The sequence below is a fragment of the Mucilaginibacter sp. P4_E8 genome (assembly GCF_056401495.1).
This window is the reverse complement of the sequence record NZ_JBFUJG010000003.1, coordinates 1-162,689: the sequence shown is the minus strand read 5'-3', so window position 1 is coordinate 162,689 and position 162,689 is coordinate 1. Positions and strand designations below refer to the sequence as shown.

109 protein-coding genes and 2 pseudogenes are annotated in these 162,689 nt (G+C 42.8%); 44 read left to right on the top strand and 67 right to left on the bottom strand.

What is annotated here, in order from left to right; genetic code table 11:
* The coding region (locus tag AC1DRQ_RS02850; protein ID WP_477422105.1) for an FG-GAP-like repeat-containing protein at positions 1 to 1,491 on the top strand (1,491 nt) is incomplete at its 5' end.
* 163 nt (positions 1,492 to 1,654) lie between these two features.
* Here AC1DRQ_RS02850 and AC1DRQ_RS02845 read toward each other — a convergent pair.
* On the bottom strand, positions 1,655 to 3,049 hold the full coding sequence (locus AC1DRQ_RS02845; RefSeq protein WP_477422104.1) for an FAD-binding oxidoreductase: 1,395 nt from the start codon (positions 3,047 to 3,049) through the stop codon (positions 1,655 to 1,657).
* 298 nt (positions 3,050 to 3,347) lie between these two features.
* Positions 3,348 to 4,208, bottom strand: a complete 861-nt coding sequence (locus AC1DRQ_RS02840; protein WP_477422103.1) for a universal stress protein — start codon at positions 4,206 to 4,208, stop codon at positions 3,348 to 3,350.
* Between the two features lie 600 nt (positions 4,209 to 4,808).
* On the opposite strand from AC1DRQ_RS02840, the gene AC1DRQ_RS02835 reads away from it, so the two are divergent.
* The gene (locus AC1DRQ_RS02835; RefSeq protein ID WP_477422102.1) at positions 4,809 to 5,831 is read left to right on the top strand and encodes a class I SAM-dependent methyltransferase; all 1,023 of its coding nucleotides are present in this window, start codon (positions 4,809 to 4,811) and stop codon (positions 5,829 to 5,831) included.
* A 65-nt stretch (positions 5,832 to 5,896) separates the two neighbouring features.
* Here AC1DRQ_RS02835 and AC1DRQ_RS02830 read toward each other — a convergent pair whose 3' ends face one another.
* From AC1DRQ_RS02830 to AC1DRQ_RS02810, 5 genes are all read right to left on the bottom strand, one after another.
* Complete coding sequence (locus AC1DRQ_RS02830) at positions 5,897 to 6,766, bottom strand: glycerophosphodiester phosphodiesterase family protein (RefSeq protein WP_477422101.1); 870 nt, start codon at positions 6,764 to 6,766, stop codon at positions 5,897 to 5,899.
* 10 nt (positions 6,767 to 6,776) lie between these two features.
* The gene (locus AC1DRQ_RS02825; RefSeq protein WP_477422100.1) at positions 6,777 to 8,315 is read right to left on the bottom strand and encodes a RagB/SusD family nutrient uptake outer membrane protein; all 1,539 of its coding nucleotides are present in this window, start codon (positions 8,313 to 8,315) and stop codon (positions 6,777 to 6,779) included.
* 93 nt (positions 8,316 to 8,408) lie between these two features.
* Positions 8,409 to 11,678, bottom strand: a complete 3,270-nt coding sequence (locus tag AC1DRQ_RS02820; RefSeq protein WP_477422099.1) for a TonB-dependent receptor — start codon at positions 11,676 to 11,678, stop codon at positions 8,409 to 8,411.
* Between the two features lie 143 nt (positions 11,679 to 11,821).
* Positions 11,822 to 12,826, bottom strand: coding sequence for a FecR family protein (locus AC1DRQ_RS02815; protein ID WP_477422098.1), 1,005 nt, complete (start codon positions 12,824 to 12,826; stop codon positions 11,822 to 11,824).
* Between the two features lie 72 nt (positions 12,827 to 12,898).
* On the bottom strand, positions 12,899 to 13,486 hold the full coding sequence (locus tag AC1DRQ_RS02810) for an RNA polymerase sigma-70 factor (RefSeq protein ID WP_477422097.1): 588 nt from the start codon (positions 13,484 to 13,486) through the stop codon (positions 12,899 to 12,901).
* A 339-nt stretch (positions 13,487 to 13,825) separates the two neighbouring features.
* Between AC1DRQ_RS02810 and AC1DRQ_RS02805 the strand changes: the two genes are divergently transcribed.
* From AC1DRQ_RS02805 to AC1DRQ_RS02790, 4 genes are all read left to right on the top strand, one after another.
* On the top strand, positions 13,826 to 15,250 hold the full coding sequence (locus AC1DRQ_RS02805) for an inorganic phosphate transporter (protein ID WP_477422096.1): 1,425 nt from the start codon (positions 13,826 to 13,828) through the stop codon (positions 15,248 to 15,250).
* 19 nt (positions 15,251 to 15,269) lie between these two features.
* A complete protein-coding gene (locus AC1DRQ_RS02800; RefSeq protein WP_477422095.1) occupies positions 15,270 to 16,091 on the top strand; it encodes a universal stress protein in 822 nt (273 codons plus the stop codon).
* Positions 16,092 to 16,356: 265 nt separating this feature from the next.
* The gene (locus AC1DRQ_RS02795) at positions 16,357 to 17,877 is read left to right on the top strand and encodes a sulfatase family protein (RefSeq protein ID WP_477422094.1); all 1,521 of its coding nucleotides are present in this window, start codon (positions 16,357 to 16,359) and stop codon (positions 17,875 to 17,877) included.
* A gap of 104 nt (positions 17,878 to 17,981) precedes the next feature.
* On the top strand, positions 17,982 to 19,058 hold the full coding sequence (locus AC1DRQ_RS02790) for a formylglycine-generating enzyme family protein (protein WP_477422093.1): 1,077 nt from the start codon (positions 17,982 to 17,984) through the stop codon (positions 19,056 to 19,058).
* 49 nt (positions 19,059 to 19,107) lie between these two features.
* On the opposite strand, the gene AC1DRQ_RS02785 is transcribed toward AC1DRQ_RS02790, so the two are convergent.
* Positions 19,108 to 19,365, bottom strand: coding sequence for a hypothetical protein (locus tag AC1DRQ_RS02785; protein WP_477422092.1), 258 nt, complete (start codon positions 19,363 to 19,365; stop codon positions 19,108 to 19,110).
* Positions 19,366 to 19,577: 212 nt separating this feature from the next.
* Between AC1DRQ_RS02785 and AC1DRQ_RS02780 the strand changes: the two genes are divergently transcribed.
* Positions 19,578 to 20,108, top strand: coding sequence for an RNA polymerase sigma factor (locus tag AC1DRQ_RS02780; protein ID WP_477422091.1), 531 nt, complete (start codon positions 19,578 to 19,580; stop codon positions 20,106 to 20,108).
* A 164-nt stretch (positions 20,109 to 20,272) separates the two neighbouring features.
* Here AC1DRQ_RS02780 and AC1DRQ_RS02775 read toward each other — a convergent pair whose 3' ends face one another.
* From AC1DRQ_RS02775 to AC1DRQ_RS02730, 10 genes are all read right to left on the bottom strand, one after another.
* The gene (locus AC1DRQ_RS02775) at positions 20,273 to 21,025 is read right to left on the bottom strand and encodes a hypothetical protein (protein ID WP_477422090.1); all 753 of its coding nucleotides are present in this window, start codon (positions 21,023 to 21,025) and stop codon (positions 20,273 to 20,275) included.
* 79 nt (positions 21,026 to 21,104) lie between these two features.
* Positions 21,105 to 22,562 (bottom strand): hypothetical protein, encoded by a 1,458-nt coding sequence (locus tag AC1DRQ_RS02770; protein ID WP_477422089.1) that lies wholly within the window; start codon positions 22,560 to 22,562, stop codon positions 21,105 to 21,107.
* Positions 22,563 to 22,725: 163 nt separating this feature from the next.
* Positions 22,726 to 26,007, bottom strand: coding sequence for a TonB-dependent receptor (locus AC1DRQ_RS02765; RefSeq protein WP_477422088.1), 3,282 nt, complete (start codon positions 26,005 to 26,007; stop codon positions 22,726 to 22,728).
* Positions 26,008 to 26,087: 80 nt separating this feature from the next.
* The gene (locus tag AC1DRQ_RS02760; RefSeq protein WP_477422087.1) at positions 26,088 to 27,173 is read right to left on the bottom strand and encodes a FecR family protein; all 1,086 of its coding nucleotides are present in this window, start codon (positions 27,171 to 27,173) and stop codon (positions 26,088 to 26,090) included.
* 79 nt (positions 27,174 to 27,252) lie between these two features.
* Complete coding sequence (locus AC1DRQ_RS02755; RefSeq protein WP_477422086.1) at positions 27,253 to 28,653, bottom strand: S41 family peptidase; 1,401 nt, start codon at positions 28,651 to 28,653, stop codon at positions 27,253 to 27,255.
* A gap of 787 nt (positions 28,654 to 29,440) precedes the next feature.
* The gene (locus tag AC1DRQ_RS02750) at positions 29,441 to 30,547 is read right to left on the bottom strand and encodes a glycoside hydrolase family 43 protein (RefSeq protein ID WP_477422085.1); all 1,107 of its coding nucleotides are present in this window, start codon (positions 30,545 to 30,547) and stop codon (positions 29,441 to 29,443) included.
* Between the two features lie 30 nt (positions 30,548 to 30,577).
* Positions 30,578 to 31,906, bottom strand: coding sequence for a BNR repeat-containing protein (locus AC1DRQ_RS02745; RefSeq protein ID WP_477422084.1), 1,329 nt, complete (start codon positions 31,904 to 31,906; stop codon positions 30,578 to 30,580).
* 247 nt (positions 31,907 to 32,153) lie between these two features.
* A complete protein-coding gene (locus AC1DRQ_RS02740) occupies positions 32,154 to 33,779 on the bottom strand; it encodes a RagB/SusD family nutrient uptake outer membrane protein (protein ID WP_477422083.1) in 1,626 nt (541 codons plus the stop codon).
* Positions 33,780 to 33,795: 16 nt separating this feature from the next.
* On the bottom strand, positions 33,796 to 36,843 hold the full coding sequence (locus AC1DRQ_RS02735) for a SusC/RagA family TonB-linked outer membrane protein (protein WP_477422082.1): 3,048 nt from the start codon (positions 36,841 to 36,843) through the stop codon (positions 33,796 to 33,798).
* A 373-nt stretch (positions 36,844 to 37,216) separates the two neighbouring features.
* Positions 37,217 to 41,296, bottom strand: a complete 4,080-nt coding sequence (locus tag AC1DRQ_RS02730; protein WP_477422081.1) for a two-component regulator propeller domain-containing protein — start codon at positions 41,294 to 41,296, stop codon at positions 37,217 to 37,219.
* 227 nt (positions 41,297 to 41,523) lie between these two features.
* Between AC1DRQ_RS02730 and AC1DRQ_RS02725 the strand changes: the two genes are divergently transcribed.
* From AC1DRQ_RS02725 to AC1DRQ_RS02695, 7 genes are all read left to right on the top strand, one after another.
* Positions 41,524 to 42,525, top strand: a complete 1,002-nt coding sequence (locus tag AC1DRQ_RS02725) for a glycoside hydrolase family 43 protein (protein WP_477422080.1) — start codon at positions 41,524 to 41,526, stop codon at positions 42,523 to 42,525.
* A 377-nt stretch (positions 42,526 to 42,902) separates the two neighbouring features.
* Positions 42,903 to 43,679 carry an SDR family NAD(P)-dependent oxidoreductase gene (locus AC1DRQ_RS02720; protein ID WP_477422079.1) on the top strand — a complete coding sequence of 259 codons (777 nt, stop codon included), beginning with the start codon at positions 42,903 to 42,905 and terminating at the stop codon, positions 43,677 to 43,679.
* Positions 43,680 to 43,735: 56 nt separating this feature from the next.
* Positions 43,736 to 44,611: an RNA polymerase sigma factor gene (locus tag AC1DRQ_RS02715; RefSeq protein WP_477422078.1), complete on the top strand. Its 876-nt coding sequence runs from the start codon at positions 43,736 to 43,738 to the stop codon at positions 44,609 to 44,611.
* Between the two features lie 142 nt (positions 44,612 to 44,753).
* Positions 44,754 to 45,155 carry an ArsR/SmtB family transcription factor gene (locus tag AC1DRQ_RS02710; protein WP_477422077.1) on the top strand — a complete coding sequence of 134 codons (402 nt, stop codon included), beginning with the start codon at positions 44,754 to 44,756 and terminating at the stop codon, positions 45,153 to 45,155.
* A 15-nt stretch (positions 45,156 to 45,170) separates the two neighbouring features.
* Positions 45,171 to 45,638 carry an ester cyclase gene (locus AC1DRQ_RS02705; RefSeq protein WP_477422076.1) on the top strand — a complete coding sequence of 156 codons (468 nt, stop codon included), beginning with the start codon at positions 45,171 to 45,173 and terminating at the stop codon, positions 45,636 to 45,638.
* A gap of 174 nt (positions 45,639 to 45,812) precedes the next feature.
* Positions 45,813 to 47,201 carry a chloride channel protein gene (locus AC1DRQ_RS02700; protein WP_477422075.1) on the top strand — a complete coding sequence of 463 codons (1,389 nt, stop codon included), beginning with the start codon at positions 45,813 to 45,815 and terminating at the stop codon, positions 47,199 to 47,201.
* A gap of 45 nt (positions 47,202 to 47,246) precedes the next feature.
* The gene (locus AC1DRQ_RS02695; protein ID WP_477422074.1) at positions 47,247 to 47,819 is read left to right on the top strand and encodes a cytochrome b/b6 domain-containing protein; all 573 of its coding nucleotides are present in this window, start codon (positions 47,247 to 47,249) and stop codon (positions 47,817 to 47,819) included.
* 15 nt (positions 47,820 to 47,834) lie between these two features.
* Here AC1DRQ_RS02695 and AC1DRQ_RS02690 read toward each other — a convergent pair whose 3' ends face one another.
* The gene (locus tag AC1DRQ_RS02690) at positions 47,835 to 48,206 is read right to left on the bottom strand and encodes a winged helix-turn-helix transcriptional regulator (RefSeq protein ID WP_477422073.1); all 372 of its coding nucleotides are present in this window, start codon (positions 48,204 to 48,206) and stop codon (positions 47,835 to 47,837) included.
* Positions 48,207 to 48,340: 134 nt separating this feature from the next.
* Between AC1DRQ_RS02690 and AC1DRQ_RS02685 the strand changes: the two genes are divergently transcribed.
* A complete protein-coding gene (locus AC1DRQ_RS02685) occupies positions 48,341 to 49,228 on the top strand; it encodes an SDR family oxidoreductase (RefSeq protein WP_477422072.1) in 888 nt (295 codons plus the stop codon).
* A gap of 13 nt (positions 49,229 to 49,241) precedes the next feature.
* Complete coding sequence (locus AC1DRQ_RS02680; protein WP_477422071.1) at positions 49,242 to 49,625, top strand: DoxX family protein; 384 nt, start codon at positions 49,242 to 49,244, stop codon at positions 49,623 to 49,625.
* Positions 49,626 to 49,694: 69 nt separating this feature from the next.
* On the opposite strand, the gene AC1DRQ_RS02675 is transcribed toward AC1DRQ_RS02680, so the two are convergent.
* Positions 49,695 to 50,051 carry a winged helix-turn-helix transcriptional regulator gene (locus AC1DRQ_RS02675; RefSeq protein WP_477422070.1) on the bottom strand — a complete coding sequence of 119 codons (357 nt, stop codon included), beginning with the start codon at positions 50,049 to 50,051 and terminating at the stop codon, positions 49,695 to 49,697.
* Between the two features lie 106 nt (positions 50,052 to 50,157).
* Between AC1DRQ_RS02675 and AC1DRQ_RS02670 the strand changes: the two genes are divergently transcribed.
* Both AC1DRQ_RS02670 and AC1DRQ_RS02665 read left to right on the top strand, forming a co-directional pair.
* Positions 50,158 to 50,928 carry an SDR family oxidoreductase gene (locus AC1DRQ_RS02670; protein ID WP_477422069.1) on the top strand — a complete coding sequence of 257 codons (771 nt, stop codon included), beginning with the start codon at positions 50,158 to 50,160 and terminating at the stop codon, positions 50,926 to 50,928.
* A 26-nt stretch (positions 50,929 to 50,954) separates the two neighbouring features.
* The gene (locus AC1DRQ_RS02665) at positions 50,955 to 51,950 is read left to right on the top strand and encodes an SDR family NAD(P)-dependent oxidoreductase (RefSeq protein WP_477422068.1); all 996 of its coding nucleotides are present in this window, start codon (positions 50,955 to 50,957) and stop codon (positions 51,948 to 51,950) included.
* Positions 51,951 to 52,265: 315 nt separating this feature from the next.
* Here AC1DRQ_RS02665 and AC1DRQ_RS02660 read toward each other — a convergent pair whose 3' ends face one another.
* Genes AC1DRQ_RS02660 through AC1DRQ_RS02650 form a run of 3 tightly spaced genes read right to left on the bottom strand, consistent with a single transcriptional unit; the run spans position 52,266 to position 55,030 of the window.
* A complete protein-coding gene (locus AC1DRQ_RS02660) occupies positions 52,266 to 53,189 on the bottom strand; it encodes a helix-turn-helix domain-containing protein (protein WP_477422067.1) in 924 nt (307 codons plus the stop codon).
* 17 nt (positions 53,190 to 53,206) lie between these two features.
* A complete protein-coding gene (locus AC1DRQ_RS02655) occupies positions 53,207 to 54,133 on the bottom strand; it encodes an SDR family oxidoreductase (protein WP_477422066.1) in 927 nt (308 codons plus the stop codon).
* Positions 54,134 to 54,139: 6 nt separating this feature from the next.
* Positions 54,140 to 55,030 (bottom strand): SDR family oxidoreductase, encoded by an 891-nt coding sequence (locus tag AC1DRQ_RS02650; RefSeq protein ID WP_477422065.1) that lies wholly within the window; start codon positions 55,028 to 55,030, stop codon positions 54,140 to 54,142.
* Positions 55,031 to 55,203: 173 nt separating this feature from the next.
* On the opposite strand from AC1DRQ_RS02650, the gene AC1DRQ_RS02645 reads away from it, so the two are divergent.
* The 6 genes from AC1DRQ_RS02645 (at position 55,204) to AC1DRQ_RS02620 (ending at position 66,549) form a co-directional block, all read left to right on the top strand.
* Entirely contained in the window at positions 55,204 to 56,019 is an 816-nt protein-coding gene (locus AC1DRQ_RS02645) for an SDR family oxidoreductase (protein ID WP_477422064.1), read from the top strand.
* 15 nt (positions 56,020 to 56,034) lie between these two features.
* The gene (locus tag AC1DRQ_RS02640) at positions 56,035 to 56,940 is read left to right on the top strand and encodes a helix-turn-helix domain-containing protein (RefSeq protein ID WP_477422063.1); all 906 of its coding nucleotides are present in this window, start codon (positions 56,035 to 56,037) and stop codon (positions 56,938 to 56,940) included.
* A gap of 92 nt (positions 56,941 to 57,032) precedes the next feature.
* Positions 57,033 to 58,649, top strand: a complete 1,617-nt coding sequence (locus AC1DRQ_RS02635; RefSeq protein ID WP_477422062.1) for a DUF6377 domain-containing protein — start codon at positions 57,033 to 57,035, stop codon at positions 58,647 to 58,649.
* A gap of 666 nt (positions 58,650 to 59,315) precedes the next feature.
* Entirely contained in the window at positions 59,316 to 62,489 is a 3,174-nt protein-coding gene (locus AC1DRQ_RS02630; protein WP_477422061.1) for a SusC/RagA family TonB-linked outer membrane protein, read from the top strand.
* 19 nt (positions 62,490 to 62,508) lie between these two features.
* Complete coding sequence (locus AC1DRQ_RS02625) at positions 62,509 to 64,203, top strand: RagB/SusD family nutrient uptake outer membrane protein (protein WP_477422060.1); 1,695 nt, start codon at positions 62,509 to 62,511, stop codon at positions 64,201 to 64,203.
* A 195-nt stretch (positions 64,204 to 64,398) separates the two neighbouring features.
* Positions 64,399 to 66,549 (top strand): GH92 family glycosyl hydrolase, encoded by a 2,151-nt coding sequence (locus tag AC1DRQ_RS02620; protein WP_477422059.1) that lies wholly within the window; start codon positions 64,399 to 64,401, stop codon positions 66,547 to 66,549.
* A 244-nt stretch (positions 66,550 to 66,793) separates the two neighbouring features.
* Here the strand turns inward: AC1DRQ_RS02620 and AC1DRQ_RS02615 are convergent, their stop codons facing one another.
* The 13 genes and pseudogenes from AC1DRQ_RS02615 to AC1DRQ_RS02555 all read right to left on the bottom strand — a co-directional run.
* The gene (locus AC1DRQ_RS02615; protein WP_477422058.1) at positions 66,794 to 68,701 is read right to left on the bottom strand and encodes an FAD-dependent oxidoreductase; all 1,908 of its coding nucleotides are present in this window, start codon (positions 68,699 to 68,701) and stop codon (positions 66,794 to 66,796) included.
* A 23-nt stretch (positions 68,702 to 68,724) separates the two neighbouring features.
* Positions 68,725 to 70,737 (bottom strand): FAD-dependent oxidoreductase, encoded by a 2,013-nt coding sequence (locus AC1DRQ_RS02610; RefSeq protein WP_477422057.1) that lies wholly within the window; start codon positions 70,735 to 70,737, stop codon positions 68,725 to 68,727.
* 114 nt (positions 70,738 to 70,851) lie between these two features.
* Positions 70,852 to 72,531, bottom strand: coding sequence for a RagB/SusD family nutrient uptake outer membrane protein (locus AC1DRQ_RS02605; protein WP_477422056.1), 1,680 nt, complete (start codon positions 72,529 to 72,531; stop codon positions 70,852 to 70,854).
* Between the two features lie 10 nt (positions 72,532 to 72,541).
* Positions 72,542 to 75,937 carry a TonB-dependent receptor gene (locus AC1DRQ_RS02600; RefSeq protein WP_477422055.1) on the bottom strand — a complete coding sequence of 1,132 codons (3,396 nt, stop codon included), beginning with the start codon at positions 75,935 to 75,937 and terminating at the stop codon, positions 72,542 to 72,544.
* Positions 75,938 to 76,066: 129 nt separating this feature from the next.
* Positions 76,067 to 77,323, bottom strand: coding sequence for a FecR family protein (locus tag AC1DRQ_RS02595; RefSeq protein ID WP_477422054.1), 1,257 nt, complete (start codon positions 77,321 to 77,323; stop codon positions 76,067 to 76,069).
* Between the two features lie 109 nt (positions 77,324 to 77,432).
* Positions 77,433 to 78,026: an RNA polymerase sigma factor gene (locus AC1DRQ_RS02590; protein ID WP_477422053.1), complete on the bottom strand. Its 594-nt coding sequence runs from the start codon at positions 78,024 to 78,026 to the stop codon at positions 77,433 to 77,435.
* 261 nt (positions 78,027 to 78,287) lie between these two features.
* A complete protein-coding gene (locus tag AC1DRQ_RS02585; protein WP_477422052.1) occupies positions 78,288 to 79,106 on the bottom strand; it encodes a helix-turn-helix domain-containing protein in 819 nt (272 codons plus the stop codon).
* 12 nt (positions 79,107 to 79,118) lie between these two features.
* Positions 79,119 to 80,249, bottom strand: coding sequence for an MBL fold metallo-hydrolase (locus AC1DRQ_RS02580; protein WP_477422051.1), 1,131 nt, complete (start codon positions 80,247 to 80,249; stop codon positions 79,119 to 79,121).
* A gap of 87 nt (positions 80,250 to 80,336) precedes the next feature.
* Positions 80,337 to 80,858, bottom strand: coding sequence for a GNAT family N-acetyltransferase (locus AC1DRQ_RS02575; protein WP_477422050.1), 522 nt, complete (start codon positions 80,856 to 80,858; stop codon positions 80,337 to 80,339).
* A gap of 10 nt (positions 80,859 to 80,868) precedes the next feature.
* A complete protein-coding gene (locus AC1DRQ_RS02570; RefSeq protein ID WP_477422049.1) occupies positions 80,869 to 81,528 on the bottom strand; it encodes an NAD-dependent epimerase/dehydratase family protein in 660 nt (219 codons plus the stop codon).
* 65 nt (positions 81,529 to 81,593) lie between these two features.
* Positions 81,594 to 81,791 carry a hypothetical protein gene (locus tag AC1DRQ_RS02565; RefSeq protein WP_429393384.1) on the bottom strand — a complete coding sequence of 66 codons (198 nt, stop codon included), beginning with the start codon at positions 81,789 to 81,791 and terminating at the stop codon, positions 81,594 to 81,596.
* Positions 81,788 to 83,095: an MFS transporter gene (locus AC1DRQ_RS02560; protein WP_477422048.1), complete on the bottom strand. Its 1,308-nt coding sequence runs from the start codon at positions 83,093 to 83,095 to the stop codon at positions 81,788 to 81,790. Before AC1DRQ_RS02560 ends, AC1DRQ_RS02565 begins: the two co-directional genes overlap by 4 nt.
* A gap of 2,063 nt (positions 83,096 to 85,158) precedes the next feature.
* A pseudogene (locus AC1DRQ_RS02555) lies at positions 85,159 to 86,562 on the bottom strand (NAD-dependent epimerase/dehydratase family protein); the annotation flags it as partial.
* Positions 86,563 to 86,968: 406 nt separating this feature from the next.
* On the opposite strand from AC1DRQ_RS02555, the gene AC1DRQ_RS02550 reads away from it, so the two are divergent.
* Positions 86,969 to 87,541, top strand: a complete 573-nt coding sequence (locus tag AC1DRQ_RS02550) for a VOC family protein (RefSeq protein ID WP_477422047.1) — start codon at positions 86,969 to 86,971, stop codon at positions 87,539 to 87,541.
* Between the two features lie 287 nt (positions 87,542 to 87,828).
* On the opposite strand, the gene AC1DRQ_RS02545 is transcribed toward AC1DRQ_RS02550, so the two are convergent.
* On the bottom strand, positions 87,829 to 88,557 hold the full coding sequence (locus AC1DRQ_RS02545) for a 3-keto-disaccharide hydrolase (RefSeq protein WP_477422046.1): 729 nt from the start codon (positions 88,555 to 88,557) through the stop codon (positions 87,829 to 87,831).
* A 385-nt stretch (positions 88,558 to 88,942) separates the two neighbouring features.
* Between AC1DRQ_RS02545 and AC1DRQ_RS02540 the strand changes: the two genes are divergently transcribed.
* The 5 genes from AC1DRQ_RS02540 (at position 88,943) to AC1DRQ_RS02520 (ending at position 94,075) form a co-directional block, all read left to right on the top strand.
* Positions 88,943 to 89,764: a sugar phosphate isomerase/epimerase family protein gene (locus AC1DRQ_RS02540; RefSeq protein ID WP_477422045.1), complete on the top strand. Its 822-nt coding sequence runs from the start codon at positions 88,943 to 88,945 to the stop codon at positions 89,762 to 89,764.
* Between the two features lie 123 nt (positions 89,765 to 89,887).
* Entirely contained in the window at positions 89,888 to 90,169 is a 282-nt protein-coding gene (locus AC1DRQ_RS02535) for a hypothetical protein (protein WP_477422044.1), read from the top strand.
* Positions 90,166 to 90,945 (top strand): (2Fe-2S)-binding protein, encoded by a 780-nt coding sequence (locus AC1DRQ_RS02530; RefSeq protein WP_477422043.1) that lies wholly within the window; start codon positions 90,166 to 90,168, stop codon positions 90,943 to 90,945. Before AC1DRQ_RS02535 ends, AC1DRQ_RS02530 begins: the two co-directional genes overlap by 4 nt.
* Positions 90,942 to 91,943 carry an FAD binding domain-containing protein gene (locus AC1DRQ_RS02525; protein ID WP_477422042.1) on the top strand — a complete coding sequence of 334 codons (1,002 nt, stop codon included), beginning with the start codon at positions 90,942 to 90,944 and terminating at the stop codon, positions 91,941 to 91,943. The genes AC1DRQ_RS02530 and AC1DRQ_RS02525 overlap by 4 nt, the downstream gene beginning before the upstream one ends.
* Before the next feature lie 5 nt (positions 91,944 to 91,948).
* Positions 91,949 to 94,075 carry a xanthine dehydrogenase family protein molybdopterin-binding subunit gene (locus tag AC1DRQ_RS02520; protein WP_477422041.1) on the top strand — a complete coding sequence of 709 codons (2,127 nt, stop codon included), beginning with the start codon at positions 91,949 to 91,951 and terminating at the stop codon, positions 94,073 to 94,075.
* 157 nt (positions 94,076 to 94,232) lie between these two features.
* Here AC1DRQ_RS02520 and AC1DRQ_RS02515 read toward each other — a convergent pair whose 3' ends face one another.
* From AC1DRQ_RS02515 to AC1DRQ_RS02500, 4 genes are all read right to left on the bottom strand, one after another.
* Positions 94,233 to 96,071 (bottom strand): hypothetical protein, encoded by a 1,839-nt coding sequence (locus AC1DRQ_RS02515; protein WP_477422040.1) that lies wholly within the window; start codon positions 96,069 to 96,071, stop codon positions 94,233 to 94,235.
* 104 nt (positions 96,072 to 96,175) lie between these two features.
* Complete coding sequence (locus AC1DRQ_RS02510; protein ID WP_477422039.1) at positions 96,176 to 96,706, bottom strand: hypothetical protein; 531 nt, start codon at positions 96,704 to 96,706, stop codon at positions 96,176 to 96,178.
* 35 nt (positions 96,707 to 96,741) lie between these two features.
* On the bottom strand, positions 96,742 to 105,021 hold the full coding sequence (locus tag AC1DRQ_RS02505; protein ID WP_477422038.1) for a Tc toxin subunit A-related protein: 8,280 nt from the start codon (positions 105,019 to 105,021) through the stop codon (positions 96,742 to 96,744).
* A 31-nt stretch (positions 105,022 to 105,052) separates the two neighbouring features.
* Complete coding sequence (locus AC1DRQ_RS02500) at positions 105,053 to 112,360, bottom strand: SpvB/TcaC N-terminal domain-containing protein (RefSeq protein WP_477422037.1); 7,308 nt, start codon at positions 112,358 to 112,360, stop codon at positions 105,053 to 105,055.
* A gap of 486 nt (positions 112,361 to 112,846) precedes the next feature.
* Between AC1DRQ_RS02500 and AC1DRQ_RS02495 the strand changes: the two genes are divergently transcribed.
* The 3 genes from AC1DRQ_RS02495 to AC1DRQ_RS02485 all read left to right on the top strand — a co-directional run bounded on the left by AC1DRQ_RS02495 (position 112,847) and on the right by AC1DRQ_RS02485 (position 116,495).
* Positions 112,847 to 113,905, top strand: coding sequence for an alpha/beta hydrolase family protein (locus AC1DRQ_RS02495; protein ID WP_477422036.1), 1,059 nt, complete (start codon positions 112,847 to 112,849; stop codon positions 113,903 to 113,905).
* Positions 113,906 to 114,741: 836 nt separating this feature from the next.
* A complete protein-coding gene (locus AC1DRQ_RS02490) occupies positions 114,742 to 115,020 on the top strand; it encodes a hypothetical protein (RefSeq protein WP_477422035.1) in 279 nt (92 codons plus the stop codon).
* A 347-nt stretch (positions 115,021 to 115,367) separates the two neighbouring features.
* A complete protein-coding gene (locus tag AC1DRQ_RS02485) occupies positions 115,368 to 116,495 on the top strand; it encodes an epoxide hydrolase family protein (RefSeq protein WP_477422034.1) in 1,128 nt (375 codons plus the stop codon).
* A gap of 14 nt (positions 116,496 to 116,509) precedes the next feature.
* On the opposite strand, the pseudogene AC1DRQ_RS02480 reads toward AC1DRQ_RS02485, so the two are convergent.
* The 3 genes and pseudogenes from AC1DRQ_RS02480 to AC1DRQ_RS02470 all read right to left on the bottom strand — a co-directional run.
* Positions 116,510 to 116,611 (bottom strand): annotated as a pseudogene (locus tag AC1DRQ_RS02480) (nucleotidyl transferase AbiEii/AbiGii toxin family protein); the annotation flags it as partial.
* Between the two features lie 378 nt (positions 116,612 to 116,989).
* Positions 116,990 to 118,921 (bottom strand): glycoside hydrolase family 97 protein, encoded by a 1,932-nt coding sequence (locus AC1DRQ_RS02475; protein ID WP_477422033.1) that lies wholly within the window; start codon positions 118,919 to 118,921, stop codon positions 116,990 to 116,992.
* A 449-nt stretch (positions 118,922 to 119,370) separates the two neighbouring features.
* Positions 119,371 to 120,318: a family 43 glycosylhydrolase gene (locus AC1DRQ_RS02470; RefSeq protein WP_477422032.1), complete on the bottom strand. Its 948-nt coding sequence runs from the start codon at positions 120,316 to 120,318 to the stop codon at positions 119,371 to 119,373.
* 226 nt (positions 120,319 to 120,544) lie between these two features.
* Here AC1DRQ_RS02470 and AC1DRQ_RS02465 point away from each other — a divergent pair, with 226 nt between their 5' ends.
* Genes AC1DRQ_RS02465 through AC1DRQ_RS02455 form a run of 3 tightly spaced genes read left to right on the top strand, consistent with a single transcriptional unit; the run spans position 120,545 to position 122,287 of the window.
* Positions 120,545 to 120,862: an ArsR/SmtB family transcription factor gene (locus AC1DRQ_RS02465; RefSeq protein ID WP_429393426.1), complete on the top strand. Its 318-nt coding sequence runs from the start codon at positions 120,545 to 120,547 to the stop codon at positions 120,860 to 120,862.
* Positions 120,863 to 120,867: 5 nt separating this feature from the next.
* The gene (locus AC1DRQ_RS02460) at positions 120,868 to 121,344 is read left to right on the top strand and encodes an SRPBCC family protein (protein WP_477422031.1); all 477 of its coding nucleotides are present in this window, start codon (positions 120,868 to 120,870) and stop codon (positions 121,342 to 121,344) included.
* A gap of 40 nt (positions 121,345 to 121,384) precedes the next feature.
* Positions 121,385 to 122,287 (top strand): alpha/beta fold hydrolase, encoded by a 903-nt coding sequence (locus AC1DRQ_RS02455; protein WP_477422030.1) that lies wholly within the window; start codon positions 121,385 to 121,387, stop codon positions 122,285 to 122,287.
* Between the two features lie 104 nt (positions 122,288 to 122,391).
* Here the strand turns inward: AC1DRQ_RS02455 and AC1DRQ_RS02450 are convergent, their stop codons facing one another.
* The 4 genes from AC1DRQ_RS02450 to AC1DRQ_RS02435 all read right to left on the bottom strand — a co-directional run bounded on the left by AC1DRQ_RS02450 (position 122,392) and on the right by AC1DRQ_RS02435 (position 128,185).
* A complete protein-coding gene (locus tag AC1DRQ_RS02450; RefSeq protein WP_477422029.1) occupies positions 122,392 to 123,198 on the bottom strand; it encodes a hypothetical protein in 807 nt (268 codons plus the stop codon).
* A gap of 257 nt (positions 123,199 to 123,455) precedes the next feature.
* Positions 123,456 to 125,018: a M56 family metallopeptidase gene (locus tag AC1DRQ_RS02445; protein ID WP_477422028.1), complete on the bottom strand. Its 1,563-nt coding sequence runs from the start codon at positions 125,016 to 125,018 to the stop codon at positions 123,456 to 123,458.
* A gap of 11 nt (positions 125,019 to 125,029) precedes the next feature.
* Positions 125,030 to 125,434 carry a BlaI/MecI/CopY family transcriptional regulator gene (locus AC1DRQ_RS02440; RefSeq protein WP_429393438.1) on the bottom strand — a complete coding sequence of 135 codons (405 nt, stop codon included), beginning with the start codon at positions 125,432 to 125,434 and terminating at the stop codon, positions 125,030 to 125,032.
* 384 nt (positions 125,435 to 125,818) lie between these two features.
* Complete coding sequence (locus tag AC1DRQ_RS02435) at positions 125,819 to 128,185, bottom strand: ABC transporter permease (protein WP_477422027.1); 2,367 nt, start codon at positions 128,183 to 128,185, stop codon at positions 125,819 to 125,821.
* A 274-nt stretch (positions 128,186 to 128,459) separates the two neighbouring features.
* Here AC1DRQ_RS02435 and AC1DRQ_RS02430 point away from each other — a divergent pair, with 274 nt between their 5' ends.
* The gene (locus AC1DRQ_RS02430) at positions 128,460 to 129,014 is read left to right on the top strand and encodes an outer membrane beta-barrel protein (protein WP_477422026.1); all 555 of its coding nucleotides are present in this window, start codon (positions 128,460 to 128,462) and stop codon (positions 129,012 to 129,014) included.
* Between the two features lie 164 nt (positions 129,015 to 129,178).
* Here AC1DRQ_RS02430 and AC1DRQ_RS02425 read toward each other — a convergent pair whose 3' ends face one another.
* A complete protein-coding gene (locus AC1DRQ_RS02425; protein WP_477422025.1) occupies positions 129,179 to 131,650 on the bottom strand; it encodes an ABC transporter permease in 2,472 nt (823 codons plus the stop codon).
* A gap of 577 nt (positions 131,651 to 132,227) precedes the next feature.
* Between AC1DRQ_RS02425 and AC1DRQ_RS02420 the strand changes: the two genes are divergently transcribed.
* The 4 genes from AC1DRQ_RS02420 to AC1DRQ_RS02405 all read left to right on the top strand — a co-directional run bounded on the left by AC1DRQ_RS02420 (position 132,228) and on the right by AC1DRQ_RS02405 (position 138,433).
* Positions 132,228 to 133,760, top strand: a complete 1,533-nt coding sequence (locus AC1DRQ_RS02420; RefSeq protein ID WP_477422024.1) for a S10 family peptidase — start codon at positions 132,228 to 132,230, stop codon at positions 133,758 to 133,760.
* Between the two features lie 426 nt (positions 133,761 to 134,186).
* Positions 134,187 to 135,164: a FimB/Mfa2 family fimbrial subunit gene (locus AC1DRQ_RS02415; RefSeq protein ID WP_477422023.1), complete on the top strand. Its 978-nt coding sequence runs from the start codon at positions 134,187 to 134,189 to the stop codon at positions 135,162 to 135,164.
* A gap of 24 nt (positions 135,165 to 135,188) precedes the next feature.
* Positions 135,189 to 136,187: a hypothetical protein gene (locus AC1DRQ_RS02410; RefSeq protein WP_477422022.1), complete on the top strand. Its 999-nt coding sequence runs from the start codon at positions 135,189 to 135,191 to the stop codon at positions 136,185 to 136,187.
* A gap of 1,124 nt (positions 136,188 to 137,311) precedes the next feature.
* Positions 137,312 to 138,433, top strand: a complete 1,122-nt coding sequence (locus AC1DRQ_RS02405; RefSeq protein WP_477422021.1) for an alpha/beta hydrolase — start codon at positions 137,312 to 137,314, stop codon at positions 138,431 to 138,433.
* A gap of 18 nt (positions 138,434 to 138,451) precedes the next feature.
* Here AC1DRQ_RS02405 and AC1DRQ_RS02400 read toward each other — a convergent pair whose 3' ends face one another.
* The gene (locus tag AC1DRQ_RS02400) at positions 138,452 to 140,266 is read right to left on the bottom strand and encodes a glycoside hydrolase family 2 protein (RefSeq protein ID WP_477422020.1); all 1,815 of its coding nucleotides are present in this window, start codon (positions 140,264 to 140,266) and stop codon (positions 138,452 to 138,454) included.
* 286 nt (positions 140,267 to 140,552) lie between these two features.
* On the opposite strand from AC1DRQ_RS02400, the gene AC1DRQ_RS02395 reads away from it, so the two are divergent.
* Complete coding sequence (locus AC1DRQ_RS02395) at positions 140,553 to 142,037, top strand: tetratricopeptide repeat protein (RefSeq protein WP_477422019.1); 1,485 nt, start codon at positions 140,553 to 140,555, stop codon at positions 142,035 to 142,037.
* Here AC1DRQ_RS02395 and AC1DRQ_RS02390 read toward each other — a convergent pair whose 3' ends face one another.
* The 9 genes from AC1DRQ_RS02390 to AC1DRQ_RS02350 form a co-directional block, all read right to left on the bottom strand.
* Positions 142,038 to 142,697, bottom strand: coding sequence for a 1-acyl-sn-glycerol-3-phosphate acyltransferase (locus AC1DRQ_RS02390; protein ID WP_477422018.1), 660 nt, complete (start codon positions 142,695 to 142,697; stop codon positions 142,038 to 142,040).
* Positions 142,694 to 143,515 carry an alpha/beta fold hydrolase gene (locus AC1DRQ_RS02385; protein WP_429393461.1) on the bottom strand — a complete coding sequence of 274 codons (822 nt, stop codon included), beginning with the start codon at positions 143,513 to 143,515 and terminating at the stop codon, positions 142,694 to 142,696. The genes AC1DRQ_RS02390 and AC1DRQ_RS02385 overlap by 4 nt, the downstream gene beginning before the upstream one ends.
* 3 nt (positions 143,516 to 143,518) lie before the next feature.
* A complete protein-coding gene (locus AC1DRQ_RS02380) occupies positions 143,519 to 143,920 on the bottom strand; it encodes a holo-ACP synthase (protein ID WP_477422017.1) in 402 nt (133 codons plus the stop codon).
* On the bottom strand, positions 143,910 to 144,722 hold the full coding sequence (locus AC1DRQ_RS02375; protein ID WP_477422016.1) for an enoyl-ACP reductase FabI: 813 nt from the start codon (positions 144,720 to 144,722) through the stop codon (positions 143,910 to 143,912). Before AC1DRQ_RS02375 ends, AC1DRQ_RS02380 begins: the two co-directional genes overlap by 11 nt.
* 5 nt (positions 144,723 to 144,727) lie before the next feature.
* Positions 144,728 to 146,077 (bottom strand): beta-ketoacyl-[acyl-carrier-protein] synthase family protein, encoded by a 1,350-nt coding sequence (locus AC1DRQ_RS02370; RefSeq protein ID WP_429393468.1) that lies wholly within the window; start codon positions 146,075 to 146,077, stop codon positions 144,728 to 144,730.
* Positions 146,078 to 146,079: 2 nt separating this feature from the next.
* Positions 146,080 to 146,340 carry an acyl carrier protein gene (locus tag AC1DRQ_RS02365; RefSeq protein ID WP_429393470.1) on the bottom strand — a complete coding sequence of 87 codons (261 nt, stop codon included), beginning with the start codon at positions 146,338 to 146,340 and terminating at the stop codon, positions 146,080 to 146,082.
* Positions 146,341 to 146,350: 10 nt separating this feature from the next.
* A complete protein-coding gene (locus tag AC1DRQ_RS02360) occupies positions 146,351 to 146,887 on the bottom strand; it encodes a hypothetical protein (RefSeq protein ID WP_429393472.1) in 537 nt (178 codons plus the stop codon).
* 8 nt (positions 146,888 to 146,895) lie between these two features.
* A complete protein-coding gene (locus AC1DRQ_RS02355; RefSeq protein ID WP_477422015.1) occupies positions 146,896 to 147,618 on the bottom strand; it encodes an SDR family NAD(P)-dependent oxidoreductase in 723 nt (240 codons plus the stop codon).
* A gap of 158 nt (positions 147,619 to 147,776) precedes the next feature.
* The gene (locus AC1DRQ_RS02350; RefSeq protein ID WP_477422014.1) at positions 147,777 to 151,901 is read right to left on the bottom strand and encodes a two-component regulator propeller domain-containing protein; all 4,125 of its coding nucleotides are present in this window, start codon (positions 151,899 to 151,901) and stop codon (positions 147,777 to 147,779) included.
* Positions 151,902 to 152,603: 702 nt separating this feature from the next.
* Here AC1DRQ_RS02350 and AC1DRQ_RS02345 point away from each other — a divergent pair.
* Both AC1DRQ_RS02345 and AC1DRQ_RS02340 read left to right on the top strand, forming a co-directional pair.
* Entirely contained in the window at positions 152,604 to 152,828 is a 225-nt protein-coding gene (locus AC1DRQ_RS02345; protein WP_429393480.1) for a carboxymuconolactone decarboxylase family protein, read from the top strand.
* A 214-nt stretch (positions 152,829 to 153,042) separates the two neighbouring features.
* The gene (locus AC1DRQ_RS02340; protein ID WP_429393482.1) at positions 153,043 to 153,960 is read left to right on the top strand and encodes an NADP-dependent oxidoreductase; all 918 of its coding nucleotides are present in this window, start codon (positions 153,043 to 153,045) and stop codon (positions 153,958 to 153,960) included.
* Positions 153,961 to 154,087: 127 nt separating this feature from the next.
* On the opposite strand, the gene AC1DRQ_RS02335 is transcribed toward AC1DRQ_RS02340, so the two are convergent.
* The 8 genes from AC1DRQ_RS02335 to AC1DRQ_RS02300 all read right to left on the bottom strand — a co-directional run.
* Positions 154,088 to 154,291, bottom strand: coding sequence for a glyceraldehyde 3-phosphate dehydrogenase NAD-binding domain-containing protein (locus tag AC1DRQ_RS02335; protein ID WP_477422013.1), 204 nt, complete (start codon positions 154,289 to 154,291; stop codon positions 154,088 to 154,090).
* A 167-nt stretch (positions 154,292 to 154,458) separates the two neighbouring features.
* Positions 154,459 to 154,866 (bottom strand): nucleoside deaminase, encoded by a 408-nt coding sequence (locus AC1DRQ_RS02330; protein ID WP_477422012.1) that lies wholly within the window; start codon positions 154,864 to 154,866, stop codon positions 154,459 to 154,461.
* A gap of 109 nt (positions 154,867 to 154,975) precedes the next feature.
* Entirely contained in the window at positions 154,976 to 155,854 is an 879-nt protein-coding gene (locus AC1DRQ_RS02325) for an alpha/beta fold hydrolase (RefSeq protein WP_429393490.1), read from the bottom strand.
* Between the two features lie 115 nt (positions 155,855 to 155,969).
* Entirely contained in the window at positions 155,970 to 156,530 is a 561-nt protein-coding gene (locus tag AC1DRQ_RS02320; protein WP_429393493.1) for a TetR/AcrR family transcriptional regulator, read from the bottom strand.
* A 188-nt stretch (positions 156,531 to 156,718) separates the two neighbouring features.
* Entirely contained in the window at positions 156,719 to 156,949 is a 231-nt protein-coding gene (locus AC1DRQ_RS02315) for a hypothetical protein (protein WP_429393496.1), read from the bottom strand.
* Between the two features lie 142 nt (positions 156,950 to 157,091).
* Complete coding sequence (locus tag AC1DRQ_RS02310) at positions 157,092 to 159,077, bottom strand: glycoside hydrolase family 127 protein (protein WP_477422011.1); 1,986 nt, start codon at positions 159,075 to 159,077, stop codon at positions 157,092 to 157,094.
* 132 nt (positions 159,078 to 159,209) lie between these two features.
* Positions 159,210 to 160,847, bottom strand: a complete 1,638-nt coding sequence (locus AC1DRQ_RS02305; protein WP_477422010.1) for a RagB/SusD family nutrient uptake outer membrane protein — start codon at positions 160,845 to 160,847, stop codon at positions 159,210 to 159,212.
* Positions 160,848 to 160,868: 21 nt separating this feature from the next.
* Positions 160,869 to 162,689: SusC/RagA family TonB-linked outer membrane protein (locus tag AC1DRQ_RS02300; RefSeq protein WP_477422009.1), on the bottom strand; the 1,821-nt coding region annotated here is incomplete at its 5' end.

Genomic DNA, 162,689 nt, shown 5'->3' with positions numbered 1-162,689 from the left:
GGGCTGGGATCTCCCAAAGTTATTTTTTATAAAACCAGCAGGTTTACCTTACAGGGCAGTGGTACCTTTTTAATCGATCCTTTAAGAACCGGCACTTGGGTCATTTTATTAGATAATGTAAATTCCAATAAGTACTTTTTCTGTAACAGCCATTGGTCGCCTGAAGCTGATAATAATGAAAGGATTGCAAATGCGCAGGCGGTAATAACCGCGGTTCAAACCAATAATCCTGACGGGTTACCAGAGGTTGTTTTTGGCGATTTTAACTCTGCACCGGGTACAACTCAAATTTCAAATTTAAAAAACACACTTGGCGTGGCTGATGCACTTGGCGATAGTGATGGCGATCCAACATTTCACGGTTGGGATGCTACCGGTGATGCAAAAATTGATTGGTTAATGTGCAATAAGAGTTTTGCCTACACATCCTTCCAAGTTATCACTACAAGTTATGGTGGTTTTTGGCCATCAGACCACTGGCCGGTAATGGCAACTTTTATACCTGCAATATTTGGTGCTCCGCATACGGATACTCATGGGTTAAGCGCAAATCCTAATACAAAATTCTTTTTTGCCGATGTAAATGGCGATGGGAAAAAAGATAAAATTTATTGGAATTCTACTTTTGACGGAGGTAAACCTCAGATTTTTCTGTCAAACGGCGATGGTGCTTTTGCAACAACAGCCGTTGCACATACTGCAGGAGCTTCGGCCCTTACCACTACCAGGTATTATTACGCCGATATAGATGGTGATGGAAAAGCAGATGAGATACTGTGGGACCCTACATTGAACTCAGGCAAAACGATGGTTTATTTAGCTACAGGCAGTGGTAATTTTAGCGCCACCGCGATCAACAATACGCAGGGAACCAGTGCAGGAACCACTACAACCTATTATTTTGCAGATGTGAACGGCGATGGGAAAGCCGATAAAGTTTATTGGAACGGCACTGTTGATAGCGGCCATACACGCGTCTACCTGGCTACAAGTGGAGGTTTTTTTAGCAATACAGTGATCTCTAATACTGATGCCGGAATGAGCACTACAGGCGGTACGTTATTTTATTTTGCTGATGTAAATGGCGATGGGAAGGCTGATAAAATAATGTGGCAACCAACGTTAAGCTCAGGGAAACCCATGGTTTATTTAGCCAACGGTGATGGTAACTTTACCGCTTCTTCAACGTTCAGTAATTCAGGAGCCTCAAGTGCATCGGCAGGTACAACATTTTATTTTGCTGATGTAAATGGCGATGGAAGGGCAGATAAAATATATTGGAACCCTGCGAATTATTCAGGTAAAATAAAAGTTTATTACTCGCAGGCCACCAATGTGTTCGATGGCCCGGTTTATTCATTATGGGGCCTTTCAGCAAGTTCAAGTACTTATTTTTATTTTGCCGATATCAACGGCGATGAAAAACCAGATCAAATTCGCTGGAATTATGGGGAAGCCAGCGGCGCATTAAGTAATTATTTTGCAAAGTAAATCTTACAAAATAGCCTGGAGTTATTAATTAAACTAATAAATGAGTTGTAGTAAAACAGGGTGTATCATGATCTATGATACACCCTTAAACTGAATCCGAATTATTTGTATAAAACCACGTGGGTGTAAAATTCAGAACACCCCGGTAAAACGTTCGAGAGTTTTAATCCATGTGAACATGTAATGCGGGTTTAATATTCTGGTTTACCCTAAACAAGTTATCCGGATCATATTTTGCTTTAATAGAAGCTAATTTTTCATAATTATCTCCATAAGTCGCTTTAACCCGATCTTCTCCTTCCTCCATCATAAAGTTCACATAAGCACCACCTGCCGAATAGCCGTGTAATGCTTCCCAGTAATCCTTTGCCCATTTACTTATCTTATCGTTATTAGCCGGATCGGGATCAATCCCTGCAATTACCATGGCCCATGTTGCGCCGCGATAACTCCACGAAGTATCCTTATTGCTTACTCTGGAAGCAACGCCATTAATTGGATACAGATGCATAGTTGAAAGTAAAGTAGGTAATTGAGTTCCAAATTTTATGTGTTGGTCAATCGCCTCGCTACTCAACTCATTTACAAAATCAGCTTTCCAATACCAGTTTAATCCGGGTGGCAACAGTGCATCAAACATACTGTTTAATGCCGGAACAGGCAGGGGACCTACAAAATCAAGGGCTGGCTTTTTAAAATTACGGATAGGCTCAAAAACCTTTTCAGCTTTTTCCATGTCACCGCTGTAGCACCACACTACGCCGCACATATTTTTTGTATGCAAATGTTCCGGAAAAGGAGGTCCGGGCGGAACACAAAGAAAAGCAAAAAACCCATTAAGCTCATCAGGAGCACTTTTAATCAGATCCTGATACCATCTTAATACATCTTCAGTTTCATCCAATTCCCATAGCATCGGCCCGCCATATATAGTACTTAGCGCATGCAACCTGAATACAAACGAAGTAACCACACCAAAGTTGCCACCACCACCGCGAAGCGCCCAGAAAAGATCTTTGTTAGTTGTTTCATTGGCCTTAACAAAGCTTCCGTCGGCCAATACTACATTTGCTTCAAGCAGATTGTCAATAGCAAGACCATACTGCCGTGTAAGATGCCCAAGGCCTCCGCCCAGAGTAATCCCCCCTATTCCCGTGGTAGAAAAGATTCCGCTGGGGGTAGCCAGGCCAAATGCATGTGTGGCATGATCAACATCACCCAAAGTACAGCCCGCTTGTACCCATGCCGTTTTTGTATCAGGGTCAACATTAATACCCTTCATCTGCGAAAGGTCGATTACCAAACCATTATCGCATATACCCAGACCACCACCATTGTGGCCGCCACTTCTTATTGCTGTAAGCAGATCATTTTCTCTTGCAAAATTCACTGCCGTAATAACATCGGCTACGTCTGCACATTTAGCTATTAATAAAGGGCACTTGTCTATCATACCATTATACACTTTGCGTGCAGTATGATAATCGTCATCATGAGGCTGAATCAACCTCCCGCGCAGGGCTTGTTTCAGTTGGGTGATTTTTTCTTCCGGTAACATAACTTTTTTATTTAAGTTGATGAAAAAATATTTAAACCACGTAGTAGTTCCAATACAAAAACTTAGATTAGTTCATGGCAATGTACCTTAAGAACAATACATATTCCGGCATCGTTACATATCGGCTTTAATTGGTTGAATTGAAACGCTTATATAAATATATGGATAACAAACTGATTTTAAAACCTTTAAATAATGATAGATTTTATTTATTGACAGCCATCTTCAAAAATAAAATGGGACGGTTTAACATGATGTTTATGCGTTCGTTTAGTGCCCGAATGTCATAACCATACGCTTATTTTTCGGCAGGGTAAATCAATAAAGGAACGGCAATATGACCAGCCATTTTTTCACAATGGCTGCTTTTCAACAATTTATAAAAAAAGCTGTGCGGTCTATGTATCATCACCAGCATATCAATTTGCCCATGTTCACATAACCAGCTCAAACCTGTTTCTATATGACCGTTTTTTAAACCTCTGTAATAGATATGCGGATAATTGGCTTTATTGGAAACCTGCACCATAAAGTGGTCTATCTTTTTTCTTAGTTCAGGTGCTGGCTGCTGTTCACTGTAGATATGCGTCAATAAAATCTTTGCGTCCAACAACTTAGCCAGTGGTATTAAATGATATAAACATTCCAGGTCACTTTCCATATGTGTGAGATCTGTAGCGAAAGCGATCTTCTTAACAGGCAAAACAGGAGTTTCAGGCGAGATCAGCATTAAGGGTTTGGTGGTAGTATCTATCATGTTACTGCTATGATTGCCTAATAAAAAATGGCCTAACCCGCTGCTGCCATGTGTCCCTATGACCACCAGGTCAACCGAATGGCTGGAGATTACACTTTGAATCACATTGGTCATTATGCCCGATTCACTTCTACATATAATACCCGGTTTAAAGCCCTGTTCATGATCTGCACTTTCAAGGTGAGTTTTTAAGTGTTGTAATTCTTTTTTGCTATCCATTAATAACAATTCAGATTCCTCCATCGGCCAGACAACCAATCCTGATTGCGGCATTTCTGCCGGTATTATTACTGCATTGCACAGTATTATATTGGCTTTTATCTGCTTAGCCAGGATATAACCATACTCAGCCGCATGCCTGGCATTGGCTGAAAAGTCTGTTGCAAAAAGTATTGTTTTCATGATATTTGAATATTAAGCTGAGCAAACTTTTATACCTAAATAATGATACTGTTCATGCTCCCTGATGATAGTGATCTATAATACTTTAAGATCTAAAATCCCTGATGATTCGCATTAATTATAATATATAAGTTACGGTTAATTTTGAAATAGTCAAAATTGGGAATGTTGCATATTTGTAACGTGGAATGTAAAAAAAGTCCTTTGGTTTGCTGCCAAATTATGTAATAGAATGTTGCTAATTTGATGGGGCAACACCTGCATTAAAACCATGCAGATTTATGAAAAAATATGGTTCATAATAAAAGCTTTCCAACTCCTGAAGTTCAGGTTTCCCCTCGCACTTATTCTATCTCTATTATTCACCTTTTACAGAATCATTAATAAAAAAGATTGATTTATATATAATTTCCATAAATTTAAATTATGCATTACTGACGTGAGGACATTTAAAAGTTGTCAGTATGTATTCCTAATACGCATTCCATCGTTTTAGGATTAAATAAACCCACCTTATCTTTTAAAATCAGGAAAATACACAACAAGAAAGCTTGCAGTTCTGTTGCTTAAGAATTTATAAACCAAATAAACTTAGATGCAATGTTATTACCAAGATTAAAAAATGACGGAATCCCTGAATTAACTCTTAACACGCTTCAACGAGAAATGAAACAGCAAGTTGAAGATAAGATCAAACGTAATATTTACGAGTTTGAAGAGGCTTACTGTATTATATGTTCCTCGTCAGATTCGGAATTAATTGGAGAAAAGGATAGGTATGGGTTCTATTATCCCACCAGGATATGCAAAAGTTGTGGATTAATATTTACAGCACCCCGTATGACTCAAAACTCATACAACAAATTTTATAATGATGAATACCGTAAACTATACAACGGCACATCAGTTCCCAGCCAACAGTTTTTTTCAAATCAATATCATAAGGGCTCTAAAATATATGATTCCATTACCTCACATGACTTACTTAATGATGGCACATCCAAATTTGTTTTGGAAGTAGGATGCGGGGCCGGTGGGATTTTGCAATATTTTAAGCAAAAAGGCCATACCGTTAAAGGGATTGACCTGGGGGATGAGTATATTAATTTTGGGCGCCAGGAACATGGGTTAGATTTAACAACAGGCATGCTTAACACGATTCAATTGGACAAACTGCCGGATCTAATCATTTATTCGCATGTTTTAGAACATTTGCTTGATATAGAAAAAGAGCTTAAGCTGATTAAAAATATATCCAATGAAAATACTTTGATATATATAGAAGTGCCTGGAGTTAAGCAAATTGACAAAAATTATAAAATGAACATATTGACTTATTTTCAAAATGCTCATACCTATCATTTTACCCTAACTTCACTAATAAATTTGTTTAATAAACATGGTTTTGTACCTATTTATGGTGATGAGTATGTAAGAGCTGTTTTTAAACCGGGCGTATCGCATTCAAAAGAAGTAAACGATTTTAAACCGGCTGTTGGCTACATAAAAAGACTTGAAAATTTAAGGCATTTTTATAAGTTCACTCCGGCATACATAAAAAAAACAAAATTAAAGAGAGGGGTAAGTAAGATTTTAAATTTGCTGAGGGGAAAGAAAAACTAAAAGCATACTTATACATAAAACCTTATTGAGATAGCAGGCCATCTCAATAAGGTTTTAGAGACCTATTAATTATGCAGGCCCGCTTGCTTAAGGTACTTTAGCCATTCTTCGGGAAGATTAGTTTGAATGACGTTTACATATTTTGTTTTTGTCAGTAACGCTTTAAAACCGGTGTGCGATGATAGCTCAAGATCATCATATACCCCAAGTGCATTACTCCAAACTCGTACATGCTGATCTCTTATTTTTTTCATTAAGGTATCGCTGTAAAATTTTTCATCTATGTGGATCACTTTGGCAATTTTCATGTCGAGTATTTTATTAACATCGTCCACTTTATACGCGCGCGGCATAATTTTAACATCAGGGTTTACTGCATGCACAAGCGGTGCATATTTATACTGATATAGGAAAAACAAAACCTGGTTGGTAGTTTGCGTTTCTTCGATAGTTTTATAGGTTCTTTTTAAAGCATCCTCGTCGCCCAGCTTAAAGTCAAGGTCAACCAGGATCTTTCCTTTTGCCATTTTTAGTACCTGCTCTAATGTCGGCACTTTTTCATCAGTTGGTTTACCATCCTGTAGTAAACGCAGCTCCATTAATTGCTGGTAGGTAAGATCGGCCAGGGCACCCTTTCCGTTTGTTGTGCGGTCTACTTTACCATCATGCATAATAACCAGTACATGATCTTTAGTTTGCCGGATGTCAACCTCGGCAATATCTACACCGAGCCTGATGGCTTCCTGAAGGGCTCCCAAAGAATTTTCAGGATAATGTGTGTGTGCTGCCCGGTGAGCAGTTACCATGATCTGTTCGGGATGATTGACAAATACGTCAGCCAATACGTCGGCCCTGGTTTGAGCTTCAGCCAGTTGTATCATAAATAAGGTTGATAATATGCCTGCGAAGAGGCTGTTTTTTAATATAGTTTTCATAATGATAATTTTAATAACCTGGGTTTTGTGGAAATTTTATAGTTGAAAGATCAATTTGTGATTGAGGAATAGGGCGAACGATATACATATCTTTTATAGCTGATGAATTGGGATTGTATTTTTTTACCCGTTCTACCAGTTTTCCGGTTCTGGCCAGGTCCATCCAGCGTTTTTCTTCGCCTCCTAATTCTCTTGCCCGCTCATCCAGTATCTGATCCATAGTTAACTCCGCGGCAGACAGCATAGGCATAATTGTACCCGGTTTGGCTGCCCTTGCCCTCACCTTGTTTAGGTACACCACTCCCTCGGCGGGTTTACCGGCAAGCAGCAGTGCCTCGGCAGCAGTAAGGTAGGTTTCAGAAAGCCGGTAGATAAAGAAATCCCTGAATCCGGCCAGATCCTGTACGCTTGCCCTTGTGGGGTCGTCATGTTTTTTGATGGCCCAGTGCATATTATCTGTATTGGGTGCTATTTTTGAAGTCACGCCCGGGCTTATCTGCCATTCTACCGTATCACCTATGGCTTTCCCTTTAGGAAGTGTCGCGGGATTATTATAAGTCCATACGTAACGGAAGGTAGCTTCAAAGCGACTGTCATTCGGGTTAAAAAGATTACGGAAAAATTCAGTAGGTCTGAAACGGGTATACGGACGACCACCCTGGTTTAAATCACGCTGTAAACCGGGAAACTGGTCATAGGCGGGCGTAAAAAAAGCATGTCCCTGGTTACCATCGCCATTTTGAAGTATATCTTTGGTGTATTGTGCAGCAAAAACAATTTCAGCGTTTTGCTGGTTATCGTACCTGAAAATATCGGCATAAGAATCCAGCAATTTATAGGGCCCTGATTTGATAATGATTTCGGCAGCATCCGCCGCTTTCTGATAATCCTTTTGCATCAGTAATATAATGGCCAGCTGTTGTAATGCCGCCCCCTTTGTTACTTTGCCATAAGCGTCGGCTGTCCAGCCCAGGTTATCCACCGCGTATTGGGTATCTGCATTCATCAGTTTCCAAATCTCTTCTTTGGATGTACGTACAGCTGCGGTATTTACGCCTTTTGTTTCGGTTGTGGTTAATACTACACCTCCAAACTGCACTGTAAGCCAATAATAAAAGTGCGCCCTTAAAAAACGAACCTCGGCTTTGTATTGTGTTTTCACGTTTTCGGGCAGGCCAGCCTTATCCGCATAAGCCAATATGGTATTAGCCGCGTTAATACCCTGGTAACAATCGTACCATAACTGTGCGAAATAACCGACTGACGAGCTGGTTTGGCTATCATAAGCTTCCAGAAATTTATAACCGCCATCTTTACCGTGCTGAAAAATATCGGTACCCATGGTGGTCAGGGTAAATCCCACCTGTGAGCCATAAAGGGCTCTTAATTTTGAATATACGCCGTATACACCATCCCGTATTCCTGATGGTGTGGCAAATAATACCTCTGGAGTAGCCTGTGACACTGGTATTTCATCCAGTTTACAGGAAGAACCTAATGCGATACCTCCCACACATAAGGCAACAAAAAGTTTTTTTATAATTTTCATTTTAAAATTGTTTTAACGGTCATTATGTTGTGCTAAGCCTGCATCCATTTCTTTTTTAAGCTTATGTACTTCATGACTTTATTGATTAATATTTTAAAAAGAGGCATTAACCCCTATAGCATACATTTTTGTAGAAGGATAAAGCGCACGCTGCCCGGTTGATTCAAATTCCGGATCATAGCCTTTATAATCTGTTATGGTAAATGGATTTTCGGCGGATACGTTAAGGCTCAGGGCGCTTAACTGCAGCTTTTTAATCCAGGCCAATGGAAAGTGATAGGTAAATGTCATGTTCTTAACCCTTACAAAACTCACATCTTTATAAGCCAGCGTTGAGCCCAGAAAAACACCTTCCTGATTTTTATCTGGCCGAGGATTTTCGTTGGTTGGGTTTTCAGGTGTCCAGTAGTTAACATTAAGATTGTTGTACCTGCCGGCAAGCCTGTTATTGTTATCATACCATTGCGAATAAGTTAAGTAATCCTGACGCGTATGTAATACAACCGACAGATCAAACCCTTTATAAGAAAAAGTATTGGTTAATCCCCCTATCCACGCAGGTGTATAAGAGCCAAGGATCTGGCGGTCATCGGCATTATATTTCCCATCATGATTGGTGTCTTCAATTTTAATTCCACCAACTGCAAAACCATTTTGTTTAGCTACCGCGGCTTCATCAGTTTGCCAGATGCCAATTTTTTTGTAGTCATAAAATACTTTAATAGGATGTCCTATAAACCAGCTGTTTCCAACAATATCCTTACCATCGCCCAGCAGTTCGGTAATCCTGTTTCGGTTTCTGGAGAAATTAATATCAGTCTTCCACCGGAAACCATTATTGGAAGAGGCTATGTTCACCGATGATAAAGAAATTTCAAGACCGTTATTTTGTGTTGACCCTATATTTTCAAGTACCGAAACAAATCCGGTGCTGGTAGGAATACTGCGGTCAAGCAACAAGTCGTGTGTTTTGGATTGATAATACTCAATGGTTCCGGTAAGGCGGTCATTCCAGAAACCAAAATCAACCGCGCCATCGATCTGGTTGGTGGTTTCCCATTTCAGATTTGGATTGGAGATGCTACCTGGTAAAAAACCTGGTGCTCCGGTATCGCCAAAAGTGTACGATGTTTTTTGCAATACACCAAATGTTTGATATGGAACAATACCCGTATTACCTGTGCTGCCATAACTGGTTCTGAGCTTAAGTGTGGAAACAAATGAGCTTCTCTTTAAAAAATCCTCGTCAGATATTTTCCAGGCTAATGCGGCAGATGGAAAAAAACCCCATTTATGCCCAGGGGCAAAACGAGATGAGCCGTCGGCCCGTCCTGTAACGGTAAGCAGGTAACGATCTTTATACTGGTAATTGATACGGCCCATGTAAGATGCCAGGCCCCATTTTTGATAATCGCTGCCTACACCGATAACAGAGCCGGCAGTTGCCAGGTTATGATAAGTTTGCGATTCGTAAGGCAATTTGCTTACACTGGTAAAAGAGGAGTTGGTTACCTGGTTCTGATAACTTTGAACTGCTGTTGCTGTAATATGATGATCGTGGCCAAACTGTTTATCATAGTTCAATATATTTTCAACGGTGATTGAAAATATATTGGTTTCGTTGACACCTGCTGTTGATGAACCACCCTGGTTTGCAGTGGTTAAACTCCCGTTAAATGTGCCGCCATTTGCAAATTCGGCATCGGGGCCAACATTTAAGCGATAGCTTAACGCCGGAGAGAATTTATACTCGCCATAAATACTCGCGAACACCCGCGTACGATAACGCTCATCCAGCGATCCGTTAATATCATATATCGGGTTAACACGCTGGCCCTCATCATTATTTGGCCTGAAAAGTAAGTTTCCCTGGGCGTCATAAGGTACTCCCAATGGGTTTAGTCTCAGGGCGTTGTCAAACACATCTCCGCTGGGCACGTGCTGAACCGAACGACTTGCAAAGGATGAGATCCCGGCCTTTAGCTTATCACTTATGCGATGGTCAACATTTATACGGAAAGACCCGCGCGTATAATCAGATTTATCAACAATACCGTTCTCCTTAAAATAATTGGTTGAAAGGGCAAACTGGGTTTTATCTTTACCCCCGCTGATAGAAAGCTGATGGTTTTGTTTGTTACCCCTTCCATAAATCACATCCTGCCAGTCAGTGCTCCGTCCCGTAGCGATAGATTCAAGGGCGATATTGTCAAAAATATCTTTATCCTGCGGGTATGCCCCTTTGGGGTCAGCTGTGCGGTTTGCTTCCCGGCGTAGTTGTGCAAACTCCTGCCCGTTCATCAAATCCAACCGGTTGATGGTAGATGTTACACCATAATAAGAATCGTAATTAATATTGGTTTTACCGGTTACCCCACGTTTGGTGGTAATTAACAATACACCATTAGATGCCCTTGAGCCATATATGGCAGTCGCGGAAGCATCTTTCAGAATTTCGATAGATTGAATATCGGAAGGGTTTATATCGTTAATAAAACCCTCAATTGCCGGAATCCCATCCAGTACTACCAGCGGAGGATTATTTGCCTTCATTGAGTTTTGCCCACGGATCTGGATATTGATCGCCGCACCGGGCTCATTGCCACCATTAAACACATCAACCCCAGCTGCCTTGGCTTTTATAGCCTGGAATGGATTAGTCGCTGGTATCTGCTTAATATCTTCTGCATTAACTGAAACTACGGAACCTGTTACATCACGCTTTTTCTGTGTACCATAACCAACAACCACAACTTCCGATAAGGATGAACGCTGAGCTGCCAGCATGATAGTCATATGATCCTGCGTAACTGCAACTAACTGCGTTTTGTAACCTATGTAAGAAACTATCAGCGTTTCACCATAACCGGCGGTTAGTGAAAACTTGCCATTTGCATCGGTAGATAAACCATTGGGCTTATCTTTTAACCGGATAGCCGCACCAACTATGGTTTCACGGGTGGCAGAGTCAATAACTTCACCACTGATTAAATGTGGCGTGCCTATATTAACCGGATTTCTTTTAACGGCAATTTGTTTATTAATAATTTTAAAAGATAAATGATGCTTTTCGCCCAGTTTAGATAAAACCTGCCCCAGTGGCAAATTAACAAAGTTTAAACCTGTTAGCTCATTGATATCAACCTCTTTAGATGAATATACAAACTGATAGCCTGTGGCTGTTTCAATTTTTTTAAAGCAATCGGCCAGGCTTAGTTTTTGTGCCTTAATGTTAATTGCAACACCTGAAGAGCCGGTAGGGGCCGGGCTGTTAGACGATAGCTGACAGAACGCACTGTTGCTCAAAAATAGAGACAATAGAAGAACAAATACAAAATCCTTGTTTTGTATGATAATTTTCATAATTTTTGTTTGGATTAATTTGATAATTAATTAAGTTTCCGGAAGCTTGAGACCTTCGGGAAACTACTCAGGAGGCACCCTATAAGCAGGGTGCCTTTCTTTTCATTTTAGTTTCTATTTCATATTTAAATCATTATTTACTGTTAGCATCCTGAACCATTAATGATCACCACCTGCCCGCCTTTGCCGTTGGTAGTGATTTTATAATTAAACCTGAGGGCAAATTTCAGGGCTTCAAGCACCTGGGTAACCGACTCGTTAGTGAAGTTTGCATTAACCCTGCAATTTTTAAATAGCTTTTCATTGTAGCTTATGGTAATGCCATATTTACGGGCTATACTGTTAAATGCTTCCGGAAGTGGTTCTTCCTTAAATCTCAGTTCATGATCTTCCCAACTGGTTACCAGTTTAGAGTTAAAGGACTCAATGGAAGTTTTACCCGTTTTTTTATCTACTGTCAGCATTTGCATAGGCAGCAAAGCCAAATCATTAAGCGCATGTTGGGTATTGGAAATCAACACCTTTCCTTTCATAAGAGCTATGATAATATGATTTTCATTTGTAAATGCCTTTATGTTAAATACAGTACCCACTGCCTTTGTAGCGTAGTTATTGGTGTGTACAATAAAGGGGTGGGTTTTATCTGATTTTACTTTAAAAAGCGCCTCGCCGGTAAGGTAAACCTCCCGGGTTGGTTCTTCAAACTTTGAGGGAAATGATAAGGTGCTCCCAGCATTTAGTGCAATATGGCTGCCATCGGGTAAATCAAACTGTTTAATTTCCCCGTTTTGTGCCGTAATGCTAACCATGTCGTTTTTGAAACCATATATCAGGAGTACTACGCTTAAAGCCAGACCGGCCAGTATCGCCGCAACAGCAAAGTATTTTTTATAAAGACGAATTACAGGAATGGTCTTACTTTCGGCTTGTTCTGCGATGCGGTTTCTTAACAGCGTAAGCCCTCTGTTGAGGTCATATATATGTTCATTATCCTGTTTGTTTTTTTGAAGCCAGGTTTCATTGATTTTAAGAAACAGCTCTAAAAAATATTCCTGTTCTAAATATTCATTCAACTGATCGGTTTCCTGCAGGGTTGATTCACCACTCAGGTACTTTGTGGTCAGTATATAAAAAAGATCTTTATCCATAATCACTCCTATAGACAGTGATCCAAAAAAAAATCAACTACCCGAAACGATTAACAAAAAGCTATCTTTTTGTTAAGATAATGTAAGGAACACAAGCGCTAAAAACAGCAGGTTATTTTGTGGAGCATTTTCTGCCAGCATCTTTACAGCCTCTACCATGTGGTTTTGAACAGTGTGTACTGATATTCCTAAAATATCGGCTATTTCTTTGTATCTGAAACCCTCTATTTTATTCATCCGAAATATGATCCGTTTTTTTTCGGGCAGGGCATCAACCAGTAAATTAACCTCCTTTAACAGGTCATTAAAAGTAAGCAGTTGCTCAGGTCCCAGGTTATTATCGGGCATTGTTTCGGCATAACTTATATCGATATGCTCAACTCTCTTTTTCTTTAAATGATTAAGCGAATGATTTCTGACTGCAGTATAAAGATAAGGTCGTGCTTTATCAGGTACGTTCAAATTAGCCCGGTTAAACCAAATGGTACAAAATGTATCCGCAACCAATTCTTCTGCTATAGCATGATCTTTAACAAAAGTATGCGAAAACGTACAGAGCCGCTGAAAATAACGGTCAAACAGGTATTCTAAAGACTGGTCATCGCTGTAAACACAAATCTGTTCAAGCAAATATTCATCATTCACATTATTTTTATGCATATGACGATTCGGGCGGATTTTGATAAAATCAAAGGTAGCTTAGGTAAGTAATCCCATTGTTAAGTTACAATTAACAGATAAGGAGCTTTCTATATTTTGATATTCTGACGAAAAAGACATCAACGCGCAAAGCTTAATCAGGGCAGACAGCCTGATCAAATTGTACGGTTCATATTATACTGTGGCTGATCTCCCTTCTGATCAAAGCCGCCCTCGTAGAAAGCTGCATGCTATAAGGTAATGATATATTAACCTGAATTTTGCATTAAGGCAACTTAAGAAGCTGTTATTTGAATAAAATACCACAACGATAAATCCCCTTCTTCACAAAGCTGTTCTATGCATCATTCACTCATCGCGGTTATTCTTCCTTTTCTTGGCCAGGTTGATTTAAGCGGTTACTTATTAATCGTTTTTTTTCTGTGTGTAATAGCGGTAATAGGCTTTGAATTTGTAAATGGATTTCATGATACAGCCAATGCGGTAGCCACTGTGATCTATACCAAAGCGCTGAAACCTGTTTACGCCATACCATGGTCAGGCATATGGAATTTTTTAGGAGTAATGCTTGGTGGTGTAACCGTTGCTATGGGCATTTTAAAACTGGTACCATTAGATAATCTAATGACTCTGCCCGTTAGTGTAGGTGCCTGCCTGGTGTTATCAGTATTATTAGCCTCCATCATCTGGAACTTGGGCACGTGGTATCTTGGTATTCCCTGCTCCAGTTCACATACGATGATCGGTGCGATGATTGGTGGTGGCCTCGTTTTCACCTGGTATTACAATGGCCCCGGTGTTAACTGGGATAAAGCCGGTGAAATTGGATTGTCATTGATCTTATCACCCATAATCGGTTTTGGTGTTGCTGCGCTATTGATGCTTTTCCTGAAACATGTCACCAAATCGCATGCCTTGTTTCATATCCCTTCGGGAGAAAATGATCGTCCCCCTATCCACATCAGGCTGATGCTAATTACAACCTGCACGCTGGTCAGCTTTTTTCACGGCAGTAATGACGGGCAGAAGGGTGTGGGCCTCTTTATGCTGATCCTGATTGCTTTTATGCCCGCACGGTTTGCGGTGAACCACAACATTCCGAACGCTAAAGTATTAACTGCGCTCAATCAAACGGAGCAGGTGATCACCAAAACGATTACTGCCGATCCCGGCCGCAACGACCTCCTGACACAATTAAACGGAGCTATAAACCAGACCAGGGCTTCTTTGGCTGCCAAAAGCGAAAAAGATGTGGCTAAAACCTATAGCTACCGGAAACAGATTGAAAGCGTAATTAAAGATATAAGGGCAGTTATCAAAGATAAAAAGATTAAATTCTCACAGAAAGACAGGGATACACTTACAGGTACTGCTGCAGAGTTAGAACACGTTACAGACTTTGCCCCTATCTGGGTTATTGCCATGATCTCGTTATCACTTGGTCTGGGCACTATGATCGGATGGAAAAGGATTGTTGTAACTATTGGTGAAAAAATTGGCAATGAGCATTTGAATTACGCGCAGGGGGCCACCTCTGAGATCGTTGCAGCTTCGACTATCGGATTGAGCACTGTCTTTGGCTTGCCGGTCAGTACCACCCATGTATTATCGAGTGGTATTGCAGGCGCTATGGTTGCTTCTGGCGGCAAAGGCAACTTAAATAACAATACTTTAAAAAATATAGCACTGGCCTGGTTATTGACACTGCCTGTGTCTATTATCTTAGCGGCGTTACTGTTTATGTTTTTCCATTTGTTCATATAGTTTTTGTAATTTATTAAAAATGAAACAGATCCTGGTTGCGACCGATTTTTCTCCCAGCGCGGCTAACGCGATGGAATACGCTATGGCGCTGGCTGCGCTACTCAGATTGGAAGTATGTGCCATCCACGCAATTCATCCTACAGAAGGCATTAATAACAACATCTATAATGCCATTTTTATTGAGGATTATTACCGCAACAAAGGAGAGGCATTAGAAGAATGGGCTAATGCTTATACTCAAAAAGATGCGTTTAGGGACGTTAAAGTTACCTCCCTTTGCGATGTAGGATTTTTAAAGACCGTTATCACCAAATTCATTGACAACCATCAGGTAGAATTACTGGTCATGGGAATTACAGGCGCTACCGGTCTGAGTGGCATCGTAGGTAGCAATGCAAGCATGGTGGTTACCAAGGTCAAGATTCCGACACTGATCATTCCATTGGACAGTAAGTTCCCAAGCATTCCTGCAATCACCCTGGCTACAGACTACGAAACCAAACTATCGTCAACAGATGTAGCCGCACTCAATGAAATAGTAAAAGCATTCAAACTGGTAGCTATGGAAGTTTTGTATGTCGAAGAAAAATCAGACGCCAAACATCTTCAAGCCGGAGAAGCGCGACTCAAAGAGCTCATTCCGAAAACCGCACTTAATTTTAACTACCTGAAAGATAGTAGTCCATTCAGCGGAATCATGGGTTTTATCGAAAAGAACGAGACGGATATTTTATGCTTGGTGAAACACCATCACAACATCATTTATCGCCTGTTTAATCGCAGTACGATTAACCAAATCATGAATCGTTCTGTCAAAGCTATCCTTGTTTTGCATGAATAACAGGTGCAACCGTTAACAGTATGTAAGGCTCATTACCATTCTATTTTTTCCTGCACATACAGTTTGATAAACGACACAGGACCAATGCCGCTATGATGAGTTTCCTTGTCATTTAGTAAAATTACTTCTATAGCTTAGCCCCGGTTTTACCCCTATTACTGGAGTTTTTTATTAATTAATGGTATTCAGCCTTAAAAAAGGTCTCTGTATATTTATGGCCAAGTTGTATTGGCTCTAATCGGTTTACAAAATTATCAGCTTACCTATGAGGCATTTTTTTTATCTGTCTGTACTTTACATTTTCACATTTTTATCATTTAACTTAAACGTTGCCGCGCAGCAAACCAAAACCAACGTCGTTATTATATATACCGATGATTTAGGTTATGGAGATATCAGCTGTTACAATGCAAAAAACGTACATACCCTTAATATCGACCGCATAGCCTCAAACGGCCTTTTATTCACCAACGCACATGCTACCTCGGCAACCTGTACGCCATCAAGATATTCATTATTAACCGGCCAGTATGCCTGGCGAAAAAAAGGTACTGGCATAGCTCCCGGTGATGCCGCTCTATTAATAAACCCAAATCGCCCTAACCTCGCATCAGTATTTAAACAGGCCGGATACGAAACCGGTGTAATTGGTAAATGGCATCTGGGCTTAGGCAAACAAGGTACCGGCCCGGATTGGAACGGCGAAATTAAACCCGGACCAATAGAACTTGGTTTTAATACTTCATTTATTTTGCCGGCTACGGTTGATCGTGTTCCCTGTGTTTATGTTGACGGGCATAGGGTGGCCAACCTTGATCCGGCCGACCCGGTACAGGTCAATTATAAAAACCGTGTCGGCAACTGGCCAACCGGAGCAAATCATCCAGAGCTTTTAAAGCTAAAGCCGTCGCATCAGCATGATCAAACTATCGTTAACGGCGTAAGCCGGATCGGTTATATGACCGGTGGAAAATCGGCGCTTTGGGTTGATGAGGAAATAAGCACCGTTATAACCAATAAAGCTGTAAAATTTATTGAAACCAATAAGAGCAAACCCTTTTTCCTGTATTTTGCCACCCATAACATTCATGTTCCCAGAGTTGTTAATAAACGTTTTGCAGGTAAAAGCACTATGGGCCCCCGTGGCGATGCCATTTTGGAGCTGGACTGGACCACAGGCGAAGTTTTAAAGACTCTTGACCGTCTTAAACTTACTGATAATACGCTGATCATATTTACCAGCGATAATGGTCCGGTATTGGATGATGGTTACCAGGATCAGGCTGTTCAAAAGCTAAACGGTCATAAACCAGCAGGCCCGTTACGAGGTGGAAAGTACAGCGCTTTTGATGGCGGCACCAGGATCCCTCTAATTATATCATGGCCCGGGCATGTTACGAAAGGTGTTTCAAATGCCTTGCTAAGCCAGATTGACTTTTTAGCCTCATTTGCCGCCTTTACCGGGAATCCGCTACAAAACGACTCTGAACTCGATAGTAAAAACGCTATTGACGTGTTGTTAGGTAAAAACACAACCGGTAGGGAGCATATTATTGAACAGGCCTTGAACAATACGCTTTCGATAATAGCAGGTGACTGGAAATATATTGAACCTGGCAATGGCCCACGTATTAATAAAGAGGTAAATATTGAATTGGGTAACGATCCGAAACCGCAGCTTTACAATATAAAGAATGATATTGGCGAAAAACATAATTTAGCTGATTCGAATCCTGAAAAATTAAACGAGCTAAAAAGTTTACTACAAAACATTAAGAATCAGTAATGATATCCTGATACTTCATATTCTATAAAATGCATATAAAAGCACAATTCTTCATCTATATATTATTATTTTTTTGTTACGCCTGCAAACCTAAAAGCCAGCCTGTGGCAAGTTTAAAACCGCAGCAAACGGCACAAAAGAAAAACAAAGCAATTTGCTGCGAATCAAATATTCCCAAGAGGTTTGCCAGCTTGCAAACCCAGCCGGCAAACACCTTATCAACCATACCGGAAGGAAGTGGCTCGCATAAGGGAATGGTATGGATAAAAAATGGGGACTTTATGATGGGAGCAGATAATAAACAGGCTGCCGAAGATGAATATCCTAAACATAAAGTAATTGTTACCGGCTTTTGGATTGATGCTACCGAAGTTACCAATGCCGAGTTTGCTCGCTTTGTTAAAGCTACAGGTTATGTTACCACCGCAGAAAAAAAGCCCGATTGGAACGAACTTAAAAAACAATTGCCCCCCGGCACCCCAAAACCTGACGATAAGCTGCTGGTACCGGCATCGCTCGTATTCAGCTCACCAAAACAGGCTGTTGATTTAAATGACTACGGCCAATGGTGGTCATGGCAGGCAGGTGCCGACTGGCGCCACCCCCATGGACCGGGCAGCAATATTGAGGGTAAGGATAATTACCCGGTTGTACAGGTTTCCTGGTATGATGCACAGGCTTACTGCAAATGGGCTGGTAAACGCCTGCCTACCGAAGCTGAGTGGGAATGGGCCGCCAGGGGTGGTTTAACCAATAATATATATCCATGGGGCAATGAACCCGTTGATTCGGGAAAGCCCAAAGCCAATACATGGCAGGGAAGTTTTCCCTATAAAAATCTGCTAACCGACAAATTTTACTTCGCGGCACCTGTTAAATCGTTCAAAGCAAATAATTTTGGCTTGTTTGATATGGCAGGCAATGTTTGGGAATGGTGCAATGATTTGTACAATAACAAATATTATAGCTCAATAAACAAACCTGCTGGTATTTCCAATCCCAAAGGGCCGGCAACCAGTTTTGATCCACAGGAACCTTATGCTAAAAAACGTGTGATAAGAGGTGGCTCCTACCTGTGTAATGATAGCTATTGTTCTGGCTACCGGGTGGCCCGCCGTATGAAAAGCACGGAGGACAGCGGTATGGAACATGTTGGCTTCAGATGCGTGGCAGATAAGTAAAGTGAATTTAGTTATAAATTCACAGAGCTTTACAATGAGATTTTATCAATTAATCCTTGTCACTTTTAATTTCTTTAAAAAATGCGGCTCTTGTTGGGCCTGGTAGCTGTGAATTTTCACCCTTAACCGATTTCCAAATGATTTCATTTAATATTTGATCCGGGATAACATCTTCCTTTGAAAAATCGAGCTTATTTGACAGCGCGCTAAATTTATTCTTTACCTCGTTCTTTTCATTCAAATCTACCCTGTTTGGCCTTACTTTAAAAGCACGCAAATCGGCCTTATTACTAAAACTGCGCCACATAGGCGTAGCGGCGGCATCATATTGGGTTAAAGGCGGCGGAGTAATAAAGCTGCTACTCCTAAGAGATCAGCTATAACAAATTTCTTAACTACGAATTATTTTTTAATAAAAAGTATTTATTATCAATATAAATAATAAATAGAAATAACCTTTGGTTTACGTGTAATTAACAATATAAGTGCAGTTTTAAATAAACATCTGCATCTATGTTTATGACTGCTAAAACATTACAAACAGAGCAATTCAATGCGATTTATTATGCCACACATAAAAAATTACATTCTATTATTTTAAATATCTGCCGGGATAATGACCTTACGGCGGATATTTTACAAAAAGTATATCTTAAATTATGGGAGGAATGGGATAATGTAAAGGATAAAGCCAATCTCTTCCCTTTATTATTTACCTATTCCAAAAATATTTATATAGATGACTTAAGGAAGGTTGGATGTGGACGGGCGGCGGTGGCAAATATAACCCGCACTATTGATACATATAGTCCATCGGCAGAGAGTCAATATAAACGAAAGGAATACCTGGAGGCCATCAACTTCGTATTATCCCGTTTAACAACCCGAAGAAGGCAAGTTATCCAGTTGTACCTGGAAGAAGGGCTTTCCCGAAAAAAGCTGGCTGAAAAACTATGTGTTTCACCCAATACCGTCGATAATCATTTACAGAAATCATTATCCATTCTTCGCAGCGAGTTGCAGGTGTATTTAAAGACAGGTATTGATTAATAATGATGAAAGTTCATAAAAAGACAGTCTTTTGCTGGTTTTTTATGAACTTACTTTTACATCAAATTAATATATATTGTATATTGCAATTTCTTACAGCATAGATACCTGTAATGAAATTTGAATTTTCATAGAGGCTTGCTTATGGCAAGCCTTTTGTTTGATCATTTTGCAATCCTTTGAAAAATGACTTGAGGAATATGAGAAGGGTCAGATTCATTTCCTGGACCTATTCCTAATGAAATTATACTATTTTCTGTAAAAGGGGCATAGCTATTATTGTCTGATACTATAAAGCCGTAAGTATTGTTATCAATGGACATTATCTTTTTACCACTTAAATCGTACCCTTCTAACAAATAGTAAAAATCGCTCGATCCAGGATTATGTAATTCTATATAATTTGAAAACTTATCTTTTCTTACCCCATTGATTTTAATATTGAGTGGAGTGCTAATACCTGTTCCAAAATCAAGAACAAATAGTTTTAAGTTTAATTCGTTAGGAAGGGTTTTATCAGTGATCACAAATCGCACTAACATATTTCCACGCGTTGGTTTTCGCGTTTTATCAGGGTCTGGAAAAAGAACCCCGTATCCGGTATAAAAAAAGTTAGTTAGGTATCGTGTTTTCCTTTTTTGAAATGTTAAAACGGTATCGATAACAGACTTTTTTGCACTGTTTAATAAAGAAATTTTATGGTTTCCCTCCTCAACTGGTGTGACTAACCCATTTGATGCAGCGTTTAAAGTATCTATTATTTTTCCATCAATTTTAATAATTAAAGGGCTGGATAATGTTCCGGAGATATTTAAGCTTCCAAAAGACGGGTATTTAACAATTTCTCCATTTTTATTACAGGCTGCAATTATTAATATAATGGAAARCAAAAACAATGTTGGTCTGATTTTTTTCATGTTTGAATTATTTATTAATAAATCCCGGGGATGCTTTATAGTCCCCGGGATGTTTCTTTTAATTGTACTTATAAACTTTTTAGTAAGGATTTGATGTTGGCTGATATGAAGCCCATCCTGTAGAATCCCATCTGCTGCCAGTTCTGATACCAAATGCACCTCTGTAAGTTGTATTGGTAAATGATGCAAGTGAGCCTCCGGCATGTGTAACAGTAAGGCCGGTAGCATTCCATCCGGTAGCTGCAGGAGAAGTTGGTAAACCAGTATTATATCTCCAATCAGGTGTTGTGATATTATATGGAGCCAAAAGTCTGAACGGATCAGATGCGGTACCGGTGAAAGTAGTGTTTCCGGCCGGAACGCCAGATGTAGTAAAATAATGTACCAGGTTATTAGTGTAAACCAATGAAGCAGCAGCTGTTGAAACGTTTGCGCCGGTGATATAACCGCCAACAATTGAATTTTTAAACACCGCGCTTGAGCCTACTCTAAATACAGTACCATTACCTACAGACGGTGCTGTAGTGCTTGATGTATCACCTAAAAGGCTAAAGTTGCTCAATATAGGATTGGTAACCCTTCCTGCATTAACACCACCGGTAACTATTGGTGCTGTTACATTATTTGATTCAATACCATTAGGGCTGGTTGATCTTGGGAAAGCAGCTCTTGGATCTTTTTGAGCTACAGCAAACTGGATACTGCCCTGGTAACCCTGATCAAAATCAAAGTCATCATCATCATTCAGGTAAGAGATCAAATTAGTAGCATTTGCCGATCCGCCAAAAAATTCAAACGCGTCATCGGCGCCATATGATACCTGGATGTGATCTAAAGTAGTGCCAGATCCAACGCCTCCTAAAGTTAAGCCATTTAGCTCATTACCTTCTGTAATAACTTCACCGGCAAATTCGATCCTTACATTTCTTAGTATACCTGAATTATCATTTTCAATATTCCCACCATAACCTATTGCATCTTTTCCAGCAAGTACAGCCGGGATTTGCGCAGCAGGGATACCCTCTACTTTAGGATTAACATTATTAACCAATGAACGGCCTAATAACACTATACCACCCCAATCTCCTTCGGCACGGCTACCAGCGGCATACTCAGACGTAAAAACAACAGGAGCTGTTGCAGTTCCAGTCGCGTTAATTTTACCGCCTCTTCTAATTACCAGGTAAGAAGGAAAACCAGAAGTAGTATGGATTTTATCCAACCCTTTGATAAAAGTACCGGCCTGGATATTAATTGTGGCTAAGCTGTCTACATATACAGGGCCATTAAGTTTATACAAAGTAGTATTAACAAGATTGATTGTTCCGGTTAAAACACCACTTAAAGTAACAACAGTGGTAGGAACTGGCCTGTTATCAGGAAATAAGGCATTAGCAGCGCGGTTAAATTCACCTTCTGGTGCGGCGTTGCTTCCGTTATCTTTTTTACAGCCAGCTATAAACATGGCGGCAATTAAGACGAATAAAAAAGAAAATTTAGAAAGATAGATACCTGTAAATTTATTTTGATTTTTCATAATATTAGTAGTTTTTATAACTTAAGCTTAATGCTTGATTTTAATAAAATAGATACATGAATTTTCATTTTCCTGATTCTGCCAGATCATATCCGGCCCGTTTTTCTTTTTTTAATAAGCCTTTCTCCTTTCTTTTTTAGGGTTGTTTTATTTATAGGTACAATTAAAAGCGATATATAAAATTGAGTGTATAATTGGTTCCACTCTTCCGGCGGAAAGTAACTGCATCATATTTGGGATTATAAGAAGTACCTTTAGGATCCAGCTGCCCAGGCCCAAAAGTTGATCCGTCTCCGGGATATGGTTTAACGGATGGAGTATATGGCGGATAAGTTGGATTGCCTTCGCCATACTGGTTTCGGTAAGTTATCAAATTCTGGTTAAGCAGGTCGCTGATATTGAACCGTAGTTCTGCCTGCCGCTTTTCTAAAAACTTATAACTCACTTGCATGTCAACCAGGTCGCGGGGATTCTCATATTCATCGGTTGATATATTGGCTGTAGATGTTACAACCCTTTTTCCGTAACGGTTATAAACCACATTGAGGCCAAAGCGGGTGCCAGTGTAATTGATGCCCCCGTTAATGATATAAGGCGATTGCCCGTATAAAGGCCGGTCGCGCTTACTGATGATCGCTTTTCCCGTGCTATCTACCCCGGCCCGTGCGCCAAGATCAACAGAAGCATCAACCAGGGTAAAACTACCCGATACATACAGGTTTTTCCAAAATGGCGAAGATGGCGAAATTAATTTTAAGGATTTACGAAAATCAACTTCAAAGCCAACATCTTTAGCGCTGGCCAGGTTGCGGTACACTAAATTGGGTACGCCGGAGGTGTTTTCGAATGTTAACTCTATTGGGTTGGTGAATTTTTTATAAAACCCTGATACAGAAATGATCTCATCGGGGCTGGGATAAAATTCATAGCGCAGGTCGTAGTTTTTGATCTGCGTAGGCTTGAGATTGCTACCGCTTACGGTGCGAAAAACATCAAAATCAAAATACTGAAAGAATGAAAGTTCCCTCAGATCGGGTCGGGCTATCGTTTTATAAAAAGCTGCCCTTATATTCATTTTGGGTGTTAGCGCRTAAATGGCGTTTACGGAGGGTAACCAATCCGTTTTTTTAACAGCTATCAAACTGTCAACAAATGGCCTTACTTGGTTGTCAGCGGCTTTGCCTAAGGTACTGGTAAAAACCTGCTGGTTATTTTGCTCCAACCGTAAGCCACCTATCAATCTTAATTTCGCTACAGGTTTAATATCCAACATACCATAATAGGCATCCAGTTGCTGTTTACCGTTATAACCGGTAGCGGAGCCGTTGCTTGCGGGCTCCCCTCCGCCTATAAAAGGAATGAAAAATAATTTCTGGTCAATAAAATTCTGGTTGTTATACACATCGGTGTAAGCATATCCAGAAAAGTTAGTTACATTGCCCGGAAAGTTCCTGATCCTGTAAGAATCAGCGCCGAAATTTGCCTTCCGGTAGCTACCCTGGTACCCTGTTTTAAAGCTTTGGTCGAGGCCAAGCAGTTTAAAAGGAAATTGGACATTGGCCTGGTAAGCATAACGCCGCTCTGAAAGGTGCGAATAAAAAACAGAACCTAAACTTGCTGTGAAATCATTAAAATTATAGTGATAGTAATTATCAGGCGACCCACTGCTTACAGGGTCCCCAAGCATACTAACCACGCGGCTGTTGGGCTGGTCGCGTTCCAATGTAGAAATGGCGCCGCTGTAATCGAGTTTAATGCCTCTTTTGCCAAAAGCGTGTTCGCCCGTAAAACTGCTCTGGAATAATTCATTAATCAGGGTTTGCGCAGCGTAATTATTAAGTGTAGCAGTACTTAATAGATCGGTACCTCTAAATTGGTAAAGTTTATCGGTAAAACGGCGATTGTAGGTGTTTTTTAAAGTGAATTTATTTTTACCAAAACTATAACCCAGGTTCAAGCTGCCGCCTAATAAAGTGGTAAATACATAATCGGTACCTTTATAATCAAGTACGGTGGGTAAATATTGATCATCCTGATCGGCTGTTTGTTCGTTACGATAAGTAAAGGCCGCGATTACCCCCAATTTCGAGTTATTAATAGGGATACTGCGGCCAACTGCTAAAGAGTAACTTTGGATAGGTTGCGCGGTATAACGGCGCATAGCCCAGTTATCCGGGAATTTACCAAGAAATTGTGAGGCTTTCTGCTTTTCTTCGGTCGAGGCGCTACTGTTATCGATCTTAGCAGCCAGTACATTATAATCGGCAAATGACATGCCTGTTGGCTTTTTTTGCACATCATTGGCAAAGCCGAAATAATTGGATGATCCTCTTTGACCGCCGATAAAATCTTTTCCGGTTGCCTGGCTGTTAAAACCACTGCCTATAGAAAGCGTAACAAAGTCTTCATCTGGTATATCTTTGGTGGTTACCTGTACAAGCCCCCCTGTAAATTCACCCGGAAGATCGGGCGTGGCTGTTTTATTAACTACGATATTATCTACCAGGGCGCTCGGGATCAAGTCAAAAGCAAAATCCCGGCGGTTGGGTTCCGTGCTCGGAAGTTGATTGCCATTAAGTAATACGTTATTGTATCGGTCACTAAGCCCTCGTACAACCACATATTTGTTTTGAGATACCTGTAAACCGCTCACTCTTCTTAAAACCTGAGCGGCATTGTTGTCTGGCGTACGGCTAATTTGCTCGGCAGTAATACCATCAGACATAGCCGCATTATTTTTTTGGCGTGCATATAAACCTTGTACAGAAGCCCGTTGATAAGTGGAGGTAACCAATACCTCATTTAAGGTTCCGGTGGCTATTTTTAAGGCAATATTTAATGAAGTCATTTTGCCTGCACCAACCACAACGCCCGTAATACGTTGTGTTTGAAACGAAATGTATGATATTTCTAAAGTGTAGGTACCGGGTAAAAGGCTTAACGAATAGCTGCCATCTACACTGGTTTGTATACCTGTACCGGTTTCAATTACTTTAATATTAGCTCCGGGCAACGTTTCGCCTTTTTCATCCAAAACTTTACCTGTAATTTTACCCGGATCAACTTTTTTTATTTTCCTGCGCTCTTCAATCCTGATCATGATTGAATTTCCCTCCATATTATAGGTTAGCGCGGCTTCATCCTGCAACTTTTGCAAAACTTTGCCTAATGGTATATTATTAAAATTTAAGCTGTTAATTTTAACTGTTTTAGCCTGGCTATTGTCATACACATAACGATAACCGGCCTGGCCGCTTAGTTTCATCAGCACTTGGTCTAAAGTAGGATTAGCCAGGGTTAGCGTTACCGGGGCATTGATCTTAAATATATTATTATTTGCAAACTGGCCTGATGAACCCTGTGCAAATAAGAACTGCGTAGATAGCAGGAGGATAACTATTATTTTTTTTTTATTAAAAACACGTAATTGTGTAAAGAGATACATAAATTTATTTTTTTTTAAGTTCTAACAGCTTGAAAAATTATTCGGGAGAGCGTTGGTGGAACAACGCTTTCCTTTTTTGTCTAAGGATTTACAATATAGTCGCCCCCTTTCTTGTGGTAATTCAACTTGTAAACAAAAAGGATATTATTCAGTACATTTTCAGGTGATTTGCGCTCGAAAACACCTGTAAGGCGTTTGTTTTCCAGTTTTGTATTTTTAGCCACAACTATCCTTATATGATATAACTGTGCTATCCTGTTGAAGGCGGCTTGCAATGGAACATCATTAAATACAAGCTTTCCGTTAATCCAGGAATTAACATCTTTGGTTTGGATTTCATTTACAGCTATCTGATGATTACTGTTATTATACTTCAGCACCYGGCCTGGAGTAAGTATATGTTCAGAAATCCCGGTTTTAACACGAACTTTACCGCGAACCAATATTACCCTGATATCTTTTTCAGCTCCATATGCCTCAATATTGAAAGCGGTACCCAGTACTGTAGTACTTATGTTTCCGGCCCGCACAATGAAAGGTTTGCTGGCATTGTGCGCTACATCAAAAAAAACTTCACCACTAATCCGCACTTCCCTTTTCAAACAATTGTATTCTGATTTTTTAAAAGCCAAAGAAGAGTATGCATTTAACCAGATATTTGTACCATCCGGCATTTGTAACTCCTTTACATTTGCCGAAGCATTGTCTACCATTGTCCAGTTGGATACAGATAGGCTTGATTTTGTGCTATTTCCCTGTCGCTTCCATATTTGATAAGACCCTGCTACGATTGACAAAATCAAGGTAATGCTTGCCGCTATGCGCAGCTGAGGTTTCCATGATGATTTTCTTTTATTCTCATATATGTCTATCTGTTTTATTTTATCATCCTTATCTGCAGAAACTACCTGAAGTTTTTTATAATTAATTTTCTGATGTATATAATTTAATTTTTCTTCGCTATTTATTTTTTGGTGGATAGAACCCAGTAATTTATCAGATTCGTCTTTACTAAAAACACTTTCATTAGCAATGTTTTTAGCAATGTTATCCATATAATCATGAAGCAATCTTAAATCACTACCTTTAAGATATTCATCAACCATTGCACATTCTTCAGGTGAACAATTACCGGCGAAATATTTATATATTAATTGTTTTGTCATCAATTTAGGGGCATCCAGACTTATTCTGGTTTTATTAGTAATACGAATGAGATTGTATTTTTTACTACGCTTTTTATTTTTAAAATTTTAGTCCTGTTTTTGTTGCTTTAACAGGCGACATAACTGCGCTACGAGCAGCAGAAGACTGAAATATAGCTTTGCCTCTCCTGGATAACATTTCTGAGTTTGAAGTAACTCTGGAGGAAGAAGTTGTTAATGAGGACCCCAACGATAATTCCAATGCTTTTTTTAGCAAAAGGTCATTTTTGTCTCCAAATTCTTTTAATGGTAAGGCGCCAAATTCATCAATATAATAATCAGGAATTAATCCCTGACTATAATCCCCCTGCTTATTTGCATTATATAATTTAAAAATCAGGGGATGTAATAAATAAGTTATTTGGGGGGGTGTCCGCTGGTCGTAGATTTCAAAACCAGACATGTCTTTTCCAACAGTTTTTTCTCCAATTTGTACAACAGGCAAATAAGGTTTAAGATTATTGATCAATAATTCAGCTGCCGAGGCAGTAGCTAAAGAGGTAAGCACATATAGTTTAGAAATAGTTATTCTTGAATCTCTCACCTCGGCAAAAGTTCTGGGAGGTGAATTACCTTTGTTAATGCTTTGAGCAAATGAATCGGTAATTTGTCCGCCATTTTTATTTGCCTGGCTAATTATAAATGTCTGGCCTTCTTTAACAGGTGCTAATGCTACAGCTATTTTCGCAGCCGTGGATACGTCGCCACCCGGATTATACCGTAAGTCTATTATCAGATCTGAAATACCGCTGCTTTTAAATCTTGCAATGGAATCAAGTATATTTCTGTCAAACTCTTGGGTGAAACCATTGTAATAAATATAGCCAGCCTTTTTACTTCCGTTGGTAAACAGTTTAGTCAGGTAAACGGGCTGCTCCCGGAAATAGGAATGTGAAATTGAAGGTGCAGATCCGTTAATTAGCTGACCGTTGCTAATTGTTGTCATTTGCAATACAATATCTGCCCCTTGCTTTAAAGTATGTATAATTCCATCCGCTGTAGCGGAATTAATCTCCGTTCCATTTACTGATAAAAATAAATCCCCACGTCGTAGTCCTTGTTTCGCGGCAGGTCCTCCTGGAGTAACCAGCGTTACCGTGCCCAATAAACGACCTGGAAAAGCCGGATGCTCTATCAATGCATACTCAAATCCATAATAACCAAAAGATGAATATTCGGTTGGAGGATGTTCCGGGTCATCCATATAGGAAAACCTGTCTGCTGAATTAAGCAGGCTTTTAAAAAAATCGGTAGAATTTGTATTTGCACCCGGTCTTTGCGGTAACTGATCGGCCCAGTAATAATACACTTTCATGCTATCCAAAATCCATTGATTGTTTTCTGGTAGTATATTGGGCGCTTCTCCGTTTTTCTTGCAGGATACAATAATAGTAGATATTACCAAAAAGGTTGGCAAGACAATTTTTTTAAAAAATTTCATAGTATAATGGAAATGCTGTTTCCTATTTATACACGAATAGAAACGGTTATTTTACTATTCTCTTTAATGCATTTTAATAAGTTAAATGAGAATATCAGATAACATGACCATTAATGGGATTTAGTGATCATTCGCTTTTAATATTTCAGTCTCGAAAATTTTTCTTGCAAAATGAAATAGTAAATTTTGGCTTATTAACCGTGTAGCTATTAATAGGCAGTATAATTTTTGACAGTGACTTGCGACACCTGACAAATTATATCCTGTGCCCCATTAGGTATCGGAAAGTCTGTCACTTAAAACTTATTTATGCATAGAACAAGCATCTCTATTTTAATTTTGTCATTACTCGATATTGTTGTTCTGACTTGGGCAATTTGGTTTGGACGAAGATTTTATGGCGTTATTCTCAAAAAAAAAATCTTTTACGGGCCGTATCATTCAGTTTAATGTATGCAGCAGAATAATTTAGACAAAGAAATCCCTGAACACCTTGGTTATAATCCAAATCTACTGTTAACAGGTAGTTTAGTCATCTGCGGTGGTTTATTCTTTTTTTCACTTATGGCCTGGTTATGGACAGAATTGATTTAAAGATTAATAATGATTTCTCATTTAGTTTAGTGACATTGTTTGATGCTCTAAAGGCAATATTGAGATTAAAATGCTGGCTCGTATCCATCCTTTGGAACACTCAAAATAAATGATTTTCACTCCATTATTCTGGGAGTGTTTTTCAAAATTTACAATAAGGTAATAAAGACTTTAGCAGCGAAGATTCCACATGTTATTTCTCAAATGTGTCAAGACTCCATTTATCTATCCAGTTTATTTCCATATCATCACCTTTAAAACTTATAGGCAGCCACAGGTAACGGCCATCAATTGCATCTTTCGGAGTCCATTTATCAGCTATAAATATAAAGGCATCTTTTTTACCGGCTACGGGCAGCACATGGGTGCTTTGACCTCCATAAGTGATCTGGCTATCCTGCCCCTGGCAGGGGTTACCGTGATAGGTCCATGGCCCCCAGATAGATTTGGCCGTAAACCAACGGGCCGCGTTAGGCGCCCAGCCTGTACAGCCCGAGCCAATCATATAATAAATTCCATTGCGCTTAAACAAAGCGGGCGCTTCCGTTTGGTGGCCTATATATATGCGAATGAATTTGCCGGTATGACCTGTATAATCTGGCGTTAGCTCGGCCAGGTCAAGCGTGTAGTTTTCTTCGGATGAAAAAACATGGTAAGCCTTGCCATCCTCGTCAACAAAAACAGTCATGTCGCGTGCCATCTGACCACCCGGAAAATCGCGGCAAAAGAAACCATCGCTTTTGTTAGCCGGGCTAAGGCAATTTAATTTATCAGCCAGAGGAGTAAGCTCTGGATAAAACGGCATTTGCCCCGGATTAGGCCGATAGCTTTTAATGAACTTATATGGACCGGTCACCTTATCACTCACCGCAACTCCTGCACGGGCCGCGCTGTACCCCTTACCCAGTAATTCAAGATGAAACCACATGACATATTTCTTCGTCTTTTTGTTATAAATAACTTTTGGTCTCTCCAGGATACACCCTTTTGCGATATCGCTTGCTGGATCGGGCGAAACACTTAGTGATATGCCCTCGTCTTTCCAGTTATACAGATCTTTTGACGAATAGCAATGCACCCCCACCATGGCCCGGTTACCCGCATTGCCGGCAATCTTGTGCTCGCCAAACCAATAATAAACACCGTTATTATATAATATCCCCCCGCCATGGGCATTAATGTGTACCCCATTGTCATCAGGCCAGCGTGCGCCAGGGCTGAAACTGTTTAACTTGGTTTGCGCATGACCAATGATACTTAGCAGCAAAAAGGCTGGTAATAAAAAGCGATAGCATTTCATATAATGATGTTTGTGTTATTTTTATGATGATTAATTATTTAAAGGATTCCATTCCAATACCTGTACTTTAGTGGGAGCGACGCTGGCTTTCCCCTCGCCATCGACCTGTGTTACCTGTTGAACAAACAGGTTGAGTACTTTTTTATCTTTCCACAGTTCGGTATCATAAGTTGGCTCCCACTCCCCTACGGGTGTAGTTGTCAAATCACTAACCCGCCAGTTGGTACTTTGCAGATCGGCATTTACAGCCACAGAAACTTTATCACCCCGTTCAGTATCTCTGAATATAAGCGCTACCGATTGTTTCTCGCTTTTTTTCCAGGCAATTATTTGCGGTCGGGATATGGGGATGCTTTTGGTACCCGCCCCACCAAGGCTGAAAGCCGTGTTTCTGAAACCGGGGTTGGCCGACTGCCAGTTGCTCCCTGTTTTATAAATAATATGATATTGAGGAACTGCAGTGCTGCTATCACGCCAATAGGTAGCAATAAACGGGTTACCCTTATCATCTACAAACATGGATGTTTGATTGATGAGTTCGCTATGTCGTGGTATGTTGCAGGCATACTCGGCACTGGCGGCCGTAATGGGGAGCGTACATTTTTCGCCGGTTGATTTTTCCCAACTCAGACCGCCATCATTTGAACGGGCATAACACATATCATGATTGCTTGCCACATCGGGGCTCTCGCGCCATACCCATGAAATATGAATAATCCCTTTTATATCAATACACATCTGCCAGTAAGCATTGCGTTTGCCTTCGCCATCAATAAGATTTTGCTGTACATTAGCCCATTTTTGCGAACGTGTGTCATACCTGTTCATCACCAGGTTGCCATTACCTGAACTTCCATCGCGGTAAACAAACAGCAGATCGCCATTAGGCAAACGGTAAAACTCGGGATAGCTGACCCTGTTTTCGTTAATGCCCGTCATACTTTGTGGTGCCGACAAAAGGAGACTGCCGGGTTTAACACCTTTAGCATAATTTAATGTTTGGTTATGATGCCCCCAGGCAACATGTAAATAACCGGCACCATCAACCATAATACTTATATCCTTGTGGGCATCAGTAGCATCGGCTTTATATGGTGTAGCTAAAAGTTGCCAGTTAGCCGCGCCGCTTTTTCTTTTAGCCAGCACCAATATCTGTTCATTATTGTAATAGGCTGCATATTGTTCGCCCTTAAAAGTAACGAGTGAGTTTTTACGAAATACAACCGTATTAACGGAGTTGTTTGCCCAGCCCAGGCCTATAGTACTGGTAGTAACCTTGCCGGTTTGCGCTATTGCAGCCATCGCACCGCAAAGCAGGACACCTATTAAAAGTTGATATTTTAAACAGTATAATTTCATAAAAAGAAAAAGTAAGGGCAATAAACACTGCCCTTGTCTTTTATTTGAGTTTTAATTGCCGGTAGTCCCGGGGAAATCCCCCCCCCAGGTCTTTCCTGGAAACGGGCGTGATACACTCGTATCCTCCGGCTCTTATTTATTAACCGGTTAAGGACCTTCCTTAACCGGTTTGCTTAACACATTTGGTATGTCCTGATTTACTGCAGTTTTCCGTCTGTTAATAAGCTCATTAATCCGCCTTCGCTCCTCAATATCCGGGATTTTGGTCTAATTTTGCATCCTTATTTAATTGAATTTCGGTTAAAGGGATTGGCAGCAGCATGTTTTTAGCTGTTAAACCGCTTGTAGGATGCACTGCGTCATTGCCATTAAGCCGCAGGGCGCGTTCAACAAGTGTTCCGGTACGCATCAGTGTCATACGCCGGTTCTCCTCCCCCACCAACTCGCGGGCGCGTTCGTCCAATACAAAGTTTAAAGTCATTTGATCTGGTGTAACCTGCGGGGCATTTGCCCTGGTCCTTAACGCGTTTATAGCGGCAGCGGCATCTGTAGTTTTACCCTGTTTTACCTGTGCTTCGGCTAAAAGCAGGTAAGTTTCGCCAAGACGCATCATCACAAAATCTTTGATCATGGCATAGCCAAAAGTATCATTAGGGTCAAAAGCCCCCCATTTCAACGTGCTTGGGCAAATTCTAAACGCGGTATCGGCACCGGCGAAAGGTACCGGCTTACCCAATAAAGCAGGGAAAGCAGGGTCATTATAATAATATTGCCTTTTAATACTGTACTGCGAATTGCGCATGTCGCCGGCCGGATATAAGCCATAAAGCACCCAGTTACTTAGTCTTAACCTCGCGATACTACGCCCCCCCAGTGAATCGCAGGGAAGCATACCCGGAACGGCATAATAAGCAGCGCCCCATACACGGCGTTGCTGCGCATTATCAACGTTACCACCTACTACAACTGCTGAGTTCTCCTGCTCAAGCACCCAGATAGCTTCGGTGTTACCTTGTGAGCGCCGTTGATTGCCGTAAACAAACATGTCAGAATAGTAGTCGCCGGCACCACCTGCCCTAACGCCATAACGCCCTTTAACCAGGCTAAATTTACCACTGTTTATAACAGCCTGCGCCTGTTGCTCGGCCAGGTCATTTTTACCCATACGGAGATATACCTCGGCCAGTAATTGCATGGCCATGTACTTATTGGCACGGCTAACCGGCTTGCCCTGGGCGTTGGTTTTAGCATTACCCGCATTTAATTCGTAAAGATTGGTGCTTGCATAAGTTAAATCACTTACAATTTGCGCATTTACRTCATTAAGTGTTGCCCGGATAAAATCTGTTTTTGGGGCAGATAACGCGTGTATAATCAGCGGAACCCCACCAAAAAGCGTAGCCAGGTTATTATAGGCATAAGCCCTGAAAAACTTTGCTTCGGCTTCAACCTGTTTTTTGCCAAGCGCCCCTATTTTGGTTGTGGCCGGGTTTTCTGTATTGTCAATTATGCTATTGGCATTATTGATCAATGCATAATATTTCCCCCATATATAAGAAGCCGCGCCATCGGTTGCGGTGAGCTGGCTATAGTTATAATAAGGTACTTCAATACCCTGCTGTTGTATGGTGGCGTTTGCCACATCGGTACCTACCTGCCAAACGCTGGGCCAGCCTTGCGCGCTTGAGTAGGTTAATATACCGGTTTGCAGGTTATATAAGCCTATAGCAGATGCTTCAAGACCTAAGGAGTCGGTAAGCGTTAACGGGGTATAGGATGAGTAAGGTTTTTCGTCCAGAAAGGATTTTTTACAAGATGCAAACGCCGTTGCCAACACTGCTGCAAAAATTAATATTGTTGAATAATTTTTCATGTCTTTACGTGTGTCTTTATTTTAAAGAAATATTAGCGCCTATAATAATTGTACGTGTTACAGGATAATTGTTAGTCCAATCAGCAACATAAGCCGACTGATTAGCTCCGGAATTTGATGTACCTCTGGTATAAAAACTTTGCTGTGGATCCCAGCCAATCCAATTTGTAAAGGTTTTTAAATTACGCCCGCTTGCGTACAGTGTTAAACCGGCTATATGCGCCTTATCCAGCAATTTTTGCGGCACAACGTAGCTAAAGGTGATGTCCTTGATACGGGTATAGCTGGCATCGCGCGGATAACCATAACCACGGGTGTTTGTGTATGATAGCGACTGGAACTGTTGATTGCCATTAGTTGGTGTCCAATAGCCAATAGCTGCCGGTGTATTTCTTCTGCCCGATTCATCAGCATAGTTGAGGTCGGTATTGTTCTTTAACATGCCCTGGGCAGTTTGTATAAATATGCTCAGGTTAAAGTTTTTATAATGGAAAGTATTGGTTAAGCCCCCGGTCCATTTAGGAGCGGTTTGCCCCTGAATTACCTTATCATCAGCTGTAATTTTGCCATCGCCGTTAGTATCTGCAAACTTCAGATCGCCGGGTTTGGCGCCGGGGTCTTGTTTTGAAGCGTCTTCGCCTGTTTGCCAAACACCGGTCATTTTATAATCATAAATTACGCCGATTGGTTTTCCGATGAACCACCTGTTACCGATGTCATCTTTTCCATCGCCATACAGGTCAACAATTTTATTTTTGTTGGCTGAAAATACAATGGTGCTTTCCCATTTAAAATTTGAGCCGTCGATGTTACGGGTGTTCAGGGTAACCTCCACACCTTTATTGGCCACCTTACCAATGTTATCAACCACCTGGGAATAACCTGTAATAAGCGGAAGGGCACGGTTTAACAATAACCCATAGGTACGTGAATCATAATATTCAACTGTACCTGAAATACGGCTGTTCAGTACCGAAAAGTCAGCTGCTATGTTACCCTCATTGGTAGTTTCCCAATGCAGGTTGCTGTTACCAAGGTTACTGGCCTGTACCCCTATGTTGCTTACCCCGTTAAACGGAAACCTGACGGTACCATCCGATGTTATTGTTCTGTATACGCTAACAGCTTCGTTACCGGTTTTACCGTAAGATGCCCTTAACTTTAAATTATTGATCCATTTGGAGTCTTTAAGAAAACGTTCGTTGCTCACATTCCAGCCAACAGCCGCTACCGGGAACCAGCCATATTTGGAAGTATTGGCACCAAATACAGATGAACCATCACGACGAACAGTTAGTGTTAATAAATAACGGCTGTCATAAGAATAGTTTAAACGCGCCATTTGTGAATTGAGCGCATACCTGTCAGAATAGGTCCCTGAAAATGAACCATTTACTGTGGCGCCCGATATAGTTGAGCCAATCCCGAYCTGGTTGAATGAGAGCTCATCATTAATGTAGCCTGTTCCGGCTATGCCCGAAGTAAAGTATTTTCTTTGTTGGGTACTGTAAAGCCCGGTGAAATCAATACGGTGTTTACCAAAATCCCTTGTATATAATAATAAGTTATCCAGCGTGTAGCTGTTGGTTTCGGAGCTTAATGCTGTAGCCGAACCTAATGGCGTGTTCGCCAGCCTGCCGCTGTAGCTGTCTACGCGGGTGGGTAAATAGGTATAGCCCGCATTTAAGCGATATTTTAATCCTTTAAGCACGCCGCCAAATGTTATCTGGGCATAACCATTCCCGCTAATATTTACACTGCGRTTAATCTGATCGGTAGTTAAGCCCAGTAATGGATTGGTGTATAACTGTTCGGGCGCCATCGGGTAAATGGTATAGGTACCATCGGCGTTATACTCATTACCGTATGGGCTCATAGCGGTGGCGTTGAGTAAATTGGCCCGGCCGCCGTCATAATTATTATTAGCGAAATAAAGGTTTGCGCCCATGCTCAGGAAACTGGTTACATTTACATCCAAATTTGAACGTACGCTTGCCCGGTTATACTGATAGCCTTTTATTACACCTTTTTGTTTTAGGTAATCGGCAGACAAAAAGTATTTCACATCTGGAGTGCCGCCGCTTACACTTAGGTTATGATCCTGCATAATACCCTGTTGGGTGCTTTCTTTAACCCAATCAATGGTGCGCCCTGCGGCGTAATTAGCCCGTTCGGAGTTGTTATATACGGGTTCAGGAAATTGCTGTTTTAAATTATTTTGCGCCTCATAATCCAAAAACTTTTGGGTGAACGCTGCCGGATCTCTTGGCTCCAGGATATGACCCAGGTTTTCATAACCGCCATAACCACTATAGCGAATAACGGGTTTACCTGTTGTACCGCGCTTGGTAGTGATCAGGATAACACCCTGCGAACCGTTGGCACCGTAAATAGCCACCGCCGACGCGTCTTTTAATATTTCCATAGAGGCGATATCATTGGGGTTGATATCATTGAGTGAGCCGCCGCTTTTGGTAAGCGGGATACCATCAACTACTACGAATGGTCCGGAAGCGGCTGAAATTGAATTTTGCCCTCTGATAGTGGCAGTTGGTTGTGAGCCAGGCACAGATGATGGGGAGGTTACTGTAACACCGGCAACAGCTCCTTCAACGGCCTGTAAAATATTGGTAACCGGCAATTGTGACAGGCGCGATTTAGGTACGGTTGTAACAGATCCGGTAACATCCGATCGTTTTTGAGTACCGTAACCAACCACTACCACTTCATTCAGTTGCTTGTTGCTATCTTCAAGTACTACGTTTAATGTGGTTGTATTTTTATTAACCCGGATACTTTTAGCAACCATGCTCACAAAGGAGATTCTTAGCGTGGAGCCTTCGGCAACATCAATTTTAAAAGCGCCATTAGCATCGGTTGTGATTGACTGGCTTGTGCCTTCGATGTTTACCGTTGCACCCGGCAGCACATTGCCGGTGGCATCTTTTACAACGCCTTTTACATTAATTTTTGTTTGCGCGCTGGCCCCTTGGGTAATGCCCATCAGCATTATTATCAAAAGCCATACGGAAAAACTGTTTAAGTGAGTAAATCTGTACTTCATAATTTAATTGGTTTATTGGGTTTATTTAATTTGGATTATAGTTAGTAACCGCATCCTATCCCGGGCGATTTAACCCCACAGCAGGAGCTATCCAATTGTGCGTTTTTGAAATTTTCATAGCGTTTGGTTTTAGTTTATAATTTGCCGGCAATAAAATATTGGTATTGATTATTGCTTGTTGGTGGAAACGAAATAAGCGTAATTCGGCATTGCGAGAGAGGGGTAAAACTATAAATTACAGGGGTCAAAACATATAAAAACACGTTATTTTAACAGATTTTGAAAAATACGCAAGAAATAAGTGTTAAAATAACGCTTATTTTATTTGGGGAGATTTTCCGAGCGATAGTATATCGCCAAAATAGAGGCCAATTTATTTGGATGAGTTTTTTTCAAACTCATTCATACGATAGGAGATTTGAAAACTGGCGCGGTGTTTTTTGATGAACTCGGATGGATTGACTCCGTATTGTTTGAAGAATTGTTCGCGAAAGTATTTTACATCGCTGAAGCCCACCTGGAACGCGGCTTCGTTAACATTACAATTGGTTTGGATAAGCAATTCGGCAGCTTTGCGCAAGCGCACAAACCGGATAAAATTATTAACAGACTGCCCGGTGATACCTTTCAGGCGTTTAAATAACGTTGGGTAACTAATACCGATCTCTTTGGCCAGCACATATACATCAAACTGGTCATCGGTAAAATAATGCTCGATCACCGAAATACAATTATTCAGGAAATCCTTGTTTTCCTGCGAGATACTACGGCCGTTGCTATTTTTGGTAACCTCCTTATAAAAGTAGTTCTGCAGCTCGGTTTTATTGCGCAATACACTTTTTACCCGCGCAATAAGCAATTCTTTATCAAAAGGTTTGCGTAAAAAATCAATAGCCCCCTCCTCTATACTCTTCAACATGATATCAGGCGTTGTATCCCCGGTTAAAAGTATAACAGGGATATGGCTTATGGCTTGATCTTCCTTTATGATCCGGCATAAATCAAGCCCGCTCAAACCATCCATTACAATGTCGCTTATAATTACATCAGGCATATGTTTTTTAATAAGCTCAAGACCTGCAGTGCCATTTTGGGCTTCCATTACGATATAACCAGGCGTAAATATCTTTTTGATGTATGACCGGATCTGATCATTATCATCAATCACTATAAGCGAATACTTGGCCGAACTGAATAACTCCAACGCGGCCAGATCTTCTTCCTGCTCAGCATCTTTGTTATCATCATCAATAAGTTCATTTACGTAGGTGTAATCTGGTACAGCATCATCAACTATCGCATCTTCGGAAAAATGAGCCTTACCTTTTAACAGTGCGAGCAAAAATGTAGTACCACCATCAGAGTTGTTGAAGTAGCTGATACTACCTTTATGGCTTTCAATAAAAACCTTAACCAGGTATAAACCTATGCCAAAACCTTTACGGAAATAGTTTTTATCTTTTGCCTGGTAAAACTTATCAAACAGCCTGTCACCCACATCGGCATTTATACCTATGCCGCTATCCATTATTTTAAAGTACACCAGAGTATCGTCCTGCTCAATGATAATATGGATAGTACCATGGTCGGGAGTAAATTTTATAGCATTTGATATGAGGTTGAACAGGGCAATTTCTATCTTCTCCAGGTCGCCGTATACCTCCATGTTTTCTACCCCGCTTTCAAGGCTATAATTAAGGTGTTTAATTTTAGCTTGCTGAATAAAGCAGGAATAAACCTCCCTGCATAAACTCACAAAATTTAGTTTACTCACTTTCAGCTGCGTGTTTTCGCTTTCGGTTTTCCGGAAAAGCAGTAAATGATCAACCAGACCAAGCAAGCGGCGCGCGTTACGATAAATGGTACTCAGTTCTTCGGTATTACCCTTGCTTTGATTAAGAAGATCTTTTATAGGATTAATAATAAGCGTTAGTGGCGTCCTGAACTCGTGCGATACATTGGTAAAGAAAGTTAGCTTCTTTTCGTTAAGCTCTTTTTCTTTTTCTACCTGCAGGTTGGCCAGCTTTACTTTAAACCTGAGCCTGGCCTGGTTTACCCTGTAATTATAAAGCGCGTAAGCTATAGCGAACACCAGTGACAGGTAAATTAAAAAGGCCCACCACGTGCGGTACCACGGGGGTAAAACAATAATTTTAATGGCGATGGGCGGCGCTGCCCATTGCCCCTCTGTATTGGTAGCCCTGATTTTCAGGGTATAAGTTCCTTCATTAAKGCGCGAAAAATAGGCTGACTTGAGCTTACCTACATAATTCCAACCATGATCCCAGCCTTCGAGGTAATAGGCATAGGAGATTTTTTCGGGGAATGAGTATTCGAGCGCCGTATAGCTGATATTCAATGTAGCCTGGTTAAACGGGATAGTTATTTCTTTTAATTCATTTAATGGCTGCTTTTGTTCATAGGTGCTGTCGCGCTCAATGGATACATTATTTATTGTAAAATCAGAAAGCATCAGCCGGGGCTGGTGCGCGTAAGGTGCGATACTATCAGGCGAGAAAAAATTGAACCCTTTTATGCCGCCAAAGAGCATTTTACCCGATGCCAGTTTCAAGGCCGCGTTATAATTAAACTGGTTGCTTTGTAACCCATCAGAAGCATTGTAATTGGTAATCTTTTTTGTTTTTACATTGAAGTTGGAAAGTCCGTTATAGGTACTGCACCATAAATTCCCGTTGTTATCCACCAATATATTAAGTATACTATTGCTTGGTAATCCGGCCGATTCTGTGTACCTTTTATACTGATAGGTATTTGTATCATATTGAAGCAATCCACCACCTTCGGTGCCAACCCACAAATTGCGTTTACTATCTTCAGTAATAGCCCTTATGGCCTGACCAATAAAATAAAAGTGGTGCTTTTTATGCTGAACATCAATTTTAATAAGGTTGATGTAATTTCCGGCCCATAAATTACCCGCATGGTCTTCAAACAGCGCGTGGATATTTACCAGGCTGTTATCAAAAAGCTCAAATTGATCTTTATTACGGTTGTACAAAAACAAAGCGCCTCCCCAGGTGCTGGCTGCCCACAGGCGGTGCTGCGAATCTTCATATAGTTTCCAAAAGTTTCTTTCCTCCTTTTTATCTACCTGATTGTAGCAACTATAATGTTTAAACCGCCTGGTTACATTATCAAACGCGTCAATACCGCCGTTAAAAGTTGCTACCCATATTTTGTTGGTATGGTCATTTAAAATGCTTACAACAAAATTACTGCTTATGGTTCCAGGAGCATTTTGGTGTATATAGGCTTCAAATGTATTAGTCCTGGTATTCCAGTAATTTAGCCCGCCGCCATCGGTACCAACCCACACATTATGTTGTTTATCTTCACAAAACGACAGGATGAAATTATTGATAACACTATTTTTATTAAAAGCATCATGTGCGAATAAATGAAACGATACCGGCTTGCGGTCAATAATATTTACGCCGCCCCGTAAGGTTGCTATCCAGATCCTGGATTCATCATCTTCATAAACAGCATCAACGGCACCGCTTCGTAAACTATTGGGTGTTTCGCCTGCATTGATATAAGTAAGGTTATTTGCCGATGGATTCCATACTTTGATGCCTCCCCCGTTGGTCGCTACCCAGATATCACCGTTTTTTGTTGTGGTTAAGCTAAAAATATTATTGCTGGTCAATTTGTTCAGCCCATTATCAAGCTTCGTGGTTTTAAGGGAAACGGGATCGTACATAAACAATTCGTTCCCTGAACCCGCTATTATTTTACCTTTTCCATCAATGGTCATACAGCCTGCATATGCCAGCTCAGGAGCTACAATTTTTATCTTTTCATTTACGGCGTCATATCTGCCGAGCCCAATTTTGCTTACCAGCACCCATATGGTGCCCCGGTTATCTATACGGGTAGCCAGCGTATTAAACCGTTGTTTATTAGTATCATACGAAATCTCTTTGCCAATGGTATCTGTTTTGCCAAATTTCAAGAAACCGTACGTACCGTTAGTGACAAAAACATTACCGGAGTGGTCGGCGACTATTTCATTGATATTAAACCCGATCTTAATAGGCTGATGTTGTTCATTATAACAATAAAGTGCATGAAACCGGGAATCAGCATAGTCAAAAAACATAAGGCCCTTCTCCGTGCCTACATATATTCGTCCATCGCAAGCATTAATGGATTTAATGTGATTGTTGACCAGCGAATTTTTATCCCCCCAAATATTCCGGAAAACCTTAAACGTGTAACCATCATAACGGTTAAGGCCATCATAAGTCCCCATCCACATAAACCCGTATTTATCCTTCGTTATGCAGGTGACAGAATTATTAGATAAACCATTATCAATATTAAGAACTCTGATGGGTTGTTGTGTTGCAGCCCCGACTTTGAAAGGTAATAGTATACTAAAATACAAGTACGCTTTGAAAAGGAAAACATACTTTATTTTTTTACGCATTTTTATTAAAACACACGGTTGGTTCGTAAAACTACAAATAATTTAAAAAAACGAGCATCGGGATTAATTAATAAATAATTCCAAAATATTCGTTCTGGAAGACCTGTAAAGCGATTATGTCCCCTGAAAAATATGGTTTTATCCCCCTGTAGGTCGATTAAAAAACACCTAAATTCGTATTTAGCCAATATTAAAAACCATAAACAGCATGCCAAATTTCTATTGATATGAAAAAGTCTTTTCCATTTTTATACTTTTTGTTGATTTTTTCAATCTCCCTTTTCGCTCAGCAAAAAACTACTATCCCGAGAAAAAATATTCCGCTTGATTCCATCCAGCTTAGCGATCCATTTATCCTGGCAGATTCTAAAACTGCCATGTACTACATGACGGGTACAGGCGGCATGCTCTGGAAAAGCAAAGATCTCAAATTGTGGGATGGTCCTTTCCAGGTTACAAAGACCGATCCCCAGTCCTGGATGGGCCCCCACCCTATGATCTGGGCTGCGGAATTGCATGAGTATAAGGGCAGGTATTATTACTTTGCTACGTTTACTAACCGTGACGTTAAGATTGATACAGTAAAAGGCAATGTCATAGAACGCCGTGCATCTCATGTCCTGGTCAGTGATCGGCCAGACGGACCTTATGTGCCAATGCATGACGCTACTTATCTGCCTGCTAACAAACCGACGCTAGACGGAACATTTTGGGTGGACAAGGACGGAAAACCTTATATGATATATTGCTATGAATGGTTACAGAACTGGAACGGCACTATCGAGAAAATTGAACTAAAACCTGATTTAAGCGGCTCTGTGGGAATTGGAAAGGTATTATTCCGCGCCAGCGATTCTCCCTGGAGCAGGGAAAAGGATGAAAACGGGAATGTCCACCCTAATAAGGTTACAGACGGACCGTACGTGTTCCGTACCCAAACTGGGCGCCTGGGTATGATTTGGACAAGTTGGGTGTATGACGTTTATACGCAAGGTGTGGCCTATTCTTCAAGCGGTACGCTCGATGGCCCATGGGTACATGAGAAAGAACCTATTACCCCGCCTAATTTCGGACATGGCATGCTATTCAAAACATTACAGGGCAAACTGTTGATGGCAGTACATAGTCACCAGAATATTAATGGCCGGTACCGACGGATACCCCATTTGTTTGAAGTAGATGACTCTGGCGACAGGCTAATAGTGCACGCCGAGACCATTATACGCTGACGATCACTGACCTGGCTCACCCACACCACTGGCATCCGCCGTGTTTTCCATAATATGCACTTCAACGGAAGGCATGTTGCCTATGCGCGACATCAGTTAGTCGTAAAAATCACTTTGTTCTACCAATCCTTTTTAAAGTGATCTCATAAATGGTGACTGCACTCAGAGTACAGTGCAAAGGGCTTTTATGAACGTTTTTTAAACTTTCCTGTCAAATACAAAAAGACTTAATAGAAGAACAGGGATTGGTCGATCTGATTTTGACCCTGTCAATTGATAAAGTAATGACCGGCATGGCCGCTTTGTGACGTCATCATTAAAGTTGTCACAGTATTTAAAAGATGCGTCTAAGGTGTAAACAAATTAAAAAAGCAATTATGAAAACTTCATCTTTCCACTCAAAAACAGCCATTGTAATTGGCGGAACAAGCGGCATGGGCAAAGCCACTGCAAAATTATTGTTAGAAAACGGCGCTAAAGTGATTGTTATCAGTAAAAGTCAGTCAAGTGTTGATGCAGCCGTAACAGAATTAAGCGCATTCGGCGAGGTCTCCGGAATCAGGCTTAACCTCACGTCAGATATGGACGTTACTAATTACATTTCAACACTTGATAGAGACAATCAGGCCATCGATTACCTGGTAAATGCTTCAGGTATTTTTGCTCCCAAACCATTTTTGGACAGCAAGCCTGAAGATTATGATGCTTTTCAGGATATTAACAGAGGGTTCTATTTTATTACCCAGGCGATCGCTAAAAAAATGAAAGCCAATGGCGGCGGATCAATTGTTAACGTCGGATCATATTGGGCAAAACATGCTGTCAAAGGAACTCCTACCTCAGCTTATTCAATGGCCAAAGCCGCTTTGCAGGCTTTTACACAGCATGCAGCAATGGAATTGTCTGATGATAAAATTCGTGTAAATGCCATTGCTCCTGGTGTTGTTGAAACTGGCGTTCTGGATGAATTGGCCGGTTCAGCTGAAGGTGTTAAAAATGCCTACAAGGGTTTAAACAGCATCCATCCCTTAGGCCGTAACGGCCAGCCTCAGGACGTGGCTAACGCTATCGTGTTTTTATTATCCGACGACGCGGAATGGATTACCGGAACTATTCTGGATATCGACGGTGGTCTTGCTGCTGGCCGAAGCTAATTTAATTAACTAACTTGCAGGTTATTACATGCCGCCTCACCATAAACTTTTTGATCATGTATCCATTTATCGAAAAATACGATGAAAGCCAGGACATCATCATCGTTCAGCAAGCCTGCGACGGTTCAAGGCAAGCCATGGAAAAACTTGTCAGTCTGCACCAGCGCTTTATTTATAACGTAGCGCTCAAGCTGGTAAGGGACGCTGATGACGCGGCCGACATGACGCAGGAAGTACTAATTAAAATGATAACAAAGCTCAGTTTATTCAGCGATAAAAGTAGTTTCCGTACCTGGCTGTATCGCATGGTCATGAACCATTTTATCAGCAGTAAACGCAAAAAGGCGGAGCAGGAGGTGATTTCTTTTAATAAGCTTGGTGTTTATATTGATGAGGTGCATGATAGTGAGGATATGAGCCTTGAAGAACAGGAACGGTACAGCGATCACATTACCGACGTGCGTAACAATTGTATGTCGAGCATGCTGCTTTGCCTGGACAGGCAGCAAAGAGCTGTTTTTGTGCTCGGGGGTGTTTTTAACATTAAATCTACTATCGCTTCGGCATTGCTTGATATTACTCCAGAGAATTTCAGAAAACAGTTATCGCGGGCAAAGGCAGATCTTTTCCAGTTTATGGACCATAAATGCGGGTTAATGAAACCGGATAATCCATGCAGGTGCTTTAAGAAAACGAAAGGGTTTATGAATGAAGGTAAAATAGATGCCGAAACGCAGACCTTTAAACCGGAATATCGTCAGTCTATTCTTTCAGTAACAGTTGCCAAGAACGAGGAATTAGACAGCCTTATAGAAGGCAAATACCTTCAGTTTTTTACCAGTCAGGTTTATACGGATACAAAAGCTGGCGATCAACTTATTGAATCGCTGCTTTTTGACCCGCAAATCAAGCAACTGTTTCATTTAAACTAAGCGTTACCAGTTACAATTTTAAATTTCAAAGCGATCATCACATCGCTGCCCCCGGCGTCTTGTTTCAAAGGATAAAAAGTTGTGGTCGTTGAACTTCCGGGTCAGGGTGCCGACAACACTTAATATCTAACGCGGCAAAGTTGTGAGTGCTATAAACGCACAAAACGGAAAGGTTATCCTTGATGTTAATAGCGTCAATTTCATGTCATTTCAGAAAAAACAATTGGCATATCGGGAAATCCCGATGTATATTTGTGCCATGAATCATGTAGAAATTTTTAAAGCTCTCGCTAGCCCCACCCGTTTGCAAATACTGGCCTGGTTTAAAACACCTGAATATTATTTTCCAGACCAACAAGAACCATTTATTACAGGTATTTGCGTGGGCCAGATTCAAAAGAAAACAGGTATGACCCAGTCTACCATTTCAGAAAATCTTTCTGTTATGCAACGAGCTGGATTACTTATCTCTACCCATAAGGGCCAGTGGACTTATTATAAAAGAAATGAAGCTGTTTTTCAGGAACTGAGCTTATTATGTTAAGACTTAAATATAAAAATGATGAAAAATTCAAACACCTCTCAACAACAGACTCTGTCGGAATTATCTCCGGTAGACAAGGTTCTGCATTTTTGGAATAACGTGTGGAGCTACCCTTATAATTTAGACCTCATTGATGAACTTATGGTTGAAGATTTTATGATCACCAATGCTGGTGTAGAAATCAAAGGCCGCGATAATTTTAAACAATGGGTTGCCGGATTTCTGAAAACAATAAACAATGCCAATTTAGAAAACCTGGATATCTTTGAAAGTAAGGATGGCTCGAAGGTAGTATCAAGATGGAGATTTACCGGTTTCCATAACGGCATGTTTGGGCTGGAACCTAATAATCAGCCTATAAATTTAATCGGAACTGCCATATGGGAAATACGCGATAACAAATTAGCACATAACCGGGTGGAGCGAAATTCCTGGGAAGTGTATCAGCAACTTACCAAAGACCCTTCCCAACAAAAAATTTAATCATTTAATTACCCCTATTTACAGGTTATTATTGAATCAATGTATCGGCTTATTCCGAAATAACGATTCAGTTTAATTACCTTAAATATAAAAGTCAATTTCTTTTAATAGCATTAGCGTTGAATAAGCGTTGTTTATTTAACGCTAATGCCGCGGGGTTACATATTATCATTAATGAAAATTATGCACAGCACCGGGCTTCATTTAAGACATTCTGTTGGCAAAACAAGAAATGTAACCTTAAAAAGAACGCTATTACAGGCGGTCCCCTTTTGGATCGCATCCATTATTACAGGTCTGGTTGCAGTTCTTTACGGTAAGTTTTTTCAGATAGCGGAGGATTTTACATCTTCCATTTTTGACCGGTATGCATGGGCGTTGTTCATTTTGTCGCCCGTTTGTTTTGTTGTGGCCTGGTGGCTCGTTCACCGTTTTGCACCTTATTCCAAAGGAGGCGGAGATCCCCAGGTTATGGCGGCCATACAATTATCGGCTACCCGCAAAAACAACCCGGTTGTTGACAAACTATTAAGCCTCCGTGTGGCATTCATAAAAGTAATTTCAAGTTTATTCATGGAACTTGGCGGCGGGGCTATCGGCAGAGAAGGCCCTACTATTCAAATAGCCGCTTCCATATTTAAAATAATATACGGGGTACTACCAAAATGGTGGCCAAAAATCACCAAATCAAGTATGCTTATCGCGGGTGCGGCAGCTGGCGTGGCCGCAACATTTAATACGCCTTTAGGAGGTATTATTTTTGCGATGGAGGGCTTAACCAAAACACACTTCAGTTATAATAAAACCGCAATTGTTTCGTCTGTTATTATTGCTGGCCTTACAGCACAAGCGATGCTGGGCCCCTATTTATACTTAGGCTCACCAAAGTTGAATGGCCTTTCTTCATACATATTTTGTGGTGTAGCAGTAGTTGCCCTGATTTCAGGATTGCTTGGAAGCTATGTATCAAAATTGATCCTGTTCATTTTCGCGTGGAAAACAAAATTTAAATTCTCCTGGCATCATGTATTATATGTTGTAGCATGTTCACTTATCATGATTACCCTGGCTTACTTCGTTAACCGCGAAATTTTGGGTTCTGGTAAAGATGTTATGCAAAATACCCTGTTTACTTCTGCTAAATATGTACACTGGTATAGTCCTATATTAAGAATTACCGGCCCATTATTATCGTTCACAACAGGCGCGGCAGGCGGCATATTCACACCGGCATTGGGTGCGGGAGCAAGTATAGGTTCTTTAGTGGCCAGTTGGTTCAATTTTTCAGCTATCGATACTAATATGCTTATTTTATCGGGAATGGTTGGATTCTTAACCGGGGTAACGCGGTCGCCATTTACATCGATAATCATCGTATTGGAAATGACAGATCACCATGCCGTAATATTTCATTTGCTATTAGCAGGTATGATTTCCAGCCTCGTATCCATTTTAGTAGACAAACATTCGCTTTATAGCTATCTCAAACTTCAATTTATACGGGACCTGAATACTACCGAAGAAACTGAAATGGTTGAACACGTTGAACAGATCAAAACATAATTTATCCCTTAATCTGCTAATACATTTTTTCTAAATTAAAATCATATGAGAGAACAAAGGTTTAATCTCGCACACCGGCTCATTCACTGGGCTATCGCTTTTACCACGTTATTTCTTTTACTGACTATTCTGTTACGAATGGGTTGGATGAACAAAGATCATGTAGGAAACATCATTCAGCAAAACCTGAATAAGTCAAATGTTCACATCAACACAAAAGATGCAGCAGTTATAGGGAAGGCAGTACGCAAACCCATGTGGAACTGGCATATACTGGCTGGTTATACCTTGATTGGTCTCTACATCATCAGGATGGTACTGATTGCCGTACAGGGAATTGCCTACAAAAGTCCATTTTCAAAAAAGACCAAAAAAAAGGAAAAGTTTCAGGCCTGGGTTTATATTATTTTTTATGCTTTACTGGTGGTATCCCTTTTAACGGGCTTTATGATACAAAACGGGCCAAAAAGTTTACAGCATAATATGGAACTTATTCATGTGCAATCACTTTACTATGTGGTTACCTTTATTGTATTGCATATTGGAGGTGTCATGCTCGCTGAGTTTGGGCCTGAAAAAGGGATAATTTCAAAAATAATAAGCGGCGACAAAGCCTGAATATCAACAATTTGGCTACCTCTGGAACCGGCTCCGGGATGCTTTAATAGCAGGCATATGCTCATTAGCCCAATCGTACAATGCCATGAGATGAGGAACGAGCGTTTCACCAACCGGTGTTAAAGAGTATTCCACTTTAGGAGGAATCTCCGGGTACATCTTCCGGGTCACTAATCCATCTGATTCCAGCGTCTTCAAAGTTACTGTCAACATTTTTTGAGAGATCGTTTCGATCATTTGGTGAAGTTCGTTGAAACGTAAGGTGCCATGATCCGCCAGCATGATCACCGTGCACATAGACCATTTATCTCCCAGACGTGACAAAACATCCGTGATCGGTGCTTTCTCCCGGCCCTCCTCACATTTTCTTAAATTTTTTTTGTTCATATCTATTTGATTTACAACAACAGTTACCCCGAAGTAAGTATCTGATTTACAGGTACGTTATTGTTTTTACTAAACATACCTTTTACCTTTGACTCACTTTAAGTAAGTTAATATACAAAGTTAATTAAAAGAAAATGAAAACAATATTAGTTACCGGCGCGACCGGTCCTCTGGGTGCAGCAGTAATCACTACGCTATTAAATAACAAAAATGCATTTGCTGTCAAAGCACTTGTCAGAGACGAGACAAAAGCCAATGCCTTTAAAGACAAGGACGTCAGCACCGCCATTGGCGACTACAATGACTACCCCTCGCTTGTTGAAGCTACGAAAGGTGTTGATACGATAGTGTTAATATCCGGTAACGATCTTGAACACAGGGCAAACCAGCATCTGAATGTGATTAGGGCAGCTAAGGAAAACGGTGTAGAAAAGATCATTTACTATAGTTTGCAGCGTAAAGACGATAGTGAGGACGGTGGCTTATTGGGAAACAAGACAGTTGCCCACATGATAACCGAAAAAGCACTCATAACATCAGGTATTACTTATGTTATTTTACAGGTATCGCTTTATACGGACATGATCCCACTTTACGCGGGACAACAAATAGTAGAAACGAAAACCATCTACCTGCCGGCAGAAAATGGTACAGCGGCATATGCCCTTCGCGCGGAACTGGGTGAGGCCGGTGCAATTATTGCCATAGATGAGAACGGACAATATGATAACAGATTTATTGTGTTGGCCGGCCCGGAGGCCATAACCTGGGCAACTATTGCCGATATGATCAGCGCCGTGACAGGTGATAAATTTAAGTATATCTCGCCTGAAGTTGCTGAATTTCTGGAAACCATGAAAAATAACGGAACACCAGAATGGCTGGGTCCTGCACTTAAAGAGATGCAGCAAGCGGTGGCACAAGGAGAATTCGCTAATGTAACCGATGATCTGGAAAAAATACTGGGACGTAAGCCCGAAACGGTCTTTAATTATCTGAAATCTTTCTACAGCAAATCCTAATTAATTAACGCTAATGAAAACTACAAAAATCACCTATTGGGTGTTAACGGGCATTACAGCATTGGGCAGCTTATTTTCGTCCTATTCGTACCTAACATCGCCGCAAATGGTTGCAACCTTCGGGCACCTTGGTTTTCCCTCCTATTTCCGGATCGAACTGGCAGTGGCCAAATTTCTGGGCATCATCATATTGCTGGTTCCTTTGACCGGTACGTTAGCAAGGTTAAAGGAATGGGTTTATGCGGCATTCACCATTGTCTTTGTATCCGCGTTTATAGCACATTCCTCCGTGGGTGCCCCCATCGTCATGCGTGTTTTCCCAATCATTTTTTTAGCGTTTTTAGTAGGATCGTACATTTCTTACCATAAAATTAAGGACAGGAATTTGCAATCTTAATTGGCTCAAATAGGAGTTAATAAGAAAAGTGATTTACAAAAGGATAAATAGTACGATGAATTGCGTATATTAATTTTTCCCGATAACTTCCCTTCGGTGTTGAATTCCCCAATCTGTCAGATTGTTAATTATGGTCTGTAACGTTTTGCCATGTTTGGTGAGTTCATACTGAACAGTTACAGGGTGCGTGTCTAAAACTGTTCGTTCAACCAACTTGTTTATTTCCAGTTCCTTTAATTCCTTGCTCAACATTTTGTTCGAAATACCCACCACATCGTTCAAAATGTCTGAAAATCTTCTTTTGTTGTAATGGCAGATAGATGAGATGATATAGATCTTCCATTTCCCGCTCAGCACATCCATAGCATCGTGAACAGCCATCATTTCTTTTTTACGATCCTGTTGAAATTCTTTTATACACTCCATAAGTTACTTTGTTACTTCAAGGTTACTGTTACTTTTAGATACAAAGTTACTAAAATATATCTATCTGGTATAACTTTGCAGCTCAAGAATTTAATAGATAGAGAAAATGAATAAACTAAAGAACAAAGTAGCCGTAGTTACAGGCGGCAATAGCGGTATTGGATTCGGTATTGCAGAAGCATTCAGAAATGAAGGTGCGGTTGGCACCATTACCGGAAGAAACGAGTCGACATTACACAGTGCTGCAGACGCGTTAGGCGCAGATTTTATCGGAATTAAAGGTGATGTCACGAATATCGATGATCTGGAAAATATATTCAAGAAAACCACTGATAAATTTGGGAAGATTGATGTATTGGTAGTTAATGCAGGTGGTATTGTGGACGGTGTGCCAATGGCTGCGATAAACGATGTTACGGAAGAAAATTATGACCGTTACATGGACCTGAACTTGAAAAGCGCCTATTTCACTGTACAAAAATCCCTTCCATATTTAAATGACGGTGCTTCCATCATTCTTATTGGATCGACTGCTGCGCATCGTGCCGCACCGGGAATGACTATCTACGGAGCAGCAAAGGCGGCTATCATATCATTGGCAAAAGGTTTGTCGCTGGATCTGTTGTCAAGAAAAATACGGGTTAATACACTTTCGCCAGGTTCTATTGATACGCCTGTTTTTGGAAAAATTGTACCGCAAGAACAAGTGGAACAGGTAAAACAAATTTGGATAGATATTACACCTGTAGGCAGACAAGGACTTCCGTCTGATATTGGAAACGCCGCTGTATTTTTAGCATCAGATGACTCGGCTTTTATTGTTGGTACCGAAATTATATCAGATGGCGGCATGACAAATATCAGCCTGATGAAATAATTTATCTTAAATAAACAATACTGAAAATGATACAGAATAATTATAATGGAGCGTTGCAGAAACCAATAGGTTCTGGATTTAACGCAACATCAACTACAAATGATGTTATTAAAGGAGTTGACCTTAAAGGAAAAATCGCTATCGTTACTGGCGGTAACACAGGCATTGGTTTGGAAACGGTAAAAACCCTATCAAAAGCCGGGGCAACAGTTATTGTACCTGCAAGAGATGTTGAAAAAGCAAAGGAAAACCTGAAAGGAATTACCAATGTTGAAATAGAAGAATTGGATCTGATAGATCCTCATTCTATTGACACTTTTGTCGAAAAGTTTTTGGCTTCGGGCAGACCATTACACTTGCTCATTAACAACGCAGGAATTATGTTCGTGCCGTTACGCCGTGATGCAAAAGGAAATGAATCGCAACTCGCCACCAATTACCTGGCAGTGTTTCAACTCACTGCCAGGTTGTGGGACGCGCTAAAAAAAGCGAAAGGCGCAAGAGTGATCAATGTTTCTTCTTTGGGGCACCATTTTGCACCTTTCAACTTCGATGACCCGAATTTTGAACATCGTGACTATGAAACATTGCAAGCCTATGGACAATCAAAAACCGCTGTCAATCTCCTTTCGCTTGAATTGGACAACCGTGCTAAATCATTTGGCGTAAGCGCATATTCAATACACCCCGGCAATATTTGGGGAACAGAATTAGCCAGAGAGGCTCCAATTGAAATATTACAGCAATTTGGCTTCTTAGATGACAAAGGAAATCCTGTACCGGAAGTTATTGATTCGCTTAAAACCATTCCGCAAGGTGCGGCCACAACCATATGGGCTGCTACGAACCCGCTATTAAACAAAATAGGCGGTGTGTACCTCGAAGATGTTGATATAGCCGAATTAGCTATCGATTCATCAATACCCAGTGGCGTAAAACCGTATTCTTTAGACAAAGCCAGTGCCAAACAATTGTGGAAACTGACCGAAGAGTTAACAGGCGTTACATTTAACGTTGATTAATTTTCCCTTTGTATCACGCAGGCATATGTTATTTCAATTCAAACACATAACACCCTACATTTAACGTCCTGCAACGAAGGCAAGTTGATCGCAGAGGAATTTATATGCGGATACCATATGCCTGTGTGGTTCATTTGGTTCGGGCCCAGCCAATGGCTATCATAGCTTTAATGAACTCAAGCAGACAGCAGATATTTCTAAAAAACCTCAATAACCATCCCTTTTAATGATTATGGACTTTGCTGTTTTTTCAAAGATCCAATTATGGCTGGACAATTCTCAAATTATTCTAAAGTCATTAAGGAAGAGGCGGCTTCAATTAAAAGAATGACGGAATTCCAGCGGCGAGAGGCTGGTCTTGATCTTGAACAGTTTACTGAAGGATTGCAGGTGTTCAAAACCCAACTCGTAGGCGATCTGGCTAACGGAAAGATTGGTTGTTGAGAGTTTCTCTTTAGCCAGTTCGATCAGTTTATTGTGAAGATGCTGCTGGGTATTCTGGCCGGTCAGGGATTTGAGCAAACCGCTCAGGTAGCCCGGTGAGATATTTAAGTTTTCAGCGATATAAGTAACGCTGGGGAGTCCTTTTTGAGAAAGTGCGCCGCTATTGAGGTAATTGGTGAGTAAATCTTCCAGTTTGATTAGGATTTCATGACTGGCGATCTTGCGGGTTATGAACTGGCGCTGGTAGAACCTTTCCGAATAGGTCAGCAATAATTCCAGATGGGCAATGATCACGCTTTGGCTGAACCGGTCAATATTGGCATGGTACTCTTGCTCGATATTTTGTGCGATAGTTGTGAGCATAGTTTCTTCCTTGTCCGATAAATAAAGCGCCTCGTAAACCGAGTAATTGAAGAATTCGTATTGTTTGATGGTTTTAGCCAGCGGGGTGTTCCATAAAAAATCCGGGTGGATCAGGATCATCCAGCCTTCGGGACGGTGCATCACGCTGCCTTTTTCAATTTCGACCCCAAATACCTGGCCGGGTGACATGAAGAACAATACACCTTCGTCGAAATCGCTTGCCTGCTGGCCGTATTTGAATTTAGCGTTCTTCACCCTTTTCATCGAGATCGAATAAAAATCATAGATCAAACTGAACGTGCCTTTGGCCAGGGGCCTGTCCAGGTGGTCCATATGCACCAGGCCGATCAGCGGGTGCGCCGGATTAGGCAGGCCCGCAGCCCGGTGATATTCAGTGATCGTATGAAAATGGTAAAGCTGATTATTATTCATAACTATAATAAAGTTCGTTATTTTTTATGATAAGCTGCAGCAAACTCTTTAGCGAAATCAGCGAGTTTGGCTTTACCCATTTTTGGTTTGCTCCGGTGAAAATTCTCCAGGCTTTTGCCGCTGTGCATGGCTGCCTGCATTTCGACTAACGTCTCCGCCAGCTTTTCGGGAACTTTGGCCATCTTTAATCCCTGCAGCATTTCTTTGTCCGATAGTAGCACCCATTTTAACCAGGGCTTGCCTACGGCAGTACCGATGATCTTTGCCGCTTCGTTACAAGTCATTTCCTCGCTGCCTACATAACGGATGGTTTTTTCTTTGGGTAATAATCGCAGTTCCTCAGCAACGGCATCCGCGATATCCTTTGGCGATACAAAAACGATCCGGTCTTTTCCGCCATAGTTCCCCATTAGTAAGCCGGTCTTGCCGGTCAGCAAGGCCCGAAGACCGAAATAACGCAGCGTCAGGAATTTGCCGATGAAGTCTTTGCCTTTGATCAGGTCGATAGACTGGTAGAAGTTGGTATAAAAGGCCGCGGGCCGCATGATCGTAATGGAGGCGTCCAGTTTATCTAATATGTGTTCTACGTTTTCGGCTTTAACCAGGTCTGCCGCCCAACCGCTCAGGAGTACGATCCGTTTGGTGCTGGCTTCTTTGAGGGCTTGTGCATAGTTTTGCGCCATCCGGTGCAGGTAATCACCCAGATCAGGCTCGCTAAAACTCAGGGGGATCATGGCATAAACCGCGTCTGCGTCTTTAAAAGTATTGATCAAAAACCTAACATCAGAGATCGAGCCAATTGCTGGTGTAGCACCTAAGTTTTCGATAGCTGCCTGTTTTTTGGGATCGCTGCTGACAACAGTCACCGCATGTCCCTGGGCGATCAATATTTCTGTAAGCGGCTGACTGATGTTCCCTAAAGAACCGGTTACAATAATTTTCATCGCTTTTTATTTGGTATAAACGCCGTTATCAATATCGGCAAGTAATGTGGAGTGCGTTGAATGCCAGTTCAAATGTTCCTGTGTCCACTTGCTCGATGCCGGGCAGTCTATCGCGGCCATGTGTGCAAACCAGCCAAAATGTTCAGCGGCTGCTTCAGGTGATATGGAAACTACCGGGATATCCAACTGTTTGCCAATGGCTTCGGCTATCGTTTTAACCGTGATGGCTTCTTCGGCAGAAGCATGATAACGAGCGTCCGGTGCAGCGTTCTCTAATGCCAATCTGTACAAATGGGCTGCATCCAGACGATGTACCGCGTTCCAGCGATTCTGTCCCTCGCCAATATAAGCCGATACGCCTTTTTCTTTAGCGAGATTGACCAGAATGGGTATGAAGCCATGTTTGTCGTCATCGCCATGCACCGATGGCGACAAACGGATGGCTGCCGCACGCACTCCCAGCGCTGCTACAGCATCTGCAGTTTGTTCGGAAACCCGCGGCCAGGCCGGGTTGAACGGCGGGATGATATCTTCGGTGGCCAACTTTCCCGGGCATACCAGCGCCGTACCGGAGGTAACAATAAACGGGCGGTTAGAGCCGGCCAGCACTTCGCCGATGGTTTCAATGGCTATTTTATCTACCTGGCAAACTTCCTGGAACCGGGTAAAGTCATGGATGAACCCGGCATGGATCACGCCATCTGCAGACGCAGCACCGCTGCGCAGGCTGTCGAGAACCTCCAGGTCACCCCGGTGTACTTCTGCACCGGCATCAATCAGCTTTTGGGCTGATGCATCCGAACGGGCCAGTCCCAATACCTGGTGGCCGGCGCTTATTAATTCCTGCACAATGGCAGTACCGATGAAGCCTGTGGCTCCTGTAACAAATACACGCATAATTAATTTTTCTTTTGTTGATACAAAGATGGACTGCTTTGGCTGGCAGGATTTATCCAAATCTGTGTTTGGTTTAGCCAAAACCGTAAAAAGCATACAAACATCCTGAATTCGTGTTATCTGCCGGCCGCGTTTTGAACTGACCTTTGGGTCATCATATAAAACACAAAAAAATGAAAAAGACAATTTTAATCACAGGGGCCAGCAGCGGTATAGGTGCAGCAACTGCCCACCTATTTTTAAGCAAAGGCTGGAATGTAATTGCAACCATGCGCAGTCCTGAAAAGGAAACCGCCTTAGTTAACTCGGATGAGGCGCTGGTTACCAGACTCGATGTGCAGGATTTGGTTTCTATTGAAAATGCGGTAAATCAAGGTATCGAAAAATTTGGCCGGATCGATGTGTTGCTGAACAATGCCGGTTATGGCGCTTATGGGATTTTAGAATCTTTTTCGAGGGAGCAGATCATCCGACAGTTCAACACCAATGTCATCGGATTATTGGATGTGACCAAGGCCGTATTGCCGCATTTCCGTGCGAACAAGAACGGGATCATCATTAACATTTCCTCTATCGGCGGTAAAATGACTTTCCCTTTGGGGACTTTGTACCATGGGACGAAATTCGCGGTGGAAGGTATATCAGAATCGTTGAGTTACGAGGTGGAACAGTTTGGTGGCAAAGTAAAGATCGTTGAACCAGGTGCTATCGCGACCGATTTTTCAGGTCGATCGCTGGATTTTAGCAATGATGAAAGTATGGCCGAATATCAACCCATCGCCCAAAAGATACTGGCGGGGATGCCGGAGTTTTTTAAGAATGCTTCTCCGGCCAGTGTGGTTGCGGATGTGATATTTGAGGCGGCCACCGATGGTAAAAACCAGTTACGCTATACTGCAGGCGAAGATGCTAAAGCGATTATCGCACAGCGGGGGGAAGTCGATGATGCCACGTTTATCGCAGGGATGAAAACACAATTCGGGATTTAAGCTATATTTACAGTAATGAGCTTGTTCCTCCATTTACAAAGCATTTCAGACCTGTTCCGGTTCTTCCGGCTGGAACAGGCTGTCCGGCACCCGCTGGTGGCAGTGATCGATTTTAGCAAGGTCAGCGAAGATATTACAGACAAGACATTGCTTTCCTGCGATTTCTATTCACTGATCTGTAAAAGCTATAACCGGAACAACGTCAAATATGGCCATAAGATCGTCGACTTTCAGGATGACAGCCTGATCTGTATGGCGCCGAACCAGGTACTGGAACTGGAAAACGATTTTGAGCCCGATGCGGTCATAACCGGCTGGGGTGTATTTTTTCACCCGGACCTGATCAGGGCAACCTCATTATTTGAAAAAATGAAGGATTACAGTTTTTTCGCTTACGAAGTTGGGGAAGCGCTGCATCTGTCGGATAAAGAGAATCAGATCCTAAAGGACTGCGTGTCGAAGATCGAAGCGGAATTAAAGGAAAATATTGACGACCACAGCCAAAACATTCTCGTTTCGCAAATTGAACTGTTGCTAAATTACTGCACCCGTTTCTACAGCCGGCAGTTCATTACCCGTAAGAACTCGAACAATGCAGTCGTCATGCAAATAGAAAGGATTTTGAGTTCCTATTTTCAGGATAGTTCTGAAAAACGCCTGCCGACCGTCAAAGATTTGGCAGAACAGGTGTTTTTATCACCAGGCTACCTGAGCGACCTGCTCAAAAAAGAAACCGGCAAGAACACCCAGGACCATATCCATTTTTATTTGATCGAGGAAGCTAAGAACTTGCTACTCAGCACCGATAAGTCCGTCGGCGAGATCGCCTATGCTTTAGGATTTGAATATCCGCAATATTTTAATAAGCTCTTCAAACAAAAGACCGGAAAAACCCCTATCGAGTTTCGCAGCCTGAACTGAAAGTAAGCATTTTGCTAAATTGATTTTGTTTCAAGAACGCTATTCTAATGCGCATATTAAATATAAATTAGCTGTAATAAACTGCTCTAATTATGAAAGTGTTGCTGTCTGTGTTCTTTTTTGTAATAGTATCCTGTAATGCAAAATGTAAAGAATATACTGACAGTCTTTTACAGGTTTTAAAATCCGAAATCCTTAAAAAAAAATTCTACGATGCTGAAAAAGACCGCCATATCAAAAAATTAAAAGAATCCTTAGGCACGGTTCCCAAAACCGATTTTTACACGCAATATGCAATTTGTGATAAATTGTACCAGGAATATAAAGATTTTGTATTTGATTCGGCACATGTATACACCAAAAAACTTCTCGAATTAAGCGGTCAGATGCATGATATTCCTAAGCTTTACGAAAGCAAAATAAAGCTGGGGGCTATTCAATCGTCCTGGGGTATGTTTAAGGAAACTTTCGAATGTCTTAATCAAATTAACGTAAGGCAGGCGCCCGACAGTGTCAAATTAAAATACTATGAATTAAAATCCAAGGCATATACCAGGCAGGCTTTATACAATACAGATGAATTTTATTCTCCTTCCAACCGCGCAGAGTCTATAAGAGCGTTAAACGCAGCAATACAATTAAGTAAGCCGGGATCTTACGAAAAATACAGACATTTAGCGGAACTCTGCACTATATACGGGCAAAACGACAAAGCTGCGGCTTACTGTATCAAATTACTAAACAGCAATTTGCCAACATATCATGAACGAGCCATGATAGCGCACGATTTAAGTAACTTGAGTACGGGTTCCAAAAAAATACGACTAATAACGCTTGCCGCCATTTATGATATCCGTTCATCAACCAAAGAGACCCTGGCTATTTTTACACTTGGGAAAATATTAATGGATGAGGGCAGAATAGAAGATGCCGAATTGCTTTTGCAGGAAGCACTGGATCAGGCCAGTATTTATGGCAATAAGTTGCATAAAATAGAAATTGTAGCTATTTTAACTACACTGTCTGCCCAAAAACTTATTAACTCTGAAAATAAAAAAAATCAAATATTAACGTATCTGATAACCATTTTGAGTATAGCTATAGCTGGTGTAGCAATTATATCTGTAGTTGTATATATCAGGCTAAAAAGAGTAAAGCGACGTGAGGCTATTGTCAGGGAAAAGAATCTGCATTTAGACGGATTAAATAAAAAACTTTCAGAAGATACCCAGATCAAAGAAGAATACATTGGTTATTTTTTTGACGTTATTTCTGGCTATATCCTCAAACTTGAAAAAATTAAAAGAAATACCGAACGCAAGATCAAAATAAAGAACTATGAGGAGTTATTGCATTTAGCCAATGAAATTGATATTAAACAGGAACGCCATGCTTTATTTCATACGTTTGACAATATATTCCTTAAGCTGTTCCCTAATTTTATTGCCGCGTTTAATGCCTTGCTAAAGCCTGAAGATCAGATATGGCCAAAGGACAACGAAGTTTTAAATACCAATCTGCGCATATTTGCTCTGATGAGATTAGGTATTAAAGATAATCGAACAATAGCCAATATATTACAGAGTGCTGTAAGTACTATTTATACCTACAAAATTCGCATTAAGTCAAAAGCACTTGTTCAGGGCGATGAGTTTGAAAACAGGATAATGGAGATCAATTTCGTTGATAGCAGTGACATCCATCCTTAATCAGATTTACTCGTGCTTTTTGATATTTAAGGTTATCCCCCGGGTTAATCTACGGGTTAATTTTAATGCTTTTAGCTTGAATACTTTAAGTTAAAGTTAGATTTTTTGCCAACCAATGTGTTTTAATTTATTGATAATGAATTTATTACAATAAAACGCAAGTGGATTTTTTGTAAGCATCCACCAAAGTGGCATTTATTTTAATTTTCTATGTACAACTTTGTACATATCCAATCATTTACGGTTAATCTAAGTTTAACCGCACTACCGATGATRGGAAACCCTTATAAACCAAATAATAGTATATTTTTTTCGGAGATGTAATGGCGTGTGTAAAATGTGGTAAGCAGGCTGCAGGCTGCTGATAAATTTTGCCGGTCGAAAACGAGACTTTGATGTTGACCATAAAAATGCAGTTATAAAGCTATGCTCCAAAATTGCATGGCGCCAGGTTCCCGTCCAAAGGAGTTATCGGTACCATAGCTATTATCCCGAAACAGCATAAACCAATGATTAAATTGATAGGAATACCTCTTGCGATGTTCCTAAAACGATTTTATTAGCCAATTTTTTAACCTAAAAAAAGCATGCCAATGAAGAAAAACTAAAGGCAGTCATCACTGAAATTTCAATCATTATCTTTTAGTATCTAATCAAAAACCAATTATGAAAAAAAAATTACGAACAGCAATTTCGATTTTCAAAAAGCCTCCGTTTTACATAGTCATTATGTTATTTCTGTCAAACACCAGTATTGCCGGTGGTTTTAAGAACGTTGCACCAGGTAAAATATCGCGTACTGCAAAAATAAATGGGCACCCCATTGCCATAACTGTAAAAGGAACCGTTACCGACGGCGCGACCGGTGAAAAACTGACCGGTGTTTCTGTTGGTGTAAAGGGAAAACAAGCCGGAACATTGACAGATGTAAATGGAAATTTCTCCGTTAATGTTGACGGAACAGAAACCTTGGTATTTTCCTATATCGGATATGAGTCTGTAGAGGTTCCTATTAGTGGAAAAACAACAATCAATGTTAAGCTTACCTCAACCAACAAAAGCTTAAATGAAGTAGTAGTTATAGGTTACGGAACGGCAAAAAAGGTTTCACTAACCGGCGCTGTCGACCGGGTATCGGGCACGCAGGCGGTGGAAGGCCGCCCTGTTACCGGTGCAATACAGGCATTACAAGGAGAATCTCCCAACCTTATTATCCAACAAAAAGGCTGGAGCCCGTCGGGTGGCGGATCTTACAACATCAATATAAGGGGCACAGGAACTACTGGTAATAATGATCCCCTGATTGTTATTGACGGAATTATTGGCGGTGATATTAACACGTTGAACCCTAATGACATTGATAATATTTCCGTTTTAAAAGATGCCGGTTCTGCCGCCATATATGGCTCCCGATCTGCTAATGGTGTAATATTAGTTACTACCAAAAAAGGAAAGCTTGGGACTAAACCCAGCATTACTTACAACGGCATATACGGTACACAAGTTCCTCACTTTACCTTTCACCCTGTAAGTGCTTATGACAATGCGCTTGATAAAAACATGTCGCTGGCCAATTCAGGCAGACCACCTCAATACTCAGATCAGCAACTGGCAGATATTAAAGCGAAGGGTGACGGCGATTGGCGGTTGGAAACAATTATGCACAATGCGCCCCAAACCAATCAAAACTTAACCATAAGTGGCGGATCGCCAACCAGCACCTATTTGATGTCTTTTGGCTATTTTGATCAGCGGAATTATTTAGAGAAAAGTTTGATCAATGGTACTTATGGATTAAGAAGGTTTAACTTTCGTTTAAATCAAACAGCTACGCTTGGTAATTTCAGTACCGGATGGAATTTAACCTACGCGAAGATCCAATATAACGAACCATTCAACGATGTAGTTGGCGACGCGCTTCGTGCTCCACTAACCGATAGTTTTCAGGATGCTCAGGGGCGTTACATTACCGGGTTTGTAACATCTAACCCATCAGATCTTTTACGTAACGGCGGTTTTCAATATACAAACAATGATGAGATAAACGGTAGCTTTAACGCTGCTTACGCTATTACGCCTGCTTTTAAAATCAGAGCAGTATTCGGCGGTACAGTGAAGGCAAATACACAGTTACAAAGGCAAGTCGACTTAAAATATTACCCTACAGGAGAGTCTAACTCAAGCAGGCAAACGGCCAACTATAACACCAAATCGCTTGCTACAAATACCAACTTAATTGCCGAATACACTAAAAACTTTGGTAAACATTCCTTAAATGTTTTGGTGGGTGTAGCAAATGAGTCATATACATCAGAAGGAAATGGTGTGCGTAAATCATTAACTGACTCCCTGTTGGGTGTTCCAACTACCGGCACAATAATAGATCCGGGTTCAAACCCAGGCACCGGCGGTTCATACAATTCCCTTACAAATACCACTGAAACCAGTCTTAACTCCTATTTTGGTCGCGTATCCTACTCTTTTGCCAATAAATACTTTTTAGACGGTACATTCAGAGGCGATGCCTCTTCAAACTTTCCTAAGAATAAGCGCTGGGGATATTTCCCTTCAGTAGGCGGCTCCTGGCGTTTAAGCGAAGAAGAGTTCATGAGCAATTATAAAGAGAAAGTAGGTGATTTGAGGGTGAGAGCAAATTATGGGGTATTAGGAAATCAAAACGTTAGCGCTTATCAATTTACATCTTCATTTAATACTAATGCCAATGTATACGCCTTTAATAATACTTCAACAGCAGGTGCTACACGTAACCTCGCCAATACAGATCTTACCTGGGAAAAGGCAGCAACGCTTGATGTGGGCGCGGATGCTACATTCTTTAATGGCCAGTTAACGGTAGGTGCGGATTATTTTAACAAAATAACAAGGGATATCCTTGCTCCACGGCAGGACGTTCCAACGCTCTTTGGGTCAGGCTTCCCTTCATATAATGTTTCTAAAGTTCAAAACAGAGGGTGGGAATTAAAAATAACCTATGCAACCAGAGGAACATTCGCGCAGAACTTCTCATTCAGTATTTCAGATGCCAAGAGCAAATTACTGGCATTCAGTTATGGTCAAACAGAAAATGTATTCCAGAGAGAAGAGTTTGAGTTTGTTCGCAGGGTAGGTTTCCCTATAACGGTTTATCAGGGCTATAAAACCAATGGTTTGTATCAGTCACAGGCAGAGGTGGACAGCTACCCCAGGTTCGCGAATTATACCACAGGCCTGGCTCCGGGCGACTGGAAGTTTGTTGACAAAAACAATGATGGCAAAATTGACGCACAGGATAAATTCATTTTAGGCGACCCTTTTCCGAGATACACATTTGGCTTTAATTACAATGCATCGTTTAAAGGTTTCGATTTAACCATATTTATACAGGGCGTATTAAAAAGAAGCGCCCTGATAAGAGGCGAATTAATTGAACCTTACCACTTTAGCAATTATGGAGGCACGGTGTATGATAGTTCGAGCGATTTCTGGACACCGCAAAATACCGATGCTAAATATCCCCGCTTAGCCGAAAACGGAACGGTGGCTAACAATAATGATTACCGTACCGGCTCTGATATGTATTTATTTAATGCCGCCTACGGAAGACTTAAAAATGTACAGATCGGGTATTCTTTACCGGTTGGTTTATTATCTAAAATAAGTGTAAAAAGAGCAAGGGTATATTTTACGGCTCAAAATATACTCACCATATCKCCTTTGAAATTTACCGATCCAGAAGGAACTGAGTTCGGTAATAATCTGGACAACACTGTGGGTGCAAACAGCCCGCGCGGATATCCGGTGCCTGTTTTCTATGGTATGGGTTTAGACATGACTTTTTAACAATTAAAATTAAATTATTATGCGTTTAAGATATTTTAATAAAACAAAATTCATCATAATCCTTGTGGTTGCTGTGGTAGGCTGTAAAAAGATTGACCTCAGCCCGAAGGATAGGTATACCGATGATAATTTTTGGCAGGTAAACGGCAATGCATTCAATGCGCTGGCTACTTGTTACAGTCAGCAAATTAGCGGCGGGCAGCCAGGATCGAGCAGTGCTGCGCAGGCTTATTTTTACAACGAAGCTCTTTCTGATAACGCGTTTTGTCCGCTTGATGTTAACGTTGGTACGCCAACCCAGATATCAAGCGGCAGCGACGCTAATTTTAACCCAGGCATAAACAGGGTTAAATACGAGTGGGGCAGTTATTATACCAACATCAGGTCATGCAACCTGTTTCTGGAAAACATAGATAAGAATACCACATTGGGTACCCCTCTTATTGAAAGAATGAAAGGCGAAGCCCGATACCTCCGGGCGCACGCGCTTTTCAGGTTAACAAACTTTTTTGGCGATGTTCCTTTGATTACAAAAGTTCAAACCCCGGAAGAAGCGAAAGTTGTTTCGAAAACGCCCAGGGCCGATGTGATAAAGTTTATTCTGAGCGAACTGGATGCCGCTGCCGCTGTTTTGCCAAAAAGAGAGGAACTTGCACCTGCCGATCGCGGGCGCATAACAAAAGGAGCTGCAAAAGCCATGAAGGCCAGAATGTTATTGTATAACAACCAATGGGCCGAGTGTGCAGCTGTTTGTGAAGACCTGATGAATAACCAGCCCGAGAATGGCACTTATACTTTGCAGGCTTCTTTTCCCGATATTTTCTCCGCTACCAATAAGTATAATTCGGAGGTTATAGCCGATCTGGGGTACCAGCAGCCTAACCGTACCTGGACTGATTGGTCTGACTTTGGGCCTTTCTATACCGGATCCGGGGCTACCGCGGCAACTAATAGCAACCTGGTGCCTACCCAGGACCTGGTAGAAAGTTACCTTACCCTGGATGGTAAAAGTATATTTGAACCCGGCTCCGGCTATGATGAAAATAATGCGCCTTATGCAAACCGCGACCCACGTTTAGGTTATACTATTGTTTATGATAAATACCGATGGGTAAATAACTTAGGCAATTCGCAGATAATCTATATTAAACCCGGAACCGCGCCGGATGCCACCAATAAAAAGAATGAAGCCGGTCCTACAGCTACAACTTCCGGATACTATTGGAGGAAATATTTTGATCCTACAGCTCCGGGCGGTACTTTTAATTATGGCGAAAACATAATTATACAGCGATGGGCCGAGGTTTTACTGATGGAGGCCGAAGCAAAAACAATGCTGGGGCAAATGGATGCTACTGTTTGGGATAAAACAATAAAGCCAATACGCATAAGAGCCGGTTTTGTTAATACTTTAGCATTAAATTATCCCGGTAATACCACCATGAAAATGATTGACCAGGTCAGGAACGAAAGAAGGTGCGAACTGGCTTTTGAATCGTTGCGTTATGACGATATCAAAAGGTGGAAAATTGCAGAAGTTGTGCTGAACCACCCGCCGGGCAACGAGGTGCGTGGTGCCAAATTTGCTTCAAATAATACTGCCTTCCTGAAGTTAGTGGTCAGAACATTCAACCCGGCTAAACACTATCTGTGGCCCATTCCTACAGAAAGTATCCAAACCGACCCGAACCTAACCCAAAATCCGGGATGGTAATGGGTAAATTAGGCTTATCATTTCATTATTGAAAAGATAAAGCAGTTTGTTAAAAAAATATAAGGTAAGATGTCAGCCCCGGGCATCTTACCTTAATTCAAAATAAAATGCATTGGCTGCATTTTATTTTTTCATTTTATTAAAATTTGCCATCAACTACATATATTAAACCCAACACAACTACAATCAGCTATCATGAAAAAGAATTTTGTATTAATCATTATCTTTTTGTTTGCCATAAGCCGTTCGCAAGCTCAAAAAATGCCTGTTAACTATGTAAATCCATTATTAGGTACAGCCACCTTATGGGATGCTAAAGACGCGGGATTTGTACCTACCAAAAGAGTGTGGGGCGCAGAAGTGTTTCCCGGGTCATCGGTTCCTAATGCCATGGTTCAGTTAACTCCGGTTACGCAATTTCATAGTGGTTCGGGTTATCAGTATGAGGATAAGGTTATTTATGGTTTTAGCCACACCAGTAAAGGGCACTGGAATTTATGTTATATTCCTTTACTGCCAGCTACCGGAACCATAACTGCCGATGATTATAAGTCGGAATTTAGCCACAAAAACGAATCGGCCCATCCGGGTTATTATCAGGTTTACCTGGAGCGCTATGGCATTAATGCCGAACTAACCTCAACATTACGGTGTGCCTTTCATAAATATACCTTTAAGGCCGGGGAACATAAAAAACTGATTGCAGACCTTTCCATGTCTAACGAGCGGGTTAAAAGCTGGAATATTGCTCAGGAAGGGGACAATGTTTTTACAGGCTTTCAGCAAGCCGGCGAAAAAATGTATTTCTACGCGGTTACCAATCACAAAATAAAAAGCATTGATTCGGTAAAAAGTGAGTCGAAAAGGAATGAGCCAAAAACTGTACCGGTTGTGAGTTTCGAAGATGCTGATAAGCCTCTGGAAATGAAGATAGGTTTTTCATTTGTAAGCATAAAAAATGCAAAGGAAAATTTAGAGAAGGAAATGCTGAATAAAAGCTTTGATCAGGTACGGAAAGAAGCTGCAGACACCTGGAATGATCTGCTTTCAAAAATTACGGTTACCGGTGGCACCGAACGTCAAAAAGGATTGTTTTATTCATGCCTGTACCGGTCGTTTTTGTGGCCCGCTTTGCGCAGTGACGCAAACGGCGATTTTACAGACATGAGTGGTAAGGTGGTAAATAAAGGTTTTAATTACTATACCGAGCCTTCTCTATGGGACGACTATCGAAATAAGTTAGTACTTCTGGGTCTGCTTTCGCCTCAGGTCACCAACGATGTGATCAAGTCATTAATAGATAAAGGAGAAGTAAAAGGCTTTATGCCAACTTTTTTCCATGGTGATCACGCCTCGGCCTTTATTGCCGGATCCTATTTAAGGGGATTAAGAGATTACGACATAAAAAGCGCTTATAACCTGTTGGTAAGAAATGCTACCGTTGAAGGTGGTACCAGGCCGTATATAACTGAGTTTAATACCAAAGGTTACATAGCGGAGCTTGATATAGAGCACCCTGTTACTAATACCGTTACCAAAGCGGCGGTTACCAAAACGCTGGAATACTCCTATGATGACTACGCGGTGGCCTTGCTGGCCAAAGAGCTAAAAGATACAGCTAACTACCGCATGCTCATGAGTAAGACCGGTAATTATAAAAATGTGTTTGACAGCGCTACAGGATTTATGCGGGGGCGTTTGGCCGATGGTAGCTGGGTGAAAAACTTCAAACCGGATTACCCTTATTTTGAATATATGTACCGCGAGGCCAATGCATGGCAGTCAACCTTTTTTGCTCCTCATGATCCAAACGGCTTAGTTGGTCTTTATCCAAACAAAGCAGCTTTTGAGCAAAAACTGGATTCACTTTTTACCATTCCATGGAAAGGATATGAAGCCGAAAATATATCAGGCTTTATTGGGCAGTATTGCCAGGGAAACCAACCCGATCACAGCACGCCGTTTATGTATTACTTTGTTAACAAGCAAGAAAAATCACAGGTTATACTGGATAGTATCATGAACCATTTTTATGGTATGGGCAAAGAGAAACTGGCTTATGCCGGCATGGATGATGCCGGTGAAATGTCATCATGGTATGTATTTAATGCCATGGGATTTTATCCGTTTTCGCCTGCTGATGCTAAGTATATCGTTTCTGTACCGCTATTTGACAAGGTAGATTTTAAATTTGGAGGGACCAACCGAGGCTTTACTATCATCAAAAAAAACTCTGGTAAAAAGATCAGCGATATCAGTTATGATGGCCAAAAAGTGAATGGTTATTTTATTGATGACGCAGAACTGAAAAAAGGTAAAACATTGGTAATAACAACCGGCAAATAATTAAACAATCCCGGCTCCTTTACTCAGGCAGCCGGGACGATGATGGTGATCTGGGCGTCGGAGGATTCGTCGCCCCGATTATCGTAATAATAGCTGCTGTACAAACCGCCCAGCTCCAAAGTATACTTGACTTTAATTTCTTATATGCCTCCACCTCTAAGTACTATGGAAGTGAGTGTCAGAAAAGCATAGACCCCGGTGGTTTTCATGAAACTGATGCTGACAGGTTATTTTTTTGATCCGCTTATCTTACTTTACTTAGCGATTTATATATGCTAATTAACACTTCTTTGCGGGTAGTTACCCCCGGTTTAAATCTTGTTTTTAAACCAGATAACTTATTCCATATTACAACCTGCTGATTATCGGCAGGAGCTTCCAAATTAGCCTCCCAATCCGGCAGGTAGCCTTTCAAACCCATTAATTGAACCATCTTAAAATCCAGGCTTGAGGGATTAATATCTTTGTAATATATTAAAGTGGCATGTTGATCAATTAATGTACCCTGTAATTGGCTATTGTTTATGTCTCTTATACGGGTATTGTTATCAATCGCCAGTGATGCAGCTATCCCGGCCGCTTGCCCAAGGGCCATCCAACAAGGCTCCATACGAATAGTAGAAAAGCCTATATGGCTGCCTGATACCGGTACCGGTAAAATCAAATTATCTACCTGTTTTGGAACCATTACTCCCAATGGTACGGTATAAATAGCCGTTGGATAACTGATAAAGCCGTCAAGGTGTATTTTACCCGGCTCACGCTTTCTTACAGCATGCGAATCAAGCGCGTAGTGGCTTGCAGTGACGCTTGATGGATGCACTGGCGGGCGCTTACCTGGCGATACAGGCGTTGCATCATGTGCGGTGAAAAAATACATAGCCTCAAAACGACGGCCCTCCCTGATGTATACCTGGCGGGGAAAGTGCTCATTGTCGTTATACTCATCTTTAGCCAAACCCCACTCTCTCGTTGCTTTACGAAAACTTTCAGGAAGCTCTTTTTCATTTTGCGCGAAGTAGATGAGACCGAGCGTATATTCTTTTAATCGTTGTGCAAAAGCGTCGCGCCAGGCCCAGCCAGATGTAGGCCAGGGCCAGTTCTCCTCGGGAAGATCAGTAGAAATAAATGACATGTGCTGATTATTGCCATCAGTTTTGTGGTTAGGCAAGGTTACCATATTGGTTATTTTGCCAATTCCCCACCTGTCTCCAGGTATTTTAGTTACACCGCCATTTGCGAGGTTCTTACGGTTATCTTCCATCATAGCGGTGGTAACCTGCTTCATTTGCACACCGGTATGGTTGCCTGTCCAAACATCTTCTATCATGGAAACGTACTCATCCCTGTTATATTTAAGCGGCTTTTCAATGGGTACACTATTCGATGGGTCATTGGTAAGGCATATCCTGTAGTTATACGATTGTACTGCATTATCTGCCTGGTAAGTACTGCCTTCACCCTCTGCTCCCTGCCAGTATTTGTAAACCCTGCCGGCTCCGGGCTCATTAAATTCACTTTTACCTTCGCGGCCAACCCTGAAAGGTATTTTGGCTGCGGCGCCCAGGTCGCCCTCATATGTTGCATCTACAAAAACCCTCCCTTCGTAGTCCTCCTGTTTTTTGGTATCCCTGTTTAATATGCTAATACGGGATATTTTACCATCTGCTATTTGGATATTCTGCGGCTCGGCATCAAACTGGCGCATCTTAAGTACCGTTATTTTACCGGTATGCTCCGCTAACATCTGTCCAAATATCATTTCGGCAACTGATGGCTCAAAGTGATACCCATCACTGCATGCTTTAACCTGCTCAGATGAAGCTCCGTATTTGTTGGTATAGTACTTTTTAACGCGTTCAACAAATTCTGTAAACAGACCTGTGGTAGCGCCGCGCGTGGCAATATCGGTTGCCCCTAACCCGTTGGCAGGTAACCCGCCTACATGCGAGGTGCGTTCCAGAATTAACGATATTTTACCTAACCTGGCAGATGAAATAGCCGCCATGATACCAGCAGGAGTTCCGCCAACAATCACCAGGTCGTATTTTTTTATATCCGTGCCGGATACGCCGGGTTGCGCCTTAACACCCGTACAAAATGCAATGCCTATAAAAAACAAGAGTTTAATTTTCAATGGAGCTATATTCATGCTTGTAAATGTTTTTTGGTAGTTTATTTAACAGGAACAAAAAGAACAGCATCAGCAATGACGGCTCCATCTGCATTTTTATTTGAAACCTGTACATATGCTTTTTTTCCACGGGATAAATTATAAGACCCTAATGAGATCCACTCTCCTGATGTTTGTCCCTGAACCTGGATATCTGCCTGGTTTATTACCTTTTCAGTAGCCTTTTGCCCATCATAAATGGTAAAAATAGTTTTAGCTGAAGCATTCTTTACTTTTGGAAAATAAGAATACACATGATAGGTACCACCTTTAACCACTTCAGGAGTAAATTGAACGGAGTTGATTGTAGACGCTTTAAGTGTATCCACCAGGAATGATGGGCCGTAACCGCCGTTCTTTTCAGTTTTCCAATTACCTGCTACCTGCACGTTAGCATCTCCATTATCAACCAATAGCTCCGGTGTGCTATTATCTGCAAGGGGGTTGCTTTTTAATATATGCTGCACCTCTGCTACATTTACTTGCTGTACCGGTATCTTTTTATCAATTGCCTGGCAGGCAGCTACAGCAGCAGACTGACCTAAAACCATAAATACCGGCTCCATACGTATTGAACCGTAGGCGATATGTGTGGCTGATAAACATACCGGAACAAATAAATTAGCCGCTTCTTTTTCTTTTGGGACAATTGCCCTGTAAGAAATAGGATATGGCCCAAAACCACCAACTTCTACATTCCCTTCATTTTTTACGACCCCGCTTACAACCTGGCGGTCGCAATTATGGGAATCCATAGTGTAGGCAGCCATACCAACGCCATCATTGGCTACTTCCCTACCCTGGCAATAATGCTGGGTCATTACCAGTTCGCCAATCATCCTGCGTGCCTCACGGATGTAAAGCTGTGGCGTCCAGTTATGATTATCTGTAAATTCATCTTTCGGGTATCCCCATTTTTGCATTTCAGTCCTGATATTTACCGGGATACGCGGATCATTACCTACAAAATACAGCAGGCCTTTCGTATAATCCTCATGCTGTTTCCAAAGGATAGCCCTCTTGTTATAATCGGCGTCGGGATAATCCCAGTTCATACCGATCATATCAGTAGAAAATCCACCTTTGTTGTTAATATCTGTTTTGCCATTGGGCATTATACTCCATATAAAAACATCACTAAGTGCTTTCCATGGCCTTTTTTCCTTTAAACGCAATAACAGTTCATACTTTTTAGGGTCATAATTTTCGGGCTTGGTAATAGCGATGCGGTTTTCAGGTACATTAGTAAGTGTGATACGAAAATTATACGCCTGAACCTTTTTATCACCAGCACCTTTTGGCTGTAATTGCAAATTGCCTATACCCCATAGCAAACCGCTTTTAGAATCGCCAGGTACAACATAAGGATCTATCCCATCAGGAAACTGATGCCCTTCCATTAACTCCACACCATTTACGGTTTCATTATACTGGCTATTAGCCTCCCTCCCAACGCTATAAGCAACGCCTGCCAGCGCCATCAGGTCACCTTCATAAGTACAATCAATAAATACTTTTGCGCGGATAGTTTTGCGATTAGCAGCAGTTGGTGTGGCAGCATTTTCAACTATAATTTCCTGGAGTTGATTTGCCGACTTATTTACTTTTATAATACGGTTTTCATATAAAACGCTGAAGCCTGCCATCTTCACGTAATCATTAAATATGCCTTCTGCAACTTTGGGTTCAAAAATCCATTGTTCAAATTTTTGATAATGTTCACCAATACGGCGGTAAAAATCTCTGGCCAGGCCGGTCACTACATATTTATTACCAATATCCGTATAACCCAATCCTCCTGAGGTCATTCCTCCCAAATGCTTGCCGGGTTCAATCAGTATGACTTTTTTGCCCATTTTTTTTGCAGTATAGGCAGCAATCACGCCAGCGGAGGTTCCGCCATATACACATACATCTGCCTCTATAATACTTTCTTTTTGTGCCTTGGCATGAGGTATACCAATAAAGCTTAGGGCAATTAGTAAAGAGACTATGATCTTTTGATACTTCTTCATAACTATCAGTTTGTTAAATGATTAACATAGTGTTAAAATTGATAAAAGAAAAGCCTGCTGCTGTTCAACAGCAGGCTTTAAATCGGTATTGTTTATGCCGATAGATCCCCTGGCTTAGTAGCCCGAATTTTGTGTCAGCTTTGGATTAGTAACAATCTCAATATTAGGAATTGGCCAAAGGTAATCCCGGTTAACATTAAACAGCCTGGTTTCTATTACACGCATATCAGCTTTATTAGGTACATTATCATATTTTGCAATTCCGTTTGCATCTATAACAGGTGCAGTAGCTAATAATCCCTTCGGTATACGGCCATAAAAAGGTCCGGTCATTACCTGTTCAGCTATTTTCCAGCGACGTATATCGAAAAGCCTTACGCCCTCCATCGCCAATTCGTATAAACGTTCTTTGTGTACAATAGAACGGAGTTCGGCCTGTGATAGCCCTGATGGTATTGCAGGCATGTTTACGCTTGGCCTTTGACGAACGGCATTAATAGCATCATAAACGCTTGCATCTATCTGGTTGCCTTCTATCTTAGCCTCGGCATAGGTTAGTAAAACTTCAGCATATCTTATCAGTATGATATTTAACTCAGAATTGGACACGTCTACCTTGTCTGTTAAATCAACATATTTACGCCAGCAGTAACCGGTAAAAGAAGCATAAGCATTTATAGCATCCTGGTTATCTATCCTTGTTGCCGGGCTTGTATTATAATTCCAGCATTTAAGACTGTCTTTATGTGTTTCAAACTGATAATTAAAGTATACAGAGCCTGGCAATGCCACTGTAAAAGCAAGCCTCGGATCGCGGTTTACAAAAGGTTTGGCGGGATCATACAACGGTGATTTATCAATTGTTAAACCATCAGTACATTCAAAAGCATCCACCAATGATTGTGATGGAACTTTATTGGCAGTGCCCTGCCCGTTTCTTGATAATAAATTGCGGGGTACAGAATGTGTCCTTTTTGCTGTTTTTAAAAACTGCAGTGCGAGAATGATCTCTTTAGAACTTTGACCGTTGTAAGTAAACAGATCGCCAAAATTGGTATGCAGGCTATAGGTATTTAAATCCATTACCGCTTTGGCGGCAGCAGCTGCAATATCCCATTTGCCATTAAATAAAGCGGCGCGGGCTTTAAAAGCAAGTGCGGCCCCTCTTGTTGCACGGCCAACATCAGCTGCACCGTATGTTATCGGCAAGTCTTTTGCGGCCTCATCTAATTCAGTTAAAACAAAAGTCAATATTTCTTCCTTCGTATTTCTTGGGATCTGCGCTTCATTTAAAGACAATACTTTTGTTACCAGTGGTACGCCCCCATAAAGCTCAATTAAGTTTTGATAGGCAAATGCTCTACCAAAACGGGCTTCTGCAACAGACCTCGCATAAATTGCAGGCGTGGTTTTATCCTTCACCTTGCTTACATTGTCTAATATAAAATTACACCTTGCAATAAGCTTGTAAAATGAACTCCACAGACTTAGCGCATAGTCATTATTGCTATCCTGGCTACCTTTACCTAATATTTGGAGGCCACTTGTATTACGGTCCCAGTTAATATCTGTTGCTGCATCTATGGTAGTATTGAAGGGCATAGCATCAGTAGGACTGATAACCATGGCAGTGTAAATACCGTTTACTGCCAGTACCAGTTCATCCTGACTGGTGAAGAAAGATTCATTTGAAGGGCCTGATAAAGGAGCTTTATCCAGGTAACCTTTATTGCAAGCCGAGCCTGCCAGAACCAGGATGGTGATCAATAAACAAAACTTTATATTCTTTTTCATTTTTAAAATATTAAAAATTAGCACTTAAACCAAAACTGTAAACTTTAACCTGTGGATACACACTTACAGTTCCAACAGGCGATTCAACATCAAATCCATCCCAAAACTTATCAAGCGTGAAGAGATTTGAACCGTTTACATATAACCGCAATTTTTTAATTCCAACCATGCTGGATATTGAGACAGGGAAAGTATAACCTATCTGTACATTTTTTAGCCTCACATAAGAAGCATCTTTCATCCAAAAGCTTGAGTTTTGCTCGTTATTAGATTCACCAAATGCCAGTCGTGGATATTTTGCATTAGGAGTTGCAGGTGTCCAGCGGTCTTTATTGGGTTCAAGTATGGTACCGCCTAAATTGCCTACGCTAAATGGCATTATACCTGGTCCCCAAAGATAAGAGTTGCCTTTTCCCACACCCTGTAAAAGAAAGCTTAGGTCAATTCCTTTATAAGAGCTGTTAAAATTAACACCAAACGTATACCGTGGAATAGTGCTTCCCAAAACCACCTTATCATTATCATTAATTATACCGTCGTTGTTCTGGTCTTTATACTTTAAATCACCCGGGGCAACTGTACCATATTGTTTTGCATGGCTTGCAACATCCTGGGCATCTTTAAAAAAACCTTCGGCCTGTAATCCATAAATAGAATTATAAGCATAACCCTCCCGGCTAACCTGAAGCCCGGTTTGGTTTATTCCCCGCATATCAACCACTTTATTTATTACATCAGATAAGTTTATGTTTATGCCATATTTAAATTCATTTATGTTTCCTTTATAACCTACTGCTACTTCCCATCCCTTGTTACTAACTACCCCAGCATTCTGAAACGGAGAACTTAAGCCAATAATTAAAGGAATATTCAGTTGTAAGAGAATGTCTCTTGTTTTCCTGTTATAGTAATCAGCAGATATGGTAAGGTTGGAAAATAAAACCATGTCAATACCCACATCAGACATTTCGGTAGTTTCCCAGCTGATATCCTGGTTAGCCAAATTATTAAGGGCGGCAATATTTACAATTTGTTTGCCTAAAGTCCCTGAACCTAAGTCTACGGATGTTACAGATGGATAGGTGCCTATGTTTTGGTTACCTAAGCGCCCCCATGAAGCCCTTAACTTTAACTCATCAACAACATTTTTAAGTGGTTGCATAAAGTTTTCTTGTGATATACGCCATCCGGCAGAAACCGAAGGGAAAAAGGCATATTTATTACCTGTAGAAAAGCGTGAAGACCCATCATAACGGCCATTCACTTCTAACAGATATTTTTGCTTGTAGTCATAATTTATCCTGCCAAAAAATGAACGCAGCGCCCATTCTTCGGATGTACCGGTAGTTTGCTGATTTACAGCCGAGCCAGCGTTTATTACCGGATAATTTGGCAATAGATAGGTATCGCGGAATGCACTTATATAATCATTACGGTAATCTTCTTGTGAGGCCCCTAAAAGCACCTTAAGCGTATGAGCTCCAAATCCCTTATTCATGGTAAGTGTGGCCCGCATGTTGTTATAAACTGAACGACTGTTACTTTCTGTTAATGAAGTTAAAGCAGGCGATTTATAACCTATAGTTCCATCAGGATAATAGGTTTGAATAGACTTGTTAAAATTTTTACCAATAGTTTCCCCAAGTTTAGGTGCTATGGTAAATTCGGCCGTAAGCCACTCAACCGGGCGATAATTAAGGGATGCATTGATAATTCCTGATGGGCTGGTGGTTTGATTAGTGCCCCCATCTATACTTGCTGCAACCGGGTTAAGGCCGTTCCAGCCAATACCCCATGTGCCGTTAGAATTTCTTGCTAACTGGTTGGCAGGAATACCATCCATATAGTTAAATACATTTCCGGTACCAATAGCAGGCTCTTTGGTTATTCCGTTTACAAACTGAAGGTCGAATTTCATACTCAGTTTTTTTGAAAACGTGATATCGGTATTATTACGAACGGTATAGCGCCTGTAACCTGAGTGTTGAATGATGCCCTTTTGATCAAAATATCCTACAGAGGTAAGCACGCGGATATTATCTGATCCGCCGTTAATATTTACAAAATGGCTTTGCTGAAAACCCGAACCTGTTAGTACTTCTTTTTGCCAGTTTGTATTAGGGTATTTATCAGAGCTTACCCCGTTTTGGGTACGGTACTGTTCAATTAAATCATTAGGATATAATTGGGTTCTGCCTACATTGGTATATGCCTCATTCATCAGCAGCATATGATCAAGTGCATCCACCACATCAGGCATATTTGTTGGTTTTTGCCATCCGGCATAGCTATTATAGGTTATGCTGATTTTTTTGCCCGAGCCACGCTTAGTGGTTACTAAAATAACACCATTTGCAGCGCGTGAACCATAGATAGATGCTGATGCGGCATCCTTTAAAATAGATATAGATTCAATAATATTGGCGTCAATATTATTCATTGTACCTTCTATCCCATCAATCAATACCAAAGGGTCAGAGTTACTACCGCTGCTGGTGGGTATAGTTCCAACCCCTCTGATACGAATAGTACCCGCGTCGCCACCCGGCCTGCCCGAGCTTTGTGTAACAGTTACCCCGGGCGCTATACCTTCTAAAGCCGCTGATGTTTGTCCAACCGGACGGGTATCAATATCCTTACCCGTTACTACGGAAACAGCACCGGTTAAATTCACTTTCTTTTGTGTTCCGTATCCAACAACTATCACTTCATTTAATGCGGAGGCTTTCTCTTTAAGCTGGATATTGATCGTGTTTCTGCCGTTTACTTCTACTTCCTGCGTGGTGAACCCCAAATAACTAAAGGCCAAAGTGCCGCTCCCATCCGGGATGCTTATGGAATACTGCCCATCATTATCGGTAGTTGTACTGGTTGACGTTCCTTTAAGTTTAATATTAACCCCCGGGAGAGGCGCCCCTAAGGTATCAGTTACCTTACCCTTAATAGAAAGCGGAGGTAATGGCGATACGGATACCTGTTGTACCAATTTAGGTAACCGTCTTATGATCACTGTTTTTTGGCTGATGGAATAAGTTAATGGCTGGCCGGCAAAACATTGTTTAAGCGCATCTTCAATCGAAGCGTTTTTAAACTGGGCATCAACAGGTTTAGTACCTTTCATCATTCCATCGGTATACAAAAAATTGTAATCCGTTTGTTTTCGAATCTCTTTTAAGACATCTTCAAGCGAAGCATTTGCTTTGTAAAATGTTACTTTTTGTGCATCAGCTGCGAGGCTTATTTGCAAAAGCACAGTAATCAAAAAAGCAAATGTTAGGTTTATTCGCATAATGATCTTTCTTTTATTTGCCGAGTTGCAGCCAAAAAGCTTCAAATCTGCAACGATAAGCATTTTGTCAAGGACATAAGCAGGGAGCTTATACCCGGTTTGAGTAAAAATTTTCATACATTTGAACGTTTGGTTTTTAATTGGTTATTAGATTGTTAGTTGCGATTTATATGCTAATTCCAGACATTTTGAGGTTCCGCTGGCAGGCGGAACCTTCGTATTTCAGGAGCGCATTTATGGTGTGTGTTATGGCATAACTATTATCCTTTTCTTTCCCGGTTCTGCCGGATCGTTTTCAGTTTTAAAATGAACAGCCCCTGTTAATTGCAACATATCCAACACTTGTGCTACATCTTTAAATTTGGATATTGTACCTACAAATCCTTCTTGTGTAACATTACCTTCGTATTGAATATTGATATCATACCATCTTGATACCTGGCGCATAATGCTGCCGATATCTTCATGTGAAAAAATAAAATAGCCATTTTTCCAGGCAATGGCTTGTGTGGCATCTACATCTGATATTTGAATTTTAACTCCAACTTTTGCCTGTTGGCCCGGCTTTAACAATTGCGAAGCATTGGTTTTAGCTTGAACTATTTTTACACTGCCTTCCAGTAAAGTTGTGTTTATTGTAGCCTCATCGTCATACGAGTTTACATTGAAATGTGTACCTAATACTTCAACGGTTTGGTTAGCTGTAATTACCTTAAATGGTATGCGGCTGCCCTCACGCCCTGCAACAGAGGGACTGGTAAGTTTTGCCACTTCAAAGTATGCCTCTCCCGTTAGTTCAACTACACGTTCATTATTGGAAAATGCAGCCGGGAATTTCAATGAAGAAGCAGCATTAAGCCATACTTTAGTTCCATCAGATAAAGTAACCTGGTATTGCCCCCCACGCGGGGTAATAATAGTGTTATATAAAGCTGGTGTATTGGAGCCCAACGGGTTTGATGCATTGTATATAATTTTGCCGCCTGTTGTTTTGCGGATATCAATATTAGCCTGTTTGGCTAATATACCGTTCTGTACACTATCCAATATAATCTGTGAGCCATTGGCAAGCGTAAGCACAGCTTTGTTTCCACCCGGAGGAATTTGATTTTTTGATGGGGTTTTAGCTGCTGTAATTTCCTGCTTTTTACTATCCCGGGATGATAAGAAATAGGTTGTAATTGAAGCAATCACTATAAAAGCAGCTGCTACTGAGGCTATCTTTTTAAAAGATGGCCATAACGTTTTTACAGACTTAACTTGTTGATCTTTTTTATCTAACTCATCAATCCCTGCCTCAATCCTGCTGGCCAGGTGCGGATATAGCATTTGCTCTTCATTCAAATTTCTTTGGGCAGCAAACTGATATTTATCAATTATTCGCTGCACCTCATCCAGGGGCGCGGTGTTTAGCCATTCCATGAATAATTCATGTTCACGTTCCGTATGCCGGTTGGCTATATATTTTTCCAGGAACTCATTAAGTGATTTTTCGTCCATCATTATGGTAGAGACGAACGAACCGGACAAAAGAACCCCTTGAGGTGTATTTTTTTTTAGAATGTCCTGTTGGAATACGAATTAGAGAAAATTTTCCCTTATTAAAGTCCCATTACAACTCAAAAAGAGAAATAAATAAGGCTAAAAGCAAAGTAAGCTCAGCATGCTTCTGCAGATATGATTTGATAAAGTGTAAACCTGAATATAGTTGTTTTTTCACAACAAATTTTGAGATATCTAATCTTTCGGCGATCTCATCAAGACTAAGGTCTTCTTTCGTACGCATTTCAACTATTAACTTTCTCCTTTCGGGAAGTAGGTTTATTGCATCCTGGGCTATTTGATAATATTCTCCATAAATAATTTTAGATTCAAGTCCTTCAACGCTTTCTTCTGTACCATCCTTGAACATCGAAAATATTTTTTCCTTAGTTTGATTTCTTCTTATTTCATCAAGCATAAGGTTTTTGGCGCATTGGTATAAATAGGCTTTAAAACTTGTGATGTTTTTTAATGACGCGCGACGTTCCCATATTTTAATAAAGACATTTTGGACGATATCTTCACTTGTCTCCTTTGATTTGGTAAACAAGTATATATAGCGATAAAGACTATTAATATATCGTGAATAAAGGGCAGTAAAGGCTGTGCGCTCGCCTTCAATAATACATAGTATTAATGCCCTTTCATCTTCATGCTCGGTCATTTAAATAATTAGATTTATAATAGTTGGTAAACAAATGTAATAAATAAAATGAGCCGGATAATTAATGTTGGATGATATTTGTGATTATGTTCTTGACCTGATAGCTCTTGAGCCATTTGAGCTCGTTGATTATTGAACTAAGAGGCAGTTAATGGCGTTTAGTAACTTTTCAGCCTTTGCATTTCGGGCTCAGCAAGGAAAAATTAAAAATGGGTTTGCAGAATGGAGAAGGTCATTCCATTTACATCAATCGGTTTAGGATTAAGCCCTGCTCGTACGGTCTGTCATATGATCCCGTTCAGCCAGCTCTCTGGGGGAAAACCCGAAGGATTTTTTAAAAGCAAATGAGAAATGCGAAAGGTCCTCAAAACCGACTTCCAGGTACACCTCGGATGCTCTCCGGCCTTTTTTGTCCATCAGAAAGTAGGCTTCTTCCAGTCGTTTCCGGATCAGCCAGCGGCTGGGTGTGTCATTGAATACTTTCTTGAAATCGTACTTGAACCGGGTCAGGCTTCTTCCGGTAAGAAAAGCGAATCGCTGGATGGCGACGTTGAACCTGAAGTTGCGGTTCATAAACGACTCCAGGTCTATGGTTTGCGGTATACCGAAATCAAAAAGAATGTGCGCCAGTTCAGGTTGCACCTGCAGCAGGATCAGCAGCAATTCCTCTCTTTTAAGGTCGGCAAAGGTATTGCTGATGGCTCCCTGTTTATTATAGTACAGTTTCAGCGATTGCAGAAAATTACCGATCAGTTCGTTCTTTTTGATGCGGATAAAAGCATCGTTATTTACTGCTTCACTTGCCTTGACCTTGTGCTTTTGCTGGAACTGCTTAAGAAATGGTTCGTCCAACATGATGATCACCTTCTCGAATTCGTCGTTTTCCTTTTGCTTGTTGTACCGGGCTAAATGGTTTTTTCTGACCAGGCAATATTCACCTGCGTTCAGTGTGTAATCCTTATGGCCGTCATAACCATTCATGATCCCTTTGGCGAGGTGTAAAAAGAAATGTTCGGCAACAAAATTCTCGGGGGAAATATGGGGGCCGATATAGCAGGACGTTATCTGTTTGGCTTGCATAACTTTATTCATTTAATTGATCCCTTTCCACCATTGCTTAAAAACCTGTGAACTGTCATTCAGCCAGACAACTTCCCCGATCATGGGGGTGGCCAGCCGGTACGGCTTTAGACTGGAAAGTTCGGTTATTTTAATCAGCGGCTCATCCCAGGGGTGCTTGCCCAAGATAAATTTAGAATGGTGTACCGGAAGCAGGTTGGCCGCTTTCAGGTCCAAAGTTGCCTGTACCACTTCTTCAGGCAGGTTGTGGACGGAGTTCCAGGCCTTGTCGTATTGCCCGTCCTCCATCACTGCCCAGTTTATGGGTCCGTATTTTTCTCCTATTGTTGCGAAACGGTCATCAAAACCGCCGTCACCACTGATATAGATCTTTGTTTTTGGTGTTTGGATCAGGTAAGACATCCATAAGGCTTTGCCACGGGTGAACCCTCTGCCGGAATCATGGTGCGAGGATTCAGCGTTGATGATAACACTGTCATTCACGGCAATTTTTTCGTACCAATCCTTTTCAATAATCTGTTCCGGCGTAAATCCCCAACGCTCGAAATGAGCGCCCGTTCCTAAACCGCACACCACGTACCTGATCTTGTGTTTTAAAGCGAGTACTGTTTCATGGTCCAGGTGGTCGTAATGGTCATGCGAGATCAGCAGATAATCGATTTCCGGAATTTCGCTTGCCGCGTAAATGTTGCTGCCCTTAAAAGCTTTCGGTCCCCAGGGCAAGGGCGACGCTTTTCCGCTGAAGGACGGGTCAATCAGGAACGTGATGCCGCCTGCCTGTATGTAAACCGAGGAATGGCCGAACCAGACGATCAGGTCTTTGCCGGGTGGTAACCCTTTCAGGTTTGTTTTTACAGACGGCAGGGAATCTTTCGGAGCCCGCCTGGGATAATTCTTGAATAGTGTTTTGTAGAGTTCGCCGGTAAAACTATAGCCTTCGCTGATCGTGGGCGTTTCCACACGGTTATGAAAGCGGCCATCCTTAAAATGTGGTGATTTTTCTATCCTCGCCAGTCGGGTCCCCTTAGGCAATTCGCCGAATTGCGGCTGATGCATAACGGCACAGGCAGCTACAAACAGTAATAACACAACAGCTAAAATGATCAGCATCGGACGTTTTAGAATATTCAGTGATCTTTTCATAGCTTATGGCAAACAGGAAAAAGCAAATATCGGCATTAAAAAGTCAGTTAGCTTTGTTGAGCGGTCTAAATTTACTTTGTTGAAAGGTCAGGAAATCGCTTTGGTCAGTGTGACCAGTTCTAAATGCATTTTAGGCATGCCAACGTTCGCCTGCTCCGGAAAAGCTTGCTTGTAACCGGTATTAACATATCCCTGCCGTTCATAAAATCGAATTAATTCAACCCGCACGGTGATCACAGTCATCATTGCGATTGTGTAACCCTGTTGTTTGGCATGATCTTCCGCCGCCTTTAATAGTCGTTTGCCTATTCCCTGGGTTTGCAACGCCGGGGATACGGTCAGCATGCCGATATAAAGTATGTCCTCTTTTTGTTCCAGTTGGACACAGCCAAGTATCATATCCCCGGGCTGGTATTTCAGGATGGTAATAAAAGGGTTATGTAAGAGCGCAAACAGTTCGTTTTCATCAATTCTTTCACCGTCCAGTAATTCCGCTTCATTCGTCCAGCCCTGCCTGGAACTTTCACCCCGGTAGGCGCTGTTTACCAGTTCGGCCAGTTGCCCTGCATCCTCCGGCAAAGCCGGCATAACTCCCTTATTTATAGCCATATATTTTTCATTAAAGCGCGTGTTTTGCCAGTTCCTTAATGTCGCTTATCTCCAGCACCTGCTTGCTGCTACCATCGATAGCCGCATGAATCATAGCCAGGCCTACTTCCTTTAAGGTGCTGACACGGTTCGGCATTAATATGGCCATCAATTTTACAATAAGTTTATAAGCCGTTTTTGCATTTTGCTGTCCCGTGGTGGGGATCATGCCGCCGGGACGAAAATTATATGCCTTTTTAAAAGGCAGTTTCAGCAGGGCATTTTCCGTCCGGCCCTTGACGCGCGCCCACATCACCTTGCCTTTTTCAGAACTGTCGGTATGACTACCGGAAACAAAGCAAAAAGTTAATTCCTTATTGAACCGCAATACCGCATTGGCAAAGGCGATGGTCGTATCGTAGGTGACTTTCGTATATTGTTCCTCGCTCATCCCAGCGGAACTAATCCCGGCGCAGAAAAAACAGGCATCGTATCCTGCCAGTGTTTCTGCATTGGCATCTGCTTGCTGCAGCTCAGGAACAATCAGCTCTTTAAGCTTCGGGTGTTCCAGGTTAAATGGCCGCCGGTTGACCATAAGTACAGTTGAAATGCCTGGGTGTCGCAAACATTCCAATAGTACGCCCTCACCGACAAATCCGGTAGCTCCCGTGATAATGATTTTGATGCTCATTTTTTTGATGATAAAATACAAAGCTCGGCATTAATTTGCCACGCCGCTTTGTTGAGCGGTCTAAATTAAATTGCCATATAATTATTTGGATAACCTGCAGAAGTAGCAGCATCATTACCAGTTGTAAAAGGCCTGAAGGCTTCTGCGGGCTTTAAAGGATAGTACCGGTATGCCGTGCTATCAGCAGTCGGGGCGTTGTAAGCCAGTGTAACATAGACTATGGATGACCGGTTAAACGCGATGATGAACGATAAAGTTTTCAAGAGGATCGATTTAAGTTATAACGTTGATAGGATGCCGAGGCGTAGCGTCGGCCCGCCCACAGCAATACCGCAGCGATGCTGCCAAGAATTAAGTAATTGACCGCGATAGCCATGCCGAGTTTACCGCGCCCGAACACGTTGCTGAGCAGGGCTACAAAACTTGGCCCCAGCATCATTCCGGCGCCATTGTACCACATGATAAAGACAGCCGAGATGCGGCTGCGATACTGTTCAGGTGTGGAAACCTGCAGCGATGCGCCGGCTACACCTGCAAAAGGTTGAATGAACTGGATGAGGCCAAAACAAACCAGCGGGATGATCATCTGATGATCAAACGTGAAGCCTAAAAAGCCAATGACCGCCACCAGCAATGCCCTGATCGCAAAATGCCTCAGGTGCGCATCATAATGGCCTTTTTTAAAAATCCGGTCAACCAGCCAACCCGCAACAAGAACGCCGCCTACACCGAGGGGAACACCGATAAAGCCGAACAACAGCCCGATATTTTTAGCGTTCAGCTGGTGGGTCCTGGTCAGGTATTCCGGTCCCCAGGCGGCAGCGCCGTTCACCATGACACTCAGCAACCCGAATCCCGCGAAATGGCAGAACAGAAAAGCGCGGTTCTCGCGGATGAACCCGGAAAGTTTTCCGGAGTTATTGGGCTTAGCCAGATTTGCTTTTCCTGAACCCGGAGGAAGTAAAAAGATCAGCAGTGCAATGAGAAGGCCCGGAACACCCGCGGCCAGGAACACCCATTGCCATGGCTGGACATGTTCTAAAAATGGCAGCGGCATTAACGGCCCTTGCGCAGCTTTGCTGATCAGGTAACCGCTCAGAATGAACGAAACGGCCACACCCACAGTTGAACCTGCACTAAGTGCCCCCATAGCAGTAGAAAGCCGGTCAGCGGGAAACAGCTTGGTGACAATATTCCATCCTGCAGGCTGTAAGACGGATTCACCCAGCCCGACAAAGCACCTGGCGATCAGTAGTGCTGTAAAGCTACCGGATAAGCCACTGGCAATAGTAGCGATCGACCATAGCATAACCCCTGCATAAATAAGCCAGCGGTTGGAATATTTGTCCACCAGCCAGCCCATCGCCACGCTTCCCAGCAGGAAAAATACAGCGAATGCCGGTCCCTGTAACAGGCCGAACTGAAGGTCATTAATACCAAAGCTCTTTCGGATAGGCGCAATCATCAGGTTGATAGAATTCCGGTCAACCATGGATAGAATTACCAAAAACACGATAATGACTATACTGCGCCAGGCCCCGGCGCCCGTTGTATCTTGCTGTTTCATCGGCTGTTTAAATAAATAAGTGAGGGCGGTTAAAACTGAAGGCGGTAAACGAAATTCGGGAACAAACCGATCTGGTAAGCGGTGCTAACCCTTTCAGTTGCCGGGTTAAAGCGCTGGTCTACCAGTACATTCTGGTTATTGGTGATATTTTGTATATCCAGGTAGAAAGCGTGGGTAAGTTTACGCTTTTTACTATTGATCGTTAGGCCCACTTTGATGTCTAGTCGGAAAAAAGCGGCATTCTGCGCGGAATAAGCCGCATCTCCGGTTTGTAAGATCTCCCGGTTGTTGGCAATCGAAGCCGCATAATCTACCGGTGTATAATAACGCCCCCCGGCACGGGTCAGCTTCATATCCAGGCTGATCTTGTTGTTTTTGCCCGTTTTCCATTCCCGGCCGGCCAGCAGATTGTATACATATTTTCCGTTAAAAGCAGTATTCCGCTCGATGCCGTCGCTGCCTTTGTATTTCGATTGGTACAGGCTACCGGTGAATAAGCCGTAATAACCGTTGCTAAAGAACTTTTCTATCGTCAGTTCTGCGCCGTAATTGGTGCCGGTTCCGCTGTTGTTCAGATGCCCTTCTTCATTGTAATAATACGAACGTGCGCCCGCATTGAGCATGGAATAGCTGCTCAGCGTATTGCTCACCGGCACATCGTATAACTGCTGGTAATACAGTTCTGCCTTGACCCGCCAGTTCTGTACCGGTAAAGCCTCATAACCGATTACATAGTGGCGGCTCTTGGTAAAACCCAGGTCTTCATTTGACTTGTCGGTGGTTCCGTCGGTATTTTTTGACTGGTAGAAATAAATGTCGGTAGGCTGCATCTGGCTGTGCATGCCGAATCCTGCACTCAGCGTGCTTTTATCTGTCAGCTGGTATTTTAGCGACGCGCGGGGTTCCAGTGACGACGAACTATTCAGTGTAAGATATTGCGCATGAAGGCCAACATTTGCCACCAGGCGATCGGATAGATCATATTTCAAATGGGCATACCCCTGCATAAGGGAGGTGTTGCCCTTAAAATCCCAGATCTGTACCCAGTTATGCGGCGGTGACACCCGATCACGGTAAAAAAGGTTGATATCGATCAGTTCCTCAATAGCACCAATCTTCAAAAACAACCTGGGACTAATGTTGCTGTTAAAAGAAGTGTTAAGGGAATAACGCGACTGATCCATCGTTACTTCAACTACGCGGGCCGGGGCTGTTACACCGATGCTGTCAATATTTTGTACCGTGCCTGCATAAGTAACGCCCAGCACCGTATTGAAATAAGATTTGTTGCTGACCCGGATAAAGTGTTTCAGACCGAGCAAACCTATCCTGCTTTTCATATAGGAATCTCTTTCCGGATTACCGAAGATATCATCGGGGTTGACTTTGTCGTGCAGGATATCAATGCTGCTGGTTCCGCCGAGGCCGCACAGCGTGAACCGCCCCAGCTTTCCGTTGCCGCTGTTGATCTTAAAGGAAAGATCCTGATAAAATGGCGTGGCGGCGGTGCCTACCGTGATACCCAGCGATTGGGCCAGGCCGGTAAATGAATACCGGTAGGCGGCGACATAGGAAGAACCTTTATCCTTATTGATGGGGCCTTCGGTCATCGCTTCAAGACCGGTAAGCGCACCGAGCTGAATGGTCGTTTCCTGTTTATTGGCGTTGCCTGTACGAAAGCCCAGGTCAAACACCCCGGCATTGGCATTGCCATATTCGGCAGGAAAGGCCGATGTCAGGAAATCGGAATTTTTGAGGATATTCGTATTCAATGCGCTGGCCGATCCGCCGGTTGTCCCCAACGTGGAAAAGTGGTTGGGATTGGGAATATTCAGCCCCTCGATCCGCCAAAGGATACCCGACGGCGAATTACCGCGTACCACGATATCATTCCGGGAATCGTCAGGTGCACTCACGCCGGCAAAGTTCGCCACCAGCCTGGATGGATCGGAACGTCCGCCGGAATAGCGGTTCACTTCCTCCGGGGTAAAGGAGCGGCCGCTAACCGCGGCCAGTTGATTCACTGTTTCATGTTTTTTCGCACCTCCGCGCACAACGACCTCATTAAGTGACTTCGCATTTGCTTCCATGCCGATATCAAGAAGTACCTCTTTCCCGGAGGTGATCTCTACGTTAGGCTGGGTATACGGTGCATAGCCGACAACAGAAAAAACGATATCATAACGGCCAGGTGTTACTCCGGTGATACTAAAACGGCCGGCTGCATCTGTCGTTGTTCCCTTGCCGGTTTCGCCGCTGAGGCTAACGGTCACGCCGGGAAGCGTCAATTGGGTCAGTTTGTCGGTAACCGTTCCCCGGATCGTTTGGCTGGTTTGCGCAAAGCCTTTATGCAGTCCGGTCAGCATAAACAGCATCAGCAACAAACTCAATATCTTTTTGGCAACCGTGCTTTTCCCATGTCCTGATGTTACGGCGCCGTAGCGGATCAGGCTCTCTGCCGTGGCCAGGATCGCCTCTTTATTGCTTCGTGGCTGCCAGCCTAAAAGACTTTTTGCCTTATCATTGCTGGCATTCCGGTAACGGCCAAGCTGGGGGACGATATTTCTGGCGACCGGGCTGAACCAGGCGGCGATCCGCACCATCCAGTCAGGCATTATTTTGGTGGAAACCAATTCCGCCGCTTCACCTAAGTTATCTTTAAGCAGTTGGGCGATTTCCGGCAGGCTGATGATGCCGCCGGCCAAAGCCAGGAAACGCTGCCCGCCTGCGGCCGGATGGGTCATTGCCCGGATATGCAGGTCGGCGACATCACGTACATCCACGATACCCAGCGTGATATTGGGGATCCTTTTCAGCGAACCGTCCATGACCTTCTTCAATAATTCAAAACCGCTTGAAAGTTCCGAGCCAAGGGATGGCCCGAAGATCCCCATTGGGTTGATCACCGCAAGTTCCATCCCTCCGTCAGTATTTTGCATGAACTCCCAGGCCGCTGTTTCTGCCAGGACCTTGGATTTATTATAGGCTGATAGGCACGGCTCGTCTGGATCGGTCCAGTCTTTTTCAGTAATGATCGTCGAGGTATCTGCGTGGCTGTAACCCACGGCGCCGAAATTCGACGTCATTACCACCCGTTTAACACCAGCCGCTTTAGCCGCTTTAAGTACACGTAAGGTGCCCTCAACCGCGGGAATAATCATCTCGTTCTCGTCTTTGGGAATGCTTAGTCCGATAGGCGACGCTACATGCAGAACGTAATCGCAGCCATCGGCCGCTTGATCCCAATTGGCATCTTTTTTCAGGTCGGCCTCGGTAAACTCCAGGCAGTCAAAATCAGCAATACCGCCGGTCTTCAGCATATCGATCAAGTCATCTTTCCGGGACATTGACCGGATGGTGGTTTTCACGCGGTAACCCTTTTGCAGCAGTTGCCGGATGCAATGTGCCCCGACAAAGCCGGTGCCGCCGGTTACCAGTACCTTTTCCTTTAAATTTTGCTCTTTCATTGCTAAACATATTTGATAGCACAAAACTCCACGTTATAGAGGTCGGCAGTTTTGTTGAATGGGCATATTTAACTTTGTTGAGAGGACATCGAAATTAACGGGCTAAGGCAGCTTGTTTGTTAGCATAATAATTACTCAGTTTCAATTTATTATAGTAGAGTATTAAATTCAAAATCCCCCTTGCATCCCCGGGGCTCAACTTCTTCCACTATTATCGCTATATACATTGCAGGAACGGTTAAGCGGGGTTGTGCATCTTGGCATTAAGTTCCCATTCCCTGCCGAGAACCCAGGGCAGCCTAAAATCGTCGGTAGTGTGCAACTAAGCGCAAACGATGTCACATCCTGACGGCTTATTTCCAAGTCGCGAGTTGAAAAATAATTTTCTTTTTTTAAGTCTTTTTGAGTGATTTTTAATTCTTATTTCGGCTCAAAAAGCTTCTTTGAAAGCTTTGGTGACAAAGCAATTGACGATGAGTTCATTTTAAATATCAAGCTGATTGCTTCTAAAGAACTTATTTCTGATTTATATCGGGAAACAGTTGTTGACTTTTTTTTTAAAATTGTTTCAAAAGTCAACCGTATGAAAACAAGAAAAATCTGGGCTAATTTTAGTGTAAAAGATGCGAAGCGCACCAATCAATTTTATACACAATTGGGTTTTACTCCCAATGGGCCAAACAACTATCCGAAGTTGGCTAGTTTTATTTTTGGTGATGATGATCTTGTGATTCATTTTTTTGAACAGGGTTCAAAAATAGATGAGTATTTAATCCCCGGGTCGAAAACCACCAGCGAAATTATTTTCACACTTTCTGCAGAAACAGAGGCGGAAGTGAATGAATGGGCAGAGAAGGTTAAAAACGCCGGCGGTCATATTTTTCAGGAAGTGGCAAGAGATAAAGCCAATTATTATGGTTTTGCCTTTGCTGATCCCGACGGTCATAAATTCAATGTACTATTGATGGATAATATGTGAACAGACATGGGATATTCGAGAAAATTACGGCCAGCACTAACATTTGGTAATTAAGACTTAAAAATCTTCTACCCTGAGTTATATAATTTGGTTTGACTTGGCAGCTGATACCCTTAAGCTATACTGTCTGTTGAATGCTTCCTGTCTTACTTTAAAGTAGGCTGCCAGCTGGGTTATTCCTTTGTCCATACATACCTGATGATGTTTTTGTTCTTCGGCTTATACAAATATAATAGTGTTGATAAGTAAACAACCCYCACCTATGGTGGGGGTTGTTTACTATATACCTATTTTAAAACCTTGATCATAAAATCTTTATACTCCACCTTCATTGGCGGCCCAACATGCACCTGTACGCCAATAAGGCCATTTAATTTACGATTAAGAGTATCATTATCAGCTACTTCGCTCATGAGTTTGCCATTTAGGTAATGTTGCAACTTGTTTCCTTTGGCAATAATATGCAGCTCGTTCCAGCCATCGTAGTTAATACTTTTCAGCAACTCTTCTTTTGTGCCCAGCGAGTCGGTTATATGGGGTAGTTTACCTTTATCAATGGTAACTTTCTGCCCACGTAGGGCCAGAAACTGGCGACCGCGTTCTTCATAGTTCTGCCCGGAATAACGGGGATACCCCAGCTTGTATTTATCTTTCCCATCAATATCCTGCTGATAACCTTTCAGGGCATAGGGCAGACTGTCAATCCGTATACTACGGTAATTTACACCGCTGTTACCATTGGCCGATATACGATAGTTCACCTTCAGCTCAAAATTGGCAGGCTGACCGCCCTTCCAGATCAGGAAGGTATTGGCTTTTAAAAGTGTTGCAGGAGTAACTTCACCAATAATCTCACCATCTTCAACCCGCCAGTATTTGGGGTCACCCTCCCAGCCGTTCAATGTTTTACCATCAAACATGGGTTTAAAACCCTTATCCGCCTGTGTAATTAATGTAAACGCAGATAATAAAACAAACAGCAAAGCCGTGGGCAGCAAAAATTTATTGGTTTTCATATTCAGGATAATTAGTTAGTGAAAGATGCAAACAAACAACCGAATAACAATCCTGTACAATCCCGTTCCATAATCAGGCCGTTCCAATTACCCTTCAGAAAAATTGGAATTAAATAGAATTATTTTTAACTATACAACTGTAACGTTTACCGCTGCAGGCCCCCCAACCAAAAGTAGCGCATAAAACCATTAAACACTAAACCAGGCTATGGATGCAAAACCAGTAAAAATGAATCAAATTCAAAAATCTACATGTTGGATTGCTATTATTTTCATGATATTTAACAGCATTTCATTATATGCTCAAAGTGATTCGGGAGTAATGCATAAAGGTAAATCGCATGTTAAAATCAGCTTAAATGCCTACTCTTTTAACAAACCCCTTATGAATAATAAAGTGAACGGACACGGGGGTATGTCATTATTTGAGTTAATAGACTGGTCGGCAGCACAAGGTTTTGATGCGGTAGATATCACCGGTTATTATTTTCCGGGCTATCCTGCCGTACCCACAGACGAGTTTATTAACCGGGTAAAAAGGCATGCCTTTTTGCAGGGACTTGACATTAGCGGCACCGGGGTAAGAAACGATTTTACCAATCCTGATCCGGCAAAAAGGGCAGCTGATGTAAAACTCGTAAAAGCATGGATTGATGTGGCTGCCAAATTAGGGGCGCCGGTGATCAGGATCTTTTCCGGCCCGGTTCCGGCCGGTTATGAAAACCGGAGGGACGAAGTAACCCGCTATATGGCCGCAAGTATAAAAGAATGTGCTGCCTATGCAGCGCAACGAGGTATTTTGATAGGCATACAAAACCATGGTGATTTTATTAAAACTGCCGATGAAGTAATTAAACTGGTAAAAATGGTTAATTCAGATTGGTTTGGGGTAATTGTGGACAGCGRCTTTTTCCTTTACGCCGATGTTGAAAAAGCGATGCCTTATGCAGTGAATTTCCAACTTAAAGAAAGTTTCTCCGGACCTACGGGCCCAATAAAAATGGACGTGGTAAAAATAATGAATATCGTTAAACGCTCCGGCTATAAAGGTTACCTGCCTATAGAAACCCTGGAGTCTCCGGGTGCAAATAAAAGCGTAGAAGTCGGCAAAGGCGCCAAACCACCTTATGATCCTTATAAAACCATTCCGGTATTTCTTCAGGAAGTGCAGGCTGCCCGGCACCTGGTGTTTAATAACCCGTTTTAGTCAATAAAATTTAACTTGATGCTATTTGCAAAAATCGCTAACCGGTTTATTTATGGATCCTTAGCAGTATGATCGGTGGCTTGATTATCTTTGGTCTTGTAGCTAAGCGGTATCTAAAGTCCTATGAAAAAGACCAGTCTATCTTTGGCAGTGCTTCTTTTAGCCTCGCTGTTCATCTTTTTTAAAAAATCTGCTAAATCATCTGTAAAGGATAACCGGCCAAATATCGTGTTGACTATGGCTGATGATCTTGGATTTTCGGATGTTGGCTGTTACAGATCAAAGATACATACACCCAATATTGATTACCTGGCTGCTCATGTTATTAAAAAAATGATTGCAAATATTCCCACAAACTATCCGTCCTGGCTGGTGTTATTAGATAGTAATCAGCACTCTGTATGAACAATAGACCTACCCAACTAACCGAAGAGGAAAAGAAGCTCTTTGGCGATCTGATGCCGGAAGAACTGGAAGAGATTATACAGACCGGGCTTAACCGTCGTCATTTTATGAAGCTGATCGGCCTCGCCTCGGCGGGATTGCTGACCGGTTACTTATTAGGCGCTGAACGAGCCTTTGCCCGTGGTGTGGCACTGGGCGAAATTGACGAACTACCTGCTGCGGCTATCGAAAATGGCGTCAACGTTAGTTTTAAAGTGAATTCGGCAACAACCAGGTTGATGGTCGATCCACGCATGACCTTGCTGGATACGCTGCGTGAGCGTTTGGGTCTTACGGGTTCCAAAAAGGGGTGCGACCATGGCCAGTGCGGTGCCTGCACCGTTATTGTTGACGGTAACCGCGTGCTTTCCTGCCTGACATTGGCAGCGACCTGTGAAGGTAAATCCGTTATCACGATCGAAGGCCTGGCGAAAGACAATCAGCTGAACCCGATGCAGGAAGCTTTTTTAAAACATGATGGCTTTCAGTGTGGCTTTTGCACCTCCGGGCAAATTTGTTCAGCGGTAGCCTTAATGAAAGAAGCTAAAGAAGGACAAGCGAGCTATGTGACCGCGAATGTGCGGCAGGCGCAAACTTCCCTGATGCTGAGTAACGAGGAGATCGCCGAGCGCATGTCGGGCAATATCTGTCGCTGCGGGGCATACCCCAACATTGTGGCGGCTATTAAAGAGGCCCAAACCGGTAAAAGTGTGGAACAAATCTGGCTGACGATATGAGACCATTTAAATTTACCCAGGCTGGCAGCGCTCCTGCTGCTATCAGCCTGTTGACCAGTAATGTAAAAGCCAAATTCCTGGCGGGCGGCACTAACCTGCTCGATCTGATGAAGGAAGATGTGGAGCGCCCGGATGAGTTGATAGACTTAGGCAGACTAAACCTGATGACGACCAAACAATTAACAAATGGTAGCATCTCGCTGGGTAGCCTGGGTAAAAACACCGATGCTGCTAACCACCCTCTGGTGCGCAAAAATTTTCCGCTGTTAACCAAGGCCATTTTGGCCGGTGCTTCGGCGCAGATCCGCAATATGGCAACCAATGGTGGCAACCTGTTACAGCGTACCCGTTGCAGTTATTTTTATGATGTAGCCATGCCCTGCAACAAACGCGAACCGGGCACAGGTTGCGCGGCGATGCAGGGGATTAACCGGATGCACGCAATATTCGGCTGGTCGGATACCTGTATAGCGGTCTATCCGTCGGATATGGCAGTGGCGCTTACCGTGCTAGATGCCAATATCAAAGTACTTCAGCCAAATGGTACCGAACGCTTAATTTCTATCAAGGATTTCCATCGACTGCCCGGCGATCAGCCGGAGAAAGATAACATATTAAATCATGGTGAACTGATCACGGCCATAGAGCTCCCTGCAAATGCCTTCGCGGGGCATTCGGCTTATGTGAAAGTGCGCGACCGTAACTCTTATGCCTTTGCACTGGTATCGGTAGCAGCCGGCTTGGTGTTACAGGGTAACCGCATTGTGTCGGCACATTTGGCCATGGGCGGCGTGGCGCATAAACCCTGGCCCTTATTAGAAGCAGAACGATTTTTAAAAGGCAAAACGGCTACTAAAGCCAACTTTAGTTTAGCGGCCCAGGCGGCTATGCACAGCGCAAAGCCTTTAGCATACAATAAATTTAAAGTAGAGTTAGGCAAGCGCACTATTATCAGCGCGCTGGAATTGGCCTTAAAAGGTGATAGCTATAACGGATAATAATTATGGAAGACAAAAACACCATTGGCAAAGCCATCACCCGTATAGATGGTTTATTGAAAGTGACCGGTAAGGCTAATTATGCCACCGATTATCCGACAAAAGAAATGGCTTACGCCGTGCTTTTCAAAAGCACCATCGCTGCGGGTCAGATCACTTCGATCAATACCGCCGATGTAAAAAGTCTTCCAGGCGTGCTAACCGTGATCACGCATGAAAACGCGCCCAAACTCAACGTTAAAGGCGGGCTACGGGGTGGCGCTTTACTGCAGAGCCCCGAAGTTTATTTTTACGGGCAGCATATCGGTATTGTCGTAGCAGAGACCTTTGAACAGGCCACCCACGCGGCGAAAATGGTTAAGGTAACCTATACCCCAAATACAGACGCTAAAATTGATTTTGAAAAACTGGCGCCCGGCGCAGTAGTGCCTAAAGGCGAGGAACTGGCCGACCATAACCGGGGCGATGCAAAAGGGGCTTTCAACAGCGCGGAGGTCAAATTTGAAGGTACCTACCATACACCGATAGAACACCATCACCCCATGGAACCGCATTCGACTGTAGCGGTCTGGGAGGGCGATAAGGTAATTTTATACAATGGCTCGCAGATCATTAACGGGGCGCAGAACTCGGCGGCTGCAACGTTGAATATGAAACCGGAGCAAGTGCGCATCGTTTCTCCATTTATTGGCGGCGGCTTTGGCTCCAAGGGCGGCCAATGGGCTAATCTTGTTCTGGCTGCCGTAGCGGCTAAGGTTGCCGGCCGCCCGGTCAAACTGGCGCTGACGCGGCAACAAATGTTCAACTCGGTGGGTCTTCGCCAGCAAAATTTTCAGAAGATCAGTATCGGCGCTAAGCGCGATGGCCGACTGATCAGCCTGGCCCATGAAACCACAACGCATACCGCTATTGAGGATGAATTTATTGAAAGGTGCGGCGAAGGCGCGAAGATCATGTATGATGTCCCCAACTTATTGGTCAAATACCGGGTGGTGCCCATGAATGTCATTTTACCGACTTATACCCGCGGTCCGGGCCACTCTACCGGCAGCTTCGCCTTAGAATCTGCTATGGATGAATTAGCTCATCAACTTGGGATGGATCCGATCGAACTGCGTTTAAAGAACCAGCCGGATAAAGATCCATCAAGTGGTAAACCCTGGTCGTCACGGGCTACCATTAAATGTTTACAGGAAGGAGCCAAAGCCTTCGGTTGGGAAAAACGTAAAAAGCAGCCCGGTCAAAATAAAGTGGGTAACGACCTGATTGGTTACGGCGTAGCCTGCGGTACCTACCCGGCACGTCAAAGGCCAAGCTCGGCAACGATCAAGTTGACTCGCACGGGCAATACAGTTAACGCAGTAGTAGCTATCGCAGCATCTGACCTGGGGACGGGCACTTTTACTATACTAACGCAAACGGCAGCGGATGGTCTGGGTATGCCGCTGGCCAACGTTACTGTTAAACTTGGCGATTCTAACATGCCGCCTGCGGCCGGTTCAGTAGGTTCGGTTGGTGCGGCCAGTTTTGCCAACGCCGTTAATGATGCCTGCGAAAAGATCACCAATGAATTGGTCTACAAATCGGGTAAACAGTTTTTTGTGCGCCCTACGGCTTACCAATTGATGCAGTCGGAACAGGTTACTGAATTCGAGACCCGTGCCGATGCCAAAGCACCGGCTAATGCAGGCGAATATTCCTCGCATAGCTTTAACGCGAATTTTGCCGAAGTACGGGTGAACAGCTTAACGGGTATGGTGAAAGTAACCCGATTTTTGGCAGTGGTCGGTGCCGGTAAAATATTGAACCCTAAAACTGCTCGCTCGCAAATCATTGGCGGAAACACCTGGGGCATTGGTATGGCGCTGAGTGAGGAATCATTGATCGATCCACGCTGGGGTAATTTCGCAACCCGGTCATTTGCCGATTACCATGTGCCGTCCAATATGGATATTGGCCAGATGGACGCGATGTTCGTAAACGAAAAAGATAGTATCGTGAATAAAATGGGAATTAAAGGGATAGGTGAAGTGGGCATCGTTGGCGTAGCGGCTGCTGTTGCCAATGCGATCTTTAATGCTACGGGCAAACGGGTACGGGATGTACCGATCACACCTGATAAATTATTATAAGTTGATCCAACAGACCGTTTAAAACAGATTTGATTTATTTACTTTTAATGAAGATGAGGTTTCCGTAATTTCTAAAAAAATAGATGGGTGGCATTTTCATGCCACCCATCTATTTTTATTTGGTTATTGTTCTCAAATTTTCTGTCCATCCACACATCTATTCCGGCGCAACAAATCCGGCTATGGAATGTGCTGGATCCATGCCTGTGCCCAATGCAGATTTAAGATTTTTTGCCGTAACTTCATAACTATTTTTCGCTTCAAGTTTTACTGAGAGTTCCACAATGAAATCCTTTTCCGTGCTGCGTTTGGCTTCAAGCACTTTTACGTCGGGCGATAAAATGTAGTTCGAAACCTTGTCTGCTGTAGAAGGGTCGATCGCCACGTTAAAAATAAGCTCCACCTTATCGAGGGTGAGCGCCTGTGCAACTTGTAACTGGATTAGCTTTGGAGGCGTACCGCCGGCACAAGGGGGCAGGCCGCCACCAAAAGGAGCTGATTGGATAACAAGCTCACGGCAATCAATGGACGGATCTGTGAGCGGATTGGTACCGCCCCAGTTGTCCTTATCAATAAGTTTGAAGAGCGCCATCCACTGAAGGATGCTGGCGTTAATATAGCCGAATGCGGGGTCGCCGAGCCAAAGCATACTGGTAACCTTACCAAATGCAAAACGATCAGCTTGTCCCACTGCGGAATATCCACCTAAAATTTTAGGTTCACCGCCGTAAAAACAGCCAACACCATGAGCCATGGCCATCAGGAGCCCTTCAAAGTTAAAATCGATTAGTCTTGCCAGGCCGCCTGAAACCTGCACAATCTTTTTCCCATAAGCTTCAAAGGCATACACGTTTGGCAGCACGTCAAATACATCAAGGTAAAATACTATGTCTTTATAGAAACCACTGAGCTGTGCACTTGCAATGTCAAAGAAATATTTAGGCGTAGGATCCGAGAACGGAACCTGCCGGCCATTTTTGAGGATATCCTCGGCTTGTTTTTGTGTAAGCAGCGCCTGCGCACCATGCGGAACGACTGAGGTAATACGGCTATAAGTTTTAAAACTACCGCTACCAAGCTTTTTGGAAACCTCACCATCTCCTTTGGTCTGCTTGTGAACAAACTCAAAATGGGTATTAGAAGGCTTGGCCAAATTACTTATCCCGCTCACAGCCGCGTCATAAGCTTTAGTCCCTATTAAAGGATGGACATTTTCAGGATCATTTTTCAGAGAGTTTGGCAGGCTCCCGAATTTTATCTGCATATCAAAATCCCCTGCCACTACGCCACCCGTCAGGATAAGGTGCCCATCCGGAGAGTCTTTCCACAGGTTGGCTGTCGCGATATGATGCACGGCCCCGGTATAGGTGCCAAGGCTCGCAGACCGTATTTCAACCGGCTTGCCATCTTTATCAACCAATTCCATGCCGGGAGTAAGTTTACCGGCGGTCGTGAATTTTCCATTGGATAGCAGAAAAGGCTGTTCCTGTGTACAGATCAGGTCTTTTGCTACGTTATTTCCAAAGCCGATGTAAACCATAAAAGCCTGGGGGCCGTCGCCGGTACCCATACTGAATTTAACCAAGGATTCTGACCAATCGGTCTCATCTACGCCGCGGGTGAGCACTTTGGCGCCCACCGGAATAGTGTAGATCTCTGCGTAGCCGCCAGGTACGGCCACCAGCGTATCCTTGGCAAAACATGCGCAGCAGCACCAGCACCAGCTCTGTTGCCAGTTCTTGTCCTGAGAAATCAATTTGTTGCACTCTGCAAAATAGGTTGCAGGTGGAAAATATCTGAACTGGTTCGTTACAGGGTTCCAGCAGGTAGAAACCTTCACCTGGAAATAAATAATTCCGGCTTCTACACACTCGTCGTGGTAGTCGCCGTCTACACCGGTGAGCGTATCACAGTGGTAGGGTAATCCCAGCTCATCGCAGGGTAACCGCCCTTTATCCTTAATTCTTTGTAAGCAAACATTTGGATCGTATCCCATGATTTTTGTTTTTAGTGATGAATTATTGAAGTTCAGATCGTCTAATTTTTATTGTTGCATTTTCTCCATTTTTGCTCAGAGACAAATGTCAATCGGGAGAGCGTTTATTCCGTTAAATATTGCTCCTCCCATCGGTTTAAACCGGTTTTAAACGGATGCTGGTCTGGGCAGGTATCCGTCCCCCTCCTCGCCTTCACTTTTACCACACAGCCACATTTTCCGCAAACAGATTTATTATTCATTGCGCCGGCAATGCTGTAAAGGGCATTTTGATTTGAAGATGGCACCCGCAGATTGGGACAAACGTTACAAGCGTTAATCCTGCGCTCGTAGGTTTCATTTGACACCGTAGAAAAACCGGTACCTGCCCATTTCAGCAGCGACCGAGCTGCTCGTTTCACAAGGGTAGCTGCCGGAATGTCGCTCCCCTCCTTTTCTGCAACGGGAGGTGGATGGTCAAGCAAATAAGTAAGGTACTCTGTCTCATTTCGCACCACCAGGAGATTGTGCGCGTAGTTCGGATCTGCCAGTGCGGTACGGAGCGTTCTCTCCGGCACGGGCTCATCCAGGCCCAGGATCGCTGCCATCTCGATGCATTGTTCCTGAAGCTTTCGTTCATTCGCGTTTTCGTTCATATCTAAATCTGAAATAAATTTTTTTATATCTATTATTAATACAACTTGGCATTATACAGCCCGATCAATTGCACATTCAGGAGTTTTTTTCCATCAATATGTCCATCCTTCAAAATAGTTTTAATAGCATCGCTATTGAGGTCGAACTCCAGCTTCCAGCTTGTGGGAAGTTTTTTTGCATCCCAGGTAATGCTGCTAATTATCCCCTGGCCTTTATTCAATGGAGGGGTACCGGTAGTAGTACTGTCTGCCACCAGCTTCAGAAATGTCGATCCATCCATTACGGTAACCCCTTCGCCGAGCTCGAGCTGCAGGATAATGGTGTAATAGTTAAAGCTGTTGAAAAAGCCTATCTGTGTCGGATCAATTTTAAGCGTGAGCGTTTGTACGGCGGCATTTTCTGTATCCATAAGGAATGCAACCCACGCGCTGCTTTGCATATTGCCATTTACGAGGATGCCACCACTTAAGGGGTATTTCGCCAGTTCGGCCTTAACATCAGTTTCCAGTTTCCCGTCAAAAAAGGCTGTATATTTCAACGTGATGATCACATCAGACAACTGGTTGAAGTCGAACCGGTTGGTCTCCTTAGGCATACTGAGCTCCCAGTCTGAAACTGCGCCGGTATTTTCAAAGGGAAGGTAGCGGGGGTCCTGGAAATCCATAACGAACATTCCTGAATCATCCACGCCTTTTGAAAGGGCGATGCTTTGGTTTACACCCCAATCTTCGCGAAGGCCGGTGGATGGTTTGGGATTTTGGCTGCTCAGCAGATATTTTACGGCCGCAATCGCATTGCCATCCGTTACCACATAATTCTTGGTTTGTTTCAGGATGGCTTTCACATCCTGGTATGGCCCGAGCACCGCAGGAATTGAAACAGAGATCGTCTTGATCTTGCGGGCGTACTGTCCTGGATAGTCATAATCAAACAGCGCTTCAGTAAACTGGAATGAGCACTTGCCTGTATTGACAAGGCTAAGCAAGGCGTTAGGCGCAAGCATCGAAAGCGGGATAGTCTTTACTATATCCAGTGTCCGTACATCGCCCGCCCTGAATGCGCTGTCCATGCGGTTCAAGGCCAGCCTCAAACCTTCTCCCGCTGTCAGCCCTTTATGCAAGCTGTCCCAGTAGTCAAATGAAAGAAAACGCTGTGTGCTGTTCAATTCATATTGGAAGGATGCTTCGGCCTGCCGGGCTGCTTCAAGGGCCAGCGCGTAAGTTTGGAAGTAGGTACCGCTGAGGCTGCCGATCATCCATTGGTATAATTCCTGGTTCGTGAACTTGTCCTTGAGATAGGTTTCCACTACCTTGTTCTGTTCGATAGTTTTGAGGTGGATAGTCAGGTCTTGCTGTGCCGAGGCGAGTTGATAGTTTGTGGCGTCGATCTGTTGCTGAATATTCTGCGAATCGTATACCGCCTGCTGTTTTTGCAGCCCCCATTCCTGGCCGCGGCGTTCATATCCCCCCATAGTGGCAGACTGCTGTGAGACAAAGGCGCTTACGGTCGCCCCGATTTCAAACGCGCCTGAAGCGGCATTCACTGCGGAGCCAACCTGTATTCCGCCATAGGTCATCGCGAACGGTGAACCTACCTGAGGTATCGCAAATCCTATGGAGGCAGCAGTCTTGCTGATCCCCGCCAGGATGTTGAACGCCAGCCCGGCTGCAGCAGCATCCAGACTGGTCTTTTCAAAACCGCTTAATCCTGCGTCAATCAGCTCAGTGTAATAGGTCAGCCTGTTATTGGCCGATGCAAGGGAGCTGTTTAGCCCTGCAACTGTTGCCTTTAATTCAGATATCCGGTCCTCCTTTATCGTGGTAGTCATATCCAGTATCTGCCCTTGCTGATTTGCCTGCAACGCTGAAAGGGCTTCGGCATCATTCTTTTCCAGTGCACCTAACAAGGCGCTGCCCAGTTCAATAAGGGTGCTACACAACATGGCAGATACGCTGCTGATAGATGTATAGCGATAAGGCGAGATCTTTGGCTTTGAATCGGTGAGCATTTGTATATTATTGCCCGCTTTAGCCGCTTTGATAAGGTCAAGCGGGTTAAGCGGCGGCTCGAAGAGCGGCAGTTGCCTGAATATGCCATTGATGTTGAGGGAGTGGTTTATCTTATACATGCGGTCTTCTACCAGGTCCCAGCGTCTCATCAGGTCGGCGTTTTCCGGCACACAGAAATAGACGTTCAGATCGTTAAAGGCATGGCCGAGCATCGGAGTGTCTGACCCTGTGCCTGATCCGGTAAAGTGCTCCAGCTCGATCAGGAACTGCGGGATGCCGTTTGGATACTTCGCTGCAATCTGGTTGAAAGTCAACACAACATTTTCTCCGGGGCAAACCCCCACCTCCTGCGGACGCGGGCCAAGCAGATTGTACGCATAAACATAGATCATATAAGCCGCCGTGATGGATTCCCAGGTATCCTCAGTGAAAAGGTTATCGCCCCAGGCCACCAGGTTATCTATGTACTGTATCAAAGTTGCTTTTTCAAATGCACCTATCCTCAGCCTTGCTATTGCAAAGGGGTCGAAAGGATCATCATTGTAAACCCGCATCGCCGGGTTTTTATCAGACAGCATTTCCTGCAGGCTTTCCAGGTTGTGGGTGCGGAATGGCCTGAATTGCCAGTAATGCCCTGACGGTGCATTCAATTGATAATTCAACAGGATGTTACGGACCATTGTTATCTGGTCATCAGTAAGGCTCGGATCAGCAACTTTCAGAAAAGCCAGGTCAGTGGTGGCTTTGAACCCGGGGTTTACTTCACCAATTGCATTCAAAATGGGTGCAGCCGGGTCGCCTATATTATGGGTTTTCAAACTGCTCACAATGCCGGTGGCTTGTTGTATAAATATCTTCCCTTCTGAATCCTGCACAATGGCCTCCGGTGTAACATATTCCTCCCGGATAGTAGGATTGAATATATATTGGTGCCAGGTTGTAGCGTCAGGGAATTTCTGGTTGATCTTTAGCGTGTATGACACCAGCATGGGGATATGATAAAAGATCTCCCAATAGTATTGACCATAAAGTCCATCGAAATCCACTTGTGTTGCATCCAGCGCCGATGGCCATACAAGGTTGGTTACCGAGGGTTTAAACCTGTCGAACGGAAGCACAGGAACAACCGGTATCTGCTGCGTTTTCAGACTAAGCAGTTCGTCTACCCCGTTTACGAACAGCGCACGACTGATCTTGTTGATGGCGCCGGTAGAAAGACGTACCACATCAAATACAAATTCGGCAGTAGTAGTATTATTTTTTGCGTCGCCGTCGTTATTGTAAGTAAGCTGGACCGCTTTCGGACAAGCAGCCAATATCTTATAAACCGAGGCTATTTGTGATTGCGAAACTTTATTAGCACTTAACAGGTTGCCCAGTGCGGTCATCACGTTCCTGCCTGTAAGCAGCGTATCATCAATCCTTCCAACCGGATCAATGATGCTGAATTTCATCAATGCCTTGAATATATCTTCCGAAACAGGTTCGCTTACCCCTACAGGAACAAAATCCTGTTTAAAAATAATCGCTGCGTTATTGAACGCGCGGTACACGTAACCAATTTGCACATCCGTCATTTCCTCCAAATCCACAAAAAACTCCAGGGTGCTGTAAAAATTCTGCCACGTCGCCTCCATCGTCGGCCTTCCATTAGATATCAGGCTAAACTTTATCAGGCGGTCATATATTTTTTTAGATAACGCTACACTAATGTCTTCCTCTTTTTCAACAGGATCGTAAACCTTGTATTTCATGATGGCAAATGCCTGTGTTAGCAGCGGGTCGCCAATACGCAGGCCGAGCGCAAAAGTGCTGAACGCAGTTTTCTCTATCGATTTGGGTTTAGGGGCCAGCAGGAATATTTCATCGCTAACGGTAAACATAAACCATCCGGGTTGCGTTGCAACTGGCACAATATTACTGCCCTTGACTTGGCTGAACAGGGGTGTCGCCTCCATGTGATTGAAAAGTACCTGTAGCACAGCAGAGAATTGCACTGGCCCAAAAGAATCATAGGCGGTGATACCCTCCAATGACTTATACAGGTCAAGCGTAATCATGGCAGGCAGGCTTACCAGCCCGTTTGCGTCAATTACCAGTGCAGTTTTCAATGCAATAAATATTTGGGTACTGAGGTCTGAATTGATACCGGTAGTTATAAAGGAATCCCCGTCCAGCTGTGTAGCCTGGCTGGTTGAATCAAGGCTACTGGCCATTTGAGCTTTACGGTTACAGCTAATGGCTTCTGCACAACGGGCAATTTGCATCACTTCACCCGAGCTTTGCAGCTCTGCCTGGATATTGGATAAAGGCCCGTTAGCCAGGTAAGGATCGTTCATTATAAATTCTTCGTGCTGAACCAGCACATCATGCTCAAGGCTTGCATTGATCATGCGTACCTTCATTAATGGCAGATAGCCGGTGTTTTGCCCTACGATCATCCGGTTGTGATCTTCTGCCCTGACATGCAGGTTGGCCCAAAAGGCTGCTGCATTGGGATCGGTTGTTGGAGATGAGACCTCTGCATCCACTATCGATCCTGTGTTCGCTATGTTCGGTCCGTACATTACAACCAACCGTTCTGAACCTGCCTTATAAGATGGCGGGGTAACGTAGTTGTCGGCATTTACGCTAAAGGCAAATACTTTATTCCAATCCGGATCATCCAGGTTGAAGTCTCCTTCAAAAATAGGCGAGTTCTTCAGGTTGATCTTCCGGCTGTCATCCGCATTAAAATAAATCGTTTCCTGGTCAACAAGTATTTGGGGTTGTACCCACTCGCCATCCTGATTCAGGAAGGAATATTTCAGCGTTGCCGTATACACAAGGCTGTTATTCGTAGTTACGTCCCCTTGTGTGCCAGAAACTGAAGAGCTGTTGTTCTTTGTAATTTCGGCCCAAAAAATGAATGGACGGTTGAATGCATAGATTAAACTGCAATTAGGAGAATTAATGGTAAGGTCTATTTTTTCCCAGGGAGTCCATGGCATAAATTCCGGCTGCTCACAATAGTAATAAACATAAGGGCCTGTTTTGGTGCGTGACAGCAGGTAGATCGTGTCTCTGTTTTCAATTCGATTGCGGTAGGCGTCCACCGGCTTCAACTCCGCTACGGCCGAAAAACCGTTGATATAGCTGCTGAAAGCCGAGCCTACATAGGCCTTGGTGATATCGCCCTGTTGCAGGGTTTTGGACAGAGCCGCAAACTGGGGCGTTACATTTTTGCGAAGCGTAGGGATGAGATAATTCTCCGGGTAAACAAATATCTGGCGGTTGGCTTCCCAAACCCTGTAATTCATCATCCACTCCCACCAGGGCTCCAGTATGTTGCTCATATCAAGTACGCCGGGCTCAAGCCTTAGCCGGCAGCGCTGGAGATAAGTCTGGCAGGCATTCAACGCCTCTTTTACATATGAGATGCTCGTTTCGGGGCCCATTTCTACATCCGTGAGCAGAAACTCATACACGTTGCGTACTGCCGTAATATCTTTATAATCCGAATTAAGCTCGGCCAGCACAAGGGGTAACAAAGCGTCGCGCAGATGCAGCGCGAGGTCGCCTGAAAGTGTTGCCCATACGCCAGGCCACCCCTGCCCATATAACCCCGCGATTTTATCAATGAGCTGCCCGCATGTCTTCTTATATAATTCCCAGTTCCCGGTTGCAGGTTTTGCGGCCAGGGTCACAAGGCTGTCAATTAATTCGGGGTTCGCCCCCAACTTGTCCATCAGCGTAATGCAGACCTGCAGGTCCTGTAGCTTTTGGCATATAACCGTATCCGCTTTTAGCGGCCCTTTTAGCAGGCTTTCCACATCGCGAGGTAACCAGCCTGTGGCATTTTGCAGCGCATTCAGCTGATCTTCCAGAGGGGCATTTTTTGAAGCCAGTGCGATGTAAACCAACAGGTTTTGTTGGAAGTCGCCATAAGCCTTCATCATAACCTGCACCATGCTTATCCATTGAACAGACTGTAAACCTATGCTGTCAAACTTATCAGGCAGGCCATAAGCCCCCGGATATCCGGCTATACCTGCCATCATCCCGGCAGGCAGGGCAATGTCATCTGATAGCGCGATCCAGCGGGATACCCATTTTAACACATCGCGTACATATGGTCCGTATTTCGGTGTCTTACCATCTGTATCGGCTGTCATAAATCCATCTTCCCATGTAGTTACACCGGTGGGTTTTGTTACTGCCGCCACGGCCATTTCACGTACCGCGGTGATACGCGGCACATCGGCGCCAAAAAGGATGGCTATCTGGGCGGTTATGTCGCTGCCTGTTTCCGGGGTACCAGGCTTCACGTTCACCCATAAGGTGCGCAGCCATTCATCCACCCGGTCGGGCTGATAACGTGGATTCACATACACCGTCAGATTGCCGTTTATAATGTAATCCATGTGATAAGGATTGACGCCTTGGTCATCCATCCAGCGTGCGGTTTTAACCAGCTTGTTAAGCTCGGCAGCGCTGGGCCACTGAGGATCGGCCGGCTTCATGATCTGTAAAAAGAGGACATATGCCTCCATTCCCATCCGCAGGCTGCGGCTGAGCAAGGCGTGACGGTATAGTACGGAAAGTACATCCACCGTCAAGTCCTTTTCCGTCGTTCCATAAAGATATTTTCCAAGTGTGTTTGCATCGTTGAGAGTCATGCCGAGACCAGGCAAAACCCGGTTGATAGATGCGGTGTTATCTTCTTCGGGTTTTTCCGGCGTCCATTTCAGCGGTGTAATGGTATAAAGCGAGTTCAACGGGTTCTCCGAAGGGCGGTAAGCAGGTTTAGATGCAACTACACCCGCAGAATTGAAAAGTGTATCAAAAGCTGAGCCGCTCCCGTTTATTACTTTGCCATATGTTTTGATTGGCCCAAGCATCATAGAAGCCGTGGCCAAGTCCATATCCAGGAGCTCGGCGCTTTCCAGCAATTGACTAAGTTCAGCAATTGCGGTATCGTCTAATAAAGGATTGGCGCCTTTTTTTATGCAGCGCAAGGCCCAATCGGTATCAATTACCGTTTGCCCGATGGCAGCAGCTAACCGCTTGATCCTGTTTATCTGGTCCAGTGGCACCACATCCAGGTTGGTCAGTACATAAGGTCCATCGTTTACGGGCTGTTCAATCTTGACCCATTCGCCATTAAGCCCTTCGTTAATATAAAAATGCTTCTGCAACCCGGCTGCCTTTTCCGCATCATTCAGGTCCTGGTCTAATAGCTTCAACAGATCTGCAAAGTTTATCCAGGTCTTCTGTATAAATGTATCCGCATCTTTAAGCTTGGTGATGTCTGTTACATTATAAAACGGGGCGATATCGGCAGCAGTTTGGAGTTGGGTGATGACAATTTTTTGCTGTTCGGGAGAAAGCGTGAGCCCGCGCGCGTATGAAATTGCGTCAGGCTGCTTCCACGCCAGCAGAATATCACCGTAGGGCGCTTCGGCCTTGTTAAGCAACACATTGATCTGGTCCAGCGGATAATTGAAAGGTAACTGTATGGGGTAGATCAGCGTGGTGGCCATTGCTTCTATAACCTGATCGGGCGTAGTTTTTTCAAGATAATCCTGGGCATAAGCGGTCAGCCTTTCATTCACGATCTGAAGATAAGGAACCAGGTCGTTGGTTTTGGTGCAGCTAAGCTCGATCTCCCCGATGTCGGGCCTGCGGGAAGTGAAAAGAAACTCCGGAAGAATGGTGCTCTTATTGGGCTTGGTAACGTATTCTTCAATAATACGCTGCAGATCAACCAGGTAAGCTGCCGCGCCGAAAACAGAACGGCATTCCTTACAATTGCAATAGTCCAGGGTGCCAAAAAGGTCCTGGTAGCTGGGCAGGTTCGAGAAAGTTTTCTCCACATCGGAACTGACGTTATTCAGTACAGAACCGCGGTATAAAGGAGACGCCACGGTGCCACGGATGGAAGCCCAGAGGTGCATGGACTTGTTGCGGACGCCTGTGGCGCGCTTATGGAGATCCTCCGCTTCATGATTTTCCAGGCCCAGCTCGCCGGCAAATTCCTTTACGAATTTTTCCCTCGGTATAATAGCCAAATGATTAGCAGATGTGATGCCTTTACTCATCAGCGTTTGTACTACCCTCCCGCTTGAATGGAGCTTATCCAGCCGCTGCTTTGCCTGCAGGGCTTTCACCGTTGGCGCTTTAGCATGTGTATCCAGCTTCAATTTTTTCAGCGTGGGCTTGTTGAAAAGGTCCGCTGAGTGGATGTCAAGGTCAGGATTGTCATCTGTGAATGCCTGGGCCAACTTGAACGTTGCCGGTTGATTCGCGTTATTTTTTGAGGCCATGTTGACTTTGTTTATACCGTTTGATTAATTTTTATTTTGTACGGCTTATGCCTAATGTTTTCCATGTCTTAGTAAGCTGTGCATATTCTGTCGGGAAAAGTGTTTTTATTACATCCTGCCCGAAATCTGTTCCGGCTAACTTCAAAGTGGGCACCATCTTCTGCGCTGAAGCCTGAGATTGAAGCCTTACATAGATGCCATTTTCGTTAAGCAGGTTAATAGCGTCCCAAAAATTAGTGGCCTTGGAGGATGTGTCTGACGTAAGGGTTTTGGGCAGATCGTAAGGCCGCAGGAATTTTGTCCGGAGGAGAAAAGTCCCCACACCTAATTCCGTTTCCAGGAATTTTTTAAAGGATACAATCGTACCCACACAGCCCAGGCATGGCGAAAAATTGATCCTCAGACTGAACACCGCCTTTCCGCCCACGTCGCCTGTATTACCAGTACTACTTGGCACCCCATAAGTGCTTCGGAATTTGCCGAATGTTTTGCTCACCGCATAAGCTGTCCTGAAGGAAGAGATGTTCCAGTCTTCCGCATGGGGATTGATCTTCAATCCCTTTTGATTTTCCGTGCCTACCTCCGGAAACGACAGCGTCTTAAAGGCAGGGCCGTTCTTCCCGGTTTGGATGGCAACGCCGTTTATCTTCAGAATGGCGATCACCCCGGTTTGGGAAGTAACGTAGCTTTTGCGAATAGCAGGGGTAACTGCCTTTACTCCAGTAGGGTACCAGCTTTTTCTTCCTTTTGTACTCTTTCCGTCCAGGTCGGTCTGCTTTGCTTTCTTCCTCACTTTTGATTTTGGAAGCTCCCATTCCCGCTTCCGCTTTTTGGTGCGGCCATCCGGGTCATTGTACAATAAAGGATTATTACTTACATAACAGTAAAGGTTAAGCCCATCCTTTTCGCCAACAGGGTCCGCATTCAACCACCTCCCCAGCCAGGAAATGAAATAGCGCGCCCCGTAATAATAAAGTCCGGTACTGTCATCGCATTCTTTCCCCGAATAGCGGTAATCCTTCAGGGATACTTCAAGTTCATTATCGCCGGCAATGATGGCTGTGCCTCCAAATGGAAAATACTCTTCGTAGCTGATAAGCTCACCATCCGCGTCCATTTCCATCGATATTGAGCCATTACTGTTGTCCATCTGGAAGCGTATACTGCGGCTGCCCGTTTTTTCCACTTCCCGTTTCCTGTCGTCCTGTTCCCAGTAATGGATTATGGCCACACAGGTCTTGTCGTCCATAATCCTCAGCGTACGCCGTTCCATCGTTAGGGTAGAGACCCCTTCGGCGACCTGGTAATTCTGCTTTACTTCATAATTACCAATATAGATCTTCCGCGAAATTTCGGTTACTGCGCCTCCCTGCGCCATGCGCTCGTTTACTTTGAGCGTGCGGTCTTCTGCGCTGTCATAAACATAATAATCAGAATCATCGGGTTCCTCGGGCCTCTCGATGATCCCCGCACGCACTAAGTTTTCGCAGCAGTTAAAGGAAAGAGCGACTGTGTTATTAATAGCAATTTGCCGTTGGTTGCCGCAGGCATCGTACTCCACGTCTTTCAGGTGGTTATTGTTGTTGTTTACCGGGGCATCAACCGAGAAGGAAGAACTGGCCGCAGTATGTTGCTTACGTACCAGGTTGCCCGAGTCGTCGTAAGTATAGGTTTCCATATAGTTTTCCAGCGCACTGCCATCACCGGGCGCGGGCAACTGGCTGAAAATGGATTGTTTGAAGCTTTCCTGCGTAATGTTATTCTTATACGTATTTGCATTAATGCCGGGATGCTGCCGCCCCGTTGCACTAATAAGCCTGTAAAGCGCATCATAGGTGTAATCCGACATAGGGTCAACCTGCTGATTTTTATAGAAAACGGTTTGGACGCTGTAATCCCAGCTCCGCGTGAGATTCCCTACCGGATCATAGGTGTAATTGATGTCCTGCACGATCGAATCATTTCCTAACTGCCGTGTGCTTAACAAGCGGCTGAGGAACTGGGTAGTCCATTCATAAGTATATGAAGTCTGTATACCATTGCCGTAGCGGATCTTCTGCCTTTGGCGGTTGGCATCATATTCTATCTGGCTTACTATCTCTTGTTTAAAGTTGTCTTTACTGCTTACCTCAATCCTGTCGAGCAGCCCGGCTATGTTATAGTTGAAACTTGTAACGGAACCATCCGGTGTGCCTTCTGTGAGAAGATCTCCCAAAGCGTCGAATGTAAATGAAAGGTGATATATCTCCGGCTCCAGCTCCACATTGTTTTTCCAATTAGCAGGCGTCTTATAATCCTTCACTACCTGCCGGGAGTTTTTCAGCACATTGCCCCTCATGCTGTACTGCAGGCTAAGGCTGCTGCCGGATAGATCTTTTTGTTCATAAAGCTGGCCACGAAGGTTGGCCGTGTCTGCAGCACTTTGCGCCTCTCCGTAGGTAAACACCTCTACAAGGCTAAAGTCTTCATAATCAATAACCGGCCCGAGATACTCAATCAGCTTGATATTGAGCTTGGTTTTGCGGTCCAGTCTGTCATAAACAATGAGCTGACAATAATTGCGGGCGCTGATAGACCAGCAAAGCTGAGAAAAGATATTATTGAAGAAACGTTCCAATCCAGCATCTGTGCTATCGCTGGAGGCATAGCTTTCTATACCCATGGGATATAGGTATTTAAAGTTATAATAGGCTGTCCCGTTATCAAGGTTTGATTTAAAAAGACGTGGGTCAATAATCAATGTTTTTCTGCCTTGTGTATCCTCTTCTACGAAAGTAGCAAGCTGCTTTCCCCCTTCTTCTGTCTGTATCTCCCGGATACGGCCAGCTGCGTTATCCAGCACATAAATAGCCGGCGTGTTATAAAACCGCGCCGCTTTGTCCAAAGCATTCTTTTCATCCTTCTGCGCCTGCGTGGGGTCGGACGGATAATTTGCCATGAACCATTTGTAATATTCCGAATCAAGCACAGTATCGTCCTCATCGAAATGTGATTCCTCCCAGGCCGTATATTCCACCTTTGTAAAAAAGCCTTTAGGCGTATCCTCACGTACAAGCCGCTGCAATGGGTCGTAATAATAGCGTGCCGGCGGAGGAACAATCCCCTCTTCCGTAATCTCTTTTTGTGTTTCGTAATGCGGGATATTACTGAAATAAGCCAGGTATTGTTCAGCTTCAAGGCCCTTATTGTTATAAACCGTGCGGCCTGATACCAGCCAACGGGTTCCAGTTTCGGCCTGGCGTATTTTACCCTTGCTTCTTAAAAGTGCGCCCTTTCCATCTCTCATGACGGCCGCGCCCTGTTCCACCCGCATTTTATTCTCAATGATCTTGCCCTGGCCATCGCTGAATTCGATCTCGGTGCGGCAACTGAAAGGCGAAGTTCCATCGTTCAGATGATAATAATTATAACGTTGCAGGCTGACCGAATTCGGCGGTTGAGGACTCTGCTGTAGAACAACAGAGCGGTCATACGCATGGAGATCATAAAAGAAAAAGGATAATGCACCTTGTAAATAATATTCAGCGTTATTAACAACATCGTCAAATGTGATGGGGCCTCCATCGCCCGCCTTATCTCTGCGGATGTACTCTGCAGGCAAACCTTCATATTCATATAAGCGCATGGCGCCGCAGGCCTTTCCCTCCTCTTTACCGAAAAGAGAACTGGCGATCACCTTGCCGAAAGGATCGTAAAGTACCTGGCTCACATTATTATTGATGTCGATGATCTGCCAAGGCTGCATTACCTGGTAATCAATCTCCGCGCTTGTTACATTCTCTGTTTTTTCGTCGAGGTACAGCCGGGATTTTATTGCCGCAAGAAAATAAGAATCGTATTCCAGCGTGGAACTTCGGTACAGCTCTGAAGCAGGGCTCACAAATGAATTCTCCACCTTCCAGGGCATAAAGAAGCTATCAGCATCTTTAAAATAATGTTGCACCAATCCCCTGTTCTCATAATATCCACGGGCCTCGTTATAACTATACCCGCCCTGACCCAATATAACATCCTCGCTCAGCCGGTCCCCATAGATTAAATTGATGTTATCCCTGGTGTAAATTTCCTGGGCCTGGTGATGGAGCAACGCCCGGGATGAAATTTCACCTTCGTTTAGCGCTTTGTCCTGGTCTTCGTTCCAGAAATAAGAGGTGCTCCAGCTCAGTTGCGATACATAAGGCCCTGTCCACCCGACGGGTGGATTACCCAGATAGGGCACTATTTCAGTAAAAGCACCGGCCGCCTGTTTACTGATCTCCTCATAGCTGAAATACTTTGCTTTACCAAGATCCAGTCCCAGCAAGTCAAATTCCTGCTGATCATATAAAAGGCCCCGGTACCAGTATGCCTGCTCCTGGCTTGTGTTGATATAAAGACTTGCATTGGCAGTGGCTTTAAGCATTTTCTGTTCCGGGTAGATAGTAACAGATGGTGTTTTTACATCCCTCCGGCCCAGAAATACCGTACAGTTTTTGGTTACTTCGCCGCAAAGCGGATCTACTTCCAGCGTAAACTCCTGCCTGGTATTTGGGTCTGCCGGATTGCGCTCGTAATTATACTGTATGGTTTCCCGGCTATCTATCCTGTATACCCCGTGTGCATGCTCTTCCGCCGCCTGGATCAACTCCACAGTGTAGTTGGATTCTTCGACATAGTAGGGATAAGCAGCTGCGGCAGAGTTATCTAATCCATATATTTCCTGCCTGATCTGCTTATCTCTCAACGCCGCATAAGCCTGCCGGAGCGTAGCCTCCCCGTGCCGATAAACCGCTGCAGTAAAGTGGCTATTGGGGAAATTAAACGCCTCTTTATCCTTGTCGAAATATTCCTCCCCGTACTGTTTAAGTAATGCATCATAGTCAGCATAGGCGCCTGTGAGGTACCAACTGCGCGTGTAAACCGGCGAAATGGAAGTGTACGGCTCTTTACCATTTTCCCCAGGTTCGCAATCCCATGATTCTACGTAACCGAAACCCCTGAAAGCTCTTTCTTGCGGATCATAATATCCATCATGCCAGGCATAGCGGCTAACGCTGCGTATTTCCGATATTTTGTCGTAGGTATTGATCTCCTCCACTACCTGCACCGGGAAGGGAAGCACAGTAGGCCATGGCCGTCCCTTAAGTTTGTCCTGCATCGCATAGCGCGACGAGGTGCTATATTTAATTGTTGTTAGCGTGCCTAAGTGATTTTCAATATTGCATAGCAGATAGGGTTTAATACTTTGTACCCATTCGCCGTTTCCCGCCTGGGTTTCGCCGGCGAAATTATACCAGTACTGTATGGGCACCGGAGTTATCTTTGTGAAGACAAGGCAGGATGTTCCGTTGCCAAGAATATCAGCAAAGTTGATCTGATCGAGCGTGCTGAAAGGGGCGGGCAGATATATTACTATAGGTTTTGAAAAGGAATTGCCTGATTGATTAAGGTAAGCCTGCACCCGGTCGGGATATACATAGACCAGATCTGCCATACCAGAACCGTCAATATCTGTAAAGAAAACGCGTGCAGCATCAAAATCCCCGCCGAAATCCGGCGGATTGCCCAGCGTAACCACTTCGTCAAAATTTCCATATCCCAGCGACGGCCAGCACTGTACCGATTTATTGGCTACCCGCACGCGGTGGGCCATTCCATCTCCAAAGATGTTAGCAAAGCCCACATATTCAACGGGATCTTGCAGGGGATTCGTCGGGATGTTGTTCACGTTCGGTACTATCCTCAAACTTTCATAGCCCTTCTTCCCTTCCGAATTATAAATGCGGATATCTTCAGTTCCAATCAGCAGCAAATCGGATTTCCCGTTACCTCCCAGGTCTGCACTTTCCATTGCAGGATTGGCGTAATCCGTTGGATACTTGTCAAACGGTTGAAATTTTTGCCAGGCAACCCCTCCCTGCAGCTCATAAAACCCGGTCTTATTTCCATCTGCAACTACCAGTTCCATTTCCCCGTTTCCATCTATATCCTGTATAGAGGCGATACCTCCGCCCAGATCCTTGTTCGCCGGAAATTTCGACAGGCTTTCAGGCCTTTTGAACTTTCCCTCTCCTTCCGGTTCCAGGTACATTACAGACTGTCCGTCGGTATAGAGCAATCCCGGTATACCCTCCCCATTCAAATCCACTGGGAAAAATTGCTGCGGACCGAGGAGGCCGGGAATATCATAGCCCCCGCTGGTCATGATCTTGAATTCCGGCCGCTCAGGAGGGTTGAATTCAGACCAGCCAAACTCAAGCGGAGGAAGATCCTGCGTTTCGAATGTGCCCGTTAATGTTTTACGAAATGCCCTCAGTCCTGCTTTCTTCAACTTTGAGATTCCATTAAAGCGAATGGGGTCATACGACTCCCGGTTATCATATTCCAGGATACCGGCCTTAACCAGGAAGGGCGATCCAAGTTCCTCCTCAAAATAATGAAAGAGGAGTATGTTCCGGCAAAGCCTGAAAGTCCTGATCTCGAAGCCACTGCGATAAGAAGAAAAAGGATCAGGGCGGCAGCTCCAATCCTGCACGGGAGTCCATGCTGTCAGGGGATCGTTGATATCGTATTCTCCATAATCAAAGATGATGGCAAAAGCTTGCCCTGTACCGTCCTTTTTTTTATAGTTTCCGTATTCAATGCGATGTATGTAACGCTGCGCTGTAATAGAGCGATTGGTTTCATAAACATCTTTCGGGACATTTTCATCATTCTCCTCTTTATAAGTATAAACGATGCGGTTGCGTTTGGGATCAACAGATTCATCTACTAACCACTCAAAAATCTGGCTGGGATCAGCTGGATTAAATATCCGCGAAGCCGCGCTCCTGCCGAAATAGGATATAACGTTCTCGCGGGAGGTGACCTTCCAGTACTGGTCGTCGCTTTCTTCTTTTTTCCACCGCTCTATCTTTGAAAATGCCGCCTCGATGCGGGGCAGGTACGTGCTCACCTCATAATTTATGCCACCCAAGTTAATGTTATACGGGTTAGGGTTGTCAGCCGCGCTTTTTTTCAATACAAGTTCACCTTGACCGCTCATTGTAAACCCATCGAACCCGTCATAGCGGGGAATTCTTTTCTCGGTATTAAGAGAAATTCTTGGTAGCGAAAGAGAGAAACCAAGGCCGAATTCAGTATTGCCTGCACCTGAACTATAGTCGAGATTGACCTCAAGCTCAAAACCCCGTGCAGGTGTTACAGGAAAAGGAATGGAATAAGAGCCCGTACCACTGAATATATTGGCTTTGTAAGCATCGCCCATGCTGCGCATACCCCCACCGCCTTTTGGCAGGTTGATCTCATTATAGGAGACTTGTTTCATTTTTCCCGCTGGGTTCGCAGAGTTATCGTTCATAGCTGTCAAATGATAAGGATCTACCATGGTAGGTGCTGGCAGATGGCATTCTGAAGAAATGGGTAAAGGGTTATAGCGCGCTAACCCACAACAAGTGTCCTGGGAAAGGCATTCCAAATACATCGTTCCATTGCTGTCGCTGGCCAGAGATCCCCTCAAAGTCAGTCATGTTGCCCGGAGGGTTGAACATTTTTAATTTCATGTGAATAAGGTTGGTTTATCTAGGTTTGATAAAAGGAATACTTTAGTTAAAGCTATTTTTAATTATTAATAAATGCAGTAGGTATTTTCACGGTATTTTTTAAGCTAAAAACAGCTTATTTTAAAAAGCATTGACATTCAAAAATCAATCACCCGGTTTACCTGGAAGCCATCACCCGGGGTTTTCGGCAAATCTTATCCTGCTCGCTCACCCCTGGCATATTCATATTGTTACAATGATTAAGCACTATGTTTTATACCTTGTACCAGTAAATCCATCTCAACATGTTATTTAAGATCAAAGTATTTTGCAGTAGCATACTGTTATCGCTGAGCGCGCTGCTTTCAGCTGCGCAGCAAATAAATTATCCTCCCGCAAATCAGGTGGCGGCTGATTTTAAAAAGCTGCTGGAGCGGCCGCGCGTTCCGCTAAACCCCGCCTTCGAAGTAATCAAAACAGATTCGGCTATCATCGAGCATGGTTTTATTTACAGCGAAAAGAGCGAACGGGTACCCATCCTGATTTACAAACCGGTTACGGGAGCAAAAGCATACCCCGCCGTTATTTTTTTACACGGCACAGGCGGTAAAAAGGAGGACAACAAAAAGATCCTGTACCAGCTGGTTAAAAGAGGCATTATGGGCGTTTCTATTGACGCCCGCTTTCATGGAGAACGGGTTGCCGGCGGCGCGCATGGTTCAAAGGAATATGTGGCAGCGGCAACCGCCGCCTGGGAAAATAAAGACAAAACCCGCCAAACCCACCCCTTTTTGTTCGACACCGCGTTTGACCTATGGCGGGTGACCGATTACCTGGTCAGCAGGCCTGATGTCGATCCCAATCGCCTGGGCATGGGCGGCATCTCCATGGGCGGTATAGAAACATGGCTTGCCGCATCAACAGATCAGCGGATCAAAGTGATCGTGCTGGATATTTCGGTACAAAGCTTTAAATGGTCGTTAGATAACGATAAATGGCAGGGACGTGCCGGTACGATCAAGGGTGCACATCTGCAGGCCGCTAAAGATCTGGGCGATTCGGCCTTAAACAAACGGAACGTAAAGGCAGTATGGGATAAATTGCTGCCCCATATTACCGGGGAATTTGACTGTCCGTCATTACTGCGGCTGATGGCACCACGGGCCCTGCTGGTTGTCGGCACCGAAAACGATCCAAATTGTCCACTGCCCGGCGCAAACATCGCTTACGCATCAGCCATGCAGGCTTACACCTCCAAAAACGCGAACAACAAAATCAGTCGTGATATAACCCCAAAACTATTCCATACCTCCACGCCCGAACATTTTAAAATGACACTGGATTGGTTTAGCAAATGGCTGTAGTTGCTGGCTTTTGCGGCTTGCACTCAGAATTGGCGGGCTCTCTTTGTTCAGGCTGAATTTGTCTTGACTGCTTTGGAGGTGCTTGTTGCGTTATAAAATAGGCACCTGTGGAAGGGAGGGTTGGAATGGAAACCGCATTAGTAATCCTTGGCCAGATACGGGTTGTTTTGGTTATGCGCGGTTCGTCTGTGGCATAAGTCGCCTGAAGTATCTTTTCTTGTTTTTCTGCGCCGATATCGACGGTTTCTTTGGATCGTTCAAAGGCTAAAAAAGAAAGGGCAAGCGATGAAAAATCAAGCTTGCCCAGTTAGGTGCGCCCACCTGGGCTACACTTATATCTCTATTTTGCACTGAATATCAATCACTTACAAGGTTCACAAAAAGCCTGGTGGCCGTTTTGGGCGTTCCCAGCCATAACAATATTCTTGCGATGTTATAGGGATTAAAGGATTCCTGCATTTTGAAACCTATCTATTACTCAACTACAGAGCATTTTGAAAACATTCAGTGATTAAGCGACAACATTCTGTAGTCCAGACACATTGCCTCCAACTGGTATCAACACCTTTGCTTCGGCACATCCCGGCTACCTCAGCAGGTTGCATTTCAAGGGGATCGGCTTTTTCGAATGGAAATATGAAGGCTATTAGCTCACCGAAGCCGAAGTCAATGTTCCCTATTAAAAACAGTGATAAGTTACAGTTAAGTAAACGTTGGATAGCTAATCCGGTGTGCAATTGAAAAATACTTTGGTTATCAACTCTTTATCGAAATATTTGTTAGTTGAAAAGGAGCCAAAAGTCAACATGGTAACACTAAACAAAATGAACAAGATCATGAGAATAAAAAATATCAGTAAGAAAATGGGGAGCGCCAAGGCAATAGGCGCTTACGCATTGGGCGCACGGGCAATAGGCGCGGGTGCGACAGGAGCCTTTGCGTTGGGATGCATCGCGATCGGGTCAATTGCTATTGGTGCGTTTTATCTTGGTCGTTTATCTGTTAAAAAGGCCTCGTTTGACGATATGCGTATTGGTAAGCTAACTATTGAGGACCTGGAAATCATAAACAGTAAAATCAATGTTGACGGGTGTGCTGATGGAAAAGAAATCTAAATTGAGGGACCGACAAAAAAGGATGATTTGCTATTAGGATAGCGCTAATGACATTGGTTTTTTAAATTATCTGTACATTGAGGATACGCAGGTATACTGCCTTTCACTGGATAACTACCAAACCATCTGCGCCGGGCTGCAAAAAATGGAGCATTTTTTTGCAGCATAAGGCGAACCGGGGCCTCACGGCTCCCCCACGCGAAAGGTATGAGCAGGTGCCGCGCAAATGTAAACAAGATGACACTCAACCGTAGGGAATTAATAAAGAAAGGCACCATTGCCGTAGCTGCATTTTTAGTACCTTTCGAACCTAATGTCATAAGTTTAATTCTGCAAACAAACCAGATATGAGGATCACTCCATTCAAAGCAGCAGTTCCACAAGATATTTTAGACGATTTGAAATTCCGTTTAAAGCATACGCGATGGCCTGACGAGCTAAGCGGTTCAGGCTGGAGTTATGGCGCCGATCTTTCGTATATGAAAGAGCTGGCAGACTATTGGCAATCCAAATTCGACTGGCGTCAGATAGAGAATAAAATAAATGCTTACCCCAATTTTATTGCCGAAATAGATGGCCGTCAGATTCATTTTATACATATAAAAGGAAAGGGCAAGCAATCTTTGCCATTATTAATCACCCACGGCTGGCCAGGTTCTTTTCTGGAAATGATGAAGCTAATTCCCTTACTTACAGAAGAACCCGATCATTCTTTTGACTTAATTATCCCGTCCGTCCCAGGTTTTGGTTTTTCGGGCAAGATAACGCAGCCGGGCTGTAACAGCACCTATGTTGCCGATCTATGGCATCAGCTAATGACGGGGTTGGGTTATGACAAATATGGTGCGCAAGGCGGCGACATCGGTTCCGGCATCAGTTCCTGGCTGGCGCTCCGGTATCCAACAAATGTTATCGGACTGCATCTTAATTACATTTCCGGCTCCTATAAACCATCCCTGCCTGATGGACAAAAACCGTCGGATGAAGTACTGGCTTTTCAAAAATACGGGGCGGAATGGTCAGCAAAGGAAGGGGCGTATGCTTATGTACACGCTACAAAACCCCTTACGGCAGCTTACGGACTTAATGATTCGCCAATGGGTTTATGTGCCTGGATCGTGGAAAAATTTAATGGATGGAGCGATAGCCAGGGCAATATCGAAAATACGTTCACTAAAGATGAATTGCTTGCAAATGTTACCTTATACTGGGTTACGCAAACGATCCATTCTTCTATGCGGATCTATAATGAAAACAGTAAGAAACCGCTGGCGCTGGAAAAAGGCCAGTTTATCAATGTACCGGTGGCTTTCGCCAAATTCCCCAAAGAATTACCTACTCCGCCACGCGCCTACATAGAGAAGGGATTTAATATACAGCATTGGACAATTATGCCCGCAGGCGGACATTTTGCGGCTGTAGAGCAACCTTTGCTGCTTGCTAATGATATTAAGGATTTTTTTAAAAAACTTTGAATTTTATCGATATCTTCTGAAAAGCGGTCGATGATATGATAACCATTAGATAGCGATGTGCTTCCTTTCAGCTCAAACTCAAAACCTTGACTTTTTAGACCGTACAATACATGCATGATCCAATAATCCTTTTCGATGAGCCCGACCGCCATTCCCATTTCATCCGATTCAATTTGTTCCAGCCCTACCAGGGCTTAATACTGGTAAAATGAACATGGTTTCTGGCTATAACAAAAAGGAAAACTTCGCCAATTTCCTTAATCATATATGGCCGCGTCGACATCGGTATGCAGATCTTTATATTTAGGAATAATTTCTTTATCGATTTTTATAAATCCGTCTGCGGGAAAGAAGACGTAAATGTTGTCTCTGAGTCTCTTTTCACGTTTATTAACCGCAAGAAAGTAATCTTTTTCATATCTCCTCCGACTACAGGTTCGGGGGCAGCTCCACCTTCATTTTTTAATTCAACCAAGTTGTTATAACTATAAATCCTATTTAATAAACTGAATGATAAAGCCTCCTTTAGGAGCCAACACGTACGACCAGGCGGAACTGAGGGAATAGGTTTGCACGTTGAATTCCATTAACTGATCTTTTCCTTCTGATATGAGTCTGAACTTAGAAAATCCCTTGCTCCATTTTTTGAGATCCAGGCTAACAGGCAGTTTGTTGTTGGTACCATTTATACCCACAATATAATGAAGTGCATCTTTTTGCCTGGAAAGCACTATCGACTTCCCTGGCTCAGCTATAATATATTCAGTTTTATCCCAGGTGGCAGGCATCTCTTTCAGCAAATTCTTAACCTGAGCAGGAAGCGAATCAAATACTTCTTTTGAATCTGCAAAATGAATAATGCCGGACGTGTAGATCATAGCCATAGCAAGTTCATGAACCGCGGTGTTCACACGCGGGAACTTTCTCATGGTTAATGCAAAAGGTGTATAGTCGGCAGGTCCGGCCACGTTTCTTGTAAAAGGCAGTACCGTGTTTTGTTCTGCAGCTTTTTCGGGAAATCTCGGCTCATAAAAATAGCTCTCTGTTCCTAATATGGCTTCTGCTGTCATATAATTTGGCCAGGTTCTGTGCCAGCCCCTTGGTACGGTAGTGCCGTGGAGGTTTACCAACAAGTGCTCTTTAGCCGCATCTTCAAAAACCGATTGTATAGCGGCCATTACTTCCTGTCTGTCCGAGCACCAAAAATCTATTTTAACGCCTTTAACACCCATCTGGGCCAGTTGCTTAAATCTTGCTTTTCTTTTTTCCGGATCAAAATATTCTGATGAATAACCCCAAACCAGTGGCTGAATCCCTTTAGAAATAGCATGGTCAATGATCTTTCCGTCTCTATTAGCTTTTTCCCAGCCGGCATCAAAGAGCGTATACTTAAAGCCAAAGGAGGCTGAAAGATCTGTAAATTCATTATAGATCTCTGGCGAATGATCATCCGGATGCGACCACCATGACCATGCAGCCTTACCCGGTTCTATCCACGAAGCATCTTCAATTTTTGAAGGAGATGCCAGATCGGTGATCAAAGTTGACAGCAATATATCTCCGGCCTGATCCCCTATAATAATAGTCCGCCATGGCATAACCCATGGAAGATTTGACTCGGGATAGGCGTGTTCTTTATCGGCTAAAGGAAGGGTATACTTCTCGTCTTTTTCAGCAAATGCAACTTGATAGATTCCGCCTGCAGCATCTGGCTTTAAATGACAGCCAGGGTAGGAACCATCCGTTCCGGATTCCGCAATCAACACCCAGCTTTTATTTTCATTTACGTTGAAAAGAGCAGGCATACACCAACCGACAGAAGGATTGCGTGAGTTAACGATAGGGTCGCCCGAATTTACATTCAGGTAAAAATCTTCATAGCCTGGCGTATATTTGCCAGCCTTATTATACGGCTCCAGCCAGCCTTTTGAATTTTGCACTATACGAAAACCTGTAAGCTCATCTTTAATTGACCGCACATGTTCGTCCCCGTCCTGAAACCGGTAACGAAAAGCCACACCTTCTTTTCCGGCAATCAGGTCCAGTATCATTACTGCTCCTTGTCGATTCTTAAAAGTTATGCTCCTGCTTTCAAGAACATGGTCTACACTTTTATTATTGGCTACCTTCAATTCATATTGTTCTCTCTTTTTTTGAGCGGGTGAAATTTCAACAACTGATAAACCGGATGTAAAATCCTGATCATCGCAATTCAGGCCAAGAGGAGAATCGTCAATTATTGTTTTATTTCGCCGGGTTACTTTATAAGACAGCCTTCCATCTCCGGTTAGCGACAAGGTAATTTTATTCAGGTGATCTTCAGACTGTACGTAGAGCGATTTTGTTTGGGCAAAACAGTTTGCAGTTAAAAAAAATACTTCAAGCGCTATTAAGCTTAAAGAGCAATAAATAAATCTGTTTTTCATATGTCGAGCAGCTTGGATAATACAGCAGTTAAATTAAAACAACTTCTACCATTAAAAAAATGGACAATATGGCTACATCAATGGACTTTATTATCACTGTAAATTTTAAATTGAAATATTGCCGATGACTTATTAAAACATCCTGGACCATTACGGATCTGGCCTATGCTTACAGCAAGGCATCCGGAAAAGCCATCAGTTTCAGCACCGTAGGATGTTATTTAAAAAAGATAGAGATCAGCTTCAGCGGCTTATCAAAATCTGTCATTCATAACAGTGATTATCAGTCATTAGAGGACTGTACAGCGACGATCGACCGGTATTTTAACCTAATCGAAATAGCAACAACGGCTTTAGCGGATTTTAAAAAGTATTGTCCAAATGAATGCGGATTATTGAACGATTTTTGCGTTGCATCGTCTTACCGGCCAAAAGTTCAGTAGAACTATTCATTTACTTAGCAACCCTGTTTGCACTACTTTTTGTATCGATCCGTCGTTATTGAAATGCAGTTCGTCAACACAAACTGAGCGCAGGTTTCCGCGGCCTGAAAGCACACTATTGTGATAAAATGCATACCATTTGCCCTTATATTCCACTACGGAGCCATGACTGGTATCGCAGCCCGTCGGGTCGAGGTATACCCCTCCGTAAGTCCAGGGACCAAGCGGGCTTTTGCTTGTGGCATAATTTAACCTGTTAGCCCCTTTTCCGTCGATGGCGTGATTATCGGCATAGGTCAAATAATAAATGTTGTTTCTTTTAAATACCCAGGTAGCTTCATGAAAATCTTTCAACCCTTCCATTGTTTGTAGCGGTTCCGCTATTTCCGTCATGTTGCCTTTCAGTTTGGTGCCGGCACATCTGCCGCCGCCGCCGTAGTAGAAATAGACCTGGCCATCATCATCAACAAAAACGCAGGGATCGATCATAGAACGGCTATCGTCGCCCAGGTTAAGATACCCCTGCGCTTCAAATCCACCCGCCGGCTGCGTGCTGGTAGCCAAGCCAACTTTCCAGGTTTTATTCCAGTCCGTTCCGCTGGGATGCGGGAAATAGAAATAATATTTACCGTTTTTATAGGCGCAATCAGGAGCCCACATAAAACCACCCTCTTTTCGTCCCCAGGGTACCTGGGTTGCGTTAAGGATCTCACCGTGATCTTTCCAATGCACCATGTCATCTGTAGAAAATACATGGTATTTATCCATCAGGTCACATCCGCGCGGAGGATCGACATCATGGGATGGATATACATATAAGCGCCCGTCACGCCAGACATGTGCGGAAGGGTCGGCCGTGTAGATGTTTCGGATAATGGGATTTTGAGCGCGGGTTGTTAAGGAAAGCAAGAAGGTAATGGATAAGAACAACAAGCTGACAAGCGTTTTTTTCATATAGCAGAGGATGTTATTTAAATTTTGTTTCTACCGCAAATAACAACCCGGCAATTAAAAAAACGTTAATAATCCCTTAACAGGGAAAATAATTGCTGAATACCTATTCGGATTTCAATGATGACGTGTTCGCATAATTTCCCGAGGAAGAAGCATTTTTTTTTAAATAATATTTGCGCAACCAAATGGTTGTATTTATATTTGGCAACCAAATGGTTGTATTATTATGATAGAAAGAAGAGATGTTTTCCAGGCCATTGCAGACCCTACCAGAAGAATGATCATTCAGAAGCTGTCGGCAGGACCGTTAAATATTGCACAGATCGTTGATGACTCTGGCATGACCAGACAGGGAATTGCCAAACACATTAAAGTGCTGAACGAATGCGGTATGATCTCCGTTACCCAGAAAGGCCGGGAGCAGTTTTGTGAAGCCCGGATTGGTCAATTAGATGAAGTTACGGATTGGGTAACTAAATCCCGAAAACTATGGAACCAGCGATTTGAAAAACTCGACAAATTCCTTACAGCAACAAAAAAATAACAGCTATGAACACAGCAAAAAAAGAACTTTTTATTACCCACCTGTTCGACGCTCCCAGGGAAGTCGTATTCCAGGCCTGGACAGATCCTGAGCAACTCAAACACTGGTATGCACCCGATGGATGCAGCATTGATTTTAAGTCAATTGATACGACACAAGGCGGTAACTTTCATTCCTGTATTCATGATCCGGTACACGGCGACTGTTGGATCAAAGGCACTTACCTGGAAATCCTGCCGGATCAGAAACTTGTTTTTACCATGGTGATGTCAGATGAAGGCGGTAATTCCGTAAGTTCAGTTACCGCCGGCAAAACCGAAGACTGGCCTGAGGCGCAAATCACAACAGTCACCTTTGAATCGATTGGCGGGCAAACCAAAGTTTCGATCCATCAAACCGTTTCGGAAGAAGAAGCAAAGAAAACGGGTGCTTATCAAAGCTGGATCAAGATGCTTAATAAGCTCGGTCAACTGCTGCATTAAGAAAATGATCAACATTGTTTGCTTCAACTAAACCCATAAAATGAGAACAACAATCGTATATGCTGTTTTAACAGCGCTGATATTTTCATCGTGCAATAATGCGGACCGGCCAAAGGAAATCAATGGTCAAATGAAACCGGCCGTAAATGACGCTTTAGTTTCCAAAAACGGCTATTCGCAAGTTGGCGGCATCAACATGTATTATGAAATTTATGGAAAAGGCAAGCCACTTGTGCTGATCCACGGTGGTGGTTCTACCATTCAGACCACATTTGGAAGGGTCATCCCCATGCTTGCTAAACACCGGAGAATTATAGCTATGGAGCTGCAAGCCCATGGAAGAACCAGTGACAGGGATAGGGATCTGTCCTTTGAACAGGATGCAGATGATGTTGTGGCACTGTTAAAAAATTTAAAAATCGGCAAAGCTGATTTTTTTGGCTTCAGCAACGGGGGAACAACTGCCGTTCAGATCGCCATCCGTCACCCGGAAATAGTGAATAGAATGATCTTAGGTTCTGCACTCTGCAAACGCAACGGAGTTCCTGCACAGTTTTGGGATTTTATGAAACAGGCGACATTAGCTCATATGCACCAGCAGTTAAAAGATGCTTATAAACAAGTTGCGCCAAACGCAAATGGCCTGCAGGTCATGCACGACAAGGATGTTAAAAGGATGGTGAACTTTAAAGATATACCAAATGAACAGATCAAATCTATTAAAGCCCGGACACTCATCATCATAGCAGACAAAGATGTTATAACACCCGAACACGCTATCCAAATGCAGCGGCTGATCGCAGGCTCAGCATTAGCGATCATCCCTGGCGTACACGGTGAGTACATAGGAGAAATAACAACACTACCATCTCATTCCAAAGAAGCAGGCTATGTTATCCCAATGATTGAAAGTTTCCTTAATCAATCAGAAACAAAGCCATAAGTAAATTGCCCGAATACACGGGTGATGAACTGATCTACATCAAAAAGGCACACCATCATAAACAGTGTACCTTTTTGTATGGTAATTCGACCAAGAAAGTTCCGTTAATTCCGGTGAATATGCAGACCGTTAAACTGCTTTTGGCCGTTCTCATAGGAGGTATTTCCCTTTGCAAATCGTTTATATTTTCCACTGTATTTTTTAAACACATTGTCGGGCTGCTTTTTACCGTTTACGATCAATTCTTCGGCATTAAAGGAAAGATCATGCAGCGCTTCTTCATTGGGTATGATATGATCTGCTACTAAATCGCTGGTCAGCTGTTTTAATACCCGCTGATCTTCTGCGGCCTGTTCCTGATCTTTCCCGGCCTGGATCTGGTCTAAGCGGGCTTGTTCCTGATCTTTTTTGGCTTGCTGCTGGTCGCGGGATGCCTGCTCCTGGTCGCGCTTGGCCTGGTCCTGGTCACGTTGGGCCTCCTCCTGTTCAACTTTAGCATGCGCCTGGTCACGTGCCGCCTGTTCCTGGTCGCGTTTGGCCTGCTGCTGATCCCTGCCGGCTTGTTCCTGGTCGAGCTTAGCCTGTGCCTGATCTTTACAGGCCTGTATCCTGTCTTTCCTGATCTGCTCGCGGATAGCCGCAATAACCGTACTGTACTGGCCCCATTGGGCTGAGGGTATCATTTTACCGTCAACTGTCAAGGCTGTCAGTTTATTGTTTAACAATTCCATCTGGTAGGTTTTACCTTGCCGGTAAGTCTGGATTTTTTCGCGCCCCTTACCATCCTGGGAGTCGTCATTACTGTACGATGCATAGGCTGTTTTTTTTGCCGGTTTCTGCGCGTTTGCTGCGGTTGTTAATGTTAAGGCGGCAAGCAACAGCATACCGCTTTTTAAATAATTGGTTTTCATTTTCTGCTGATTTAAATTTTGTTGAAGGCTGTGATGCCTGGTATTCATTTGTTTTGTTGGTGCTTATTATTTCCCTTTTCGTTGGTTCAATGCTCCCCCTTTCAGGTTATGTAAAATTTTCCTGCTAAATAAACGGCAATACCATGTCACCCCGCCCGAAGCAGTTTCTTAAAATTCCGGTTATCTTAAATTTAAAAATGCACAACTCCGTTTGCTGGCAGCGCTGCCAGCCCTGACAAAGCCTGGTGTTGATTCATTTACTGTACGCTTACGTTGGTTTTGGGTTTAGCTGCTTGTTCCACCTGTAACTGGTCACGCCTGGCCTGCGCCTGATCACGCAGGGCCTGTGCCTGGTCTCTTTCGGATTGCTCCTGGTCAAGCCGCGCCTGCGCCTGATCACGCATAGCCTGCTGCTGGTCTATTTTCGCATGTTCCTGGTCGCGCTTAGCTTGCTCCTGGTCACGGCGGGCCTGCTGCTGCTCCCGGTCAAACTCCGCTTGATCAGCTAAGATCTGCCGATTTTCACGTTCGGCTTTTTGCTTCGCCGCTAATAGGTCGCCGTTGGCCTGCTCCTGCTGAGCAACGAGTTCGGCATAAGTCCTAACCACATTTTCGCTTGGAAGAGCGGGATGCTGTATATCGCCGGTATATGGGGGTTTTGAACGCTTTGGTTTATGGGCTTGTTTTACCATGTCCGCCCTTTGGGTACCAATGGGCAGGGCCGCACGCAGCTCCTTTTTATATACCTGAGTGTTACGTCTTACCGGATAATTGACTTTCGTGATCTGCGCTATGGCTGTGGTGGCAATAATAGCCGAAAGGATAACCACACCACTGAACAAAAACACCTTCTCGCCAGTGGTTACCGTTTTGTTTTGATTACCCAGGATGCGGCTCACCCGATGCAGCAGCTGGTTCTTTTTGCCCGGGAAGGCAACCGCGTAATTTGCGCCGTAGAGCGAATGCTCTTTAAAGCTGACGAGCGCCTGTATAAACGCCCGCTTATTTTTTGTTTGGGCAAGGGCAACATCATCGCAGCAGTTTTCCCGCTCATCACGGAGCAAGGCAGAGATCCACAATAAACCGGGATTAAAGAAAAATACCGTTTCGGCAATGGTTTGTAAAAAGTTAACACCATAATCATGTCTGCGGATGTGAGCCAGTTCATGCAGCAATATGGCCTCCACCTGTTCGGGCGGCAACCCGGCCAGTAAGCCCGCCGGAATCAGGATCACTGGTTTCAAGTGCCCGATAACCATCGGCATTTTTACGTAGCCTGATTCCAGCAGCCGGACAGCCTGCTTTAACCGCAGCTTGTCACCAAGCACTTCAACCCGGTTTTTCCAATAGTTAACCGGCTCGGATACCTGCCTGTGTTTAGCGACACGGATAAACAGGAGCCCGCGCATCATCCGTACCGACCGGAACAGAAAAAAAACAAACCATAACAGCACAACCATCGGCGCATTGGCCGTAAAATAACCGATACAGGTAGCTGCAAAAGCCCGTATCCCATCCGCATTCAGGCTTAATAAAGCTGATGCCCCGTCGCCTATACTATGGTCAAACTGCAGCATGCTTTGCTGCGACGGCTTATTCCATTCCCAGGCAAAAGTGAACAGGCAAGCGCCTGCAAATAATAAAAACTGTACAAGCACCAGGTTGTACCTTACCGCCGCGCTCGCTTTTTTGGTAAGCAGCATCACCACCGCGCTGCTAAGGGCCAGCAACAAACCCTGCCATAGGGAATGGATCAGCATCCAGCTAAAAGCCTGTATCAGGCTGTGGGAAATGGCATTGGCGTTCAGGAGCAGGTACATAGCTGTAAGTTTTAATGATTATCGTCCATATTTTTGAGCAGCGCCTTTATTTTTTGGAGTTCTTCCGCAGATGTTTTGTCATTGCCCAGCAGGGCTACCATTAAATCGCTCGGCGAACCGTTATACATCGAATCAACAAACCGCCCAAGCATACTCCCTTTCACTTTGCTTTCAACAAGGGCGGCACGGTAAACGTGTTTCATATGGGTTTCATCGCGTTCAAGCATCCCCTTTTCTTTCATCACCTGCATTAGCTTCAAAGTGCTGGTGTAAATTACCGCCTCCTTTTGCTCATTAAGCTTATCATGCACAAACCTCACTGTCGACGGGCCATACTGCCATAACACCTGCAAAACATCCATTTCGGTTTTGGTGGGCGTTACATCAGTAGGAATATCTTTTTTAAATAAACTCATAAATCAAAGGTATGTATTAAAAACGTACGTTGCAATAGCCATGTAGTTTTTTATAGAAAAATTTAGCTTTACGGCGACTGGCTTAAACAGATAGCATTTATTTTATGACTTCGGCTATGTGCCAGCGTTTCAGATTAAGCAGTCGCTCTCCTTCAAAAACAGACGCTATGCGCTGTTCACGTCTTATGCTTTCGCGCAAATCAAAGCAGAATAACCGCCGTGATTAAGCCCTTTATATCGCTTATTACAACAACGCCAAAGCACACTTAGAGCGACCAACCCAGGGCGCACGATCCAATTGATCAGTCATTCACAATCGCCGCAACCCACCGGCAGCACACCGGTCTGCTGGAGCGTAGATACCCAGACTCGTCGTTTGATGTTCTATTCGCCTTTCAGACTTTCCACCGGGTTTGTTAACGCTGCTTTAATGGCCTGGTAGCTTACTGTCAAAACAGATATCACCAATGTTAGCGCAGCAGCGATCACAAATACCCAGATATTGATGGTAATCCGGTAACTGTATCCCTTTAACCATTGATACATCAAATACCAGGCGATTGGTGCCGCGATGCAAAATGAGATCACGACCAGCTTCAGAAAATCCCTGGAAAGCAGGTTGGTCACGCTGGCTACCGACGCGCCGAGTACCTTTCTTATACCAATTTCTTTAATACGGTTCTGCGCCATGTAAGCGGCCAGACCAAAGAGTCCCAGACAGGATATGACGATCGTCAACCCGGCAAACAGGCTGGCCAGCGTCCCGATCCTTTGTTCGTCGCCAAACTTTTTGGCATACTCCTGATCGACAAAACTATACTCAAACGGGTAATCCGGGTTATATTTCTTAAATACGGCTTCGGCACGGCGCAGGTTTTCTTTCGTGGAATTGGCGTTATTGAGCTTGTAATGGATAATGTTGAACCATGAGCTTGGCCCTTCAATCAGCATGTGCTGTACCGGTTCGTAAGGTGAGCTGATAATAAAATCCTTTATTACGCCGACAATATGCCAGGTCTTCATGTCTTTGCCCTCTCCCTGGGTAATCGACTGACCAACGGGGGCTTTAAGATTCATGATTTTAACCGAAGCTTCATTAACCAGCATAGCGGTTGAATCCGTCGGATAATTAACAGGGTCAATGTCCCTGCCGGCTACGAGCTTAAGTCCCATGGTTTTAACCAGGCTCCCGTCAGAACTGTAAATAATAAAGTCGACCTTGTTCTTGGGCAATGAGCCAGGCCAGTTGAAGCCCCAGCTGTCGCTATATCGCTGGGTTATGGGCGAATTCGTTTTGGACACAGAAGTTGCAGCACCGCTCGAAAGCAATTCGTTTCTGATGGATGGATAGTGCTTCGTGATATCGCCGGACATGAAAGTATAAATCAGGTTATCTTTCCTGTAACCGATATCCCTGTCCTGGGCATATTGTAACTGCTGGCGGATAATGATGGTACAAATGATCAGCACCACCGCAAAAGTAAACTGAATGACCACCAGTAATTTACGTGGCGTAACCAAAGCATTTGCTGCTTTAAAAGTACCTTTCAATACGGCTACAGGCTTAAAAGAAGATAGGTACAATGCCGGGTAGCTTCCTGAAATGACACCAGTGACTACAATAAAGCCAAGTGCGATCAGCCAAAAATACGGATTGCCGTAGGGTACATATAACTGCTTTTGGGTAAGCTGGTTGAAACCCGACATACTGATCTGCACGATGAACACGGCGAAAAGACCGGCGATAGCGGCGATCAAAACAGATTCTCCTAAAAACTGCCAGATCAACGAGCCCCGCAGTGCGCCTACCGTTTTACGGATACCCACCTCCCTTGCGCGTTTCTCACTCCTGGCCGTACTTAAATTCATAAAATTAATACAGGCTATGACAAGGATCAGCACAGCGATCAGCGAGAATACCCTAACCCGTTCAATTTTCCCGCCCACTATTTTTCCATCCTCAAAATGCGAATACAGGTGCCATTTATCTGCCGGGTGCAAAAACTGCTGAATATCCTTAGTATCGGAATGGTTTTTAGTAAAGTTCAGCACGGCAGCATCGGCATGTGCTTCCGTTACACCCGGTTTTAAAAGCACAAAGGTTTGAATGGAGTTATTACCCCAGTATTCATCATCCTGACCGATCTTTTTTAGGTACGACCATGGAACCAGGTATTCAAAATCAAAACGTGTATTATTTGGCAGATCTTTCATCACGCCCGTCACTTTGAAATAGGCATTGCTGTCTATTTTAACCGTTTKGCCCATCGCATTTTCCTGACCAAAAAGTTTTTTGGAAAATTTTTCAGTGATCACGATGTTATGCAGGTCGCTCAACGCGGTCTTCTGGTCTCCGCTGATCAACGGAAAACTGAACATGGAAAGAAAGTCAGGGTCGGTGAAGTCGCCCGCCGCGGTCAGGTGCTTGTCGCCAATAGTAAACAAAAAACTGGCATCGGTAACCCTGGCTACTTTTTCCAGTTGCGGCAATTCTTCTTTCATCACCCTGCCCATAATTTTGGGCGTGGTTTCCCAGCTCCATAATTTCCCGTCAAATTTCGACCGGTTATAAACAGAATAAAGCCGTTCCCTCTTTTCATGGAACTGGTCAAAGCTGAGCTCGTTCTGGATCCACAACAAGATCAGCGCAGCACTTGCCATGCCGATAGTCAATCCCAGAATATTGATTAGAGAGAATGTTTTTTGACGCAAAAGGTTACGCCAGGTGATCTTTAAGTAATTTTTGAGCATATGATCAGGCTTTGATAACTATAAGACGCCGATATCAGGGAATAAGTTGCAGCTTTTTTAAAAAAAAACGAAAGCTTGTGGTAACTGTGTGAAAAGATTCAGACAGGCAGTGAAGCTTATGGTAAACGCCTGGTATCGAGCTTTACAGGGTGTTAACAAGTGTTAAATATGGAAGATTGAAATAATATCTCAAAAAAATATGCGTCTGTGTTGTCAAGCAGCCAATGCAGCGGTACCCTGCCGAGCTGTCAAATTTAACTTTACACACTTTATTATGAAAAAGATCCTATTTACGCTTGCCGTAGTATGCGGTACAGTATGGTACAGTTTTGCTCAGTCAGTATCAACCAGCACCACTACTACATCATCGGCTCCGGCAGATCATGCCAGATTTAGTTTCGGATTGGACGGGGGAGTTACTTTGAACCATGTCCGTGGAAATTCCACAGGCGTGTGGGGGGCATCGGCCAAATATGAGTTGCCTATTGCCACCAACACCATGTTTACCATATCAGCGGGGTATACCTACCTGCCATATACCAGTTTCGAAAAGGAGTTTCTCAAGGCTGACGGCAATAATAGTTCGGGTGCCAGTTTCATACCCGTTAAGGTGGGTATCAAGTATTACGTTAGCCACGGCTTTTTTGTGGAAGGCCAGGCTGGTGTGGCAATTGCTGCCAAAAGCCCCAACTATAAAACTTCATTTGCGTGGTCGCCTGGTGTAGGCTATACCTTTGGCAACGGAATAGAAGTTGGGGCGAGATTTGAAAGCTGGTCAAACAGTGGAGCCCTTAATCAGGCAAGTCTGCGTTTGGCATACCGTTTCTAATCAGACGCTTTAACATGTAGACAAGCCTGGGCGCAAATGCCCGGGCTTTTTCATGCAGGTAGTACTTTGTTCCCGCCTAATCATATGGTAATTCACCTTTGAATATTTAAGCTTCTAATCGAATTTAACCTGCCTTTAGAAAGACATAATAAGATGACAAACCTTTATTCCGTTCTCAAACTCTTCACCGGATTGGCGATTGCCGCCCTTATTGACTGGTAAGAAATGGTTAACAATGCAATTATACAAGCTGATACTCCGGCTGCGGCAAAAAACCACCACTGTATATTAATATGATAAGCATATTGCTGCAACCATTTGCTTATTGCCCACCAAGCTATAGGAAAAGCAATGCCATTAGCCATCAGGACAAGTTTCAAAAAGTCTTTGGATAACAATGATGTCAGATTGAAAACAGTTGCCCCCATTACCTTTCGTATCCCAATTTCTTTTGTTCTTTGTTCAGCGGAAAAAGTTGCCAAACCAAATAAACCCAGGCACGCAATGAAAATGGTCGCGAGTGATACCCATATTAAAATTATTTGCCGACGCCCATCTTCAATGTAAAATCGTGCAAGTTGGTCGTTCAAAAAGTGATATTCGAAAGGATCATTTTTATCATTCTTTACCATCACATCCTTCAGTTTATCTAATGTACCTTTGATATTTGAAGCAGCTATTCTAGCGGTATAATAGTCAATACGCTGCACAGGATTTGTATTGTAGCCAAGTATTAACGGCTCAATTTTGGCATGTAATGTTTGAAAATGGAAATCCTTCACTATTCCGATCACTCTTGGCTCAAAAGGTATATTGTTATCGTTCAGCGACGTAAAGCTTCCGTCGCCATTTTCCGACATTCCAGGAATCTCAACGATCTGTCCGGCAGGTTCTATTATACCTAACAGCTTTGCTGCTGTTTCATTCACGATGATAGCTGATGAATCTGCCGGTGCATCAAAATTCCTTCCTTTTAATAATTTGATTTCATACGTTTTTAAAAAATCTTTATCCGCACCAAACATGTAGGCAACCTTTGACTCGTTAGTACTACCGGAATTTTGAATCTTAACCGTACGAAAGGTTTTCCATTCGCCCGGAACTCTTGAGGTAACTGACACATCTTGCACAGCAGAAATTTTAGCCATCTCAGTTTTTACGGTTTCAAAATTTGCTCTTGCCTTTTCCGTATTCACGTCAATGACAACCAAAAGATTTTTATTAAATCCAAGGTCGGTACTGTTCAAATATTTTACCTGCAGAAACAGAACGATGGTTGCAATGATCATTACCACCGAAATAGTAAACTGAAAAACAACCAATCCCTTTCTTAATGATAAAGCACTTTTATTTTGAACCTTAAAGCCGTTCAGCAATAAAACGGGCTTAAAGCGGGAAAGCAATAATGCAGGATAGCTACCAGATAACAAACCGGTGAGTATGGCGAAAAGGATAGCATAAATCCAGATGCGATAATCAGAAGAGAAACCAAGTGAAAGTTCTTTATTGGTAAATTGATTAAAGGCAGGCAGCACAAGGTTAACAACAATTACCGATAACAAAAATGAGCCGGATGTCACGAGCAACGATTCAAATAAAAATTGCTTCATTAAATTGTTTTGGAGTGCGCCTATCGTTTTACGCACACCAATTTCTTTTAAGCGACTCGAAGCTCTTGCCGTAGTAAGATTCATGTAATTGATGCCGGCGATTAGCAGAACAAAAAAAGCAATGAATGTAAATATCTTGATGTACAGCAGGCTTCCCTGAGCAATAGCATCTACATTACCATTTCTTGCACCGTCAATAATATTTTCAGAGTTAAGGTGGATATCTTTTAATGGCTGCAAACTAAAAGAAAATGCTGTACCCGCTGGTACAGTAAAATTAGCGCGCACCATTTTCTCCATTTGTGCTGCGACGAAACCCGCGCTGGTATTGGGTTTTAATAATGTATATACAGAAAAACTATCCGATAACCAGTCACTGGCTACACGTTGTTTAAAAGAGGGCCTGTTGCTAAAAGTTGGTTCTGAAATCACGGAGCTGAAATCAAAGGTTGAATTGCGCGGATGATCTTTTAAAACACCGGTAATTTTTAGAGGAGAGGGCATAAAATCAAACTGCAATGTTTTGCCGAGTACCTCTGTTTTGTCAAACAGCCGCATGGCGAGCTCCTGTGTAATGATAATCGAATTAGGTTCCGTCAATGCAGTTTGTTTGTTACCGGCGATTAAGGGGAAGTCAAAAATTTGCAGCAAATTTTCATCGGCAATGGTAACGGTTTCCTGAAAAAAATTAGATGGATTTTCAGGATTGAGAATATTTGATCTTCCGGTCCTTACGATGCGGGTTGTATTTTCAACGCCGGGAATTTTTGTTTTCGACTCTTCTGCAAGCTGATAACCAGCACCCGCAATCGTTGTTGATTCGCCATTCACGTTTTTATGTCCAACTATCCTGTAAATTCTGTCAGCTTTGCTATGCTGATGGTCAAAAGTGAATTCATCAAAGAGATAAAGACCTATCAGCAGAAAACAACTTAGGCCGAACGTAAGACCTGCAATATTTAGCGTCGTGTAAAGCTTATTCCTGGTAAGGGTTCTAACAGCCGTTTTGAAATAATTTTTAAACATAATAGCACCTCCTGATCTCCCTTTCGGAAGGGGTTTTAACGGTTAAAAATAATTTGATGTTAATACCTGATGGGCAGCTTTAAATTTTATTTTTTTGCCGGAAGGGTTGGCATAAAACTTCATTCTTACCATGTGATGAATGATATTTAAAACGACACATGAGAACGCATCTAATCTAGTGCCAGCGTTGTATATTTCTTATTATCAATTTATTATATAAAATTATTATAGCATACTGTTCGGTTTCGTTACAATCATTGTACGATTATGTATAATAGGCCGGGTAGATTGGCCGAAGCCTCTAAACGGATAGAAGAATTACAGCAGAAACCGGACGCGGTTTAGAAAACGGATAAAATGCTTTATTCGTGTATCGTGCTGCCGTTCCTGAAGGTCGAAGGCATGGCGATTTATCCTTTTAGTGGATCCGCAATTTAATAAGAGGAGAACAAACTTGTCCAGCGAAGCACATGAAAGAGGCGTTCGTCAGAACGGGGTAATATAATAAAAAAACACGCTTAGTTGCGGCATGGATGCTGAATATTAATTTATTTTGCAAGGTTATTTAACCGCCCGCATGAATAAATCTTTAATTTTTGTCCTCGTTCTTATCTATTGTACGAATACTGCATTTGGCCAGGCAACGGCTCCGGATGCGGATATAGCCACTAAAAACATGAACCCCGTTACAAAGAGTCGTTTGCTGCAAATTGATTCTTCCGTTGTTACCAAACATCAGGTTACCATCAGTGGCAAGATAATAACCTACACGGCTACAGCAGGCAGTATCCCTGTTTGGGATGAAGACGGACGCCCCGTTGCCGGGGTCTTTTACACCTATTATGAACGCGATGGTGTAAAAGATAAATCAAGCCGCCCTCTGGTAATTTCTTTTAATGGCGGTCCTGGGTCGCCCTCTTGCTGGATGCAGATCGGTTACACCGGCCCGCAGCTGGTCAATGTCGACGATGAAGGATATCCTATACAACCTTATGGTGTCAGCGAAAATAGGAACTCCATTTTGGATGTCGCTGATATCGTATATGTCGACCCGGTAAATACGGGGTATTCCAGGATCGTAGATAAGAGCACGCCTGGGTCAAAATTCTTCGGGGTAAATGAAGATGTGAAATACCTGGCTGAATGGATCAATACTTTTATAACACGCAAGAACAGGTGGGTTTCGCCCAAGTTCCTGATCGGTGAAAGCTCGGGTACTAATCGGGTATCCGGCTTGGCACTGGAGCTTCAAAACACTCACGGAGTTTATCTCAATGGTGTTATACTGGTGTCGCCAACCGACCTTGGCATTGACCGCAGCGGACCGTTAGCAGCAGCCTTACCCCTTCCCTATTTTGCGGCTGCGGCCTGGTACCATCATATGCTCGCGCCTGATCTTCAGCAGAAAGATTTAATGGCCCTGCTACCAGAAGTGGAAGACTTTACCACCAACCAATTAATGCCGGCACTTAGCAAGGGGGGCTTTATAGATGATGCTAAAAAAGATGAAATGGCCGAAAAAATTGCGCGATATAGTGGTCTTCCGAAAAAACTGGTCTTGGAGTATAACCTGGATATTCACCGCGACCTGTTTCAAAAAGCACTGCTGCGCGATAAGGGTTATACCATAGGCAGGCTCGACTCGCGCTACAAAGGAATTGACAGACAAGCGGGTGGCTCTACCGCCGATTACCCCGCCGAAACTGCTGCTTGGTCAAATGCTTTTACGCCGGCAATTAACAGCTATTTAAGGAATGATCTGAATTACAAAACTGACCTTAAATACGTTATGTCGGGCTATGTAACCGTTTGGAATTATGACAATGATCATACCGGCGAAAACCTGCGGCAAGCCATTGCCGAAAACCCGCATCTGCATGTACTTGCCCAATCGGGGTATTATGACGGTTCATGTGATTATTTTGACGTCAGGTACACCCTTGGGCAGCTGGACCCGGGCGGCAAGCTAAAAAACCGCATTAAATGGGTCTGCTATAAAAGCGGGCATATGATTTACATGCAGAAAGATGCACGGGTATCAGCTACAGCAGATCTCAGGAAGTTTATATTGGAATCAATACCTAAACCAGGAGATCCGGCCAAGTATTAAAGTATAAGAACGCAATATAGTCCTGAAATAAAGGATCAGCCCGTTTCCTGGTGTAATGCCTGGATTCAAACCCCTCCGCGCTGCTTCGTTATGAGTAAACATTTGCTTAGTAAGCACATTTCTTTTTAACTAAAACTTTATCTTTTTTAAATAATCTCGCAACATGCTGATTTGCATCTTTGTTATAATTAATAGTATTATTTTATATTAATTATAAAGAAATAAGTTGCTTTATTTTTTTTATAAGTTGGTGTAACATTGTAATTACACGATTTAGTTTGCTGTATTTTAATGATTTAGTTAGTTGTTATTTTATACATTTGAAAAATATATATTTTATTAAATATTATAATAAAGTTTTTTTGATTGCATTTATAAGAATGCAGTGTTATTGAACCGAATAATAAACAATTAAAATTCTATCAAATGAAAACAGCTCTACTTTTCATGACGATGGCTTTCTTTTTTCTTTTTTCCTGTAAAATGGAGAAATCAAATGAAGTGAAGCCTGTTCAAAAAAACTACAAGGTCACTTTCAGTGTCTCTAATTTTAAACAAAGCATTTCGAATGCTATTAATGGCAAAACCCAGGTCAACGGCTTGCGGGTTGATTCATCAACAACTAATATGGAGTCGTATGCTACGGTACTTCATTTATGTATTTTTGATAATCAAGGTAAATTAATAAGAAAGCTGGAGCAGGTACCGGGCGTATCCAACTACGGGATTATTTCGGATTCGTTAACAGCAGGAACTTATACTGTTGTAGCAGACGCAGGGCAAAATCAACTTAAATTGGCCGTTGGCCCCCAGGACGACCAGCATACTGACTTTCACAAACAAAACCTTCAGCTTGCCGATGGTTATCTTTATTCTTATTCTCCCAAAACAAGCCACAACGGAGCGAACAATGAGGGCGTATGGTATGATACTTTTTACAAGAAATTCCAACTGATTGTGACTAACGCACCTATCGATCAACCAATTACTCTTGAACGTGTAGTTGGCAAACTGGAAGTGAATTTTAATAGCGTAATACCTCAGAACGCTGCCCGGGTAGATATGCTTATCCGAAATGAATTTTTTGAATACAACATAGGCAGCGCCCAACCTGTTGGAACCGATTCACTTACCACGAGCTTTGTAGTGCCTGATTCTGTTAAAGGAACAGCAAACTTTAAGTTTTCTCAAATAATACTAAATACTACTGTTCCATTCAACATAACGCTTACAGCCTATGATAGCTCGAACAAGATCATCTCAGCGCATGCCGCTAATAATGTTAGCTGCCAGGTAAATAAACGAACTATACTTACGGGCAGTTTTTCAAATGGAAGTTCCGGTAATGGTCTAAGCATCTCAACAAATTCAGAATGGGGCGTCCCGACAACAATACATTATTAATTTCATAACTAATTAACAGGTCAAATGAGAAAATATACATTCAGTATGTTAGCTATTATGCTTATGCTGTTCGCTTGTAAAAAAGACAACAATAACAAAATAAACACCTCCGGAAAGTCAAGCCGCGTAAGCTTTAGTATAGGCTTTGCACAATCAACAGGCATATTTAACACGGCTGCTATAAGGTCGGGTAAATTAAAGGTAAATACTACATTCTCTGCGCCCGATTCGGCACTCCAGGCTGCCGTAGATGTTATCTATATAAACATTTACGGAGCTGATGGAAATCGTGTTTTTGCAGCGAAGCAATTAGCTTCAGATACCTCTTTTGGTCGGGTATCAGTTACGCTGGCTCCTGGTAACTATACTGCCGCCTTCACGGCCGGTAAAACAGGACTTACCCTTACCGGTAATGGAACATTCACGAATGATAATTTTACGTATGGACAAGCCGCGCAAGTACAAGATACTTTTTTCCAAAAGGAAAGCATTATAGTTGGAGAAGATGGCATTAGCCAAAATATTCAGCTCAATAGGGTCGTCGCAAAAATTATTGTAAATATCGAAGATGCTATTCCTTCAAATGTGCAGTTCATAGGCATGACATTTACGGATGATCCTACCTCTGGCCAACCTATCATTTTTAGTACAGCGTCCGGAGGGCCTCTAAATGCCAATGGCCGAACGACTATATACACGCAACCTGACGTTCCGGTTACAACAGGTGTAAAAAACATGAAATTATGTATGTACGTTTTCAACGCCGATAAACCGTATTCCATCAGAATGTTTGCATCTAATACTTTGCAACCACGCTTAGCAGCTGGATTGGATGGGTTTCCCGGCAATTATTCAGGAGACGCCATTGCTGACGTAATTGTTAATAATGTTGCTGTACAAATCGGTCATCAAACAACGGTAACGGGAAGGTTATTTGGCGGATCCGGTCTACTGGCAGGCAATGGCTTCAATATAAGCGTTAACCCCGTATGGGATTCAGCAACCAACAATATATCTTTTTAAAACACTCATATACAACGATATATGTTTAAGAGAGATAATTATAAAGAGAGCTGCTCACTTTGATTTTTATGCATAGGAAGGTAAATTACATCGTTGTAGATGAAGTACTAACCGGCCTTGAACAATCGGCGTGTTTAAATAAGAAGCGTTAATGTGATCGATGGAGAAAGGCTGCAAAATCACCTTTGCAGCCTTTAATGTTGTTCACGCAATTTTAACGTTATTTACCAACCCGTGTCTTCTTATTTCTGTTACAAGGGAAAGAAGCAAAAAATTAAACAGGGAAACCAAGCGTATTTGAATGTCCGGAGAGTTAACTTACACCCAACTGTACATCGAGTATTTACAAACTCACAAAATTACTAACAAATTTTTTGATATCTCTTTTGAGAGGTTGCACACCACTTCCAATTCCATAGTGTTCACGAGAAAAAGTAATGGTCAAATTATTAAATGTAAGTTCATCATCAGACAACACACAAGAGACGCGGGTATGGATATCACGTTGATCTTGTTAGGACACCGTTTCAGGTATATTTACGACGGCATAGTCAAAACATCACATTTTTTTACTTCCGAAACAGATCTGATCCAAGAAAGAATAAGCGATCTCCTGGATATTATTTGATAAAAAAAACGGCCGATACGACATGATTTATATGGATAATTGCAATTGAGCTCTGTTTTATTGAAGCATGTCTGATGGGATGAAAAGCTGAGGTGAACCGTTAATAACTTATAAATGGGCATCGCATTGGATTTTGGCCTTCGACAATACTGTTGACCTATTCATACATTGATTCAGTATTCAACTGGCCTATGCTTTAAGGCAGGTGGCTGCTGTAGCTGGGACCTCAAACCGCTTACGTATAACAATATCAAATAATATTAAAATTGATAGTTATCAAAAAGAATCCGATCGCGGGCATCTTTACCAGGCAGGGCAAAGATTGCGCTTGGGCGTACTGCTCACCGCGTTCCAGGGACGACCCAGCCCCGATCCGCCCCCGTACGATTATTCCACAGCAATAGCCCTCAAATTAACCCAAAAAATTTTGATGCCACAATGATAAGCCCTAAATTTAAACGCAGGCATAAGGTTCGCCTCCCTTAAAACAATATCAATGAAGTTAACCAAAATAATTAATCGTGCCATAGTGTTTGGTATGTTGTGTTGCCTGATATGGAGCATAAACCCGGCCATCGCCCAGATACCAATCCGCGACCCGCATACACCCGGCTATGTATCAGCAAAGGAATTACCGGATGGCGCCATTCCTTCACCCGACTCCAGTGGGAATTTTATTATAGGCCCTACACATCATCCTGCACCGGAATCAATCGTACAGGCTAACGTACCGCAGGGGACCATAATTCGCTTTACCATGGATTCGAAGGACAGCAAAATTTACCCCGGCATTGCCCGGGAACCCAATACATTTGGCACGGCAGATCCGGCAAACCCGGCTAAATTAATCGTCACTACAAGCCATCCGGCTCCCTACACCCGTCAGGTGGCCGTGTATGTGCCAAAACAGTATGTCGCCGGCACCGCAGCGCCGTTCATAGTGGGTGCCGACGGGCCAGACAATTTGCTTTTCACGGTATTAGACAACCTGATTGCCCAAGGTAAAGTACCAGCGATGGTCGCCATCTCTATCGGGAACGGCAGCGGCGATGCCCAGGGCAGCGAACGTGGTCTGGAATATGATACGATGAGCGGCGTATATGCAGAATTTGTTGAAAATGAAATACTGCCGCTGGTGGAAAGGCATTGCCAGGTGAAACTAACCAAAGATCCTGCCGGTCGCGCTGCCATGGGTGGCAGTTCGGGCGGATCATGCGCCCTGATCATGGCCTGGTATCACCCGGAATGGTATCACCGTGTGCTCACCTATTCCGGTACTTATATCAACCAACAATGGCCCTACAACCCCAAAATACCACACGGCGCCTGGGAATTTCATGAGCACATGATGCAGAAAAGCCCAAAAAAACCATTGCGAATCTGGATGGAGGTGGGCGACCAGGACCTTTTTAATCCAAACGTCATGCGCGATGACATGCATGATTGGGTGGTTGCAAATGAAAATATGGCCAAAGTACTTGCCGCTAAAAGCTATCCATACCAGTTTGTTTTTGCCCGCAACGCCCGGCACGTTGACTATCAAGTAAAAAAGCAAACACTTCCCGAAGCGCTGGAGTGGCTTTGGAAAGATTATCACCCGGCGAAGGTTGCGCAATGACGAATATTTGTGAGAAAATTAAGGCATCAATTTATAACTTTCTTTAATAACCGCTTCATTGACCGCTTTAACCCTTTCTATTTCCATTTTTTCCACAGCCCTGTCATATGTAAGTACACCATTAATTTCATGTTCTACATCGGTTGTTTGCGTGTAGATGGCCACACTCAGGCCTTTGTACTTCATGAGTTGTTCCACTTGATCCAGCAAAAACACATACCTATCCGTCAGCCTGGCTTTGGTGGGTTCATAGTCATACGCATTATTGGCTACAGGCCACATATGATCGCGCACAAACAAACCTACGCCGCCAAACTCGCCCAATGATGCTGCGCGGTATTCGTCGGGCACCGAGGCGCCATACGGACCAACATAAATATGGGTATCGACATAATCCCCATTTCCCGGGTCGCCATAGGGTTTCTGATAATTGGGGTTATTGTTAAAACCGGAATTGCCGTTCACCAGTCTTGAAGGATCGTATTGTTTAACCCAATTGGTTATATTCTTAACATCAAAAGCACCCCAGTTTTCATTAAAAGGCACCCAGGTAATAATGGATGGAGCGTTATAATGCTCGTCAATAAGTGTTTTTAGCTCTTTCCTGAATTCGGTTCTTGTTTTGGTGGTATCTTCATTTTGATACCATATCGCCGGCATATCCTGCCAAACCAATAATCCCAGTTTATCAGCCCAGTAGTAAAACCGCTGCGGCTCGGTTTTCATATGCTTTCTGATCAGGTTGTATCCGGCGTTTTTGGTGAACTGAATATCAAATTTGAGTGCCTCTTCTGTTGGGGCAGTCAGTATGCCGTCAGGCCAGTAACCCTGGTCAAGCAGCCCAAGCTGCATGATGAATCTACCATTGATCAAGGGCCTTGTAACGCCATTAACCTTGCCCAATTTAATATCACGCATGCCGAAATAGCTTTTTATCTTATCGGTAACATGGCCATGAGCATCTTCCAGGCTGATGGTCAGGTCATATAAAAAAGGATCATCCGGCGACCAAAGTTTTGGCGTTTTAATGGGCAGATAAAAGTAGGTGCCATTTGCTGATTTTGCCTGCGAAACCACATTGTTTCCATCAAGGGCTGTCGCAATTACTTTTCCTTCGCCTTTAGTGTTTACCAACACTTTTAAACGATTATTGGCCAGGTCGGGCAGTAAACGGATGTTCTCAATGTACATTTTGTTTACCGGTTCTAACCATACGGTTTGCCATATCCCCGAACAGAACGTATAATCACCGCGGGGGCCGCTTTTACCTGATGGCACGCGGCCGTCATTCAGATCCTGAACCGCAACTACCAATGTATTTTCCCCGTTGGTTAAATAAGGCGTTATGTCAAAACTGAAGGCATCATAACTACCGGCGTGGCTGCCCGCTTTATGTCCGTTCACAAATAAGGTTGCATGATGGGCCACAGCCTCAAAATGAATAACGATCTGTTTGTTTTGCCAACCGGAAGGAATTACAAAACTACGGCGGTACCACATATTGATCTCCTGCTTACGCTGAATGCCGGATAACACAGATTCCGGGCAATACGGAACGCGTATTTGTTCGGATTTACTTTCAAAAGAGACGGGTTTTTCCGGGCCGAGCGCGCTGGCAATATTTTTTCCTCCCCGATAATCCCATTTACCATTCAGACACATCCAGTCGCTGCGTTGCAATTGTGGTCTTGGATATTCGGGTAAAGGAACCTCGGCACCCGAGGCTGCTTTTGTCCACGGTGTAAGTAAGGCAGGCCCCTGGGCAAATAAACAGGAACAATTAGTGAGAAGTATTAGTAGAAACAGTACTATGCGAATCCGGCTTTTACTCATGATCATTGGTTTATTGGAAGGAAACCCAAACTTATTAAAATAAATTTATCTGAGCATCGACGCTGATCATCAAACATAAAAGCCTCAAGTCTTTCTACTTGAGGCTTTTATGCTTTAGGCGCGATTGTAAATCCGTTGTTTGTTGAAGTCCGGAACTTCAAATTCAGACTAACGTGGGGAATCTACCTGTAGTTTATGCTCCGCCTGAAAAAAACGGATACAGAACTCCAAAAAGAAAAACACGCAGATCGTATTATCAATATAATTCAAATGATAACTTTGAAAAATGTTCTTAAAATATTTTTTGCTTGTTTTCATCTTTTTTGGTTTTCAGTTACCTGTGCAAGCCAGCTTCATCATGAACCAAAATGCAACAGCTGCTTATAAAGCTATTTTTGAATTAAGATTCCCGGAAGCTAAAAAGATCATACAGGAAGAAAAGAGCAGAAACGCCAACAATGGCATTACTATTCTTTTAGATAATTACATCGATTTCCTCTATCTGTTAAATTCAGATAATAAAAGTGATTACGAAAAATTTAAGGATCGAAAATCTGACAGGATCGATGAAATAAAAGACAATGATAAAAATTCACCATATTATCTCTTTTCACAAGCAGAAATATACCTGCAATGGGGGTTAATAAAAGCCAAATTTGGAGATTATACCTCTTCAACGATGGATTTAAACAAAGCCAAAAATCTGTTAGCAGAAAACAATGAAAAATTTAAAGACTTTTTACCGAACCAAAAAAGCTTAGGTGTCATTGATTTAATATTCGGGGCTATTCCAGCTAACTTGAAGGGTATTGCCAGTTTCCTTGGAATTAAGGGTGACATTTCCAGGGGCTTTAATCAAATGGAAAAATTCAGGGTTCAAATAGCCGGAACTAAGTATAGTTATTATAAAGATGAAATTATTTTTTTAATGTGTTTTACAGATATAGATGTGTTGCATAGCAGAAACAATTACGGACGTCTTATTTCATTAGTAAATGATATGGATGAAAAAAGCCTGTTAAAAAGCTATTTAAAGGGATATGTAGCGTATAAAACAGGCCATAATGATGAAGCGATCAACTTTTTTTTAAATGTTCCGCGCTCAGCTGAATATATTTCTTTGCCAGCTGTAAATTATTGGTTAGGTAACGCAAAATTATGCCGTATGGATTCGGATGCCAACACTTATTTATTAAAGTATATAAAAGAAACCCAGGGTATAAACTACATTAAAGACTCCTATCAAAAGCTGGCTTATTATTATTATTTAAAAAACGACCAGGTCAATTACAATAATTATTTAAACTTAGTTCGTACCAGAGGGGCCGCGACCGATGAAAAAGATAAACAAGCTTTAAAAGAAGCAAATGATGTTAAACCGGATTTAGACCTGTTAAAAGCCAGGCTGTATTTTGACGGAGGTTATTACAATAACGCGCTTGCGATACTTAAATCTAAACAAGCCAATGATTTTAAAATCATTCGGGACAAAATAGAGTTCTTTTACAGATTGGGCAGAACTTATGATAAAATGAATGCCTATAATGAGGCATTAACAAACTATCAGAAAGCCATTAATATAGGTAAAAACGAAAGTTATTATTATGCCGCCAACTCGGCATTATATTCAGGCGAACTATATGAGCAAAAAAAGGATTACAAAAAAGCCGGTGATTATTTTAATATGACGCTCCGGATGAAAGATCATGCGTATCAAAACAGCATTGATACACAGGCCAAAGAAGGTCTGAAACGAATCAAGGCGGATTAGTTATGCAACTTCTTTTTCTCGGGTAAAGCGAACATGTTTATCCAATGCATTTTTGTGGTGAGCGTTTATTTTTTGTTTTACTGATTCAAAAACAAAATCCTCGCCGGTCCCGCAATCTAACATGTCAAAATACACCGAAGGTTTACTGCTTTCAAAATATTCGAATATATTACTGCTCCATATTAACTGGCATTTGCCATGAGTAAGCGCCATGATCTCGTTTAAACCATCTTCAAATTGTATGCGCCTGATATGATTGCTTTCCAGTTGCCCCTGCGGATAAAAAAGCAGCAAATTACCTGGTTCACGTAAAATTTCGGCTGCATACTCAAAGCTCTCTCTAATGGAGCGCTTCCCCGGATCTATGGAAAAGCTGCCGCAATACCTCAACCATTTATTTTTTTGCATTTGCTTCTTTAATGACATAATATAAAGGCGTTTCATACTGTTCGGCCCCCACATTACCCGGTTACATAAATAAAAGGCCAAAAATCCATCAAGAAAACTAAAGTGGTTACACATGAGCAGGTAGGAATGGCCAGGGTTGATATCAATATCCTTAATAACTATTTTATTAAAACGCCTCTTGAAGATTAGGCCAATGATGATGGCCCCGCATTTAAAAAAAAACGGATGTAATGGTTTTGATTTTATGATCATAACAACAGCTCTGCTAATGTTGAAACAAAATTTTTATTGATCATTTCGTGGTTCTCCTCTAAAATTATAACTTCTGCCTGTTTCAACCTGGTAAAAAATACTTTACCAATAGCGGGTAAATACATTTTATCATATTTGCCAAAAATAAATATACTCCTGATGTTATGCTTTTCGAGCATATTGATTAATTGCTGTTCATTAGTTTCTAAATGACGTAAATAAGTAAAGCAGGCATATAAAGCAAACCTTAACTCGGCCGTACCTATTTCGTTATGTAAAATGTCCCTCCCGGCTGCATCAATAAATTTACACCATTCGCATAAACTTATTAAATTGATCATAGCCTTTTTGCTCAGCATTAATTTTTCAAGCAGTTTATTTCCTGTTTTATTTTTGCCGAAATAGCGGATCAAAGCGCCCGGATTAATAGACGAAGGCGCAGCTACAATATATTCATTAACCCTATCAGGCAGCTCCTCAACTACTGTTGTGGCATAATGAGAACCCATGGAATAGCCAATTACCGAAAAACGCCCAATCTGTTCATGTTTGCAAAAATCCTTAATGAGGTTGGCAAACTCCTTTTTTTGCAAACCCTTTTTTACTGTGGCTAAGCTTTGATCTTTTAACCAGGTCTCTTTATGAAAAAACAGGTCAAACCCCCAAAACGTAAATTTATCGCCAAAGGTTTCAGTCATTAATTTAAATTGTTTGCCATGCATCCCAAAACCATGAAAACATAACATATTATCAGCACCTGTACCAAACTTATAATAATGTAACCTTACGAAAGTGTGGTCGAAGTAATGGCTGGTCATAAGTTAAAGGTTTTGGACAATAGCAATAGCCCAGGCATATTGCCCATCATGTGATATAGTGATACTGATGTTAAATGTATCAGACGGTTGTTGGTGAAAGATAACCTGAGGCTGGCCTCCAATTTTTTTCCTGATGATCTCGATTTTTTTCCAGCCAATAGCTGCCGGGGCAAGCTGTTTAATAGCTTTATATACAGCTTCCTTTGCCGCCCAGGTTGATGCATAGCGCAGCAGGGAATCATCAAAAAGATCACAATAAGCGATCTCATTGGGGGTGTAAACTTTATTTTTAAACAGTGGGGTTAATGAAGCTTCAAAATCAGGAATAAAAACAAGATCATTGCCAATTGCAAATTTTTTGTCAATAGTTAAGCTGTTTATCGATCTTAAAATATCATTCTCCATCAGCTGCTATCGCCATAATGTTAAACCCGCCATCAACAAAATGTATGTTTCCGGTAACTTTTTTTGAAAGGTCTGAAAAATAATACAAGGCAGCGTTGCCGACGTCCCCAGCATCAATATTTCCAAGCGGAGCTGTAGCTTTACTGAGTTTCCTGAGCTTGCGCACACCGTTTATACCACCTGCCGAAGTAGTCATGACCAGGCCTGCAGATATAGCATTTACCCGGATCTGCTTATTTCTAAAATAATCGGCCAGATAAACTACGATATTTTCAAGTGCCGCCTTGTTAACAGACATTCCCGCATAACCAGGAAACACTCTTTGCGAGGCATTGTAAGTAAGCGTTAATACGGATGCATTATGAGCCAGCAAAGGCTCTGCAACCCTGGCAATCCTCAGTAGCGAGTAGGCGCTGATATTAAAGGAATCCATGAGGTCTTCAAACGGAATATCAATATACTTTGGTGCAGGTGCATTGCTGCCCGGTAAACTGTAGCACATGACCTGCTGGTTTCCAAATGCAACACCATGTAAAACATAATCGATGGCGCCCAATTCCGTATATACCCACTGCATAAATCTGGTTATCTGCTCTTCATTTCTTACGTCCACTTCCATAGCAAAATGTTGCGGTACGCCTAACTCATCAAGCAAATGCAAAACATTTACCTTAGTATCGTCAACATAGCTCAATGCAATTTTACAACCTGAGTTATGCAGCTTTACGGCAATATCATACGCAATGGAGCTATCATTCCTCACCCCGAAAATAACCGCTACTTTATTCTTATTATCTATCATGGGCTTTAATTGTTCCTGGAGATGGACATGGCACTGTTTGTGCCGCCAAAACCATAGTTCAAACAAACTATCCGGTTAACTTCTTTAGCCAGTGTTTGCGGAGATATTAAATGCCGGTAAGCGTCCAGCGGTTTATCCGGGCCATCCCATTCCAGTGTTTTTTGAAATGATTCCAGTTCGGGGTTTAATCTTTCCGAATTTAAACAGGGCAACACCTGTTGGTTTTGCAGCATAAATATAGATGCTATCAGTTCAACAGCGCCGGCAGCGCCCAGCATATGGCCAAACTGCGATTTTGGTGCGGCAATCTGGTAACCATCTTCGCCCATCACATCAACCACGCTTAGCAATTCAATGGCATCACCAACCGGGGTCGAAGTGCCATGAACTTTTACAACATCAGCTTTAATGGCACTATCGCCAAATAAACCCTTCCATAATCTTTTTTGGCCGGAAAAGGATGGGAAAAACATATTGCCGGCACCATCAGAGTTGTTATGGTAATTGTCAATTACCGCTAATACCTGCGCGCCCCTTGCTTTAGCCGCTTCATATTCTTCCAGGGCAACAATGCCGCAGCCAAATGAGCAAACAAACCCATTCCTGCTGGTATCGAATGGCCGGGAACTTTCACCAGCTTTAAACCCCTTACTTAATACCTGCATGGCATCAAAACCAATAAACGTTTCTAACGAGGTACCCTCAACCCCGCCTGCTATTACACGATCCTGAATACCGAATTTAATAAGGCGATAAGCATAGCCGATATTACCTAACCCGGTTGCACATGCCGAACCAATAGATTCGCAAACACCTCTGTTTTTGATTAAGCAGGATACATTGGCGGCATCCCGGTAAACCATGGCCCTGTCAACCGTATGCGAACCTGCGATACGGGTTTTGCGTTTAAGTTCAAAAAAATTATGCCAGGCGGTCCTTAAAATGACGTGCCCCGCACCTCCGGAACCAATAACTACCCCTGTTTGCTCAGATTCAGTTTCAGGTTTTGTCCAGCCAGCCATTTTTATGGCCTCCTGTGCTCCAAGCATAGCCCAGATACTCCCAACATCGGCCGTAGCCAGGTTGCCGTCGGGTATCCTGCCCAGCGTATCAATATAGGTTTCCGGATAATTTTCTGCAAGAGTTGAGTAAATAGCTTCCAGACCCATTTCTTCTTCGGTAATAAAACCAGATACTGTTGAACGGATATTTTTTCCATGGGCAAGCGCCAGGTCCCAATCCCGTACAAGGCTTTCACCTTTAAATAGTTTTGCCTTAAAATCATTCAGATCCTTACAGTTAGGGAAAGCCCCTCCCATGCCTACTATGGCCACGCGCCTTCCCTCGATGTTCATAATTAAACTTTTTGCTTGGTTTTTATGATCAAATCAACAATATCCTTAACTTTTGAGCCAAGGTCATCGATGTCGTCATCCTCAAATTCTACATCAAACTTCTGTTCGGCTTTGGCAGCTATGTTTATCATTTCCGTCGACGGGGTGTTCAAGTCGGCTATAAAATCAGTATCTTCCGTAACATTATCCAGTTTAGACGGATCTATTGTTCTGACTGTTCTTAATATTTCTATCAGGCCCGTAGTTATTTCTTGTCTTTCCATTAGGTTATAATTATTGTTTTTTTATTCCTCGTCCTGTAACATCAAATAGTTCTGCTATTAAAGTAAACCCATCTTCTAAATCATACTTAAGCAGTTTTTCTTTTGTATAATTACCAAAGTAGTTATCAACATCTAATCCCTTCGGTACTTTGTAAATTCTTCCATCGCAGGTCATTTGTCTGAATTTATAAAATGTGATTAAACCCATACTGATAAATACATCGCCGGGTTGTAAATATCCCCGAAAATTAACCTGCCCTATACTCACAAATAAAGGGTTAAAAGTTTGTTTAAGGTGGTTAAATGTACATTGTTGTTTTATACATTCTGCATAGGCGCTGCACGATACGATGGTAGCCTGGGCAAAGGCTTCAATCTGGTCAACGCCTCTGAATATTCCAAAATGATCTTCAACATCTACAGTTGTAGGGGAATAGCTGGCAATAATTCCCACACCGGGCTGATGCCAATGATATTTATTTAATAAGATTTTTTTAGGGCCATGGACCAGTACATCCTCAGGGGCAACTCCCATGAGATTATCCATAAAGTCCATCAAACTAAACCTCCATTTATATGAATATTTGTCCCGTTGATATAAGAAGCCTGATCAGATAATAAATAGGCTATCATCTCTGCAACATCTTCCACCTTTCCAAATCTCTTTGATGGGATCATTTTCAAATATTTTTCTTTTTGAATTTCAGGTAAATTATTAGTCATATCGGTTTCAATAAAGCCTGGTGAAACGCTAAGCACCCGAATATGATGATCTTCGTTAAGTGCAGCGGCTTCTTGCGCCAATGATTTAGATAGCGCAACCAGTCCGGCTTTAGTAGCTGAATATACCGATTGGAATGCATTACCTGTTTCTGCCACTACCGAACTTATATTTATAATAACGCCACGCTTACTTAAACTAAAAATTTTCATCGCTGTTTTGCAAATCATGATAGGCGCTTTTAAATTAACATTAAGCATAACGTCTATTGACTTTTCGGGTTGATAAATTAACGAGTTATCAAAAGTAACCCCGGCATTATTTATTATAGCATATAACGAATCTCCATGCTCTTTTTTTAACTGTTTACAAAAGTTAACCAATTGTTCCGGATCAGAAAAATCTGCGCATAAGATCTGACTATTGGGTATAACCTCTGCAAAGCTCCCGACACGTGAAGCATGAAGAATTAACTGGTATTCTGTTGATAATTTTTTCGATATCGCTAAACCAAGGCCTCTGCTTGCACCAGTTATCAATATCTTTTTATCTGTCATTTATCATATAAAAAAATAGTCCATCAATATAGTAATTAAATTATTGAAAGCAAATGTATACTGGCTTAGTCAAAGAAACACGTATACGAAAAGTTGTTGATTAGTGTTACTTATTATGCTTGCTTTTATACTGGTTCAAGGCTTATCAACCAGATGTATTAATTCTTCCGTGCCCATTTTTCCAGCTTGTTAACCAGGTCATCCAATTTAAATGGCTTGCTTATATAATCGTCCATACCTGCATCCATACAAATTTGTAAGTCGGTTTGAAGGGCATTGGCTGTCATCGCTATAATAAAGGGGCGGGTCGGGAATCGTTTTTTTATTATTTGTGTAGCTTCCAGGCCATCCATTTTGGACATTTGTACATCCATTAAAATAATGTCGAATGTTTTTTTATTAACAAAATCCAGTACCTCCAGTCCGTCTGCTGCCAAATCGGCTTCATATCCTAATTTACTCAAAATCTTCATAATTAGTTTTTGGTTCATCTGGTTGTCTTCACCAACCAAAATATTCAATGGGTACCTTTTTGCAAAATTATCAGGTAGTTTATGTTTTGTAATATCGGCGTGCAGCGGCTCATGAATGGTAGAATTTATGCGCCTGCCAAGTTCTTTTAAAATGTGTTTATATAAATTATCTTGTTTTGCAGGTTTGGTTAATATAGCGCAAAAAAGATCGGGATTATCTTTATGGAAAATATAGCCGATGGAGCTCAAAAGCATTATGGGTAATTCGGGGTATTTAGCGCGTATTAAGGTTGCCAGTTCAATTCCATCCATAAACGGCATTTGCATGTCGGCAATAACAAGCTTAAAATCAAATTGTTGCGACAATATATCAAGGGCCTTTTCACCTGAATTGGCTACTACCGGGCTTAGCTTCCACTGCTCCAGCTGACCTTTTAAAATTCTGCAATTGGTATCATTATCATCAACAATCAAAATTTCACTTTTTTCAAAACCATTCATATGATGGTTTATTTGTATTGGGTCTTGCAGTAAACTTTTTTGCGAGTGAATAGAAAACCGGAATGTACTTCCTTTACCAATTTCACTTTCTACACTAATTTTACCGCCCATTAACTTCACCAGTTGTTCGCTTATAACCAGGCCAAGGCCCGTGCCGCCGTATTGACGGGTGGTTGACGAATCAACCTGCGAAAAAGCTTTAAATAACCTGTTCAGCTTATCGGCAGAAATGCCGATACCGGTATCCTTTATCTCAAAGCTTAATTCAATCTGGTTATCCTCTGAAGTGCTGAGTAAGTGTACCGCCACATAAATTTCACCTTTTTTGGTGAACTTGATAGCGTTACTTATTAAATTGATCAGGATCTGACGAAGTCTTAAACTATCGCCAATAATTTGCGCCGGTACATCATAGTCAATCTGGTAAACCAGGTCAAGCTTTAAGTGGGCGGCTTTTAAAGCAAAAACATCAAAAACTTCTTCAATACAGGTACGCAGGCTAAAATCCTTTTCCTCCAACTCCATATTACCCGATTCTATTTTAGAAAAATCTAAAATATCGTTAATCACCGCCAGCAGGTCTTCGCCACAGGTTTGTATAGATTCGGTAAAAGTCCGCTGTTCTTCATCCAAGGGAGTTTCGGCAAGTAAAGAGGCCATCCCGATCACTCCATTCATCGGCGTCCGGATCTCGTGGCTCATGGTTGCCAAAAATATACTTTTAGCCCTGTTAGCCTCCTCTGCTTCAAGAGCCGATTTTTTTTCAACTTCGATCGCCCGGGCCAGCTGTTCGGTGCGCTCTTCAACCTGGCGTTCAAGCTCGGCCTTTTGTTTCAATATGGAACGTGTGCGGATGAGGTAAAATGCAGGCCCTACTCCAATGAAAATTAATGCTGCAGTCAATTTAAACCACCAGGTAAGCCAAAAAGGTGGTTTAATATAAACGGTGATAAATGTGCCATTTTTATTCCATTTGCCATCGTTATTAGATGCCTTTACCCTGAATGTATATTGTCCGGGGTCCAGATTTGTGTACGTAGCAGTTCGCTTATTACCCACATAGTTCCAGTCTTTATCAAAGCCTTCCAGCTTATAAGCATACTGGTTTTTTTCGGAAATGGTATAATTCAGGGCTGCAAACTCAAATGTAAGTACCGTGTGTTTATAGGAAAGGTTTATGTAACTTGTTTCGCTGATATCTTTTTGAAGCGGGGAGTTTTTATCGGCGGTGGTTACCTGCTTGTTAAAAATCTGTAGCCCTGTTATATAAACAGGAGGAATAAAGTCATTATCTTTTAAACTATCGGGATAAAAAGTGCTAAATCCGTTTACGCCGCCAAAAAACATTTGCCCATCTGCAGTTTGAAAACAGGAGTGGCCTTTAAATTCATCTCCCTGCAACCCGTCAGAAATACCATAGTTTCTGATGAGTTTAGTTTTGGGATTAAACCGGGAAATCCCTTTGTTGGTGCTTAACCAGAAGTTGCCTTTACGATCTTTCAAAATCGTATAGATCACGTTATTAGGCAAACCCTCCCTTTCGGTGTATATTGTAAATGTTTGGCTGCGCTTGTTAAACAGGTTAAGTCCGCCTCCGTTTGTACCTATCCATATATCACCGTCATCCGTCTCGGTAACCGACTCGATAGTGTTGTTTGATAAACTGTGTTTATTTCCCTCATCGTGCCTGTAATGCGTAAAACGGCCTGTTTTAGGATTTAATATATCCAGGCCATTATCAGTGCCTATCCATATATTGCCCTGTTTATCCTGGAATACGGTAGTAACAATATCGCTGCTTATGCTGTTATTATTCCGTGGGTTGTTCCTGTATCGTGTAAAGAGACCGGTTTTTACGTTATAATAATTAAGTCCGCCTTTCCAGGTACCTAACCATATATTGCCGTCATGGTCTTTATACATATTGTTGATATCTGAAAGGGAAAGGCTGCGTGGATTATTTGCCTGGGGCATGTGATGTATAAAAGTTCCCTTTTTTTTATCAAACAGGTCAAAGCCACCAATGTGGTAGCCAATACCGATAATATTTTTATTTATTGATACTATCGCCATTACATGATTATTGCTTATCGTATTACTATTATTAGCATTATGCAGGTAATGAATAAAGGTTTTTTTCTTCCGGTTAAATAAATTCAGCCCACCCCCATCGGTGCCAATCCAAATATTTTCATCAGTGTCATCGCTGGAGATGGCCAGCACATTATTGTTGCTTAAACTATTGGGATTGTTTGGGTTTTGACTATAGGAACTGAATTTATTGCCAAACTCCGGCACAAAATTAACACCGCCCGAATAAGTGCCTATCCAGGTATTTCCTGTGTCATCCTTATATAAACAATAAACAGAGTTACTGCTAAGACTGTAATGGTCATTTGGATCAAATTTGTAGCAAATAAACTTATTGGCCGGATAATCGAGCACACTTATGCCGCCATTTTCGGTCCCTATCCACAGCTTTCCGTCGCCGCTTTCCAGTATCGAAAGAATATCATTATGGCAAATACTATTGCTGTTATTGGGGTTATGTTTAAAATTTATAAATGAATCACTTCTGCTGTTATATAGTGCCAGCCCGCCTCCATGTGTACCTACCCAAATATTGCCCTTGCTATCTTTATATACCGCTTTTATCCAGCTGGCGCCAATACTGTTATTGTTTGCCGGATCGTGAACATAACGAATAAACTTACCATTTTGGGGATTAAATTGATAAAGTCCATCATCGGTTCCTATCCATAGCCAGCCATTATTATCCTCAGTAACCTGGTAAATAAAGTCGTTAATTAAACCGTTTTTATCTGTATGTGTAAATTTTTTAAATGAACCATTTGTAGCATTAAATAGATATAAGCCCTTACTGGTGCCCAGCCAGATCCTTTTTTTACTATCTAAAAAGATAGACCTGACGGCAAAAGTTAAATGATTGGAATAGTGGATAAATGTATTTGTCGCCCGGTCAAATCTGTCAAGCCCGCTTTCGGTTCCGATCCATAAATTATGGGAACCGTCTTCCATTATAGCTAATACATAATTATCAATAATAGTTGCTTTATTATTCTGGTCGTGTTTATAATGAGTAAATTTATAACCGTCATACTTATTAAGGCCATCTTCGGTTCCAAACCACATAAAGCCACGACTGTCTTTAATAATGGTTCCTACATGGCTTTGGGAAAGACCTTCGTTTGTACTAAGCTGTTTAAATTTAAGAGCGTGCATTTGCGAATAAGATAATCCGGGAAAAAGCAGGTATAAACACGGGATAAAAAGAAATATTGGCCTCATTTTATTGTGTTAATACTATTATGGTATATCTAATCCGCTGATGTTTTAAATCAAAACAAGTATTACAGCGGCTAAATAATACGCGTATTTGCGGAGCCTATTAGTTTGGCCTCAGGAATCTAATCTTAATAATTTCTACCGGAGCAGAACTTATATCAATCAAACCGCCTTTTAACATTTATAATAATTCCAAACTACCAAAAACTTTATTTTAAAGTTAGTTCTTGTTTTTATTCATACGGTGTTTATGGGAAATAGTTTCATATAATATTTAATATTGCGATGGCCCATTTGTGACTTTATCAATTTTAGTACTGCCCATCCAACCGGCAGGGCCAGGCGCTAAGTGTAGCAAATTATGCTCTCAGAAGAGTTAGCGAATGGGTTGAAGGATGTTTTAAATGGTCTGAAAGTAACAACTACATCATTATCAGCAACATCAAAAACAACCTATTACTGGAAAATAGTGGCCCGGGATAGTAATGGAAATACGTCGCAATCGCAGGTATCAACTATCGGGTTTAGCCCAAATATGATGGCGACCTTCGCGCAGAGCCCGATCGCGTTCAACACATGGGTGACCCTGTTCGGCTCCTTGAGTAAGGCGCTCGACGTGAAGACCAGTGACAGCATCGGCCTTGCTGTTTCCGAAGGGAATGGCTGCAACTACTGCCTGACGGTTCACAGCTTACGGCCGAGCATATGGCCAAGCTGCCGGCCGATGAAATCATTCTCGCCCGAAAGGGCCATGCCAGCGATCCGAAGCGGGACGCCGATGTGACAATGGTCCGCGATGCCGGCTTCACGGATGCCAACGTCATGGAGATCATCGCGCTGGTGGCGATGTATACCCTTACGAATTTTTTCAATAATGTGTTCGATCCTGAGAAGGACTTTCCCGCCGTTACGCCGGCTGGCTCGATCTGACCGTTGTCGGGTCGAATCGACCTTCTCTGAAGGTGCCTGGAGGTTTGACACGCTGAAAACAAGATTTCCGACCTTCTGTTATTTCAGGAGTGTTTTCCCGGAAAGTGTAATGATAAGTATTAACGCTAAAAACTAAAAAAATGAAAACAATAGCATACGGCAATATCACTTCATCAAGTGGGTATTTGCTGATGAGCAAAAAAGGAGGTGTATTATGAAAGCAATTGTTGTAACAGACCAGGATGCCGGATTAGCCGGAATGAAACTGGTAGAGTTGCCTGAGCCGCCGGCAGCGATAAACGATGTCATCGTTCAGGTTTATGCAGGCAGTATTACCGGGGACGAGCTGTCGTGGCCGTCGACCTGGACCGATCGTGCTGATCGTGACCGCACGCCGTCGATCCCCGGCCACGAAATGGCCGGAGTGGTAACAGTGCTTGGCTATGGCACGACAGGGTTGTCAGTAGGGCAACGGGTGTTCGGCCTTCAGGATTGGTATCGCAATGGCTCCCTGGCAGAGTACGTGTCCATTGAGGCGCGAAACCTTGCACCGCTGCCGGATGATATTGATTTCAATGATGGCTCTGCGCTCGTGATGCCGGGTCTGACTGCCTGGCAGGGGCTGTTTCTGCATGGCCGCCTTCAGTCGGGGCAAAGAGTCCTCGTACATGGGGCGGCTGGTATAGTTGGTTCGATGGCTGTCCAGCTCGCACGTGAGGCCGGTGCGTATGTCATTGGCACCGGACGCGCCGCGCACCGTGAAGCGGCGCTCCGTTTCGGCGCAAATGAGTTCGTCGACCTTGATAATGATACATTAGAAGATATCGATCAGGTAGATCTGGTTTTTGATGTCCTCGGCGGCGACATCGCGATGCGATCTTTGGGCGTGATTCGCGCCGGAGGAACCTTTGTAACCGTTGCCGGCCCGATCGAGGCGCAGCCAGCCGGAGTTCTGACTATCGATTTTGTCGTTGAAGCCGATCGCGCCCAATTGAGTGAAATTGCGCGGAGGTTCCGTGAAGGCCGCCTGAGGGCGAATATAAGCAACATCGTTACGCTCGACGACGCGGTCGCTGAATATAACTCGACTAATCGGGTCAAGGGTAAGACGATTGTCCGCGTTCGCCCGTAAGGACCCGGGGAGGTCGAGCGGTCATGGCCTCCCCTTCTTCACCCACATCCAGGCACAAACAAGGCCACCGATGAGTTGCAGTGGAAGGAAGATTCCCCGCATTAAGCCGCTAAAACCGTTAGCGTCTTTATAAATATAGGGCGTCATCACCCTCAACCTCTACCGTATTATTATAGCGGCCGTATACACTGTCAAATTTTAACAGGTAGGCTGCATTTTCAATATGCATGAGGTCGTTAATAGCTATTACATCTAATTCTGGGCTTTCCAGGGCTATTTTGATCGAGGCCCTGCCGATTCTTCCGAAGCCGTTGATTGCTAATTTTTTCATAATTGTTTTTTATGTTTTTCACCTTGTATTGAATTTAGTAACAGGGAATGTGTTTTAATGGTTTCCAAAAGGTGGTTATTAGAAGCACAAATTACCCGGTCATGACAGCAAAGTTACAAGCCATACATAGTATCGTATGGTAGTTTTTAAAGGAATAATGGTGGTTTTTATAGATAAACATGAACAGTAGGTGCAACTCCCCAACTCTTGATTACATTGGTTGTCAGAATATTGAATTTTTCATTGGTTCCACCCAGCTCCCCGCAATATTTACTAAACACTACCGAGGCAATTTTATAATGTCTGATAACGTAGGAACAGAGTATGCAGGGTTCTGCATTTGAATATAATATTGCTCCCTCGCATGTTCCGTGCTTTTGTATAGCATCTAAAACGGCAACGACTTCGGCATGGCGGGTAACGTCTTTAAGCTGACGACCTTTTTCATACCCTTCTCCTATAATTTCACCGTTAAGTACAATAATGCTGCCCACTTCGCTTTCTCCCTGTGATGTTGCAATTGCAGCCAATTTAAAGCAGCGATCCATGTATGTTTTATGAGTTACTATGTCCATAGCTTATGCTTGGTGATGTTTAAGCTTAAAATGTTTTTATTAAAGTTATCAATAATGGTAAAAACATACCATTGATGTTTACTGATCAATGGTATGCTTTATGGTGATATTATTTTTGAGCTCCTGTTTTTTTATCAAGGAACTGCCTTATGGTGGCAGCTATTTCATTAACGTTACTTTCCAAAGCAAAGTGGCCGGCATCGTATAAATGATATTCGAGGTTTTTGATATCTTTTTTATAAGCTTCAGCGCCGGCAACCGGGAATATATAATCATTTTTACCATACACGATCAGCATCTCCGGGTTATAAGTACGGAAGTATTCCTGCCATTTTGGATACAAAGGCACATTGGTACGATAATCATAAAACAAGTCAAGCTGAATTTGTCCGTTTTCGGGTCTTTCCAGGTGACGCAGGTCAATTTCCCAGTTATCAGGGCTAATCACACTTTCATCAGGTACGCCATGGGTATATTGCCATTTCAAGCCATTGGCATCATGAAACCCTCTTAATGCGGTTTCTGCTTCTTTGTTGTTTCTGTCGGCCCAATAAGCCTTGATCGGATCCCAGAAAGCTTCCAGGCCTTCATCATAGGCACAGCCATTCTGAACAATCAGGGTCTCAATTCTTTCAGGGTGGTTAGATGCAATGCGCCATCCAACCGGTGCGCCGTAATCCATGAGGTATAAACTGTATTTTTTAATATTAAGCTGGTTTAATAGTTCTTGTACTATTACAGAATAGTTTTCAAAGGTATAAGCAAAATCAGCGATGGCGGGTTGTTCGCTTCTGCCATATCCCGGATAGTCAGGGGCAATTAAATGGTACTTGTCTGATAGGTCATTAATAAGGTTTCTGTACATGTGCGATGAACTTGGGTAGCCATGCAGTAACACTAATACAGGTGCATCTTTAGGACCTGCTTCACGGTAAAAAATGTTCACTCCATTGATCTTAATGAAGTGATGTTGTGTTTGATTTTTCATGTTGTTTTAATTTATTTATTTCAGTTGGTAATTTATTTACCGAACGTTCGGTAAATAATAAGATTCAAAACTCCTTTTCTCTGATTAATACTACAATTGTTGGTATCAGATTAAATTATGCAGTTAATAAGGCGGGTATTTTGGTCAGGCAGTTTTTAAAATAATTTTTATCGCCGGTAACTCCGGCCAGTACAAGTGAACCCTGGATAAGGAGATTAATAAGTTTTGCCTGTTGCCCCGCGACTTTTGACGATAAGCCGAGGTCAATGCCAATATCTGTAAAACCATCTGCCAGCAGGTTAAAGCAACTGTTCACTTTTTCTTTAAATGCTTCGGCATCTGTACCTATAGTTAATGTTCTGAGCAGGCAATTATTTGCTCCTCCATTATACAATTCATCAATAGAGGTAATAACTTTTTTGAGCCGGGTTTCGGGTTTTAGTTTTTTATTTGCCGATACCGAAACAATATTTTGAAGTATCCATTCCTCAACAATGCTCAGAACGTGTTGTGCCATTTCCTTTTTTCCATTTGGAAAACGGTGGTATAAACTGGCTTTCTTTAATCCTGTTGCCTGGGCCAGCAATTCCATTGATGCGCCATCATAACCAAGTTCGCTAAAGGTTTTAAACAGCTTCAGGTCTACATTTTCAGGGTCAACTTTTTGAGTACGCATATTTTAAAATTGTTTTTTTTGAATTATGAATCAAATATACTGAACGTTCGGTAAAATAAAATTAATTATAGCATTAACAACGAAAAGTGCCATATAAAAGTTAAATAATACCACAGATGCTTGTTCGGCAAAGGCATTGCTATTGCATCTACCATAAAATCAATTTCCGGATCCGGATAGAGGCCAATTCAGGAATTGATGTTATATGCCTGGTAATTGATGATCAGCAATGCCAGTTTTTCTAAATGCTTATCAACACGCGTGTTCCAAATGGGGCAGTAATTTAACCTGATATAATTATTGAATTGATTGGTGGCCGAAAATATTTGACCGGAGGTAATGCCAATACCTTCCTTCAGTGCCCGCCTGTGTAATTCCCAGGCATCTACATAAGCCGGAAATTCCATCCCAATGCTCATCCCGCCTTTGGGCGTAGAAATTTTGACATCTCCAGGGAAATAATTATTGATGGATGTAAATAAAGCCCGGTTGTTGAAACAACCGGGCTTTCAATGCTATTGCGTACCGCCTGCGCAAGCGATATGGCGAACATCTGCTTTTTTAGTTTGTACCTGTGCGCTTTGCACTAACATCCTGCGGGAACCAAATCATCATTTCGCCCTTTCCCCTGTTTGCCCATGAATAATAAGGTATTGCGGTAAGCATTACTTTTTTTACGCCTAAACTATCTTTTCTCATAACCTCGCCTTGTAAAACCGTGACCCCATTTAATAAACCAGCCTTGTTCTGAGGCTTGAAAACGGTATTTTTGGGAATGATCAGGTTACTTAAACTACCTTCATTATCTTTCCATTCGGAACAGTATATTATTGGACCACGTTGTAAGGCTATTTTATCCTTGTTATCATTTAAAGCTTTATGAGCGATAACCTTTTTAACCTCCATCGGAAGATCCAACTGCAGCTCATCACCCTTTTTCCATTCCCTATTGATAACAGCATAACCGTTTTCCATATGATATTTAACCGGTTGACCATTGAGTTTGATATTGATCTTTGCCGATGATTTATTTTCAAAAGCATACAAGTCTGAAGGGATAGCTTCTGAACGTATCCATCCCGGTATGCGGATCCGCAGGGCGAAAACAGCGGGTGATGCGGGTTCAACAGCAAATGATAACAAACCTTTCCAGGGATAATTGTTATGCTGTGTGATATTGACCTTTTTATCATTTACAAGAAGATTGGCATTCCCGGCAATAAAGAGATTAACAAAAACATTATTATCCTTTTGAGCATATATATACCCTAGTAAAGACGGCAGAAACCTCACCATATTGGTTGGGCAGCAGGAACACTCAAACCATCCTGATCTGCCGGGTTCTAAAGCAGGATGCGTGAACCCGCTTGTTACCTGCATGGCATTGGTATAAAAAAATGATTTCCCGTCTAAACCCACACCTGAGATTAATCCATTATACAACACTTTTTCCAGCAGATCAATATACCTGGAATCGCCATGTAACAAAAACATACGCTGGTTCCAAAAAACCTCACCTATAGATGCACAGGTTTCGTTATAAGCTGTGGCGTTTGGTAATTCATAATCGGCACCAAAACGTTCGCCTCCGGGTACAGCCCCAATTCCGCCCTGCACATAAATTTTCTTGCTTGCCATGTTGTTCCAGATCTTGTCAATAGCTTCAATATATTGTTTATCGCCGGTTAAAGCAGCAACATCAGCCATTCCGGCATACAAATACATAGCTCGTACGGCATGTCCTTCGGCTTCAGTCTGATCCACAACCGGTTTATCATCCTGCCAGTACATACCATTTTTCCATTCATCTGTACCACTCTTATCATACTCCCTCCTGCCCCTTTCATCAATAAAAAATTTAGCCAGATCCAAATAGTCTTTTTTCCCGGTGATCCGGTATAGGCGCACAAGGCCCATTTCGACAATTTCATGCCCGGGGGCAACATGCCTTTTCCCCGGACCAAACGTTTTGATTAGCAGATCTGCATTTCTTAATGCTATATCCAGGAAATTACGCTTTCCCGTGGCCATAAAATGCGCGCTTGCGGCCTCAAACATGTGTCCGGAATTATATAGCTCGTGGCTTAGCTCATTTTCTTTTACCCACCGCTCCGGGCCCGACCAGGGGTGCGGATGTAGTGGATCAATGGTACGAGCGGTATAAAGATAGCCGTCGGGCTCCTGGGCTTTCCCAACTACGGTTATCAGCGAATCTACATACTTATCCAACTTAACATCGGGATGTACAGCCATTGAATATGATGCCCCTTCTATAGTTTTATAAATATCGGTATCATCAAAAGGGAATTTGGTACAAAACTTTCCGCTCCTGGCAGCTGCCATTTCAAAATTTTTAACCCGGCCTGTGTTTTCACAACGGGCAAACGATGCAGGAATGGTTACGGTACGGTTGGTTTCGATACGCGGTAACCAGAAATGATCATCCAGTTTTACCTGTGTAAAAGTTACCGGTTTAATGGGATAGTCCTTTACCTGCGCAGCAGCCCCACTCCCATACATTAAAAATGCAATTATTAACTTTCTCATTTTACGAACATCTTATATCAGCTTATTACTTATTAAGTTTATTTTAAAACCGCGCTCGATTTCTTCTCTACTAAAGAGTATAGGACAACGGATGTGTTGTCCTATACTCTGTTACTGACTTTATTTATTCTATTAATAGCCTGTGTTTTGCTTCAGGTTAGCATTTTTTTCTATTTGTGTTCTTGGTATGGGGAACAATATTCTGTTTATATTATTAGTTGCGGCATGAGACAACCATGATTTTTTAGTGAATGCTCCAAACCTGATCATATCGGTGCGCCTGTGGCCTTCCTGATCAAACTCCCAGCCCAGCTCATCTAAAAACCTGCCATATTGAATATCGGCACCACCTTCAGTAGTATGCTGGTTATTTACATTATCCTGAAGGCCATACACATATGAACTACCTTGTTGTAGCTGCGCTCCGGTAACAGTAGCTTTAGCAGGATTTGATGCAAAATCGCGTTGCCTAACCTGGGTAACTATAACGGCGGCGGCATCTGCCTTCCCGGTACGTAATAGGCATTCAGCCTTCATCATCAATACGTCTGCATAGCGAAAAACAGGATAGTCATTACTTAACCTGTTGGTGGCGCCCATTTTTATTTCAAATTTACCCAGGCGAAAACCATGTATAGATTCTCCTTTTTCAAGTCCGGGCAGTTCATTAACAAAGCTTAGTGGTTTGCCTGTAAAATCGCCCTGAGCAACATAGAGCATCTGACCAGCCGAAGTATATTGCTGACCTTTTATCCAGTTATTCTGGTACCGTGCATCGCTTTGATCAAACGTGCTTATAAACTGAGGGATTGCACAGATACCACCCCAGGGTGTATTTTTAAGATTATAGGTAGCCTGGTTTTCCTGCTGCAATGTTTGCATGTGAAGATCAAAAGCATTCCAGTTGTTGGTATAATCCTCATCCATAGGTATTGCAAAAATGATCTCCTTTGAATTTTGGTTTTCTGTTACAAATACATTTTTCTGGGCAGGTTCCAATACATACCCTGCTCCTGAGTTTATAACAGCATCGCAGGCAGCAATACATTCAGCCCATTTAGGTGTTCCGGTGTAAACACCTGCGTTCAGATGCATTTTGGCAAGTAGTGTATAGGCTGCCCACTTATTAAACTTTCCGTAAGTAGCCACATTATTTTCGGCACTTAATAAGGGTATATTGTCTGTAAGTTCCTTAACAATAAAGTCATATACTTCGGTGCGGGTATTTTGTTTCGGCAAAAAGCCGGCAGGCAAATCAAACTTTGTTACAATGGGAACATTACCATAAAAATCGCACAGGATTGCGTAGTATGAGGCCCGCAGCACTTTCAATTCGGCCAGGGTTGCTTCTTTCCCTGCGGTGATCGGGATAAGGCCCGATTCTATCTGATAAATGATCCTGTTACAGTTTGTAATGCCTGCATACGTTCTGGACCAGGTTTGATTAACCACGTCATCATCGGTGGTCCAGGTGTGTTTGTGCAGCCTTTGGTAAACGCCATCATCAAACCACCCCCAGGGCCGTTTAGGTATAACCAGCTGATCTCCTGTTACTTCCTGCGCCCGCCACAGACCATTCCAGTCAAGCAATATAAAACGCCATTGAGAATACCCTGCTCCCACCAATGCAGCCAGGTCATCCTGGGTTGGATTAAATTTGGTGGATATAATAGCCGTATATGGTGTATCTTTTAATTTGGTACAAGCTGATATTGTTATTACAGAAACAAACACTGCAATAACTAAGTATATTTTTTTTGACTTTTTCATTGTCTGATTTCTTTTCAATTGTTAAAAATTCAAATTCACTCCTAAAGTAAATGAACGGGTAGTAGGATACTTATCACGATCATCCATACCCGGACTTAAGCCAAGCCTGTTTACTTCCGGGTCCAAACCCTTGTATTTAGTAATAGTGAAGGTGTTTAAAGTTGACACGTAGATGCGTGCGCCTTTTAGATAACCGGTTTTTATCTTATTGAAATTGTAACCAAAAGTAATGTTGTCTACTTTCCAGAAATCACCATTTTCTACATAATAGCTGTTAAACTCCAATGCATTTACTTTCAATGCAGTTTTTCCAAAAACAGGGTTATAAGCAGATTTTAAAATATTGTAGTTTTGAATAGCAGGGTTCTCCATATACATTCTTTGAGAGTTGATGATCTGATAACCAAATGCCCCTCTCATGGTAACACTTAAATCAAAGCTTTTATAAGAAAAACTATTGTTCCAGCCCGCGTAAAATTTGGGCAGACCGTTACCAATCACTTTTTTGTCTTCAAAGCTATGCGCAAAATCATCATACTTAACAGGCTTGCCATCCCTGCCTTCATATATCCATTTACCATTTGCATCGATGTCAATTACTTTATAGCCGTAAAAATCGCCAATACCCTTGCCTATCGTTACAATATTGGTAAAGGTTTGAACCGGTATGCCGGCAAATCCTGTAGTGAAGTAGGGAGTAGTAGTTTGGTATAACTCGTTTGATAAACTAACCAGTTTGTTGGTATTGGTTGAGAAATTAAAGCTTGTATTCCATACAAAGTTCCTTGATTTTACAGGAACAAAATTCAACATTACCTCTATCCCTTTATTCTCCATTTTACCCACATTGGCTGTTGTACTGGGGTATAAATTTGGAGGACTTGGCACCGAGTAGTTATAAAGTAAACCTTTAATCTGACGCTTATAAACATCAACGCTACCACTTATCCTGCCTTTTAATAAGCTAAAATCAACTCCAAGATTGGTCTCCGCTTTTTCTTCCCACCGGATAAAAGGGTTGGCATTTGTGGCAGGAACCAGAATCCTTGTCCATTTGCCATTTGAATACACATAATCGCCATAATTTATTAATGGCTGACTTAAGAAACCGGCTAATGGCGGATTTCCGGTTATACCGTAACCTGCCCGCAATTTGATATCATCAAACAATTCCTGGTCTTTCATGAAGTTTTCGTTGGTAATTCTCCAACCTCCCGAAACCGCCCAAAAACTACCCCAGGGATTATTTGCTCCATACAACTGACTGGCTCCTTCGCGCCTTAAACTCGCCATTAGCAGATATTTATCTTTATAGCTATAATTTAACCTTCCAAAAAAGCTGATCAGGTTTGTCTCTGATTTACCGCTGCTGAGATTGGCCAGCTGATTTTTTATCCCTTCGCCTAATCCGATGTTATTATAACCAAAAATATCAGTAGGAAAATCCTGATTATCAGCGTATGTATTTGAAGAAACATTTTCCTGATAACCATATCCTGCTAAAAGTGAAAAATGGTGGTCATTTACTGATTTGGAATACTCTGCTGTCCATTCTGTCAACCGGTCGATAGACAGGTTAGAACTTACGGATGCAAAACCATTTAAGCCATTTTTAATAGTAGAAATGTGTTTTTTAGTTTCTGCATATCCGCTATTTCCATTAAACCTGGAGTAAGAAAAAAGTGCAGATAACTTTAAATCGCTAATAGGCTTGTAAGTAATGGTACCATTCATACGGGAGTTTACGTTTTTTGATTCTCCATCACTTTCATACAAAAGCGCCAGTGGATTTTCGTAATCAAAATTCCCCGTTTGTTCGTAAAAATCGCCATTGGCATTACG

Coding starts and splice junctions, on each gene's coding strand:
- AC1DRQ_RS02575 (WP_477422050.1), bottom strand. CDS start 80,858: ATGGCTATAAATAAGGGAGTTATGCCGGCTTTGCCGGAGGATGCAGGG.
- AC1DRQ_RS02415 (WP_477422023.1), top strand. CDS start 134,187: ATGAAAACAGCTCTACTTTTCATGACGATGGCTTTCTTTTTTCTTTTT.
- AC1DRQ_RS02460 (WP_477422031.1), top strand. CDS start 120,868: ATGAACACAGCAAAAAAAGAACTTTTTATTACCCACCTGTTCGACGCT.
- AC1DRQ_RS02315 (WP_429393496.1), bottom strand. CDS start 156,949: ATGAGCATTGGGATGGAATTTCCGGCTTATGTAGATGCCTGGGAATTA.
- AC1DRQ_RS02475 (WP_477422033.1), bottom strand. CDS start 118,921: ATGAAAAACAGATTTATTTATTGCTCTTTAAGCTTAATAGCGCTTGAA.
- AC1DRQ_RS02660 (WP_477422067.1), bottom strand. CDS start 53,189: ATGAATAATAATCAGCTTTACCATTTTCATACGATCACTGAATATCAC.
- AC1DRQ_RS02755 (WP_477422086.1), bottom strand. CDS start 28,653: ATGAAATTTTTTAAAAAAATTGTCTTGCCAACCTTTTTGGTAATATCT.
- AC1DRQ_RS02815 (WP_477422098.1), bottom strand. CDS start 12,826: ATGGATAAAGATCTTTTTTATATACTGACCACAAAGTACCTGAGTGGT.
- AC1DRQ_RS02430 (WP_477422026.1), top strand. CDS start 128,460: ATGAAAAAGATCCTATTTACGCTTGCCGTAGTATGCGGTACAGTATGG.
- AC1DRQ_RS02510 (WP_477422039.1), bottom strand. CDS start 96,706: ATGAACGAAAACGCGAATGAACGAAAGCTTCAGGAACAATGCATCGAG.
- AC1DRQ_RS02750 (WP_477422085.1), bottom strand. CDS start 30,547: ATGAAATGCTATCGCTTTTTATTACCAGCCTTTTTGCTGCTAAGTATC.
- AC1DRQ_RS02745 (WP_477422084.1), bottom strand. CDS start 31,906: ATGAAATTATACTGTTTAAAATATCAACTTTTAATAGGTGTCCTGCTT.
- AC1DRQ_RS02325 (WP_429393490.1), bottom strand. CDS start 155,854: ATGAAAAATCAAACACAACATCACTTCATTAAGATCAATGGAGTGAAC.
- AC1DRQ_RS02830 (WP_477422101.1), bottom strand. CDS start 6,766: ATGAAAACTATATTAAAAAACAGCCTCTTCGCAGGCATATTATCAACC.
- AC1DRQ_RS02375 (WP_477422016.1), bottom strand. CDS start 144,722: ATGATAGATAATAAGAATAAAGTAGCGGTTATTTTCGGGGTGAGGAAT.
- AC1DRQ_RS02825 (WP_477422100.1), bottom strand. CDS start 8,315: ATGAAAATTATAAAAAAACTTTTTGTTGCCTTATGTGTGGGAGGTATC.
- AC1DRQ_RS02420 (WP_477422024.1), top strand. CDS start 132,228: ATGAATAAATCTTTAATTTTTGTCCTCGTTCTTATCTATTGTACGAAT.
- AC1DRQ_RS02380 (WP_477422017.1), bottom strand. CDS start 143,920: ATGGAGAATGATATTTTAAGATCGATAAACAGCTTAACTATTGACAAA.
- AC1DRQ_RS02800 (WP_477422095.1), top strand. CDS start 15,270: ATGAAACAGATCCTGGTTGCGACCGATTTTTCTCCCAGCGCGGCTAAC.
- AC1DRQ_RS02425 (WP_477422025.1), bottom strand. CDS start 131,650: ATGTTTAAAAATTATTTCAAAACGGCTGTTAGAACCCTTACCAGGAAT.
- AC1DRQ_RS02515 (WP_477422040.1), bottom strand. CDS start 96,071: ATGGGATACGATCCAAATGTTTGCTTACAAAGAATTAAGGATAAAGGG.
- AC1DRQ_RS02640 (WP_477422063.1), top strand. CDS start 56,035: ATGAGCTTGTTCCTCCATTTACAAAGCATTTCAGACCTGTTCCGGTTC.
- AC1DRQ_RS02795 (WP_477422094.1), top strand. CDS start 16,357: ATGAGGCATTTTTTTTATCTGTCTGTACTTTACATTTTCACATTTTTA.
- AC1DRQ_RS02490 (WP_477422035.1), top strand. CDS start 114,742: ATGAGAATAAAAAATATCAGTAAGAAAATGGGGAGCGCCAAGGCAATA.
- AC1DRQ_RS02645 (WP_477422064.1), top strand. CDS start 55,204: ATGAAAAAGACAATTTTAATCACAGGGGCCAGCAGCGGTATAGGTGCA.
- AC1DRQ_RS02485 (WP_477422034.1), top strand. CDS start 115,368: ATGAGGATCACTCCATTCAAAGCAGCAGTTCCACAAGATATTTTAGAC.
- AC1DRQ_RS02680 (WP_477422071.1), top strand. CDS start 49,242: ATGAAAACTACAAAAATCACCTATTGGGTGTTAACGGGCATTACAGCA.
- AC1DRQ_RS02585 (WP_477422052.1), bottom strand. CDS start 79,106: ATGCAAGCCAAACAGATAACGTCCTGCTATATCGGCCCCCATATTTCC.
- AC1DRQ_RS02545 (WP_477422046.1), bottom strand. CDS start 88,557: ATGAAAACCAATAAATTTTTGCTGCCCACGGCTTTGCTGTTTGTTTTA.
- AC1DRQ_RS02695 (WP_477422074.1), top strand. CDS start 47,247: ATGAGAGAACAAAGGTTTAATCTCGCACACCGGCTCATTCACTGGGCT.
- AC1DRQ_RS02595 (WP_477422054.1), bottom strand. CDS start 77,323: ATGATGGACGAAAAATCACTTAATGAGTTCCTGGAAAAATATATAGCC.
- AC1DRQ_RS02820 (WP_477422099.1), bottom strand. CDS start 11,678: ATGAAAATTATCATACAAAACAAGGATTTTGTATTTGTTCTTCTATTG.
- AC1DRQ_RS02810 (WP_477422097.1), bottom strand. CDS start 13,486: ATGCATAAAAATAATGTGAATGATGAATATTTGCTTGAACAGATTTGT.
- AC1DRQ_RS02705 (WP_477422076.1), top strand. CDS start 45,171: ATGATGAAAAATTCAAACACCTCTCAACAACAGACTCTGTCGGAATTA.
- AC1DRQ_RS02785 (WP_477422092.1), bottom strand. CDS start 19,365: ATGTGGCGCAGTTTTAGTAATAAGGCCGATTTGCGTGCTTTTAAAGTA.
- AC1DRQ_RS02615 (WP_477422058.1), bottom strand. CDS start 68,701: ATGAATATAGCTCCATTGAAAATTAAACTCTTGTTTTTTATAGGCATT.
- AC1DRQ_RS02525 (WP_477422042.1), top strand. CDS start 90,942: ATGAGACCATTTAAATTTACCCAGGCTGGCAGCGCTCCTGCTGCTATC.
- AC1DRQ_RS02805 (WP_477422096.1), top strand. CDS start 13,826: ATGCATCATTCACTCATCGCGGTTATTCTTCCTTTTCTTGGCCAGGTT.
- AC1DRQ_RS02835 (WP_477422102.1), top strand. CDS start 4,809: ATGTTATTACCAAGATTAAAAAATGACGGAATCCCTGAATTAACTCTT.
- AC1DRQ_RS02610 (WP_477422057.1), bottom strand. CDS start 70,737: ATGAAGAAGTATCAAAAGATCATAGTCTCTTTACTAATTGCCCTAAGC.
- AC1DRQ_RS02840 (WP_477422103.1), bottom strand. CDS start 4,208: ATGAAAACAATACTTTTTGCAACAGACTTTTCAGCCAATGCCAGGCAT.
- AC1DRQ_RS02335 (WP_477422013.1), bottom strand. CDS start 154,291: ATGAAAAAATTAGCAATCAACGGCTTCGGAAGAATCGGCAGGGCCTCG.
- AC1DRQ_RS02505 (WP_477422038.1), bottom strand. CDS start 105,021: ATGGCCTCAAAAAATAACGCGAATCAACCGGCAACGTTCAAGTTGGCC.
- AC1DRQ_RS02535 (WP_477422044.1), top strand. CDS start 89,888: ATGAAAAAGACCAGTCTATCTTTGGCAGTGCTTCTTTTAGCCTCGCTG.
- AC1DRQ_RS02560 (WP_477422048.1), bottom strand. CDS start 83,095: ATGAAACAGCAAGATACAACGGGCGCCGGGGCCTGGCGCAGTATAGTC.
- AC1DRQ_RS02400 (WP_477422020.1), bottom strand. CDS start 140,266: ATGAGTAAAAGCCGGATTCGCATAGTACTGTTTCTACTAATACTTCTC.
- AC1DRQ_RS02450 (WP_477422029.1), bottom strand. CDS start 123,198: ATGAAAACCAATTATTTAAAAAGCGGTATGCTGTTGCTTGCCGCCTTA.
- AC1DRQ_RS02635 (WP_477422062.1), top strand. CDS start 57,033: ATGAAAGTGTTGCTGTCTGTGTTCTTTTTTGTAATAGTATCCTGTAAT.
- AC1DRQ_RS02345 (WP_429393480.1), top strand. CDS start 152,604: ATGGCCAAGCTGCCGGCCGATGAAATCATTCTCGCCCGAAAGGGCCAT.
- AC1DRQ_RS02700 (WP_477422075.1), top strand. CDS start 45,813: ATGAAAATTATGCACAGCACCGGGCTTCATTTAAGACATTCTGTTGGC.
- AC1DRQ_RS02720 (WP_477422079.1), top strand. CDS start 42,903: ATGAAAACTTCATCTTTCCACTCAAAAACAGCCATTGTAATTGGCGGA.
- AC1DRQ_RS02685 (WP_477422072.1), top strand. CDS start 48,341: ATGAAAACAATATTAGTTACCGGCGCGACCGGTCCTCTGGGTGCAGCA.
- AC1DRQ_RS02845 (WP_477422104.1), bottom strand. CDS start 3,049: ATGTTACCGGAAGAAAAAATCACCCAACTGAAACAAGCCCTGCGCGGG.
- AC1DRQ_RS02405 (WP_477422021.1), top strand. CDS start 137,312: ATGAAGTTAACCAAAATAATTAATCGTGCCATAGTGTTTGGTATGTTG.
- AC1DRQ_RS02330 (WP_477422012.1), bottom strand. CDS start 154,866: ATGGACATAGTAACTCATAAAACATACATGGATCGCTGCTTTAAATTG.
- AC1DRQ_RS02360 (WP_429393472.1), bottom strand. CDS start 146,887: ATGGATAATCTCATGGGAGTTGCCCCTGAGGATGTACTGGTCCATGGC.
- AC1DRQ_RS02580 (WP_477422051.1), bottom strand. CDS start 80,249: ATGAAAAGATCACTGAATATTCTAAAACGTCCGATGCTGATCATTTTA.
- AC1DRQ_RS02620 (WP_477422059.1), top strand. CDS start 64,399: ATGAAAAAGAATTTTGTATTAATCATTATCTTTTTGTTTGCCATAAGC.
- AC1DRQ_RS02520 (WP_477422041.1), top strand. CDS start 91,949: ATGGAAGACAAAAACACCATTGGCAAAGCCATCACCCGTATAGATGGT.
- AC1DRQ_RS02410 (WP_477422022.1), top strand. CDS start 135,189: ATGAGAAAATATACATTCAGTATGTTAGCTATTATGCTTATGCTGTTC.
- AC1DRQ_RS02355 (WP_477422015.1), bottom strand. CDS start 147,618: ATGACAGATAAAAAGATATTGATAACTGGTGCAAGCAGAGGCCTTGGT.
- AC1DRQ_RS02625 (WP_477422060.1), top strand. CDS start 62,509: ATGCGTTTAAGATATTTTAATAAAACAAAATTCATCATAATCCTTGTG.
- AC1DRQ_RS02455 (WP_477422030.1), top strand. CDS start 121,385: ATGAGAACAACAATCGTATATGCTGTTTTAACAGCGCTGATATTTTCA.
- AC1DRQ_RS02690 (WP_477422073.1), bottom strand. CDS start 48,206: ATGAACAAAAAAAATTTAAGAAAATGTGAGGAGGGCCGGGAGAAAGCA.
- AC1DRQ_RS02650 (WP_477422065.1), bottom strand. CDS start 55,030: ATGCGTGTATTTGTTACAGGAGCCACAGGCTTCATCGGTACTGCCATT.
- AC1DRQ_RS02570 (WP_477422049.1), bottom strand. CDS start 81,528: ATGAGCATCAAAATCATTATCACGGGAGCTACCGGATTTGTCGGTGAG.
- AC1DRQ_RS02395 (WP_477422019.1), top strand. CDS start 140,553: ATGTTCTTAAAATATTTTTTGCTTGTTTTCATCTTTTTTGGTTTTCAG.
- AC1DRQ_RS02370 (WP_429393468.1), bottom strand. CDS start 146,077: ATGAACATCGAGGGAAGGCGCGTGGCCATAGTAGGCATGGGAGGGGCT.
- AC1DRQ_RS02605 (WP_477422056.1), bottom strand. CDS start 72,531: ATGAAAAAGAATATAAAGTTTTGTTTATTGATCACCATCCTGGTTCTG.
- AC1DRQ_RS02715 (WP_477422078.1), top strand. CDS start 43,736: ATGTATCCATTTATCGAAAAATACGATGAAAGCCAGGACATCATCATC.
- AC1DRQ_RS02385 (WP_429393461.1), bottom strand. CDS start 143,515: ATGACCAGCCATTACTTCGACCACACTTTCGTAAGGTTACATTATTAT.
- AC1DRQ_RS02470 (WP_477422032.1), bottom strand. CDS start 120,318: ATGAAAAAAACGCTTGTCAGCTTGTTGTTCTTATCCATTACCTTCTTG.
- AC1DRQ_RS02445 (WP_477422028.1), bottom strand. CDS start 125,018: ATGTACCTGCTCCTGAACGCCAATGCCATTTCCCACAGCCTGATACAG.
- AC1DRQ_RS02530 (WP_477422043.1), top strand. CDS start 90,166: ATGAACAATAGACCTACCCAACTAACCGAAGAGGAAAAGAAGCTCTTT.
- AC1DRQ_RS02770 (WP_477422089.1), bottom strand. CDS start 22,562: ATGAAAAATCAAAATAAATTTACAGGTATCTATCTTTCTAAATTTTCT.
- AC1DRQ_RS02495 (WP_477422036.1), top strand. CDS start 112,847: ATGTTATTTAAGATCAAAGTATTTTGCAGTAGCATACTGTTATCGCTG.
- AC1DRQ_RS02350 (WP_477422014.1), bottom strand. CDS start 151,901: ATGAGGCCAATATTTCTTTTTATCCCGTGTTTATACCTGCTTTTTCCC.
- AC1DRQ_RS02780 (WP_477422091.1), top strand. CDS start 19,578: ATGACTGCTAAAACATTACAAACAGAGCAATTCAATGCGATTTATTAT.
- AC1DRQ_RS02465 (WP_429393426.1), top strand. CDS start 120,545: ATGATAGAAAGAAGAGATGTTTTCCAGGCCATTGCAGACCCTACCAGA.
- AC1DRQ_RS02440 (WP_429393438.1), bottom strand. CDS start 125,434: ATGAGTTTATTTAAAAAAGATATTCCTACTGATGTAACGCCCACCAAA.
- AC1DRQ_RS02675 (WP_477422070.1), bottom strand. CDS start 50,051: ATGGAGTGTATAAAAGAATTTCAACAGGATCGTAAAAAAGAAATGATG.
- AC1DRQ_RS02310 (WP_477422011.1), bottom strand. CDS start 159,077: ATGAGAAAGTTAATAATTGCATTTTTAATGTATGGGAGTGGGGCTGCT.
- AC1DRQ_RS02600 (WP_477422055.1), bottom strand. CDS start 75,937: ATGAAAATTTTTACTCAAACCGGGTATAAGCTCCCTGCTTATGTCCTT.
- AC1DRQ_RS02665 (WP_477422068.1), top strand. CDS start 50,955: ATGATACAGAATAATTATAATGGAGCGTTGCAGAAACCAATAGGTTCT.
- AC1DRQ_RS02590 (WP_477422053.1), bottom strand. CDS start 78,026: ATGACCGAGCATGAAGATGAAAGGGCATTAATACTATGTATTATTGAA.
- AC1DRQ_RS02365 (WP_429393470.1), bottom strand. CDS start 146,340: ATGGAAAGACAAGAAATAACTACGGGCCTGATAGAAATATTAAGAACA.
- AC1DRQ_RS02670 (WP_477422069.1), top strand. CDS start 50,158: ATGAATAAACTAAAGAACAAAGTAGCCGTAGTTACAGGCGGCAATAGC.
- AC1DRQ_RS02305 (WP_477422010.1), bottom strand. CDS start 160,847: ATGAAAAAGTCAAAAAAAATATACTTAGTTATTGCAGTGTTTGTTTCT.
- AC1DRQ_RS02320 (WP_429393493.1), bottom strand. CDS start 156,530: ATGCGTACTCAAAAAGTTGACCCTGAAAATGTAGACCTGAAGCTGTTT.
- AC1DRQ_RS02340 (WP_429393482.1), top strand. CDS start 153,043: ATGAAAGCAATTGTTGTAACAGACCAGGATGCCGGATTAGCCGGAATG.
- AC1DRQ_RS02390 (WP_477422018.1), bottom strand. CDS start 142,697: ATGATCATAAAATCAAAACCATTACATCCGTTTTTTTTTAAATGCGGG.
- AC1DRQ_RS02725 (WP_477422080.1), top strand. CDS start 41,524: ATGAAAAAGTCTTTTCCATTTTTATACTTTTTGTTGATTTTTTCAATC.
- AC1DRQ_RS02500 (WP_477422037.1), bottom strand. CDS start 112,360: ATGAACGATAACTCTGCGAACCCAGCGGGAAAAATGAAACAAGTCTCC.
- AC1DRQ_RS02655 (WP_477422066.1), bottom strand. CDS start 54,133: ATGAAAATTATTGTAACCGGTTCTTTAGGGAACATCAGTCAGCCGCTT.